Below are 227,332 nucleotides of genomic sequence, written 5' to 3'. Positions count from 1 at the left end.
CCACAGTGGCGGGACGTCCACGCCCTGCCCGGCGGCCATTACCTGTGTCTCGACGCCCACGGGCGGGCCCGGTCGATCCGGTGGTGGTCACCGCCCGACCCCGAGGTGCCCCTGGCGGAGGGGGCCGCGCGCCTTCGCGAGGTGCTGACCGCCGCCGTCGACGTGCGCACGCGGGGACGTGACCTGGTGACGGCGGACCTGGGCGGCCTGGATTCGACCGCCGTGTGCTGCGCCGCGGCACGGGGGGACGCGCAGGTCGTCGCGTACACGGCCGCCCTCCACGACGAACTCGGCGACGATGTGCACTGGGCGCGGCGGACCGTCCGGGCCCTGGGGGCGGTCGAGCATCACATCGTGCCCGCCGAGGACACGGCCCTGACGTTCGACGGTGTCGACACGCTCCAGGATGTCCTGGACACGCCCAGCATGCTCACGGTCGACCGCAACCGCCGCATGCATCTCGTGGCGCTGGCGGCCGCCCGGGGGGCCGACCTGCATCTGACCGGGCTGGGAGGCGACGAACTCCTGGCCGGGACGCCTGCCCGGTTGCACGCCCTGATATCCGCCCGCCCCTTCGTCGCCCTGCGGGACGTGCGCGGGTACGCGGCCAAGTACCAGTGGCCCCGGCGCAAGGTGCTGCGCCAACTCGCGGACCGCCGCTCCTACCGGTCCTGGCTCGCCCGGGTCGCCCGGGACCTGACCAAGCCGGCGGCGGCCGCGGACGAGCCGCTGCTCGACTGGTCCGTGCCTCCTCGGATGCCGCCCTGGGCCACGTCCGAGGCCGTCGCGGCGGCGCGCGAACTGCTCAACTCCTGCCTCCCGGACGCCGCACCGCGGGGCAGGGGACACGGCGAACACCGGGAGCTGGCCGCGATGGACGGCATCTCCCAGTGGACCCGGCACATCGGGCAGATGGCCGCGCCCCTGGGGATCACCGTGGCCGCCCCTTACTACGACGACCGCGTCATCGAAGCATGCCTCGCCGTCCGGACACCGGACCGGATCAGCCCCTGGCGTTACAAACCACTGATCGTCGAGGCCATGCGCGGCATCGTGCCGGAAGCCGTCCGCACGCGCGGCACCAAGGCCAACGCCACCTTCGAGGAAGAGACCGGGCTGCGGCGCCACCGCAGCCGGCTGCTGGCACTCTGCGAGGATTCCCGGCTGGGCCGGCTCGGCCTGATCGATGCGGACGCCCTGCGGGAATGGTGCCGCCGCTCGCTGTCCGCGGAGACGGAAAGCTACCTGCTGCATCCGACCGTGGCCTGCGAAGTGTGGCTGCGCTCCCGTGAGATGACGCCGGCACCGCCCGGCCGCTGACCGAACAGGAGAGGTGAAGGCGATGTACGCGCTGAAGCCCGGTGTTCTGCTGACCGAGACCGAGTACGGCATGGCGCTGCTCGACCAGAAGAGCGCCGAATACTGGACCCTCAACCCCACGGCAGCCGTCGTCCTCCAGACGCTCCTGGACGGCCAGGGCATCGGCCAGGCGGTGGAGGCGCTGACCGGGCGCTATGAGGACGTCGACACCGACCTGGCCACCCAAGACGTCACCCGCATCATCGACGACCTGCGCTCCGCGGGCCTCATCGCACCGTAGCCGCCGCACCGGGCACGCGCCTGGCCCCAGGGAAGAGGTACACCATGTCGACGCCGGAAGCGGTCCCCTACCGTCCCCGCTCCATTCCCCTGGCCCGCCGCTACACGGCCAGGGTGGCGGTGGGCTGCGCCCATGTCCTGGCCATGCTGCCCCCCGACCGTATCCGCGTCGTCCTGAGCCGGCTGCGGCGCGGGGCGAGGCCCGCCACGCTCGCCGAGGCGGCACGTGCCCGGCAGACGGTGCTCGCCGTGAGCCTGGCCGCCGGAGGGAGCAAAGGGTGTCTGCCGCGTTCCCTGGCCACTGTGCTGCTGTGCCGTCTCCAGGGGCAGTGGCCGGCCTGGTGTGTGGGAGTCCGCGCACGCCCTCCATTCGCCGCGCACGCCTGGGTGGAGGCCGAAGGAGAACTCGTGGGTGAGAACGTACCGGCCTCCTACTTCCAGCGCTTCTTCACCGTGGAGTGAGGCGGTGACCTCAGCACCCCCGGTCGAGACAGGCCGTACGGACGGCGGTCAGGCGCACCTCCCGGAACAACCGGAGCGTGGCCCCCGACCCGGTTCCGCGTGGTCCGGCCTCCGGACTCTCGCCGGCCAGCTCCGGCCGCAACGCGGACGCATGCTCGCCGGTGTCGGGCTCGGCCTGCTGGGCAGCTTCCTGGGGCTGGCCCAGCCGATGGCGGCCAAGCAAGTGATGGACCTCATCGGTCAAGGGCGGCCGGCCGCAGGCCCCATGGTGATCCTCAGCACGCTGGTGGTGGCCGGCGGACTCCTCGCGGGCCTCGGCCACTACGTGCTCGACCGCTCCGCCGAGTCCATCGTCTGCACCGCCCGGCGCCGGCTGGCCCACCTTCTTCCGCGCCTGCGCGTGCCGGTGATCGAACACACCGAGCCGGGCGACCTGATCGCCCGCGTCACCTCCGACACCGTGCTGCTGCGGCGCGCCGCCCCCCAGGCCGTGTCGGCCGCGGTCACCGGCACTCTGATCACCGTGGCGACCGTCGTGATGATGGGTCTGCTGGACGTAGTGCTGCTGGGCGTCACCCTCGCCGTGATCGCGTTCGTCGGCCTCGTCGTCATCGTGGTGACCCCGCACATCGGCCGGGCCACCCGGCACACGCAGGAAGCCGTCGGTCGCCTGGGGGCCGGACTCGAACGGACCCTGGGCGCCCTGCGCACCGTCAAAGCGGCGGGTGCCGAGCCGCACGCGACCGCGGCGCTGTACCGTGCGGCCGAGTACGCCCGCCGTACGGGTGTGCGCGCCGCCGCGTGGGAGGCGGCCTCCGCCACCCTGTCGGCCGTGGTCCTCCAGGTCTGCTTTCTGGTCGTACTCGGAGTGGGCGGCGCGCGCGTGGCCTCCGGTGCCGTCGGCGTCTCCACACTCGTCGCCTTCCTCCTCTACCTCTTCGCCCTCGCCCCCCGGATCGGCCAACTGGTCGAAGGCGTGGGCCATCTGCAGATCGGTGCGGCCGCCGCCGTTCGCATCCGGGAAGCCGAGGCGCTGGAGGCCGAAGAAGTGGGGTCCACGGAACCGGAGGGTACGGAACGACGCAGCGACGAGGCGGCCGCGGCTTCGCGGCGGCCCTCGGGCTTTCACGAGCGGCACCGACGCCCCGCGGCCGTGACCTTCCAGCACGTGCGCTTCGCCTACCGGCCAGAACTCCCACCGACCCACCGGGACGTCTCCTTCACTATCCCCGCCGGAGGTATGACCGCGCTCGTCGGACCGTCCGGTGCGGGCAAGACCACCGTTTTCGCCCTCATCGAGCGCTTTTACGAGCCGGATGCCGGCCGCGTCCTACTGGACGGCAGGGACGTGCGCGAATGGCCCCTCGCCGAACTCCGCGCCGCCATCGGCTACGTCGAACAGGACGCGACCGTCCTCGCCGGGTCCCTGCGCGACAACCTGACGCTGGGCGCAGCCGACGTCACCGACGAACAGATCGACGGCGTGCTTGGCCTGGCTCGGCTCGATACGGTGACGGCTCGCCTGCCGCACGGTCTGGACACCCAAGTAGGCCACCGCGGCAGTCGGCTCTCTGGCGGCGAGCGGCAGCGTGTTGCGATCGCCCGGGCCCTGCTCCGCCGGCCCCGGTTGCTCCTGCTCGACGAGGCCACCTCCCAGCTCGACGCGGCCAACGAGGCGGCTTTGCGTGACACCATCACGGACACCGCGCGCCGCACCACCGTCTTGGTCGTCGCGCACCGTCTGTCCACCGTGACCACCGCCGACCGCATCCTGGTCATGGAAGCCGGGAGGATACGGGCCCTGGGAACCCACACCGAACTGCTGGCACGCGACTCCCTGTATGCCGAACTGGCGAGCACACAGCTGATCGGCCCCGGGCGACGGCACGGCCCCCTGGCGCCGATCCCGGAGCCTTGATCCTTTCCCACAGACAGCGCTCCGCCGAGGGCCGAACCCCGAGCAGGCGAAGAACGCGCCGCGAGGGCGAGGCGGGAGGCGCCCGGCTGCGCGTACAGCGGGGTACGCACGTAGCGGTTGCGGTACCGGGTGGGATGGCCGCGGGCCGGCGCGATGGTGTGGACCATGCCGTCGCCGGCGAAGGAGTGGGGTGGCCGGCCACTGCGCGGGTTGGGTCCGTTGCGGAAGTACTGGCCGCACAGCTCCACGGGGACGGAGCCGGGTCTTCGCTCGGCGGGCGTCGAAGCCGCGTACCGGGCTCCAACGGACGGGTCTCCGCAGCCGTGCCCCCAGATCATCTTCGTCTCCGCCCTCGGAACAGCCGAGGGGCACGGGGACAGCAGGTATGTGCTGCGGGCGGGGCCTACTGAGTTCGGGTTCGGGCTCGGGTCAGTCGTCGATTGCCTGGTAGAGCGTGGTCCAGAAGTCGTGGATGGCCCGCGCCGAATCCGGGGTGGACATCCCGGTCTGGGTGAGCAGGATACCGACGAGCTGGTTGTCCGGGTCGGCGTAAGCCGTGGTGCCGGCTCCGCCGTCCCAGCCGAACTGGCCGATGGGCGCGTAGTCGCCTCGGTAGGTGCGCACCGCCATCCCGAAGCCCCAGCCGCCGTGCTGCCCTTGGCCGTGCGACAAGTGGGCGACGTCGCGGGCCCAGGCTTCCCGGGTGGCCAGCTGCCCGGGCGTGAGGCGGTTGGTGGTCATCAGCTCGACCGCGGGCCGGGACAGTATCCGTTGGGTGCCGTGGGCTCCATGGTTGAGCAGCATCCGGAAGTAGGCGTGGTAGTCGTCGACGGTGGAGTCGAGTCCGCCGCCGCCGGACTGGAACGCCGGGGGCTTGCTGTGGTGTCCGCCTTCGGCCTCGTCCTCCACGGTGAACGCTCCGGTCTGCGGGTCGGGGGCGTACAGGGGCGGCAGCCGGTCGATCTTGTCGGCGGGCACGTGGAAACCGGTGTCCTTCATACCCAGCGGCTCGAAGATGTGCTCGCGCAGGAACTCCTCGAACGACCGGCCGGTGACCCTGGCCACCAGCACGCCGAGCACGTCGTCGCCGAGGTTGTACATCCACCGCTCCCCGGGCTGGTACATCAGTGGAAGCGCGCCGAGGCGGCGCATCCACTCATCCGGGTCCGGCGCCGGCAACAGCCATCCGTCCTCCTGGCCGTAGACCCCCTGCTCGAAGAGCGCGGTCATCATCGGAGCGGTCGGCGCCGTCATGTCCAGTCCGAGCCCCAGCGTGCTGGTGAGCACGTCCCGTACGAGGATCGGACGCCGGGCCGGCACGGTGTCGTCCAGTGGGCCGTCGGCCCGCTTCAGCACCCGGCGGTCGGCGAGCTCGGGCAGCCATTGGTCTATCGGGTCGTCGAGCCGCAGCCGGCACTCGTCGAGCAGGACCATCGCCGCTGCCATCGCGACCGGTTTGGTCGTCGAGGCCATCCGGAAGATGGTGTCCCGGCGCATCGGCGAGCCACCGTCATGACGCATCGTCCCGATCGCTTCGACGTGCGTCTCCTCGCCCCGGCCGACCAGAGCGACGAGCCCGGGGATCTTCCCGGACTCCACATGCCGTGTGAGCACTTCGCGCAGTCTGCGCAGCCCTGCTTCGGAAAAGCCCTTCTTGCCGTGCCCCATCGTGAGTCTCCTCAAAAAAGGTGTTCTCTTACGAGACCGTTCCGGCGTGGCGCTCATGGGCGTTGCATGGGCGCGCTCGGCATAGCTCCACGCGCAGCCCTGAGGGCGCAACCGTTGAACCGTTCACGGAATCCACCGGCGGCAACTGCTCCGCCGCTGGCTGTCACCGGCTTGACGCCGCCGCTGCCATGCGGCGAGAGAGAGCCGACCGGGCGTGACCTTGTGCCGCCGCAGGCCGGTGATGAAGGGGGGCTCGGCCCCCGGATATGTCGTGCTGGGCCGCTGTCAGACCGTCTTGTCTTCGTTTCCGGTGTCTTCACCGGCAGCGCGCTCGATATCGTCGGTCAGCCGTTGCCGCACACGAGCGGGGACGTAGCCGCCCTCCGAGTAGTTGTGGGCGAACTCCTCGGCGAACTCCGCCGGGTCCGGCCCGACGACCTCGCGGATCGGCGTTCCGTCCGCCGCGGCCTGCTCGAACAGGTCGGCGAGATCTTCGAACATCGACGCGCTGCTGTCGCTGTCGGTCGGCACGAAGTGCATCAGGTACCGCTCGATCGCTTCGGCCGCCGTGCGGTGGTTCTCGGGAAGCTCCTTGACGCGCGCCTTGTATGCCTTCCAGCGCTTCTTGGGCCCTATCACCTTCGCGACGATGCCGCTCTTCTCGACATCGGACATGTCTACCCGCCCCCTTCGCGGAGCTTTTCCAGTCGTTCCGTGAGGAAGCTCCACGTCCTCCAGAACTCTTCGAGGTACTCCCGTCCCTGAGCATTGAGGGAATGCACCTTGCGTGGCGGCCCCTTTTCGGAGGGCACCTTCTCCACGTCGACGAGGCCGCGCTTCTCCATCCTGATGAGCAGCGCGTAGATGGTCCCCTCGGCGAGGTCGGAGAAGCCCTGCTCCCGCAGTCGCGCGGTGATCTCGTAGCCGTAGGCGGGCCGGCCGGACAGGGACGCGAGGATGATGCCCTCCAGCGTGCCCTTGAGCATCTCCGTCAGCAGCTTGGCCATGGAACATCCCCTCCCTGTGCTATTCAGCGACGTTGAGTACCGGTACACCGTAACGCTGACTACCGGTACTTAGCAAGACGGAATAGTGGGGATGTGAGGCAGCACCGCAAGCAGATCGTCGTCCAGCTCGTCCGCGGCCTGGGCTGGGTAGCGGTCTCAGGTGGTGGGTGAGTTGTCAGGCGGCGAGCATTTCGGCGCCGTGTGCGGGATGGCTGGTGAGGTGGTGGACGTACTCGTGCTCCAAGCGGAACCCTGCGGTCCAGGCGAGGAGCCGGCTGGCGCGGTTGTCGCGTGAGCAGGTCCAGCTCGGGGTGTGGCCGCGGGCGGTGATGTCCTGGCAGAGGGCGGTGACGCAGGCCAGTGCGAGACGCTGCCGACGGTGTTCGGGGACGGTGAGGCAGGCGACGTCCTCATGAGTGCGGCCGCGGAAGTACGTACAGGCCATGGCGAGTACGCGGCCCTTCGCGAACGCCGCCCAGCCGTGCCCGGAGGCGGCAAGACCGGCCGGTCCGCCCCAGGTGGCGTGGCTCCAGGCCGCTTCGGGCCCCAGCGCGGCGAGTGCCGGCGCGTCCTCGGGCGTCAGCCGGCGCACCGTCACCCCGCGGGGTACGTGCGGACGCGGTACGGGGACGCGGTGGACGTAACCCAGGCGCTCCCACGGCACTACGAGGTCGAACGCGTGCCCGAGCAGGGGCAGGAAGCGGGCCGGGGCCTGGATGTAGTGCTCGGCGAAAGGGGCGAGTGAGAGAGGAGCCAGGGCGGTGGGGTCGCCGCGCAGCAGCACGTGGTCGGCGCAGGCCACGGCGACGGCTCGGGGAGCGACGGGGCGGTCGGCCCACCAGCGACCGGCTCCTGGGGCCAGCGCGTGGTCGGCCAGTGCCGACACCCCGGGGGGCTCGGCAGCGAACCAGTTGTAAGCGGCGGCGACTTGATCGCGGGAGAGCTCGATCACGATGACTCCGTGTGACGTTCATGGGGCGGACCGGGCGGACCGGGCGGGGCGGTGCGGGGCTGGGCAGCGCCCCGCCCGGTGGTTCAGCCGTGGTGGCCGACGAGCTGGCCCGCGAGCTTGTTCAGGCGTCGGACGGTGCGGTCCTCGGCGGCAGCGGGGGCGGGGTCGACGCGCTGATCGCGGTCGTAGTACGCGCCGTTGACGATTTCGACCGCCGGGTCGCAGAGCCGTACGACGTGGGTGGCGCCGTCTGCCGCCGGGGCGCCGTCGAGGGCGTACAGGGGGAGCAGGTCGGTGGTGCAGATGCCGGGGTGGACGGAGACCGCGGTCACCCGGGGGTCGGCGGCGAAGACGGTCAGGGCGAGCTGCGACTGGGCGTAGGCGGCGAGCCGGGAGTAGCGGCGGGTCCGGTGGGGGTCGCTCCACTGGATCGAGGCGGTGCGGTGCAGCGAGGACGACACGTTGACGACCCGCCCGCCGGGGTCGGTGGTGAGCGCGGGTTCCAGGAGGCAGGTCAGCAGGTAGTGGGCGAGGAAGTTGACCTGGAAGGTGATCTCGTTGCCGTCGTCGGTGCGGGTGTGCCGTTCGGGGGCGGCGGTGGCGGCGTTGTTGACCAGGACGTCGAGGCGCGGGTGTTCGGCCACGATCTGCCGCGCCAGGGCCTCGACCTCTTCCAGGCGTGTGAAATCCGCGCTCAGGGGGCGCAGTTGGGCTACTCCGACGCCGGTGGCGGCGGCCAGCCTGTCGGTGGCGGCCTGCGCGTCCTCGGCGGTGCGGCCGTGGACGAGGACGGTGGCGCCGCGCTCGGTCAGCTGCCGGGCGGTCTCGAAGCCGATGCCGGCGGTGGCGCCGGTCACCAGGACGGTACGGGAGGAAAGGTCGAAGACGGACATGGTCCCTTCCGATCGGGGAATGCGTGGGTACGCCGAGACGGCCCTGGTGGGCGCGGCGGCGTGCGGGCAGTACGCAAAAGGGGCGCCGGGTCAGGTCACGGCGCCCCGTAGGAAATGCGGGGGAGGGATCAGCGGGAGGCGGATCTCTCCGGGCAGCGCGGGGCACGACACGGGCCCGCCTGATGAGGCGGACGGTCGAGCAGGAGCCAGGCGCTGTTCACGTCCCCATCGAATGCCGTACCGCCCCGGGCCGCAAGACATCTCCACCCGCCTTGACGCGCCTCTGACGAAATTCCGTCGCGACTGCCGCATCAACCGACGTGTCCGGCAGGGCCCGGCATACCAGAGCTCGGGCTACTGCCGCGAGGCCGGGGTGTCCGCCGTGCAGTAACTGCCCGGCAGCGACGGGCGAAGGGACGGAGGGGGCAGCAATTCGCGTCCTCACGAACCGGGTGAACCAGCGGCTCCTGTGTGCGCGGCAAGGGCCTTCAGGCGACTCGACAGTAGCCGTTGAGGGGCAGTTGTGCCGCGGGTGTCCAAGGATGCGGCGAAGCCGCCATCAGGGCATTTCTGGTGGCTCTTGGACGGTGTCGCGGAGCCAGATGACGATCGCGGTTACGGTGCGGGTGCCGTTGAAGACGTAGTCACGTTTGTCGTAGCGGGTGGCCACCGACCGGTACTGCTTCCATTTGCTCACGCAATACTCGGCGGCGTTGCGCTGCCGGTACGGGGCCTGGTCGAAGCCGGGCGGGTGGCCACCGGCCCGGCTGCTACGCCACGCCCGGCGGTACGGGGCGGGCACCGCGAGCCCGAAGACGCCGAGATGCTTCATCCGCTCGACGAGCTCTTCCGGGTAGCGGTCGGCGTGCTTCAGCCCTCGTGCCACCGGCCGTACGTCGCGGTCGACGAAGACACGTACAACGCTGACGACGGTACATTCCTCGGGGGAGACGGGTCGTAGCCGAACATGGTGCGGCCTCCTTCGGCGGGGCGGTCCTCCGGACGTTTGCCCTACCCGTTCGGGACGGCGTGCCCCGGTCCGGAAGGGCCGGGTCCGGTGAGACGCTCGCGGGCTGCCGTGCGGAAGGCGGCCACCAGGCGGCTGCGGTCGTCGGCGCGGGTCACCAGCACGACGTGGCTGGGCTCGGCGTCGCGCAGGGGGATCGCGGTGAGGTCGGGGCGCAGCCCCCGGGCGTGCGGCCCGGCGGAGATCGCCACGGCCTGACCTGCGGCGACGAGTTCGAACTTGTCCTCCAGCGCGTCGATCAAGGGCCCGCCGGGGGCCGGGCTCCCGTCGGGCCGGGGATCGACGCGCCAGAAGGCTTCCCAGGCCGGATCGGCCCGCCGCAGGCGGGGAACGGGCTCGTCGGCGATGTCCTCGAAGGTGACGGACTCCCGGCCGGCGAGCCGGTGGTCGAGCGGTACCAGCAGCATCCGGGGCTCGGCGTACAGAACCGTCACGTGCAGCCGGCCGGACGGCACCGGCGGCCGGGTCACCAGCGCGTCCACCCGGTGGTCGAGCAGCGCGGCGCGGACGTCCTGGAGGCCCACGTGCGAAGCGCGCACCTCGGCGTCCGGGAACCGGCGGCGCAGCTCGCGCACCGCCGGGGTGACGAAGAGACCGGTCGTGTACCCGATGGTGACACGGGCGGGTTCGGCGGCGGCGCGGGTGGCGGCCGCGGCCTGCGCGGCGGAGTGCAGCAGCGCCCGGGCACGGGGCAGGAAGACCTCCCCGGCCTCGGTGAGGCGGCTGCCCTGCGGGGTGCGGTCCAGCAGACGGGCCCCCAACCGCCGCTCCAGGGCGCGCACCTGGCGGCTCAAGGACGGCTGGGTGATGCGCAGGGCCGCGGCGGCGCGGCCGAAGTGCCCGTGCTCGGCGACGGCCGTGAAGTAGCGCACCAGGCGCAGATCGAGGTCCGGCACGGGAGAGGGATCGGACATGAGCGAAGCGTAATCCGCACCTGCTCCTTTGCGCCCTGGGAAGGCCAGACGCTTGATCACCATCCGCTGCGCCGCCTCCGGCGTCGGCGGCATGGAAACAGGGGCACGTCGCGTCCCGGTGACTCCGCGACGGAGGGCACGCGCCTTCAGGCGGAAATGCCGGAGCCCGCGAAAGTAGGCAATACCTTGCATCTCGCCGGATAAAGCTGCTGGTCATGCCTGTTGGCCCCCCGCGGGGACCACATACGTAGCTGCGGCGCACGTAGTACGTCTGCGGGAACAGCACCAAACGCCCAGGGACCACGACGGTCAGCCCTGGGGTGGGCGCAGGCGCCGGATCAGCCCCGCATGCGCGGGGACCACAGGAGCTGACCTGGCTATTTACCGTGCTAGGTGCTGGTTCTTACTCACTTCCCCGAAGACCGGCACACCGGACGGATTATGCCGTCTGTGAGCCCAACAGGAAGACCAGACAGTTCCGTAAGGCACCGCTTCCTCCTACCCATGCTCTCAACGACGCCCCTGAGCAAGCACTCCCCGCTGCCATCGTCGCACTTGGTCACGGCCCGCTGCACGGGCCACCACCGTGGAACCAGCCGTGCCTGCACGGGCGGCTTCACGCCGTGCGGCGCACCTGCGCCCGCGCGGAGAACGTGCGCTCCGGCAGACCATCCAACCCGCCACAGCCGCGGCGAAGCGCCCGACTCCGAACAACTCGGCGCGCTCGGCGGCCTCAGCGGCGACGAACGCCGTACCACCAAGTCACGCAGCTCGCCGGTCGCTTGCCCGACGTTGGTTCGGCGCGACGATCGACGTGCCCTGGCCGCCCAAGTCAGTTGTGTGTAGAGCATGGCCGAGTATCTGGACCGCCCGACCCGGCGCGCACTGTTCGCCGCGGCCGGCTTCACACCGACGCCCGCCCCGCTGGCCTGGCCGAGCTCCGGCGCGGCGGCGTGCCCGAGCGCCGGGCCGACTGGTCGTGATGGCTCTCGGCTTGTCTTCAAGGTTTCTGTCGCCTCCCGGTGCCTGGGTTATCGACGGCCCATCAGCCCATTCGGTCGGGACCGCCGCGTCGCAGGGGCGAAAGACAGCGGCCAGAGGCCCGGACGGCATAGCCGGACCTGGCACGACGGCAAGGGAGCCTACCGCCTCGGTGTCGGGTGGTGGAGACGGGGATCAGTGGAGTGGACGGATGTCGATGCCGATCCAGTCGTCCTGGCCATAGTTGGCCCAGTTGGTGTCGAGGAACAGGCTGACCTGGCGATTGCCGCGCTTCCACGACGTCTGCCGCTCGGGCTCGTCTGATGGTACGGGCGGCGCTGCAGGCAGAGGGGTGCCCAGGCGGGCATGGAGCAGGCGTTCGGCAACGTCGTAGCAGGCGAAGAATTCCTCCTGGCCGGCGTCCGCTGTGTGCGTGGCCCCGGAGGGAAGTGGGTCACCCCACAGTTGCCGTGGGTCAACGGGCGTCCCGGACCCGGCGTCGGTGACATCGAGCGCTGCGTAGGCGAGAGGAAAGGCGAGGAAGGAGTCCTCGTGGCACTCCGGTTCGTCGCACGCGACGCTGGGATCATCGGTGTTCGAGCAGCCCGGGTATTCGCCCAGCACGAGGTGCCAAGACCGGTCTGGCTCACCGATCGGCCAGTGATCCAACCACCCCACCACGGCATCCGGGCGAGCCCAGCCTCGGCGCCGGAAGGCATCATCGAAGGAGCTGCGGCACCAAGGGATGTCAGCAAGATCCAGCAGCTGGTCAAGGTACTGGGGCGTGAGAGGAAAGGACAGCATCGACATGGTGAGAACGTATCTCGCCTTGTTGCACCGCCTGTCTGCAGCCAGGCGCCTCGCCGAACCTCGCTCAGCTTGCCGCTGGCCTCGCGAAGACGCTGCTCTGCCTGCGCTTCAGTTCGCACCGCACCGGCGAGACCGTGTGCCGCCCGGCGCGGGGAACGGCCGGCCCCATGACCCACCGCGGCCAGGCTCAGACGGCATCAGGTGGCCGGGCGGCGGCTGGCGAGCGAAGCCGGCCATCGAAGAGCCATCGACGGCGGCAGGGAGTGAGAACTGGGCCGCGCTCGGCCGACCGGACGAGATGGCTGGAGACCGGGCTGCTCGCGTTCGCCGTTGCCCGTCCGCCGGCGGCACGAATCCGGGAGCCGACCCGGCCCGGCTCCCGGCTGGTTACACCGGCCGAGCAGGCTGTCATGGTCCGTCAGCGGTAGTTCAGGCTGCCGCACCATATCTTCGCAGCGGACGCACGGATCGCCTGGCCGGACGGCGCGGCGCCGCCCCTACTACCTGCCCCAGCAGGCGGCGTAGCCCGCGAAGCAGGCCAGGGCTTACTCGGCCCGGACCATACGCATCGCTGCGGCATTCAGCTCTGCCAGCCGGGTTTCTTGACCAGCGCTCCGGAATCCCGCCAGTGGGATGTCTTCGGGGTCGAAGCAGCCGGCGTCTTCGCTGCCTTCGAGGACGAACCCGAAGAAGACCCGCAGCACTTCGGCGCCCAGGTCCAGTGGGTGGAAGGGCAGGGAGCAGTCGGGTGCAAGCTCGACGGCGTGCTGTCCGGCCCAGAAGCCCTGCTCCAGCGGGAGCGGCTCACCGATCTGCTCGATGGCCCCCTCATCCGGAGACAGACTCAGGCTCCGCACGAGTGTGCCGTTCTCCCACACGGCGAACCCCAGCCAGCCCACCGCACTGTCCATGGCCACTGCATAGGCCCGCGGGCGGACAGAACGGGCGACGTACTCGGCCAGCTCACTGGGACGGTCACGGCCCAGGTTCCGCGATGTCAGGACATCCACGTCGGCGAACCGCCCGGCGCAGACCATCCCGTGCTCCGGCCAAACCGCCTCATCCAGCATCAGCGAGCCGGCCGGCTCCAAGACGCCCGGCGCCAGAATTTCGTCGACCATGAGCCGGGCATCCGCCTCATCAGCCACCAGGCCGGGACGCAGGGCCGCACGAGGAGTCTCCCGCGCAAACGCGAGCAACGACGCCTTCGCACCCATGAACCGCCTCCATCCCTTCCGCCTGTGATCGCTCAGGCGCCACTCTAACCGGGGCAGAACACCCTAGAACGGCCGCCCCTCCCGCTCCGGGAACAGATGGCGAAGCGTGTCCTGCCGGAGTGCCGCAGCAGCGCCCTGGCGCGGCTGGGCCGCCGTACCGAGGAAGCCGAAGCCGAGGCGCGGCGGGCGTACAACATCGGGCAGGGGCACCGCTGGTACCGACACAACCCGAATGTCGCGGTTGCCGTGAACGGCGGCGATGAAGGCGGCCGGCGCGGCCCGGGAGCGCACCGCTGAGTACCTACTCGTAGTCCGGCTGGAGCAAACTGCGCGAACAGCGCACGGCGCTCGGAATGAGACGGCCGCGGGCCGCGTCGTGGACGGACCGGCTGCCCGGGCTCGCCTCCCGAGCCCTTGAGTGGCGGCACGGGGCGGTGGCCGTGAGTGGCGAAGAAGAACGGCGCCGCCCGGAAGGTAAAGCCGATGCAGCGCACCGGCACGGTCGTACAGCGCGACGGCCGCGAGCTTCCCGGGCTCAGTGCGGCGATCGGCGTGATGCGGACCGAACGCGGCATGTTCGCCCCGGCCGCCGGCAGCAGCGTCTTCGCCCAGCCCGACGACATCACCACCGCCGCAGCGTCCGAACTTACCGAGCACGGCCAAGCCGCGGGCGGTTCACCTCCGCCCGCGTGGGCGGCACTGCGCCGGACGGCAGCAACTCGGAGTCGCCGGCGGGTCACCTCCGCTCGCGCAGGGGTCTCTCGCCCGGCGCAGGATTCGGCCCTGTCGGTCGTAGGGCGGCTCGGTGAGGATGGTCGACCTCTGGTGCGCCACTTTCCTCTCGGCATGATCGTTGGGGATGCTCTGGAAAGAGAAGGCGCTTTCTTCGTGGTCGGTCACCCTTTGCATCAGCACGCGAAAGAAGCCAAAGTCGCCCTGCTGTTGTTCCTCGGCGCGACGTATGTACCGGTTGGTCCGTCCTGGTCATGACATAGTGAGGATGTTCCCGTCGTGGGGGCACTTCGGCCCCGCCCTCGCGCGAAACGAGGGCGGTTTGTGCTGATCGGGAGAAGAATGAATGAGTCGGCCGTACGCGTGATGATCGTTGACGACGAGATTCTGCTGCGGGAAGGGCTCAGGCGGATTATTGGGGCCTTCGAAGGGGTCCGCGTCGTGGCTGCCTGTGCGGGGGAGGAGGCCGTCGCAGAGGCCGGACGCCGGCAGCCGGACCTGGTCCTGCTCGATGTCAAGATGCCTGGCCGTGACGGTCTGAGTGTGCTCGCGGACCTGCGCGCGCTGGCGCGGCCGCCGGTGGTCGCCATGCTGACTGCTTTCGATGCCGAGAAACACCTGTCGGCCGCCCTGCACGGTGGGGCGGCGGGCTTCTTACTCAAGGACACCGCTCCGGAGCAATTGGAGTACGCCATAAAAGAGCTGGCTCAAGGCGGCACTGTGCTCGCCCCTCGGGTGGCCCGTACTGTGGTGCGCGAGTATGTGGAGCGTGGTCGCCGCCCCTGGCAGGCATCCGCTGCAGACGGAGAAGCGCAGTCGGCCCTGCCGGTACGTGCGCATACGGCCAGCGCACCCGAGGCAGTGGTGAATACGGCGGGACCTGCCGCGGAGGAGTTGACCGCACGAGAGCATGAGGTGCTTGAGTTTCTTGCGGAAGGCTTGTCAAACACTGAGATCGGCGAAAGGCTCCACATCGGCACCACCACGGTCAAAGACCATGTCAGCTCACTACTCGGAAAGCTGCATCTGGCCAATCGGGTGCAGGCAGCCGTGCGGGCCCATCAGCGGGGGCTGGTGAACAGTCCGTCGGCAGGAGCACGACGTACGACGTGAACCGTTTGGAGTTCTTGCGCCGACGCAGGGGCTCAGCCGAGCACCTGGCTGTGGTGTGCGCACTGGCAGAATCCCTGACCGTGCTCGATGACTTCGGCGCGCTCGCGTTCGCAGTGTGCCCTTTGGCGCTGCTCGCTCTGCCGCTGCGCCGGCGAATAACGGTGACGGCGTTCTGCGCCACGTTGCCCGCCATCTTCACCGGGCATCTGTTGTTGCCTTCGGTGATCAGCATGTATGTCGTGGCACTGCAACGTCCACAGAAACGGCTCATCGGCTTTTGCGTCCTGATGTTCGCCGCCACCTTGTGCACTTGGCCGCTGTGGGTGATCGCCGAGATGACCCGTGCACAACTGCTGAACACCATTGAGGCGGCGGCTCTGCTGACTATCGGCCCGACAGCGCTCGGTCTGTTGGCCAGGGCCCGCGCCGAGACACAGGCGCAGCTCGTACAGCTTGAGGCGAGCCGGGCGCGTGACCAGCGGCGGGAGGCGGAACGTGCGGTGATCCGTGAACGGGCGAGGCTGGCCCGGGACATGCACGACACCGTCTCCCATCACGTGAGCATCATTGCCGTGCAGCTGGGCGCACTCTGGTCCGAGGAGCGGGATCCGGGCAAGCGCGTCGAGTTGGAGTCCGTGCGGATGCACAGCGTCCGGGCTCTGGAGGAGCTGCGCGACATGGTCGGGGTCTTGCGTAGTTCCGATGCGGATATCGCCGCTGCGGCGGGCCGGCAGGGCTTGGACGACGTGCCGCGGCTGGTGGCCGACAGCGGGCTGGATGTCACCGTCGAACTGTCCGTGCCGGCTGAGCACTCCTGGCCGCCTGGCGTGGAGGCGACGGCTTACCGGATCGTCCAGGAGGCGCTGAGCAACGTACGCAAGCACGCGCCCGGTGCCCCGGTCGCCCTGTCGGCGAGGCTGGGCGAGGACCGCAAGTCGCTGGTCCTCGAAGTGCGCAATGGCCCCGTTGCACACCGGCAGTCGGTAGGTCTCTGGCCGGCCGGCGGTCATGGGCTGGCCGGGGCGAGGGAGCGGGCCCAGCAGGTGGGCGGGCGGCTGACCGCCGCGCACAGCACGGACGGCGGTTTCCTCGTCAGGGCTGTGCTGCCCGGCCCGTGTCCGGGTGAGGCAGGGGCCTCCTCCACCTGGAGGGGGACACCTGGAGGTACCGGCACCCCAGGCTGTCCGCGATGATCAATCCCGCCCGAACTTCCGTGCAACAGCGCCCGCAGGGGCTGTGGTCTCGTATCGACGCTACCGAGACGAGACCGGCGGTGTACGGAGGCTTCGGCCTTTCAGAGCAAGCGTCAAGGGAGTAACTCATCATGAACTCGTTCACCACGAAGAGGACCGCCGGGGCCGTCGCGGCGGCCGGTCTCATCAGCGCCATAGGGTTGGCCTTCGCAGGTATCAGCGTCATGTACATCGCCGGCATGTTCGGCCTCTCCACCTCGGTGGCCAGCCAGATCGTCAACGCCGTCGAGGTGGGCGGCTGGGTACTGGCAGCCGCGATGGCGCTGGTCTCCGGTGGTATCGCCGGGACGGTCGTGGCGACCGCCAAGTGGGCCATCAGCAAGTGGGGGAAGACGGTAGCCGTCGGCTAGTAGGACGATGACCGAGTAGCTGGGAAACCACCATTTCACAGACAACTCGCACGGCCGCCAGGAATGCCACGAGGCGCATGCTCGCCGCCGCGTTCTCGGTCTCCCTGGCGGCACTGTGCACAGGAATTGCGCTGGGATATACGAGCATGGGCCAGGCAGGCGGGAACGGCGCCTGGGCGGGGCCCGAAGGCCAAGGCGGTGCGGTTTCATTCACCGCGATCTTGGTTCGCAATACCGGAGCGGCCGTGCTGCTGTTCTCCGGCGTGCTGACCGCAGGGGCCTCCACCGTGGTGGCGCTCGGCCTGATGGCCTCCTATATCGGTGCCACTTTCGGAGCGGCAGCCCGCACCGCGGGGGTCCATGAAGCACTGGGCTCCATCGTCCTTTACGCCCCTGTGGAATTTTTCGGACTGCTGCTCGCGGCCACCGCCGGATTGCTGCCGATGACGGCAGGTGTGGCCAACGCGCTGCGCAGCAGCACTGAAGATGGAAGATCACCTGTCAGGGCTTATGTCGAGTCGGTCGGTCTCTCACTCAGGACGCTCGTCGTCGCGGTTGTGGTCATTTTCATCGCGGCCCTGGTGGAGTCAGTTGTGATATTCGCTCGCTAAGCGAGAGGGTCGAAATTGGGGAGAGTCTCATGACGTCGCTGACAACGGGTCTCGAACCTGTGGAGCCGGATAACGGTAGGGGCGCGAGGCCGGGCAAAACTTCGAAAGCCGGCCCGACGAACCGGGGTTTGTGGCTCATCGCCTACGGGCTGACGGTCGCCGCCGTTCTGTCGAGGCTGCCCGCTCTGCACGAGACGGTCCGCGCGAGGCTGCTGGAGAGCGATCTGGCGGGCAAGGTCGAGGACAAGGGCATGGAAGCATTGGCGGTGAACATCGGCCTGCTGTTGGCCGTGTTCCTGACGATGCTGTTGCTGGCGCTCTTCTACTCACTTGCCGCGGTGGTGGAACGAAATGTCCTCACCATGCGACGACAGACCGGCCGCGACCGGGGGTTCGGGCTCGGCTACGTCATCGCCCTGCTGTGTACCTTTCCTGTGCACCTGGCCAGCTCGGTCCTCGGCATCTCGTCCCCCAAGACAACTATTTGGTACTACCTGTACGTCCTGACGGTTGCCGTGATCGCGCCACTCCTCTTCCGTACCCACTGGTCCGGGCTCGGCCGGCGCAAAACCATGACGGTCTACGCCTTCGCCGCCGGGCTCGCGGGACTTTCCCTCGCGGTCTGAGGCACGTGCGAGTAACAGGGAGAAGCATGCGTTCCACCACGACACAGCCGACCGTCGAGCGGGCCGCCGCGGCCTTTGTGGGCCTCGTCGGTGTGTCATCCACCGTCCTCCTGCTCGTCCAGGGCACCCGGGCCGCAGGGGCCCCCGCCTGGTTACTGCCTGCACTGGCCGTGCTGGGAGCCGTCATACCGCCGGCCGGCGTGTTCGTACTGGGCAGAGCTTCCTATCGGGCCGCCCTGGCGGCGTTCTTGCCAGCGGCCGCCTGTCACGCCGCGATCCTCGGTGTCTCGGGGACCGGCCTCTTGCTGAAGATTCTGCTGGGCCTGTCCGTCGGTGTTTCCGTCCTGATCTGCGCACGAGCGACCCTGCTGCGAGCCGAGGCGTCGGAAAACCGTGCACGAAACCGCTTCTGAGATGACGGCACCCCACACCTCCGACTCCGGGCTACGCCACACCGTCGACTTCCTGCTCTTCGAACGGCTCAACGCGTTGGGCTGGAGCATGTCCCTGCCCGTTTTCCGGGTGCTCTGCGCCACGGGCAGCGCGTTGACGCTCCCGGTGCTGCTGGCGGGATCTCTGTTCGGCGCGCGCCTGCTGCGAGGAACGGCCGAGCTGCCGGGCCCGGTGGTGGTCGGCGGGTTTCTGCTGGTCAACCTGTACGCGGGTGGTGGATACCTGCTGCGCGAGACCTTCTCCCGACGGCGCCACAGCGTCAGCGGCAGCCCCAATGAGCGGTTCTTCAGGGCCCTCGACATCAGAGCCCGCAATGTGTTCCTGGCGTACTGCGCCGGCCGGATCGTCTACTTCCATGCCGCCCTGCTCGCCGTGGACGGGGCCTTCCTGGCTGTATTCCGGCGCGTTCTGGCCGGCCCGCTCCTATGGGGGCTGCTGTGCACACCACTGGTGCTGTGTCTGCTCACGCTGGCCGTGTCGGCCCGGCTGGCCACCCGCGCCGGGACGGCTGCCGTGGCCACCGGGCCCGGCACGCCAGCGGCGCTGGCCCTGGTATCCGTCGCCACAGGCCTGGCCACGGGAGCGCTGCTGGGCGGCTCTGGGACCGCGTCGGGCGCGGGCTCAGGCATGGGAGGGGGGACAGGCCTGGGCGCAAATGCAGAAGCGACCGGGCCGCTGGTCACCGTCGTGGCGACAGCCGGCGTCCTGCTCGCCGTCGCGGCAGCGCGGTGTCTCGTGCGTGACTTTCGCCGCCTGGACCAAAGCGCATTCGTCATCCGCTCCTCCGGGCACCCCGCCACCCTGCCGGCCATGGCCTTCCGCCCCGCGCGCCTTCCGATTCTGCCGGTGATACACCGGCACTTCTCCGCCAGCCGTACCTACCCGATGATCAAGCGGGCCTACGTGGTCCTCATGATGGCTGTATTGATGCTGGCCGGTGTCCACGCCTCCGGCAGCGGACTGCTGCCTTTGCCGGCCGGAGCTGAACAGCCTTTGACACGCGTCGCAGTCACCCTGGGGTTTGTACTGCTGCTGGGCTGCACGGAGCTGATGCTGGCCACCAGCGGTCCGACGGCACTCGGATCTCAGTTCCGGTTCGCCTGGGAGAATCTGCTCTCCCACCGCCACATCGCGCTGAGTGCCGCCCTTTACTACACAGCCCACACCGTGCTCCTCGCCACCGGCGTAGCAACGGTCGCCGGACTGGTCAGCGGCTCGGTCCTGTGGCAGATGCCGTTCCTGGGCATCGGGGTCATGTCCGCGTCGCTGATCGCGGAATCCCTTGCTTCAGCCCCCAAGCGGCTGACAGACGGCACCAGCGCCCCCGGCGTGTTCGTGGCCTGTGTCTCCATCGGGCTGGCGCTGCCCGCCCTGGCAGGCAGCGCCCTGCACCTTCTGCCCCTGCGGCTGTCGGCCGCCTTCTACAGCGTCTGTCTCTTCGGAGGAGCAATCACGTGCGTCGGCCGTCGGGTCAAGTCCCTGCCCTTGAGATCTGTGACGTGACAGCGGGTTACACGGAGGGCACCCCGGTCTTCACCGGACTTTCGCTCTCCTTCGGCAAGCCGGGGCTGGTGCACCTGCGCGGAGCCAACGGCGCAGGCAAGTCCACTTTGGTGGAACTCTGCTCCGGCTACCTGGTCCCCTGGCGGGGGACTGTGAAGGTCGGTGGTCTGCATGCGCATAGCCCAGCTGCTCGGGCCGGGCGCCGCATCTGCCGGACACAGCCCGCGCTCTATCCCGACATGACGGTCCGGGACCACCTCGTCTTCACTGCACGGTGCCGCGGTGCGGACCCCGCCGAAGGCCAGGACCGCGCCGTCCAGCTGGGCTTGGAACCCTGGTTGGACCATGCGGCGAAAACCCTGTCCACCGGCAACACCCGCAAGCTCTGGTACGTCATCTGCACTCTCGGCAGCTTTGGCTGTGCCGTCCTGGATGAGCCGTTCAACGGCATTGACCAGGGCGGCGTGGAGAAGATCGCCGAGGAGCTCTCCCTGTGGGCCGCCGATCGGCTCGTCCTCCTCGTCAGCCACGCGGTGCCCGCTGCCTTGACGGTGACGGAGGACCTCGTACTGGACCCAATCCTGCATCCGGGAGAGTCATGGCACTGATCGAGGCCTTCGGGCTCACGAAACGATTCGGCGACAAGACGGTCGTGGAGGACCTGTCCTTCCGCGTGGAGCCGGGAAAGGTCACCGGTTTCCTCGGGCCCAACGGCGCCGGCAAGTCGACCACTATGCGGCTCATGCTGGGGCTCGACGTAGGCGACGGCGAGACGTTTTTCGACGGTGTCCCGTACCGGCAGCTGACCCAGCCTGCCCGCAGGGTCGGCGCGCTGTTCGACGCACGCTCCTTCCACCCGGCCCGAACGGCCGTCAATCACCTGCGGATGCTTGCGAAAGGGGCCGGACTGCCCACTTCCCGCGCTGACGAGGTGCTGGAGCAGGTCGGCCTCACCCCGGTCTCCACCGCCCGGCCCAGGGGCTTCTCGCTGGGAATGCTCCAGCGGCTCGGCCTCGCCGCAGCGCTGCTGGGCTCACCGGATACGCTGATTCTGGACGAACCCGCCAACGGGCTCGACCCGCAGGGCATCCACTGGCTCCGGGAGCTGCTGACCCAGTACGCGGCTGCCGGCAACTCCGTGCTGATTTCCTCCCACGCGCTCGCCGAAGTAGAAGCGGTCGCCGACCACCTGGTGGTGATCGGACGAGGTCGGCTGCTCGCCGACCTGCCACTGCCCGAGTTCATCCGTTCCTTCGAGCTCGAAGCCGTGCTCGTGCGCACGCCCGAAGCAGAAGAACTGGCGCGGGCCGCGGAGAAGGAGGGCGGCACGGTACTGGAACGGGAAGCCGAACTGGTCGTCATCCGCGGGCTGACACAGCGACACATCGCGGAGATCGCCGCGTCCCTGCGCATCCTCGTCTACGAGCTGGTCGCCCGCACCTCGACGCTGGAGGCCGCGTACCTGCGCGCCTCGGCGGAACAGACTGACTTCGAGGCCCGGCAAACCAGTCAGAAGGTGAGAGTATGAGCACAGCACTCGCTTACGAGTGGTTGCGGCTGCGGACACTGCGCAGCACATGGTGGGCGGCCGCCACTACCTTGATCGTTACCGCCCTGCTGGCCTTGGCCTTCGGAGCCTTGATCAAGGATATGTCGGCTAACCGGGGGCAGGCCGTGCCAGGCTCCGAACTGCTCGTCATCATGCTGACGAAGTCACCGCTGACACCGGTGATCGCGGGCGTGCTGGGTGTCTTCGCGATGGGGCACGAATACCGGTACGGCACCATCCGCACCACTCTCGCTCTGTTCCCCGACCGGTCCATCACCTATTGCGCCAAGACCGCGTCGATCGCTGCCTTCAGTGCTCTGCTCGCGCTGGTCAACCTGGTCGTGGCCTGGGCCGTCGCTCTTCCTCTGCTGGCCGGTGAATCCTTGGAGGGCCTCTCGGCGACTCTCCTGTTCCGCGTCCATATAGGCCAAGTGCTGCTTACTGTGGGGTGGGGCCTGTCAGGCGTTGCGCTGGGGACACTCATCCGTTCCCGGACCACGGCATTGGCCCTCCTGCTGGCCTTTCCCTTCGTGGCGGAGCCGATGCTGCGGGCGGTCCTGGCCAACTCCGGCCAGGCAGTACTTGAGCACGCGGCGATGTTCCTGCCCTTCACTGCGGGCGGTGCCATGACCAGCGCTGCCGACGTGGATACCACTCTCCTGGACAATGGCACCCACTTGGGGCCCCTGGCGGGCGGCGCGGTCTTCCTCGCCCTGATCACCATCGAAACAGCAGCGGCAGTGACAGTTTTCCGACGCCGTGACGCCTGACCCGGCCGGACAGGCAGGGGCTCGTCCCGACGCTACCGGGACGAGCCCCTGCACCACGATACGGCGGCATCCGGGCGGCACGACGAGTGCCCTGTTGCTTGCCCTCCTCCCCGGCCCGGCTGCCAAGACCACGGCGTCGATGCCGCGGTACTCGTGTGGGGACTGCCGTGGGTCGTACCGCCGCCCCGCAAACTGCCCGTCCCCTCCTGAGCCACCTGCAGATGCCCTGCCGCAGCTTCTGTGCAGGGATGTTCTCTTAGCTCACGCCTCTGCCTCGCCGCCGCGGAGCTGCGGCGTGAGATCAACGGCGGAGCCAACGGACCATGCCTTGGCATCGTTCCCGGGCGGCGGTTCGGACCTGAGCCGAAAGGGCGGCGACGTACCTCAGTCGGCTGGGCAGCCCGTTTCAGTCAGCGGCCTTGATCGATGACGTCGTGGAGGTACTGCATGGCGAGATTCTCGGCGTGTTGGCGCCGTTCAACGAGCGCTCCATCGGTATCGGACCAGCGGCGGTAGAGATCGACGGTGGCGAGGAGCGCCCGTCCGGCTTCGTGGCGGTCGTAGCCGCACAGCGTTGCCTGTAGGTCGCTCGCCTCTTGGGGCGCGATGGTCTCCAGGTGGCGTACACCGCGGGGGATCGCGCCCACCCGTCGGGCGGCCAGGGGGCCGAGCACGGTCTCACGCAGGTAGGTGAGGAAACCGATGGTCTCGAACAGTTCTCCGCGGCCGAGCTTCGTCGCGCCGTAGTGCACCCAGATCCAGAACCGGTCCTCGATCCACTGGAGGTCGAACGCCGGAACGGCCGGCGGCTGCTGGGTGAGAGCGCCGGCCAGGAGGCCGTCCCGGTCCCACAGGATCTCCGGGTCCTCGGTCCGCTCGGCGAAGTCGGAGGCCCGGACGAACTTGAAGTCGACATGCAGGAGAGGCGGCCCGACGAGCGTGATGATCACGCGCGGCTCGCCGACATGTTCTCCGGTGAATCCGGCGACCAGGGAGGTCCAGGAGCCGATCAGTACGAGCCGCTCCCGCATGACCGCGTCGTACGCCGCGTCATCGATGACCAGGATCAGGTCCACGTCCGAGTAGGCATCGGGGCGGCCTCCCGCCAACGACCCGGTGATCGCCACGCCGACCACGCGCGCATCCTGCCGGATCCGAGGAAGTGCGTCGCTCAGGAACCGGCTGTGCAAGGCGGGGACGTCCATCTGCTTTCCTTCCGATCGGAGCAAAGCAGAGCAACCTAGCACTCGGCCGGGCGGGAATCGCAACCCGAATTTCTCACACACGACGGCGCCTTCGGAATCCCCGCGCGCCGGCGAAGTCGGCCTCATTGTCGCCGAGTACCGCGCCGGTCCCACCGACACGATCATCACGGCCTTTCAAGGACATGACTCACGATTCGTCGGCCTGGCACGGACCTGATTCAACTGGGGGTGGGCTGCGTGGCGGGCTCCGGGGCGGTTGCCGGGGCCGCGCCGGGCACGAGCGCCTTGGGACCTTCGGGGGCGGGCAGCCGGGTGGGTAACGCGCTTACCGGGAGGCGTTGTTGCAGGTGAGGCGTTTGACTTCTCGCAGGATGGGAGGCTCGATGGACTGCACGCCGGGTAGCGCGCCGATGCGGTGGTCGAGGTAGCGGTACAACTCGTCCGTGTCGTGGAACATGCCGGTGGCGACCAGGTTGGACGGGCCGGTGGTGGCGGCCGCGAAGGGGATTTCCGGGTGGGCGGCGAGGGCGGTGCCCACGGTGCCGAGTTGCCCGGGGGCCACGCGCAGCCAAAAGCGCACCAGGAGGTGGTAGCCGAGTAGTTCCGGGACGAAGTCGACGGCGAGCCGCAGTGCTGCGGTGGCGCGCAGGCGGTCCAGGCGCCGGGTGATGGCGGCGGGTGAGCGGCCGGTGGCCCGGGCGAGTTCGGCGACGGTGGCGCGGCCGTCCTTGGCGAGTTCGGCGATGAGCTGTTCGTCCGCGGCGTCCGGTGGGCGGGCATCGGGGGCCGGCTGGGGTGGCGCCTCGTGCTGGTCGTCGGTGGCGTGGGTGGCGGGGGCCGGGGCCGGGATGTGCCAGGCGTCAGCGGCGCTGGAGAAGGCGTGCAGCAGGTGGTAGGCGTGGACGGAGCTGACGCGTGGGGTCTGGGGAAGTTCGTCCAGGAAGAGGGCGTCGCGTTCGACCGCCGTCCTGCCCGGCATGCTCGTCACCGGACTGGGCCTGGGCACCGCCCTGATGCCTTCAGCCTGGGCACCCTGGGCGCGCGGCCGCAGGATGCCGGCATCGCCTCGGCCATGGTCAACTCCTCCCAGCAGGTCGGCGGCGCGGTCGGCACCGCCCTGCTCAACACCATCGCCGCAACCACGACCGTCGCCTACACCCGCCACCACCCCGGCCGGGCCACCGAGGCCCTCGTTCACGGCTACAGCACCGCCCTGTGGTGGGCCGCCGGCATCATCACCCTCGCCGCGATCACCGCCACCCTCCTCATCATCCACGACCCCCGCCCCCGGCCGTATCCGCACACCCCACAGCCCGACGAGCCCGGCCACGTTCGCGGCGTACGCGGCTGACCCGGCCCCTGACCCGCAAGACCCGCACCTCACCCAAGGAGTGACATGTCCGCCCTCAACACCGGAATCGACGCCCTCACCGGCAGCCCCGCCGGCCTGGCCCAGTACCGGGCAAGGCCGTGCTGATCGTCAACGCCGCCGCTGCGTCCTGTGCTGCCTCTGCAGGCGATCGTCGCTCCTGTCGCCCGCACTCCCGTACGGAGGGGGCTCTTCGGGCGCGGGGCGATCGGCCCCTCCGACCAGGCCCGATGCCCCAACCGTATGCCGCCATACCGAACAGGCTTTGGACCCGGGCCGCCCCGTCCGCGGACGATGAGAGCTCTGGCCCGGCGCCTTCGCGCCGTCTCATCGGGGCCGGGTTCATACGGCATTCCACTGAAGGAGCGCGGCATGCGGGTATATGTCACCGGAGCGACCGGATTCGTGGGAACCGCGGTGGTGCGGGAGCTCCTCGGAGCCGGGCACACGGTTACCGGTCTGGCCCGCTCGGACGTGGCCGCCGCGGCGCTGACGGCCGCCGGTGCCGGGGTGCACCGCGGTGCCCTCGACGCCCCGGGCAGCCTGCGGGACGGGGCGGCCGCGGCGGACGGTGTGATCCACCTCGCCTATCACCACGACTTCTCGGAGCACGCGGCCTTCGAAGGGGCCGCCCGGCTGGACCTGCGTGCCGTCGAGGCGCTCGGGGCGGCGCTCGAAGGCACGGGAAAGCCGTTCGTGGTCACTTCGGGAACGCTGATGCTCGCGAGCCTGGCCCCGGGCCGTACCGGTACCGAGGAGGATCTGCCCCAGCCCGGTGCGGACGGGCCCCGGATGGCTTCGGAGAACGCGGCCAGGGCGCTGGCGGAGCGCGGTGTGCGCGCGTCGGTCGTCCGGCTCGCGCCGTCCGTGCACGGCGTGGACGACCGCAGGGGCTTCGTCCCGCATCTGATCGGCATCGCCCGCGAGAAGGGCGTTTCGGCCTACGTCGGCGACGGGTCCAACCGCTGGCCCGCCGTGCACCGGCTCGACGCCGCGCGCCTGTTCCGGCTGGCGCTGGAGTCCGCCCCGGCCGGCGCGACCCTGCACGGAGCCGCCGAGGAGGCCGTCCCGTTCCGCGCCATCGCCGCAGCGATCGGCAACGGCCTGGGCCTGCCGGTCACCGGCATCGCCCCCGAGGAGGCGACCGCGCACTTCGGCTTCCTCGGCGCGCTGGTACCGCTGGACAACCCCACGTCGAGCGCCCTGACCAGGCAGCGACTGGGGTGGGGCCCCGCGCACCCGGCACTCGTGCCGGACCTGGCTGCGGGGCACTACTTCGCCGGGGGGACGAGCAGGTCCTGAAGGGAGCCGGTGCGTACGGCGGCTTCTACCGGGCGGGCCGGTGGCGGCGCGATCCGCCTGCCGGGCGGGCCGGTGGCCGTGCCATCCACCCGCCGGACCGGCCGGTGGCCGTGCCAGGCGGCCGTGCCACCCGCCCGCCCGGGCCGGCCGGTCAGTCCACCGGCCCGTTCGGGACGATCTGGAGCTTGCGGCCGGTGCCCTGCGCGAACGTCCGCAGCGCCTCGGCGTACTGGTCCAGCCCGAACCGGTGGGTGATCATCTTCTCGCAGTCGACGATGCCCTTGCCCAGCATCTCGACCGCCCGGCCGTAGGTGTGCAGGATCGCCATGCTGCCGACGATGCGGATCTCGTCGTTGTAGATCCGGAACGGCGAGAACCGCGCCGTCTCCTGGTCGGGCGCGCAGCCGAACTGCTGGAACGTGCCGCCGCGGATCGGCCGGGTCAGCCCGTCCTCGATGGCCCGTACGTTGCCGGTGCAGTCGGTGACCACCTGCCAGCCCAGCGGGTGATCGGCGGTCAGGGCGTCCGCGCTGGTGGCGACGGCGTCGGCGCCGAGTTCGCGGGCGACCGTCAGCCGGTCCTCGTTGATGTCCACCACCGAGACCGAGGCGGCCCCGGCGCGCTGTGCGACCTGGAGGTAGAGCAGCCCCATCGTGCCCGCGCCGTAGATCAGGAAGTGGTCGCCCAGCTTGGGGGCGACGAGGTCGAAGCCCCGCAGGATGGTGGAGAGCGGCTCGATCAGCGGGGCGTGCCGCAGCGCGACGGTCTCCGGCAGGCGGTAGCAGTTGCCGGCCGGGACCCGGACGTACTCGGCGGCGGCGCCGTCCATCGTGATGCCGATGGTGCCCCACTTCTCGCAGAGGTTGCCGTGGCCGATGGCGCAGAAGTGGCAGGTACCGCAGTAGACCGCCGGGTCGGCGGCGACCGCGTCGCCCTCGGCGAGACCGGTCACCGCGGAGCCCACCGCCACGACCTCGCCGGAGAACTCGTGCCCGGGGATCACCGGGTACCGCGTCGGCCCGAACTCGCCCGCCAGCATGTGCACATCGGTGCCGCACAGCCCGGCGGCGGTGACCTTGAGGACCACGTCGTCCGGGCCGGGCACCGGGTCCGGGACCTGGCCGACGGACAGCTTGTCCGGCTCCTCGATGACAACTGCGCGCATGGTCGTGACCGCCTTTCGGGGGAGGGACGGGGCGGGCGGGCTCAGGCCGCGGGCACGCCCGGGGACGTCAGGTTGCGCGACTCGACCTGCTTGATCTTCTCCACCTTGGGGGCGGAACCGCCGCCGGCGAAGTCGGAGACCAGCCAGTGCTCCAGGCACACCAGGGCGGCCTCGACGCCCATCGTGCGGCTGCCGAAGCAGGCCACCTGCGCGTCGTTGGACTTGCGGGCGCGCTCCGCGCTGTAGCTGTCCGGGATCTGCGCGGCCCGGATGCCGGGCACCTTGTTGGCGGCGATGGCCATGCCGATGCCGGTGCCGCAGACCAGGACGGCGCGCTCGTGCTCGCCGCGCGCGACGCTGCGGGCGACCCGCTCCGCGACGTCCGGGTAGTCCTCGCCGTCCGCGGCGCTCAGGTCGGTGACCTGGTGGCCGCGTGCGGTGAGGTAGGCGGCCATGGCGTCCTTCATGGCGGTCGCGGCGTCGTCGGCGCCGAGGGCGATGCGGTACGTGTCCTGCACGGTGGACTCCCTAGGGGGTCGGGGGAAGCGGGGCGGGGACGCCGGCCGCGGCGACTTCTTCGAGGACCTGGCGCAGACTGCCGGTGTCGTGCGCGAGCCGGCCCAGGAACAGGCCGTCCACGCTGCCGGCGAGCTGTCCGAAGGTGCCGGGTCCGGCGGTGCCGCCGTAGACGACCCGGCCGGACACGCCGTGGTCGCGCAGGCACGCGCCGACGGCCGTGGCCACCGTCCGTACGTGCTGCGCGGGGGCCGGTTCGCGGGCGCCGATGGCCCAGACCGGCTCATAGGCGATGATCACTTCACTGCCGGGCCCGGTGCCGCCGAGCGCCGCCCGCACCTGGGTCAGCGTCTCCTCGACGGCCCGCGCGGGACCGGCGTCGTGCCGCTCGCCCGCGCAGATGACGGGGACCAGCCCGGCCCGGACGGCGGCGCCGGCCTTGGCGGCCACGGTCGTGTCCGTTTCGCCGAAGTGCCGGCGCCGTTCGGCGTGGCCGACCGCGGCGTAGCGCGCGCCCGCCTCGGCGAGCATGCCCGCGGAGACCTCGCCGGTCCACGCACCGGTCTCCGCCCAGTGCACGTCCTGGGCGCCGTACGCGATGCCCGTACCGGCGAGCAGTTCCCGGGCGTCGGCCAGGGCGGGGAAGGCCGGCAGGACGAACAGGTCGACGGGCCGGGGCAGTTGCGCCATGGCGTCCTGGAGCGCGGCCACCTCCGCGAGCCACTTCCTGGTCGCGGCCAGTCCGAAGTAGAGCTTCAGCGATACGCCGACGACCGGGCGGCGGCCCGCTCCAAGGGGCCCGTGGGCCCCGGAGGACCGGGCCGCCGTCGACATCGCGTTCTCAGGAATCACGTCGTTCATGATGCTTCAAACAAAAGCACATGTGAAGTTCTCAGATCAAGACGTTATCTTTCCCGTTCTCGCGAGATTTCTGTGTTGTGGGGAGGGGTGTGGTGCGGTGACGGATGTGGTGCGTCCGTCAGGCCAGCGGCTTGGAGAGCACGGCCTTGCGGTGGCTGAACGTCTCGATCGAGTACCGGCCGTGGTAGCGGCCCATGCCGCTCTCGCCGACGCCGCCGAACGGCAGGTCGGAGGCGGTCAGATGGGCCACCGGCAGGCCGAAGCCGAGGCCGCCCGAAGAGGTCTCCTCGGTCAGCCGCCGCCGGGTCTCCGCGGACTCCGTGAAGGCGTACAGCGCGAGCGGCTTGTCCCGGTCGTTGACGAAGTCGATCGCCGCGTCCAGGTCCGCCACCTCGACGACCGGCAGGATCGGGCCGAAGATCTCCTCCCGCATCACCGGCGCGTCGGGCGCGACCCCGCCGAGCACGGTCGGCGCGATGTACCTGCGGTCCCGGTCGTGCGTGCCGCCCACGACGGTGCGGCCCGAACCGAGCAGTCCGGCCAGCCGGTCGAAGTGCCGGTCGTTGACGATCCGGCTGTAGTTCGGGGCGGTGGCCGGGTCGTCGCCGTAGAGCGCGGCGACGGCGCGCGCGAGGGCGGGCTCCAGGCGGGCGGCCGTCTCCGGGTCGGTCAGGACGTAGTCCGGCGCCACGCAGGTCTGGCCCGCGTTGAGGAACTTGCCGGCCACCAGCCGGGCGGCGACCGCGTCCGGGTCCGTGCCGCGGTCCACGAACGCGGGCGACTTGCCGCCCAGCTCCAGGGTGACCGGGGTGAGGTGCCGGGCCGCCGCGGTCATCACGATCCGGCCGACGGTGCCGTTGCCCGTGTAGAAGATGTGGTCGAAACGCTGCGCCAGCAGGGCCGTCGTCTCCGGAACGGCGCCCTCCACGACGGCGACCGCGTCCGCGTCCAGGAAGCGGGGCAGGAGCCGGGTCACCGCGGCGGAGGTGGCGGGCGCCAGCTCGCTGGGCTTGGCGACCGCGCAGTTGCCGGACGCCAGCGCGCCGACCATCGGGGCCAGCAGCAGTTGCAGCGGATAGTTCCAGGGGGCGATCACCAGGACGACGCCCAGCGGGTCGTACACGGTCCAGGCGTCCGCGCCGTCGAGGTGCGGCGGCACCGGCGCGGGCTCGGGCCGCAGCCACTCCTCCAGGTGGGCCAGGGTGTGGTCGATCTCCCGCAGCGTGAAGTCGATCTCGGTGCGGTACGCCTCGGCCTCGCCCTTGCCCAGGTCCGCGTGGAGGGCCGCGGCGAAGTCCGGACCGTGCTCGGTGAGCATCGCGCGCAGCCGCCGCAACTGGTCGGTGCGCCACTCCAGGGGCTTGGTACGGCCGGTGCGGAAGGTGGCGCGCAGCCGTGCGACCACGGCGTCCGGCTGCTCGGGGGTGCTGGTCATGCGGGTCTCCGGTCGGTGCGGGGCGGCGGGAGCGGGGGCTGTCCGCCGCCCGGTAGCTCATCGCTTGACAAAGTCAAGCAGTCTCCTTCCATGTAAAGGCCAACAATTGCAGAAGTCAAGTAACCCGCTATCCTGGTTCCGTGTCCGACCTCACCCCGCCCACCCCCGACGACCTCGTGGAACCGTTCGCCCGCACGGTCCGTGGCTACTACGACGACCTCGCCGCCGCCGCGCTGCGGCACGGCCTGAGCACCGCGCAGGCCCGCGCGCTCATCGCCCTGGAGGAGCCGCTGTCGATGAGCGCGCTCGCCGGGCACCTGGTCTGCGACGCCTCGAACGCGACCCGGCTCATCGCCCGTATGCAGGAGCGCGGACTCGTACGGCGCGAGGCGGCGCCGCAGGACCGGCGCAGCAAGGTGGTCACCGCCACCGGGGAAGGGCGAGCGCTCGCCGCCCGGGTACGTGCCGACATGCGCGCCGTGCACGACGCGCTCCACGCCCTCGCACCCGAGGAACGCGCCGCCCTGTTGCCGCTGCTGGAACGCCTGGGCGCGCTCCTGGGCCGCTGAATTCCCCGCGGGGGCCGTCGCGGGCTCCTTGGCCGCCCCGGAGGGGGACGACCCGTTGTCATCCCGCTAAAGTCGGATGAATACCCGCTGGTGGAAGAGGCCGTGCGGGTTGTTCGGGGCTGGGCGCCCCAAGGTTCGGGGCCGGGGTGCCCCAGGGTTCGGGGCCGGGGTGCCCCTGGGGAGGACGTAGATCCGCATGAGCCGCCGCTCCAACGGATTAGTGGCCGTCTGGGCCGAGGCGCAGCGTCAGCAGCAGCGCCGGCAGGAGGCCCAGCGGCGGGCCGGTGAACAGGCCCGCCGCGACCGGGAGCGGCAGCAGCGCGACACCGAGCGCGCCATGGCCCGGATGCAGCGCGAACGGCAGACCGCGTACCGGCAGCAGCGCGAAGCCGACGCCCGCCGCCGCACCGAGGAGCTGGACGCCCGCATGGCCGAGCTGTCCGGCCTGCTGGCCGACGGCTCCCGGGCCCCCGCCTTCACGCCCGCCGCGCTGCGCCGCCCCGAGCACGTCGAGCCGTTCGCGCCCGGCCGGCTGGCCGTGCCCGTACCGATGCCCGACCCGGCCGCCTACCAGCCGCAGACCGGCGGCTGGTCCCTCGGCGGCGCCCGCCGCGCGCAGGAGGAGGCCCGCGCCCGCTACGAGCACGACTGGCACGCGGCGCAGGCCGCCGAGGCGCAGCGCCTGCGCCAACTGGAGGACTACCGACGGCAGTACGACCAGTGGGCGGCCGGACAGCTGGCCGGGATCAGGAGCCACAACGCCGACGTCGAGGACCTGCTGACCGGGCTGCGCGACGGCGACCCCGAAGCGGTGGTCGGGTACTTCTCCGCCGTGCTGTACGCCACCGGCCGTCCGGAGGGCTTCCCGCGCCGCGTGCACGCGGCCTACGACCCGGCGGCGCGCCAACTCGTCCTGGACTGGGAGCTGCCCGGGTTCGACATCGTGCCCGCGGCCAAGGCGGTGCGGTACGTGAACGCGGCCGACCAGGACAAGGACGTCGCCCGCCCGCTCACCCAGCGGCGGGCCGCCTACCGCGACGTGCTCGCCCAGTCCGTTCTGCTCGTGCTGCACGACCTGTTCGCGGCGGACGTCTTCGGAACGCTCGGCTCGGTGACCGCCAACGGCTTCGTGGACGACGTGGACCCGGCCACCGGACGCCCCGCGCAGGTGTTCCTGGCCACCGTCACGGCGCCCCGGGACGCCTTCGAGCACCTGCACCTGGCGCAGGTCGACGCGGTGGAATGCCTCACCGGCGGGCTGCGCGGGCAGCTGTCCGCGCGTCCCGACCAGCGGGCCGCGGTGCGCCCGGCGCGGCGGCCGGACGACGTGGGCGGCGGCGTGGTCACGCACGGCGGCGAGGACGAGCCCGATCTGTTCGCGATGGACCCGATCGCGTTCGAGGACCTGGTCGCCGAGCTGTTCCGCGCGATGGGCATGCAGGCCGTGACGACGCAGCGGTCCGGCGACGGCGGTGTGGACGTGGACGCGCTCGACCCCGACCCCATCCGCGGCGGCAAGATCATCGTGCAGGTGAAGCGGTACCGCAACACGGTGCCGCCGACGGCCGTGCGCGACCTGTTCGGCACCGTCCAGTCCGCGGGCGCCAACAAGGGCGTGCTGGTCACCACGTCCCGCTTCGGCCCCGGCGCGCACGCCTTCGCCAACGGCAAACCGCTCACCCTCGTCAGCGGGCCCGAACTGGTCGACCTGCTGGCCCGGCACGGGCTGCGCGGACGTCTGGGGGACACCGCGGGCCCGGCGCGGCGGACGGCGCCCGCCGGGGAGAAGCGCGGCGGGCAGGTCCCGGAGGAGGACGGTGCCGCGGGCAGCATCCTCGGCATGAACTGGTCCGGCGGCGTCGCGCTGGACGTCTGCGCGCTGGTCTGCCAGGGCGGCCGCGTCCTGAGCGACGACCACTTCGTCTTCTACAACAACCCGCGCACCCCGGACGGCACGGTCCGCATGCTCTCCGGCTTCGCCCCCGACCGGGCCGCGATGCAGGTGGTCTTCGAGGCGCTGCCCGCCACCGCCGACCGGCTGGTGCTGGTCGCGGCCATCGACCCGGAGGCCGATCCGCACGCGGACCTGTCCGGCTTCACCGACGCCCGGATCCGCCTCGTGGACGAATCCGGCGCCGAACAGGGGCAGTTGGAGGTCTCGGACGGCCGCCCCGGCGAGACGGCCCTGGTCCTCGGCTCGTTCCGCCGCCGCGCGAACGGCGACTGGGACTTCGTCATCGGCGGCAAGGGGTACGAGGGCGGCCTGGAGGCGCTGGTGCGGGAGTACGGGATCGAGGTCGCCTGACTGAGCGTTTGGTCCTGTGGTGGGTGTCGGGTTCCGCGCCAGTTGGGGGTGGTTTCGCCGGTGGGGCGGTGGGTCATGAGGTCGGTCATCGCGGGCTGGATCAGGGTTTCGCTGCGGTGCGGGTGGGTTTCATCGTCGCGGATGAGCCTGCGGTGGTGCATGAGCCGGCCGATGCTGCGTTCGATGGTCCGGCGATGCGGTAGCACCGTGAATCCGCGGGCGGTGGATGTCGATGCCGGGTGGCCGGGCGCCGTGGCCGATGGCTCTGGTGCGGTAGTCGGCGGCGGTGCCGAGCCTGCCAGGCGGTGAGCACGGGTTCGATCAGTGCCCAGCGGTCGTCGGACAGGTCGCTGGGGTACCCGTCGCGCGGGACGTATCTTCGATGTACTGCGCGGCGGCCGGCGTGGCGAGGGACGCAGGTCCACTGACCGCCCGTCCTGGGCGGAGACGGGTGCCGGGATGAAACACGCCTTTGCTGTCACGCCTCCGGCCGACCGGCTCACCGGTCCCTTTTGTCGCGAGCCTGCGCACTGCCCAAATCCCAACGAGAAGCGGCGAGACAGGGCCAAGCGCTCAGTGAGGGGGCTCGGGTTGGTGCCGGCGGAGGAACGGCCGGCCGGGCTCGGTCGGAGGTGGTGCGGGCACCTGGAAGGCGTTGAGCAGGGCCGAGGTCGCGAGGTAGGCGCCGATCAGGTTGACCATGTCGAGGACGCCGGTCTGCCCCACCGCCTCCACCGCGAGGCGGTACGTGTCGTCGCGGACGTACCGGGTGCGTGCCAGTTCGTCCGTGAAGCCGTGCACGGCTGCTTCGGCGGATGAGAAGGCGGCACTCGGACGTCCGGCGAGGACTGCATCGATCACTGGCTCGGCGACGCCGGCGTGCCGGGCCATCGCGGTGTGGACGCAGATCTCGTACTCGCAGTTCCACGCCGTTCCGACGGTGAGGATGATGATTTCGCGCAGGGGCGCGGCCAGGGACGATCGGGCCTGGTCGGTGAGGATCCAGTCCAGGAAGGCCGTGCCGGTGGCCGGGCGGTGCACGAACGCGTTGAACGGTCCGATCAGATCTCCTTCGGCCGTGGCCGCGGCGGCCCCCGCCTCCCGGGCCCACGGCACGACCTCGTCCCGCATGCGCCGCTGCGCGGCGAGCTGCTCCTTTGTGAGCGGGCCGCGGGAGGCCAGGGGCAGCCGCCCGCCCCAGTGGCGGTCTTCAGCCGAGGGCTGAGCGGCGCCGGTCATGACGCGGCGAAGTCGGTGATCAGGTCGGACAGGGCCTGCGGCGCCTCCATCGGTACCTGGTGGCCGCAGTCGATGGACGCGATCGTGACGTTGGACAGGTGGGGCACCGTCAGCTTCTTCTGCATCTCCAGGCCCCAGGTCGGGTCGCCGTCCGCGACGATCAGCAGGGTCTCGACGTCGATCGGCGCGGCGCGCTCGGTCCAGTCCTCGTATATCCCCTCCTTCAGCCAGGCGTCCCAGGCCTTGCGGTTCATCCGCGCGTAGTCTTCGCAGGCACGGTCGAACACTTCCGGCTCCAGCGGCAGCGTGGTGCGGTCCAGCACGAACTTCTTGGCGTCTGCGTCGTCCCTGCGGCTCTCGAACAGTTCGCGCGGCAGGTCCTCGCCGCCGACTTCCTGCCCGAGCGGCGTGGGGGTGATCAGCACGAGCTTCGCCGGTGGATGCGCGAGCCCCAGCCCGGCGCCGGCCCGGCCGGCAAGGATCTGCATGACCTTGCCGGTCATCGAGTGACCGACCAGCACGTAGTCGGTCAGGCCGAGTTCGTTGATCGTGGCGGCGAACGCGGCGGCCATCTCGGCCATCGTGTAGCCCGGGACCGCGTGGGCCTCGCCGTGGCCGGGTGCGTCCACTGCCACGACCCGGAACTGCTCCGACAGCGGCGCGCTCGCCTCGATCCACTCACGGCGGGCGAAGCTGAACGAATGCGAGGTCACCAGGGTGCGCCCGGGATGCTTCGCATGGGGCTTCTGGGGAGTGTCGGTGAGGGGAAGCATGGTCCTAACCTCCGGTTGACGTCGGTCGGGGCGGGGTGGTCGGTCGGGTGAGGAGCAAGCCCTGTACGGCGGTGCGGGCCAGGTGCACGCAGGAGTCCACGTCGACGGGCTGGTGGCCGAGCAGCAGTCGGAACGCCGCCGGGCCGAACAGCAGATCGATCGCCGCGTCGGGCTCGACGTGCGGGTCGAGCTCGCCACGCGCGACCCCGCGCTCCCACAGCGCCCGGAGCGCCGCGCGGCGTGGGGCGAAGAACCGGGCGTTGAGCAGCTCGGCGGTGCCGGGTTCCAGCACGGCGGCGGCGACGAGCTGGGCGAAGACGACGCCGTCGCGGCCTTGGTAGTACTCGGCCAGGTGGGCGACGGCCTGGACCAGGTCGTGCGCGCTGTCGCCGGTTTCGACCAGCGGCACCAGGCGATCGATGTGCGCGGCGAAGGCCTCGATCGCCAGCGCGGTGCGGTGCGGCCAGCGCCGGTAGATCGCGGGCTTGCTCACCCCGCTGCGGCGGCTCGCCGCCTCGACCGTGCACGCGGCGACGCCGCCTTCCCGGAGCAGTTGCGCGGCGGCGGTGAGTACGCGCTCTTCGTGCGCGGCCTCGCGGGGGCGTCCCCGCCCTCGGTTCTGCGGGCCGGTCACAGCTGAGCCTGACCGCAGGTGTACCCCCAGGCCAGTGCCGGCTGCGCGCCGGTGACCCGGTCAGCCCGGCTGTCGTACTCACTCATGCTCATGCAGCCCGGTCCCTGCGCCGAGACCTGAAGCGTTCCGAGCGGGGTTTGGCGCATCTCCACCTCTATTACGTTACGAGACGTAATGTAAAGGTGATCCCGCCGACCCGCAACACCTGGGCTTCGGGGCACGGGCGGTACAGCGCCGCCTTCCGTGGAAGCTCCTCCACGGAGGGCCGGTGTACGGGCGGAAGGCCGCTCCGGAGCAGGGCGGGCGCCTGGTGACCCAGCCGGATTTGGTCGCTGTCCGCCATCGGCCCCAGCGCGGTCCCTGGGTGCCGCAGGAACAGCAGATCCGGGCCCGAATGAGCAATTTCTCCTCCCGCCGCTCCGCACGGTCCAGGAGCTCGGTGTAGGCCCGGGGCAGACGCCACTTCTTCCCGGACCAGGTCAGCAGTTGCAGCGGCCGGGTGCCGAGGATGTTCTGCGTGTGCCGGAACCGGCTCCTGGCCGCGACGAACTCCTTCCACGTCGAACCTCCGGGCAGCCCGTTCGCTCCGACCTTCCTCCCGGAGTCGTTCCGCTCCTCGCACGGGCGCCCGTACGCCTTGTGCCGTGCCTCGGCGAACATCCACGACACCAGCCGCTGCCGCCAGCCGGGGCAGCGGTCTTCCGTCTCGCGGTGCCCGTCGTCGCGGTAGGCGGGCAACTGCCCCGGGCTACCTCGACTGCGCGCTGCGCCGGGGCGGCTCCCGGGCCCGTCGGTATCCCCGTCGTCACCGGGAATGTCCCCGGCCGGCTGCTTCTTGCGGGACGGCCGCCCACGTGGCCGGGCGACGGCCTGGCCGAGGTGACGGACCGCGGGGTCTGGTGCGCTCACCACTGGACGGGCAGGGTGCGAGGTGACTTGACCGGAGAGGCGTCGTTCCAGCGGATCTGGGCGCCGTCGGCGAGCCGCAGCCGGGGGAAGCGGTCCAGCAGGGCTTCCAGGCCGATCTCCAGTGTGGCGCGGGCCAGATGAGCGCCGAAGCAGTTGTGGGTGCCGCGTCCGAAGGCCAGATGCGGATTGTGCCGACGGTGCAGGTCCAGTTCAGCGGCGCGAGGAAAGACCGTGTCGTCGAGGTTGGCCGAGGCGATCACGGGGACGACGGCCTCTCCGGCCCGGATGGTCGTGCCGTGCAGCGTGATGTCCTCGGTAGCCAGTAGGACTACGGCGCCGTTCATCACCGGCACAAAGCGCAGCAGTTCCTCGACTGCCCCGGGCAGCAGGCCGCGGTCGGCGCGCAACGCGGCGAGGTCTGCCGGGCGCAGCAGCAGCTGGTGGACGGCGTTGGCCAGGAACATCGTGGTGGTGCGGTACCCGGCGACAAGGACGGACAGCCCAAAGACGATCACCTCGTCGGTGCTCAGCCGGCCGGCGTCGAGCCGCCGCACGAGGTCGGTGAACAGGTCCTCGCCGGGTGCCCGGCGTTTGCGTGCGATCAGCTCGGTGAGGTACTCGCGCAGCCACCGGGCCGCCTCCCGCCGTTCCTCTTGTGAGATCAGCACGTCCAGTGCGGCGTCGGCGGGGGCGAAAAAGGCGTGCCGGTCCTCGTAAGGGAGCCCGGTCAGTTCGCACACCACGAGCAGGGGGAACAGATCCGCGAAGCCAGTGACCAGGTCTCCGGGCCCGCCCCCGCGCTCGAAGTCGTCCAGGACCCGGTCGGCCTGCCGGCGGATGACCGGTCGGCGTTCGCGGATCGCACGCAGGCTGAACGCGTCGGCGACCGCGCTGCGCAGCGCCTGGTGACGCGGTCCGTCGAGCTCCATCATGGTGATGAGCTGCGGGGCCCGGCCGGCGGCCGGACCGGTGGGCCAGGCGTCCACCGCGGGCCGGATCAGCCGGCCGTCGGCCAGCAGATCCCGTACGTCGGCATAGCGGGTGACGAACCAGCCGGGTGCACCGACCGGAAGCCGTACCCGCACCACCGGGCACTCGGCACGCAGATGACGGTATGCCGCAGGTGGCCCCATCGACCCCGTCGGCGGCAGCGGCAGTTCTGGCACCACCTCGTCAGAAGTCCGATGCTCCGCCGGCGGGCACGATGGTGCCGAGGCCGCCTCATCGGCACCGTTGCCAACAGCAGGCCGCACCGCGCCGGTTCCGGCGGTGCGACCTTCCACGGTTTCCCGGCCACTGTCATGGCCACGGCCGGCTTCTGCCCTCATTGCTGCTGCGTCCCTCCCGTTCAGGTAACGCAGTCAATCAGGGCAATGCCCGCCAGCAGGCGAACGAACAGCCGAAGGGCCAGGGTTCACCCGGACCAGCGATGGTGACAACCGCGAAGGCCGGATGCAGCACCAGCTCAGCAGCCTTTTCCCGCTACCAGGTCCACGGCAACCCGAGGCCGAAGCCCTCCGTCACCAGCGTCTCAATCAGTCTCAACGATCCCGCGAACTGGGGTCAGGTACGGGTTCTGAGCGCCTGTGTCTGTCCCCCCGGTCGGAGCAGCGCACGCCGTCTGGTGCACTTTGCTGCGCTCCGTCTCGGCGCCGCGAGCGTGCGTGCCTGGGGGCACCTCCCAGCGGTAGCTGGGGGAGGCGGGCGCCCGGCCGGGGGCAGACACAGGCTCCCAGCCGGGCCGGGGCGCGTACGGCCGGGGCGGCGCCCCTCACAGTCCCGCCAACGAGGCCAGTGCCGCGGCCACTTCCAGTTCCTCCGCGCCGTCCGGTACGTCGCCGTGGTCGGCGCACCACAGGGCGTTCTCCACGGTGCGGGCCGCCGCCCAGGCCGACAGGCGGGCCGGGTCCTCGTCGAGGGCGTCGGCCACCAGGGCGAAGCGCTCGCGCAGCACGGGCCGTGGGTCGGGGTGCTCGAAGGGGTCGTCGATCTGTTCCAGGAGCGGCCAGGGGTCGTAACCGGGGTCGCCGACCATCGGTTTGGGGTCGATGGCCAGCCACGGGCGGCGGCGGGCGGAGAGCACGTTGCCGGGGTTGAAGTCGCCGTGCACCACGACCTCGCGGCCGGCGGTGGCGGGGAGTTCGCGCAGCAGGCGGGTGCCGAGGCGGACGAGTCCGGGGTCGTAGCCGGGCCGCAGCCGGGCCATGCGCTCCTCGACCGTGTCCGCCCACTCACCGCACACATCGGCGACCCGCTCCAGTTCGCCGTCGGGCGGGGCGGGCGCGGCCCACAGGTCGCGCAGCAGACCGGCGGCCAGCAGCAGCCGTTCGGCCGCGGGGAGCGGGCTGTCGCCCAGTTCCCCGCCCGGGGTGCAGCGCTCGACCAGCAACGCGTAGCGCTCCCGGTCGTGCCGTAGCAGCCGTACGGCTCCGTGTCCCTCCCAGGCGCGCAGGGCCGCGGCCTCCCCGGCGGCCTCACGGTGCGGCCAGGTCACCTTGAGCACGGCCTCGCCGCCGTCCGGCAGCTCCACGGGGGCGACCCACGAGCAGCTGCCGCCGTGCAGGGGCGCTCCGAGCCGCAGGTCCCATTCCGCCTGGAGGGCCCGGACGGTGGCGGGCAGCCGGTCGAGCCACTCCCGTCCGGCAGGGGTGCGTCCCACGGTGGCGTATACGGGAAGGGCGGCGGGGAAGAGATCGTCGCTCAGCGGGGCTCGGGCCATCCGGGCAGCGTAACCGCGCTCCGGGGCCCGGCTCGAACGGATTGTCCGCGAGCACCGGGCGGGCGCGCGAGCCGGTGCGACCCGGTCGGGGGACGGTGCGGGGCCACCGGTGGCGGCGGGGCATGCAATCCGTTTATCACACTATTTACGCTGTTATGGGTGGGGCATGAGCCTGCACCGACCGTACGGCGCCGCCCTCCTCCTCATGGCGCTGGCCGTGGGCTGCGCCGCCCAGCAGAACGCCGGGCGGCCCGCCCCCGCGTCCGGGCCCGGCAGCCGTGCCCCCTCCGCCGCGTCCGGGGCGCCCCAGCACTCCGGCCACCGGGCCTCCGCGGGCTTCACCCTCGCCGCCTCCGGCGACGTGATCGCCTCGTACCCCTCCGTGCTGGAGACGGCGCGCCGGGACGCCGGGGGCGACGGGTACGACTACCGGCCCATCCTGGCCGGCGTGAAATCCGTGATCGAGGGCGCCGACCTGGCCATCTGCCATCTGGAGACGCCCTTCGGCCCCGACGGCGGGCCGTTCACCGGCTATCCCGCCTTCAAGGCGCCGCCCCAGGTCGCCGACGCGCTCAGGGCCACCGGCTACGACTCCTGCTCCACGGCCTCCAACCACACCCTCGACGACGGCGCCGAAGGCGTCCGGCGCACCCTCGACGTGCTGGACCGGGCCGGGATCAAGCACGCCGGCTCGGCCCGGGAGGCCGCCGAGGCCGGCCGGCCCGCGCTGCTGAAGGCGCCCGGCGGGGCGCGTGTGGCCCAGCTCTCGTACACCTACGGCACCAACGGCGTGCCGCTCCCGCCCGGCAAGCCCTGGTCCGTCAACGTCATCGACACCGGCCGGATCATCGCGGACGCGCGGGCCGCCCGCCGGGCCGGCGCCGACGTCGTCGTGGTCAGCCCGCACTGGGGCACCGAGTACCAGACCGCCCCGGACGCGCAGCAGCTGAAGGTGGCCAAGGCGCTCACCGGGGCCCGCACCGGCGGCCGGCCCGACATCGACCTCGTCATCGGGACCCACGCGCACACCCCGCAGCCGTACGAGAAGCTGGCCGGCACCTGGGTCGTCTACGGCATGGGCGACCAGATCGCCGGGATCATGGAGAGCCCGCGCGGCAACTGGGGCACCATCGCCCGCTTCCGCTTCGAGCCGCCCGCCGGGGAGGGGCGGCGCTGGCGGGTCACCAAGGCCGAGTTCGTCCCGCAGCTCTCCGCCCACGGGCCGCCGCTGCGCATGGTCAACCTCGCCGCCACCGGGCAGTTCGCGGACGTGCGCCAGGGCATCCGCGAGGCGGTCCTCAGCCGGGGCGCGGAGGCCGACGGGCTGACCGAGAGCGGGTGAGGGGCGCCCGGCCCGGCGGCGTGGCCCGGGACCGTTCCGCGATGTGAAACCCTGAGAACGGCCCGCGCAGGTCGTGCGCACGACGGACGCGGGCACGCCGGGCGGCCGCTGCGCCCGGCGGACGGTGACGACGGTACGGGACGCGGAAGGGGCGTAACGGCGGTGGGTGAGGGTGCGGCCGTACGGCCCCGCAATCCGCGCGGACAGGGCGAGCGCCTGCGGGAGGAGCTGCTGCGCGCCACCGAGCGCCTCCTCGAAGAGGTGGGCAGCGAGGACGCGCTGTCGCTGCGCGCGGTGGCCCGCGAGGCGGGCGTCGCCGCGCCGAGCATCTACCGGCACTTCGCCGACAAGACCGAGCTGGTGTGGGCCGCGCTGGAGGTCAGCTACGAACGGCTGACGGCGGCGATGGCCGAGGCGTCGGCCGCGGCCGGCACCGACGACCCGCTGGACCTGCTCCGCGCCCAGCTGCGCGCGTACTGCCGCTACGCCGTCGACCACCCCGCCAAGTACCGCCTGCTCTACGAGACCCGGCAGACGCCGGTCGAACCGGAGCGCCTGGCCGGGCACCCGGCGGGACGGCTCGTGCGGGGCCTGCACGACGCCCTCACCGCCTGCGAGGCCGCCGGGTGGCGGGTGCGGGGCGCCCGCGAGGAGGCGCCGTACGTGCTGTGGGCGTCGGTGCACGGGCGGGTGATGCTGTGGCAGGTCATGCCCAGTCGCAAGGACACCGGGCGGCTGTACCGCTTCGTGGACGAGATCCTGCACCTGCTGGTGGAGCGGGAGGACTGAGACGGAGCCGCGGGGACGACGGCCCGGCGGGGGGCCGCCTGACCGGCCCGCCCACGGCCCGTTACAGTTGTCCCATGCATCGTTCGTCGTGTCTGGCCTGGTGGCGCTCCCCGTAGGAGCGGCCACTTCCCAGCATGACCGGGCCGTTCGCAAGGACGGCCCCTTCGCGTTCCCTGGACCGGGGTGCAGCTGCCGTCCTGACGGCGGCCCCCACCCACCAGGAGAACCCGTGAACCCCATGCCGCACACCACCGCACCCGCCGGCCGTACGGACGCGGCGCCCGCCGACACGACCGGGGCGTCCGCCGCGCGAGCCCGCAGCGCGGTGCTGGAGAAACTGATCCAGGAGACGCCCGGACGCTTCCGGGTGCTGACCGGGGACCGCCCGACCGGCCGGCTGCACCTCGGCCACTACTTCGGCACGCTGCACAACCGGGTCCGCCTCCAGGACCTCGGCGTCGAGATGTTCGTCCTCATCGCCGACTACCAGGTCCTCACCGACCGGGACGTGGCCGACGACCTGCCCCGGCACGTCGAGGACCTGGTCCTGGACTACCTCGCGGCCGGCATCGACCCGGCCCGGGCCACCGTCTTCACCCACAGCGCGGTGCCCGCGCTGAACCAGCTGCTGCTGCCGTTCCTCAGCCTGGTCTCGGTCGCCGAACTGAACCGCAACCCCACCGTCAAGGACGAGATCGCCCACTCGCGGCAGTCCTCCGTCAGCGGGCTGATGTTCACCTACCCGGTCCACCAGGCCGCCGACATCCTCTTCTGCAAGGCGAACCTCGTCCCGGTCGGCCAGGACCAGCTGCCCCACCTGGAGATCACCCGCACCGTCGCCCGCCGGTTCAACGACCGCTACGGCGACGGAACCGCCGTCTTCCCCGAACCGGAGGCCCTGCTGTCGCCCGCGCCGCTGCTGCTCGGCACCGACGGCACCAAGATGAGCAAGAGCCGCGGCAACGCCATCGCGCTGGCCGCCGGCGCCGACGAGACCGCCCGGCTGATCAAGGGCGCCAGGACCGACTCCGAGCGGCACATCACCTACGACCCGGTCCACCGCCCCGAGGTGTCCTCCCTCGTCCTGCTGGCCGCCCTCTGCCAGGGCCGCGACCCGCGGCAGGTCGCCGACGAGATCGGCTCCGCGGGAGCCGGCGCGTTGAAGAAGCACGTCACCGAGGCGGTCAACGAACACCTCGCGCCGATCCGCGCCCGCCGCGCCCGCTACGCCCAGGACCGCGGATATCTCCGCCAGGTGCTGCGGGAGGGCGAGGCACGCGCCAACGCGATCGCCGACGCCACTCTCGACGAAGTGCGCCGGGCCATGAACGGCCACTGCTGAGAGCGCCGCACGGGCGCGGCGAGGCACCGGTCCGCCCCGGCCGGTGCCTCCGGCGGCCGGTCGGGGCGGTGGCGCGGGTTCGGCGGGGAAGCTCCTTGCCGGGCGCTGCGCGGGCTGCCTAACGTGACCGCCGCCGGGGGATGCGGGCTGCTGGGCGGGAGGGCCGGATGGGGCGCAAGGAGAGGCCGCTGGATCCGGACGCGGGGCCCGTGGAGCGGTTCGCCCACGACCTGCGGGAACTGCGGCGCAAGGCCGGTCCGCTCACCTACCGGGACATGGCGAGACGGGTGGCCTACTCGGTGGCGACGCTGTCCCGGGCGGCCTCCGGCGAACAGCTGCCCTCGCTCGCGGTGACCCGGGCGTACGTGGAGGCGTGCGGCGGCGACGCCGGGGAGTGGACGGAGCGCTGGCACCGCCTCGCCGAGGAGACCTTCGTCCGGACGGCACAGGGCGAGACGGACCGCCCGTACCAGGGACTGGCCCGCTACGAGCCCGGCGACCGGGAGAAGTTCTTCGGGCGCGAGCGGCTCACCGAGGAACTGCTGCGCCTGACGGGCGGGCACCGGCTGGTGGCGGTCCTGGGACCGTCCGGCAGCGGCAAGTCCTCGCTGCTGCGCGCCGGGCTCATCCCGCGCCTCCGGCACGCTCCCGCCGACGGTCCGCGCCCGGCCGCCATCCGGACGTTCACCCCCGGCGCCCGGCCGTTCGGCACCCATCGGCAGCTGTTCGCCCCGGCCGCCGGACCGGGCGACACCTGGCTGGTCATCGACCAGTTCGAGGAGGTCTTCACGCTCTGCCGCGACCCGGCCGAGCGCGCCCGGTTCCTCGACCTGCTGCTCGAAGCCCAGGACCCCGCGCGTCGGCTGCGCGTCGTCCTGGGCCTGCGGGCCGACTTCTACGGCCACTGCCTCCAGCACCGCACCCTGGCCGAGGCACTGCGCCACACCAGCGTGCCGGTCACCCCGATGAGCCCCGCGGAGCTGCGCGAGGCCATCGTCAAACCCGCCGCGGCACACGGCCTGATCGTCGAACGGGCGCTGACCGACCGGCTCATCGAGGAGACCGCCGACCAGCCCGGCGGCCTGCCGCTGCTCTCGCACGCCCTGCTGGAGACCTGGCGCCACCGCCGCGGCCGGACACTGGCCCTGGAGGTGTACGAGGCCGTCGGCGGCGTGCAGGGCGCCATCGCCCGGACCGCCGAGAACCTGTACACCCAGCTCTCCCCGGAGCAGGCCCGGCTCGCCCGCTGGGCGCTGCTGCGGCTGGTCACACCCGGGGAGGGGGCGCACGACACCCGGCGGCCCGCCGACCGCGCCGAACTGGACGCGGCGACCTCGCCGGGCATCACCGTGGTCCTCGAACGCCTGGCCAGGGCCCGCCTGATCACCCTGGACGAGGACACCGTCGACCTCGCGCACGAGGCGCTGATCACCGCCTGGCCGCGCCTGCGGTCCTGGGTGGACGCCGACCGCGACCGGCTGCGGCTGCACCGGCAGCTGACCGAGGCGGCCCGTACCTGGGAGCGGCTGGGCCGGGACGCCGGCGCGCTGTACCGGGGCACCCAGCTGACCGCGGCCCGGGAAGCCTTCACCGACCCGGCCGACCTCACCGCGTCGGAGCGGGACTTCCTCACCGCCGGGGCCGCCGCCCGCCGCCGCGAGGCCCGGCGCCGCAGGGCCGTCGTCGGCGCGGTGGCCGTCCTGGTGACCCTGACGCTGGTGGCCGGTGTCCTGGCCTGGCAGCAGAGCCGGGCCAGCCGGGCGCGGGAGGAGCAGGCCGCGGCGCGCCGGATCGCGGCGGTGGCGGAGAGCCTGCGCGCCTACGAGCCGGGCAAGGCACGGCAGCTGTCCGTCGCCGCGTGGAAGATCGCCGAGACCGCCGAGACCCGGTCGGCGCTCACCGGCGCCTGGACCGAGCCCCTGGTGGACAGCCTCGACGTGGCCGACCGGGACGCCCTGGCGTTCCTGAGCGGCGACGGGCGGACCGTGGTCACCGCGGCGCCCGGGCACATCACCACCTGGGACGTGCGCGCCCGCCGGAAGACCGGGACGGCCCGGGGGCCCGGTGACGTGGCCATGACGGCGGTCGCGGTGAGCCCGGACGCGCGGCTGGCCGTCTTCCAGCTCCGGGACCGCCGGCTGGCCCTGTGGGACATCGCCGCCCAGCGCATGACCGGCCGGCCCCTGGACGCCAGAGGCCAGTGGAACGTCGAGTTCAGCCCCAGCGGCGCTCGGCTGACGATCCAGACCGGGACCGCGGTGCAGGTGTGGGACGTCCGCGAGCAGCGCCGCGTCTTCGAGCGCCCGGCGTCCCCGCGCCGCGGCCGTGAGTGGGAGAGCGTCGCGACCGTCAGCCCCGACGACCGGCTGCTGGCCGTGTGCCCGCCGGGCGGCGGGATCGAGCTGTGGGACGTCCGGCGCGGCGAGCGGCTGCCCGCGCCGTGGCCGGGGCAGGGCGCGGGCGATCCGTGCAGCCCGCTCAACGCCCGTTTCAGCCCCGACAGCCGGACCTTCGCGCTGGTCACCCGGGACGGCCTGCGCCGGTGGGACCTGACGACGCGACGGGAGCTCCCGAAGATCGCCCAGTCCCCGCTGGGCGCCGTCGGGTTCAGCCGGGACGGGAGGTTCCTCCTCGGCCGGAGCCCCGGCGAGATCCTGGTGTGGCGCGCCGACCAGCCGGATCACCCGGTGTTCCGGGGCGCCATGGGCACCGACGGGCCGGCCGACATCGTCCTCGACGGCGGTACGCTGCGCTACCTGGCCGCGAACCAGGTGCGCACCCTGGACCTCGGTTCCGCGGCCACTTCCCGGTGGGCTCCGGCAGCCGCGCAGAACGCGGCGTTCAGCCCGGACGCGCGCCTGCTGGGCCTGGTGTGGACCCAGGGCCCGACGGCGCGCTTCGAGACGCGGGACACCCGGTCCGGCAAGGTCGTGGACCGCCCTTCCGACATGCGGCTGCCGCCCCAGACACCGCGCCGCGAGGGCCAGTTGCGCATCGAGCCGGACGAGCTGCTGTCCTTCAGCGCCGACGGCACGCGGCTGGCCTACGGCGTCAGCGGCGACTACGCCGAGAACGGGAAGCTGGCCCCCGGCCGGGTCGCGGTGCGGGACGTGCCCGGACACCGCGACCTCACCGCCGTCACCGGGGGCCAGGACAACAGCCCCACCGAGGGCGCCGTCCTCAGCCCGGACGGCTCCCGGCTGATCACCTCGTCGGTCCGCTCGGTCCAGGTGTGGGACATCGGCGGCCGGCGGCGCACGAAATCCCTGCCCGTATCCGGCGGTTCCCCCATGACCGTCCGCCCTGACGGACGGCTGCTGGTCACCCGGGGCGAGATCGTCGGGCTGCCCGCGGGGTCCCCGGCGCCCCGCCGGCTCACCCGGCAGGACACGGCGTACGCGTTCAGCCCGACCGGGAACTCCTTCGCCGTGGGGGAGGAGACGGGCCACGTCACCGTGTGGGACGGCGAGATCCGGCGCCGGTTCGGCCAACTCCCCGCCTTCACCGGCAGATCACAGCAGCCCCGGCACGAGGCCGTCTCGGCCCTGGCCTTCTCCCCGGACGGCAGGACGCTCGCCGTGGCCGGCTCGCACGGCAGCCTGCAACTGTGGGACGTGCCCTCCCAGCAGCCGCTCGGCTCCGCCCTGCCGACACCGGGCGACAAGATTCTGGCCCTCACCTTCGGTCCGGACGGCACGGCGCTGTACGCCGCCGGCCAGCACGTCCCGCTGACGGCCTACCAGATCGCGCCGGCGGCCCTCGTCGCCGACGCGTGCCGCCGCGCCGGCGGTTCGCTGTCCCGGGCCGACTGGGAGACCTACATCCCCGAAGTGCCGTACCGGAAGCTGTGCTGAGCCGCTCGCCGGGAGACTGCCGCCACCACCCCACCCCCGCCCGTCGCAGCCGTGCGTTACGCATGTAAGTTTACGGGCGTTAGGTGAACGTCCGACACCGGGCGCACGCCCCTGCCCGCGTGCTCCCAAGGAGCGACATGACCCCCTCTCCCGTTTCCCCCGCCCCCGCGCCGGCGCCGCCGCTGCCCGTGCAGCCGCCGCAGGGCTGCCCGTTCGACCCGCCCGCCGAGTTCGCGCGGCTGCGGACCGAGGCGCCGCTGTCGAAGATCTCGCTGCCGGACGGCACCGAGGCCTGGCTGGCCACCCGCTACGCCGACATCCGCGCGATCCTCGGCGACACCCGCTTCAGCTCCGACACCACCCGCCCCGGCTACCCGCTCAGCGGCATGACCGGCGGCGCCACCACCGAACACCGCGGCTTCATCCGCATGGACCCGCCCGAGCACACCCGGCTGCGCCGCATGGTCACCCGGGAGTTCATGGTCAAGCGGGTCGAGGCCATGCGCCCCGAGATCCAGCGGCTGACCGACGAGCTGTGCGACGCCATGGAGCAGCGCGCCGGCCAGGACGTGGACCTCGTCGAGGCGCTGGCGCTGCCGGTGCCCTCGCTCGTCATCAGCCTGCTGCTCGGCGTCCCGTACGACGACCACGAGCTGTTCCAGCGGCTCACCGGCACCCTGCTGTCCCGTACGGTCACCGACGCGGAACGGGAGAGCGCGCGGGCCGAGCTGCGCTCCTACCTGCACCGGCTGGTGAGCGCCAAGGAGGCGGCGCCCGGCGACGACATCCTCGGCCGCCTGATCACCGAGCAGCAGGTCCCGGGCGAGATCACCCACGACGACGTGGTGGCCTTCGCCGCCCTGCTGCTCATCGCGGGCCACGAGACCACCGCCAACATGATCGGCCTGAGCGCGCTGACCCTGATGCGCGACCGGGAGACCGCGGACCGGCTGCGCGCGGAGCCCGCCCTGATCCGCGGCGCCGTCGAGGAACTGCTGCGCTTCCACAGCATCATCCGCAACGGGCCGCGCCGCGCCGCCACCGAGGACGTCGAGATCGGCGGGCAGCTGATCCGGGCCGGGGAGGGCGTGGTGGTGGCCGTGCCGTCCGCCAACCGCGACCCGGAGGTCTTCGCGGACCCCGACACGCTCGACGTGTGCCGCCCCAACGCCCAGCACCACGTCGCCTTCGGCTACGGCATCCACCAGTGCCTCGGCCAGGCCCTGGCCCGCGTCGAACTCCAGGTCGTCATCGGCACCCTGCTGCGCCGCTTCCCGGACCTGCGGCCCGCGGTGCCCGTGGACGAGATCCCCTTCCGCAGCGACATGGCGATCTACGGCTGCCACACGCTGCCCGTCACCTGGTGACACCCCGTCCCGCCCACCACCTTCCCGCTCAGGAGTCTCCTGCCATGAACATCACCCTCGACGCCGACAAGTGCTGCGCCGCCGGACAGTGCGTCCTGATCGCCCCCGAGGTCTTCGACCAGCGTGACGAGGACGGCATCGTCGTCCTCCTGGACGCCGCGCCGCCCGCCGACCAGCACGACGCGGTCCGTGAGGCCGCCGCCATCTGCCCGGCCGCGGTCATCAAGGTGGACGAGTGAGTCCCCGCCGCATCGCCGTCGTGGGCGCCTCGGCGGCGGGCCTCGCCGCCGCCGAGGCCCTGCGCCGCTTCGGCTGGACCGGCACCCTGACCCTCGTCGGTGACGAACCGCACCCGCCCTACGACCGGCCGCCGCTGTCCAAGCAGCTCCTCCAGGGCGCCTGGGAGCCCGCCAAGCTGCACCTGCGCGCCGCCGACCAGCTCGAAGCGCTCGATCTCGACCTGCGCCTCGGCACCCGGGCGACCGGCCTGGACACCGCGACCCGCACCCTCACCCTGGATGGCGGCGAGCGGCTGGCCTGCGACGGCGTGATCGTCGCGACCGGCGTGGCGGCCCGCACCCTCCCGGCGGCGGCCGGACTCGACGGTGTGCACACGCTGCGCACCCTGGAGGACGCCCTCGCCCTCAAGGAGCGGCTGTCCGGTGCGGACCGGCGCCTCGTGGTCGTCGGCAACGGCGTCCTGGGCTGCGAGGCCGCGGCCGTGGCCCGGGAGCTGGGCCACGACGTCACGCTCGTCGGGCGCGAGGCGCTGCCGATGGCCCGCACGGTCGGGCCGCGGATCGGCGAGCTGCTGGCGGCCGAACACCGGGAGCGGGGGGTGCGCCTGCTCACCGCCGCCGTCGACGGGTTCGAGACGGCGGACGGGGACGGGCCGGCGCGGCACGTGACCGCCGTACGGCTGGCCGACGGCACCCGGCTCCCCGCCGACACCGTGCTCGTCGCCATCGGCTCGGAACCGGCCGTCGGCTGGCTGCACGGCGACCCGGCCCTCGACACCACCGACGGGCTGCGCTGCGACGCGTACTGCGCCGCCGCGCCCGGCGTCTACGCCGCCGGTGACGTGGCCCGCTGGCAGCACCCGGTGCACGGGCGCGACCTGCGCGTCGAGCACCGGATGAACGCCACCGAGCAGGGCATGGCCGCCGCCCGCAACCTCCTCGCCGAGCTGGCGGAGACCCTGCCGGACGACGGGGTCCTGGCCCCGGCCGCGGGCCGGGAGCGCCGCCCCTTCACGCCGGTGCCGTACTTCTGGTCCGACCAGTACGGTCTGAAGATCCAGGCGTACGGTGTGCTCGGCGGGGCCGACCGGTCCGAGGCCACGGTCCTGGACGCGGCGTCCCGGACGGCCGTGGCGCTCTACGGGCGCGACGGGCAGGCCACCGGCGTGCTGGCGATCGGGCTGCCGCCCCGCCGGGTCAGGGGCCTGCGGGCGCTGATCGCCACGCCCGCGCCCTGGGAAGAGGCCCGCGAGGGCGTACGCAACGCCCTCGCGTGACGGCCGCCGCGGGCCCGTCCCGCCCCGACCACGGGGACGGGCCCGCGCCGCCGCTCACCGGTGACCGATCATGGACGGCATGACCGACTCGTACGTCCGGGTGCGCGGCGCCCGTGAGCACAACCTCCGCCACGTCGACGTGGACATCCCGCGGGACACCGTCACGGTGTTCACCGGCGTCTCCGGCAGCGGCAAGTCCTCGCTGGCCTTCGGCACGGTCTACGCCGAGGCGCAGCGCCGGTACTTCGAGTCGGTGGCCCCCTACGCCCGCCGCCTGATCCACCAGGTGGGCGCCCCGAAGGTGGCGGACATCACCGGGCTGCCGCCCGCCGTCGCCCTGGAACAGCGCCGCTCGGCCCCCACCTCCCGCTCCTCCGTCGGCACCGTCACCACCCTGTCCAACACCCTGCGCATGCTCTTCTCGCGCGCCGGCACGTACCCTGACGACGCGCCGGAGCGGCTGGACTCCGACGCCTTCTCCCCGAACACCGCGGCCGGTGCCTGTCCGGAGTGCCACGGGCTGGGCCGCGTCCACCGGGTCACCGAGGAGTCGCTTGTCCCGGACCCGTCGCTGTCCATCCGGGACGGCGCCGTCGCCGCCTGGCCCGGCGCCTGGCAGGGCAAGAACCTGCGGGACGTGCTGGCCGCGCTCGGGTACGACATCGACAAGCCGTGGCGCGACCTGCCCGCCGCCGACCGGGACTGGATCCTGTTCACCGACGAGCAGCCCGTCGTCACCGTGCACCCCGTACGGGAAGCGGGCCGTATCCACCGGCCCTACCAGGGCCGGTACCAGAGCGCCAAGCGCTACGTGCTGCACACCTTCGCCGACTCCAAGAGCGAGACGCTGCGCAAGCGCGTCCAGCGGTACCTGGTCTCCGCGCCCTGCCCCGCCTGCGGCGGGCGGCGGCTGCGGCCCGAGGCGCTGGCCGTCACCTTCGCCGGACACGACATCGCGGAACTGTCCGCGCTGCCGCTGGACGGTCTCGCCCAGCTGCTGCGGCCCACCGCGGAGGCCGCGGACGACGGGGTGGCGCCCGCCCTCGCCCGGGACCTGGTCGCCCGCATCGACGTGCTCACCGAGCTGGGCCTCGGCTACCTGAGCATGGACCGCGCGGCCCCCACCCTGTCCGCCGGCGAACTCCAGCGGCTGCGGCTGGCCACCCAGCTCCGCTCCGGCCTCTTCGGCGTCGTCTACGTCCTGGACGAGCCCTCGGCGGGCCTGCACCCGGCGGACACCGAGGCGCTGCTCACCGTCCTCGGCCGCCTCAAGGAAGCGGGCAACACGCTCTTCGTCGTCGAGCACGACATGGACGTCGTGCGGCAGGCGGACTGGATCGTGGACGTCGGGCCGCAGGCGGGCGAGCACGGCGGGCGGGTCCTGCACAGCGGGCCGGTCGCGGACCTCGCGCGGGTCACCGAGTCCGCCACCCGGCGCTTCCTTTTCGATGACGCGCCGCCGGCCGCCCGCCCGCCCCGTGAGCCCACCGGGGAGCTGGCCCTGCACGGGGTCACCCTGCACAACCTGCGCTCGGTGGACGCCGCCTTCCCGCTCGGCGTCTTCACGGCCGTCACCGGCGTCTCCGGGTCCGGCAAGTCCACCCTGGTCACCCGGGTCCTCGCGGACGCCGTCACGGACCACCTCGGCGCCGGGCCGGAGGAGGACGAGGAGGGCGCCGCACGGGCACAGCTCGCCGCCGCCGAGGGCCTGGAGGCGGTGGACCGCCTGGTCCGCGTCGACCAGAAGCCCATCGGCCGCACCCCGCGCTCCAACCTCGCCACCTACACCGGCCTCTTCGACGCCGTACGCAAGGTCTTCGCCGCCACCGACGAGGCCCGCGCCCGCGGCTACACGGCGGGCCGCTTCTCCTTCAACGTCGCGAGCGGGCGCTGCGAGACCTGCCAGGGCGAGGGCTTCGTCGCCGTGGAGCTGCTCTTCCTGCCCGGTACGTACGCGCCCTGCACCGCCTGCCACGGCGCCCGCTACAACCCCGGGACCCTGGAGATCACCTATCGGGGCCGCACCGTCGCCGACGTGCTCGGCATGACGGTGGACACCGCGGCGGACTTCCTCGCCGACGTACCGGCCGCCGCCCGCAGCCTGCGCACCCTCCAGGACGTGGGCCTGGGCTACCTGCGGCTGGGGCAGCCCGCCACCGAGCTGTCCGGCGGCGAGGCCCAGCGCATCAAGCTCGCCACCGAGCTCCAGCGCGCCCACCGCGGCCACACCCTCTATCTGCTGGACGAGCCCACCACCGGACTGCACCCGGCCGACACCGAGGTACTGCTGCGGCAGCTGCACGGGCTGGTGGACGCGGGCAACACCGTGGTGGTCGTCGAGCACGACATGGGGGTGGTCGCGGGCGCCGACCACGTCATCGACCTGGGGCCGGGCGGCGGCACGGCGGGCGGGCGCATCGTGGCGGCCGGGGCCCCGGCCGAGGTGGCGGCGTCGCCGGACAGCCGTACGGCGGCCTACCTGGCGCGGCGCCTCGCGGGCCCACCTGCCGCGGGGGAGCGGTCCGGGGCGCGGTCGGCGGGCCGGTGACGGTCGGTTAATGTACCCAGGTCAACCCAGCGACACCGACATCAAGGGGGCACTCCCATGGCAGACATCGAGGCGGCCAAGGCCGCGTTCAGCCGGTTCGACGCGGACGGTGACGGGCTGATCACCGCGGACGAGTACAAGCGGGCCATGGCGGAGATGGGCGACCCCTACGTCACCGGGCCGGTCGCGGAGGCCGTCATCGCGGCCAAGGACGCGAACGCGGACGGCAAGCTCTCCTTCGAGGAGTTCTGGAAGTCGCTCCAGGGCTGACACCACCCGGGACGCCCCCGGCGCCCGCACGGGCCGCACACGCGGCCGGCCGACCGGCCGGCCGCGTTTTTCGTGCGCCCCCGCCTATTGCGCTCATAGATTTCCCCGATCAATGCCTTTTCCGGGTGACCGGCGCCACTTTTACGGGCGGCTCCGCGGTATTGGGTGACGCGGACCACAAGAACTTCCGCGATAAGGCCGGAAAACGCCGCCCGAGGCCATTTCACGCGGTTTTCCGCAGTGCCCTCGCCGGGCCCGGAACGTGACGCGCAGCACGGGACTTCCGTCCCTTACGGCCCTGCTTAGTAAAGGAACACCGGGCGGTCCCGGCCCGGATTCATGGACTGAGACGGTGCCGGACGGTCCTTTCTACGTAAACGGGCCGTAGCCCGGGCCCGCTGCGGACCTATTGCTTTCCAATTTCGGCGTCGCTAATCATTGCTGAGGCGCCGGGTTACAGCGTCGCGTAAATGCCCTCGGGGCGGACGCGGACAAGAACTCGGTTCTCGTGCCGCCAGTGGCTTCCTGCTCGTACCTCCCGCCAATGGCTGCCGCCCGTTCATTTCAGTGATTGGAAGAGGATTCCCCGCATGCCCACTCCCACCCTGCTCCGCTCCGTCCGCGTGACCAAGACCCACAAGCTCTCCGTCGCCGTGCTGGCCGCCGCCGGCGCGACCGCGGCCCTGACGGTCCCCGCCGCGACCGGTGACGCGCACGCCGCCGCCGCGCCGGCCACCGTCCAGCCGGTCTCCGCGAACGGCCAGCCCGCGGGTGCGAAGACCAAGGCCGCCGAGCCCAAGGCCGACGCCGCCAAGGGCACCACGGACACCGCGACCCTCGCCGACGCGGTGAAGGTCACCGCCGTGTCCGCCCAGGGCCACACGGCCAAGGAGGCCGCGAGCCGTGCCGCCGACCGCAAGCCGGTCGAGGCCCCCAAGCCGAAGTACGCGAACAACCTGGACGGCTGGATCAAGGAATCCCTCGCCATCATGAAGGAGAAGGGCATTCCCGGCAGCTACGAGGGCCTGCACCGCAACATCATGCGGGAGTCCAGCGGCAACCCGAACGTCGTCAACGACTGGGACATCAACGCCAAGAACGGCATCCCGTCCAAGGGCCTGCTCCAGGTGATCCAGCCCACCTTCGACCGCTACCACGTCGAGGGCACGGCCGACAACCTGCTGGACCCGGTCGCCAACATCACGGCCGCCGCCAACTACGCCGCCCATCGCTACGGCTCCATGGACAACGTCAACTCGGCGTACTGAGCCCGGTGAGCAGGACACCGCGGCGCACGGACCGCACCGCCCGGGACCACCCTCCCGGGCCGGGCCGGCCACCGTCGCCCGCTTGCGCGAGAGCGCCCCAGGACCACGGTCCCGGGGCGCTCCGTCGTGTGCGGGGCGGTCACAGCCGCCCTTCGCGGTCCTCCAGGTCGCTGATCTCCCGCTCCGCCTTCGCCAGCTCGGAGCGCCGGTGGGAGTACGCGAAGTAGATGACCAGGCCGCCCACGAACCACACCGCGAAGCGCACCCAGGTCTGCCACTCCAGGAACGTGATCAGCCAGAGCGAGAAGACCACGCCGATCGCGGGCACCACCGGCATCCCCGGGGTGCGGAACGTGCGCGGCAGGTCGGGCCGCTTGTAGCGCAGCACGATCACCGAGACGCACACCACCACGAACGCCAGCAGGATGCCGATGTTGGTCAGCTCGGCGGCCTCCCCGATCGGCAGGAAGCCCGCGATGGCGGCCGAGGCGATGCCCACGATCCACGTCACCCGGGTCGGTACGTGCCGCTTCGGATGGGTCTTGGCGAACCACTTCGGCAGCAGCCCGTCCCGGCTCATGCTGAACCAGACCCGGGTCACGCCCAGCATGAACGTGAACATGACAGTAAGGATGCCGATGATCGCGCCCACCGCGATCACATCGGCCAGGCCGCTCAGCCCCACCGACTTGAACGCGGTGGAGAAGCCGCTCTCCGGATCGATGTCCGTGTAGTGCTGCATGCCGGTGAGCACCAGGCAGGCCAGGATGTACAGCACCATCGAGATCAGCAGCGAGTACAGAATCGCCTTCGGCATGTGGCGCTGGGCGTCCTTCGACTCCTCCGCCGCGGTGCTCATCGCGTCATAGCCGAAGACCGCGAAGAAGACCGTGGCCGCGCCCGTGAAGGCGCCGCTGACACCGAACGGGAAGAACGGCGTGTAGTTCCCGGTCCTGATGTGGAAGACGCCCACGCCGATCACGAGCAGCACGACCAGCACCTTCAGGCCCACGACGATCGTCTCGAAGCGCGCGGCGTTCTTGATGCCCAGGGTCAGCAGGTACGCGATCAGCAGGCACAGCGCCGCCGCGAACAGGTCCACCCGGTGTCCCGCGCCGGTCCCCGGCGCCCCCAGCATCCAGGCGGGCAGCTCCACCCCCAGCTCACCCAGCAGGAAGCTGAAGTAGCCGGAGATGCCGATCGCGACCACCGCCACGATCGCCGTGTACTCCAGCAGCAGGTCCCAGCCGATGAACCAGCCCGCCAGCTCGCCGAGCACCGCGTAGCCGTAGGTGTACGCCGAGCCCGCCTTCGGGATCAGCCCGGCGAACTCCGCGTACGAGAACGCCGCCGCGGCACTGGCCACGCCCGCCACGAGGAACGACAGCAGGACGGCCGGTCCGGCCTTGCCGTTGGCGACGGTCCCGGCGAGCGTGAAGATGCCCGCCCCGATGATGCCGCCGACGCCGATGGCCGTCAGCTGCCACAGCCCGAGCACCCGGTTGAGCTGTTCGCCCGAGCCGCCTTCCGTCTCCTGGATGAGTTCGATCGGTTTCCGCCGCCACACTCCCTGGCCCGCGCGCATCCCGCACCACTTCCTCTCCCTCGTGGGCCGACGGCCGGTCATCATGGCGCGCCGGGGGGCGGGAGGGGAAGGCGACTCCCTGGCGGGCCGGAGTGGAATCCGGGAATCCGGGCACCCGGGGCGTGAGCACGGACAGCCGGCACGGAAACCGGCGGGATGAAGGAGCGGTCATGACGAATCACACGTACCGGGTGACGGAGATCGTGGGCACGTCCCCGGAGGGCGTGGACGCCGCGATCCGCAATGGCGTCCAGCGCGCGGCACAGACGCTCAGGGGCCTTGACTGGTTCGAGGTCACCCAGGTACGCGGCCACATCGTCGACGGGGCGATCGAGCACTACCAGGTCGGGCTGAAGGTCGGCTTCCGGCTGGAGGACGCCCAGGAAGGCTGACGCGCGTCCCTACGGACCCGCGGCACCCGCCCGGCCCCGAGGCCGGGCGGGCATGTCGCGCTCAGGAGACCGCGCCGTCACGAGTACCGGGTGACCAGCCCCCGGCGACGGAAGGCGGCCAGCATCCGGCCCAGGAAGAAGAGGGCCAGGACCAGCAGAGCTGCGGTGCCCAGCGTGGCCACGGCCAGCTCGTGCCACGGCATCGGCCCGCCCGCGGCCAGCGCGCGCCCGGCCGCGAAGACGTGTGTCGTGGGCAGGACCTCGGCGACGGGGCGGAGCGGCGCCGGGAGGGTCGAGACCGGGTAGAACACCCCGGACAGCGGCATCACCACCGACAGCCCGCCCCAGACCAGGGCCTCGGCGCCGCTGCCGTAGCGCAGCACCAGTCCCACCACCGCGAGCGCCACGGCCCAGCCGCAGAGCAGCAGCAGCGCCGCGACGGGAATCAGGCCCAGCCCCAGCGAGGTCACGTCGAAGGCGTACGCGCCGAAGGCCAGCGCGGCCACGGCGAGGGTGCTCAGCGCCGTACGGACCAGGGCGAACAGCCCCACCCCCGCCAGGTACTCCCAGCCGCGCAGCGGGGTGGTGAGCAGCCCGATCACATTGCGTGACCAGGTCTCCTCCAGGAAACCGGTGGCCAGCGAGATCTGCGTCTGGTGGACCAGGTGCCACAGCACGGTGCCGCTGAGCAGGAACACCGCGAGCGTGGGCCCGGTGCCCAGGCCGGTGGCGGCGTCCCCGGCCGGTTCCGTACCGCCGCCGGCCGCCTTCGCGGCGAACAGGCCGATCGAGCCGTACAGCAGCGTGTCGACGACCGGCCAGACCAGCACGTCGAAGATCCGGTGCGGGCTGCGGCGCAGCACCAGCCAGTGGCGGCGTGCGACGGCGCGGACGCGATGCGCGCCGGCCGCCGCGGGACCGCGCAGGCCGGGGGCCTCGGTGGCACTCATGTGGCACCCGCCCCTTCCCGGTCCCGCCCGGCGCGTGCCGCGCGCTCGCGGTCCCGTTCCTCCGCCAGGTGCAGGAAGACCCCCTCCAGGTCCCGCTGGGCGAACTGCCGCGCCACCTCCTCCGGCGTACCGTCCGCGGTCACCCGACCGGCCGCCAGGAAGACCACCCGTTCGCACAGCCGCTCCACCTCGACCATGTCGTGGCTGGTGACCAGCAGCGCGGTGCCGTGCCGGGCACACAGCTCCAGCAGTCCGGTACGGACCCGCAGGGCGATGTCCGGGTCCAGCGCCGCGGTGGGCTCGTCCAGGACCAGCAGCCGCGGCGTGTGCAGGGACGCCTTGGCGATGCCGACCAGGGTGCGCTGGCCGCTGGACAGCTCGGTGCCGATGGCGGTGGCCAGGTGGCCGATGCCGAAGTGCTCCAGGGCGTCCTCCACCGCCGCGCGCGGGGCGCGCAGCCCGTACAGGTCCGCGTACAGCCGCAGGTACTCGCGCACCCGCAGCCGGTCGGGGAGCGGCAGGTAGCCGGCCGCGAAGCCGACGCCCCGCATGGCGGCCGCCCGGGCGGCGGGCAGCCGGTGGCCGAGGACGTGCACACTGCCGGCGTCCGGCGCGACCGCGCCCAGGCACATCAGCAGCGTGGTGGTCTTGCCCGCGCCGTTGGGGCCGAGCAGGCCGACCCGCTCGCCCTCGCGCACGGTCAGCCGTACGCCGTCCACCACCCGGCCGCGGCGGTACTCCTTGACCAGGTCGCGCGCCTCCAGGACGGGCGGCGGCGCGCTCATGAGCCCGCCCCGGCGGGCTGCGGGCGGTGCACCGGCGCCCAGACGCGCTCGGCGCGCAGCGGTCCGCGCCGGGCCAGCAGGCTCCCGTGGTCGGCGGCCAGCGGGGCGAGCTGCGAGCCGTAGCAGAGCACCGCTTCCCGCTTGCGGGCCCACTCGTCGTCGGTGAGGACGAGGTCGTACGCGACATCGAGGGTGTAGCGGGACAGCAGGTCCTGGTAGGCGAGCCCGAAGGTCCGGTCGCCGCCGAGGGCGCGGTCGGTGTCCGGGGTGCCCCACTCGGGCAGGTGGCCGGTGTAGGGCAGGTCGGCGTAGAGGAGCGGCAGCGGCGCGCCCAGCCCGGCGAGGACCCGCAGGGCGCGGTCCCGCACCCGCTCGTGGTCGGGCTGGTTGGTGCCGATGGGCAGGAGGACGAGCGGGAAGGGCGTCGGCAGGGCGGCCAAGTAGGCGTCCAGGCGCGTCAGTTCGTCGCCGTCGCCGTACGGGCCGTCGGGGTGGTCCAGTACGGTCCGGGCCACGCCGAGCAGCTCGGCGGCGCGCGCGTCCTCGGCGAACCGGGCGCGGTGCGCCTCGGCGGCGGTGGAGAAGCCGCAGGTGCTGTCCCACCAGGAGACGGCGTGGTGGGCGGCGGGCGCGCCGCCGAACACGGTCACCACGGTGACCGGGGCCGGGAGCCGGGGTATCAGGCCCGCCAGGGAGAGGGCGGCGTCGTCGAAGTGCGGGGAGAGGATGACGGTGCGCGGCGGGGGATTCGTCAGGGAGGTCGTCATAGGGGTTCCTTGGTGCCGGGGCGGTGCGGTGGGGCCGAGGGGGGACCGGGGGCGAGTACGGGGGTGAGGGCCGCGTCCCACGCGGCGTCGTCGCCCTGCCAGCGGCCGGGCGCGGCGGCGACGGTGCCCCAGGTGATGCCGGGGCCGAGCCGGCCGGCGTCCGGCGGCGCGGTGCGGCGCAGCCAGTGCAGGGCGAACCGGTGGCCCGGGTGCTGTGCCGCGATCACCGCGCGCAGCCGGCGCAGGTCGGCGGCGGTCAGCTCGTCCCAGGCGTCGTGGTGGACGTACAGCACCCGGGCGGCGGACCCGGCCAGCGCCCGCCACCGTCCGGCCAGCGCGGCGAACTTGGCGCGTACGCGGGGCAGTTGCTCGTCGATGTCCCGCTGGGTGAGGGGCGTCCCGGCCCCGCCCGCGGGGTGGAACTCGTGGTAGAAGCGGATGTCGCTGCCGCGGTCCAGCGCGCACCGGCCCTCGTCGAACGGCTCGACCAGGCCGGGGCGCAGCACGCTCCGGAAGTCGTCCGCGACGGCTTCGACGACCGACTCGAATTCGAGGTCCAGCCAGTCGAAGAAGTGGGCGCGGGTGACGCCGGTGATACGGCGGATCTGGTACGTGGACTCGCAGTGGTAGCCGAGGCCCACGCAGTGGTCGTACACGCTGCTCGCTCCTTGTCCGTGCCCGGTTCCGTGTCCCGTCGCGCGGTCGGTGCCCCCGGCCGGGGACGGGCGGCCGGTCATGTGCGCAGCGGGCCGCGCCAGGTGCGGCCCGACAGGTGCTCCGCCGCCGCGACGGCGTTCGCCAGCCCGGCGCCGCGGGTGAACAGCGTCGCCGGGGCGCCGTCGGGCAGCGGCCGGGCCGGGGCCAGGCCCATGTCCACCGTGACCAGGTCCGGGCGCCGGGCCCGCAGTGCCCGCAGGACCGCGCGCTGCCAGGGATCGCGCTCCGCGTCCCGGACGACGACCGCGAGCGGGCCGTCGCCGGCCGGTGGCGGCACGACCGTGCCCGGCTCGGTGCCGGGGGCCACGTCGGCGGCGGAGGCGAGCGCGCCGAGGTCCCGGAGCGGGGCGTCCAGCCCCCATGGTGTCTCGCCCACCGCCAGGTTGGCCGCGGTCGCCAGCCGTACGGTGTGCAGGCGGCGCCCGTCGGCGGCCCGGGGAACGCCGTGCGCGAGCAGGGCCCGGCGGGCGGCGACCAGGCCGACGGGGGCGCCGCCGGACAGCGGCGCGGCGTCCGGTGCCCCGGCGCGCCGGGCCGGGTCGGCCCAGGCCCGCAGCGACGCGACCCGGCAGGCGGCCTCCGCCACCCGCTCCAGCGTCAGCGTGCCGCGGTCCAGCGCCTCCTGGACGGCGTCGTGCACTTCGGGCAGCAGTTTCTCGCCGTCGGTCGCCCCGAGCACCACCAGGTCAGCGCCCGCGGCCAGCGCGGCGACCGCCGCCCCGCCGTACCCCCAGCGCCGCACGATCGGCGCCATCTCCAGCGCGTCGGTCAGCACCACGCCCCGGTGGCCGAGCCGCTCGCGCAGCAGGCCGGTGACGATCCGCCGGCTCAGCGTCGCGGGCAGGCCGTCCAGCCGGGAGAGCCGGATGTGACCGGTCATCACCGCCTTGGCGCCGGCCGTGATCCCGGCGCGGAACGGCGGCAGGTCCACCGCGTCGAGGGACGCGGTGTCCCGGTCGATGTCCGGCAGTGCGGAGTGCGAGTCGGTACGGGTGTCGCCGTGGCCCGGGAAGTGCTTGAGGGTGGCGGCCACACCCAGCTCCTGGAGGCCCTCGACGCACGCCGCGGTGTGCCGCGCCACCAGGTCCGGCCGGTCGCCGAAGGAGCGGACGCCGATGATGGGGTTGTCCGGGCGGGAGTTGACGTCGGCGCAGGGGGCCAGGCAGAGGTTGACGCCTTCGGACCGCAGGTCGCGGGCGATCGCCGCGGCCACCCGCCGGGTGAGGGCCACGTCGTCCACGGCGCCGAGGGCGTGGTTGCCCGGGTGGACGCTGCCCCGGCGGTAGTCGAGCCGGGTCACGTCGCCGCCCTCCTCGTCCAGCGCGATCAGCAGGTCCGGGCGGGCCGCGCGGAGCGGGCCGGTGACCTCCTCGCGCAACGAGCCGGCGCCCGGTGGGAAGTTGGTCCCGAACAGGGCGACGCCCGCCAGGCCCTCGTCCGCCGCGCGCAGGATCCAGTCGGCGGGCGAGCGGCCCGCGTAGGCGGGAAGCAGGCAGGCGTTGACCAGGGCTGGATCGGCGCGCATGGGGAGCCTTCCGGTGCAGGGGCGGGGGCGGCGGCAGCCCGGCGGACGGCCGGGGCATGGCCGGTGACGGTGCGGAGGGCGCGTCCGGCCGACGGCGCTGTCGGCGGGGACGGGACGGCGGAACAGGGGCGCGGGCGGTGTCGGCGCCGTGATGGTGGTGCGGCGGAGGTCAGGCGCCGGTACGGCGCAGTACGAGCCCGACGCTGCCGCGCTTGCTCAGATACGCCCGGCCGCCGCAGACCGGCTCCACCCGGGGCGGCACGAGCCGGGTCTCCTCGACCGTCCGCCATACCGTGGACGCGGCGAGCCAGGGCCGCAGCCGTGTCTCCAGCGCCTCGGGTTCCAGGGCGAGGAAGAGCAGACCGGTGGGCAGGTCGTCGAGCAGCGCCGGGTCCTGGCCGTAGTAGAGCATTTCGATCAGCAGGTACGCGGCGCCTTCCGGCCCCTCCTTGGCCAGTCCGGCGAGGTCTTCGGCGCCGACCTGCACGGCGTCGGTGTCCCGGAGCGCGGTGTCGAGCCGGGCCCGGAAGTGCGGGTTGGGCTCGGTGGCGTACACAGAGAAGCCGTCCGCCGCGAGCCGGGACGTCAACGCGCCCTCGCAGGCGCCGACTTCCACCAGCGGCGGTCCGCCGGGCGGGCAGTGCCGCCGGATCCAGGCGGCGGTCGCGTCCAGGCGCCGGGCCTCGTACGGCGAGGTGGCGAACTCCCACGGGTCCGCCACGGCGGCGGCCTCGTCGTCCAGGCTGGCGAGCAGCGCGAAGAGCCGTTCGCGTTCACCGGGGTCGGCGCCGAAGAACCGCTCGGTGGCCGGGATGCGGGGGGTCTCCACCACGAACTGCGGCGACGGTGTGTCGAGCAGCCCGGCGGCGTGGCGGTTGACGAAGTCGAGTTTGGCGGCGACCTGGTCCCGGCCGAGCGGGCGGTCGAGGTCGCTGACGAACTGGAGGTAGGGGGAGTAGCCGACGGCGTGCCGGACGGTGAGCACCGGCGGGCCGCCCGGTCCGGCGGCGTCCGGCAGACCGGCGCAGGCCACGGCGGTGTCCCGGCCGACACGGCCCCGGCTGCGGCGGTTGTCGGCCGGCGAGTGGGTCCACACACGGGCCGGGCGGCCGTCGGCGGCGCGGCGTACCAGTTCGGCGAGGGCGGCCGGGCCGGGCGAGGCGGCGTCGTCCTCGGCGGACCGTACGTACGGGGCGAGCAGCGCGAGGCGTTCGGCCGGCGGCAGGCCGGCGGGCAGCGGGAGGATGTCGCCGTGGTCGGCGAGGACCACGGCGGCCGGGCCGCCGCCGGGGTCGGGGTCGGTCAGGACGGAGAGGAAGTCGAGGACGGCGTCCTCGACCCGGAGTACGACCACGATTTCGATCATGGACCGGTCCCAGGTGCGGAGCTGGCGGGGGAGCGAAGCGGGTGCCGGCGGTGCGCGGTCCGCGCGGGACCGCGCCGGCTGCGAGCCGGCCGGGCGGTGCGACGAGCAGGGCGGAGCGGGAGCCGTACGGCCGGTGCGCCGTACGGGAAGGACCCTAACCGCCCCCACCTTCGTGGTCCAGACCAATGTGCTTGACGCTTGCATTCCGGCCAGCGCGGTGGCCGGAAAGCGCTCCCCGGGTCCGGGTGTACTCCGGAAACCCTCCTCCGGCGGCTACGGGACGACCGTGACCGGCCAGCGCCCGGCCTTGACCAGCCGTACCGCCACCGAGCCCATGATCCGGTGCCCGGCGGACTCCGAGGCCCCCACCACCACGGCGTCCGCCGTCAGCTCGTCGGCCATCTGCACCATGCCGGAGTACGGGTCGCCGCGCAGCGTGTGGAACTCCCAGCGCAGGTCGTACGTCCCCTGCACCCGCTCCGTCGCCGCGCGGATCTCCGCCATCAGCTCGTCGGCGACCTCGTTGGTGGCGTCCACGACCGGCGCGCCCATGGCCGCCCCGGCCGGCAGCACCGGCTGCACGTACACCAGGGCCAGCTTGGAGCCCTGCCGGCGGGCCAGCCCCGCCGCGTAGGCGGCGGCGCGCCACGACGAGTCCGACCCGTCGACGCCGACGACGATGACCTTCGGGCCGTCCGTACCGCGCTCGAAGGGCGCGGGCGTGTTCTCCTCCACACGAGGAGGTTATCGGGCACCTCCCGCCGCTTTTCCGCAGGGTACGCGCACCGGCCACCCCGGCCGGGCACTCCGCAGCCGCCGTCCCCCGGCCGCTTCGGTCACGCCCCCGTGCCGCCGCCGCGCTCCGGCAGCACCGGCCGCCATGGCGCGAAGGCGCTCGCGTCGCGCGGCAGCATCGCCGCCAGCTCGGGGCAGTGCCGCAGGATGACCGAGTTCATACCGCCCCGCGCGATCCAGTCCATGCCGAGCGGCGTGTACAGCTCCGGCCGGAAGTCGACGGTCAGGAACCGGTCGGACTGGATGCGGCGGGTCGCCATCAGGATGAAGACGCGGAAGGCGGTGTCGCTGAAGCCGAAGCCCTCCGGCGGGTTCTCCGCGAACAGCCCCACCATCGTGTCGACCTCGTCGACGTCGCGGTAGACCTCCTTGAGCCGTGCCACCGTCTCCGGCTCGGAGCTGATGTCCTCGAAGCGGCGCACCCGCGGCTTGCGCAGCCCGGCACGGAAGTCGTTGTAGCGCGGCACCCCGCGCCGCCGGGTCCGGGCGAGGTCGACCACCGACAGGTCGATGATCTCCCCGTCCCGCTCGAAGCGGGTCAGCGCCTTCGGGTAGTTGTGCAGCGTGATCGCGCCCGGGTGCGCGATGCCCAGCGAGTACAGGGTGTCGGTCAGGCGGGTCTTGCGGACCACGCCCTCGGCCGCCGTGCCCTGGATCTCGTCGAACGTGACGGTCTCCACCCGCTGCCCGAAGCGGTGTTCGCGCAGCTCGTAGTCGTCGGGGAGCAGCGGGTGCATCCGGTAGACGGTGACGAAGTCCTCGGTGAGGGAGTACGGCACCTTGTGGTGGTCCGGCAGCGTCTGCGGGATGCCGCGCAGGGCGTGCGACTCGACCAGCCACAGCCCCAGCTTGCTCAGCCAGTTGTCCGGCGGGCCCTGCCAGTTCGTCTTCAGGCCGATGTCGATGGCCTCGGTGGCCAGGATCGCCGGTGTCCACTCCACGGTGTGGATCTTCGCGATCAGCGCCGAGACGATCAGCCGGGCGGTGTGGTGGATCCGGTCCTGGCTCATGGCCGGGTACTCGGCGTGCAGCGCGTCGCACAGCGCGTTGTGCTCCCGGGCGAAGAGCGTGTGCATCACGCTCAGACCCAGCCACCAGTTCTCGTTGAAGCCGGTGAGCGGGATGCCGTTGGGGCCGACCGGCAGGTGCCCGTCCTCCAGGCGCAGCTTCGGGCCGTCCGGCTCGCGCAGCGACCGCGCGGTGGCCTCGTCGCCGCCGTACACCTCCGAGCCGTCCCACCACGGCGAGGTGGTGTTGGTGAACAGCAGCGGCGGCTCGCCGGGCCGCTGCACGCCGATGTTGTCGGCGAACCGCATCACGTCCTCGGGCGGGCCGCCGGGCGTGTTGGTCCAGGCGCTGCCCGGCGGCATCGGGATCTCCACGGAACGCTCGCCGGGCGTGTACCGCCGGTGGTTGACCCAGTCGTGCACCTGGAACTGGATCCACGCCGCGGCGAGGATGTTCAGCGAAGGCGCCGGCCGGAACGCCGTGCGGTGCAGCAGCTCCCGGGCGACGGTCACCGGGTTCGGCACGTCGAACAGGTCGGGCCGGTACACCGGCGCCAGGTTGCGGCCGAAGGTGGAGCCGATCGCGCCCATCCGGGGCTCGGACAGGTCGGTGGCGGAGCCGTCGTACGTACGGGCCGTCCGCGCGCCCTCGTCCACCGTCTCCGGTACCGGCACGGCCTGCGGCGGCGCCTCCGGGACCTCGGTGTCGATGAGGTTGAAGCGGCGCAGCGCCTGCCGCAGCGCCACCAGGTTCAGCAGGCTCAGGTTCAGCGGGAGCCGGTGCCACGGCACGTACCGGTTGAGCAGCCGGAAGCCGGCCCGTACCGGTACGCCGAGCACGGTGTTGCGCAGCGGCTCCTCCGTACGGAACCGGGTGCCGAGCCGGTGCCCGGCGCTCGCCCGGTAGGCGGCCTTGCGCGCCCGGTTCAGATTGCCCAGCGGGCGGAACGCGTCCGTGGTGTGCCACGGGTTGAACGCCAGCGCCTCCACCCGGCGGGCCGCGGAGCGGGCCTCGGCGGTGGTGACGTCCTGCCGCGGGATCGTCAGCCGTCCGACCGGGACGACCGGCGCGTCCGCCTCCCGCCACCGCGCGGCGCCGTCCTCGACGGGCGTGCGCTCCTCGCTCACGTACCGCTGCACGCACAGCTCGAACTCGACGTCGGCCAGGGCCAGCCGGCCCGCCAGCTCGTGGCGCAGCAGGTCCGGGTCGTGCCGGTCCGGGCGCGGCGCGGGGGCACCGCCCGGCGCGGGCCGCAGCTGGTAGCGGACCGGTCCGGCCTCGCCCCACAGGATCGCGCCGCGGCTCCAGTAGGTCTCCCGCGCCAGCGACCCGACGACGTGCCGGGTGGCGGCCCGCACGTTCCGGCGCATCCGGGTGGCCGTGCCCCAGCCCACCGCCAGCGGCAGCTTCACCAGCAGCCCGAACGCTTTCTGCACCGGGCTGCGGGCCCCCGCCATCGCCTTGGCGAACGCCACGAACTCCCGCGCGTCGCGCGCGTGCGAGACCGGGAAGTTCGTCGCCAGCAGGTCGTGCGTCTCCTGTGCCGACACCTCGACGCGCACCGCGATCCCGCGCAGGTCGGGCGCGGTGTCCGGCTGCGCCGTACCGCTCGCGTTCGACAGCCGCACCACCGCCGGGTACTGCGCGCCCGGCTGCACCCACCCCGAGGCCAGCGTGGCGGGCAGTTCCTCGTCGAACCGCAGCCGGGCGTTCTCCACCCCCAGCGCCGCCTTGGCGTGGAAGGCCCGCTCGACACCGTGCGCCCCGTTCCCCCTGTTCTTGAGCTGGACCGCCATCAACTGCCGCGCCAGCTCCTCGAAGACCAGCCGCTCCGCCTCCGGGCTGCCGCCCTCGTACGTTTCGTACCGCGTGTGACTCACGGTGTCGGCCATGGCAGAACACCCTCCGTACGGAAGAAGGGCGCACGACGCTACTCGTCTCCCGCGCGGCCGGACAGGGGCTGTTTCGGGCGGATTCGTGGATCAATATGGAGCATTGCCCGTTGCAGAGATCGTCATGGACTTCCGCCGGACCGGCGAAGTGAATCAGTGTTGGCTTTTCGTCCCGTCAGCTATCGTGGACGGCACGTTTGCAGGCAGCTGCTGTGCAGCAACGCTGGAGGAACGAGGGGGTGCGGTTCAGTGCCGCAGGAAGTGTTCGGCGCGATCGGCGATTCGCGTATGCGCTCCGTTGCCCGTCGGGGACCGTCCACCTGCTGAGGCCGGCCCCGCTTTCCGCTGTTCCGCGCGCCTACCGGCGCACACCGGTGCCTGCAGCCGCCTGAATTCCGCCTCGGTCACGTATGCCGGGAGGGTTTCTGCCTTCCCCGTGCACCACGAGGTGACCCTCCACGCCGTATCCGGCGGATCGTCCTGCGGTGGTGCCGCTCCGGCGGAGTGCGGCCCGTTCGGCCGGACGACGGCAGAAATCCGTGGAGAGTATGTCATGTATGCATCAACCCTTGGCTCCGGCGCCCCCGCCCGTCCGTGGGAGGAGGTGCTCGCCGACCTGCAACCGCGGCTCTTCGCCTCCTTCACCCGCGCCGATCACCACATCAAAGGCGCTCAGTATGTGCGGGGCCTGCTCACCGCCCCGGGACGCAAATCCATCGCCAACATCGCCCGCTCCCTCGGCGATTCCGGATCGGCCCAGCGGCTGCACCATTTCATCAGCGAAGCGCCTTGGGACTGGCGTCCCGTGCGCGCGGCCCTGTCCGCGTACGTGACGGACATCGCCGCCCCACGGGCCTGGGTGGTCCGGCCCGTGCTCATCCCCAAAAGAGGCCGGCGCTCGGCGGGGGTGCACCGCCGCTTCCTCCCCGCGGCCGGCCGGTTGGTGAACGGACAGCAGGCCCACGGTCTCTGGTACGCCACGGATGCCCTCAACGTACCGGTCGACTGGTACCTGCATGTGCCCGCCGCGGACCGGTCGCCCCGGAAACAGCACGGATCGGTGTCCCGGCCGGGACCTTCCGGGCCCGTCGTGCGCTTCGATGTCGCGTGCGGGGCCTCTTCCGTTCCGGTGCTGTGGGACGGCCGCGCACACGAGGCGGCGAGCGTACTGCGCACCTTCGAGGCGCCGCAGCGGCCTGTCATGGTGAGCCTGGCGGGGGAGTGCGCCCTGCGGCTGCCGGCTCCGTCCGGGTGGCCCGTCTCCGACGCGGCGATGCCCGTCGAGCACGTCCTGGCCTCTCCGCAGGCGGCACGGATCGCCGCCTGCACGGTCGCTCCCGGGGTGCGGGCCGTGACCGCGCGGGCCGTCCTGCCGCGTCCGCGAGGGCAGGCCCCCGGCCCGAAGGTGGCCCTGTACGCCCAGTGGGGCACGGGGCCGGACCAACCGGCCGAATATTGGGTCACCACGCTGTTACGGACCCCCGCGGCCGAGTTGTACCGGCTCACGCAACTTGCCGCCCAGGTGGCCCGGGACAGCGTCCGCACGGGGAACAGGACCGGACTGCAGGATTTCAAGGGCAGGTCCTTCGGCGGCTGGCACCGCCATATGACGATGGCGTCGGCTGCTTACGCGACGGTGAAGCTCAGTGAAGCCTCCCGCTGAATTCCGCACCGGCCCCGACTCCGGGCAGAGCTCCATGCATGGTGTGTTTTCTGTGTGCACGGTGTGTTTTCTGTGCGCGGTACCGCGGTCGACCGAGGCTGTTCCGGGGGAAATCGGCAGGGGGCGGGCCATACGGAACGGCCTGACCGCAACGCGCAATCATAGCCGCGCTCATGGCGGAAGTTGACATAAGCGTTGTGACCGAGAGCATGTTGTCGGCCGTCTGCGGCACCCCTATATTCAGCCAGGTCGTCGACGTGTCCGGCGGCTCTCTTCCTGGATTCCCCAGCCTTCGCTTTCCTGTCCCGCGCCTTTCGTCCGCCCTCATACGGCGGGCCGGCCCGCGCAGCCCCTGCGGGCACAGCAGGCTGACGACGAGAACGACCGCGCTGGACCTTGAGGTGCGTTCGGCGACGCGACACTCCGCCCTCCCCGCCGCCCTCGGCTCCTCCTCACCACCCACCTGTGCCCGTGGCGCACCGCCCTGCCGTCGGCGCCGTGGCCGCGGACAACAGTCCGGCACTAGAGGGCAGGCCCGCCACCATCGCGCGGCTTGTCCCAGAGAGGCAACAGACAGCCATGTCAGTGACACCACCGTCCGAACTCTCCGCCACGGCGCGCCAAGTCCGTACGAAACTCCCCTCGTTGACCGGATTGCGGTTCATCGCCGCGGCACTGGTCTTCCTCTTCCACGTCTCGCTGACGTACATGCCGATGAATCCGTTCGCGGACGAGGGGCTCGCGGCGGGCTTCCACTGGCTCTTCAGCAAGGCCGGCTGGATGGGGGTGAGCTTCTTCTTCGTCCTCAGCGGCTATGTGCTGACCTGGTCGGCCAGACCGCAGGACACCGTCACCGCCTTCTGGCGCCGCCGGCTGCTGAAGATCTTCCCCAACCACCTCGCCACCTGGGCGCTGGCCATGCTGCTCTTCGCCGGCGCCGTGACCCCGCCCGGGGCCTGGCTGCCGAGCCTCTTCCTGATCCACTCCTGGTTCCCGGACCCGGCCATCCACCTGAGCGCCAATCAGCCTGCCTGGTCACTCTGCAGCGAGCTACTGTTCTACCTGCTCTTCCCCTTCATCATCCGGCCGCTGCTGAAGATCAAGGGGGACCGGCTGTGGTGGTGGGCCGGGGCCATGGTCGCCGGCATGGTGGCCGTACAGCTGGTCACCGACTTCCTGGCCCCGGCCGGCCCGCCGGCGCCCGGAACCCCGGTGACGGTCTGGCAATGGTGGGTCGGCTACAACTTCCCGCCGCTGCGCCTCTTCGAGTTCGTCCTCGGCATGCTGCTGGCGCGTCTCGTACGGGAAGGCCGCTTCCCCAGGATCCGGATTCTGCCGGCCGCCGGGCTCGTCCTGGCCGGTTACGCGCTCGCGCTGGCCGTGCCCTTCCTCTACGGCCTCAACGTCGCCACCATCGTGCCCGTCGCGGTCCTCATCTGCGCCGTGGCCATGGCCGACATCAACGGCACCCCGACCGTGCTGCGCAGCCGCTCCATGCAATGGCTCGGTGAGGTCTCCTTCGCCTTCTACCTCGCCCACTACGTGGTGCTGTACTTCGCCCGGACCGCCCTGATGAACGGTCAGGTGTACGGCCCCGTCGCCGCCACGGCGGAGATCCTGGGGTCCTTCCTCGTCACGCTGGGTCTCGGCTGGCTGCTGCTGGTGTGTGTGGAGCGGCCCGTGATGCGCCGCTGGGCCCGTCCCCGTCGGGCGCCCGGCCCCGGGGCGGGGACGGAGCGCCTCAGCCGCGCCGGAGAGCGGTGATGGCGCGCGCCAGAAGCGCGTGCAGCTGCTGACGTTCCTCCTCGCTGAACTCGTCGTCCAGCCTGCCCTCCACCGAACAGATCAGCTTGTCGGCCTTCTTGAACAAGGCCCGGCCCGCGCGCGTCAGGCTGGAGACCAGCACCTTCTGATGCACCTGCGACGTGGTGCGGGTGATCAGGCCCTTGGTCTCAAGATTGTTCAGAATCGTGGTCATCGTCTGCGACGTGACCATGCACTCCCGTGCCAACTGCGCCCCGGACAGGCCGGGCTGACGCTGCAACACCAGGAGAGCCACGTACTGCGGCACCGTCAGGTCCACGGTGCGCAGGACGTGGCTCTTCTCGCTGATCAAGTACTGCTCGGCGCGCTTGATGAGATGCCCTGTCCGGTCGTGGAAGTCCGCCGGGCCTGAGCGCTGGGCATCTGCCGCTGGGGTGTGTGTCATGTCCTGCTCTCCGTGCTCGTCCGGTCGGACTCTATATCGAAACAGGGCTGACCACGCATGGCCCGGCATTTCGGTCAGGGCTTCCGGCGCCGGGCTCGGCCACCTGGGTCACGACGCACAGAACGGCCCCGGCGACTCCGGCCACTTCGTCCGTGTATCAGGGTTCGTGTCTGAATCAGTTTACCGCCAGAAGGGCGAGCACTGTCACGCGGTGACTCGCAACCGGTTTACCGGGATTTTGCGAGCTGTGTACCCGGTCGGTGTGCCGGTGCGCGGGCGGGGCCACGGCCTGCTGTGGCAGGGGTGTCATCTGTATCAGAGTCCTGATAGTGTCTCGTGCCCTGGCTCCTCCGTCCCCACCTGCCGTCCGCCGCCCGTGACCGGGCCGGACGCACATCCCGGCCGCACCTCACCGCCGGTGCCGCTCCCCCGTGATCACGCGGGGCCGGCGGTGAGGTGCCACGAGCAAGCCTCACGCCGCTCCGGAGGCGGCGCATCTCATGTCCTCAGCCCTCAGCACTTCCCGGCCCACCGCCCCACGGCGGGCGGCGGTCGTTCTGCTGTCCGCGTGCCTGTCGGCGCTGCTGCTGCCGTTGTCCATGGCCGGCACCTCGGTGGCGCTGCCCAGCATGGGGGCGGAACTGCACGCCTCGCTGTCCTCGCTCCAGTGGGCGATCAACGGCTACAACCTCGCCTTCGGCTGCCTCGTCCTCGCTGCCGGGTCCCTCGCCGACCTGGTGGGCCGCCGCCGGATGTTCGCGATCGGCACCGGGCTGTACGCGGTGGGTGCGCTGGTCTCCGCCCTGGCCGGGGACATCCTCGTGCTGGACATCGCGCGGACCGCCTCCGGTCTCGGCGCCGCCGCTGCCCTGCCGAGCGGCAGCGCGCTGCTCGCCCAGGCCTTCGAAGGGCCCTCCCGCGCCCGCGCGTTCGGCGCGTTCGGCACCACCACCGGCATCGGCCTCGCGCTGGGCCCGACCGTCGCGGGCCTGCTCGTCGGCAACTTCAGCTGGCGGGCCGTCTTCCTGGTCCCCGCCGTGATCGCCTTCGTGGTCGTCGCGCTGACCCCCTGGATCCCCGAGTCCCGCAACCCCGCGGGCGGGCGGGTCGACAAGAGCGGCACCTTCACCTTCACCGGCGCCCTGCTGCTGCTCATCTACGGCCTGGTCGAGGGACCGCAGGCAGGCTGGGGCAGCGCGCTGGTGCTGGGGTCGTTCCTGGCGGCGGCGGTGCTGCTCGTCGCGTTCATCGCCATCGAACGCCGCCAGGAGCACCCGATGTTCGACCTGAGCCTGCTGGCCCAGCCGCAGTTCCTGGCGCTGTGCCTGACGGCGGTCGTCGTGGTCTTCGGGTTCACCCCGCTGCTGGTCGCGCTTCCCACGTACTTCTCGGCGGTGGACGGCCTCGACGCGCAGCAGGCCGGCCTGACACTGATCATGCTCACCGGAGCGACCCTGGTCTTTCCGGTCATCGCGGGCTTCCTCACCCGCTGGATCCCGGCGAAGGTGCAACTCGTCATCACCATCGCGCTGATGGCGATCGGTGCGGCCTGGCTGACCGTGATCGAACCCGGCTCGTCCCACTGGACCATCCTCGGACCGCTGCTGTGCCTCGGCATCGCCACCGGCATCTCCTTCGGACTGCTCGACGGCGCCGCGGTCAGCAGCGTCCCGGCCGGGCGTGCGGGGATGGCCGCGGGCATGTTCAACACCATGCGACTGGCCGGGGAGGCCGCCTCCATCGCGGTGATCAGCTCGCTGCTGGTCAGCTTCACACGCAGCGGTCTCGGCAGCGGCCTGGGCTCCTTCGACAGTCCGTACGCGAACGATCCCGGCAGGGTCGCGAACCTGCTGAACCAGGGCGACATGGACACACTCGTCAAGAGCGTGCCTCCCGGTACGGCCCGGCAGGGGTTCGCGGAGGTGGCCGGTGCCGCGTACACCGGAGCCCTGCACACCGTGCTGTGGATCCTGTTCGCCATGTTCGCCGTTGCCGTACCGGTCGTGGCGCTGCTGCTGCGCGAGCGGCGGAAGACCGCCACGGAGAACGGCACCGGCGACCCGTCGCCGGCCGCCGGTCCTCAGGGCGAGCAGACACAGCAGCCGAGCGGCGTCGGGTGAGGCCCTCCGTGCCCCGCCGACCATCGGGGCCCGGTTCGCGGACCGGGCCCGCCGTCGCCGGACAGCGCAAATTCCGGCATACGAGATGTCGGCCTTTCGGGCGATCCGGACGGGGACGATAATGGCAAGTCCGGGCGGTGGACGACTTTAAGGCGATTTTACGAAGCGTCAGTTGTGTGTGATGGCCGGTCAATATTATCGTCGGAGTTGGTTGGCATGCGAATGTAACTGTCGGCCGGTGGTCAGGCGGGAATGAGTCGCGCCAGGGCTCACTCGTCTCTGAACAAGGGGGCAGGAATGTGTGAGCAATTAGTGGGTCCGATGCGCACCGACAGGTGTTGTCGCACCCATCCGAGGCAGCGAAAACGGCGGCACGGCTGTTGTCCGCGAGCCGTCTCCCCGCATCGCACAGGTGCGCTCCCGCTTGTGGCACCCCGGCCGGATGCCACAGGTCTGGCGAATCCCCTTGGTCGGTGCGGACATAGGGACCGGCATGTCACACGCGCTGACCTGGTCAGCGAATGCGTCGCCTTCGCAGCGAAGGCGACCCTTTGCGTGCGTACCACGCACAGAGCGCCCCGCCGCCCGGACAGACGCGAGCCGGGATTCGCGCAGCTGGTTCTCTCTCCAGTAGTTAGCTGAGATGAACGCGCTGCGCTCCACGGACAGCTGGGGCGGCGCCGGTGAAGAGCGCTGCCGCGGTGGCGGCACGCGTGCGTGGGCGGTACGCGGAAAAAGAAGTCAGCCGACCGGAGCGCCTTCGGGTGCCCGGGTGCTGAAGCTGCCGTTATACCCGTCGCTTTTCCGGCCGTCCGGCTGACCCCTCTGCCGTTTCCGGCCCGGAGTTTCGTGCGCTGAAGATATTCACCTCGGAGGATCCGCGTGAGCATGCCTCCGGGCTGCTTTTCGTACACAGGGAATCGGTAGTCCCGCTGTCTGCGAGCCTCTCGTGTCACGGTGCGCCGACGAAGGAGGAAACCTGCCGGCGGGTGCCGGAACCGGAGCAACCAGGCTGACAACAGCAGGTCGTTGATCGACTGTCGGGGGAAGAGAATGCCTTATAGCGGTGAAAACCATGCACCGGACTTCGCCGGACTTGCCGAGGGTGCGAAGAACGTGACGACGGCCTCCCACGGCGTCGGCCTTCCCCCGACAGAGTACGTCGAGATCCGTTCCCTGGTGTGCGGGAACTCCCCGAGGCTGGGCGGACCGAACCCACGGCACGTCAACTTCCTGGCGGAATTCGAGGGGACGCTCCCGCCCATCCTCGTGCACCGTGACACGTTGCAGGTGATCGACGGGGAGCACCGCGTGCTGGCGGCCCGGCAACGCGGCGACGAGAAGATCCTCGTGCACTTCTTCGACGGGAGCGAAGGGGACGCGTTCGTACGGGGAGTGAGAGCGAACATCACGCACGGTCTCCCGCTCACCCTGGCGGACCGGAGCGCGGCGGCCCACCGGCTGCTGAGCCTGTTTCCGGACTGGTCGGACCGGGCCGTCGCCCGGACCGCGGGCATCTCCGCCACCACCGTAGGCGCGATCCGCCGGCGTACGACTGATGAAACTGATCAGTTGAACACCCGGCTGGGGCGGGACGGCAAGATGCGACCGCTGAACGCCGCGGACGGGCGGCGGCGTGCGGCCGAGCTGATCCGGGGCAATCCGCACGCTTCGCTGCGTGAGGTCGCCAGAGAAGCAGGGATCTCGGTGGCAACGGTGCGCGATGTGCGCCAGCGGCTGTCGCAAGGCCGCAGCCCCGTTCCCGACAAACAGCTGCGGAACGAGAGCCGGCAGCACACGACGGTGCCCGGTTCGCCCGACGCCGGACCGGCGCGGAGCGGCAAGAGGCCGCCCACGGTGATCCTTGAGCGCCTGCGCAGGGACCCGTCGCTCCGGTCGAGGGGCATCGGCCGCAGCCTGATCACATGGCTGGGCGCACAGATCAGCGGAGCCGACAAATGCAGCAATGTGGTGGACTGGATTCCGGCGCATTGCGCTGCCCTGGTGATCGAGGCGGCCCACGGCCTCTCCCAGCAATGGTCCAACTTCGCGGAAGCACTGGAATGCCGCTCCGGGACTGACCAGTAGAAAGGCTTCCTCGAATACGCGGTCCTGGTCGCCGTTTGCTCTCCGGCCATGACCGCTTTTCCCGCCGTGCCCGGCCGGTCGCTCCAGCGGCCGGCCTTGCGCATGTCTGCGCGTTGCGGCCTGCGGAGCAGTCCGCGGAATACCGGGGAAATGTCATGCCGGCGAGGCTCCTTGGCTCTGCGGTCACAGGGACGGAGCAACGCGCGAATTTACCCCTTCTCTCCGTTCAAGTCCACCATCCCCGAGGTTGAACGGCACCGCCGTGACCGATCTGCCCGCCTTGTGGCGTGCGGGCAGGAAGGGTGTGGGGGAGTTTTCCTGCCTTGCCGTATTCCGTGCCGAATGGGCGGGCAGGCAGGGCGAGTCGGGCTGAAGATCGGAACCGGCGCGGTGCCGTGCTGTTCAACTTCCGCCGGGAAAGTGGTCGCACAAATTGTGCGCGAGCTATTCTGGCGTGCAGCGTCGTCACGGAATTACTGCCGCGGTCGGCCCGTTGGGAATTTCCCTTTCCCGCGCGAGCAGGTATCGCACCGACACGCTTGCGGCGCCTGCCGTACGAGGAAATGCGGTTATCGAAGCGTCAACGCAGCCGGCAGCAAGCTGCCCGTTCTCGGGCCGGGAACGGCTGCCCTTTTCGGCGGAAGAAGCAGCCGACGTCAAAAGCCTGCCCAATCTCGATGTACAGGATGAGGGTTGCCGTGAACATTCTCGCCCTGCTCCACAGCCCCCGGCCGTCCGGAAACGACACGACGATCCGCCGGATCGCCTCGCACCTGTCGGCCGGCGGCCACCGTGTCACCCTCGTGCCCGCACCGGACGACACCCACCGGCTGGGACAGGTGGCCAAGGAGAACGACACCGACCTGCTGATCGGTACCCATGCGCTGTTCAGCGGGAAGGCGTTCCTCGAACTCGGCCTGCCGTACCTGCTGATCTTCGCGGGTACCGATCTCAACGAGTTCTCCATGGAGGAAGAGCACCTCGCGGTCATGACCGAGGCGGTGGAGCGGGCGTCCGGTCTCATCGCCCTCAACGAGAACTTCCTGCGGCGATGTCTGTCCCTCTGGCCGCAGACAGCGGGCAAGGTGCATCGCATCGCCCAAGCGGTCTGGACGAAGCCGTCCGGCTTCTCGCTGCGGGAGAAACTGGGACTCGACCCCGACGCGAAGATGCTCCTGCTGCCTTCCGGTCTGCGCCCGATAAAGGACCCGCTGTTCCTCTTCAGACCAGTCAGCGCATGGCACCAGGAGGACCCGCGCATCCACCTCGTCATCACAGGAACGAGCTACGATCCGGATTTCGAGGACATCGTGATGCGGCGCATCGCGGGCAGCCGCGGAATCCACTACGCGGGCGTCCTGCCTCCCGAGGACCTGCATGCGTCCATGCGTGAGGCGACAGCGCTGGTCAATTCGTCACTGAGCGAGTGCAGCCCCAACGCCGTGCTCGAAGCCATGGACCTGCGGTGCCCGGTCCTCGTCCGTGACATTCCCGGCAACACCTGCATCGTCGGTCACGAGGACACGGGGCTGGTCTTCTCCACCCCGAGCGAATTCCAGAAGCAGGGTCAGCGACTCGTCCAGGACCCGGCCTGGGCGGAGCAGCTGGGCCGACGCGGACAGGACTTCGTCCGCAGCGTCCACGGAATCCGGGAAGAGCGCGCGGCGTACTCCGCTCTGATCGACTCCCTCGACATCTTCACCGCCACCGCCCCTCCTTCAGAGAACAGGACTCCCGTGCACGAGCAGATCGTCCAGGCGGACAACGTCGAAATCTGTGTCGAGACGTTCGGCGCGGCATCGGACCCGGCGGTACTCCTCATCGCCGGCGCGTCGGATTCGATGCTCGCCTGGGACGAGGAATTCTGCCGGAGGCTGGCGGACGGCGGCCGGTACGTGGTGCGTTACGACCAGCGGGACACCGGCCGTTCGACCAGTTACCCGGCAGGGCAGCCGCCGTACACGCTCCAGGACCTCGCCGCGGACACCGCGGCCCTGCTGGACTGTCTCGACATCAATACCGCGCACCTGGTCGGTATGTCGCTGGGCGGCATGCTGGCCCAGATCGCCGCACTGACCTTTCCGGACCGGGTCAATTCGCTGACGCTGCTGTCGTCGAGCCCGGGTGTCACCGACCCGCACCATCCGGACCTGCCGTCCCCGACCCTGCGGCTCAGCATCGCCCTCGACGACATCCCGGAACCCGACTGGGGGGACAGGGACGCGGTGATAGAACACCTCGTGGCGGTCCAGCGATGTCTGGCGAGCAGTACACGCGAGTTCGATGAGGCTGCCGGACGTAGCCGCGCCGGCGACATCTTCGACCGCGCCCCCGACGTGCTTCCCGCCACGAAGAATCACCTCGGCATGGACCAAGGCGAATCCTGGCGGCCGCGGCTGGGTGAGATAAAGGTGCCCACACTGGTGATCCACGGGGCGCAGGACGAGATGTACCAGCTCGCGCACGCCGAGGCACTTGCTACGGAGATCCCGCACGCCAAGCTCTTCCTGCTGGAAGACGCCGGCCACGAACTGGCCCGCGACGACTGGGAGAACGTGCTGACGGCGATCCTGCAACACACGACCTGATCCCCCGGAAAATTCCCGCGCTCATCTTCCCACGGCGATGCCAAGCGGCCCAAGGAGATGCCCGCACGCGGCTGTTGTTTCACGCGGGAACCGCCGTTGATCAGCGGCCCGTCGGCTACAGGAGGAGTCAAAGTGTACGACTACATCATTGTCGGTGCCGGTGCGGCCGGCTGTGTGCTGGCTGCACGGCTGAGTGAGGACCGCGATGTCACGGTGTGCCTGATCGAGGCGGGGCTCGGGGACGAAGGCTGCAATATCCATGTCCCCGCATACTTCCCGCGGCTCTTCGGCGGTTCCTGCGACTGGAATTACCGGTCGGAAGCGGAAGAGTTCTGCGACGGACGGCAGATAAACCTGCCGCGGGGACGGGTCATCGGCGGGTCCACCTCCATGAACGCCATGATCTACAGCCGCGGACATCGCGCCTACTACGACCAGTGGAAGCGGCCGGACTGGGAGTTCGACAAGCTCCTGCCGTATTTCAAACGCGCGGAGAACAACGAGCGTGGCGCCTCTCATTACCATGGCGTGGGCGGCCCGCTGTCGGTGTGCGACCGGCGCTCCGCCAACGTGAGTTCGGAAGCGTTCGTGGCAGCCGCTGTCGAGGCGGGATACCCGGCCAACGACGACTTCAACGGCCCGGTCCAGGACGGTTTCGGCTTCTACCAGCTCACCCAGGCCAAGGGACGACGATGTAGCGCCGCGACGGCCTATCTCCGCCCGGCGAGGGAACGGGCGAACCTGACGGTGGAGACCGGGTTCCAGGTGCACCGGGTCCTGTTCGAAGGCAACAAGGCAACCGGGATCAAGGGGCTGCGCCGCGACGAGGTCGTCGAGCTGCGAGCCGCGCGCGAAGTCATCATCTCCGCGGGCGCGTACAACTCACCGCAGCTGTTGATGCTGTCGGGGGTGGGGCCGGCGGAACATTTGCGGGAACACGGGATACCCGTGGTCCTCGACCAGCCCGAGGTCGGGCAGAATCTCAGCGACCATCCGCACGCCCTCCTGGTGTTCACCCACCCGGAGCCGGTGAGCCTGCTCGCCGCTGCCGATCCCCGGTACACCGAACAGTTCTTCCAGCACGGCACCGGACCGCTGACGTCCAACATCTCCGAGGCCGGCGGATTCGTCCGCTCACGTCCCGGCGTGGCAGCACCCGACCTGCAATTCCACGTGGCACCGACCATGTTCACCAAGGACGGCCTCACACAAAGCCATCACGCGATCTCCTTCGGGGCGGACATCCTCGATGTGCAGAGCCGAGGGCGGGTGCGCCTGCTGTCGGCCGACCCCATGGCGAAACCGAGGATCCAGCACAACTACTTCTCGGAGCCGGAGGACCTGGAGCTCGCGGTGACAAGTCTGCGGCTGTCGCTGCACATCGCGCGGCAGAAGGCTCTGGCGCCGTATGTGAAGACGCCGGTGGAAGCCCCGGCATCGGAGTCTGAAAGGGATCTCCGCGCATACGTACGCCGGTACGCGTCGACGGCCTTTCACCCGGCCGGAACCTGCGCCATCGGCGCGGTGGTCGATGAAGAGCTGCGGGTGATCGGAACGGAACGCCTACGGGTCATCGACACTTCGGTGATGCCGACCATCTTCTGCAACCCGAACGCGCCCACGATCGCCATCGCCGAGCGGGCGGCAGATCTGATCCGGAATATCACCCCGCTCGGATAACCGCGGCGAGCGCCGACGAGCAGTGCGGGACGGACACAGGAACCGTGTATGGAGAGGAGACAGCAGTGGCCGATCTCAAGGGAAAGTCCTGCGTGGTGACCGGTGCGGCCAAGGGGCTGGGGCGGGCCACCGCGACGTTGTTCGCGCAGATGGGTGCTCTGGTCACGGCGACGGACTGGGACGAAGCGGGGCTGTACGAGCTGGGCGGGGAATTGACAAAGGATGGCCATCAGGTCGAGACCGTGGTCGGGGACGTGGCCGAACCCGACGACGCGCGCCGCATGATGCGTTCTGCCGTCGATCGGTTCGGGCGTCTCGATGTACTGGTCGCGAACGCGGGCGTGATCCCCATGGTGAACATCGCCGACGCGACAGCGGACGACTGGGACCACGTGATGCGGGTCGACGGCCGGGGCATGTTCTTGACCTGCAAGTACGCGATCGAGGAGATGAACAGGGGCGGCGGCGGTTCGATCGTCTGCCTTTCCTCGATTTCGGGAATGGCCGGCCAGGCCGGACAAGCCACCTACGGACCGGCGAAGTTCGTGGCGTCCGGACTGACCATGCACCTCGCCATCGAGTGGGCGGCGCACGGCATCAGGGTCAACGCGGTGGCGCCGAGCACCACACGTACCGAATGGGTGCGCCGACTGGCCGAGGAGCCGGGTGGCGCGGACCGGCTCGCCGAAATCGAGCGCATTCACCCGATGCAGCGGCTGGGCGAACCTCGTGAAGTGGCGGAAGCCATCGCGTTTCTCGCCTCGGACGCCGCTTCTTTCATCACGGGCGTCGTTCTGCCCGTGGACGGTGGATATCTCGCCCAATGACCGGCCGACACGCCGGCACCCTGCCGGCGTCATTCCCGGTGCGCGGGCGCGGCGGTGGCGCCGGCGGCCCGTTCCTCGACGCGGACAGCCGTCCGGGAGAGGGAGCCGGTGCGGCCGCGGTCCAGGAAACCTGCCAGCAGCGCGATGAAGAGGCCGAGCAGGGTAAGGACCGCACCGGCTACGGCGGTGGAGGCCCAGCCGAAGCCGGCCGAGACCACCGCGCCGCCGAGCCACGCGCCGCCCGCGTTGGCCAGGTTGAAGGCGGACTGGTTGGAGGCGGAGGCGAGCGTGGGCGCGTTGTGCGCCTTGGTCATCACCAGCACCTGGATCGGTGTGACCGACCCGAAGCCGACGGCGCCCAGCACCACCACCATGACCAGCGTCGGCCAGGTGTGGTGCAGCGCGAGGGGGAAGACCAGCAGCGCCACCGCGAGGGCGGCGAGCATCCCGTAGAGGGTGGGGCGCAACGCCCGGTCGGTCAGCGGGCCCGCGGCGAGGGCGCCGAGGGTCATACCGATGCCGAACAGGGCCATCACCCAGCTCGTCGCGGACTCCGGCAGCCCCGTCACCTGGGTGGTGAGCGAGGCGAGATAGCTGAAGACGGTGAACACGCCGCCGAATCCGCAGACGGCGGTGAGCAGCCCGAGCAGCACCTGGCCGTTCCACAGGGCGCGCAGCTCATGGCCGAGGCCGGGCTGTCCCTCATGGGGGAGCTGGGGGATGAGCAGCGCGAGCGCGGCCATGGCCAGCAGGCCGATGGCGGTGACGATGAGGAAGGTGGTGCGCCAGCCGAGGTGCTGGCCGATCGCGGTGCCCACGGGCACACCCAGGATGTTGGACACCGTCAGGCCGAGGAACATCACGGCGACGGCCCGGGCGCGGCGGTTCTCGGGCACCAGCCGGGCGGCCACCACCGCGCCCAGACCGAAGAAGGTGCCGTGCGGCAGCCCGGCCAGCACCCGTCCCGCGAGGAGGGTGCCGAAGCCGGGCGCGAGTGTGGAGGCGAGGTTGCCGAGGATGAAGAGCGCCATGAGCGCGAGCATCATCCGCTTCCGCGGGATACGGGCGCCCAGGGCGGTGAGCAGCGGTGCGCCGATGACCACGCCGATGGCGTACGCGGAGACGAGGTTCCCGGTGGTGGGTACCGAAGTGCCCAGGTCGCCGGCGATGTCGGGCATCAGCCCCATCACGACGCATTCGGTGGTACCGAACCCGAAGGTCGAGATCGCCAGGGCGAGCAGGGCCAGAGGCATGGTGCGGGAAACCTTCCGAGCGGAGGTGGTCAAGGGCTGCCGGCCGCCTACAACCGGGCACGGGCGTCGGATCGCGCGGGGGAGTCCGTCCACAGGCACGCCGGAGCCGGTTCCCGGGAGCGGCTCCGGCGGGTTTCCGCAGACCGACGAGCTGATCGGGCCATCGATTGTCCCCAGCGGCCGCCCTCGTGTGTCAAGCGGAGACAGCGCAGCAGTTGCGCTCCGGCCGGGCACGACGTCCGCTCGCCGGGTGCGGAGCGGGCCGGGCCCGCTCCGCACGGAGAGGTCAGACGAAGTAGGGCCCGGTGATCCAGTTCTCCTGCGCGGCGAAGGTGTGTACGTAGCGCGGGTTGGTGAAGGTGCCCAGGTCCTCTTGTACGCGGTGGAACTCCGCGGAGCGCAGAGCGGCGTGGAGGGTGGGCACGTCGGCGAAGCTGAACTGGTGGACGCAGTCCAGCGGTGCTTCCCCGACGGCGTAGAGGGGGTCGCGGGTGAAGCCCTGCCGGTACCGGATCAGCCCCGGAACCTGAAGGGCCAGGCCGGCGTGCCGGCTCCTGCTGTGCTCGCGGAAGTCCGCCAGAGGCATGCCCTCCCGGCGCTTGGTCAGGAGGAAGAGCTTGGCTTCCGGGGCCCGGTCGGTGCGCGGCGGGCCGGGGAGGACGATGTGCGGGTCGGTGTCGAGGCCGAGGGTGCGCCAGAAGGCCGCCCACCGGGGTTCGTCGGCCCGTGCGCCGTCGAGGAATTCCGGGGTCTGCAAGGAGGCGAGCTGCCGCTCCTCGTCCGGCAGCCATATCTCGGCGACGCCGCACCACTGCGGGTCCCCGGAATCGCCGGGCAGCGGAATACGGGTGCCCACGCTGTACTGCTGGATGTGCGGGATCTTGCTGGCGTAGCGGGTCGCGTGGACATCGATCCAATACCGGTGGAACTCTTCTTCGGTGAGTCCCGGCTTGGGATAGGCGAAGATAAGCTGATGGATCATGGTCGTCTCCGATGGCTGAGGTCTGTTGTTCCCTGCGCCAGGATTTCTGGCCGTGGCGCGCCGGAGGCCCCGTCGTCGGGAATGTGGGGCCTCCCGCGCCCGGCGTCGCCCGGCGGTGCATGCTGCTCTTCCCATGGAAGCCGCCGTATGGTCGTGGAACAATATTCAGGCCTGCTGCGCCAGTGACTTCAGCGACTCGACGAAGTAGGTTATGCGGTGACGGTTTCGGTAGCGGAGTCGGGATATGCCACACCCAGTGAGTCGTATGCGTAGGCTGCTGAGACAAGGGTCATGTGATGGTGCCAGCCGATGAAGGAGCGGCCTTCGAAGTCCTGCATCCCATAGTCTTCCCGCAGATAGCGGAACGCCTTGGCGCCGTGCGTGTAGGCTCCGGTTATCTCCATGAGCTCCCTGATGTCCCGGTGGGTCAGATTGGTCAGCCAGGTGCGTCGGGCCTTGTGCTGCGCGGCCGACCATTCGGTCAATATGCGGTGCGGTTCGGCGCCGGCCGACGGAGCTGTGGGAAGCCGAATGAGCGAGGAGAGCACATAATTCTGTCGACGGTCCGCTGCCCGTTTCGGAGCGTTCAGCCCCCTGGGCAGCATGTGCTGCCGGACGGTCGTCGTCCTGATGGCCGCGCGCTGCTCCCGCGCTCCGGCGGGGACGGGGGAGGGAGCACGGTGCACGCCGGGAACGATGCTGAAATCGGGCCTGACTTCCACCAGGTAGTCCTGTCCCCGGTCGTCCAGGCCGGCGATCAAGGCGTCCATGTCGTCCAGCTGCTTCAGGTCCGCCACGACGGGACCCAGCGCGATGCCGTGGGCCGTGGCGTTGTCGACCATGTCCAGCACCAGCTGGGCCTTGCTCATGGGCCGCGCCGTATCCGGGATCCGGGCGCGTTCCCGGCGGCGGACATCCTTGATCCACTCGTCCTGGAGGTACAGCCGCCAGTCGATCGGAACCGCGGCCCACGCGCCGGTCCGGATCAGCCCGATTCCCACCTGACAGTTCACGGTGCGTCCCTCGGCGGGGATGAATTGGCGGGACACGCCCACTGAGTGACGTCCGTTCTTCGGGATGACCGCCTCTCGGACGGCGGTGAAGTGAGGGGCCATCGTGTTCTGCGCGATCTCTGCCAGACGGGTCCGCACCGGTCCCCAGTCCCAGGGGCTCTGGTTGATGAATTGCTGGAGCGATTGGGTGGACGCCTCGGCGTCTTCGCCCAGCAGCCGGTCCGCGATTCTGCGGATGCTCTTCTTGCCCGTGACCTCAAGAAGTCCCTGCAAATATACCTTCGCCCATCGGCGCTGATCCGCCCGCGGCAGGGATTCGAAGACGCTTCGGATGAAACTCCCCATGGGGTCATCGGTGCGACGCGAAGTGGAGCTGTGTGACGAGTGGAAAGGAGCACTCATCTCTCAATCCTTCCGTAGCGGCGATGGGCTGAAGCAACTCGCCTATCATGCATCACTCTTTGGCCCGTGCAAGACGCACCTAACGAAGTCAAAGGTTGCTACTCTCCGTTACTTTTCCGAGGTCTCGCATTTCTGTCCGCGGGTCGCCGGGCTGCAACTCTCCAGGTAATTGAGAAGTAAAATCTACGGTCTTCTCGTGCGGTGAATGTTTGGGAGGGAGGGGAGCCGGATATCAATGTTCTATTTTGCTGTGTGGTCGATCCCTGCGAAAGGTTTCGGCCACGAGATCCGTGGCGATCTGCCCGTCAGAGGACTGCGGCAGTAATTGATATTCGGTATACGAATTCATGTGAGGAAATGCGGTCAGGTCTTCTTGTGTGGCGCCGAGTGTGCGTCCACGGAAATGAAAAGAACTGACGGAGTAAGCGTCGAAAGAGGCGGCCGCGGCGCGAAATTCCGCGGCGCGGTCGAGGGCGCTCGGGCAGCGTGGCGGTGCGCGGAGGGCGGGGCCTGGAACCGGGGTCGCTCGCGACCGGGAAGCCCGTGATCAGGCCGGATGGTCGGTTGCTGCCCGTCTCGGCGCTCCGGCGCTTCCCGCCGTCCTGGGGCATGAGCGCCGTGACTCAGGTTGCTGCCGTGCCGTGCACCGGTTGTTTCAGGCCCGTATGGAGGGTCAAGTGCCGGGCCCGTTCAAGAGATTTCGCCTACTTTTCTCACTGAATTTGTGCGTGCGTCGGGTGCATCCGGCGAAGAGTTGCGGTTGACGGGCCGCGGACCACCGCATCCGCGGTGTCCGGAAGTACCCGGGTCCGGCTGCCGGCAGCCCCCGGTCCCCGGCCCCCAGTTGCCGTCTCTGGAGCGCGAAGGGGCCGGCCCACGGAACGTGTGGGCCGGCCCGGTCCCCGGACTCAGGGCCGGGGGAGTACCCCGAGTCCGGGAGCTTCTCGGTTCCTCGTGAAGAGGCGGTCTGCGCCTGGTGTGAGCGGCGGTCTCACCCCGTGGGAGCGGCCGCCGGTGTGCGTTCTTCCCCGCTCTGCTCCAGCGCGTCGTCGCCGCGCGCGGGCGAGAGCATCGGAAGGAAGGCGAGTGCCAGCACGGCCAGCGCGAGGTTGACCCCCAGGCCCCAGACGAACGAGGCCGTGGCGGCGTAGACGGTGCCGAGCAGCGCCGGCCCCAGGGCCGATCCGATCTGGATGCCGGTCTCCAGCACCCCGGAGGCGGACCCGGCGTCCCGCTTGGGCACACCGGTCAGCACGATGTTGATGAGCGGGGTCAGTCCGAGCCCCTCACCGAACCCGATGGCCGCGAACGACGCGATGATGGCGGCCTCCGGCAACTCCTCGCCGTAGTGCACCGCCGCGGTCAGGAGGGCCACGGTGCCGAGCACGTTGATCACGTATCCGATGGTCAGGACGTGGTGCCCGACCTTCGGCTGGATTCTCGGGGCCACCAGGGAGGCGATGCCGAAGAAGAGGGCCAGCGGGGTGAAGATCAGCCCTGCCTTCAGCGGGGAGAAGCCGAGGGGGCCCTGGAAGTGGAGCGAGACGAGGAAGAACAGCCCGGTGTTTCCCGCGACGAAGGTGAGGGAAAGCCCCGCCCCCGCCCGGAACTTGCGGTGCCGGAGCAGTTCGGGATCGGCCAGCGGCAGCCCGTTCCGCCTCTTGGTGCGGTTCTCCCAGCGCAGGAAGGCCCAGCCCCCGAAGACGGCGAGGACCATCAGCGCCAGCAGCGCCGGATGGCCGTGCTCACCGCCACCGAAGATCAGCGGGGCGATGACGAACAGCAGGGTCACGGTGAGCAACAGCACGCCGACGAGATCGAGCCCGGGCCGGTCCCCCTTCCGGTCCTTGGGCAGCAGTACCAGTGAGCCGACCACCGCGGCCAGGCCGAAGGGCAGGTTGATCAGGAAGACCGTCCGCCACGAAAGTCCGGCGAGGTCCATCGTGATGAGCAGGCCGCCGACGGTCTGGCCGATGATGGTCGCGATCCCGGTGACCGCGCCGAAGACGCCGAAGGCCATGGCCCGGTAGCGGCCGGAGAACTCGATCTGAATGATCGAGAGTGTCTGGGGGAGCATCAGCCCGGCCGCGACGCCCTGAAGTACACGGAACGTGATCAGGGCCGCCGGCGCCCACGCCAGTGCGCAGGCCAAGGAGGCGGCGCTGAAGGCCGTCACCCCGATGACGAAGAGCCGCCGGTAGCTGAAGAGATCACCGAGCCTGCCACCGGTCACCAGCACCAGGCCGAAAGCGAGGGTGTAGCCCGCCACGACCAGTTCCATCTCGGTGACGCCGGCGCCCAGGTCGGTGCGAATGGGCTGGAGCGCCACATTCACGATGAACAGATCGAGTTCGACGAGGAACGTCCCGGCCAGCACCACGACGAGCTGGAGCCACTGGCGCAGGGCGGGGCGGGGTTCCCCTTGCGGGGGTGCTGTGCGGTCAACCATGTCGATCGAGTCTCCTCACCCCGTGCCGGGCGATCAACAACGAACTGCGAATGAATCGATAAGCGAGGTTGATGAAACGGGTCTGACCGGTGCCGCGGTGCCGGTGGCGCCGGAACGGCCGCCGCCGACGTCTCCGGCGGCTGCCGCACCGGTACCGGCGTCTTACGGGACGAGCGAGCCGTCCAGCAGCTCTTGCGGCGTGATCTGGTCACCCGCCTCCAGCGCACGGCGTACGGCCATGTGCGCGGCCGGCTGCCCCACCGATTCCGCGCCCAGTAGACGATCGCCGCGGAAACAGAAGACGGAGAAGTCCCCGCGGTCCTGGTCCCCGCGGACCACCGTGCGGTCGTGGCCGTCCGTCAGCCCGGCGATCTGGAGTCTGGCGCCCGCCTGACGGCTCCAGAACCACGGCACCGGACGGTAGGGGCGGGCGTCGCCGGTCAGGCGTGCCGCCACGCAGCGCGCCTGGTCCGTGGCGTTCTGGACGGACTCCAGCCGAACCGGCGCCGCGGCGAAGGGAGTGGGGAAGCGCGCGCAGTCACCGATCGCCGAGATGTCCGGCGCGGAGGTGCGCAGCAGGGCGTCCACGACGACGCCGTCGCGCTCCTGAAGACCGGCCTCCTCCGCGAGGTCCGTGTTCGGCGTCACCCCCACCCCCACGAGCACGAGGTCGGCCGGCAGACGTCTGCCCGAGGAGGTCTCCACGCCCGTGACCGCACCGGACCCGAGGAACCGGGCCACCCCCTCTCCCAGTTCCAGCCGCACGCCCCGGTCCCGGTGGGCTCGTGCGAAGAACTCCGAGGTGACGGGGGTGACCGCGCGCGCCATCACCCGCTCGTGCCTCTCGATCACCGATACCTGCACGCCCAGCGCGGAGGCCGAACTGCTCACCTCCATGCCCACGAAGCCGCCGCCGACCACCACGAGCCGCTCCGCGGACGCCAACCGCTCCCGCAGTACCTCGGCTTCCGCCAGGGTACGCAGGCTCACCACCCCGGGCAGGCCGGCTCCGGGGACCGGCAGGGAGCGGTTGCGTGCACCGGTGGCGAGTACGAGGTGGTCGTAGCGCAGTTCGGTGCCGCTGCGCAGCACGACCTTGTGGGCGGACGGAAGGACGCGCACGGCCGGGTCCCCGGTGAGCACCTGCACGCAGTTCGCCGCGTAGTACTCCGGCCCGCGCAGCCGTATCGCCTCCGGGCCGATGCGGCCGGTGAGGTAGTCCTTCGAGAGGGGCGGACGCTGATAGGGCAGTGCTGCCTCGTCACCGACCAGGACGATGTTCCCCGCGAAGCCGTTGTCACGCAGCGCGGAGACGAGCTGGGCTCCTGCCAGGCCGCCCCCGACCACGACCACGGTGGCTTCGGAAGACGCGAGGTGACGGCTCGTCATATCAGCTCGCACGCTGCCGCTCCGGCAGCCGGGCCTCCATGCCGTCCAGTTCGGGCGACATGAACAGCTGGCAGCCGAGCCGACTGCCGGCGGTGCGCGGCTCGTACGTCATGTCGAGCATGACGTCCTCGTCCTCGCTCATCGCCGGAGCGGCGGCGAGGTGCGCCGAGTCGACATAGACATGGCAGGTGGCGCACATGGCGGCGCCTCCGCATTCGGCCACGATGCCCTCGACGCCGTGGGCGAGCGCGGCCTCCATGACGCTGGTGCCCTGGGCGACCTCCACCGTGCGCGTGGAGTCGTCGGGGAAGCGGTAAATGATCTTCGGCATGAGCAGGTCCTCCGTGGTGAGGCGGCGGGGTGGTGTGCCAGGGCGCGGGGGTGCCGTCACGCGCCGGGGCGGGGGGCCATGCCCGCGAACTCCCGCACGATGCGGTGGCCGGGCCCGAAGACGTCGACGGCGATCTCCCGTGCCGTCTTGCCGTCGTGCCCCAGGAGGTCCGTACGCGCGCCGGCCTCCAGGAGTACGCGCGCGCACTCCTCGTGGCCGTGCCACAGGGCGTCGTGCAGCGGGGTGTAGCCGTTCGTCGCGCCCTGGTAGTCGATGTCGGTCCCGGGGGTGCGCACCAGCAGCGCGGTGATGTCGGCATGCCCCATGTACACCGCCTTGTGCAGGGGCACCGCGCCGAAGGTCGGCTCGACGGCGTTGACGTCGGCACCCGCGGCGATCAGCGCCCGCACGATGTCCAGATGCCCGTCCCGCGCCGCGACGAGCAGCGGCGTGTGCCCGTCGTTGAATCCGTTGACGACGGGAAAGACCTCGTCGACGTCGGCATTCCGGGCCAGCAGCCGCTCCACCTCGGCCAGGTCGCCTTCGGTGACCGCACGCATCAGTGCCTGTCCCGCCTGTGCCCGCTCGTCCTTTTCGATGCGCCGGCGCATGGCGTCGGCAATGGCGAGGAGCTTTTCCTTCTCCGTCCCCTCGCTGTTGGCGCCCAGTTCGTATTCGATCCGCTCGCGCATGGAGAATCCGTAATGCGTCGCCAGGTTCACCATCGCGTTCTGTTCCAGCAGATACGCCACGATGTCGGGCCACTTGTACCAGAGGGCGTCCATCAAAGGCGTGTGCCCCGTGGTGGGGCCCACCGCGTCGATGAACGAACCCGCCTCCACCAGCAGGCGCACGGTTTCCAGATCGCCGCCCTGTACCGCCTTGTGCAGCGCGGTGGTGCCGCCGCGGCTGTCCATGGCATGGACGTCGGCACCGGCGCCCAACAGCTGGCGCACCAGGGCCGCATCCCCCTGACCTGCGGCTATCGCAAGCGCCGGCAGGCCGGTCGCCCGCTCCCGGACGTTGGGATCGGCCCCTGAATGCAGCAGCGCGGTCACCTGGTTCGCCGCGCGCCGACGTATCGCGTCGATGAGGGAGGTGTGCATCACGAGTGTCCTTTCGCGTAATCGGGATGAGTGGACCACCGGCCGAATGCCCGGCGGCTCCCGGAAACCAGAAACCGGAAACCGGTAAATCGGGAACCGGAAGGCCGAAGCCCGCGGCATTCCCCGGGCCGTCCTGGTGTTCAGTCAACCGATGCCGCGGCGCCGGCGGCAAGTAACACCGCCCGCATGCTGCCGACTTGGCAGACTTGACGAAATGCCATGGTCCGGCAGCCGGCGGGGTGGCGCTCCGGCATGCCGACAAGAATCCGCGCCGACGCCGAGCGGGCAAAGTCGAGTTGCCGTAGTGGGCGAAGCGGCGCCGATTTCATTGAACGCCGCAAGGCGCGGCTGCTCCACTGAACGTGCCACAAGTCCCGGAAAGCACCATGCAGCAGCAAAGGCGGGGCGATGACCGAACAACGAAATGGGTGAGCCTTGTGCAGAGTGATTTCGGACAGCGCGCCGTCGTGCTCGGCGCGGGTATCGGGGGCCTCTTCGCGGCGCGGGTACTCGCGGACGAGTTCGCGGAGGTCGTGCTCGTCGACCGTGACCGGGTGCAGGGAGTGGGGACACCGCGGCGTGGGGTCCCCCAAGGACAGCACTCGCACGCCCTCCAGGCCCGTGGCCTGCGTATCGCGGAAGACCTGTTCCCCGGCCTCACCGACGGACTGGTCGCGGACGGCGCAGGCATCGGGGACGTCCTGGAGAACGTCTCATGGATCGTCAACGGCAAGCAGCTGAGCCGCCCCGCGTCGCGGCTCACCGCGGTGACCGCGAGCCGCCCCTTCCTGGAGCGGCACGTCCGCGAGAGGGTCGGTGAACTGCCCAACGTCACCTTCCGCGAAGGGACCAACGTGCTCGGCCTGGAGACCACTCCGGACCGTACCCGGGTCACCGGAGTGCGGATCTCTTCCGGTGACGGCCGGGGCGAGGAGGAGACCTTGACGGCCGCGGTGGTCGTCGACGCCACCGGGCGGGCCTCCCGCACCCCCGCCTGGCTCCAGGAGCTGGGTTACCCGCAGGTGGACGAGGAACGCCTGAACATCGGGCTCGGCTACACCAGCCAGCACTTCCGGCTATCCGGCCGGCTCCCGGACGGCACCATCGCCGTCAACGACGTGGCCTCCCGGGAACTGCCGCGCGGCGCGGCTCTCGGCCGCATCGACGGGGACCGGATCATCGTCACCGGATACGGCATCCTCGGCGACCACCCGCCCACCGAGCCCGCGGGGTTCCTGCGCTTCATCCGCTCGCTCTCCAAGCCGGACATCCACGATGTGATCAAGGACGCCGAGCCGCTGGACGAGCCGGTGCGCTACCTGTTCCCGACCAGCCTCCGGCGCTACTACGAGCGCATGCCGCAGTTCCCCGACGGGCTGCTGGTCCTCGGGGACGCCGTGTGCAGCTTCAACCCGGTGTACGCCCAGGGGATGACGGTCGCCGCGCTGAGCGCCCTGGTGCTGCGCCGGCACCTGCGCTCCCCGGAGCCGCTGCGGCCGTCGGCGTACTTCCGGGACGTCGCCAGGGAAGTGATCGACGGTACCTGGGGCCTGATGACCGTCTCCGATCTGCGCTTCCCCGGGGTGCAGGGGCGGCGCACCGTACGGACCCGGCTGCTCCAGGCGTACGCGCGGCGCGTGCAGGCCGCGGCCACCACGGACGGCGAGGTGGCCGGCGCCTATATGCGCGTCGTGGGCCTGCTGGAGCGCCCCGGCGCTCTGCACCGGCCGCGCATCGTCCTGCGGGTGCTGCGGCACGCCCTGGGGCTGCGGGCGTCCTGCTGATGGCGCACGTCGGCAAGGCGTCGTGACGGAACGGCCGTAGTGACGAAACGGCCGTCGGGGCGGCGGGCAGGTGATTCCCGCTGCGCCGGCCCCGACGGCCACCGTCTGCGAACCCGGCGGCCCGGCACGGCTCGGACGCCGGCACCGGCCGAGGCCCCCGGCACCGCCCGGGCGGCCCCGGCCGTTCCGGGCTCAGCCGGAGCCGACGGCGTCCTTCGCCGGTGCGCTGCCGGAGCGCGACGCGCTGCCCGAGCCTGACGCCCTGCCCGCGCGCGATGGGCTGCCCGAGCCCGACGCGATGTCCGACCGCGGCACGGTGTCCGGGGGCGACGCGCTGTCCGACCGCGACGCGGGGGACTGCCGGTCCCGCCGGCGCGCGTACTGTGCGGCCATCGCGAGGAACGACTCCACGGCGGGCCTGCGGTCCGACTTCCGCCGTACCAGGACGACGTCGGCGGGCGGCAGGTCACGGATCGGGACGAACGCTACGTCCGGGCGGGCGTAGAACTCCGCGGTGGACCGGACCATCGGCGCGACACCTTGCCCCGCGGCCACCAGCGAGAGCACCTCGTGCACCGTGGCCACCGGATGGCCACGGTGGATCGGCTTGCCCGAGGGGGTGTACGGCGGGGACTGCGCGTCCCACCAGTACCGCGGCGCGTTGCCGGCGGCGGAGAAGACCTGCTCGCCCGCGAGCTGCTCGACCGAGAGGGACTCCTGGGAGGCCAGCGGGTGCCCGAGCGGGACCGCGAGCGTGCGCGGCTCCGTGGACATCGTCGGGCCGACCTCCAGGTCGTCCTCCTCGACCGGCAGCCAGTGGCTGAGCACATCGACCTCTTCCCGCCGCAACGGACCGAGCGGGTCGGAAAGGTGCACCTCCCGCAGGACCGCCTCGCAGTGCGGGTAGCGCGCGCGGAACAGCCGGACCACCTCGGGCACCACCATCGTCGCGCACAGGAAGCCCACCCGGAGGCTGCCGTCGACGCGGCGTGCGCGCGTCCGTGCCTCGCCCAGCGCGTCGTGCATCTCGTGGAAGGCGGGGGCGATCCGCTCCCGCAGCGACGCGCCCAGCTCGGTGAGCCGCACGGCACGCGTCGTACGCTCGAACAGATACCCGCCGACCCGCCGTTCCAGCGAGCGGGTCAGCTGGCTCACGCGTGCCTGCGAGATCATCATCCGCTGCGCGGTCCGGCCGAAGTGCAGCTCCTCCGCCAGGTTGAGGAAGCACTCGATCTCCCGGTAGTCCATCGTCCCTCCCACCCCAACTGATGGCCGTTCGGCTCCGCAACGGTCCGCCGGCGCCACGGTACGTCACGCTGCGGCGTACGCGTACCGGCTCCACGGTCTCGTGATCGTGTCCAGGCGTGCAACCGCACCCCGTCTCCCCGCGCACACCGGGAACACGACGTGCGCGCCTCCGAACCGCTCGCGGCCGTACGGAGATCCCCGTCCCGATGTCGGTGGAGGGTGATTCACTGGGCCCATGGAGTTCGCCATCTCGACGTTCGTGACCGATGAGGGAATCCGGCCCGACACGCTGGGCCGGGCGCTGGAAGAGCGCCGGTTCGACGCGGTCTTCCTCGCTGAGCACTCGCACATCCCGGTGGGCAGCAGGGCGCTGGACGGCACCCCGCTGGACCGCCGGTTCCACCGCACCCTGGACCCGTTCCTCGCGCTGACCGCGATGGCGTCCGCGACGTCGCGATTACTGCTGGGCACGGGCATCGCGCTGCTGGTGCAGCGGGACACCCTGCACACCGCCAAGGAGGTCGCCACCCTCGACCTGCTCTCCGACGGCCGGGTGCTCCTGGGGGTCGGGACCGGCTGGAACCGGCAGGAGATGCAGAACCACGGGACCGACCCCACGACGCGCGGCGCGCTGCTCGACGAGCAGATCGAAGCCCTGCGGGCCCTGTGGACGCAGGACGAGGCCGAGTACCACGGCAAGCACCTCGACTTCGACCCGGTGTACATGTGGCCGAAACCCGTGCAGCGACCGCACCCGCCGATCTACATCGGCGGCCACAGCCCAGCGGCCCGCGCCCGGTTCCTCGCCCACGGCGACGGCTGGATGCCACTCGACGTGACCCCTGAAGACGTGCGGGAGGTGCGGGCCGAACTCGCCCGGCGCGGCCGGGACAACGCGACGATCACCGTCCCGGGCCATGACGTCGAGACCCTGCCCGCCTTCGCCGAAGCGGGGGCGGACCGGGCCATGTTCGCGCTGGACACCATGGCGGAGAGCGACACCCTGCGCCGTCTCGACGAGCTGGCGGAGGTGGCCGAACGCCATCGGTGATGACCGGGGAAAGCGGCTGGCGCCGGGCAGCAGCGCTTGCCCGGCACCAGCCGCCGAAGAGGCGCGCACTCGGCGCTTACGCGGCTCCGGCCTCGCCCGGCAGCGGCGGTAGTTCCTCCACGAAGGCCACGGCCGGCTCCAGACCGGCCTGGAGCAGCGCTTCGCGGATCACCGGCCGGGCCCCGTCGACGAGCACGTCGGCCTGGGCGGACAGGCGCTGCTGTGCCAGGGCGAGACAGCGCACACCGGCCGGCGTGATCGAGGTGAGGTCCCGCGCGCGCACCACCAGCCGCTGGGGGCTGTGCGCCACCGCCCGGTCGACGAGTGTGCGGAGCACGGGAACGGACTGGTCCGTCGCCGCCCCCACCAGGGTCAGCAGGACGGTGCCACCCGAAAATCCCAGGTAGGCCTCGAACGTCATCGGTCATTCCTTCCGGTGGGGAGAGCGGTGAGCACCACGACGGCGTGGTCGGCCACGGATACGGAACCGGCGGGTTCCAGGGGCGTCTCCTCGCCCGGTGGCTGGGCGCCCACGCCGTCGGCTGCGCTGTCGGCGAAGACGTGCCAGCGTGTCCCCGCGGGTGCGGGCGGTGGCTGGACCGTCATCGGGTGATCGTGGGAGTTCGCCGCGAGATAGACGGCGTCAGCCTCTCCCTGCGGCGTCCGCTCGTACAGCAAGGCGCACAGGAGCAGGGAGTGGGCGGACCAGTCCGGCTCCCCGGGGCGCCGGCCGTGCCAGCTCACCGGCGGGTGTTCCCAGCCGGCGGGAGTCTGGTCCGCCGGGAACCAGGCGCGCCGCAGCAGCGGATGCGCACGGCGGAAGGCCAGGCACCGGCGGACGAAGGAGAACAGTTCTTCCTCGCGCTCGCGCAGCCCCCAGTCCACCCAATTCCACGCGGTGTCCTGGCAGTAGGCGTTGTTGTTCCCCCGCTGGGTCCTGCCGAATTCGTCTCCCGCGGGGAACATCGGCACCCCTTGGCTCAGGAGCAGCAGCAGGAAGGCGTTGCGCGCCTGGCGCCGCCGCAGCTGCCGTACGAGGGGATCGGCGCTGGGACCTTCGGCCCCGCAGTTCCAGCTGTCGTTGTCCGGGATGCCGTCCGTCCCGCCCTCGCCGTTGGCCTCGTTGTGCGGCTGCCCGTAGGAGGCCCAGTCGGCGAGGGTGAAACCGTCGTGGCAGGTCACATAGTTCACCGAGGCGGCGGGGCCGCGGTCCGGGTACAGGTCGGGGGACCCGGTCAGGCGTTTGGCCAGGTCGGCCGTGGTGCCCGGCCGGCCGGTGAGGAACCGGCGCACAGTGTCCCGGAACCTTCCGTTCCACTCCATCCAGCGGCCGAAGGCGGGAAAGGCGCCGACCAGGTCGGCACCGGTGGCGTCGGTCGCCTCGGCGATCAGCTTGCAGTCGGCGAGGACCGGGTCCTCCGCGATGGCCTCCAGCAGGTACGGGCGGTCCTGCAAGGCGCCCTCCCGGCCGCGCGCCAGGATCGGGGCCATGTCGAAGCGGAAGCCGTCGACGTGGAACTCGTGGGCCCAGTACCGCAGGCTGTCCAGGATCAGCGAACCGGTGCGCGGATGGCCGCCGTTGACGGTGTTCCCGGTCGCCGTCAGGTTCAGATAGCTCCCGTCGGCCGCCCGCAGGTAGAAGGCGTCCTCGTCCAGACTGCGGAAGCCCAGCGCCGGCCCGGCCGGGCCGCCCTCACCGGTGTGGTTGAAGACCACGTCCAGCAGGACTTCGATCCCGGCCCGGTGCAGCGCCTGCACGAGTTGCTTCAGTTCCCGGGCCGCGTCCGCCGGTGCGGCGGCGTAACCGGCCTTGGGAGCGAAGAAGCTCACGGGGTTGTACCCCCAGTAGTTCAGCAGGGGCGCGCCGGTGTCCGGCGAACGGAACGTGTTGTCCGTCTCGTCGAATTCGAAGACCGGCAGCAGCTCCACGCAGTTGATGCCCAGCTCCCGCAGATAGGGGATCTTTTCCTGGAGGGCGGCGTAGGTACCGGGCGCGTGGACGCCCGCGCTGGGGTGCCGGGTGAAGCCGCGTACGTGAGCCTCGTAGACGACCAGGTCCTGCGGCGCGATGCCGGGCCGCCGGTCCTCGCCCCAGGCGAACTCCTCGGACGCGGCGGACGGCAGGGCGGAACGGTACCGCGGGCGCTCGCCCCAGCGGTCCGCGCCCGCCAGCCGCCGGGCGTACGGATCGACCGTGACGATTTCCCCCTCCTGCTCACCGTCGCGCAGAAGCCGGTAGCCGTACTGCGCCTGTGCGGGGTCCACGCCGTGCACCGTCATCGTGAACACCGCTCCGGTGCGGTAGGCCTGCGGGAAAGGGATCTCCCACTCCACTCCCTCCACCGACAGCAGCAGGTGCACGGCGTCGGCCCGCGGGGCGGAGACGGCGAAGCGGATGCCGCCCGGCACCGGGTGCGCGCCGAGCGGCGCCGCGGCGCCGGGCCCCACCCGCAAGCCGCCGCGTACGGGTACGGGGGCCCTCATCGGGGACTCTCCTGCGCGGGAACGAGGCGTACCCGTACGGTCAGCCGCTCATCGCCGGCCGGCAGGGCCACGGTGAGGGCCGCGGGGTCGAAATCGTGGTGCGGCAGGCCGTTGACGAGGACCTGGTCCAGCCGGACCCGGCCGGGCGGCAGCAGGTCGGGGGCCACGCGCAGCACCTTCTGCGGGTACTCCGCCTGCCGGTGGGGACGGAACCACAGCTCCACGGGCTCCTGCTGATTGAGCAGCCGGGTGTACACCTCGGCGAGGAAGCAGAGTTCGGCCTTGTGATACATGCTCATGGCATGGCTTCCCTTGAGGCGCTCGTTCCCCCGGAGGTAGGGGACGCCCTGGGCGGTGACGGTGAAGTAGACGCCTCCCTCGTCGTGGTCGAGGAAGAACGCGTTGTAGAACGCGGCCGCTTCGCGTGCCTGCTCCAGGAAACCGGCGTCGCCGGAGTGCCCCGCCAGGATCAGGTAGGCCAGGATCGCCTGCTCCTGCTGCCACCAGGCCTTGTGGTCGTGCCAGACGAAGGCGTGGCGCCCGCGCTCGTCGGGACGGCGTTGCAGGAGGTCGTACCAGCCGCCGCGTTGCCGGTCGCGTCCGACGTCGGGCAGCTGCCGGCCCAGCCGGTGCGCCAGCTCCCGGTACTGCGGTTTGGGCCGCAGGTTGTGCATGCGGGTCAGGTTCCAGGCGATCTTCAGGTTGTGGCCGACGACCGCGCGGTCCTGCTGCCAGCCCCAGGTGCGGTCCGGGCTCCAGTCGCCGTGGAAGCGCTCCTGGACGAACGGTCCGCCGGCCTCCGGCATATGCGTGGTGATCATGTCGAAGGTGTGCTCCAGCATGCGGGCATAGCGTTCCTCACCCGTCGCCAGATACAGGTTGATCAGGTAGGCGGGGGCGTGGTCGCCGATGGAGTTCCAGTTCTTGCGGGAGCGGTTTCCGCCCAGCGCCGGATCGTGCGGGCTCAGGCTCACCGGGTCGAGGTGGGAGTAGTAGCCGCCCAGCTGCGGGTCGGCGAAGTGGCGCTCGAAGAGCCGTACGGTGCCTTCGATGTCCCGCAGCAGCTGCGGATCGCCGGTGACCCGGTAGGTCTGGGTCAGCCCGACCAGGGCGTAGATCTGCTCGTAGGCGGGGATGGCCCGGTGGTCGTCGCCGAACTCGGAGCTGAACAGCTTGCGTTCGCGGGTCCCCGACCGGTCCACGCCGTGGTACCAGTACAGCACCCCGGAATCCGGGTCGTGGAAGCGCAGGTGGTCGTGCAGGTACTGCGAGCCGCGCTCGGCCACCTCCAGGAAGTCCTCGTCGCCGGTCAGCATGAAGGCGGTGGCCATGCCGTAGACCAGGCGTGAGATGGTGTCCGTCTCCTGGACGGCAAGGCCGGCCTTCTCGCCGCTGGCCAGGAGGTCCGTACGGTAGTGGCGGAAGTCGACCGGCCCGGAGCCGAATTGCGCGTTCCGGTAGAACCGCGCCAGTTGCCGCAGCTGCTCCACCCACCAGCCGGGGCTCTCGAAGGCGAACGCCTGCTCGCCCGTACCCGCCACCACGAGGTGCCCGGCCTGGAAGAAGAAGTCGCCTCCGGGCTCGGCGTAGACCGGGCCGTGGCTGAACAGGAACCGGCCCGGGCGCAGCACCTCGTGCAGCCGTCCCGTGACGTCCTCGTACGGCGTCCCGAGGTTGCGCAGCAGTTCCGCGGAGGTGGTGTCGGTCAGGTGCAGGGTGAGCGGGCGGCCGTCGACGCACCGCAGGCGGACCCAGTCGCTGCCGAGCTCCACCACGGTGCCGGCGACCGTGTCCGAGAAGGAGAAGCCCGCGCCCAGGGGACCGGCCGCGGGGCCGATGTTCGTCGCGTCCGGGGACCTGGCCATCAGAGCGCGGCCTCCCGGGGCACGGACAGCATGCCGATGACCGTACGGGCCAGCAGGTGGCACTCCTCCACGGTGCGGGTGGTGACCAGGTCGCGGTCGGTGACCATGTCCGCGTCGAGGTACTCCGCGCCCATGTTCCGCACATCGCCGATCAGGTTGTTGTGGCAGGTGACGGTACGGCCGGCCAGCAGCCCGGGGGCGGGCGTGGCCAGCAGCAGCCCGTGGCAGGAGAAGGCTTTGACCAGGCCGGGCAGCCTGAAGGCACGGCGCAGGACCGAGACGGCGGGGGCCTCCTCATGGGCGTGCTCGCTGTACCGCAGCCGGTCCGCGACCATCCCGGACGGCACGATCAGCGCGTCGAGGCGGGCCAGTTCCGCTATGTCCAGCTGCTCCAGGTCGCCGTCGACCACCAGGGGGGCTCGCTGCTCATGACCGGTGAAGGTGAGGGCGGAGTTGCCCCACAACCGGGTGAACAGGGTGACCTCGGCGCCCTCCTCGGTGAAGCGCCTGCGGTAGTAGGCGATCTCCTCCTCCACGAAGTCGCTTTCCATGAGGATGCCGATGCGTTTGCCGGGCAACTGGGGCGTCGGCGCAGGTGTGGTCATCGCTGTAGCTCCTTGTCGGTGATATGAAGTGGCGGCGTTGTGTGCCGGTAGGGCTCAGGCCGCCCGTGCGGCAGGGGCCCCCGCGTCCGCGGGCGGCCACTCGTGCACACTCAGCAGCCGCACCCGTGGCCCGTTCTCCTGCTGCACCAGGGACCAGAACTCGGTGAATGCGCGGCGCCGCGCGGACGACGCGCCCCGCGAGCCGTCGGGCCGTCCCTCCCAGACCGCTTCGACCTCCGCGTCCGCGTGCAGTGGCGAGCGCAGGCGGACGGACACGTTCTCGACCGTCAGGCGCTCACCCGTGTAACGGCCGCGGCGCGCCGCGTACCAGGTACGGAAGTCCTCCGGCGTGCGCAGGGTGTGCTGGGGCAGGTGCACCACCAGGCCGCGGTCGGCCAGGTACGGAACGAAGTGCTCGCTGTCGCGGCCGTCGGCCAGGGCCGCGTGCCACGCGGCGATGACCCGGCGCACCGCCCCCTCGGACAGGGGGTTTCCGAAGCGCGTTGCCATGGCTGTGCTGTCTCCTCGGGGTAAGGACGCGGTCACTCGATCACCAGGTCGACGAGGAAGGGGCCGGGATGGGCCCACATGGCCGCCACCGCCTCGTCGATGTCTTCGGTACGGGCGACCCGGCGGCCCGCGACGCCGAGCGCCGCGGCCAGTTCGGTGAACCGGATGGCCGGGTCGGAGAGGTCGAAGGCCCGCGGCGCCGCGTGCGGGGGCATCCCCAACTGCCGCCAGTACTGCTCGATGTTGTGGTCCAGCAGCCGGTAGCGGCCGTTGTTGCACACCACGAACTTGGCGTCGAGGCCGTGGCGGGCCGCGGTCCACAGCGCCTGGAAGGTGTACATGCTGGCGCCGTCCCCGGAGAACCCGACCACCGGCAGCTCCGGGCGGGCCAGTTTGACGCCCATGGCACCGGGGATGCCCACGCCGAGAGATCCGCCCCGGGTCTGGAAGAAACGGCCGGGCGTACGCGGCGGCAGATACCGGGCCAGGGGAGCCCCGGCGGTCAGAGCCTCGTCGAAGACCACCAGATCATCCGGCGCCCGCTCCGCCAGGCGCCGCACGAAGCCGTCCAGCACCGGGTCCTGCGCGGCGGGCGCCGCCGGCCGGCCGTCGGCGGTGGACGCGGGCGGCGCGGTGGCCGCCCGGTGCGGTCGTCGCCGCTCCAGCTCCGCCCGGATGCCCGCCAGCGTCAGCTGCGGATCGGCGGCGAGCCCCAGGTCCACGGGGAAGTTCTTCGCGATCTCGTAGGTGTCCAGATCGACGTGGACGATGCGGGCGTCGTCGCGGAAGGGACTGTGCAGGGAGGGGAACACCTCGGGGAAGACGTACGTCCCCACGATCAGCACCCGGTCGGCCGTTGCCACCACGCGCTCGCTGTCGGTGCCGAACATGTGGCCCAGCTGCCCCGCGTACAGCGGGTGGGTGGTGTCGAAGTTGACCTCCGAGGAGTTCACCCCCCACACCGGCGCCCCCAGCATCTCGGCCACCGCGCGCAGCTCCTCCTGCGCACCGCTGGCCGCGACGCCGTCGCCCATCAGGATCAGCGGTTCCGCTCCACCGAGCAGCAGGTGGGCGGCCTGTGCCGTCAGGGCCGGCTCGGGTGCGGTACGGGTCGCGGGCAGCGGGGTCGGCAGCGCCGGTTCGGTGGTGACCTGGTCCAGCACGTCCGCGGGCAGCACCACCACCGCCGGGCCCCGGGGCGGGGTCATGGCGATCTTGATGGCGCGCCGCAGCACGCGCAGCACCGACGAGGGGTCCACCACCCGCGTCGCGTACTTGGTGACCGGCTCGGCCATGCCCACCAGGTCCGCGGCCATCTGGGCGTCCATCGCGTCGTAGCGCACCCCGGCCTCGCCGACCAGGACGACCAGCGGCGAGTGCCCGCGCAGCGCCTGGTAGAGCATGCCGATGCCGTTGCCCAGGCCGACCCCGCTGTGGAGCTGGACCAGGGCCGGCCGCTGCGCGGCGCGGGCGTACCCGTCCGCCATCCCGACCGCGACGCTTTCGTGCAGCGCGAGAACATAGTCGGTGGCCGCGTTTTCCCCGGCATCCAGGAAACCCTGTTCCACCGTTCCCGGATTGCCGAACATGTAGCGGATGTCATCGACCGCGAACTGCTCGAATATCGCGGCCTTCCCTGGCCTTGCTCGCATCATGGGCTCCTAGCGTCCGGGTATTACCAGCCGTACCGGCGCAGACCGTTTTCCAGTGCCTGCACCAGGAGTTCGCCGGCGAGTATGGAATCGGGGGTCGAGCGCGCGGTGATGAACGGATAGTCGACGATCACCGAGGTTTCCTTTCCGACATTGCCGTGGAAGCCCCCTTCGGGCCCGGTGGCATCCCGCAGGATGTACTCCAGCGGGTACGGGGGCGGGCCCATGTTGAAGTCCACGCCGACAAAGCCGGTGCCGTCCTTGTAGTCGTACTCCTTGGGGTGACCGGTGACATGCCGGCCCGCCAGCAGACTGGCGCGGGATTCCCAGTCCCGGGCGAAGGCCAGCGCGGCCACGCCGTAGCACTCCGCGAGGACGGGCTTGTCGGCCGCGACGAATCCCAGCAGCAGTTCGTGCAGCCGCTCGTTGTTCGCCAGGTCCACGATCGGGCCGCTGCCGCCCACGATCACCAGGGCGTCGAAACTGCTCACCAGGTCCGTGACGGCGGTGTCCAGGTTCCGGTGGTACTCCTCCAGGTCCCGCAGGTGGTTGATGGAGCTGAAGTAGGGCCTCTCCGGAATGAGGTCGGCCAGGCTCAGCGGGTGGTTCAGGCGGTCGGACTCGTCCAGGCTCCGGGCGCGCCGGGCCATGTCGCGGGTGGTCACCGAACGGCCCAGGGGCGGGTCGACGTAGTGGGGGTCGAGGCTCGGCGGCAGCGCCTGCGGGCGCTTCCCGGTGGGGGTGGCGAAGGTCGTGCGGTAGCCGCGGGCGTCGAACGCCTCCACCGGACCGACGAGTTCCTCGCCCCAATAGCCGAACTCGGAAAGGATGACAAGAATGCGCTTGCTCACCAGTGCTCCTTGATGGGGATCAACGGGTCGACCGCTGCCGCCTTCTGCCCCGACGGCATCGGCCGGCAACAGCACCGAGTGAACGGCACCCGCCACCCGGCGGCAATGCGTTCCGGCGCCCGGGCCGTGACTCCACCGACTTGACTAAATCCACCCGGCCGCCGTGCCGCATCGACCTGACGTAGTGAGAAACGGAGCTGGCTCCGCCTGCCGCCGGGATTGCATAGTGAAATCTCCCGGAGCCGACCGGGAAATCCTCGACGGAGGGGATCTGTATGACCGGACGAATCGTCATCGAGAATGTGTTTCCGGTTCTCGGGCACATCGACCACCCGGCGAAGGCAGTAGTGGGAGAGGCCCTGCCGGTCGCCGCGACCATCTGGAAGGAGGGACACGACGCCCTTTCAGCAGCGGTCGTCTGGCGCAGTCCCGAAGGCGACGAAGAACGTGTACCGATGCGTTTGGCAGACGAGGGAACCGATCGCTGGCAGGGCTGTGTTGCCGCCCGTGCCGAAGGGGAGTGGTCCCTGCGGATCGAGGCGTGGCGGAACCCCTGGGAAACATGGTGCCGCGCGGTGCGGGCCAAAACGCAGGACGGCCAGACAGCCGACGAACTGGCCAACGACCTGGAAACCGGAGCGCGGCTGCTGACGCGGATGGCCGGTCTCTGGGACGCGCACGATCCGTCGTACCGCGCCGATCTGCTGGAAGCGGCAGCCGGCCTGCGGGATATCCGGCGGACACCGCAGCAACGTGTTGCGGCCGCCCTGAGCCGACGCGTACAGCACCTGGCGCAACTGCGCCCGCTCCAGGAGCACGTGACCTCCAGCCCGCCCCACCCGGTGTGGGCAGACCGGCAGCGCGCCCTCTTCGGGGCGTGGTACGAGATGTTTCCCCGCAGCACCGGCGGCACGGACGAAGCCGGACGCCCCGTGCACGGCACCTTCGCCACCGCCGCCGCCGAGCTGCCGCGGATCGCGGCGATGGGCTTCGACGTCCTCTACCTGCCGCCCGTCCACCCGATCGGCGCCGTGCACCGCAAGGGCCGCAACAACGCCCTCACCGCGGACGACACCGACGTCGGGTCCCCCTGGGCCATCGGCTCCCAGGACGGCGGCCATGACGCGGTCCACCCCCGTCTCGGCGATCTGGACGACTTCCGCGACCTTCTGCGGCAGGCACGCGACCAGGGCCTGGAGGTCGCTCTCGACCTGGCCTTCCAGGCCGCCCCCGACCACCCCTGGGTACAGGAGCACCCCGAGTGGTTCACCACCCGGCCGGACGGCTCCATCGCCTGCGCCGAGAATCCGCCCAAGCGCTACGAGGACATCTATCCGCTCAACTTCGACAACGCGCCTGAAACCCTCTACGCGGAACTGGAGCGCATCGTCCGGTTCTGGATGGCACAAGGGGTGCGCATCTTCCGCGTCGACAACCCCCACACCAAGCCCGCCGACTTCTGGCACTGGCTCATCTGGCGCATCAAGCGCACCGATCCCGATGTCCTCTTCCTGGCCGAGGCCTTCACCCGCCCCGCAGTGCTCAAGGGGCTGGCACGCCTGGGCTTCAGCCAGTCCTACACCTATTTCACCTGGCGCACCGGCCGGGACGAACTGGCCGACTATCTGAAGGAGCTGGCCGAGGACGCGCACTTCCTGCGCCCCAACCTCTTCGTCAACACCCCCGACATCCTGCCCGCCCACCTGCACGGTGCCGGCCCGGACGTCTTCGCCGCCCGCGCCGCCCTGGCCGCCACCGCCGCACCGACCTGGGGCGTGTACGCGGGCTTCGAACTGTGTGAGAACACCCCGCTGCACCCCGGCAGCGAGGAGTACCTGGATTCGGAGAAGTACCAGCTGCGGCCCCGCGACCCGGCCGCGGCCCGCGCCGCCGGCACCTCTCTGGAGTCATGGATCGCCCGGCTCAACCGCGTACGGCGGGCGCACCCGGCCCTGCAACAGCTGCGGCACCTGCACCTTCACGACTGCGACGACGAGCACGTCATCGCTTATTCCAAGCACGACCCGCTCAGCGGGGACACGGTGCTGTGCGCCGTCGATCTCGCCCCGGACCGCCCCCGGACCGGCGTGGTCACGCTGGCCCCGCACCTCGACGGGACGACACCCGGCGAGGTCATCCGCGCCCACGACGCCCTCACCGGCCGGCCGGTCCTCCTGGGCAGGGAACACCCCCTCCGATTCGGCCCCGGCCACGGCGTCCTGCACGTCCTGGCCTGGAACAGCCATGACCGACCGTAAGGAGCCGCAGATGCGCACGTCCCTTCCCGCGCCCCCGCCCGAGAACCCACCGGCGCAGCCGGACTGGTTCAAGACCGCCATCTTCTACGAGGTACTGGTCCGCGCCTTCTACGACGCCGACGGCGACGGAGTGGGCGATCTGAAGGGCCTCCTGGCCAAGCTCGACTACCTCCAGTGGCTCGGTGTCGACTGCCTGTGGCTGCCGCCCTTCTACGCATCGCCGTTACGCGACGGTGGTTACGACATCAGCGACTACCGTGCGATCCGGCCGGAGTTCGGCACCATGGAGGACTTCATCGCGGTGCTGGACGCGGCCCACGCCCGCGGCATGCGCGTGATCACGGACCTGGTCGTCAACCACACGTCCGACCAGCACCCCTGGTTCCAGCACAGCCGGCAGTCCCCGCACGGGCCGTTCGGGGACTTCTACATGTGGGACGACGACGACCGGAAGTACGCCGGCGCGCGGATCATCTTCGTCGACACCGAACGGTCCAACTGGGCCTGGGACGACACCCGCGGCCAGTACTACTGGCACCGCTTCTTCTCCCACCAGCCGGACCTGAACTACGACAACCCCCGGGTCCAGGACCACATGCTCGACACCGTCCGCTTCTGGCTCGACCTGGGGGTCGACGGCTTCCGCATGGACGCCGTGCCCTATCTGTTCGCCCGCGAGGGCACCACCAGCGAAAACCTCCCCGAGACCCATGACTTCCTGCGGCGCGTACGGAAGGTGGTCGACGAGGAGTACCCCGGGCGCGTGCTGCTGGCCGAGGCCAACCAGTGGCCGCAGGACGCGGTGGCCTACTTCGGCGACCCCGCCACCGGCGGCGACGAGAGCCACATGGCCTTCCACTTCCCGCTCATGCCCCGCCTGTTCATGGCCATACGCCAGGAGAGCCGCACCCCCATCACCGAGGTCCTCGACCGGACGCCGCCGATCCCCGCGGGCAGTCAGTGGGCGATCTTCCTGCGGAACCACGACGAGCTGACCCTGGAGATGGTCACCGACGAAGAGCGCGACTACCTCTACGCGCAGTACGCCACCGAGCCACGCATGCGGGCCAACATCGGCATCCGCCGCCGTCTCGCCCCGCTGCTCGGCAACGACCGCAGACAGCTCGAACTGTTCACCGCGCTGCTGCTGTCCCTGCCCGGCTCCCCGATGCTCTACTACGGCGACGAGATCGGGATGGGCGACAACATCTGGCTCGCGGACCGCGACGCCGTACGCACCCCCATGCAGTGGGCCCCCGGCCGCAACGGCGGCTTCTCCACCGCCGATCCCGCGTGCCTGTACCTGCCGGTCATCACCGACAGCGTCTACGGGCCGCAGGCCCGCAGCGTCGAAGCCCAACGCGCCGACGGCGCCTCGCTCCTGCACTGGGTCCGCGACCTGATCCATGTGCGCCGCGACCACCCGGCCTTCGGCCTGGGCGCCTACCGCGAGATCGACGCCACCAACCCCGGCGTGCTGGCCTACATACGGGAACGGGAAGCCCCCGACGGGGCGTCCGAGACCGTGCTGTGCGTCTACAACCTCGCCCGCACACCACAGCACACGGATCTCGACCTGCGGGCCTTCGCGTCCAGCCCGCTGACGGAGCTGACCGGCGGCACTCCCTTCCCCGCCATCGGCACCGAGCCCTACCCGCTCACACTGCCCGGTTACGGCTTCTACTGGTTCACGCTGGGTCCGCGGACGGAGGCCACATGACCACCGCACTGCCGGACCGCATCGAGACCGCACTGGGCGCGTGGATTCCCCGGCAGCGCTGGTTCGCCGGCAAAGGGCGCGCCGTTCTGGGAACCACGCTGGCCTCGGCCGTGCCCTTGACCGGCTCCCAGGAGGCCGAGCCGACCGGGTTCCTGGCCCTGGCACACGTGTGCTTCGCCGACGGGCAGGCCGAGACCTACCATCTGCCCCTCGGCCTGCGTACCCACCTCCCGGCCGCGCTGGAGCCGTACCTCATCGCCCGGCTGGAAGGCATCGCGGTCTACGACGCAGGCGGCGACCCGGAACTGATGCACCGGATCGTGGCACTCATCGCCCGTGACCACGACACTCCAGGTGCCCGCTTCCGTAGCCAGGGCGGGCGCGCCCTTGCCGTTCCCACGGACACCGAGCGGACGCGTCCGCTCGGTGTGGAGCAGAGCAACACGTCGATCGTGATCGACGACCGCTATCTGCTGAAGCTCTTCCGCCGCGTCGTCGCCGGCCCCAACCCGGAGCTGGAGGCCCTCACCGCGCTCCAGAAGGCCGGCAACCGCAACGTGCCGCAGCTCCTGGGGAGCGTGAGCGGGCGGCACGGCGCGGAGGAAGCGACGTACGGTCTGCTGCAGCACTACGAAGCCCACGCCCACAGTGGCTGGGACCTGGCCCTGCGCAGCGTCCTGCTCAGCGGTGGCGGTACCTCCGGCAGCGGCACGGACAGCTTTCCCGAGGCCGCCGGGCAGCTGGGGGCCACGGTGGCCACCGTTCACCGCGACCTCGCCCGGCAGCTTCCCGTCGCCCTCCTGGACCGGCCGGGCCTGGAGAAACTGGCCGTGCAACTGCGCAGGCGCTACGTCCGGGCCTGCTCCGGCGCCCCGCAACTGCGACGGTACGAACGCCTCGTCCACCAGGTCTTCGCGGCGGTCGCCACGCTGCCCGCCCCGCTGCCCGTCCAGCGCGTCCACGGTGACCTCCACCTGGGGCAGGTCCTGCACAGCCCGCGCGGATGGCTGGTGCTGGACTTCGAGGGCGAGCCCGCCGCCCCACGGGAGGAACGCACCGCCCTCACCTCCCCCCTGAAAGACCTGGCAGGCATGCTGCGCTCGTTCGACTACGCGGCCCAGCACGCCCGCCGCCACCCGCCGGTCCCCCCGGCACCTCCGGCCGAGGACGTGCGCGCCTGGGAGGAGGCGTCCCGCGCAGCGTTCCTGGCGGGCTACACCGCCGTCACCGGCCTGGACCCGGAGCCCTGGCGGCCCCTTCTGCGCGCCTACGAACTGGACAAGGCGGTGTACGAGGTCGTCTACGAGAGCCGCAACCGGCCGTCCTGGGTGGACATCCCCTTGACGGCGGTCGAACGCATGACCGCCGCGGCGCGCTGAGGCGGGCCCCGGGCGGACCACGTCCTTTGCACCGGTACCGGAAAGGCAGGACAGCCGTGCGCGACAAGCGCCAGAAAATCTACGAAATCGTCGAACCGGAGAAGAAGGCCTGGTGGGAGACGAATCGGCACAAAGTCATGTTCCTCGTCGGCTGCCTCGTGATGTACCTGCTCCTCCAGGCGTGCGACAACGCCGTCAGCCCCCAGGAGCGCCCGGGCGGTCCCATCGCGACGCCGTCCGCCCGGGGACCGGACGGGCGGACGAACGCGGCGGGACGCCCCGCCCTTGCGTGCTCCACGCACCGACCGGAGGAGAACCATGGGACGGCAGTTTGCGAGCATGTGCGGCGCCAACCGGAGAAGGCCCGGACTGCGCGGGCACTTCCGTATCGCGCGCACGGGATTCGGCAAGTTCGGGCTGGGGCTCTTGTGGGGGGCCGGCATGTGGGTCGGCAAGCGAGTGGCCGACCTGATGGACCAGTGGTGGAACTGAACACCTCCACGTCCGCCCCGGCCCGACCGAGGTGACCGGAGCGGATGCCGGCGGGGCCGGTCCGCAGGTGCTCCGGACCGGGCTCAATCGGACATCTCGGCCGCCGGTGCCGGCGGCCAGGTGCCCGGGGCCAGGACGCCGAGGACGTACGCCTTGGCCACCAGAGCGGTGCGGCCCTGGACCCGCCAGCGGCGGGAGAGGCGGGTGAGGTGGTAGTTGACGCCGTCGACGGTGAGGCCGAGGTGGCTGCCGATGGCGGCGGTGGTGGCACCGGAGGCGGCCAGCGCGAGGATACGGGTCTCGACGGGGCTGGCCGCCTCGCGGGCCGGGGCGGGGGCGGGCGGCGGGGTCTCGTGGACGCGGAGCAGCGCCAGCAGGGCGGGCGGGGCCACCGACGGATCACCGACCGGATCGACCGTCAGCTCCCCCTCCCGCTCGGCGCCGTCCGTACCGGCCTGCCAGCACACCTCGATCGGATAGCGCGACCTGCGGCGCCGGCGCAACGCGTCGACCAGGCGGTCTATCTGCGCCTGGGAGCGGGGGCGGAAGAGGTCCAGCAGGTTGCGGCCGCGCAGCTGCCCGGGGGCCGCGCCCCACTCGGCGGCCATCGCCGGATTGGCGATCAGCACCTCGCCGTACGCCGAGCACACCGCGATCGGCACCGGGACACGGTCCAGCAGGATCAGGAAGTGGTTGTGCCACGGGCCCGTCGCATACGGGCCCACCGGGCCGTTCGCCGTCGCGTCGTCCATTGCTCCTTCTCCGGTCCGGCCGCAAGAGCGGACAGCGAAAAACCACTGCACAATCATGCAGTTACCCGGCGTCGCAGGGTACCCGGGGCGGGTCACGCTTGAGACATGACCGACACGATCCCGTTCGCAGCAGCCGGCGCCGCGGTGCGCCCGTCCGAGGAGGTCCCGGTCGTCGACCTGTCGGCCACCGGACTCAGCGACACCCCCCTCCAGCAGGCCATGGACCTGGCCCGTGAGCACGGGCCGGTGTTCCGGCGGCGGCTGCACGGCCACGAGGCCCTGTTCGTCTCCTCGCTGGAACTGGTCACCGATCTGGCCGACGAGGAACGCTTCGCCAAGGGCGTCTCGGTCACCTTGGAGAACGTCCGCGAGTTCGCCGGCGACGGCCTGTTCACCGCGTACAACGACGAACCGAACTGGGCCAAGGCGCACGACATCCTGATGCCGGCCTTCGCGCTCGGCTCGATGCGCACCTACCACCCGGCCATGCTGAAGGTGGCGCGCCGGGTGATCGCCGCCTGGGACCGGCGGGCGGCCGACGGGACCCCGGTGGACGTCCCCGACGACATGACCCGGATGACGCTGGACACCATCGGCCTGGCGGGCTTCGGCTTCGACTTCGAGTCGTTCTCCCGCGACACCCCGCACCCCTTCGTCGAGGCGATGGTGCGCTGCCTGGAGTGGAGCATGAAGCGGCTCGGCCGGGAGCCGGGCGGGGACTACACCGAGCAGGACGCCGCCTTCCAGGCCGACGCGTACTACCTCGCCTCGGTCGTGGACGAGGTCATCGCCTCCCGTACGGGGGAGGGGGACGCGGCGGCCGGGACCGGTGACGACCTGCTCGGGCTGATGCTCGGCGCCACCCACCCCGCCGACGGCACCACGCTCGACCTCGCCAACATCCGCAACCAGGTCATCACCTTCCTGATCGCCGGTCACGAGACGACCTCCGGCGCGCTGTCCTTCGCCCTGTACCACCTGCTCAAGGACCCGGTCGCGCTGCGCCTGGCCCAGCGCGAGGCGGACGAGCTGTGGGGCGACACGGCCGACCCCGACCCGTCCTTCGAGGACATCGGCCGGCTGCCCTTCACCCGGCAGGTGCTGGGCGAGGCGCTGCGGCTGTGGCCCACCGCCGCCGCCTTCAGCCGCCAGGCCCGTACGGACACCCTGCTCGGCGGCCGCTACCCGGTGCGGGCGGGCCAGCTGGTCACCGTCCTCACGCCGATGCTGCACCGCGACCCGGTCTGGGGCGACAACCCGGAGCTCTTCGACCCCACCCGGTTCGCTCCGGAGGCCGAGGCGGCCCGCTCCCCGCACGCGTACAAGCCGTTCGGGACGGGCGAACGGGCCTGCATCGGGCGGCAGTTCGCGCTGCACGAGGCGACCATGCTGCTCGCGATGCTGGTGCACCGCTACCGCCTCACCGACCACGCGGACTACCGGCTGACCATCAAGGAGTCCTTGACCCTCAAGCCGGACGGGTTCACGCTCACCCTCGGCCGGCGGACCCCCGCGGACCGGGCGGGAGTGCGCGCCGCGCTCGCCGTGCTGCCCGGCGGGGCGGCGGAGGCCGCCGCGGAGCCCGGCACGGACGACGGGCTGCCCACGCGGGCCCGGCAGGACACCGGCCTGCTGCTCCTGCACGGCACCAACTACGGCACCTGCCGCGACTTCGCCGAGCGCATCGCCGACGAGGCCACCGGGCTCGGCTTCACCACCGAGGTGGCCCCCCTGGACGCCGCGGCCGGCGCACTCCCCGCGGACCGGCCGGTCGTCATCGTCGCCGCCTCCTACAACGGGCAGCCGACGGACGACGCGGCACGCTTCGTGGCGTGGCTGGAGAGCGCGCAGGCGCAGGCCGAGGGCGTGCCGTACGCCGTCCTCGGCGTCGGCGACCGCAACTGGGCCGCCACCTACCAGCGCGTACCGACCCTGCTCGACGAGCGGCTGGCCGGCCTGGGCGCCGAGCGGCTGCTGCCGCGCGGCGAGGCCGACGCCTCGGGCGACCTGAACGGCGCCGTCAAGGCGTTCACGGCCGCGCTGCGGACCGAACTGCTGGTGCGGTACGGCGATCCCGCGAGCGCCGGTGCCACGGGTGGCGGCCCGGCCGGCCCGGACGCCTACACGGTCGCCGAGATCAGCGGCGGCCCGCTGGACGCCCTCGCCGCCCGGCACGGCCTCCGGCCGATGACCGTCACCGAGGCGTACGACCTCACCGCCCCCGGCCACCCCCGGGTCAAGCGCTTCCTGCGGCTCGCCCTGCCCGACGGCGTCACCTACCGCACCGCCGACCACCTCGCCGTACTCCCCGCCAACGGGCCGGCCGCGGTCGAACGCGCCGCACGGGTCCTGGGCGCGGACCTGGACACCGTCCTCGACATCCGCGCCGGCGCGGGCCGGGCCGGCCGTGACGCCCTCCCCGTCGACCGTCCGCTGACCGTACGGGACCTGCTCACGCACCACCTGGAACTGGGCGCCCGGCCCACACCGGAACAGCGTGCGGTCCTCGCCGACCACAACCCCTGCCCGCCCGAACGCGCCGCCCTCCAGACGGTCGCCGACGACGACCCGCGCAGCGTCCTGGACCTGGTCGAGGAACACCCGGCCCTGCGCGGCGCGCTGCCCTGGCCGGTGATCCTCGACCTGCTCCCGGCCCTGCGCATCCGCCACTACTCCCTCTCCTCCTCGCCCGCCGTCGACCCCCGGCACGCCGACCTGATGGTGTCCCTGCTGCCCGGCGGCACCGGCTCCGGCCACCTGCACGCACTGCGGCCCGGCGACACCGTCCTGGCCCGCGTCCAGCCCTGCCGGGAGGCGTTCCGCCTCGACCCGGCCGACCCGGCACCGGTCATCCTGGTCGCGGCCGGCACCGGCCTGGCCCCCTTCCGCGGCGCCGTGGCCGACCGCCTGGCCGCCGCCCGCGACGGCCAGCCGGCACCCGCGCTCCTCTACTTCGGCTGTGACGCCCCCGAAGCCGACTACCTGCACGCCGACGAGCTGCGCGCCGCCGAGGCGGCCGGCGCGGTGTCGCTGCGCCCGGCGTTCAGCGCCCGCCCGGCGGACGGCTGCCGCTACGTCCAGCACCGCATCGCCGCCGAGGCCGAGGAGGTGGGCGCCCTCCTGGACGCCGGGGCGCGGGTGTACGTCTGCGGGGACGGCAGCCGGATGGCACCGGGCGTACGGGCCGCCTTCCGCGAGCTGCACGCGGCCCGCACGGGCGCCACGGACGAGCAGGCCGAGACCTGGCTGCGCGAACTGACGGCGGCCGGGCGCTATGTGGAGGACGTGTACGCGGCGGGGTGAGCCGCGAGTCCGGCGGGCCGTCGTCCTCGCCGGCCGCGCCGGAGCCCTCCGCCGCCGCCGGCCGGCCCGGCCGGGGGCCGGGCGGGCACCGCCCCGCCCGGCGGGCACCGGCCCCGCGCGGGGTCTGGCTCCCGCCGGGCGCCGGCGGCATCGTGGACGGTGGCGGCGCGGTCCGCGTACCGCCGGACGGCGATCACCTGGGGGAACGCCATGACCGACGCCCTGATCATCGGTGGTGGGATAGCGGGAGCGGTGACCGCGATGGCCCTCCAGAAGGCGGGCATCGACGCGGAGGTCTTCGAGGCGTACGCGACCGGCGCCGACGACGTGGGCGCCTTCCTCGTCGTCTTCACCAACGGGCTGGAGGCGCTGCGCGTCATCGGCGCACACGGCCCGGTCGTGGCCAACTCCTTCCCCGCCGGGCGCGTGGAGTTCGTCAGCGGTACGGGCAAACGGCTCGGCGCACGCACCCTGGCCGGCGCCGCCGACGCGACGGCGATGGGCCCGCGCACCCTCACCCGCGCCACCCTCTACCGGGTGCTGCACGACGAGGCGCGCCGCCGCGGCATTCCCGTACGGCACGGCAAACGGCTGGTCGCCGCCGAGACCGTCGGCGACCGCCGGGTGGTGGCCTCCTTCTCCGACGGCAGCCGCGCCGAGGGCGACCTGTTGATCGGCGCGGACGGCATCCACTCGGTCGTCCGCAAGCTCATCGACCCGGCGGCGCCCCGCCCCCACTACACCGGCCAGAACACCGTCTGCGGTTACACCCGGGACGTCGAACCGCCGTCCGCGCCCGACACCTACACCATGATCTACGGCCGGCGGGCCTTCTTCGGCTGCACGACGGCGCCGGACGGCGAGGTGTGGTGGTTCGCCAACGCGCCGGGTCCCGAGCGGTCCCGCCGCGACCTGGCCGCCGTCACCGCCGACCAGTGGCGGCAGCGCGTCGCCGCCCTCCTCGACGGCGACCGCACCCCGGCCGCCGCCGTCGTCCGCGCCACCGGCGAGCACATCGTCGCCTCGCACGCCTACGACCTGGCCGTCACCCCGCGGTGGTACTCCGACACCATGGTGATCATCGGCGACGCCGCGCACGCCGCGGCACCCAACGCCGCGCAGGGCGCCTCGATGGCCATCGAGGACGCCATCGTGCTGGCCAAGTGCCTGCGCGACCAGCACGAGCCCCGGCGGGCCTTCCACACGTACGAGGAACTGCGCCGGGCCCGCGTGGAGCGGGCGGTGGCCCACAGCGCACGGATGGCCCGCCGGTCGGCACCGGGGACGATGCGGCGGCTGGTCCGCGACGTGCTGCTGCCCCGCAGCATCGAACACGGAGGAGACGGCGCCGACGCCTGGCTGACCGGGTACCGCATCGAGTGGTGAGGGCGGGTACGGGCGAACCGGTGAGGACGCGTACGGCGCGACGCCCGGCTACCGCTCGTCCGCCCCCCGCAGCTGCGCCACCACCAGTGCCACCCCCGCCAACACCACGTTCCGTGCCGCCGCGTCCAGGCCGTTCCAGGTCTTCGACTGCCACATCGCGAACCACTCCCCGCCGATCGCCATGAAGCCGGCGCCGAAGAGCAGCAGCACCATCAGGAGGCCGATGGTGCCCAGGCGCCGGGCGTCGGCGTACCCCGCTCCCCGGCGCAGTCCGCGCGCCCACAGGGTGGTCGCCGCGATCAGTACCAGGGCCGCGGCCGTCTCCCAGATGATGATCAGGACGTAGGCGATGTCCTGGAGGGTGGGCGATTCGATGGCGCGCCACATCAGGTCGGGGTCCTTGAAGGTGGTGTCCATGGCCAGGACGTGTTGTACGAACGCCTGATTGGTGCCGAAGTCGGTGATGTTGCCGAACGCGACGAGCGCCATGTAGAGCGCGACCGTGCCGGTGAGTACGGTCGCCGCGAGCGGCAGGGCCTGGAACGGTCTGGTGGTGGGCATCCACGGTCTCCCTGGCCTGCGGTGGAGGGGGCTCCGCGTACTCTACGGGTGCTGTCGACGGCTCGGCAGTGCCGCCGTCGCGACGAGGACCGTGCGGGCCGGGACCGTGCACACGCCGCCCGTCTCCAGGGTGGCCGAAGCCGTCGGGGCGCCGTCCGGTGCGGTGGTGTCCAGCACCACCGTGTACACCGCGCCGGTCCGGCCCGGAACCGGGAAGTCCACCGCGTCGGCACCGGAGTTGAGCAGGGCCAGGAGGTCGGTGTCCGGCGTCGCCGCGCGGTCCCCGGCCAGGAGGAAGGCCAGGAAGCGGGTGGCCGGGTCGTCCCAGCGCGCGGGAGTCATCGGGCGGCCGTCGCGGTCGTACCAGGCGATGTCCGGGGGGTCGCCGGAGCCGGTGAGGAAGGTGGTGCGCTGAAGTGTCGGGTGCGCGCGCTGGAGGGCGACCACCCGGCGCACGAAGTCGGTGAGCGGTGTGGGCGCCGACCAGTCGTACCAACTCGTGGGGTTGTCCTGGCAGTACGCGTTGTTGTTGCCGCCCTGCGTACGGCCCAGTTCGTCGCCGCCGAGGAGCATCGGGCAGCCCTGGGAGAGGAACAGGGTGGCGAGCATGTTGCGGCGCTGGCGTTCGCGGACGGTGATGACGGCCGGGTCGTTGGTCGGGCCCTCCACCCCGTAGTTGGCCGACCGGTTGTCGTCCGTGCCGTCCCGGTTGTTCTCGCCGTTGGCCTCGTTGTGCTTGTGCGCGTACGTCACGAGATCCGTCAGGGGCATGCCGTCGTGGCAGGTGACGAAGTTGATGGAGGCGTCCGGGCCGCGGCGTTCGGGCGCGTACAGGTCGGCGGAGCCGGCGATCCGGCTCGCCAGGTCGCCGACGGCCGGGCGGCCCCGCCAGAAGTCGCGCACGGTGTTCCGGCAGCGGTCGTTCCACTCGTTCCAGCCGGGCGGGAAGCGGCCCACCTGGTAGCTGTCCGGTGCGCCCACGTCCCACGGCTCGGCGATCAGTTTGACGCGGCCCACGACCGGGTCCTGGTAGAGCAGGTCGAAGAAGGCGGCGAGGCGGTCGACGTGGCCGTACTGGCGGGCCAGGGATGCGGCCAGGTCGAAGCGGAAGCCGTCCACGTGCATCTCGGTGACCCAGTGGCGCAGCGAGTCCATGATCAGGCGCAGCACCTCGGGGCGGCCGGCGTTGAGGGTGTTGCGGGTGCCGGTGGTGTCGACGTAGCGGGACGGGTCGGCCGGGTCGAGGCGGTAGTAGATCTCGTTGGCCAGGCCGCGGAAGCAGAGTGCCGGGTCGTCGGGCGGGCCTTCGGCGGTGTGGTTGTAGACGACGTCGAGGATCACCTCGATGCCGGCGGCGTGCAGGGCCTTCACCATCGCCTTGAAGTCGGTGTTCTGCCCGCCCTCGTGGCCCGCCGAGCTGTACGCGGCGTGCGGCGCGAAGAAGCCGATCGTGGAGTAGCCCCAGTAGTTGGTCAGTCCGCGGTCGAGCAGGAACGGTTCGGGGAGGAACTGGTGGACCGGCATCAGTTCGACCGCGGTGACGCCCAGGCCGGCCAGGTGCCCGGTGACGGCGGGGTGCGCCACTCCGGCGTACGTTCCGCGCAGCGGCGGCGGCACGTCGGGGTGCCGTGCGGTCAGGCCCTTGACGTGCGTCTCGTACAGGACCGTCCGCGACCAGGGATGGCGCGGCGCCCGGTCGTCGCCCCAGTCGAACACCGGGTCCGCCACCAGCGGCAGCAGCGTGCGTTCCGCCACCGGCTTCAGGACCTCGGCGTACGGGTCGAGCAGCAGCCGGGACGGGTCGAAGCGCAGGCCCCGCGCGGGCGCGAACGGCCCGTGCGCACGGTAGCCGTACGCCTGGCCCGGCCGCGCGCCCGGTACGTACGTGTGCCAGATGTCGCAGTCCACCGCCATCGGCACCCGTCGCTCACCGCCCTCGCCGAGCAGGCACAGCTCGACCGATCCGCCGTACGCGCCCGCCGAGGAATACACGGCGAAGAAGGTGCCCGAGCCGTCCCAGTGGGCACCGGGCCGGTACGGGTCGCCGGGTACGGGAGGAACATGAGGGGCTGTCATCAGTCGTAACCGCCGAACATGAAGAGGGACGCCCGCTGGTCCGCGGGATTCATCAGCCCGTGCAGGTTGCCGCCCTTGAGCAGGGCCAGGTGCCCGGCGGGCAGCCGCCGCACCTCGAAGGAGCGCACCCGGCTGCCGGAGTCGGCCCAGTCGCCGGTCACCATCAGCCCGTCGCCCTCCAGCATCAGGAAGACCTCCTGGTTGTCCCGGTGCCGGTGCAGACCGATGCCGCAGGCCGGGTCGAGCACGTGCAGGTCCATGTAGGTGACGGCGAAGAACGGCTCCACGTCACCGCTCACATGGGCCTTGCGGCCGAACGCGTCGAGGTTGTACGGCTCCAGCGTGCGCCGCAGGTCGCCGCTGCCCGCCCAGCGGCCGTACTCGCTGAAGAGCGTGCGGTATTCGAGCGACCCGACGCCGCCGTGCGGGGTGGGGCTGGTGCCCACGCCCAGGTAGTTGTCCCAGCCGCGGACCTTCATCTCGAAGCCCAGCCGCACCGATCCGGACGGCGGGTCGGCCGATCCGGCGCCGTCGGGACTCGTAGTCCAGCGTACGTCGACGTAGCACGGCAGGACGGGGTGCATGGCGTGCCGCGGGGCGACCAGCCGCAGGTCCTGGTTGGTCATCTGGTCGCGGTGGAAGTCCTGGCCCAGGCCGGTGACGATGTCCGGGCGCGGTTGCAGCAGTCCGGAGTCGAGGGCGGTCCGGCCGCGCGGGCCGAGCAGGTCGCGCAGCCCGTCGCCGACCCGGCCCCACAGCTCGACGGTGTAGAAGTCGGTCTCCTCGTCGTACGGCACCCGTATCGGCTCCGGCCGGCTGCCCTGGACGGACAGTACACAGCCGATGGTGTCGCCGAGCTGCCCCGCCTCGCGCCACAGCGCGGAGTCCGGGCCGCCCCGGTAGGAGAGCTGGAGGAACGGGCCGCGCCAGTCGCCGATCTCGGCCCAGCCGCGCACCGCCCGGGTGTCGGCCAGTGTGAAGTCGCGGACGTTCTGCTTCTGGAAGTCGGTCTTGTCGTCCTGCTGCGCCGGGTCGAGCAGGTCCTGGTGGGGGGAGGCGGGCCCGTACAGCTGGAGCGTGCGCAGCGGGAACAGGTGCTGGAGCGAGGCGGGATCGTAGTGTTCGCGCTCGGCGGCTAAGCGGGTGCGCTCGACCAGGCCGAGCAGCTTCAGCAGCGGGTTGGCGTCCGCGTAGTCCGGCGGTTTGACCGGGTCGACGCGGAAGACCGAGTCGGTGTGCACGATCTTGGGCATCGCGGGACCGCCTCAGGTGGTGTGGTAGAGGAACGCGACGAACTTCAGCGGCTCGGTGCCGGGGTTGCGGATGCCGTGCACACCGCCGCTCTTGGTGTACAGGACGCTGCCCGGTTTGACCGGCAGCTCCCGGCACTTGACCGGGCCGATGCCGAAGACGGGCCGTTCGACCAGCGGGTAGGCGGCCGTCGTCGGGTCGTCGCCGTCGCTCATGTACGCGGTGCCGGTGCCGGAGACGACGTAGTACAGCTCCTCCGAGCCGATGTGCCGGTGGGTGCCCTCCACCGCGCCGGGCGGCACCGTCACCTCGTGGAAGAACACCAGGTCGCTGCCGAGTTCCCGCTGGAACAGCCAGCGCATCTGCACGATGTTGTCGTCCCGCCGCTCCGGGTCGTCCTCGTCGGTCATGGCGTTGCGGTAGTTGACCGGCGCGATCCGCCCGGCGTCCGGGATGAAGAAGCCGCGCCGGAAGTCCAGCAGGTAGTTGCTGTCCGCGACGGTGTTGCGCGGGTCGCTGGGCTCCTGGGTGCGCGGCTCCTGGTGGGAGCGGAGATAGGCGTTGTCCCACTGCGGGTTGCCCAGCCGCTGGCCCGTCGGGTACAGCACGCCGTCCTCCCGGAACGCCATCGCCACCTCGGAGACCGAGCCGAGCAGCGGGGACAGCTGCGGCACCCGGGTGATGGGCGCGTCCCGGCCCATCAGGGGCAGCACCCGGTGGTCGTGCGCGGTGCCGTCCGGCGGCTCCAGCGTCTCCCAGATCTCCGCCGCGTACGCGCCGATCACCGGGTCCCAGTGCAGGGTGACGAGGGCCTCGGCGGTGCCCGCCGCATCGTCGCCGGTGACCTTCAGCCACGCCTTCGTACGGGGCCCCAGGCGCCGGTTGAACTCCCGGGCCTGCTCCAAGAGCCTCAGGCCGGAGTACTCGATGCGCAGCATCGGGCAGAGTCTGGTGCCGCCCAGGAACACGTCGCCCTTGATGGCGGTGCCGTCCGCCGAGCCGCGCACCTCGGCGACGTAGTAGCGGTAGCGGGAGGAGCGGGTCGCGTTCAGGTAGCGGGCGTGGTAGATCCGGTCGGGGTAGAAGACGACCCGGAAGATCTCGTTCTCGGGGTGGGTGTAGACCTCGTCGAAGCGGCTGTCCATGTCACGGCCTCCCGAGCCGGTCCAGCAGCACGTCGCCGACGCGGAAGGAGTTCGCCTCGATGGTCAGCGTCGGGTTGGCGCTCCCCGAGGTCGGCATGAACGCCCCGTCGGTGACGTAGAGGTTGTCGAAGTTCCAGGCCCGGCAGTCCGGGTCGAGCACCGAGTCGGCCGCGTCGGCGCCGAACCGGGCGCCGCCCAGCACGTGGTTGGCGATGCGGACCACCGAACCGTCCACCGACCCCGAGCTGACGTCGCGCACGTCGCCGCCGCGCACCAGGATCTGCCGGCACTGCTCGGCGAGGATGTCCATCAGCGCCCGGTCGTGCGGGTGCCAGGTCTTGATGATGTACGCGACCGGGCGGCCCCACTTGTCCGTCACACGCGGGTGCAGTTCGATGCGGTTCTCCCGCTGCGGCACCTGGTTGGCCATGAACGCCACGGACAGGCGCCGCCCGAAGCTCTCCTCCAGGTAGTCCTCGAAGCCGTTGCCGACGAGGCCGGTGTCGTAGAGGTAGCCCTTCCACATGCTGTCCATGTCCATCGCCTGCCAGGTGCGGGCGAGCGAGAGGGGCAGGGCGCCGTCGGAGGTGTTGTTGTAGATCACGCCGCCCGCCCACAGGCCCTGGGCGCGGAACCACTCGGGGCGCGCGCAGTGGTCGGTGGCCCAGTCCGAGTCCAGCGTCTTCGACTTGTCGGCGCGCTCCGGCACGGTGCACTGCGCGCCGCCGAAGCAGTGCGTCAGGAAGTAGCGGCCCAGCAGGCCGTTTCCGTTGACCCGCTTGCCGAAGGCCGGGTCGAGCAGCCCGGAGAGCTGGAGCAGCCGTACGGACTCGATCGCCGAGCAGGCCACGACGACCGTGCCGGCGGCGATCGTCCGGGGCCGGCCGGCGGGGTCGCGGTAGTGCACCTTCGTCACGCGCGGGCCGTCCGCCTCCAGGTGCGTGACGGTGCAGTTGGCCCGCAGGTCGAGCCCGCCACCGCCGTCGAGGCCGCGCAGCGGCGCCAGCAGCGACACCCAGGTGTTGGACTTCAGGCCCAGCGGGTCGCCGTAGCGGTTGACGAACGCCGTCTTGACGGTGTCGGCGTCGGCGGGCACCGTACGGCCGCTGGGCGCGTGGTCGCGGGTGATGACCGCGAGCGGGGTGCGGTAGCGGCGCATTCCGAGCGCGTCCATCCCGGCGGCGGCGTACGCGCTGATCGGGTTGGGGTCGAGCGGTGGCTGGTAGCGGTCCCGGGACGGGACCTTCGCCTGGCCCTCCCAGGTCCCGTTGACGCCGATCAGCTCCTCGGCCCTGGTGTAGTACGGCTCCAGCGCGGCGTAGTCCAGCGGCCAGTCGCGGGCCTCCCGGCGCACGTCGCCGCCCGGGTCGTCGCGCAGGTCGCCGCGCCCCGCGTTGAGGGAGGCCAGCCGCAGGTCCTCGGGCGTGAAGCGGGGCGACACCCCGCCGTACAACTGCGTGCCGCCGCCGACCACCTGGGCCGTGTAGCCCTCGATGGTGACCCGGTCCCGGCCGTCGCTGTCACGGTAGACGTGCGGCTCGTCGTTCAGGTCCGGCTCCACGTGGCTGGAGAAGTACGGCTCACCGGTGTTGGCCACGTCCGGCACGGTGATGCGCTTCTCCGACCCGGTGGCGAAGCACTCGTCGCGCTTGAAGTCCGACAGGCCGTGCGGGCTCTGCGCCTGGGTGCGCAGCAGCGGCCCCTTCTCCAGGACGACCACCCGGTGGCCGGCCCGGACGAGGGTGTGGGTGAGCGGCGCGCCGCCCGCGCCACTGCCGATGACGACGACCGTGGCACGTTCCCCGTCCATGCCGTCCCCCACTCAGCCGCGGTAGTCGGTGTTGTGGCCCAGCGGCGACTCCAGCGCCCGCCGCCAGTCGAAGAGCGTGCCGCCCCGCGCGTCCCGGAACCGGCTCTCCAGATACATCCAGCCCGCCGCGCCGGAATTCCCGCCGTGTTTCGGGTGGACGAACGCGCCGGTCATCGCGTGCCGGCGCAGGAGCAGCAGGAAGAACCGCGGGCTGCCGTAGCGGGAGTAGTCCCAGCCGTCCACCTTTTCGGTTTCCATCTGCCGGTAGAGATCCGCGTACATTTCCGGAGGTGCGGCCGCCGGATCGAGTCCGCCGAACCGGGACCGCAGGATTTCGCCGATGATTTTGAGGCAGGTGTGGTAATCATCGGCATGGTGCTGTTCCTGGCGCGCGACCAGTTTGTCGATGTAGTTGACCGTGCCCACTTCGTCGTCCAGCTGGTAGGCCAGCGGAAATGCCTCGTCCCGTGTCGCCCGGTCCAGCGACTCGTACACGCCGCGCAGGAACCGCCGGTTCTCGTCGAGCCGGAAGGGCAGCAGGTGGCGCACCAGCCGGCCCAGCAGGTCGCGCTCGGCCCGGCCGAACGACAGCGGCACGGTGCAGGCGTCGGTGAAGAAGCGCGACCACGGCTCGCCGTTGTCCAGGACGGTGCGCTGCGGATTGACAGGGTCGAGCACGTACCGCCCGGCCACCGCGAACTTGTACGTGTGCACCTGGCCCTTGGGGACCCGCACGGTGGTGGCGAAGAGGCCGGTCGGCTCGCCCGCGAACACCAGCGGGCGCAGCGGCACCGGCGAGTGCAGCGGCCCGAAGGTGCCCAGTACGGCCACCGGGGCAGGTGCGGCGCGGCGGCCGTCGTAGACGAAGGTCACGTCGTTGTACGGGTACGAACCGGCCGCCGACACCCCGTCCCAGTGCGCGTCGACCACCGGGAAGCGCCACGCCTCGCAGATCGCCGCGCGCTCGTCCCCGGGCGTGTACTGCCCGAAATCATGGCGCGCGTCCCGGCTTTCCCTGGCGAGGTATTTGGTGCAGTGATTCAGAACGTACTGATCGTCCTTCTCGATGACCTCGATCTTCACCGCGCACCCCCGGGAACGTCGTGTCGGCGCCATCGAAAGTATTGCGCGCGGCAGGGGTTGTCCACGCCGTCGGCGGACGCCGTATGGTGCCCCGTATGCGTGCCGCTCGGTACGAGAACAGGGGCCCCGGCCGAAAAGTGTTCCAGCGGGGAAATCGCCCGCTCCCGAGCCGGGCCCCGGGAACCGCGCACCCGCCGCCGGCATGTGGGGCCGCCGTCCGGGCGGTGACCGGTAGGCGCGGCTGGGCCGGACGGCGTACATACCCGCGCGGAATGCGGGCACCCGGGCCGATCAGGGCAGGACCCCGAGGTGAGAGGAGACGCAGATGGTGGCGGAGAGCCGGAACGGGCGGCGGCCGCGCGTGGTGATCGTGGGGGCGGGCTTCGCCGGATACGAGTGCGCCCGCACGCTCGCGAAGAAGTCCCGCGGCGCCGCTGAGATCGTGCTGGTCAACCCCAACGACTACTTCCTCTACCTGCCGCTGCTGCCCGAGGTCTCGGCCGGGATCCTGGAGCCGCGCCGGGTGTCGGTGTCGCTGACCGGCACCCTGCCCGGCGTCCGGCTGGTCCTCGGCCAGGTCGGCGGCGTGGACCTGGCCGCCCGCCGGGTCGAGTACACCGACCCGGAGGGCCGTACCGGCTCGCTCGGCTACGACCGCCTCGTGCTGACCGTCGGCAGCGTCAACAAGCTGCTGCCCATCCCGGGCGTCGCCGAGCACGCGCACGGCTTCCGCGGCATGCCGGAGGCGCTGTACCTGCGCGACCACATGACCCGGCAGATCGAGCTGGCGGGAGCCGCCGAGGACCCCGCCGAACGGGCCGCCCGGATGACCTTCGTGGTGGTCGGCGCGGGCTACACCGGCATCGAGGTCGCCGCGCACGGCGTGACCTTCACCCGGTCGCTGGCGCGCCACAACGCCGGGCTGCGCGGCGAGCCGCAGCCGCGCTGGATCCTGCTGGACCTCGCCGACCGGGTGCTGCCGGAGCTGGACGAACGGTTGTCGCGCACCGCGCACCGGGTGCTGAGCAAACGTGGTGTCGAGATCCGTACGAAGACCTCCGTCAAGGAGGCCACCTCCGACGGGGTGCTGCTGGACGACGGCACGTCCGTCGACACCCGGTCGCTGATCTGGTGCGTCGGCGTACGGCCCGACCCGCTGGTGGAGTCGCTGGGACTGCCCACCGAACGCGGCCGGCTGTGCGTGGACGAGTTCCTCGCCGTACCCGGCCACCCCGAGGTGCTGGCCTGCGGTGACGCCGCGGCCGTACCCGACCTGACCCGGCCGGGGCAGGCGACGCCGATGACGGCCCAGCACGCGCAGCGCCAGGGCAAGGTCGCCGCGCACAACATCGCCGCCTCCTACGGCCAGGGCGAACCGCGCGCCTACAAGCACCACGACCTGGGCTTCATGGTCGACCTCGGCGGGGTGCAGGCCGCCGCCAACCCGCTGCACATCCCGCTGTCCGGCCCGGTCGCCAACGCCGTGACCCGCGGCTACCACCTGATGGCGATGCCCGGCAACCGCGTTCGGGTCGCCGCCGACTGGCTGCTGGACGCGGCACTGCCGCGTCAGGGCGTCCAGCTCGGCCTGGTGCGCTCCTGGTCGGTGCCGCTGGACACCGCGGCCCCCGAACTGGCCCGGGTACCGGCGGACGGCGGCACGGGGGAGCGGACGCCGGCGGACGACCCGTCCGACCGACCCCGAAAAGCGGAAGGAAGCTGATGACCACAGAGAACGACCCGGGCGCGGACACCGCCCGGTACGAGCGGCTGGGCGAGCTGGCGCAGCAGCTGCGCGTCGACTCCGTACGCGCCGCCGACGCGGCCGGCTCCGGCCACCCGACCTCCTCGATGTCCGCGGCCGACCTGGCCGCGGTGCTGCTGAGCGAGCACCTGCGCTACGACTTCGCCGATCCCGAGAACCCCGGCAACGACCACCTCATCTTCTCCAAGGGCCACGCCTCGCCCCTGGTGTACGCGATGGGCAAGGCGGCCGGGGCGCTCACCGACGAGCAGCTGCTGACCTTCCGCAAGAACGGCAGCCTGCTGGAAGGGCATCCCACCCCGCGCATCCCGTGGGTGGACGTGGCCACCGGCTCGCTCGGCCAGGGACTGCCCATCGGCGTCGGCCTCGCGCTGGCCGGCCGCGACCTGGACCGCGTCCCGTACCGCGTGTGGGTGCTGTGCGGCGACAGCGAGATGGCCGAGGGCTCGATGTGGGAGGCGTTCGAACACGCCGGGCACGAGCGGCTGGCGAACCTCACGGCGATCATCGACGTCAACCGGCTCGGCCAGCGCGGCCCCACCCGGCACGGCTGGGACCTGGACGCCTACGCGCGCCGCATCCGGGCCTTCGGCTGGCACACGGTCGAGGTGGACGGCCACGACATCGCGGCCGTGGACCGCGCGTACGCCGAGGCGGCCGCCACCACCGACCGGCCCACCGCGATCATCGCGAAGACCCGCAAGGGCCAGGGCGTGCGCGCCGTGGCCGACCAGGAGGGCAAGCACGGCAAGCCGCTGAAGGACGCCGCCGGGGCGATCGAGGAACTGGGCGGCGTCCGCGACCTGCGCGTGGAGGTGCGTCCGCCGCGCGACGCCGAGCCGCGGCTGCGGGCCGGCGGCGGCGCGCCCGAGCTGCCGGAGTACAAGGTCGGCGACGCGGTCGCCACCCGCAACGCCTTCGGCGAGGCGCTCGCCGCGCTCGGCGCCGTCCGCGGCGACGTGGTCGCGCTGGACGGCGAGGTCGGCGACTCCACCCGCGCCGAGTACTTCGCCGACGCGCACGGCGACCGGTACTTCGAGTGCTACATCGCCGAGCAGCAGATGGTGGCCGCCGCGGTCGGCATGCAGGTACGCGGCTGGGTGCCGTACGCCACCACCTTCGCCGCCTTCCTCAGCCGCGCCTACGACTTCGTCCGGATGGCCGCCGTCAGCCGGGCCGGCCTCAACCTCGTCGGTTCGCACGCGGGTGTCGCCATCGGGGAGGACGGCCCCTCCCAGATGGGTCTGGAGGACCTGGCCGCGTTCCGCGCGGTGCACGGCAGCACCGTCCTGTACCCGTGCGACGCCAACCAGGCGGCCCGGCTGACCGCCGCGATGGCCGACGCGAGCGGCATCCGCTATCTGCGCACCTCCCGGGGCGGGTCCCCGGTCATCTACGGGGCGTCCGAGGACTTCCCGATCGGCGGCAGCAAGACGCTGCGCGCCACCCCGGAGGACCGGGTCACCGTGGTGGCCGCCGGCGTCACCGTCCACGAGGCGCTGGCCGCCGCCGACACCCTGGCCGGCGAGGGCGTGGCCGTCCGCGTCATCGACCTGTACTCGCTCAAGCCGGTCGACCTGGCCACGCTGCGGGAGGCCGCCGAGGTCACCGGGCGGATCATCACCGTGGAGGACCACCACCCCGAGGGCGGCCTCGGCGACGCGGTGCTGGACGCCTTCACCGACGGCCGCCCGGTGCCGCGGCTGGCCCGGCTCGCGGTGCGCACCATGCCCGGCTCCGCCTCCCCGGAGGAACAGCTGCGGGCGGCGGGCATCGACGCGCAGGCGATCGCGGCGACGGCCCGGGGACTGCTCACCGAGTCGCCGTAGGCACGCGGTACGCGCCGGCGGCCCCGGCCCGGCCACGGGACCGGGGCCGCCGGCGGCTCAACCGGCGTCGCGGATCTCCGCCGCGCCCTTCTTGTCGAGCGCCGCGCGCACCAGTGCCGCCGCCAGCACGGCGGGGTCCGTCTTCCCGGCGGCCTTGAGCAGCGCGTCGGGCGCGGTGGGCAGCCCGGCCCGCTCCGCGCCCTGCATCGCCTTGGCGTCCAGGTACGGCGCGAGGTCCGTCCACACGGCCTGCGCCTCGCGCAGGAAGATGTCGACACCGGCCGGGCCGAGGCCGGGAACCTCGCGCAGCAGTGTGCGCAGCCGGCCGGTGTCGCCGTCCGCCGCGTCCCGCATCCGGCGCAGGTCGCCGCCGTACTTGTCGAGCAACAGCCCGGCGCCGTCGCCCAGTTGGGTCGCGGTGCGTTCGTCGTAGCGGCGGTAGCCGCCCTCGCCGAGGGCGTCCACCCGCTGCTGCCAGGTCGCGTCCTTCATCCGCCGCGCGTCCCGCAGCCCCGCCCCGGACAGCGCCCGGCAGGCCGCCACCGCGATGCCGGCCTGGATGCGGGCGCTGAGCAGGCAGGAGAGGACCAGTAGCTGGTACAGCGGCTGCGGCGTGTCCTTGAGCCGGATGCCGGCCTCGTCGGCGTAGGTCCGGCCGTACGTGTCCAGGAGGGCCTTGACGCGGGCCCGGTCGTCGCTGCTCATGGCCGGCCCCGGAGCGGTGTGTCGTTCAGCGGTGTGTCCACGGTGTCCACGATGCCGTACATGTCCTCCACGTCCTTGTTTGCTGGGTCGGTACGGCGTTTCCCGCCCCGCGTACCCACCCGGTGGCCGGAGCATCCGTCAACTCCCGTACGCTGCTGCCTCGACCGGATGAGCTGGTGATTCCGGAGCCACAGGGGGCTGCCGGGGGGCCAGTGGAGTGAAGCGGGGGAACATGAACAGAACACGGTGTGCGGGAGCGACGGCGGTCGCGGCGGCGGTGGTCGTGGCGCTGGCAGGACCGGCCGGTGCGGCGCAGCCCGCCCGGTCCTACGGCGCGACCACGTCCGTCGGCGTCCACAACGCCTACGAGAAGGCCAAGTACCCGTATTTCGCAGACGCGTTGGACTCCGGCGCGAGCCTGCTCGAACTGGACGTGTGGACCAACGCGCTGGGCAAGTCATGGCGGGTCTCGCACAGCAACCCGCTCGGCAACAACAGCAACTGCGTGAACGCCGCCACCGCGGGCGAGCTGCGTACCAAGAGCCGTGACCAGGACCTCGGCGGCTGCCTCGCCGACATGAAGGCGTGGCACGACGCCAACCCCGGCCACCGGCCGGTCACGGTCAAGGTCGAGCTGAAGGACGGCTTCAACGACAAGGGCGGCCGGGGCCCGGCCGCCTTCGACGCACTGGTCCGCTCCCGGCTGGGCGACGCGGTGTACGGACCCGGCGACCTGGCCGCCGGCCACCGCGACCTCGACGAGGCCGTACGGGCGAACGGCTGGCCCACCCGCTCCGCGCTGAACGGGAAGTTCCTCTTCGAGCTGATACCCGGCACGGTCGAGGAGGGCAACCCGCTCGACAAACTGTGGACCGACCGCGAGTACGCCACCCACCTGAAGGACCTCGCCGCCCAGGGGAAGCTCGCGCAGTCCACCGCCTTCCCCGCGGTGCACGGCGCGGCGGCCGGCGACCCGCGCACGCGCTACACGGACGCGGCGCTGCGCCCCTGGTTCGTGGTCTTCGACGGCGACGCCGCGACGTACCTGAAGAACGGCATCGACACCGCCTGGTACGACGACCGCCACTACCTGCTGATCATGACCGATGCCCACAAGGTGCCCCCGGTCATCGACGGCACCCGGCCCACCGAGGCCGAGGCGCTGGCCCGCGTCGACCAGCTCGCCGCGGCCCACGGCAGCATCGTGACCGCCGACTGGTACCCGCTGCCGAAGGCCCTCCAGACCGTGGTGCCGCGCGGGAAGTAAGACCCACGGCGCGCCGCGTCAGGCCCCTTCCGCGGCGGCGCGCCGGTAGAGGGCGGCGATGTCCGGGCCGAACCAGCTGCTGTACGAGGTCTCCTCGTCGCCGCCCTCGTCGCGACCGCCGATGACGCCGGTCACCGTGCCCAGGCCGGTGTCCGGGGCGACGGCGGTGAGCAGCGGGCCGCCGCTGGTGCCGTTGGGGAAGCCGGCGCAGTCGAAGCGCAGCTGGCCGGGGACGGCGGTGGTGGTGTTGCGGCAGTCCACAGGGGACTCGCGGTCGTCGGGATAGCCGACGGTCCGCGTCGGCAGACCGCCGGGCGGTGAGAACCGGATCTGCTCGGCACCGGTCAGGTCCTCGACGCGCTGCCCGGCGGGGCCGGTGCCGTGCGCGCGGCGGACCCGCAGGAACGCCACGTCGTGGTCCTCGTCGCGGCCGTCGGCCCAGCGCGGGTCGACGATGATGTGGGACGGCACCCAGGCGCCGTACGGCAGCACCCCGTCGTGATAGCCGGGCGCGAAGACCAGGTTCGTGCGGAAACCGCCGTCGTAGACGCAGTGGGCCGCCGTGACGACCAGGTCACGCGTCGCGGAGTGCACCACGCTCGCGGTGCAGTGGTGATCGGCGTCGCCGTCGCCGCCCGGGGAGAAGAGCGGGCCGACGGGAGGGGTCACGGCCGCCGGGGCGGCTCGCAGGGGCTGCGAGACGGGCGGTTCGGCCGGCTTTCCGCGCGCGGGTGCGCTCTGGTCCGTCACCGTGTCCCGGCCGGTCGCCGCTTCCTGGCCGGTCGCCGCGCGGACGGTGGCGCGTGGCGGCGCGGAGCGTTCGGTGTACGGGCCGGAGAGCAGCGCGTCGGCCGCCGCGTCCCCGTCGGCCGCCTCCTCGGCGTACGAGCCCGTGCCGGGATCACCGGACGCGAGATACCCGCCGTGCGCGAAGACCCGTACGGCCAGGACCGTGCCGACGCAGGTCAGGGCGAGCCCGGCGCAGAGGCCGAGGGCGGCGGCCCGGCGGCGCCTGCGCGGCCCGTCCGGGGCCGGGGCCTTCGGGACACGGTCGCGCTCGGTCGTACTCACCAGCAGATCATACGGCTGCGGGACGAGGCTCCTTCCGCCCGGGGCGGGAGCCGGTGCCTCGGCGCCCGCCCCGTGCTCAGGCGCCCAGAGCGCTCATCAGCATCGGGAACGACGCGACCAGTTCGCGCTCCCAGTAGGGCCAGGTGTGCCCGCCCTTCGAGGCGCACACGGTCGCCGGGATGCCCAGCTGTGTCAGCTTGGCGCGCAGCTGCTGGTTCATGCCGTACACGGCCCGCTCGATCGGGTCCTGCGTGCCGTGCACGGGCGGGTCGGTGCAGCGGGCGGGTGACGGCGTGGGCGGGGTGTCACCGTCGCCCCAGGACCAGCCCGGACCGCCGTCGGTGGTGCCGTCGCCGTACGACAGGTACAGCGGGGTACCGCGCAGCGACGCCGCCTGTTCCACGGGGCTGTTGTGCTTCCACAGCCACTGCTGCCGCAGGTCGGCCGGATCATCGGTGTCGAACGGGTAGCCGGGCTCGCCCCAGACGCGCTTCCAGTCGGCGAGGCAGGTCAGCGCGCCCAGCTTGACGCCGTCAGGCCCGGAGAAGCCACCGTCGGTGGAACGGTACAGAGGGTGGACGGCACCGCTGTACGAGGCGGCGGCGCGGAACATCCCGGGGCGCGCCGCGGTGAACTTCAGCGCGCCCAGCCCGCCCATCGACAGACCCGCGATGGCGCGCGCCGTGCCCGCGCGGTAGTCGCGCTCCAGGAGCGGCCGTACCTCGTCGAGCAGGTACGTCTCCCAGGCCGGGGAGCCCCAGGCGCCGTAGTTGTACCAGTTGCTGTAGCTGCTGCACCCGCTCGTCTCCGGCATGACCACGATGACGTCGCGTCCGGCCGCCAGCTCCTCGACGTGGGTGTTGGCGGTCCAGTCCTTGTGGTTGCCGCCACCGCCGTGCAGCAGCCACAGCACCGGCCACGTACGGGAGGCGTTCTTCGACCAGCCCTTGGGCAGCAGCAGCCGGACCCACTTGACCGGCGCGTCGGTCTCCGGGGACGAAATTCCGAGGTCGAGCATGCGGTCGCCGACCGGCACCTCCGCCACGACCCGGGCCGGATTGCGGGCCGGTCCGCCGGCCGCGTGCGCGGGCAGGCCCGTCGCCGGAACGGTGAGCAGCGGCAGCAGCAGGGCGAGCACCAGGCCCGCCCAGCCCGCGCGCCGCAGCCGGCGGAAGCGTGGGAAGAGGCGTGGGATTCTCCGCGTCTGCATGGTCACCCGCCCGTGTTGTGCCGGATCAGCGTCCCGGCCAGCTCGTGTTCGTTGGGGAAGTCCATCGGGACGATGCCGAGCCCCGTCCAGCCGCTCGCCTCCGTACCGGTCAGGAAGCTCTTGACCTTCGGGTTGAGGCGGTCCGCGGTGGAGCGGGGCGGCAGCAGCGCCGCGGTGCTGACGTAGTTGACGAAGAGCTTGCCGGGTTCCCGGACGGCCTTGCGGAACTGCCCCTCGACCAGCGGGTACTTGCGGAGCGGTTCGGCCATGTAGTCGTCCTGGATGTCGAAGACGCGCGGATCGGCGTAGCGCACCCCCGGCAGGCCGTCCGAGTCGGCCAGCAGGACGACCTTGCCCCGGGCCTGCCCGAGGGAGGGCAGCGTGCCGTCCAGCCGGAACAGCGGCCGCCAGCCCTTCCCGTCCAGGTAGAGGTCGAAGATCCGCCGGAACTCCGCCGCGCTCTCCTCGGAGTACTCCTGCTTGACCCGCATCAGCACGGTCTCCGACGGGTGCGCCTGGAGGAACGCCCGGCACGCCACCAGCACATCGCCGAACATCAGGTTCTGGTAGAACGCGCCGTGGTGGATGGCGAAGGCCGAGTCGATGGCCCGGCAGCGCACGTCCAGGAACCGGATGCCGCTGTCCAGCTGCTGGGCGACGGTGGTGTTCTGGCAGGCGACCCAGGGGCCGCCGTAGCGGGCTCCCGAATCATGGGTGCCCGGGATGGAGAGCCGCTGCATCGGCGTGCTGTCCGGGAGGGCCGACATCCAGTCCTGTACGGGAACGGTGACGGCATGCCGGGGCCGTGTGCGCGGGCCCCTGACCGGCGCGCCGACGGCCTGCCCGCTGCCGGCCCCCACCAGCACCCCCGTGGCCGACACCGCTGCCGCGCCCTTCAGGAAACCCCGCCGGTCCATGCGCCCCCCGGTCTCTCCGCCGCTCTGCCGCCCCTGCGCGAACAGGTGATCGCAGCATCGAAGCACACGAGGAGCACGGTGACCAGGCGGCGGGATGAACGGATGCCTACGGGCGGGTGGCCCCAACGCCCTTGACGCGTACGGTCATTGCTTGCATCAGGAGTCCTGCGGGCGTTCGCGGGGCGGTGGGGCGAGGCCGGGCCGGCGGCTGAGCAGCCGGTCGTGCATCGCGCCGGCGAGGCGGCCCAGGCCCGCCAGGTCGTCGCGGCCCGCGGTGAGCCGGGCGACGACGCCGAGCCGGTACGCGAGCCGCTGCCGTGCCGTGACCGTGCCCCACTCCCAGTCCTCGTCGGGCAGCCGGGCGAGGTGATCGACGGCTCCCCGGTGGGCGCGCTGGACCAGGGCGTCGCCCCGGACGAGCCAGCCCGCGCACGCGTCCACGAGGTCACCGGGCGGCGCGCCGCCGGTCGCCGCCTCCCACTCCCGTCCGTACGCGGTTTCCGCCGCGCCCAGCAGCGGTTCGGGCGTGGCCATGACGCACCAGCAGGTCGGGAAACCGATGCGCAGGTAGGCGAGTTCGGTGAGGCCGTTGCCCAGGCAGGCCTGCTCGAAGTCGACGAACCGGATGCCGTCCGGGGTGTGCAGGTCGTTGCCGGGGCACGGGTCGCCGTGCAACAGGGCCCCGCCCGGCGCGGTACCGAGCCGGTGCAGCAGGGCTGCCAGCTCGGCGTCCGTCCCGTCCGGAACCGGGGCCGCGAGGCGGTCGGCGAGGGCGAGGAAGGCGTCGGTGTCCGCGCGGACCGGCCCCTGCTAGGCGGGCAGCGGCACACCGGCAGTCGGGACGGCCGCGGTGGTCGCGTGCAGCCGGGCCAGCGCCGTCGCGTAACCGACCACCCAGTCCGGCCCGGGCCGCCGGTGGACGACGTGCTCCAGCACCAGGACCCGCGCCGCCGGGTCGGCACCGAGCAGCCGCGGCACCACCGGTGGCGTCACCCGTGAGGCCAGCCGCAGCGCGGCCACCTCACGGGCGTACCGCTCGTCCGCGTCCGCACCGGCAACGGCCTGCTTGACCACCGCGACCGTCCCCGCCAGCTCGGCCCGCCACACCCGGGAGCGCGGGCTGCTGCTCAGCCGTACCGCGTTGCGGACCGGGCCGAGGCGGTCCCGCAGGTCTTCCGCGAACGGCGGTTCCGATGACATGACGCGCATGATCGCACGCGGTGCGCGCGGCCGTCGCCGCGATTACGGGGATCACATCCCGTACGCCCGCCTCACAGCCGTGGGAAGAGATCCGTGAACGGGTCGGCGGAGGCCGAGATGCCCCGGCTGAACGGCGCGTCGAAGTCCCAGACCAGGAACAGCAGGAAGGCGATCAGCGCGCTGAACAGGGCCGCCATCAGCAACTCCCGGGCCGAACGGCGGATCTGGAGGGTGAAGATCAGGCCGATGGTGATCGCGGCACCGGTGATCAGACCGAACCAGACCACCGGCGGCAGCGTCGGCTCGATGCTGTCCGCCCGCGCGTTGCGGGCGTTGTCGGCCGCCGCGACCTGATCGAGCAGCGGCTGGTAGTTCTGCCCCTCGTAGTCGTCGCGCGGCCGGTAGTCGGTCACATCGGCGCGCACCTTGTCCAGCAGCGCCTCGCCCCGCCCGGTGACCTGCCCCTGCTCGGCCATGGCCGGCCACTCCCGGTGGACGACGTACGAGACATAGGCGTCGACGTCCGCGCGGATGCGGTCCCGGGTGGCCTCCGGATACGCCCGTACCCGCTCGCTGACCTCGTGCAGCGCCTGCGCCTCGGCCCGTACGGTGTCCTCGGCGGCGCCCCGGGCCTCCCAGACCCCGGCGATGGCCAGGCCCAGCACGATCGCGTACACCACCCCCACCATCATCGTCATGTACTCGATGACGTCGGGGGTCTCCGACGGGTCGTCGTCCTCGCCGATGCGGCGCTGTCTGAGGACCGTGATGGTCAGCACGACGGCACAGACGGCGGCCATCGCGATGGTCAGTACCAGCCATTCCGACATGGTCGTGGCCTCCTACGAGGAACGGCGCCCGGCGGAACCGGACGAGCTGGACGAACGGGGGCGCAGCGCGGCCGCCGCCAGCACGGCGGGCGCGGTGATCAGCAGCGTGGTCGTGACGACCGAACGGCCGCCCTGCTGCTTGCGGGCCGACGGGACGTACTTGCGTGGCAGCACGACCCGCGTCGGGGTCGGCGTGGGACGCGGCGACGTGGGACGGGTGGCCGGTGGCGGCGGGGGAGCCTGGGTCTCCCTGGGCGTGGGACGGGGCGAGGCGTGCGCCGGCGCGGGCACGGCGGGGGCGGGTGGCCGGGGCCGTGGGCGCGGCGGGGCGGGAGTGGGCGAGGGCGTGGGCCGGTGGGACGGGGGAGGGGTGTACGTGGGCGTGGGGGACGGCGTGGGGGTGGGGCTGGGCTTCGGCGGCCTGGTGGGAGTGGGCGTCGGGGTCGGCGTCGGAGTGGGGGTCGGGCACGGGAAGTCCCAGTCCCAGTCCGGCGGTGACGGCCAGCCGGTCGGCCAAGGGCCCGGCCAGCCCGCCCCGGCGCTCGCGCAGGCGTCGGTGGGCCGGCCCGGCGCCGGGTGTGCCGCGGCGGACACCGGCAGCGCCAGGAGGGCGGCCAACAGCGCTATCAAAAGCGCAGGTTGGGCGCTGCGGAAACGTTGCGATCCCTTCACGCCGTGATGCTGCGCCAAGCGGGCCGCCATCAGCCGCCCGGCGGGCCCGATTCCCCCGAACGATGGAATACCGTACGGTCGCCTGCGTGAGAGCAGCCGACGTGTTCACACCCCGGACGTACGCCACCGCGGTCCCGTACGAACTCTTCCGCGAACTGCGCGCCACCCGGCCGGTGTGCTGGGTCGGGGAACCGGCGGTCGACGGCTGGCCGGCCGGGACCGGCTACTGGGCGGTGCTGCGGCACGCCGACGTCAAACACGTCCTGCGCACCCCCGAGGTCTACTCCTCGTACCTGGGGGCGACCCAGATCCGCGACCCGGACACCGAGGAGGACCTCGCGTTCGTCCGGGCGATGATGCTCAACCAGGACCCGCCGGACCACGGGCGGATCCGGCGGGTCGTCGCCGCGGCCTTCACCCCGCGGGCCGTACGGGAACTGACGGAGGTCATCGACGCACGTGCGCGTGCGCTGGTGACGGAGGTGGCGCGGGCGGGCGGGGCCGACTTCGTGACCGTGGCCGCCGACCTGCCGGTGTGGACGCTGGCCCACGTCATGGGGGTGCCGGAGGAGGACCGGCAGCTGCTTCACGACTGGTCGAACCGCATCATCGGCTACCAGGACGACGCGTACGCCACCTCCAGCACCGCGGACCCCGCCCGGCTCAGCCCGATGGGCCGCGCCGCGCTGCGGCAGCGCCCGGCCCCGGCGGTCCGCCCGGACGGGCGCCCGGTCAACCCCCGCTCCCGCCGCGCACTGGCCGACATGTTCGCGTACGCCCACGCCCTGGCCGAGCACCCGCGCCCCGGCACCGTCATGGCCCACCTGCGCGAAGGCGGCCTGACCCGGGCCGAGTTCGAGAACATGTTCTTCCTCTTCGCGGTGGCCGGGAACGAAACCCTGCGCAACGGCATCCCGGGCGGCCTGCTCACCCTCCTCCAGCACCCGGACCAATTCGCCCGGCTACGACGCGAACCGCACCTGACCGACAGCGCGGTCGAGGAAATGCTGCGTTACTGGCCCCCGGTCATCGATTTCCGCCGCACCGCCACCCGCGACACCGAACTCGGCGGACAGCACATCCGCCGGGGCGACAAGGTCGTCGTCTACCACGCCTCCGCCAACCGCGACGAAACGGTCTTTCCCGCCCCCGACCACTTCGACATCACCCGCACCCCCAACGACCACGTCAGCTTCGGCTTCGGCCCGCACTTCTGCCTGGGCAGCCACCTGGCCCGACTCCAGATGCGCGCCGTAGTGCGGCATGTGCTGGACCGGCTACCCGGACTGGAACTGTCCGGCGAGCCGGTCCGCCTGGTGTCCAACTTCCAGAACGGACTGCGGAGGTTGCCGGTGCGGGTGGGGGCGGGCACAGGGGCGTAGAACGGCGCCTGATGCTGGAATCGGACAACTATGGCAAGTCAGATTTGACACTTATTGGGCGAACATTGAAACTCTGCTGACGTTCGTCCCGCGCATGTTCGGGTCGCCCACGGAGACCCTGAGAAAATCCGATGCGGATTCTGCGGCCGGACCACTTCTCCTTTTCGCTGCCTCAAACGACCGAAGGTGGTTGTTTCCTTGACAGGTGGATTCCGGCCCGGAAACGGGCGGACACGCATCGCCGTCTCCGTGGTGCTGGCCATGGCCGCGCTGGGAGCGACGGCGACGGAAGCCGTCGCCGCCGCTCCGGCCCGGCCCGCCGCCACATCGAGCACGTCCGCCCGGACCGCGCCGCACCGCGACTTCGACCGGGAGCTGGTGGAGGACCTCGCGGAGGCCGCCGACGAGGAAGAAGTCCGCCAGGCTGCCAAGGCGGCCTTGGAGAGCAGCGACCCGAACGCGATCCGGGAGTTCCTGGATCGCGGCCAGGCCGAGGCCCACAAACGCGCCCAGGAAAAGAAGAAGGCCACCGACGCCGAAAACCGCAAGAAGATCGAGGCGATGCGCGGTACCGGCGGGCCGCACTTCAACGCCGAGGTCGAACGCGTGCTGAAAGCCAAGGCCACGGCCGCGGACCGCGAAAGCTTCCTGGAGTACGGCGCGGACATTGCGCGGGAGCAGGATGCGAAGGACGAGCGAGCCGCCAAGGAGCGCGCGGCCGAGCTGCGCAGGCGTGTGGAGATGCTCGCCACGGTCGGCGGCCCGGAGGTGAAGAAGGCGGCCCAGGCCGCTCTGGACGCCGGTAGCGACGCGGCCGTCAACGCATTCCTGGAAAAGGGCTACCTGGTCGCGGCGCAGAAGGACGCCGACAACCAGGCGGCTCGGGAGAAGGAGCTGAAGGAGGCCCAGGAGAAGGCGGACAAAGAAGCGGAGCTGGCTCGAAAGACCGTGGTTGCCGTCGGGGCCCGGGCCAAGCTGATCGAGGCCCACGACGATACCGTGAGGGCGCTCAGGGAAGAGGCCCACGCCCTGACATCGGCCGCCAATGCCGCGCGGCAGGCCGACTGGCTGCTCACGTACGGCCAGGGGGACAGTGAACGGCTGGCCTCGTACGATCAGCAGAGGGCCGAGGTGACCCGCCAGGTGGGGTACGTCACCTTCTACGCCAGGGCGGCCCGGATCGGTGCGATGCAGGTCAAGATCCAGGCCGACTGCCTGACGGACCTGGGGATGCCCCAGGAAGTGCGGTGGGCCGAAGTCGCCCCCGGCCTGACGGCCGCCGCGGATGCCGCGGGCAAGGCCGACGAGGCTGCCCGGCGTGCCCTGAGTGCCACGGCCGATGCCGCGACGCTCAAGGCGAAGAAGACGCCCAAGGCGTACGAGCAGCAGGCCGAGCAGTGGCGCGCCGACGCCGAGCAGTACACCAAGGCGGCAGCCGCACTGTACGCGGCCGTGGAGCAGCGGACCAAGGCCCTGAACGACGCGGCCGGCCGGGCCCAGGGCTGAGCCCAGGAGGCCCGGTGGACCGGGGCCGGCGGGGCGTTACCTCCGCCGGCCTCGGTGGCGTCATCGGATCAGGCCCGCATCAGGTCCGTACGGACAGGGACAGCGCGAACCGCCCAGCCCTGTCCGTCCACCATTCGCTCAACTCGAATCCGGCGGCGCCCAGTTCCTTGCGCACCCCTACCTCCCGGAACTTCGCCGAAATCTCCGTCCTGATTTCCTCGCCCTCCGTGAATGGCGCCGCCAGGTCCAGCGCCGGGATCTTTACCGTCAGCTCGGTGCGGGCCCGTAGCCGCATTTCGATCCACTCCTGCTCGGCGTTCCACAGCGCCACGTGCTGGAAGTCCGACGGATCGAAGTCGGCCCCCAGTTCTCGGTTGATGACGTTGAGGACGTTCTTGTTGAATTCGGCGGTTATGCCTGTCGGGTCGTCGTAGGCGGCCACCAGCGTCGCCTCGTCCTTGACGAGGTCGGTGCCGAGGAGCAGCGCGTCGCCGGGGGACAGGAGGTCGTGTGCGGAGCGGAGGAAGGTGGCGCGTTCGTCCGGGAGGAGGTTGCCTATGGTGCCGCCCAGGAAGGCGAGGAGGCGCGGTCCGGGGGTGCCGGGGAGGGCGAAGCCCTGTTGGAAGTCGGCTACCAGGGCGTGGACGGTGAGGGCCGGGTGGAGGTCCAGGAGGGTTCCGGCGGCGGTGGTCAGGGCGGATTCGCTGACGTCCACCGGGACGTAGGTGTGCAGGCCGGACAGGGCCGCGATGAGGTGGCGGGTCTTGTCGGAGGAGCCGGAGCCCAGTTCGACGAGGGTGCGGGCGCCGGTGGCCGCGGCGATCTCGGCGGAGCGGTCGATCAGGATTTCGCGTTCGGCGCGGGTGGGGTAGTAGTCCGGCAGGGTGGTGATCTCGTCGAAGAGTTCGCTGCCGTGGGCGTCGTAGAACCATTTCGGGGGGAGCTGTTTGGGGGTGCGGGTCAAGCCGTGCGCGACATCGGCGCGGAGCGCGGCGGTGGTGGCGTCGGCGGGCAGGGTGCGGGTGACGGTGAGGTGACTCACGCGGCGGGCTCCTTGAGCGGGGTGAGAAGGACGTCGGTGGGCGTGGCCGCGAGCAGGGTGCACGCGGGGACCTCGGTCCAGTGCGGGGAGTCGTCGTAGGGCTCGGAGGCGACGGTGATGCTGCGGCCGGGCTCGGCGCGGTAGTACAGCGAGTCGCCCCAGGCGGTCGCGGTGATGGTGGCGCCGTCGGTGAGCAGCAGGTTCAGCCGGGCGCCGGGCGCGGCGGCGGCCACCGCCGTGACGGTGTCGGCCAGTGCCTCGGCGGGGTCCATGCCGACGCTGAGGCGGTGGTGCGCCAGCGCCCATACGAAGGCCGAGTCGCAGCGGGCCTGGAGGGACAGCAGCCGGTGCGGCGGCAGTTCGGCGGCCAGGTCCGCCAGCGCGCCGGGCCAGCCGGGCACGGCGCCGTTGTGGCTGAACAGCCATGGGCCGTCGGCGAACGGCGCGACGGCCGCCTCGGCGTCCGCGCCGGCCAGCGTGGCGTCCCGGACGGCGGCGAGCAGTGCGGTGGTCCGCACCACCCGGCACAGGTCCAGCACACCGGTGTCGGCCCAGATCGGCGCGGCCCTGCGGTAGCGGGCGGGCACCGGGTCGCCGGGCGCGTACCAGCCGATGCCGAAGCCGTCCGCGTTGACCGTGCCGTGGGCCTGCCGCCGCGGCTGCCACGACTGCCGGTACAGGCCGTGCGACGGCGCCGTGATCAGGTCGCCGAGCGGTACCTCCGGCCCCAGGTAGGCGATGTGCCGGCACATCAGCACCGCCTCCCGGGGCCGTGTGGGCCGGGCACGTCCTCCGGCACCGTGTCCCGGGCCCTCATGCGTCCGCCGTCCCGGCGTCGCGGGCGGTGCGGAACCCGGCGAAGATCTGCCGCCGGACCGGCAGGTCCCAGTTGCGGAAGGTGCCCCGGCAGGCGACCGGATCCACGGCGAAGGAGCCGCCGCGCAGCACCTTGTACGGCCCGCCGAAGAACACCTCCGAGTACTCGCGGTAGGGGAACGCGGCGAAGCCGGGGTACGGCAGGAAGTCGCTCGCCGTCCACTCCCAGACGTCTCCGATCAATTGGCGTATACCGAGGGGGGATTGGCCGTCCGGGTAGCTGCCCACGGGGGCGGGGCGCAGATGCCGCTGGCCCAGGTTGGCGTGCGTTGGGCCGGGGTCCTCGTCGCCCCACGGGTAGCGCCGGGACCGGCCGGTGGCCGGGTCGTGCCGGGCGGCCTTCTCCCACTCCTCCTCTGTGGGCAGCCGCCGGCCCGCCCACCGCGCGTACGCGTCGGCCTCGTACCAGCTCACGTGCAGAACCGGTTCGTCCGGCGGCACCGGCTCGGTGACGCCGAAGCGCCGCCGCAGCCACTGGCCACCCTCCCGGCGCCAGAACAGCGGGGCGTGCAGCCGGTGTTCGCGCACGTGGGCCCAGCCCTCGGCGGACCACCAGCGCTCGTCGTCGTACCCGCCGTCCTCGATGAACTCCTGGTACGCGCCGTTGCTCACCGGCGTGGTGTCGATGTGGAAGGACGGCAGCAGGCGGCGGTGCGCGGGGCGTTCGTTGTCCAGGGCCCACGGCTCGGTGGAGGTGCCCATCGTGAACGGCCCGCCGGGCACCAGCACCTCGGTGGGCAGGTGGCCGTCGGCGGTGACCGGCGGCTCGGGCGCGGTGAGCGTGGCCGGGCCGCGGCGCAGCTGGTGGGTGATGAGCATGGTCTCGTCGTGCTGCTGCTCGTGCTGGGCGATCATGCCGAACGCGAAGGCCGCGTCGAGCAGCGGCCCGCCGCGCAGCGGGCTGCTCTCCAGGACGTCCAGGACCCGGTTGCGGACGTCCGCCACGTAGCCGTGTGCCTCGGCGGGCGGCAGCAGCGGCAGGGACGGGCGCTCGGCACGCGGGTGCTCGAAGGCGTCGTAGACGGAGTCGATGTCCGGGCGCAGCGCGTCACGCCTGCCGACCGTGCGCAGCAGCCACTGCTCCTCCTGGTTGCCGATGTGCGCCAGGTCCCACACCAGCGGGGACATCAAGGGGGAGTGCTGGGCGGTGAGGTCGTGGTCGTCGACACAGGTGGTCAGCGCGTGGGTGCGGTCGCGCGCGGCGAGCAGCGCACGCGCCGCGCGTTCCCGGAGCGCTTCGGGATCGTGGGTCACAGGCCGTCCTTCCCGGGGGTGAGCTGGTCCTCGTACGCGGTGGGCGCCGGGCCGTCCGGCGGCCCGGTGCCCACCGGTGACACGCCGGCCGGTGCGGGCGGGACCGCGGCCGGTGCGGGCCCGTCCGCGTACGCCCCGTCCGCGTAGGCGCCGTCCAGCAGGTCGTCCGCCGGGCAGCGCCCGCGTGCCACGTACCGCTCGGTGAACCGGGCGACCGCGCCGGTCACCGCGGCCGGGGCGCCCAGCCGGGGCAGCGCCTCCAGCGCGATGGTGAAGCAGGCCAGCGCGGCGGCGTGCAGCTCGGGGTCGGTCAGCGCGCTCCGGGTGGCGTGCCGCCACAGCGGGTTGCGTGGCGCCGGCCGCGCACCGGCCGTCTCCGCGAGCGGCTTGACCACGCGGTACGCGCTCTCGGCGGCCTCCGGGTCGTCGAAGAGCGCGGCCGTGACGGCCAGCGGTACGACCCAGCCGCCGTCCCCCGGCTGCGCGTCGATCATGCGCAGCTCCAGGTGCCCGCGTGGCCGGACGGGCGGGAAGAGCGTGGTGACGTGGTAGTCGAGGTCCTCGGTGGTGGGCGGGCGCGGCGCGCCCGTACGGACCCAGTCGCGGAAGGTCAGCCCCTCGGGCGCGTCCCACGCGCCGTCGCCGCGTACGCACATCACGGGCGCGTCCAGCACGTACCCGGCCCAGGCGGACCGCGGGTCGGGGCCCTCGGGCGGGGCGAGGGTGCGGCCCGGGTCCATCTGCGACCACACCACCTGGCGGGTGGAGCGGTAGCCGGTCGGGCAGCCCTCGCTGACCGGTGAGTTGGCGAAGGCGGCGACCAGCACCGCGCCCAGCAGATGGGCCAGCCGCCAGCGGCGGCCGAGCCCCAGCGGTCCCGGCTCCTCCTGGCCGGCGTCCACGCAGACCTGCACGGAGGCGGTGCCGCACATCATGGACCTGCCGGCCGGGCCCCAGCGGTCGAAGTACGCCTCCATGGCGTTGTAACGGGGATCGGTGAGCACTCGCCGCGGGGGGTGCCAGGGGTTGTGTCCGTGCCCCGCCATGCCGAGGCCCAGTTCCCGCAGGGCGGGACGCACCAGGGCCAGGTCGGCCGTGACGGCCTCGATGCACGCGGTGAGAGAAGTGGCGGGGAGCGAGCTGAGCTCCAGCTGGCCGCCGGGTTCGAAGGTGAGGGCCGACCGCAGGGGGAGGGCGCGCAGGGCGGTGGCCGCTTCGCGGTGTCGTACGGGATCGACCGGACATCGGGGGTTGCGGGCGTCGTGCACGAGCCACTCGATCTCGACGCCTATGTAGCGGGGTGGTCCGGTTTTGAAGCAGATGCCCCGCAAGTGGGCCTCCAGCTCCGCTTCCGTGACCGCCGGCCGTGCGGGCATGGGCTCCAACTCCCTCGGCTCGGGACGACGGCTGCCGTCCGACGGCGGAATTGCCGCCCTCCACCTAATCGGGTGCGGGCGGTGCGCTCAAGGGCACATTCTCGTCGGACCGGCCCCGCCGCGCGAGGGCGGGCACCGGCGCCGGGCCGTCCCGGGAGCCCACCCGGCCGCTGCTGCCTGCGGGTTTACGGGCAGGACGAAAATGCCGAGGGTTCGTTTCTTTGTGCGAATTTGGGATGTGGTCAGGTCCGGGACCGGCCGCGCCCCGATCTCCGGCGTCCCGGCCCGCGCTCGCGTACGATCCACCCGGCTGCCGGAACGACCGGATCCGGCCACCGTACGGACCGCGCCGTGGCCGCGGGCGGCAGCCGCGGGCACGGGGACGGAAGGACGCGATGACGAGAACGGGAAGCGGGAGGCGTGGCACGGCGTCGCGCCCGCTGGCGGTGTTCGACCTGGACGGTACGCTCGCCGACACCGGGCACCGCCAGCGCTTCCTGGAGCGCCGGCCGCGCGACTGGAACGGGTTCTTCGCCGCGGCGCCGGACGACCCGCCGCTCGCGCCGGGAGTGGCGCTGGCCCGGGAGAGCGCCGGGGAGTGCGAGGTCGTCTATCTGACCGGGCGGCCCGAGCGCTGCCGCCGGGACACGCTGGCCTGGCTCGCGCGGCACGGTCTGCCCGAAGGGCGGCTGTTCATGCGCCCGGACAGCGACCGGCGCCCCGCCCGCCACACCAAGCTGGAGCTGTTGCGCCGCCTCGCGGCCGGGCGCGACGTACGCCGTGTCGTGGACGACGACGAACTGGTCTGCGCGGCCTGCGAACAGGCGGGCTTCCCGGTCGTACGGGCCCGCTGGGCGGTGCCCTCCGCCGAGCTGAAGGACGCCCAGGAGCGCGAGGGGCGCACCTGACCCGCGTAACGACGGCTCGCTCCGGGTGGTCAGGCGCCGCTCACATCGGCGCCCCGGCGAACGGCACCGGTCCGTCCGGGACCGGCAAGGGAGCTTCCACCGCACCCTCAGCCACCGTCGTCCGGCCGGGGTGAACGCGCCGTCCGTGCCAGATGGCGGCGGGCCTTGACCCGGTTGCCGCACCGCTCCATCGAGCACCAGCGGCGGTTGTGCGCGGGGGAGCGGTCGACGAAGCGCAGGGCGCAGCCGTCGGCGCCGCAGACGCGCACCCGCCGGACCTCGGGCGACGGCAGCAGCGCCACCGCGTCCTGGGCGATCAGGGCGAGGCCCGCGGTCAGGTCGGCACAGGGCGGGGCGGCCGCCGCCGTGTTCACCAACACGCCGTCGACGACCGCCAGTTGCGGGGCGGGGAGCGGGAGGGCAGCCGCTGTCCTGTTGAGGAGGGCCAGGTCGGCGGGGGCGGGAAGGGCGCCGTCGGCCGCCGCGAGCACCGCCCGGTCCACCGCGCCGCGCAGCTCCCGCGCCGCGGTGAGCGCATCCGCGTCCCGCGCCGCCGGGCGGGCCGTGACGGTCAGTCCGGCCCACTCCAGCCAGCCCCGGAGGTCCTGCGGCCCGGTCAGCGTCTCGCGCGGTACGCGCGCCCGGTCCCGCAGCGTGTTGACGAAGTCCAGGCACATCCGCCCGCCGTACCGCAGCCACGCGTCCTTGCTCGACATACTTGTCACTGTACTAACCTCCTGAGATGGTTAGTGCCTGCACGGGGCCGCCGAGCGGTTTCCGCGCTGCCGGCCGACGGAACGGTGTGGGAGGCGACAGGTGACGGACGGAACGACCACGGGCGTGGCCGAGGTGGACGGGGTGCGGCTGCACTACACGAGGGCGGGCTCCGGCCCGCTGGTCGTGCTGCTGCACGGCTGGCCGCAGACCTCCCGCTGCTGGCGTCCGGTCCTCGGCGAACTGGCCCGGAAGTACACCGTGGTGGCGCCCGACCTGCGCGGTTACGGCCGCAGCGACAAGCCGGTGACCGGCTACGACAAGCGGCGGATGGCCGCCGACATGGCCGGGCTCGTCGAGGCGCTGGGTTTTGCGCGGGCCAGTGTCGTGGGGCACGACCGGGGCGCGCGGGTGGCCCACCGCTGGGCGCTGGACCGGCCCGAGCAGGTGGAGCGGATCGCCGTCCTGGACGTCGTGCCGACCCGCGAGATGCTCCGCCGTGTGGACGCCACCGTCGCCGCTGGGTACTGGCACTGGTTCTTCCACCTCCAGCCCGACCTGCCCGAGCGGCTGGTCGCCCCGGACGTCCGCGGCTACCTGGAGTACTTCTTCGAGCGCTGGACCTACGACCGGCACGCGCTGACCGACGAGGCCGTGGACGCGTACGTGGCAGCGTTCTCCCGCCCCGGCGCGCTGCGCGCGGGCTTCGACGACTACCGGGCCGTGGAGGCCGACACCGCCCTGGACGACGCGGACTTCGCCGAGGGGCGGCTGCTGACCGTCCCCGTACTGGCCCTGTGGGGGTCGGCCGGCCTGCCCGCGAAGCTGCCGACGCTGGACATCTGGCGGGATCACTCCGCCCGTCCGGAACTGGTCACCGGGGCCGAGATCGCCGAGTGCGGGCACTTCATCGCGGAGGAGGCGCCGGAAGCTCTGCTCGCCCACCTCCGGGACTTCCTGCCGGAACCTGAGTAGATGCCCTGAGCCGGTCCGCGGCGCGGGCTCCTACGCCCGGCCGCTCGCCAGCAGCGCGGCGTGCGGCAGGGCGAGCACACCGTCCGGCCCCGCGAACCCGGCGCACAGCGCGTCGTACCGACGCCTGACCTCGGTGACGACCGCGGGCGGTTGGCTCACCAGAATCTGCCCGGCCGACGCCACGCCCGCGGCGGGACCGCTCCACCACTGCTCGGCGGTGGCCCGGTGCTCCCACGCGAGCGTCTCGCAGCGGACGCCGGTGAGTCCGGCGTCGCGCAGCAGGGCGGCGAAGCCCGCTTCGGTGCGCGGGAAGTCGTCCTCGGGGGCGAGTGTGGGCAGATGGGCGGGGCGGGAGACGCCGGCGGCCTGGAGCGCGCGGCCGAACAGGGCCTGGCCGGGGGCCGGCGGGGCCGCCCAGATGGTGAGCGCGATCCGGGCGCCCGGCCTTGCCACCCGGCGCAGCTCGGCGAGCGCCGCGCGGGGGCGCCCGACGTGATTGAGCACGAAGTTGCCCACCACGGCGCCGAACCGCCGGCCGGCGAAGGGGAGGCGGGGCAGGGCGGCGACGCACACCGCCGCCTCCGGGGCGGTCCCGGCCGTGCGGGCGGCCATGCCGGGGTCCGCGTCCACGGCCGTCACCCCGGCGCCCCGGTCGCCCGCGGCACGCGCGGCGGTGCCGGTGCCGGTGCCGACGTCGAGCACCGGCAGGCCGGGACGGACCCCGGCCGCGTCGAGCAGCGCGGGCACCGGGTGGGCGCAGAGCGCCGCGAAGCTCCGCTCGTACGCCGCGGCCCGCCCGGCCCAGGCCCGGCGCTCCGCCTCGTCGAACTCGGTGAGGGCCGTCACGGGGCACCACGTCCTTCCCGGCCGGCGGCCGGCGCCCCGTCAGGAAACGGGCGCGAACCCGGCGTACGGAGCGTACGCGAGGCCGGTGCCGGGACGGACCGGACGCTGTTCCTCCAGAAACTTGTCATAGACATCAAGACGCTATTGGATCAGGGGACCGGGCTGCGTACTATGCGCCGTAGTTGATCGATCAAAGACCGGCATGTCGGATTCCGTGTCCCGGCCGACCGTGCCGCACCGATGCCTGAGAGGTGGTCAGGAGTGGGACCCGAGCTGACCGTGCCGCCGACCTACTCGCCCCTTCCGCCCGCCGTCCACCCCCGGCACCTGGAGATCGAAACCCGGACGACCGAGTGGGCGGAACGTTTCTCCATAGGCTCCGACGAACTGCGCGGCCGCCTGGTCACCCACGGGATCGGCGGCTTCGCCGCCCGCGTCCTGCCCGACGGCCGCGAGGAGGTCGTCTCCCTCCTCGCGGACTTCGTGCTGTGGCTCTTCGGCGTCGACGACGGCTGCTGCGAGGAGAGCGACCTCGGCCACGACCCGGGGGAGCTGACGGGTGTGCTGCACCGGCTGCTGCGCGTCGCGCAGAACCCCGAGGCGCCGACCCTGCCGGGCGACAGCCTCGCCGAGGGACTGCGCGACCTGCGGCACCGGGTGTCCCGGTACGGCACCGCCGGCCAGGCCGCGCGCTGGATCGACGCCCTGCGCGAGTACTTCTTCTCCGTCGTGTGGGAGGCGTCCTACCGGCGTGCCGGCACCGTGCCGAGCCTGCCCGACTACACCCTGATGCGCCTGTACGACGGCGCCACCTCGGTCGTCCTGCCGATGCTGGAGATGGGGCACGGCTACGAACTCCAGCCGCACGAGCGCGAGCACACGTCCGTGCGCGCCGCGGCCGAGATGGCCTCCTTCATCATCACCTGGGACAACGACATCTTCTCCCACCACAAGGAGAGCCGGGGGGCGGGCTACTACCTCAACGTCCTGCGCGTCCTCCAGAACGAGTACGCCATCTCGCAGGACGAGGCCCTGACCACGGCGATCGCTCAGCGGGACCGCGTGATGACGCTGTTCATGCGGCTGTGCGCGCACCTGCGGCAGCAGGCCAGCCCGCAGCTGCGTCAGTATCTGCACAACCTGGGCACGTTCATCCGCGGCTCCCAGGACTGGGGCATCACCTCCCTGCGCTACACCACCCCGGACGACCCGGCCCGGCTGCCCTCGACGCTGTGCACCACGCCCACCGACGACAGCCGCGCGCCCCTGGACATCCCCGTCATCTCCTGGTGGTGGGGCCTGGTCCCGGACGACGACGCGACGCCGTACGAGAGGGAAGCGGGAGCGCGTACGCCTGCCTGGGCGGCTTCGACCACTGCCTGAGCCCGGCCGCGCGCTGAACCCGGACACGCCTCCGCCGAGCGCTACTCCGCCGGGTCGTCCGGCCGTTCGCCGAGCCGGTTCCGGCTGGTCAGCGAGCGCTGGAGGTGGCTGAGCGCGCTGCTCCACGACCGCTTGCGCAGGGCGGCGTGTGCTGCGTTGGCGCCCGGGGCACCGTGCACGCCGCCGCCCGGATGTGCCCCGGCCGAGGCCAGGTACAGGCCCTTGACCGGCGTCTCCGGGCGCCCGGTGCCCGGCACCGGGCGGAAGACGAGCTGCTGGTGCATGGCGGTCGTACCGCCGTTGATGGCGCCGCCGTACAGGTTGGCGTCGAGTGCCTGGAGGGTGGGCGGCGCGAGGATCCGGCGGGCCCGGATGCGGTCGCGGAAGCCCGGCGCGTACCGCTCCACCTGCTCCTCCAACCGGTCCGCCATTGCCTGCCGCTCGCCGTCGTGCCAGGCGCCGGTGAGGCCGGCGTCCCCGGCGTCCCCGCGGACGTCGTGCGGTACGTGGGTGTAGGCCCAGGCCGATTCGGTACCGGCCGGTGAACGGGTGGCGTCGGCTGTGGTCATCTGCCCGAAGAGGGCGAACGGCCGGTCCGGGACCCGGCCGGCCGCCAGCTGCGCGGCGAACCGGGTCAGTTCGTCCACGCCGTCGGCCAGGTGCACCGTGCCCGCGGTCGCCGCCTCGGGCGCGGTCCAGGGCACCGGGCCGTCCAGCGCCCAGTCGACCTTGAACGTCGCGAAGTCCCACTCGAAGCGGCGCAGGTCCGCCAGCAGCCGGGTGGGCAGGTGCCGGCGGTCCACCAGCTCGCCGTAGAGGGACGGTACCGAGACGTCCGCCAGTACGGCCCGGCCCGCCGGCACCGTCTCGCCGCCCGCGGTGCGCACCGCCACGGCACGGCCCGACCGTACGACGACCTCGGTGACGCGTTCACCGCAGCGCAGCACGCCGCCGCGCCCCTCCAGCCGCCGCACCAGGGCCTCGGTCAGCGCGCCCGCGCCGCCGACCGGCACCGGAAAGCCGTACGCCTGGGCGAGCATGGACATCAGCCAGCCGAAACCGCCGCTGCCCGAGGCCTCCGGCGCGAGGTCGGCGTGCAGGGCGTTGCCCGCGAGCAGCAGCCGGCCGCCCTCGCCGCCGAACTCCTCGTCCCCCAGCCGCCGTACGGGCAGCACCAGCGTGCGGGCCAGCCGCAGGCCGCCCGCGCTGTGCAGCCGGGCGGCGAGCCGGGCCGTGGCGCGCACCGGCGGGAACGGGGTGAACAGGGCGTTCAGCACGTCCGGGCCGACCAGGTCCCAGATGGCGCAGAGCCGCCGCCAGGCGTCGCCGTCGCCCGCGGCGAACCGGTCCAGCCCGTCGGCGGTGGCCGGCACGCGGCGTTCCAGCACCGCGCACCGGCCGTCGGCCAGCGGGTGCGCCAGGACCCGGGGCGCGTGGCTCCAGCGCAGCCCGTGGTCCTCCAGGCGCAGCGCGGCGAGCACGGGGGAGGCGGCGGCCAGCGGGTAGAAGGAGCTGCACAGGTCGCTGACGTAGTCGGGGTGGACGCCGCGGTCGCTGCGGACCGCGCCGCCCGCCTCCGGCTGCGCCTCCAGGACCTCCACGCGCCAGCCCGCGTCGGCCAGCAGGTTGGCGGCCACCAGCCCGTTCGGCCCGGCCCCGATCACCACTGCGTCCGGCATCGCCGTCTCCTGTCCGCCGGCGGGCCGGTCCCCGGGTGCTCGCCGGAGCCGGACGCGCGGCACCGCGACCAGGCCCGGGACATCAGACTGTCTCGCCCGCCTGCCTCGGACTGCTCTCCACGACCTTCGCCAGCCGGCCGAGCATGCTGCGGTGCCGGATCTGGAGCAGGGCGTCCAGCGCCGCGTTGTGCAGCAGGCCGCCGGGCCCCCGCAGCGGGTGTTCATCCATGATGACCAGGCTGTCCTCTCCCCAGGGGCGGATCTCGACGGCGATCCTGGCCGTGCCCAGCGCACCGCTGTCGGCCTCCAGTTCCAGTTCCCTGGGCGGCTCGCACCGCCGTACGACGGTCTCGCCGTCCAGCGTCCACGGGCCCACCCGCACGGAGTAGGTGATCGTGGAGCCCACCTGCGGCCAGTCGCCCTCGCCGGGCTCCGTCCGGTACGGGCCGACCACCCAGTCCTTGTACCGCGAACCGTCGGCGAGGATCGCCCACACCGCATCGGGGTGCCGCTTGATCAGCTGATGCCGTACGGCCATGCGGTCTCCAGCGTCGGGTGAGGAACCGGTCGGCAGTGTCCGCATGCCAGCCTAGAGCCATTTGCCGGATTCGTCGCTTCGGGGCGGTATGCCCGGGAACTTCCGGCGCTCCGGGGTTACGTTGGTCGTCCCACCCGGCCCTTCCCAGCGTGCGGAGACCGCCCCGTGAGCCACCACCTCCCCCTGCGCGGGCGCACCGCCGTGATCACCGGCGCCGCGCGGGGCCTGGGCGCGCACCTGGCGCGTTCACTCGTACGGCGGGGCGCCGAGGTGGCCCTGCTCGGCCTGGAGGAGGACGAGCTGGAGCGGGTCGCGGCCGGGCTGCCGGGACACGCCGTCCACTGGCCGGTGGACGTGACCGACGAGGACGCGATGGACCGCGCCGCCGCGCTCGTGCAACGCCGCTTCGGGCCGCCGTCCGTCGTCGTCGCCAACGCCGGGGTGGTGGCGGGCGGGCCCTTCCTCGACACCGATCCGGCCGTCTGGCGCCGGGTGGTCGAGGTCAACCTGATCGGCAGTGCGGTCACCGCCCGCGCCTTCCTGCCCGCACTCCTGAGCACCCGCGGCTACCTGCTCCAGATCGCCTCCCTCGCGGCCCTCGGCCCGGCACCGATGCTCTCCGCGTACTGCGCCTCCAAGTCCGGGGTCGAGACCTTCGCGCAGGTGCTGCGCGCCGAGCTGGCGCACCGCGGCGTGGGCGTCGGGATCGGCTACCTGAGCTGGGCGGACACCGAGATGGTGCGGGCCTCCGACCGTCGCGCCGTGATGCGGGAACTGCGCGCCCACCTGCCGTGGCCCGCCTCGAAGACCTACGACGCCGGGCCGGTGGCCGACCGCCTGGTGCACGGCATCGAACGGCGGGCCGCCGCGGTCTACGCACAGCCGTGGCTGCGCGCGGGCCAGGCGCTGCGCGCCGTCCTGCCGGGGATCGTGACCGAGGGCTCCCGCCGCGCGTTCCCGCGCCTGGCCGGCCGCGCCGATCTCACGGCGACCGGGCTGCTCGGGCCGGGCGGCCGGGCGGCCGAAGCGTCCGGCGACTGCCGCGGCTGAGGTCCCGGGGTGCCCGGACAGCGGCTCCGGCCGTGCGCCGTTCCTCCGAACGGCTGGTCCGGCCGCGGCCGTTCGGCGCAACCGGCGCGGCGGGTGTGCCGTGCCCGGGACAGGCTCGGGGCATGGATCACGCATCGGCTGCCCGGGCGCGGCTCGGGCTCGCGTTCGTACTGGCGGCGGCCGGGGTGGCCGCCGCGCTGACCCCCGGCGCCACCGCCCAGGACCGTACCGGAACCCCGGCCGCGCACCGGGCCCCCGCCACCGCGCCGCCCGCCGCCGGGGACGGTGGCGACGACGCCGCCGAGGAGCCCGGAACCGCGCGGGCCGGCCGTACGGTCTCCGCCTGGCTGCCCTACTGGGGCGACACCCGAGGCGCCTACCGCGACGCCCTCCAGCACGCCGCGCAGCTGCACACCGTCAGCCCCTTCTGGTACCGGGCCACCTCCGCCACCACGCTCAAGAGCCAGCCGGGCGCGGGGGACAATCGGGTCATCGCCGGACTGCACAAAGCCGGCATCAAGGTGGTGCCGACCGTCAACGAAGCCATGAACGCCGACGCGATGGCCGCCCTGTTCCACGACCGGGCCCGCCGCGGCGCGCACATCGCGGCGCTGCTGCGGCTGGTGGCCTCGCGCGCGTACGACGGCATCGACCTCGACTACGAGACCATGGCGACCACGGGCACGCCCCAGATGCGGGACCGCGTGCGCACCGGCTACGCCCGGTTCGCCGACGAGCTGTGCGCCAAGCTGCACGCCAGGGGCAAGACATGCGTCATCACGGTCATGGCCCGCACCGCCGGCTCCGGCAAGGCGTACGACTACGTCCGCCTCGGCAAGGCCGCCGACCGCGTCCGGATCATGGGCTACGACCTGCACTGGGCCGGGGGCTCCCCGGGCCCGCTGTCCTCGCTCGCCTGGTACGAGGAGTTCCTGCGCTACGCCACCCGGACCGTGCCGCGCGACAAGCTGGAAGTGGCCTTCCCCGGTTACGGCTGGGACTGGACCCAGGGCGTCAAGGCCCGCGCCAAGCACCTGACCTGGAAGGAGGCGGAGGCGCTGCGCCGCAGCAAGGGTGTCGCCTACCGCTTCGACGCCAAGTCCGGCACGCCGCACTTCACGTACAAGGAGGGCCGGGCCGTGCACCACGTCTGGTACCAGGACGCGCGTGGCGTGGCGGCGCACCTGCCGCTGCTGAGGAAGTACGGCGTGCGGAACAGCGGCCTATGGGCGCTCGGGTTCGAGGACCCGCGCTTCTGGGAGGTGCTGCGCGGCGAGTAGCCGCAGTGCCGCCTCGGACGGCGAACCAGCCCGCGCGCTGAACATCAGCAGGCCCTGCCCGGAGCCGTCCTGCGTCTGCATCAGCTCGAAGTCCAGCTCCATCGCGCCGACCAGCGGATGGTGGAAGCGCTTGGCGCCGTAGGTGCAGTGGCTGACCGCGTGCCGGGCCCACAGGGTGCTGAATTCGGGGCTCTTCATGGACAGTTCACCGATCAGCTCGGCCAGCCGCGGGTCGTCCGGGTACTGCCCGGCGGCCATGCGGAGCGCGGCGACGGCCCGCCGGGTCTCCGTCTCGCGGTCCGGGTACAGCTCGCGGGTGTGCGGGTCGAGGAACAGCAGCCGCTGGGTGTTGGGGCGGTCCAGCGGCCGCCCGGGGCTGTCCGGGTCCAGGTGCCCGGCCAGCAGCGTGTGCCCCAGCGGGTTCCACGCCAGCACTTCGAAGCGCCGGTCGAGCGCCACGGCCGGCACTCCGTCGAGGGCGGCGAGCAGCTGGAGCATTCCGGGGCGCGCCTTGTCGGGCCGTACGGCCGGGCGGCGGCGCGCCCCGGCCGGGCGGGCGAGGTCGCGCAGGTGCGCGTGTTCGTCCGGGGTGAGCCGCAGGGCGCGGGCGAGCGCGTCCAGCACCCCGTCCGAGGCGTTGTGGCTCTGGCCCTGTTCGAGCCGGGTGTAGTACGCGACGCTCACCCCGGCCAGCTGGGCCAGTTCCTCGCGGCGCAGACCCGGTACGCGGCGCCGACCGCCGTAGGAGACCAGGCCGGCGTCCTCCGGCCGGAGGCGGGCGCGGCGGGTCCTGAGGAAGTTGCCCAGTTCGGCAGGTGTGTCCATGCCGGTCAGTGTCGTACACCGGGGCGCGGGGTGCCTGACCCTGCCGGTACCAGGATGCGGACGAGAGGCGGTTCCCTCAGGGATACCGACCGCTTAGTATGCCGATGGCCGCGGGGTCGCCGCCCCGCGCTCCCCGCGTACCCGAGGTCTGTGGAGGCACCAGTGAAGGCATGGCGCGTACACGCGAACGGCGAGCCTCGCGAGGTGATGCGGCACGGAGAAGTGCCGGACCCGCAGCCCGGACCGGGGCAGCTGCTGCTGCGCGTACGGGCCGCGAACGTCAACTTCCCCGACGCGCTGCTGTGCCGCGGTGAATACCAGATACGCCCGCCGTTCCCGTTCACGCCGGGCGTGGAGATCTGCGGCGAGGTGCTCGCCGCGGGCGAGGGCGCGACCGCGGACGTGGGCGCCCGGGTGCTGGCCCAGCCCCCGCTGCCGCACGGCGGCTTCGCCGAACTGGCCCTGGCCGACGCGGCGGCGGTCCGCCCCGCACCGGACGCCCTGGACGACGCGGAGGCCGCCGCGCTGCACATCGGCTACCAGACCGGCTGGTTCGGCCTGCACCGCCGGGCCCGGCTCCAGGCCGGCGAGACCCTTCTCGTGCACGCGGCGGCGGGCGGCGTCGGCAGCGCCGCCGTCCAGCTCGGCAAGGCGGCGGGCGCGCGGGTCATCGGCGTGGTGGGCGGCGCCGCCAAGGCGGCCGTCGCCCGCGAACTCGGCTGCGACCTGGTGCTGGACCGGCGCACCGACGACATCGTGGCCGCCGTCAAGGAGGCGACCGGCGGCCGGGGCGCGGACGTGGTCTACGACCCGGTGGGCGGCGACGCGTACGCCAAGTCCGTCAAGTGCGTGGCCTTCGAGGGCCGGATCGTGGTCGTCGGTTTCGCCAGCGGCGCCGTACCGACCCCCGGCCTCAACCACGCCCTGGTGAAGAACTACACGATCCTGGGCCTGCACTGGGGCCTGTACGCCACCAAGGACCCGGCCGCGGTCGACGCCTGCCACGAGGAACTGGCCAAGCTGGCCGCACAGGGCGTCATCAAGCCGCTGATCGGCGGCCGGGTGCCGCTGTCCGGCGCCGCCGAAGCGGTGCAGCGGGTCTTCGACGGCACCACCACCGGCCGCCTGGTCATCGTCCCCGGACTGGAGGACGCGTGATGGCCGAGAAGACCACGGAGGCCGGGCCCCTGGACGCCGACGGGCTGCGCCGCCGCACCGCCGACCTGCTCGCCGCCCATCCGCCGGGCGGCACCGACCCGCTCGACTTCCTGCGGGCCCGCTTCGACGCCGGGCTGGCCTGGATCCACTTCCCCCGGGGCCTGGGCGGGCTCGACGCGCCGCGCGCGCTCCAGGCCGTCGTGGACGCCGAGTTGGAGGCGGCGGGCGCCCCGGACAACGACCCGCGCCGCATCGGCATCGGCCTGGGCATGGCTGCGCCCACCATCCTCCGCTTCGGCACGGACGAGCAGAAGCAGCGCTTCCTGCGCCCCCTGTGGACCGGCGAAGAGGTCTGGTGCCAGCTGTTCAGCGAGCCCGGCGCCGGATCGGACCTGGCCGCGCTCGCCACCCGTGCGGTACGGGACGAGAACGGCACCGACTGGGTGGTGGACGGCCAGAAGGTCTGGACGTCCGGCGCCCACCAGGCCCGCTGGGCGATCCTCATCGCCCGCACCGATCCGGAGCTGCCCAAGCACCGCGGCATCACCTACTTCGTGTGCGATATGACCGACCCCGGCGTCGAGGTACGGCCGCTGCGCCAGATCACCGGCGAGGCCGAGTTCAACGAGGTCTTCCTGACGGGCGTACGGATTCCCGACGCACACCGCCTCGGCGACGTCGGGGAGGGCTGGAAGGTCGCGCAGACCACGCTGATGAACGAGCGGGTGGCGATCGGCGGCGCCCGCCAGCCGCGCGAGGGCGGCATGATCGGCGTCGCGGCCCGGGCCTGGCGCGAGCGCCCCGGAGCCCGCACCCACGACCTCCACCAGCGGCTGCTGCGCCTGTGGGTGGACGCCGAGGTCGCCCGCCTGACGGGGGAGCGGCTGCGCCAGCAGCTCGCCCAGGGGCAGCCCGGTCCCGAAGGCAGCGGCCTGAAGCTGGCGTTCGCCCGGCTGGCCCAGCAGATCAGCGGCTGGGAGGTGGAGTTCCTGGGCGAGGAGGGGCTGGCGTACGACGACTGGACGCTGCGCCGCCCCGAGGGCGTGGACTTCACCGGACGCCAGGCCGGCTACCGCTATCTGCGGGCCAAGGGCAACTCCATCGAGGGCGGCACCTCCGAGGTGCTGCTGAACATCGTGGCCGAACGCGTCCTGGGCCTGCCGCCCGAGCCGCGCACCGACAAGGACGTCGCCTGGAAGGACCTTCCCCGATGACCGCTCCGAGCGGGGCCCCGGCCCCCACCGAACCGGCCCCCGCGCAGCCCGGCGCCGACCCGGACCTCCTCTACTCGGAGCCCGAACAGGACCTGCGGGCCGCCGTCCGCTCGCTGCTCACCGACCGCGGCGGCCCGGCCGCGGTCCTCGCGGACCTGGAGAGCGGCCGGGCGTACGACACCGGGCTGTGGCGCTCGCTGGCCACGGACATGGGCACGGCCGGACTGCTGGTACCGGAGAAGCTCGGCGGGCAGGGCGCGAGCGCCCGTGAGGCCGCCGTCGTCCTGGAGGAGCTGGGCCGCGCGGTGGCTCCGGTGCCGTACCTGACCAGCGCGGTGCTGGCGGTGACGGCGCTGCTCGGCTGCGGGGCGGACCGCCCGGACGTGGCCGCTTCCCTCGCCGCGCTCGCCGAGGGGCGCAGCGTCGGGGTGCTCGCCGTGCCGCTGCCGACGGCCCCGGGCGCGCTCCCGGAGCCGTCCGTACGGGCCGCCGCGGACGGCGCGCTGACCGGTGAGGTGACCGGCGTCGCGGACGCCGCCGCGGCGGACGTACTGCTCGTACCGGCCGACGGCCCGTACGGATACGCGCTGTACGCCGTGGACGCGACGGCCGACGGCGTGCGGACCGGGCCGGGCATCCCGCTCGACCTGACCCGGGTACCGGCCCGGATCACCCTCGACCGGGCCGCCGGGCGGCTGCTGGCCGGGCCGGAGACGGCCCGGGCGGCGGTGACCGGGGCGCTGCTGACCGGGGCGGGGCTGCTCGCCTCCGAACAGCTCGGCCTCGCCGAGTGGTGCCTGGCCGAAACCGTCCGGCACACCGCTCAGCGCACCCAGTTCGGCCGTCCCGTCGGCTCCTTCCAGGCACTCAAGCACCGGATGGCCGCCCTCTGGCTGGACGTCGCCTCGGCCCGCGCGGCGGCCCGCAACGCCGCCGACGCGCTGGCCACCGGCAGCCCGGACGCCCCGGTCGCGGTGGCGGTCGCCCAGGCGTACTGCGCGCCCGTCGCGGTGCGCGCCGCCGAGGAGTGCATCCAGCTGCACGGCGGCATCGGCATGACCTGGGAGCACCCCGCGCACCTGTTCCTCAAGCGCGCCAAGACCGACGAGACCGCCCTCGGCACACCGGGGCGGCACCGCGCGGCGCTGGCGGAACTGGTGGACATCCCGGCCCCGTAACCGCGCGCCACACCCCGTACCCCCGCCCCGTCCGGCCGGTTCCGCACCGGTCCGGACGGGGCGCCGTCGTATGCGCACCCGCAGGGCCTGACCAGTCGGTCAGTCAACTGACCGATCGGTTAGTCTGTGGGCGGTTCGATCACCCGCACGCCGCACCCGGCGTGCGGTGCGAGGCATGCGACAAGAAGGGGACACGGAATGGAGCGCACGACGTGCTGCGTGGTGGGCGGCGGACCGGCCGGGATGATGCTGGGGCTCCTGCTGGCCCGCGCGGGGGTGGAGGTGACCGTCCTGGAGAAGCACGCGGACTTCCTGCGCGACTTCCGCGGGGACACGGTGCACCCCTCCACCCTGCGCCTGCTCGACGAACTCGGCCTGGGCGAACGGTTCGCGCGTCTGCCCGCCAGCCGCCTGGAGGAGGTGCGGATGCGCCTCGGCGACCGGACCGTGGTGGCGGCCGACCTGCGCCGCCTGCCCGGTCGCCACAAGTACATCGCCATGGTCCCGCAGTGGGACTTCCTCGACCTCCTGGCGAGCGCCGCAGCCGCCGAACCCTCCTTCACGCTGCGTATGCGCGCCGCCTGCACGGGGCTGCGCACCGACGGCGGGCGGGTCACCGGGGTGCGCTACCGGGACGAGCACGGCGCCGAGCACGAACTGGCCGCCGCCCTCACGGTGGCCTGCGACGGCCGCGACTCCCGGGTGCGCGAACTGGCCGGACTGCGGCAGCGCCGGTTCGACGTGCCGATGGACGTGTGGAACGTACGGGTGCCCGGCCCGGCGGGCGGGCCGGAGGACGGCCGGGTCTTCATGCGGGCGGGCGACGGGCAGTTCGCGGTCACCATGGACCGGGGCGACTACTGCCAGACCTCCTACCTGATCAAGAAGGGTACGGACGCCGCACTGCGCGCCCACGGCATCGAGTGGTTCCGTGACCGGCTCGGCACCCTCTTCGGCTGGGGCCCCGAGGTGACGGACGCGATCGGCTCGTGGGACGACGTCAAACTGCTCGACGTGACGATGGGCCGGCTGCGCCGCTGGTACCGGCCCGGCCTGCTCTGCCTCGGCGACGCCGCCCACACCATGTCGCCGACCGGCGGCGTCGGCGTCAACCTCGCGGTGCAGGACGCCGTCGCGGCGGCCCGCCTCCTGGCCGGACCGCTGCGCCGCGGCACGGTCGGCGTGCACGACCTGGCCCGGGTGCAGCGGCGGCGGCAGCTGCCCGCCGCCGTGGTCCAGAAGTCGCAACGGGCCGAGCACGAGGCGCTGCTGCGCCCGGCCCTGGACGGCACGCTCGACCCGGACCGCCTGCCGGTGCCGCTCCGCCTGCTGCAACGGCTGCCGCTGCTGCGGACGGTGACGGGCTATCTCGGCGGCATCGGCATCCGGCCCGAGCACGCGCCGGCCTTCGCGCGGGGCTGACGGGGCCGGTTGCGGCCTCGCTCCTACCGGTCGCGGCGCGTGATGGCGTCCAGGGTGAAGGTCTCCAGTTCGTCGGCCGCCGCGTCGAGGTCGTACTCGGGGTGGGCGAGCCAGTGGGAGACGACGCCGTCGATCGCGCCGCCGATCGCGAGCGCCACCGTGCGGGCGTCGAAGTCCCGCATCTCGCCCGCCTCCTGGCCGGCCGTCAGCAGGGAGGCCAGCTCCTGCCACCGGTTGTTGGTGTCGTGCGAGCCCGGCGTCTTGAGCCGGGTGCCGCCGTGGTCGTCGAGCAGCATCTCGGTGATGACGCGCACATGCCGACGGTTGGCCCGCTGGTAGCCGATCATCGCGCGGACGTAGGCGACGACGGCGGCCCGCGGGCCGGCCGCCCGGTCCACCCGCTCCCGTACGTACGCGGTGAACTCCGCCAGCACGTGCGCGAGGGCGGCCTGGGTCAGGTTGTCCTTGGAGGAGAAGTGGTACAGCACGGCGGCCTTGGAGATGCCGGCCCGCTCGGCGATCGCGGCGAGCGAGGTGGCCGGGTATCCCCGGGTGGAGATCAGCTCGATGGTGCAGTCCACGAGCTGCCGGCGCCGCGCCTGCTCGGTGAAGGTCGGGGTACCGTCCGCCCGTGGGGCCATTGCGTCGCCACCCTTGCCTTTCCTCGCACACCGGTCGGCACCCGACGGTACACGGGGGGCGGCTACCCGATGAGGCCGAGGGGGCCGCTGACGTCGTGTTCCGCGCCGTCCTGGGTGGTCAGCTCCACCGTGTAGGAGGTGCCCGGCGGCACCGTCGGGAGGGTGGCCAGCGCCTCGCCCGTCCGTTTGTCGCCCGCCTTCGGTGCGACCAGCGAGAGCCGTTCGTGCCCGCCGGAAGGCGTGCGGGCGCTCAGCCAGACGTCCACCTCCTTGCCGGTGGTGTTCGTCCACTGCACGAGGAGGCTGCCCGCCACCTTCGCGCTGGCGCCCGCGGCCGGCCGCGTCACCTTCAGGGCCGGGGCGGCGGCGGACGGAGCGGCGGCCGGCCCGACCGTGAGGGCGGCCGCCGCGGCGGTGGTGGCGGCCGAGACGGCTATCGTCCTGGCTTTGGCCGTACGCATGATGACCTCCGTTGCGTTCGGGGGCGGTCGCAGCTGAGCGTGCCCGCGCGGCGAGATCATCAACGGGACCGGCGCGACGGCCACCGCACCGGCGGCCCATGAGGGGACAAGGCGCCGCGCCTGCGGGACACTGGGTCCGCGCGGCGGTGCCGCCTCCGGTGGGTCCGCCGCGGTGCGCCCGTTATGTATCCGTTATGTGTCGAAAGTCTAATTCGGGTAGCGTCGTACCCATGAAGATCGCAACCCGGCGCTCCCCGGCCTCCGGAGCGGCGTTCCTCCAGCGCCCCCGGACCGGTCCGGCGCTCGTCCTGGCGACCGTTCTGCTGGCCGTGCTCACCGCCGTGGCTCCCGGCGCGCGGGCTGCCGGCGGGCTCGACGCGGCTGCGGCGGCCCTGAAGGAGGGCCCGGTGTACGTGGATCCGCGGGCGTCCGGCGAGCTGCCGGCCGCCGACGCGGAGGCCCTCGCCAAGAAGATCAAGGACTCCGGGAAGCCGGTCTTCGTCGCGGTGCTGCCCAAGGCCGCCGAGTACCGGCCCAGCACCCTCCTCAGCGATCTGCGGACCAAGACCGGCATCAGCGGTGTCTACGCCGTCGAACTCGGAGACCGGTTCAACGCCGGCGCCGACGCCCGCGTGATGTCGCACAACTCCGTACGCAACCTCGTCGGCGCCGTCCAGCGCTCCGGCTACGGCACCACCAAGGAGCGCCTGAACAGCTTCGTGGACACCGCGACGCAGCAGGCGTCCGGCCACGCGCCGGCCTCCTGGGGCGGCGACGGCGCCGGGGTGAGCACCGGCGCGCTCGTCGGCCTCGGCGCGCTGGTGGTCATCGGCGGCGGTGGCGCCTTCGCGCTGCACCGCCGCAACAAGAAGAAGCGGGCCGAGGAGGAGCGGGCCGCGCTGGAGCAGCTGCGCGTTGTCGTGGACGAGGACATCACCGCCTTCGGCGAGGAACTGGACCGCCTCGACTTCCACCCCGGCGAGCCCGGCGCCGACGACGCGATGCGCGCCGACTACACCCACGCGCTGGACGCGTACGAGAACGCCAAGGCGGCGATGGCCGGCGCCGAGCGCCCCGGCGACGTGGAGCAGGTCACCAGGGCCCTGGAGGACGGCCGGTTCGCGCTGGCCACCCTGGCCGCGCGGCGCGCGGGCGAACCGCTGCCCGAACGCCGGGTGCCGTGCTTCTTCGACCCGCGGCACGGCCCGTCCGTCGCCGACGCCCAGTGGGCGCCGAACGGTGCGGCGCCGCGCACGGTCCCGGTATGCGCCGCCGACCGCACGCGCCTGGAGGAGGGCCAGGAGCCGATGGCCCGCACGGTGCAGACCGAGTACGGACAGCGTCCGTACTGGGACGCCGGACCGGCCTACGGCCCCTGGGCGGGCGGCTACTTCGGCGGCGGCATGCTGCCCGGCCTGCTCATGGGCACCATGCTGGGCAGCGTCCTGATGGGCCCGTCCGCCTACGCCTCCGACTTCGGCGGCGGCCCGTCGGGAGCCGAAGGCGGCGACGTGTCCGGCGCGGACTTCAACCCGGACGACTTCTCCGGCGGCTTCGGCGGCGGTGATTTCGGGGGCGGTTCCGGCGACAGCGGCGGGGGCTTCGGCGGCGGGGACTGGTGACGGCGCCCTCGCCGGCGGTGCCGGGGGAGGCTACCGGCTGACGGTGGCCTCCCGTATCCGCTTCGCGCCCAGGAACCGCGCGTACCGGGCCCGCTCCGCGAAGTCCGCGTACGACCACACGGCGGGCCGCCCGGCCTCCTTGCACAGGTGCAGCACCCGGTCGGGGCAGAGGTGCACGCCGACGTGCGCCCCGTACCCCGCGGGCCGTCCCGGCACCGCCCCGGCGTCGAAGAGCACCAGGTCCAGCGGGCGCGGCGGCGCGGCCCGCACGGTCGCCCGGGTGTCCGCCCACAGCTCCGCGGACCGCAGCGGCGGCACCGCGCGCCCGTGGTGGCGCAGCACGGCGTACGCGTAGAGCTGGCAGTTCGCCCCGGCCGTCACGTCGTACGGGTGGCGGCCCGGCAGCGGGGCCGCGCCGGGGTGCCGGGCGCCGTCGTACGGCACGTCCCGCAGGGCGGCGGGCAGCCACGACAAGGGGTCGGCGGGCATCCGCCCATGATGCCGGGTGCTCGTCGCACGGGGGTGCCGGGGACTCCGTTTCTTACATGCTGTTTAATTGCCTGCGCTTTGCAACAACAGACGATCTTCAGCAGGGGAGTGGGCATGACGGCCCGGTCGATACGGTCAGCGGCCGCCGCCGCACTGGCGGGCACCATGGTGTTCGGGGCGGCGGCCTGTTCGACGCCGTCCGGCGGCAAGGGCGGCGGGGCCGGCGCCCAGGACTCCGCCGTGGTGGGCATCGCCTACGAGCCGGAGTCGCTGAGCCCGCTGCTGGGTTACGGCAAGGACGGCAACTCCAAGATCTTCGACGGGCTGCTCACCCACGACGCGGACATGAAGCTCAAGCCCGCGCTGGCCGCGAAGCTCCCCGAGGTCTCCGACGACGGCAGGACGTACACCTACACGCTGCGTGACGGCGTCACCTTCAGCGACGGCAAGCCCTTCACCGCCGACGACGTGGTCTTCACCTACGAGACCATCCTCGACGAGAAGACCAACAACGCCTCCAAGGCCGAACTGGACGCCCTGGAGAAGGTCGAGAAGAAGGACGCCCGCACCGTCGTCTTCCACCTCAAGTACGCCTACGCGCCGTTCGCCGAACGCACCGTCCTGCCGATCGCCCCCCAGCACATCGCGGGCAAGCAGGACGTGAACACCGGCTCCTTCACCACGCACCCGGTCGGCACCGGCCCGTACATCCTCACCAACTGGTCCAAGGGCGAGAAGCTCTCCTTCAAGGCCAACCCGCACTACTGGGGCGGCGCGCCCAAGGTGAAGAACTTCACCATGGCGATCATCAAGGACGACGACGTGCGCGCCACCCGGCTGCGCTCCGGCGACCTCGACGGCGCCATCCTGCCGCCCAACCTGGCCGCCACCTTCAAGTCCGCCGAGGGCATGAAGACCCTGACGGCCAAGACGTTCGACTACCGCAACGTCACCCTGCCCACCGCGGGCGAGGTCACCGGCGACAAGGCGGTCCGGCAGGCCCTGGACATCGCCGTGGACCGCAAGGTCATGGTGGACGGCATCCTCGACGGCGCCGGCAAGCCCGCCTACGGGCCGGTGCCGACCGACAGCCCCTGGTTCGCCAAGGGCACCGAGCGCACCCACGACCTGAAGAAGGCCGAGCAGATCCTCGACGACGCCGGCTGGAAGAAGGGCGAGGGCGGCATCCGCGCCAAGGACGGCCGGCCCGCCTCCTTCAAGCTCTGGTACCTCGCCGGCGACAAGCTGCGCCAGGAGCACGCGCTCGCCTTCGCCTCCGACGCCAAGAAGGCCGGCATCGAGGTCAAGGTCGAGTCCGGTCCCTGGGAGGCCATCCAGCCCCACATGAAGACCGACGCGGTCCTCGCGGGCGGCGGCAGCCCCGCCGACCCGGACTTCGACCAGTACCTGCTGCTGCACTCCTCGCTCGCCGGCGACGGCTTCAACAACATGTCGCGCTACGACAACCCCAAGGTCGACAAGGCGCTGGTGGACGCCCGCCGCACCGACGACAAGGCCGCGCGCAAGGCCGGATACGACACCGTCCAGCGTGAACTCGTCGAGGACCCGGCGTACATCTTCCTCACCCACATCGACCACCTGTACGTGGTCAAGGACCGCTGGAAGGACCTCACCACCCAGGTCGAGCCGCACGACCACGGCCTGGCCTCCGGCCCGTGGTGGAACGTAGAGGACTGGCAGCCCGCCACGTGAGCCGCCTCGCACAGCTGCCCTGGGGGCCGATGGCGCGGATGACGGGACGGCGGGCGCTGCTCGCCGTGCCGGTCCTCCTCGCCGTCACCCTCGGCGTGTTCGCCGTCGCCGCCGCCGCGCCCTTCGACCCCGTCAAGGCGTACGCCGGCACCGCCGGCCTGACCGCCTCGCAGGAGAACCTGGACCAGCTCCGGCACAACCTCGGCGTCGACCAGCCGCTGCTCGGCCGCTGGTGGCACTGGCTGACCGGTGCCCTCACCGGCGACCTCGGCGACTCCGCGACGCTGCGCGCCCCCGTCTCGCAGGTGATCGGCGAACGTATCGGCTGGTCGGTACTGCTGTGCGCCCTGGCGTTCGTGATCGCGATCCTCGTGGGCACACTGCTCGGCGTCCTGGCGGCCCGGCGGCGCGGTTCGCTGCTCGACCGCGCCGTCACCTCCGCCGCGTACACCCTGGAGGCCGCGCCGCCGTTCTGGCTCGGACTGCTGGCCGTCTGGCTGTTCGCGCTCAAGCTGGGCGTGCTGCCGGCCGGCGGGCTGACCGACACCGGCAGCGACGTCGCCACGGCCGGGCAGATCGCGCGCCACGTCGTCCTCCCGGCCCTGGTGCTCGCCGTCTCCCAGCTCCCGTGGTTCGTGCTCTACGTACGGCAGGGGGTCGGTGACGCCCTGGAGGAGGACCCGGTGCGCGGCGCGCGGGCCCGCGGGCTGAGCGAGCGCACCGTACTGCTCCAGCACGCCCTGCGCTCCGGTCTGCTGCCGGTCCTCACCCTGATCGGCTCACGGGTACCGGAACTGATCACCGGCGCGCTGCTGGTGGAGACCGTCTTCAGCTGGCCGGGCATCGCCGCGGCCACCGTCGAGGCGGCGACCAGCGTGGACTTCCCGCTGCTGGCGGCGCTGACGGTGCTCGCCACCGCCGCCGTACTGGTCGGCAACCTGCTCTCCGACCTGTTGTACGGACTCGCCGATCCGAGGGTGGGCTTCGATGGCTGACACCGTGGACACGACCCGCAAGAGGGCCGGGACACCCGGCGGCACGGAGTGGCACCGCCGCGCCGCGCGGCGGGACGGCCGCGGCAACCGCACCCTGCGCGTCCGCACCTCCGCCGTCCTGGTGACGGCGGTCGTCCTGGCGGTCGTCGTCGTGCCCCTCCTGGTCCCCCTGGACCGGCAGGCCGTCGATCTCGCCGCCAAGCTCCAGGCCCCCTCCCTCGCCCACCCCTTCGGCACCGACGAGGTGGGCCGCGACCTGCTGCTGCGCTGTGTGTACGGCCTGCGCGTCTCCCTGCTGGTCGGTGTGGTCGCGGCGCTTGCCGCCACCGTCATCGGCACCGCGGTCGGCGCGCTGGCCGGGGCGCTCGGCGGCTGGGCGGACCGCGGTGTGATGCGCGTCGTGGACCTCTTCTCCTCCGTGCCCCACCTGCTGCTCGGCATCTTCATCGTGGCGATGTTCCGGCCCGGCGTCTGGCCCGTGATCATCTCGGTGGCGCTGACCCACTGGCTCTCGACCGCCCGGATCGTGCGGGCCGAGGTGCTCTCGCTGCGCTCCCGCCCGTACGTCGACGCGGCCGTCTCCGGCGGCGCCTCACGGTGGCGGGTCACCGTGCGCCACCTGCTGCCGGGTGTCCTTCCGCAGGCCGGACTGGCCGCCGTCCTGATGGTGCCGCACGCCATCTGGCACGAGTCCGCGCTGTCCTTTCTGGGGCTCGGGCTGCCCGCCCACGAGGCGAGCCTGGGCAACATGGTCAACGGCGCGCGCAGTTCGCTGCTCGCCGGCGACTGGTGGCCGACCCTCTTCCCCGGCCTGTTCATCATCGTCCCCACGCTCGCCGTCGCGGGCCTGGCCGGTGCTTGGCGCGAACGCATCAACCCGCGCCGCCGATCGGAGCTGATGCTGTGAACCCGCCGCCCCGGGACACCGTCCCCGCCGGGCCCGGACCGGACGCCGGCCGCCCCGTGCTGTCCGTCCGCGGCCTGTCCGTGCGCTTCCGGATGCGCGGCGGACGGCATGTCGCCGCCGTCACCGACGCGTCCTTCGACCTCGCGCCCGGCCACTGCCTGGCCCTCGTCGGCGAGAGCGGCTGCGGCAAGTCCGTCCTGGCCTCCGCGCTGCTCGGCCTGCTCCCGGGCAACGCCGAGACCGCGGGCACCGCCCACCTCGACGGCGTGGAACTGCTCACCGCCACCGAACGCGAGCTGTCCCGCTCGGTACGCGGCCGCCGCATCGGCCTCGTACCGCAGAGCCCCGCCGCCCACCTCACCCCCGTACGGACCGTGCGGGCCCAGCTCGAAGAGACCGTCCGGGAACTCACCGACACGCCCAAGCAGGAGCTGCGGGCCGCCGCCGAACGGGCCGCCGAGCGCGCCGCCTTCCCCGCCGGCCACCTCGACCGCCATCCGCACGAACTCTCCGGCGGCCTGGCCCAGCGCGCCGCGACGGCCCTGGCGCTGGTCGGCGACGCCCCGCTGCTGCTCGCCGACGAACCGACGACCGGCCTCGACCGCGACCTCGTGGACCGTACGGTCGACGAACTGCGCCGCCACATCGACGCGCCCGGGGACGACCGAGGCGGCCCCGGGCGGGCGCTGCTGATGATCACCCACGACCTGGCGGCGGCCGAACGGATCGCCGACCGGGTGGCCGTCATGTACGCCGGCCGGATCGTCGAACTCGCCGACGCGGCGGACTTCTTCGGCACCCCCGGACCCCGCCACCCGTACGCCCGCGGCCTGCTCGACGCCCTCCCGGACCGCGCCTTCACCCCCATCCCCGGCATGCCGCCGGAACTGGGCGACCTCCCGCCGGGCTGCGCCTTCGCCGCCCGCTGCGACCGGGCCACGGACGTGTGCACGGCCACCGTGCCCGCACGGTCCGGCGGCACCGCCTGCCACCACCCGCTGGAGACGCCGTCGGCCGCCGCACACGGAGGAGTGCCCGGTGCTTGAACTGCGCTCGATCACCGCGGGGTACGACCGCGGCCGGCCCGTCGTCCGTGACGTGTCGCTCGGCATCGCGCCCGGCGAGGCCGTCGGGCTGCTCGGCCCCAGCGGCTGCGGCAAGTCGACGCTGGCCCGGGTCGCCGCGCTCCTGCACCGCCCCGACGCCGGCACCGTCGTCCTCGACGGCCGGCCCGCCGCCGGCTACCGCCACCGGGCCACCCGCGCCCAGCGCACCGCGTACGGCGTGGTCTTCCAGCAGCCCCGGCTGTCCGCCGACCCCCGCCTGCGCCTCGCCGACCTGATCACCGAACCGCTGCGGGCCACCGGCCGCCGCCCCGAGATCCCCGGCCGCCTCGCCGAACTCGCTCCCGCCGTCGGCCTCTCCGCCGACCTGCTGTCCCGCCGCCCCCACGAGGTCAGCGACGGTCAGCTCCAACGCGCCTGCCTGGCCCGCGCCCTGGTCCTGCGGCCCCGCTGGCTCATCTGCGACGAGATGACCGCCATGCTCGACGCCTCCACGACGGCCGCCCTGGTGTCGGTGGTCGAGCAGTACCGCAGCGAGTCGGGGGCGGGACTGCTGGCGGTGGGGCACGACCGGGTGCTGTTGGAGCGGTGGTGCGACCGGACGGTGGGGTGGGGAGAGCTGAACGGCGGCTGAGTGAGCGCCCGGCCCGGCGCGGCCGGTACGCCCCGTTGTCAGTGCCCGCTGCGATAGTTGGGGCAGTCCGGGGTTCCGGACTGCGGCCGGGTTCGGGGGCCGTGCGGTGCTGTCGTATGCCGCGTCCGAGAAGGAGCCGCTGATGTCCGTCCGCAGGGTCGTGCCCGATATCCGTTCGCAGGCCATGGAGGAGAGCCGGGAGTTCTACGGGCTGTTCGGGTTCGAGGAGGTCATGAACCAGGGGTGGGTCATGACGCTCGCTTCGCCGGAGAACCCCACCGCGCAGGTCACCTTCGTGGCCGAGGGCCGCGGCGCGCCCGACACCCTGCCCGACATGAGCGTCGAGGTGGACGACGTGGACGCCGTGTACGCGGCGGTGCTCGCCAGTGGGGCGGCCGTCGTGCTGGAGCTGCGGGACGAGGAGTGGGGGGTGCGGAGGTTCTTCGTGCGGGATCCGAACGGGCGGGTGGTGAATGTACTGAGCCATCGTTGACCCGGAGACGGGGGAGGCGCGTCGGGCGTCACGCCGAGCCGTACCGTTCCGCGATCCGGTGGCGGGCGGCCTTGCCCGTGCCGGTGCGGGGGAGGTCCGGGGCGAGCACGGCGGTGCGGGGGATCTTGTACGTGGCCAGCCGGCCGGTCAGGGAGGCGAGGACCTCGTCCGGGTCGAGGGTGACGCCCGGCGCCGGCACCAGGACCGCGCGGCCGACCTCGCCCCATTCCGCGTCGGGCACCGGGATCACGGCGCAGTCGGCGACCCCGGGGTGGGCCAGCAGCGCGTGCTCCACCTCGGCCGGGTAGACGTTCTCGCCGCCGGAGATGATCACCTCTTTGATGCGGTCCACGACGGTCAGTCCGCCGTCGGCGCCGACACGCGCGGCGTCCCCCGTGCGCAGCCAGCCGTCCGCGAGGGCGGCCGCGCTCTCCGCCGGGCGGTTCCAGTAGCCGGCCATCACGTTCGGGCCGCGGACGAGCAGTTCGCCGGTCTCTCCGGGGGCGGCGTCGGCTTCGGTGCCGGGTCCGGCGGCGCCTGGGGGGAGCGGGGCGGGGCCGGACGGGGCGGCGTGCGCGGGGCGGGTCACGCGGACGTCGGTGAAGAAGTGCGGCACACCGGTGTGCCCGGGGCCGCTGCCGGTGTGCCCGGGGTCCCCGCCGGTGTGCTCGTGGTGCGTCAGCAGGACGCCCGGGGCCGCCTCCGTCAGGCCGTACCCCTGGCGCAGCGTGAGCCCCCGCCGCTCGTACGCGGCCGGCAGGGCCTCGGGCACCGGCGCGCCGCCGCACACCAGGGTGCGCAGCGACGACAGGTCGGCGTGCGGCCACCGCGGGTGGGCGGCGATCCGCCGGTACATGGTGGGGACGCCGAACAGGGACGTGACGCGGTGCCGCTCGACCGCGTCCAGCGCCGCGCCCGCGTCGAAGGACTCCATCAGCACGCACGTACCGCCCTTCAGCAGCACCGGCAGGGCCTGCATGCCCAGCGCCGCGGCGTGGTAGAGCGGCGCGGCGACCAGGGCGACCTCGTCGGCCGTCAGGTCCTCGTCGATCAGGACGTGGACGGCGTTCCACGTGAGGTTGGCATGGGTCAGGACGGCTCCCTTGGGGCGGCCGGTGGTGCCGGAGGTGTAGAGGATGAGGCAGGGGTCGTCGGCCGCCACCGCCGCGCCGAGCGGCGGTTCCGGCCGGTGGCACGGGCCCCGCTCGCCCGGTGCCTCGCCGCCCGGCTCCTCCCCGTCCGGTGCTTCCCCGTACGGCCCGGTGACGTCGTCCACGCCGATGGTCACCACCCCGGCGATGTCCGCACCCCCTGAGCAGCGCCCGGACCGCAGCAGCACCCGGGCCCCGCAGTCCGCCAGCTGCCAGGCCAGCTCCGGCGGCGTCAGCCGTACGTTGAACGGGACGAACACCGCGCCCAGCAGACCGGCGGCGAACAGGGACGCCAGGAAGCCGGGCCGGTTGGGGCCGAGGAATCCCACCCGGTCGCCCGCGCGCACGCCGTGGTCCCGCAGGACGCGGGCGATGCGGGTGGTGTGCCGGTGGAGACCGGCGTAACTGATCCGCGTCCCCTCGTGGATCACCGCCGTGCGGTGCGGGGTGCGCCGGGCCCGTCGTGCGGTCCAGGCGCCGATGCCTTCGTTGCGCATGTGCTGTTCCTGCCCGTCCGCCTCGGCCTTCCGGTACGGCACCTCACCCGTGCGGGTGAGACGCGTAGTGATGAGATATTACCAGTGGTAATTTAGTAGTGACGCTAAGTGACTGACGCATGGGGAGGCTGTGGTGAACGCTGGGCCGGGTACGGCACTCCTGATGGACGCGAGGGTCCGCCACAGCCCCGAGGCCGAGCGGATCGACACCCGTGGCGAACCCCCGGTATGGCGCGCGGAGCTGCCCGACGGCTCCGCGGCCTGGGTCGCGTCCGGGTACGACGCCGTGCGCCGGGTGCTGACCGAACCCGGCTTCGTGAAACCGGCCGTGCGGGGCGGCGAGCGCTGGACGCGTTACCTGGCCTTCACCGGCCCGGAGGTCACCGACAGCATCGTCCGCAGCATGCTCAACACCGACGGCGAACTCCACCGGCAGCTGCGCGAACTGGGCGCGGTGCCGTTCACGCCCGAGCGGGTACGGGCCACCGCCGAGTGGGCGGAAGGGCTCGCCGAGGACCTGCTCGACGAGATCGCCGGGCGCGGCCGCGCCGACCTCGTCCGCGAGTTCGCCCACCCGTTCGCCGTCCGGGCCATCACCGGACACCTCGGCTATCCGCCCGACTTCGTCCGGCGCGCCCTGGAGCTGCGGCGCTGGGGCCCGTCCCCGCTCTTCGATCCCCCCGGCTCCCCGGACCGCGTGCGGTACGCCGCCGACCGGACGGCCATGAGCGAGCTGATGCACGACCTCGTGGCCTTCCGGCGGCGCAGCCCCGGGCCCGACTCCGTCAGCGCGATGATCGCGCACGCCGACGCGGCGGGCCTGGACGAGGGACGGCTGACCTCCACCCTCTTCCTGCTGCTCGTCTCCGCCTACGAACCGGTCGCCGACTTCCTCACGTCGAGCCTGTACTCCCTCTGGCACCGCCCCGACCTCCTCGCCGACCCCGGCCGGGTGACCGACGGCCTCGCCGAACTGCTGCGCTACACCTCCCCGCTGGCGGCCACCATGCCCCGCTTCGCCACCGCCCCCACCGAGCTGTGCGGCATCGAGCTGGCGCCGGGGGACGCGGTGATCGCGCACATCGCCCTCGCCAACCGCGACCCGCGGCGCTTCACCGACCCCAACCGCCTCGACCTCGACCGGGACCTCGGCCAGGACCTGGTCTTCGCGCACGGCCCGCACTTCTGCCTCGGCAGCCAGTTCGCGGTCCGGCTGTGCCGTACCGCGCTCGGCGCCGTGCTGCGCCGTCTGCCCGGCCTCGCCGCCGCCCAGCCGCTGGACACGCTGCCCTGGCAGCGCGGTTCCACCGGCGGCATCACCCATCTGCACGTCACCGCCGGCCTGACGGCGCTGCCCGTCACCTTCCAGCCCCGGCACGCGGTGGTGTCCTGATGGCCCGGGTCACCGGCCTGTCGGTCCTCACCGCCTACGGACGCGGCCCGGACGCGCTCTGGAAGGGCCTGGCCTCCGCGATCCCCGCCACCACTCCGGTCACCCGCTTCGACACCGCGCGGTACCGGGCCCACCACGCCGCCACCGTCCCCGGCACACCCGATCCGTTCGCGGAGCTGGAGCACCTCATCGGCGAAGCCTGCGACCAGGCGGAGCTGACCCCCGCCGACCGGGCCGGCACACCGCTCGTCCTCGCCCTGCACGCCGGCCCGGACACGGCGGACCTGGCCGTCGAGCTGGCGGGCGCCTGCGGTCTGCGCGAGGCGCTGACCGTGCACACCGCCGCCTGCGCGGCCTCCAACACCGCCGTCGCCGAGGCGTCCCACCTCATCGGGACCACCGCCGAGCGGCGGGCCGTCGTGGCCGGCGCCAGTTTCGTGGACGCGAGCATGTTCGCCGCCTTCGACAGCGCCGGCATCCTCGCCCCCGACGGCGTCTGCCGCCCCTTCAGCGCCGGCCGGGACGGCCCGGTGCTGGGCGACGGCGCCGCCGCCGCGGTCCTCGAACGCACCGGCACCGCACCGCCGTGGGCCGAGGTCCGGGGCTGGGGCAACGCCGCCGAGGCCCACCACGTCTGCCGCCCGCACCCCGAGGGCCGGGGCCCCGCCGCGGCCATCGCCACCGCGCTGCGCCGGTCCGGGGTCACCGGCGACCGGATCGGCTACGTCAACGCCCACGCGACCGCCACCCCCGCCTTCGACGCGGGCGAGGCCGCCGCCATCGTGAGCGCGCTCGCCCCGCACGGCGTACGGGTCCCGGTCAGTTCCACCAAGGCCCTGCACGGGCACTGCCTGGAGGCCTCCGGCTTGATCGAACTGGCCGTCTGCGCGCTCGCCTTCCGCAACGGCGAGCTGCCGGTGAACGCCAACCACCTCGCCCCGGACGAGGACTGCCCCCTCGACCTCGTGCTCGACCCGGGCCGTACCCCGCAGTCCCGCTACGCGCTCAGCCTCAACAGCGGCTTCGGCGGCGTCTGTACGGCCCTGCTCCTGGCGATGCCGTGACCCCGCCCACCCCGTGCCGCACGCCGCCGTGAGTGCGGGCCGAGCCCCGTGAGGACGCCATGGAACTGATCGTTGAGACCCGGGCCCAGTGGCCGCCCCCGGACGACCCGGCGGCCCGCCTGCCGGAGGTGCCGCGCTTCGACACCTCCGCCTTCGCGCCGCTGCTGGTGGCCGTCGGCGAGCGCTGCCTCACCGACCGGTACGGCACGCCCCCGCTGCCCCCGGACCTCGGCCCGCGCACCGCGCTCGTCCTCGCGGCCACCCGCGGCGACGTGGTCACACAGACCGCCATCGACGACGCGGTGGCCGAACGGCGGCAGGTGCCCAAACCGCTGCTGTTCCAGAACGTGCCCTCCACGGCGCTCGGCCACCTCAGCGCCGTATGGGGCCTGACCGGTCCGCTGGTCGCCACGCTCGCCGTCGGCGGCCTGCTCGCCGCGGCCCGCGCCACCGCGGCCCGCCTCCTGGCGACCGGCGACGCCGACCGGGTCCTGGCCATCGCCGCCGATCCGGGCGACGGCCCGCGGTCGCCCGGTACGGCCTGGGCCCACCTGTTCACGACCGGCGGCCCCTGACCGCCCGTACGGCCCGCGGCCGGACCGCCCCGGCCGCGGCGCCGCCCGTCGGACGGCCGGGCCGGTCGGCCGGCTGTCCACGACCGAGGCCGCACCGTCCCCGGCGGCCCGCACCGATCCCCTCACAAGGAACACGATGCCCACGAACCTCCGTCCCCCCACGGCCGAGCTGGCCTTCCCCTCGCGCCTCACCCCCGAGGCGCTCGAAATCGCCGCCGGGCCCGTCACCGTGCGGCTCGACGACGACTCCCGGGCCGCCGTCGCCCGCTGCCACGACTATCTGCACCTCTGCATCGACAAGGGCCGCGAGATCTACGGCACCACCACCGGCTTCGGGCCCCTCGTCGTCTTCGCGGGCCAGGACGAGGGCGCGGACCAGTGCGAGAACGTGCTCAGCCACCTCGAAGTCGGCCAGGGCCCGGACCTGGAGCCGCCGGTGGCCCGCGCCACGCTGCTCACCCGCCTGTGGAGCCTGGCCCGGGGGCACTCCGGCGTGGCCCCCGGCGCCGTGGACGCCCTGGTGGCCATGCTCGGCACGTCCTTCGCCCCGGTCATGCCCGAGTACGGCTCGGTCGGCGCCAGCGGTGACCTCGCGCCGCTGGCCCACGCCATCAGATCCCTCCAGGGGCGCGGCGACGCCTACCTCGGCGCCATGCGCATGCCCGCGGCCGAAGCCCTCGCCGCGGCCGGGCTGCGGCCGCTGGAACTGACCGGCCGGGACGCCCTCGGCCTGGTCAACGGCACCTCCGTCACGGCCGCCGGCGCCGGCCTCGCGCTCGCCGCGCTGCACCGCTCGGTCGCCGCGGGCACCGCGCTGACCGCCCTGCTCGCCGGTGTCCTCGGCTGCCGCCCCGACTTCACCGCCCCCGAGATCTTCGAGGCCCTGGGGCACGACGACACCGCCCACCGCGCCGCCGACCTGCGCACACGGCTCGCCGGGCACGAACCCAGCGGAACCCGCGCCCTCCAGGAGCCGTACACCCTGCGCTGCGCACCGCACATCCTCGGGGCCGCCGCGTCCAGCCTGCGCCACGCCCGCCAGGTCGTCACCGACGACCTCAACGGCATCAGCGACAATCCCCTCTTCTTCCCCGAGCGCGACGTCGTCGCCCACGGCGGCAACTTCTTCGGCCAGCAGGTCGCCTTCGCCGCCGACCTGATGTCCATCACCGCCGCCCAGCTGGCCAACCTCGCCGAGCGCCAGCTGGACCTGCTGATCGACACCCGCCGCAACGGCGACCTGAACCCGATGCTCGCCGAGGACCCCGGCCGCGACCACGGCGTCCAGGGCGTGCAGCTCGCCGCGACCTCCCTCGTCGTGGCGATGCGCCGCGCCGCCACCCCCGCCTCCATGCAGAGCATCCCCACCAACTGGCACAACCAGGACATCGTCCCGTTCGGCATCCAGGCCGCGTTCACCGCGCTCCGGCAGGCCAGGACGCTGCGCCTGCTGCACGGGTCGCTCGCCGTCGCCCTGTGCCAGGCCGTGCGCGTCGGCGCCCGGCGCCCCACCGCGGACGCCGGTGCCAGCCTCCTGGACGCCCTCGAACCGGCCGTTGCGCCGGACAAGCCGTGGGCCGTGTCCGTCCGGGAGGCCGCCGACGTGCTGGACCGCACCTGCGGACCGGAGGACCGCACCGGCTGATCCGGAGGCCGGGGCCGCCGGCGCGGCCGGGTCAGGGCCGCGGTACCACCAGCACCTCGGTGCCCCGCGCCCGTACGGCCCGGATCTCCGCCGCCGGCAGCCCGTCGTCCACGACCAGCAGGTCGAAGTCGGTCAGCGGCGCCAGCGCGTACAGCCCGCCCTTGGTGAACTTGGTGTGGTCGGCGACCAGCACCCGCCGTCCGGCGCTCTCCATCATCGCCCGCTTGACCTGCACCGTCTCCGGCGAGGTGTGGTAGCAGCGGCCGTTGGTGACGGCGGTGGTGGACAGGAACAGCACATCGGCCCGGAAGGCCCGTACCGCGTCCGCCGTGTGCGGGCCCATGAACGCGTCGTACGCCGGGAAGTAGGCGCCGCCCAGCGTGATCAGGGAGATGCCGGGCTCCTTGGCGAGGGTGGTGACGGCCGGCAGCGAGTTGGTGATGACGGTCAGCGGCGTGTGCCCGGCGAACCGGTGCGCCAGCAGCAGACAGGTGGTGCTGTCGTCGAGCATGACGGTCTGGCCGGGGACGAGCAGCGTCGCCGCGGCGCGCGCGAGGGCCTGTTTGACCGGCGCCATGACCGCCATCCGGTCGGCCACGCTCCCGTGGAACTGCGCCGACGGCAGGCCGGTGGCGCCGCCGCGCACCTTGCGCAGCCAGCCCTGCGCCTGGAGGGCGTCCAGGTCGCGGTGGGCCGTCATCAGGCTGATCCCGAACTCCTCGGCGAGGTCCGCGGTGCGGACGAAGCCGCGGGTGATGACGGCCTCGCGCAGGCGGCGCCGCCGCTCCTCCTGGGCTTCGAGCCGGTCCATGGTGCCCCTTCCGGTGCCGTACGGGTATGCGCGGCGGACGGCGCGCGCCCGTACGCCGTGTGAATTCGCCGCGTTATGTTCGCACGGATTTAACGCGGCGCGCGCGCCGGACGCGGCGTCCACCGGCGGTTCCGGTACGACGCAACACGGCAGGCCACCGGCCCGGTGCGAAGATTTCCGGCCACCATTGACCATGGTTTCGGCCGGACTGTTGCATCGGCTCCGTCCGCTCCGCAGGCCCCTGCCACCGCCTGCCGCCGTAGAAAGGGGAGATTCGATGAAGAACCCTCTCCCGAGTTCGCCGATCACACGGGCGACCACCCGTCTGGGCATCCCGCCGACCCTTGCCCGCGGCTACCTGGGGCTGCTCCTGTTCATGATCGGGGACGGGGTCGAGTCCGGCTACCTCTCGCCGTTCCTGATCGACCAGGGCGTCCCGGAGCACCGGGTGGCGCTGCTGTTCACCGTCTACGGCATCGCGGCCGGCGTGGCCGCCTGGCTCTCCGGTGCGCTGTCCGAGCTGTGGGGCCCGCGCCGCGTCATGTGGGCCGGACTCGCCATCTGGGGCGGCTTCCAGGTGGTCTTCCTCGCGGCGGCCGTCCCGTCGGCGAACTACCCGCTGATGATGCTGGGCTACGGCCTGCGCGGGCTGGGCTACCCGCTGTTCGCCTACGGGTTCCTCGTCTGGATCGCCGGGGTCGCGCCGCGGGCCCGGCTCGGCACCGCCATGGGCTGGTTCTGGTTCGCCTTCACCGGCGGCCTGCCCACCCTCGGCTCACTGGTGGCCGGCGGCCTCATCCCGCACATCGGCGCGTACGCCACGCTGTGGGCCGCCCTCGTCCTGGTCGCCGTCGGCGGTCTGACCGCTCTCCTGCTGGTCCGTGACGACCAGGGCGGCAAGCGTCCGCGCGCCGAGGGCGACGGCCCGCTGGCGACCCTGGCCGGCAGCATCACCATCCTGTGGCGCAACCCCCGGGTGGGCACCGGCGCCCTCGTACGGACCATCAACACGGCTTCGCAGTTCGGCTTCTTCGTCATCATGCCGGTGCACTTCACCCGCACCGTCGGCTTCAGCCTCACCCAGTGGCTGCACCTGCTCAGCGCCATGTTCGCCACCAACATCGCCGCCAATCTGCTGTGCGGCGTGCTCGGCGACCGGTTCGGCTGGCGCCGCACCATCGCCTGGTTCGGCGGCGGCGGGTGCACGGTCAGCACGCTGCTGTTGTTCTACGTACCGCAGGCGGCGGGCGCCAACTTCGGTCCGGCCCTGGTGGTCGCCGCCTTCTACGGCGCTACGCTGGCAGGGTACGTCCCGATATCGGCACTGATGCCCTCCCTCGAACCGCGGCACAAGGGCCAGGCGCTGGCCGCGCTCAACCTGGGCGCGGGCGCCAGCACCTTCGTCGGACCGGCCGTCGTCGCGGCCTTCGCCGGGCCGCTCGGCGTCGAAGGGGTGGTCTGGATCTTCGCGGGGATGTACGCGGTCGGTACCGCGCTCACCGTCTTCCTGAAGCTGCCGGACGAGCCGGGCACGGCACCGGCGAGAACCGCCGCCGCGCCGTCCGCCCCGTCGGCGGCGTGAAAGGACGCACCTGATGTCCGTACTGACCATCGACGTCGGCACCACGATGATCAAGTCCGTGGTCTTCGACGACCGCGGCCGGGAGACCGCCGTCTCCCGGCTCGCCACCGAAGTGCTGCGCCCCCGCCCCGGCTGGGCCGAGCAGGACATGGACGCCGTCTGGAACGCCGTCGTCTTCACCGTCCGCAACGCGCTGTCCGAACTCGCCGCCCGCCCCGGCCCCGCCGACCCGGTGTGGCTGGTCTCCTTCACCGCGCAGGGCGACGGAGCCTGGCTCGTCGACGACCGGGGCCGCCCCACCGGGCCCGCGATCCTGTGGTCCGACGGCCGCGCGGGCGACCTGCTCGGCCGGTGGCAGCGGGACGGCGTACTGGAGGCCGCCTTCCGCCGCAACGGCTCGCTGACCTGCGCCGGCATGCCCAACGCGATCTTCGCCTGGCTGGCCCGGCACGACCCGGACCGGCTGGCCCGCTCCCGCTCCGCGCTCACCGCCGCCGGCTGGCTCTTCCTGCGGCTGACCGGCGTCACCGCCATCGACGAGTCGGACGCCTCGGCGCCCTTCCTCGACCACACCACCGGCGCGTACGACCCGTACCTCCTCGATCTCTTCGGCCTGACCGGGTACGAGCGGCTGCTGCCGAAGGTGCTGGGCGAGCACGAGCGGATCGCCGAGATGACCGCCGAGGCCGCCGGACAGCTCGGCCTGCCCGCCGGACTGCCGGTCGTGATGGCCCCGTACGACATCGCCGCCACGGCGCGCGGCGTCGGCGTGGTCAACCCCGGGCAGGCGTGCAGCATCCTCGGCACCACGCTGTGCACGGAGATCGTCCGTACGAGCGTGGACACCACCGGCGAGCCGGCCGGCATCACCATCGCCTACCGCGGCCGGGAACGCGTCCTGCGCGCCTTCCCGACCCTCAACGGCGCCGAGGTCCTCGGCTGGGCCGCGCGCACCCTGCACCTGTCCGGGCCGCCGGAACTGGCCCGGCTGGCCTTCGAGTCGGAACCGGGCGCGCGCGGGCTGATGTTCCTGCCGTACCTCTCCCCGGCGGGTGAGCGGGCACCGTTCCTCGACGCGCACGCCCGCGGCGGGTTCTGGGGCCTGTCCCTGGAACACACCCGCGCCGACATGGCCCGCGCGGTCTTCGACGGCCTCTCGCTGGCACTGCGCGACTCGCTGCTCGCCTCCCGTACGGAGGTCACCGAGCTGCGCCTGTGCGGCGGCGGTGCCAACAGCGACGCGTGGTGCGCGCTCATCGCCGATGCGACGGGCGTGCCGACCGCCCGCTCCGGCGACACCGAACTGGGTGCCAAGGGCGCCTTCCTCACCGGCCTGGTGCTGTCCGGCGCCGAGTCCAGCATGCACAGCGCGGCCTCGAAATACGTGCGGATGCGCGCCAGTTGGGAGCCCGACCCGGAGCGTACCGACCAGTACGCGGCACTGTACGAGGACTTCCTGCACTGGCGCGCCTTCGCCCGCGAGGCGGGCTGGCGCCCCGGAGCCGGAAGGAGCGCGCGCGATGCGCCCGAAACCCCTGACCGGCCCCCGGTCCTCCCGCGGCAGATAGCCGCACCACCCGAACCCCGCGCCCAAGGAGCCCCTCACCGTGTCTGACGCCCTGACCGCCGACGCCGTCTGGCTCGGTCTCGACCTCGGTACGCAGAGCGCGCGCTGCGTTGCCGTGGACGGCACCGGGCAACTGCTCGCCGCCGCCTCCCGGCCGCTGACGAGCCACCGCGACGGCAGGCGCCACGAGCAGCAGCCCGAGCAGTGGTGGAGCGCGCTGTCCGCCGCCTGCCGCGAGGCCCTCGCCGGGATCGACCCGGCCCGGGTACGCGGTCTGGCCCTCGACGCCACCTCCGGCACGATCCTCCTCGCCGACTTCGACGGCACGCCGCTCACCCCGGGGCTCATGTACGACGACGGCCGCGCCGCCGAACAGGCCGCGGCCGTCAACGAGGCCGGGGGAGCGGTGTGGCAGGACCTCGGCTACCGCAGCATGCAGCCTTCCTGGGCGCTGCCCAAACTGCTCTGGCTGCTGCAACAGGACCCCGGCCTCGGCGACCGGGCCCTGCTGCTGCACCAGCCCGACCTCATCACCTGGCGGCTGACCGGACGGCAGGTCCCGTCCGACGCCAGCCACGCCCTCAAGACCGGCTACCACCTCGCCGACGAGCGCTGGCCGTCCGCGGAGCTGGCCCGGCTCGGTGTGCCCGAACGCGTACTGCCGCAGGTCGTACGGCCCGGCACCGTCCTCGGTACGGTCTGCGCCGCAGCCACCGAAGCCACCGGCATCCCCGAAGGCACCGCCGTCGTCGCCGGGATGACCGACGGCTGCGCCGCCCAGATCGGCGCCGGCGCCCTCGCGCCCGGCGCCTGGAACTCGGTGCTGGGCACCACACTCGTCCTCAAAGGCGTCAGCCCGCACCTGATCCGCGACCCGCACGGCGTCGTCTACTGCCACCGCGGACCGGACGGCACCTGGCTGCCCGGCGGCGCCTCCAGCTCCGGCGCGGGCGTCATCGCACGGCACTTCACCCCGGAGAACGGCGACGACCTCGACGCGCTCACCGCACAGGCCCGGCGTGACGGCCGGGACTGGGACGCCGTCACCTACCCCCTCGTATCGGCGGGCGGCGAACGCTTCCCCTTCCGCGCACCCGACGCCGAGCCCTTCACGCTCGGCGACGTCCCCACCCGCGCCCAGCAGTTCCACGCCGGCCTGCTCGGCGTCGCCTGCGTCGAACGCCTCTGCTTCGACTACCTCGACCACCTCGGCGCGCCCGTGGACGGGCCGCTCACCTTCACCGGCGGCGGCGCCCGCAACGCGTACTGGTCGCAGCTGCGCGCCGACCTGCTCGGACGCCCCGTCCACCTGCCCGAACAGGCCGAAGGCGCCCTCGGCATGGCCGTGCTCGCCGCCGCCTCCGGCGGCGTCCCCCTCCAGGAGGCCGCCGCGGCCATGGTCCGCACCGGCGCCCCCGTCACGCCCGACCCGGCCCGTACCGCCCGCCTGCTCCCCGCCTACCTCCGCTTCCTCGACGCACTGACCCGCCGTGGCTGGCTCGACCAGACCGTGGCCGACCACGCCCGCAGGAGGGCCGCACCGTGACCGACTTCATCCTCGTACGCCACGGCGAGACCGAGTGGCACGCCGAGAACCGCTACGCCGGGCTCACCGACGTGGCGCTGACCGGCCGCGGCGAGGAGCAGGCGGCGGCGCTCGCCGAGTGGGCCGCCACCGCGGGCCTGGACGCCGTCTGGTGCTCCCCGCTGTCCCGCGCCCGCCGTACCGCCGCACCCGCCGCCGCGGCCTGCGGGCTGACCCCGCACATCGACGCACGCCTCTACGAGGTGGACTTCGGCCGCGGCGAGGGGCTGACCAAGGCGGAGATGCGCGAGCGCTTCCCGCAGCAGCTGGAGCAGTTCCTCGCCGACCCGGTGGGCCACCACCTGCCCGGCGGTGAGGACCCGCGGGCCGCCGCCGCGCGCGCCGCCGACTGCCTCGCCGACATCGGCCGCGCTCACCCGGACGGCCGGGTCCTGATCGTCGCGCACTCCACGCTCGTCCGGGTCCTGCTCTGCCACCTGCTGGGCATCCCGCTCACCGACTACCGGCGCGTCTTCCCGCAGCTCCTCAACGGCGCCCTGACCGAACTGCGCATCCGCGACGGCCAGGCGGCGCTGCTGCGCCTGAACGCCCCCGCCACACCCGCCCCGGCCACCGCGCCGCTGCGCTGACCCGTACCGACCCGTACACCCCAGGAGAAACACCCCCATGAGCAGCCCCACCGTCCTCGCCGCCGGCAACCACTTCATCCTCCCGAGCCTGCTCACCGAGGCGGTCCGCGAGGCCACCGGCGGCGCGGTGCCCGCCGACGCGATCCGGGAGCTGCAACTGCCCTGGCCGCACACCCCGCTCGGCAAGGTCGCCGAGGTCGACGAGGCGTCCGGCACCGAGGACCAGCTCATCGAGGCGCTCCAGGGCGTCCGCATCTGCGTCACCGAACACGCCGCGCTCACCGAGCGCATCCTCGCCCACTGCCCCGACCTGGAACTGTTCTGCGTCGGCCGCGGCGGCCCGGTCAACGCCAACCTGGAAGCCGCCACCCGGCACGGCGTCGCCGTCTGCTACGCCCCCGGCCGCAACGCCACCGCCACCGCCGAACACACCCTGACCCTCCTGCTCGCCGCCGCCCGCGGCGTCGGCGACACCCACACCGACCTGCGCCAGGGCGTGTGGCGCGGCGACTACTACGACTACGACAAGTGCGGCATCGAGATCGAGGGCACCACCGTCGGCCTGATCGGCTACGGGGCGATCGGCAGCCGGGTCGCCAAGGTGCTCGCCGCCATGGGCGCGCACGTCCTCGTCCACGACCCGTACGCCGCCCCCGAGGCACCGGCGGGCATCGCCGAACAGGTCGGCCTGGACGAACTGCTGAGCCGCTCGCGCATCGTCTCCCTGCACGCCCGCCTCACCGAGGAGACCCGTGGCATGATCGGCCGCGCCCAGCTCGCCGCCATGCCGCACGGCTCCGTCCTGGTGAACTGCGCCCGCGGCGCGCTCCTGGACTACGAGGCGGTCTGCGACGCGCTGGAGTCGGGACAGCTGCGGGCCGCCGGCTTCGACGTCTTCCCCGAGGAGCCGGTCCCGGCCGGCTCCCGCCTGCTGACCGCGCCCGGCGTCGTGCTCACCCCGCACATCGCGGGCGGCAGCCGCCAGGTCGCCCACAAGGCCGCCCGCATGGTCGCCGCCGAAGCCGCCCGCTTCCTGCGCGGCGAGCCGCTCGCGCACTGCGCCAACCCGGCGGTGCTGGGCGGCTGACCCGCCCGCTCCCGGTACGGCGAAAGGGCCGCCCCCGGCTGGGGACGGCCCTCTCGCGTCAGGTGCCTACCGGCGCCGTACCAGCGGGAACGGCAGCGTCTCGCGGATCGACAGACCGGTGAGGAACATGACGAGGCGGTCCACACCGATGCCCAGACCACCGGTCGGCGGCATCGCGTATTCGAGGGCCTGGAGGAAGTCCTCGTCCAGCTCCATGGCCTCCGGGTCGCCGCCCGCCGCCAGCAGCGACTGGGCGGTCAGCCGGCGCCGCTGCTCGACCGGGTCGGTCAGCTCCGAGTAGGCGGTGCCCAGCTCCGTACCGAAGGCCACCAGGTCCCAGCGCTCGGCGAGCCGCGGGTCCTTGCGGTGCTGACGGGTCAGCGGCGAGACGTCGGTGGGGAAGTCCTTGTAGAAGGTGGGCAGCGTGGTCTTCTCCTCGACCAGCCGCTCGTACATCTCCAGGACGATGTCCCCGCGGCCCATCTCCGGCTTCACCGGCACCCCGGACCGCAGGCACAGCCGGCGCAGCGCCTCCGGCTCCGTGTCCGCGTCGACCTCTTCGCCCAGCGCCTCGGAGATCGCGCCGTAGACCGTCTTGACCGGCCAGATGCCCGAGATGTCGTGCTCCACGAGCCGGCCGTTCGCGTCCGCCTTGCGGGCGGTGGCGCTGCCGAACGCGGCGACGGCCGCGCCCTGGATCAGCTCCCGGGTCAGGTCGAGCATCACGTCGTAGTCGGCGAACGCCTGGTACGCCTCCAGCATCGTGAACTCGGGGTTGTGCTTGTAGGAGATGCCCTCGTTGCGGAACGTGCGCCCCATCTCGAAGACCTTCTCCATGCCGCCCACGCACAGCCGCTTCAGGTACAGCTCGGGCGCGATGCGCAGGTACAGGTCGAGGTCGTAGGCGTTGATGTGGGTCTGGAACGGACGCGCGTTGGCGCCACCGTGGATCTGCTGGAGCATCGGCGTCTCGACCTCCAGGTAGCCGCGCTCGATCAGACCCTGGCGCAGCGCCTGCACCGCGGTGCTGCGCGCCCGCAGGTTGTCCCGCGAGTCGGGCGAGACGACGAGGTCCACGTAGCGCTGGCGGACCTTGGCCTCCGGGTCCGACAGACCGCGCCGCTTGTCGGGCAGCGGGCGCAGGCACTTGGCCGTCAGCCGCCAGTGGGTGACGAAGACCGTCAGCTCGCCGCGGTCGCTCGCGCCGACCTCGCCCTCGGCCTCGATGTGGTCGCCCAGGTCGATGTCGGAGCCGAACCGCGCCAGCTCCTCGGCGCCGGTGCCCTCCCGGGTCAGCGCGACCTGGAGGTCGCCCGACCAGTCGCGCAGCACGGCGAAGAGCACACCGCCGTGGTCGCGGGTGAGCAGCACCCGGCCGGCGATGCGTACGACCTTGCCCGTGCGCGTACCGGACTCCAGGTCCGGGTGCTCGTCACGGACGTCGCCGAGCGTGTGGGTGCGCTGCACACCGACCGGGTACGGGTCGGTGCCCTCCGCGCGCAGCCGCTCCAGCTTGCGGTGCCGCACGCGTACCTGCTCCGGCAGCGCCGCCAGCTCCCGCTCGTGCAGCTCCTCCTCGCTCGCCGGGGGATGCTCCACCAGGCCCAGCTCGTCCAGCGACGGCAGGTTGGCGGTGCTGGCCGGGGCGAGGACGCGCTTCTTGCGGCCCTTGCCCCACAGCTTGCCCAGGCTCGGTACGGCCACGAAGCCCTCGGCGATGCCGGAGGCCAGGCCGATGCGGGCCAGGGCGCCGGTGTCCGCGTAGCACAGGAAGCGCGGGTACCACTCGGGGTTGTACTTCGCGTTGGAGCGGTACAGCGCCTCCAGCTGCCACCACTTGGAGAAGAACAGCAGCAGCTTGCGCCAGACCTTCAGGACCGGACCCGCACCGATGCGGGCACCCTCCTCGAAGGCGGACCGGAAGACCGCGAAGTTCAGCGAGATGCGGCGCACACCGAGCGGGCCCGCGTGGGCGCACAGCTGCGCGACCATGTACTCCATCACGCCGTTCGGGGCGCTGCGGTCGCGGCGCATCACGTCCAGCGAGATGCCGTCCTTGCCCCACGGCACGAACGACAGCAGCGCGATCATGTTGCCGTCACCGTCGAACGCCTCGGCCAGCAGGCAGTCCCCGTCCTCCGGGTCGCCGAGCCGGTCCAGCGCCATCGAGAAGCCGCGCTCGGTCTCGGTGTCGCGCCAGGCGTCGGCCCGGTGGATGACCTCCTGCATTTCCGCGTCGGACAGCTCGGAGTGCCGGCGGACCCGGAAGGTGGCGCCGGAGCGCTCGACGCGGTTGACGGCCTGGCGGGTCACCCGCATCTCGCGGCCGTCCAGGTCGAAGTCCTTGACGTGCAGGATCGCCTCGTCACCGAGCTGCAGCGCGCTCAGGCCGCTGCGCGCGAACGCCTTGGCGCCGTCCTCACTCGCGCCCATGACGGCCGGCTGCCAGCCGTAGCGCCCGGCGACCTTCAGCCACTCCTCGATGGCCGGGCCCCACGCCTCGCGGTCGCCGACCGGGTCACCGCTGGCCAGGCAGACGCCGGCCTCCACGCGGTAGGTGACGGCGGCCTTGCCGCTGGGGGAGAAGACCACGGCCTTGTCGCGGCGGGTGGCGAAGTAGCCGAGCGAGTCCCGGCCGCCGTAGCGGGCCAGCAGCGCCCGGATCCGGGTCTCCTCGTCACCGTGCAGCGCGGCCTCCATGCGCTGCGACCGGAAGAGGGTCAGGGCCGCGTTCAGCAGCGCCACCGCGCCGAACAGGCCGAGCAGGAAGATCACCCAGTGCGGCGGGTGCCCGTGGAACTGCCGGCCGCTGAGCAGACCGCCGCAGACCCGGTCGGCCGCCCACAGCAGCCGGCTGTCGGCGCCGTGCTCCAGGCTGCCCGGGAAGAGGGACACCAGGCCCCAGCCGACGAGGATCGCCACCGCGAGCCCCGCGACCAGCACGCCGGCGGCGCGCCAGAACGCACCCCGCCGGGTGATCGCGTAGAACTCGCGGTGTGCGACCAGCAGCAGGACCAGCGCTGCCCCGCACAGCACCAGGGAGAAGAGGTACTCCAGGTAGCCGTCCGCCACGAGGATCGCGTCCGTCAGCGTCACCAGCACCATGTAGACGACGGCGAACCACAGGGCGACCCGTTTGCGCGCGGTCATGGCCGCGGCCAGCAGGAACAGGAACACCGCGTACGCGAGGTTCGGTTCGACCACGATGGTCAGGGTGTCCAGCCAGTAGATGACCGGTTTCAGGGCGCGTCGCAGCGGCCCGATCAGCGCCGTGACGGCGCAGAACAGCCCCAGAAGGCTGAAGAAGATGGCGAAGCCGTTGGGCACGCGGCGGCGAAAACGCGCCCACGCCGTTATTTGGTCCTGGTCCTGCACGGTGCTCATTCCGTCACACTAGGCTCTGTAAGGGGTCAGCTGCTCGATGGGAGGGCGCTCTTCTTCTGCCACTGTGGCCAGTCGACCATCCAGTCCCCGAGACGGTCGTCCTGGGCCGCCCTCCCTCGTACGGAGGAACCGGTGACCTCGAACGGGTCGCCGACGCGGACCCTGGCGTAGAGCCAGTCGGCGTCGTCGTCGGCCAGCCCGATGCAGCCGAAACCGTCGTCGGCGCGGTCCACCTGTCCGGCGTTCCACGGCGCCGCGTGCGCGTACGTGCCGGAGTCGGTGAGCTTCATGGCGTCGCGCACGGTCCTGCCGTGCGCGTCACCCGCTCCCGCGGTCCCGGAGTTCATGGTGATCGTGCCCTCCTTCGCCAGGAGCGGGAAGACGCCCGTCCGGGCGGAGTGCTGCGCGTCCGGCCGGCCGGCGGAGAAAGGCATGTCCTTCACCTCCTTTCCGTTCTCGGTGAACGTCAGGTGCTTGCTGTCCAGGTCGACCTCGATCACGTGCCGGGCGCCGATGGTGAAGTTCAGGTCGTAGTCCTTGGCGAAGTAGCGGCCGCCGCCGGAGTCCACGCCGTTCAGGTCGGCGCGGAGACCGACTTTGGTACCCGGCTTCCAGTACTCCTTCGGCCGCCAGTCCACCCGGTCCTTGCCGGAGTGGTCCTTGACCCAGCCCCACGCACCCGGTGTGCCGTTGTCGGTGGTGACCTTCAGGTGCTTCTCCACGGCGGCCTTGTCGGTCACCGGGAAGTCGAAGGTGATCGTAACGGGCTGGGCGACACCGACGGTCGCGCCCTGCGAGCCGGGGTTCAGCACGACCTTGTTGAGCTTGTCCGCCTTGGCGGTGGTCAGCGACTCCTTGACCTCGTTCGTGCCGCCCTGCGCGTTCCTGGCCTCGGCTGCGACCGAGTACTTGGTGTCCGGCGCGGTCGGCTCGTGCGAGATCCACACCCGGCCGCCGTCGCCGAGCCCGCCGGGCAGCCGCCGGCCCTTCGGGTCGCTCACCACCACTTTGGTCAGGCTGCCGCCGTCCGCGCTGACCCGCAGTCTGTCGCCCGCCTGCACGGTCTTCATGCCGTTCGCCGCGCCCAGCGACACCCGTACCGCAGGACCCTTCGACGCGGACGCCGCGGGGCCTCCGCAGGCGGTCAGCGCGCCGATGCCGAGCAGCGGCACCAGCGCCAGCACGGCCCGCGCGGAGCGCGGCGGCCGGTGGCGGTGCGGGGCGGGAGCAGGACTCATGGGGGCGCTTTCCGAGTACGGTCCGGCGGATGTCGGCCGCTAAGACGCGAACCACCTGCATTTCGTTGCGGTGCGTGACGTGATCCACGACACGCCGCGCCGCCACCGCGCGGCGTGTCCGCGCGGTGGCGTGATCCGTGTGTGGTGTGTCCGGTGTGCCTGCCCGTCGGCTCCCCTCCCGGCTCGCTCGTCTCCTGTCGGCTCCTTCGTCCCGCACCGTTGACGACGCTCCCTCCCGCCCCTACGGTTCCCGGGTGTATCGCTTACGGGCTGCCGTGGCGGCAGCAGCAGCACTCCTCCTCACCCTCACGGCGTGCGGGAACGACGGCTCCGGGCCGGGCGGCGACGGGCCGGACAGCATCGAGATCGGCGCGCTCGCCATCGTCGACACCGCCCCGGTCCACCTCGCCCGGTCGCACGGCTTCTTCGCCCGGCACGGCATCAACGCGAAGATCACGCCGGTCCAGGGCGGCGCGTTCAGCGCCTCCGGCGTCGTCAGCGGCCAGTTCGACTTCGCCTTCAGCAACACCACCACCCTGCTCACCGCACGCGAACAGGGACTGCCGCTGAAGGCCGTGGCCAACGGCGTCGCCTCCACCGGGCAGGCGGCACCCGGCAAGGACTACAGCGCCGTCCTCGTGCCCAAGGGAAGCCCCATCAAGTCGGCCAAGGACCTGCCCGGCCGCACCATCGCCGTCAACCAGCTCAAGAACATCGGCGACACCACCATCCGGGGCGCCGTCCGCCGGGCCGGCGGCGACCCCGGCAAGCTCAGGTTCACCGAGATCCCGCTGCCGGACATGCCCGCCGCGCTCGCCGCCGGCCGAGTGGACGCCATCTGGACGGTGGAGCCCTTCCAGACCCAGGCCATCGACCAGGGGGCCCACGACGTGTGCTGGCCCTTCGCCGAAGCCGTCGACAACCTCACCGTCGCCATGTACTTCACCAGCGAAAAGCTGCTCCACGACAATCCGGACCTGGTCAAACGCTTCACGGCCGCCATCAACGACGCCCTCGCCCACGCCCGGGCCCACCCGGAGGCGGTCCGCGAGGAACTCGGCAGGTACACCAAGATCCCGCCCTCGGTGATCAAGCGGATCGTGCTGCCGAAGTGGCCCACCGAGATCAACCGCGCGTCCGTGCAGACCGTCGCCGACCTGGCCCGTAAGGACGGCGTCCTCAAGCGGCCCGCCGACGTCGGCGCACTGCTGCCGTGACCGGCCGCGGGGCGCGCGCCGGGGCGCCGATGAGCGCGGCGCGCGCCACCGGCCTCGGGCTCGCGGGCCTGGCGTGCCTGTTCGCCGTCGCCGAGGCGGTGCCCCGGCTCGGCCTGATCGACCCGCGTCACCTGCCGCCGGCCACCGCCGTGCTGCGCCGCCTGGCCACCGAGCTGGGCGACGCGGACCTGTGGACGGCGCTCGGCGAGACCATGCGGTCCTGGGCCGTCGGGCTGGCCCTCGCCTGCTGCCTGGCCATCGTCCTCGGCGTGCTCATCGACGCCGTACCGGGGCTGCGCGCCGCCACCGCCTCCACCATCGAGTTCCTGCGCCCCATCCCGTCCGTGGCGCTGATCCCGCTGGCCACCCTGCTCTTCGGCGCGGAGACCGGCTCCACCCTGCTCCTCGTGGTCTACGCCTCGTTCTGGCAGGTGCTCATCCAGGTGCTGTACGGCGTGGCCGACGTGGACCCGGTCGCCCGGGAGACCGCCCGCAGCTACCGCCTCGGCCGCTGGACCTGCCTGCGCCACCTGGTCTGGCCGACCGCCCTGCCGTACGTGATGACGGGTGTGCGGCTGGCCGCCGCGGTGGCGTTCATCCTCGCCGTCACCGCCGAACTCGTCATCGGCAGCCCCGGGCTGGGGCTGCGCATCCAGCTGGCGCAGTCCGGCGGCGCGGTCACCGAGGTCTACGCGCTGATCGTGCTGGCCGGGCTGGTCGGGGTCACCGTGAACGCGGCGGTGCGCGCGGTGGAGCGCCGGGTGCTGGCCTGGCACCCGGCCGTACGCGGCGAGGTGCCGCGGTGAACGCGGCGGGGGAGCGCCGTACCGGGCCGCTGCGGCGCGCGGGCCTGCGCCTGCTGCGCGTCCTCGGCCTGCCCGTCCTGCTGATCCTCGGCTGGTGGGCCTACAGCTCCGCCAGTCCCAGCTTCTACCTGCCGACGCCCGGCCGGGTCGCCACCGCTTTCACCGAGGTGTGGTTCTCGGCCCGGATCACCGAGGACGTGCTGCCCAGCATCGGCCGGCTGCTCACCGGCTACGTGCTGGCGGGGCTGCTCGGTGTCGGCCTCGGCGTGGCCATCGGCTCCTCGCGCACCCTGCGCGCCGCCGCCGAGCCGGTCCTGGAGTTCTTCCGCGCCGTACCGCCACCCGTCCTCGTCCCGCTCATCATGCTGCTCGCCGGCCTGGACACCATGATGAAAGTGCTGGTCATCGTCTCCGGCTGTGTGTGGCCCGTCCTGCTCAACACGGTCGAGGGCGTACGCGCCGTGGACGAGGTGCTGGCCGACACCGGCCGCTGCTTCGGGCTGCGCGGAGCCGCCCGGCTGCGCCACCTCGTCCTGCCCGGCGCAGGCCCGCAGATCATGGCGGGCCTGCGGCAGGCCCTGTCCATCGGCATCATCCTCATGGTCATCGGGGAGATGTTCGCCAGCACCTCGGGCCTCGGCCACACCGTCGTCCTCTTCCAGCGCGGCTTCGCCATCCCCGAGATGTGGAGCGGCATCGTCGTCCTCGGCCTGCTCGGATTCGGCCTCTCGCTCGCCTTCCGGGCCGCCGAACGCCGCATACTGGCCTGGCACTTGGCGCGCGGCGAGGAGCGGGGGCGGCGTGCTTGAGATCACCGGGCTGGGCAAGACGTACGAGGGGCGCGGCGGCGTCGAGGCACTGCGCCGGATCGACTTCCAGGTGGCCGGCGGCGACCTGGTGTGCGTCGTGGGGCCGTCCGGCTGCGGCAAGACGACCCTCCTGAAGTGCGTGGCCGGGGTGCTGACGCCGACCACGGGCGAGGTGCGGGTCGCGGGCCGCCGGGTCACCGGCCCACCGCCGGGCATGGCCGTCGTCTTCCAGGAGTACGGGCGCAGCCTCTTCCCCTGGATGACGGTGCGCAAGAACGTCGAACTCCCGCTGCGCGAGAAGAAGGTCCCGGCGCCGCGCCGCCGCGAACTGGTCGAGGGGGCGCTGGCCGCCGTCGGCCTGTCCGGCGCCGCGGCGGCCCACCCGTGGCAGCTGTCCGGCGGCATGCAGCAGCGCGTCGCCATCGCCCGCGCCATCGCGTACGAGCCGCAGGTGCTCCTGATGGACGAGCCGTTCGCCGCCGTGGACGCGCAGACCCGCGCCGAGCTGGAGGATCTGCTGCTCACCCTGTGGCGCCGGCTCGGGGTGACGACGCTGCTGGTCACCCACGACATCGACGAGGCGGTCTACCTGGGGCGGCGGGTGGTCGTGCTGTCCGCGGCGCCCACCGTCGTCCAGGAGGATCTCTCCGTCGACCTGCCGGCCGCCCGCGACCAGATCACCACCCGCTCCGCCACGCGCTTCGCCGAGCTGCGCGCGCACGTCTACGCCCAGATCAAGCACGCGAAAGGGGCGGCGGGAGAGGCCGACGCGGCCCGGCGGGACCCGGAGCCCTCGCCCGAGCCGCGCGGCCTCAGCAGGGAAACAGATGGCCGCACACGATGAAGGCCAGCAACAGCACCGAGCAGAGCACCTCCACGGCACCGACCACCGCCACCCGCAGGTCGCGCCCGGGCAGCGCCATGGCCCGCAGGAAGAACACGACGAACGGCACCGCCAGCCACGGGTCCAGTGACACGGCGGCCACCACCGCCAGTCCGTGGTAGACGGCCGACGCCACCCGGAAGGTCTCGCTCCCGCGCTCGCGGATCATCGTCTTCACATAGAGAACGGTCCCGGTGAAATACAGCAGACAGGCCGCGGCGGCCGGCCAGGCGCCGGAATCGACCGTGCCGCTGCCCAGCCGGTACGCGACGAGCAGCATTCCGCAGGCGGGTACCACCGCCGCTATTCCGTTGACCGTGGCGCGTTCCTTGTTGCGGTACGCGTACCCGATATTCACGGCGAAGAAGGGCGCCGCACACAACGCGGCGAGCACCAGCCAAGGATGGGCCACGGCGAGCGGTACGGCACACACCACGAAAGCCGCCCCGAATCCGGCCAGCGGTGCCAGATGGCGGCGCGGCGCGCGGGGATTGCGGGAAAGGCGGCGCAGCCGGACGTATTGCTGGCCGTGGAACGCCGTGCAATAGGCCAGCAGCCACGCGGGCAGCAGCAGGGCGTGCGCACCGTCGAACCCGCCCAGCAGCGTGCCCGCCAGGAACGGCACGAGCAGCATGGCCCAGGCGCCGTGCTGGTTCGGTATCCAGCGGCGCAGTACACGCCGTCCCCGCGAGGTGCTCATGCCACGAATATATGGGGTGCGCAACCCGGTCCGGGCAGCCGAAGGTCCGGGACCAACGTCCCGGAAACGCGGGTGACACGCCTTCCGCACCGCCTGCGACAGGCGGCAATTCCTCCGGCACCGCCGCCGTACGGAACGCGGAATACGGCCGGAAACGGCGGACACCGCCCGGTGACCCGCAGTGATCACCTGTATGGCGCACCCGCGAAGCCCCGGGAAAAGGAGCGGAATACGCCAAACTGGCGCCCGTTGTCGTCCGTTCGGGCGGCGGGTGAGGAGGTTTGTCGTGGCTATTTCGATCTCGGTCGTCGTGCTGCTCGTCGTGCTGACCGTCGTCTTCCTGCGCAGCGGACGGCTGAAATTCACCCATGCCCTCGTCTGCATGCTGCTCGGTTTCTACCTGGCGGGCAGCAGCCTGGCACCGGACATCCAGAACGGCCTGTCCGGCGCGGCCGACGTGGTCAGCAGCGTCCGGCCCTGAAACCTCGTCCGGCCGAGCGCCGGTGCCGGATCAGCCCCGCGCGAAGACGCCGATGGCGTTCGGCACCGGCCGTTCCGCGCCGCCCGAGGGGTGGTTGCGCACCGTCGCGCCGGGACTGCCCGGCTCCCGCGTGACCAGCGTGGACGAGCCGCCGCCGTCCAGATTGATCGCGTCCCGGGCACCCAGCCGGTCCATCACGTCGGCCAGTTCGCGTACGGTCATGCCCGCCCGCCCCGGCGCGCCGTCCAGCGCGAGCAGCAGCAGGCGGCGTCCGCCCGCACCGACGCCCGCGGAGGTGCGGACGGCCGGAGTGACGGTGTCCAGGCCCGGCAGCGGCTCGTCGCCGCGGACGATCGGGTAGCCGCCGACGGCGAAGCGCAGCGGTCCGGGCCGCCGGCCGGTCAGCCGGTGGCCGATCCCGACCCGGTCGCCGATGTGCAGCTTGCGCAGCTGCCGGGCGCCCTCCTCCCGGCCGACGAGCATCGTCGTGCCGCGGGCGATACCGCCCCGGCCGGGCACCTGCGCCACCTCGGTCACCCGGCCGCGCCGGACCGTGACCTCGTACGTCTCCGTGCTGCACGGCGCCGCGCGGTCGGTGTCCGTGCCGCAGGTCGCCCGGATCCGCGAGGCGGGCCCCCACTTGGAGGTGAAGGCGCCGATGCCGTGCACCGGCAGCGCGTACTGGTTCAGGCCCGTGAGCGGGAGCGCGCCGCCCGCGGTCAGCACGGCGCCGCGCAGGGACAGCCGGTCCAGCCGGGCGCGCCGGTCGTAGCCGACGCCGATGACATCGCGGGTGTTCGTGCCGGGCGGCAGGGCCGGGCCGAAGCGCTGGCCGTCGGGCACCGCCGCCTTCAGGTGCCGCCCGGCGGCGATGGCCGGGCCCACCGGGGCGCCGGTCGCCTCCACACCAGGGTGCTGGGTCTCGCTGATGTTGAAGAAGTCCGCGTTGACGGCGGCCACCGCGGCCCGCGCGTCGGCCAGCCGGGAGACCGGGGAGCGGGCCGCGACCACGCCGGGGTACAGCAGGTCCACCGTGACCCGCCGGTCGGTCAGGTCCGCCGTCACGAGGTGGCCGTGCGCAGTGCCCCGCCCCACCTCCACATCGAAGGCGCGGTACGTCACTCCCGGGGCGACGCGGACCGCCCGCCCCAGGCGCGGGGTGCCGCCGTCCGTGGCCGCCGGGGCCCCGGCGGCCACCCCGCTGCCGGCCAGTACGCCCCATGCCGTGAGCGCCGTCAGTACCGCCTGTGCGCGAACGAATCGATTCTTCACGATCCCCCCAGACGTCCCGGCAACTGTCCCATGGGTGCGAGACGCCCACTATGGCCCGGAGGTATCAGAAATCCGTACAACCGCCGTACGGTCGTCGTGTCGCCCCCGTCACCCGCCCCGTGCCCCGCCCCGTCACCCGGACGCCGGAGTGGCCAGCCCTGTCTCCCAGGCCCAGGCCGCGATGCCCACCCGGTTGCGGACCGCCAGCTTGGCCTGGATGTTGGCGATGTGGGTCTTGACCGTACCCGCGGAGATGAACAGTTCGGCGCCGATCTCGGAGTTGGTCAGCCCCCGGGCGACGAGCCGGGCGATCTCCCGCTCCCGGTCGGTTAGCGGATCCGGGGCGCGCAACGTGGGCGGCGGGGCCAGGCGGCGCAGCAGCCGGACCGTCACCTGCGGGCTGATCAGCGTGTCCCCGGCCATCGCGGCCCGTACGCCCTCGATCAGCAGGCCGGGGCCGGAGCGCTTGAGGAGGAAGCCGCAGGCGCCGTGGCGCAGCGCGGTGTGCACGTACGCGTCGTGGTCGAAGGTGGTGACGACGATGACCCGCACCGGGTGCGCGGCCTCCGGCCCGGCCAGCAGGCGGGTGACCTCCAGGCCGTCGAGGCGGGGCATGCGGATGTCGGCGAGGACGACGTCCGGGGCGAGTGAGCGGGCGAGTCCGACGGCGGCGGCACCGTCGGCCGCGGTGCCCACGACGGTCATGTCCGGCTGGGAGTCGAGGATCAGCCGGAAGCCGCTGCGGACGTCGTCCTGGTCGTCGGCGATGAGGATGCGGGTGGGGGAGGCGGGTCGCTGCGGCAGGGTCACGGTGTGGGTCCAGAAGTGGGGGAGGCGGAAGTGGTGAAGGAGTCGGCGGGGAGGAAAGCGGTCAGGCGCCAGCCGCCGTCGTGCGGCCCGGCGTCGAGCGAGCCGCCGAGCGCCCGCACCCGCTCGGCCAGATGACGCAGCCCCTGCCCGCCACGGTCCCGGCGGCCCAGCGGGGCACCGTCCGTACGCCGCGGCGAGTCGTTGGTGACGCGGACTTCGACGGCCGGCCGGTCCGGCGTCCCGGCGGATTCCACGGTGACGGTGGCGAGGACCGCGTCCGGCGCGTGCCTGCGGACGTTGGTCAGCGCCTCCACGACGACCCGGTACGCCGTCGCCGCGGCCTCGCGCGAGAGCGCGCCGGCCACGCCGGGCGCGACGCCGAGACGGGCACGCGTGCGCCCGGTGTCACCGAACCGCTGCACCACGCCCGGCAGTTCATCGAGGCCGTGCGGGACCTCACCGACGCCGCCCGCGGCCTCAGCGCCGTCGTCGTCCGCGGTACGCAGCATGCGTACCGTACGGTCGATGGCCGCCAGCGCCCCGAGACCGGCCCGTTCTATCCGCTCCAGCGCCGCGACCGCCGCGCCCGGGTCGTGTTCGGCGACGAACCGGGCCGCCTGCGCCTGGACCACGATGCCGCTCACGTCATGGGCGACGAAGTCGTGCAGGTCGTGGGCGAGTTCGAGCTGCTGGGCGCGGCGCGCCGCGAGCACCGCCCGACGTCGGCGGGCCTCCATCGCCCGCGGGTAGCCGCCGACGACCGTCGCGCCGAAGACTGGCAGTGACCAGAAGGCGGCTATGCCGAGCCGTTCGAAGAAGGGAGCCTCCGGTATCAGGGACAGGTTCCACAGGGAGATGGCCGCCCCCGCGCACACCGCGCCCGCCACCGTCTGGCGGGGTGTCGCCCAGCGGAACGTCGCGGTCAGCAGCAGGGTGAGCATCCCGGACGCCGCGAGCAGCCAGTACGCGCCCGTCCGGTCGACCAGGTCCGGCCGGACGAAAGCCCCGGCGAGCAGCAGGATTCCGGCACCGGCGGTCGCCGCGCCGATCCATGCGCGCGCCCGCGTCCGGCACCCGAGACCACCCAGAGCGACGGCACCGGCCGCGAGCGCGGGCAGAGTCGCGTACGGGGAGACCGCGATCGTGCGGTACAGGGCGAGGGCCACGGCGAGACAGACGACGGCGAGCAGGCCCAGCAGGACATGGTCGAGGTGCCTGCCGGAAGGGATGCGGGTTCGCCGTTTGGGGGCGATACGGGGCCGCCGTCCGGAGGGGATGCGGGGCCGCCATCCGGAAGGGGTGCGGGGCCGCCGTCCGGAAGGGGTGCCAGGATTCCCCCGGTTCTTAGGTGGGCGTTGGTCCCACGGGATGTCAGGTGTGCCTTGGCTCGGCCACCCGTCAGGTGTGCGTTGGACCCACCGGGCGACAGATGTGCCTCGGCTCGGCCACCCGTCAGGTGCGCCTCGGTCCGGCCGCGTGCCGGGCGCATCCCGGTCCGGCCACCTGCGAAGCACCCCTCCGCGCAGCCACCTGTTCGGGTGGCGGATGCCCCATCGGCTACCCGGCTCGGCTCCCCGCGCCGAACCACCGTCCGCATCGTCCGCACCGCCCGCGTCAGTGATCCCCCGTACGCCCAGCCGCACCTCGCCCGACCGCTGCCCGTCCGCACCCCGCCGCATTCCGCCCGCCCCCGTGATCGTCCCCGCCCGTTCCCGTCAGCACGAGCATAAGGAGCCGCGTGCGCACCCGCCCTCCGCCGACCGGCAGAGAAACGCCCCTGGTCGGCACCTCGTATCTGCCGATCGGCGGATGGCCGTAGGCCCCGGTGCCCGCGGAAGCTGATCACGGCGCTCGGCACGGCCCATCGGCCGGACGCCACCAGCAACGGTTGCTTCGGCCGGGTGCCACCACCAACGGTGCGAGCGGCCGTGCGCCGCCACGACAGAGGAGTTCACCATGTCCTGTTCACTCAACGCCCCGCGCTCCGGTGCGGCCCGTACGGACCGGGTCCCGGGCGCCGGCAGCCGCGCGCCCCGCCGCCTCGTGCCGGGCCTGGTCGCCGCCGTCACCGCTCTGGCCGCCGTCGGGACCTGCATGGCCGGCACCGCCACGGCCGATGCACAGCCCGGGCCCACCGCCCGCCCGGCAGCGGCTTCGGAGGCGAGCCTGACCGGCTCGGCGAAGATGTACCGCGCGGACGGCCAGCGCGTCCACTTCTCCTTCGACGCGCACGGCTTCGGCCCCGCGGAAGCCGGCGGCACCTCGCGCGGCACCTTCCGCTTCAGCCACTTCACCTCCGACGGCAGCCAGGGTGCGCACTTCGAGGGCCGTATCGACTGCCTGATCACCGGCGGTCCGGTCGCCACCGCCACCGGGGTCATCACCCGCTCCGACCACCCGGACCGGCGCGTCGTCGGCAAGCGCGTCGGCTTCACCGTCCTCGACCAGGGCAAGCACGACCGTGTCGGCTACAGCTGGGCGGGCAGCTCCATACCTGTGATGAACGTGCCCAAGTGCCTGAGCGCGGCGCCGTACGAGACCGTGGAGACCGGCGACTACACGGTGCGGCACGTCATGCCACCGGTCACCACCGGCCGTTGACCCGGCAGCGCGCGGGCCCGCCGTCCGGCGCCCCGCCGCGACACGACAACCGCCCCTCCGGACCAGGGGCGTGGCCACGGCCCTGGACCGGAGGAGCGGGAAGCTGATGGGGACGTAACGCGTCTGAGGGGCGCGCCGGTGCGGTGCCGGATGGGGAAGCGGACCGGAACGCGCGGAACGTGCGGCCTGTGTCAGGCCTGGGCGCCCACCGGCGGAGTGGTCGGGCAGATCACGCGCGTGGCGGGGGTGTAGAAGGTGCCTTCCTTGGCGGGCAGGCCGCCGGCGAACTCGTAGTAGATGTACGAGTAGAAGGCGACGTCGGGATAGCCGCAGGAGGAGTCGGCGGCGATGTTGTAGGTCATGGTGACCTTACGGGTCGCGCCGGGAGCGATCGGCACGGAGTACGAGGCGCCCTTGCCCGCGGTGCACGTGACACCCGGGTCGGCCGTACACGTGGTCCAGGTGTACTTCAGGCCGCTGGTCGTAGAGGTCTCCCACGTGGGCTGGAACGACTGCCACACGAAGCGCACATCGGCGCTGCCGGTGTTGGTGAACGTCATGGTCAGCGTGACGTCGGAGCCGGGCGTGGCCTGCGTCTTGTCCACGGTGAAGGCGAGCGCCGGGGTGTCGGCGGCGGCTGCCGGGACCGCGGCGCCCAGCCCGAGGACGGAGACGACGAGGGCGAGGAGGGCGGCGAGGCCGGCCCTGCTGAATCTGCTCGTTGTTCTGCGCATGACCAGGGAGCGTAAGGCGTGATCCGCTTTTTGGAGTGATTCCCGGAGAACCTGTTTTTTCGACCGAAAAGGTCTGGCCACGCCCCAAAAGGCGCTGTGGCGACTGGTTTTCCGCGAAGCGGCCGAATCCGGGTGCTGGGCACCACGCGCCGGAACGGCCGCCACCGGGCGTCGTACGCCGGCCGCCGAAGCCCCCAGGACGCTCCGCGTCCGCGATGAGCCGGGCGGGCGGCGACGCACAACGGCCGCCCTGCTCCCCACCGTTGAAACCGGAACCGGAACCGGAAACGAACACGCAGGCCGGCCGCAGGAGCGCCGCCCCGGCTGTGACGCATGTGCCAGATGTGTCGTACGGAGGCCCAGCGGCAGAACCGGCAGTACACCGCAAGATCCGCCGGGCCTGGCGTGAAGCCTCCACACCACGCAGCCGGAAAACGCGCTCCCACACCCCTGGCGCTCCTGCCGCCGCACCATCAACGCTCCACAGCACCGGGCCCGAGTCCGCCCGCTGCCCGGGGTGGGACAGCGGGCGAGAGCGGGCGGGAGGTGCGACCTAGTGGCCGATTTCCACGTCCTCCAGGATGCCCAGGGCGTCCGGGACCAGGACGGCTGCCGAGTAGTAGGCGCTCACCAGGTAGTTGATGACGGCTTGTTCGTTGATGCCCATGAAGCGGACCGACAGGCCGGGCTGGTACTCGTCGGGGATGCCGGTCTGGTGCAGACCCACGACACCCTGGTTCTCCTCGCCGACGCGCATGGCGATGACGGAGCTGGTCTGGTCCGGATTGACGGGGATCTTGTTGCAGGGCAGCAGCGGGATGCCGCGCCAGGCGCGGACGGCGGTGCCGCCGATCTCCGTGGTGGCCGGGTAGATGCCGCGGGCGTTCCACTCGCGGCCGATCGCCGCGATGGTGCGCGGATGGGCCAGCAGGAACTGGGTCTTGCGGCGCCGCGAGATCAGTTCGTCCAGGTCGTCGGGGGTGGGCGGACCGCTGCGGGTGTGGATGCGCTGCTTGAGGTCGGCGTTGTGCAGCAGGCCGAACTCGGGGTTGTTGACCATCTCGTGCTCCTGGCGTTCACGCAGTGCCTCGATGGTCAGCCGCAGCTGCTGGTCCAGCTGGTTCATCGGGTCGTTGTACAGGTCGGCGACCCGGGTGTGGATCTTCAACACGGTCTGCGCGACGCTCAGTTCGTATTCTCGGGGCGCCAGCTCGTAGTCGACGAAGGTGCCCGGCAGCGCGGGCTCGCCGACATGGCCCGAGGCGACGTCGATGGCCGCCTCGCCGTGTTTGTTCTGCGGCGGGAGCTGGGCGGTGCGGTAGCGCTCCAGGTGGTCGCGCAGGCCGGGGGAGCGGTCCGCGAGCTGTTCGTACTCGGCGCGGGGCAGCGAGAGCACGGTCACCCGCGTCACGGCCCGTACGGAGTGCTCCCAGGTCGCGTCCGGCGACAGCAGTGCCGCCTCGCCCAGATGGTCGCCGTCCGCTAGCACGCCGAGGACCGTTTCGTCGCCGTACTTGCCGGTGCCGACCCGGTTCAGCTTGCCGTGGGCGATCAGGATGACCCGGTCGGCCGGTGTGCCCTGCTCGACCAGGACGTCGCCGGGCGTGTGCTCCTCCTGGACGAACCGGCCGGCCAGCGCCTCCAGCGCCGCCGGGTCGTCGAAGTCGCGCAGCGGTGGGAGTTCGCGCAGCTCGGCGGGGATGACGCGGACCTCGGAGCCGGTGCTGGTGAACTCGACCCGGCCGTCTCCGAGGGTGTGCGTCAGGCGCCGGTTGACGCGGTACGTACCGCCGGAGACCTGGGTCCACGGCAGCACGCGCAGCAGCCAGCGGGAGGAGATCCCCTGCATCTGCGGCACGGTCTTGGTGGTGGTGGCCAGCTTGCGTGCCGCGGCTGTCGCGAGGCTGGTGCGCGCCTGCCCGGTGTCCGGAGACGTACCGGGTCCGGACGTCGGGTCCGCCGAAGTGGTCATGGGGGTTCACCTGTTCCTATGGATCGAAGAGCGGTCATCGCCGCGGGCCGGGCGCGAACCGGCCGCGCGGCACACGGCCGGGGGCGGGGACTGCTCGCGGGCCGCGTATTTCACGCCGGGTTATCGGTGGCTCTGCTGCCGGATTGCCGGAGCGTCATATCTCGGTAAACGGTTCTTCAACCGTTCCTCATGGCTGGAAAGGGGTGGTTCACTGGCCGGTCTGTACGTCCTCCAGAATTCCCAGCGCGTCCGGCACCAGGATCGCGGTGGAGTAGTAGGCGCTCACCAGATAGTTGGCGATGGCCTGGTCGTTGACCCCCATGAACCGGACCGAGAGCCCGGGTTCGTATTCGTCCGGAATTCCCGTCTGGTGCAGGCCGACGACGCCCTGCTTCTCCTCGCCGGTGCGCATCACCAGGAACGAACTGGTGCCGTCCGCGGCGACCGGAATCTTGTTGCACGGGAAGATGGGCACCCCGCGCCAGGAGGGCAGCGAGTGCCCCATGAAGTCGACCGCCGTCGGGTACAGGCCGCGGGCGCTGCACTGCCGGCCGAAGGCGGCGATCGCCTTGGGGTGGGCGAGCAGGAAGCCCGGGTCCTTCCACACCGTCGCGAGCAGTTCGTCCAGGTCGTCGGGGGTGGGCGGACCGCTGCGGGTCCGGACGCGCTGCGTCAGATCGGCGTTGTGCAGCAGGCCGAACTCGGGGTTGTTGACCATCTCGTGCTCCTGGCGCTCGCGCAGCGCCTGGATGGTCAGCCGCAACTGCTGCTCGACCTGGTTCATCGGGTCGCTGTAGAGGTCGCCGACCCGGGTGTGGGTCCGCAGCACCGACTGCGCCACGCTCAGTTCGTACTCCCGCGGTGCCAGCTCGTAGTCGACGAACGTGCCCGGTACCGGCGGCTCGCCGTGGTGCCCGGAGGCGACCTCGATGGCCGACTCGCCGCTGGCGTTGCGTGGCGGCGCGGTGCCCGTACGGGCCGCCGCGAGATGGTCGCGCAGCTCCGGCGAGCGGTCCGTGATCTCTTGCGCGTCCTGCCGGGGCAGCGCCATGACCGTCACCCGGGTGACCGCGCGGTAGGTGTACTGCCACGAGGCGGCGGCGTCGGTGAGCAGTTCGTCGCCGAGGTGGTCGCCGCCGGCGAGGGCCCCCAGGACCGTTTCGTCACCGTATTTGCCGGTGCCGATCCGGTCGACCCGGCCGTGCGCGACGAGCACCAGACGGTCGGCGGGCGTGCCGGCGGTCGCGATCACGTCACCGGGCGCGTACTCCCGCTGGACGAAGCGCTCGCCGAGCGCGCCGAGCACCGCGCCGTCGGTGAAGTCGCGCAGCGCGGGCAGTTCGCGCAGTTCGTCGGGGATGACCGTCACGTCGGTGCCGGAGACGGCGAAGTCGATGCGCCCGTCGCCGACCGTGTAGGTCAGGCGCCGGTTGACGCGGTACGTGCCGCCGGAGACCTGCACCCAGGGCAGCAGCCGCAGCAGCCAGCGCGAGGTGATGCCCTGCATCTGCGGCACGGTCTTGGTGGTCGTGGCCAGGTTGCGTGCCGCGGCCGTGGTCAGGCTGGAATTCTGTGTTTCGCCATCCGGGCCGGGAATTGTCTCGTCCGTAACCGTCACGGCTGCGCCACCAATCTTGGGAGGATTGACAAGGGGACGGCGGCCGGCGCCACGGCCGTTCCGTAAGACGAGGTCCGGACCGCTCGTCGCACTGAACATAGGCGTGTTGTTTTAATCGGGGCAATCACTCAAAAGGGTGGCATGAAAAATAATTGAGATGGACAGGTTTAATGGAATCCATCGTTGGAAAGGGTGCCGGGGTGATTCCGGCCGCGGACCGGTGGGCCGGTCGGGACGGCGAAAAGGCGCCGAGGTGACGGAGCGGTTTATTCTCCGGAGAGCCGCCGGGAAACGGCGTCGGTCCGGTGCCGGCCCAGGGGATCGTCGAGAACGGCGCGCAGGGCGGCGTGAGCCGCGCCGAGCAGCGGCCCGTCGGCGCCCCAGCGCGAGGCGGACACCTGTACCCGCGACGCGGCCCCCGGGTGCGGCGCGACGGCTGAACGGGCCGTCAGCTCCCGTTCCAGCGACGGCAGGAGCCAGGGTGCCAGCCGGGCCAGCGCCCCGCCGAGCAGCACCACCTCGGGATCCAGGAGATGTACGGCCCCCGTCAGCGCGATGCCGAGTGCCGTCCCCGCGTTCCGCAGCGCGGCCGAGGTCGCGCGGTCCCCGGCGGCGGCGCGGCGCGCGAGGAGTTCGACCCGGGCGCGCGGGCCGGAGTGGTCGGGATCGAGGCCGGCTGCCCGCAGTACGGCCGCTTCGCCCGCGTACTGCTCCAGGCAGCCCCGCGCGCCGCAGCCGCACGGCCGCCCGCCGGGGTACACCGGTACGTGGCCCAGCTCGCCCGCGAAACCCCGTACGCCTCGCAGCAGCTGTCCATCCACGACGACCGCGGCGCCGATCCCCACCTCCGCCGAGACGTGCAGGAAGTCGGGCGGCGGTGTGCCGGCGCCGTCCGGCCCGCCGCCGAGCCACAGCTCGGCCAGCGCGCCGAGGTTCGCCTCGTTCTCGACGGTGAGCGGCTGGGGCGCGGCGGTCAGGGCACGGAGTACCGGGGCCGGATCGACGTCCCGCCAGCCGAGGTTGGGGGCGTGCACCACGGTCGTCGCACCGCGCGCCACCAGCCCCGGGACCGCGACCGTGAGCCCGGCGGGCCACAGCTCCAGCGCCGCGATCCGGTCCGTCACCTCCGTGATCATCCCGGCCAGCCGGTGCAGTACGGGGCCCGGCGCGCTGTTCCGGTTGGCCGCGTCGGCCGTCAGCCGGGCCCGTATCCGGCCGCGCAGGTCGATCGCGCAGACCGCGAGGTGGTCCACGCCGATCTCGGCGCCGATCCCCGCGGGCCCGGTGCCGCTGACGGCCAGTCCGCTGCCCGGCCGCCCCCGTCCGCTGGGCACGGCCGGTCCCGTCTCGATCAGCAGGCCCGCCCGCAACAGCGCGTCGACGAGCGTGGAGACGGCCGCCCGGGTCAGCCCGACCCGCGCCGCGACGCCCGCCCGCGACACCGGCCCGTCGGCGGCCACGGCCTGGATGACCCGCGCCAGGTTGCGGCGGCGGATACCCTGCTGCGTATCGGCACCGGGGGCACTCATGGGGCACCTGTGGTGGATGTGACGGACGTGCTGGACATGCGGGCCGGTGCTCTCCGGGGCTCGTCTGGTGGTGCGCGCGGGGGCACGTACGGGTACGGGCGGAACGTCGGCCAGGCTTCAGCCGGTGGCCTCCGGCCGGCCGGGCCCGAGCGGCCCGTACGCCTCGGCGATCACCATGTCGGCACACCGCCCCAGACTCGTCAGCAGCCCGGTGCAGCTTTCCTGGGCCGTGCCGGGGGCCGCCGGGTCGGCGTACTCCTCCAGCACCAGGTAGGCACCGGGTTCGGGCAGGGTGAACCAGCGGTAGGTCGGGCTCACCGGCTCCGGCCCGGCCGCCTCGTGCAGCGCGGTGGCACTCCGCTCGATGCCGTCCTGCCGGCGGTCGCGGACATCGAACCGGGCACGAACAAAGATGCTCATGCCCGGCACCCCATCACAACTCCCGCTCCGGCGGTACGGCGGCGTCCGAATCCGCTTCGCGGATCCGGGTTTCCGGCCACCGTTTCCCGGGCGGGTTTTCGGCCCCGCCACGTCCCTCGCCACGCCCTCCGTCACCCCTCCCGTCACACCCCCAGCAGCGGACCGCCCGCCGCGAGCGTCTCCGCAAGCCGCTCGCGGGCCGCCGTGTCACACGGCACCGCCGCGTACTCGGCGCCGCGCGCCGTCCCCCACCGCCGCGCCACCGCCGCCGGGTCCTCGCCCAGCAGCAGCCCCGCGGCCTGCGCCGCCGCGCCCAGCGCGACCAGTTCGCGGGCCTCCGGCACCACCACGGGCCGCCCCGAGAGACGGCGTACGGTGTCCCGCCAGGCCCGTCCGCGCGCCCCGCCGCCGATCAGCAGCAGCGGCGCGTCGGCCGGCACATCCTCGTCCACGATCCGGTCCAGCGCCTGGAGCAGCGCGAACACCGCACCGTCGTAGGCCGCTTGGAGTACCTGTCCGCGTGTCGTGTCGTGCCGCAGGCCGTGCAGCAGCCCGGAGGCGTGCGGCAGGTCCGGTGTGCGCTCGCCGTCCAGGAAGGGCAGCATCACCGCCGTCCCGCCCGACTCGACGTCCTCCCGTTCCAGACCGAGCAGGGCGGCGACCCGGTCCACCGCCAGTGTGCAGTTCAGAGTGCAGGCCAGCGGCAGCCAGTCGCCGCGCGCGTCGGCGAACCCGGCGACCGTGCCCGTCGGATCACCGGACGGGCGCCGGGTGGAGACCGTGTAGACCGTGCCCGACGTACCCAGGCTCAGTACGGGCTGCCCGGGGCGCAGCCCCAGCCCCAGCGCCGCCGCCATGTTGTCGCCGGTGCCCGCGGCGACCAGCGCGCCCTGCGGCAGCGACAGCTCACCGGCCCGTACGGTGCCCGCCGCCTCGCCCGGCCGCGCCACCCGCGGCAGCGCCTTCGGGTCCAGGCCGACGTGCCGCAGGATCTCCTCGTCGTACGTCTCGTCGGCCGGCGACCACCAGCCCGTCCCGGACGCGTCGCCGCGGTCGGTGACCGCCTCGCCGGTCAGGCGCTCGGTGAGGTAGTCGTGCGGCAGCCGTACCGCGGCCGTCGCATCGGCCGCCGCGGGCTCGGTCGCGCGCAGCCAGGCCCACTTGGTCACGGTGAACGCGGGCAGCGGCACGCTCCCCGTCCGCCGCGCCCACGCCCGCGGCCCGCCGAACTCCGCCAGCAGGCGCCGTTGCTGGGGCGCCGACCGTACATCGTTCCACAGCAGCGCCGGACGCACCGGCCGCCCCGCCGCGTCGAGGGTGACCAGGCCGTGCTGCTGGCCCCCGACGGAGACGGCCGCGGCCTGCCGCGCCGCGTCACCGCACTGGCCCAGCGCCTCGCCGAGCGCCTGCCACCACTGCTCGGGGTCGCTCTCCTTGCCCGCGCCGCCCGGATCCGTGCCGCCGGCGACCGTACCGCCGGTGACCACGTGCGGAGCCTGGCCGCGGGCGACGACCTCGCCGGTCGCGGCGTCCACCACGAGTGCCTTGGCGGACTGGGTGGAGCTGTCCACGCCGACGACGAGCGGGCCCGTTGCCTGTGTGCCCATCGCGTTCTCCCTCCGGGCCGCGGGACGGCCCCGCCGGACGCCGGGCACCACGCCCGCCGAAGGGCTTTCCCGGTGTGCTGCCGCATATTAGTTTGGGCCCGCCGCAATTTGTAAAGCGCCATGACGAATTGGCCGAGGGAGCCGCGATGAGCTACCAGCCCGTGCCCGAGGACAAGTTCAGTTTCGGCCTGTGGACGGTCGGCTGGCAGGGCCGCGACCCCTTCGGGGACGCCACCCGCCGCCCGCTCGACCCGGTCGAGTCCGTCCACCGGCTGGCGGAACTGGGCGCGTACGGCGTCACCTTCCACGACGACGACCTGATCCCGTCCGGCTCCGGCGACATCGCCCGCGAGGCGGCCGTCAAGCGCTTCCGCCAAGCGCTGGACGCCACCGGCCTGACCGTGCCGATGGCGACGACCAACCTGTTCACCCATCCGGTCTTCAAGGAGGGCGCTTTCACCGCCAACGACCGCGACGTCCGGCGCTACGCGCTGCGCAAGACCCTGCGCAACATCGATCTGGCGGCCGAGCTGGGCGCCCGTACGTATGTGGCGTGGGGCGGGCGCGAGGGCGCGGAGTCCGGCGCGGCCAAGGACGTGCGCGCGGCCCTGGACCGGATGAAGGAGGCGTTCGACCTGCTCGGCCAGTACGTCGTCGAGCAGGGCTACGACCTGCGGTTCGCCATCGAGCCGAAGCCCAACGAGCCGCGCGGCGACATCCTGCTGCCCACCGTCGGCCACGCGCTCGCGTTCATCGAGCGGCTGGAACGGCCGGAGCTGTTCGGTGTCAACCCGGAGGTCGGCCACGAACAGATGGCCGGGCTGAACGTCCCGCACGGCGTCGCCCAGGCCCTGTGGGCCGGCAAGCTCTTCCACATCGACCTGAACGGGCAGTCCGGCGTCAAGTACGACCAGGACCTGCGCTTCGGCGCCGGCGACCTGCGGGCCGCGTTCTGGCTGGTGGACCTGTTGGAGACGGCGGGCTACCCGGGCCCCCGGCACTTCGACTTCAAGCCGCCGCGCACCGAGGACCTGGACGGCGTATGGGCCTCCGCGGCCGGCTGCATGCGCACCTACCTGATCCTCAAGGAGCGCGCCGCGGCCTTCCGCGCCGACCCGGCCGTCCAGGAGGCGCTACGGGCGTCCCGGCTGGACGAGCTGGCCCGGCCCACCGCCGAGGACGGCCTCGCCGCCCTGCTCGCGGACCGTACGGCGTACGAGTCCTTCGACCCGGAGACGGCCGCCGCCCGCGGCATGGCCTTCGAACGGCTCGACCAGCTCGCGATGGACCACCTGCTGCGGGCGCGCTGACCCGCGCCCGGTACCCGCAGGCGGGGGAGCGCCCGGTACCCGCCGTCTACCGGGCGCGCGCCCCGTCGGGCGGTCACGGCCCGGCGCGCTCCTCGGGCGGCTCCGCCTCCGCCACCTCGCTGATGTCGGCGGCCGCCGGATCGAGCACCCGGGCCAGGAACGTCCGGGTCCGCTCGTGCTGCGGATCGGCGATCACCCGCTCCGGCACGCCCTGCTCGACGATGACCCCGCCGTCCATGAACACCACCCGGTCGGCGACCTCCCGCGCGAAGCTCATCTCGTGGGTGACGACGAGCATCGTCATGCCGTCCTGCGCGAGCGAGCGCATCACCGCCAGCACGTCACCGACCAGCTCCGGGTCGAGCGCCGAGGTCGGCTCGTCGAAGAGCATCAGTTCCGGCTCCATGGACAGGGCGCGGGCGATGGCCACCCGCTGCTGCTGGCCGCCGGACAGCTGCGCCGGATACGCGGACTCCTTGTCGCTCAGACCCACCCGCGCGAGGTTGGCGCGGGCAGTCCGTTCGGCCGCCGCCCGGTCGCGGCGCAGCACCCGCCGCTGGGCGATCGTCAGGTTCTCCAGGGCGGTCAGGTGCGGGAAGAGGTTGAAGGACTGGAAGACCATCCCGATGCGGCGCCGCACCCGGTCGATGTCCACGTCCGGGTCGGTGACCTCGGTGCCCGCCACGGTGACCCGGCCCGCGGTCGGCTCCTCCAGCAGGTTCACACAGCGCAGCAGCGTCGACTTGCCCGACCCGGACGGGCCGATGACGCACACCACCTCGCCCCGCTCCACGCGGAAATCGATGCCCTTGAGGACCTCCAGTGTGCCGAAGGACTTGTGCAGCCCTTCGACCTCGATCGCCCGGCGTGCCGTCACCGGCTCCTGGTCGGTGTGCACAGCGGTCACCTGGCCTTCGCGGTCCGGGCCTCCAGCCGCCGGACCAGGTGGCCCAGGGGGAGGGTGATGACGAGGTAGAGCAGGCCGGCGATGAGGATCGGCGTCAGGCTCTTGTGTTCGTTCAGGGCGTCCCGCCCGAAGTTGGCCAGCTCGAACTGGCCGAGCGACAGGCCCAGCAGATACACCAGGGACGAGTCCTTGGTGAGCAGGATCAGTTCGTTGGTGAGCGGTGGCAGCACGATCCGGAACGCCTGCGGGATGACGATCGACCGCATCGCGCGGCCCGGCGACATCCCCAGCGAACGGGCCGCCTCGGTCTGCCCCTTGGGCACGGCCTGGATGCCGGCCCGGATCGTTTCCGCCATGTAGGCGGCACCGACCAGGCCGAGCGAGAGCATCACGGTGATGTTCATGTCGAGCGCGACCTCGAAGGCGAGCGGTACGCCGAAGCCCAGCGCGATGAACACCAGCAGTGCGGGCACCCCGCGGAAGAACTCGATGTAGGTGACGGCGAGCCAGCGGTACGGCGGCACCTGTGAGAGCCGCATCAGCGCCAGCACCAGCCCGAGCCCCAGGCCGAACCCGAAGCCGAGCAGGGTGTAGAGGAGGGTGTTGACCAGCGCGGTGGTGATGATGTCGGGGAACAGCGCCTTGGCGACCGTCACGTCGAAGAACGCGTGGCGCAGCGTTCCCCAGTCGGCGACCAGGGCGAGGACGAGCACGGCGGCGGCCAGCACGGCGTACTGGGCGCCGCGCAGCAGGCGGGCCCGCCGGCGTCGGGACAGGGGCATCGGGGTGCGGCTCCTCATCCTGGCGGGGTCAGCCCTGCTGGGGCGCGGTGCCGAACCACTTCTTGTAGATCCGGTCGTAACTGCCGTCCGACCGGGCCTTCTTCAGTACTTCGTTGATCTTCTTGCGCAGCGCGTCGTTGCCGGTGCGTACGCCGATCCCGTAGTGCTCGCCGGTGTCGAACTCGGCGGTCACCGCGGTGTCCGGGTTCTGCTTGACGTAGTCGAACAGCACCCCGTTGTCGTTGATGCCCGCGTCCACCTGCCCGGACTTCACGGCGGTCAGCAGCAGCCCCAGGTCCTCGAACTCGACCAGTTCGACGCCCGCTCCGTGCTTCTTGGCGTACTCGGCGCCGGTGGTGGCCTTCTGGTAGCCCAGCTTCCTGCCCTTGAGGTCCTCGATCTTCTTGTAGGACCTGCCCTTCTTGGTGAGGAGCGCCTGGGTGGCGTTGAAGTACGGGTCGGAGAAGTCCATGACCTTCTCGCGCTTGGCGTTGATCGTCATGCCCGCGGCGGCCAGGTCGCACTTGCGGATGTTGAAGTCCTGGCCGGTCTCGATGCCCTCGAAGGGCGTGTTGACGATCTCCTGCGGCACCTTCAGTTCCTTGGCGACCAGGTCGACCAGGTCCACGTCGAAGCCGACGATCTTGCCGCCCTTCTTCACCTGGAACGGCGCGTACGGCAGGTGGGTGCAGGTCTTGAGCGCGCCGGGGGAGACGAGCTGGACGCCCGAGGCCGACTCCCCGCCCGAACCCGCACCGGCCTTGGTGCTGGTGCACCCCGCGGCGAGGAGGGCGGTGGCCGTGGCGAGGGCTGCCGTGGCGGACATCGATGAGCGAGCGGACACAGGTCCTCCGGATCAGGATGCGGCCCAACACCTACCGGTCGGAGGTGAGTTGGCTGCATCCTGCCACCGGCCAGGGCCGCTGTCGCCGCCGCCGGTGTTGCGACCGGGTAACGACCCGCCGCCGGTCGGGGCCGCGCATCGCGTCGTAGGGGCACGGAGACACGCTGCGCATCGCGTCGTACGGGCCCGGGGGCACGCCGCGAGCCGGGGCGCGAGACGGCTCTCAGCCCGCCAGCTGCCGGGCCAGCGCCGCTATCGCGTCCGGCCCCACCCGGCAGCAGCCCCCGACCAGCCGGGCCCCCGCGGCGGTCCAGGCCGCGACGCGGTCCGCGGTGAAGGCCGGGGTGCCGCACCAGGCGCGTGCCCGCGCGTCCCAGTCCTCGCCGCTGTTCGGGTAGACGACCACCGGTTTGCCGGACACGCGGGCCGCCACGGCCACCGCCCGGTCCGCGTCCTCGGGGGTGCAGCAGTTCACGCCCACCGCGACCACCTCCGGGACGTCGGCGGCGAGCGCGAAGGCGTCGGCCAGCGGCTGCCCGGCCCGGGTGTGCTCCCCGGCCGCGCTGAAGGACAGCCAGGCCGGTACGCCCAGGCCGCGCACCGCGCGGAGCAGGGCACGGGCCTCGTCCGCGTCCGGCACGGTCTCCAGCGCCAGCGCGTCGGGTCCGGCCGCGGCCAGTACCTCCAGGCGCGGGCGGTGGAAGCGCTCCAGTTCGGCCACCGAGAGTCCGTAGCGGCCCCGGTATTCGGAGCCGTCCGCGAGCATCGCGCCGTACGGACCGGCCGACGCGGCGACGTACCGCGGCCCGGGGGTGCCGGCCGCCGATGCCTGACGCGCCGCCTCGCGCGCCAGCTCCACACTGCGGCGCAGCAGCCCGGCGGCCTCCGCCGCCCCGATGCCGCGCGCGGCGAACCCCTCGAAGGTCGCCTGGTAGCTGGCGGTGATCGCCACCTGTGCTCCGGCCTCGTAGTACGCGCGGTGCGCCGCGACCACGGCGGCCGGGTCCTCGGCGAGCAGCCGCGCCGACCACAGCGCGTCGCTCAGGTCGTGCCCGGCGGACTCCAGTTGGTTGGAGAGGCCGCCGTCCAGGACGAGCGGGCCCGCGGCGAGGGCGTCGGCGAACGGCGGGACGGCGGCGGTGCTCATGCCCCCAGCCTCTCACCCCGGGGCCGGCGCCCGCCCGTGCGGGCTCACTCCGCCTGCACGGCCTGGATGTCCAGTTCCACACGGATCGTGGCCCCGATGGCCGCGATGCCCCGGGCGAGCATCTTGCGCCAGTCGAGCGTGAAGTCCTCGCGGTGCAGCTCGGTCACCGCGCTGCACGCCGTACGCGTCTCGCCGCTCATGCCGGTGCCGATGCCCAGATAGCGGGTGTCCAGCTGCACCGACCTGCTGACGCCGTGCAGGTGCAGCACCCCCTGCACGGACCAGCGGGCGCCGCCCTTGTGCACGAACCGCTCCCCGGCGAACTGGAGATACGGGAAGCGCGCCACGTCCAGGAACTCGGCCGACCGCAGGTGGTCGTCGCGCATCTTGACGCCCGAGTCGATGCTCGCCGCGTCGATGGTCACCTCCACCCGCGAGTTCCGCATGTCCGGGGCGATCCACAGGCCGCCCTCGAAGTGGTTGAACCGGCCGTGGATCTCGGCGAGCCCGATGTGCCGGGCGGTGAAGCGGATGGACGAGTGGTCCGGGTCCAGCCGCCACTGCCCCGGCGTGGGCATCGGCGGCACCGGCGCCGGCTCCAGCTGGAGCGTCCGGGGCGCGGTCCGCTCGCCCTCGGTGACCAGGCTGTCGAACCGCTCCGGCCGGAAGCCGTCGCAGGTGACCACCACGTGGTACGCGGCGGGCGCGAGCGTGGCGGTGAACATGCCGTTGGGGTCCGTCTGGCCACGGGTGACCTCGGTGCCCTCGCCGTTGCGCACCGATATGCCCGCCCCGGCCATCGGCAGCCCGACGGGGTCCTGGACGCTCAGATCCAGCGCCCCCGCGCCGCGCGGGATCGGGGCCGGGGCGGAAGCTCTGCGGGCGGAGCGGTCACGAAGGCGGGTGAGGATGGCGAGCGCCATGGCAGGACGGGGCCTCTCGGTCAGTTGTGTCGAAAAAGGTGCATCTCCATCCTGTCATTGGTTTAGACCGCTGATGACGACACCTGTCAATACCCGCTGAAACGTGATCTATCGCACTGTCCGCATCTCGTCCCGCGGCGCGCGGTGAACGCCGGCTCGGTGCGGGGCGGAAGCCGGCGCGCGGCGGCACGCGCTCGCAGGCCGGCGATTCGGCGTCGCCTCGCGGAAGGCGTCACGTGGCCACCGCAGGTCCCGGTCCTCCAGGAAGTGTCCCGGCTCCTGTGCCCTTGAAGTGTCCGGTGGCGCGCCGCGACTGCCCATGAATGGTTGATCCCTGAAGTATTCGTGCTGCGTCGAACCTTCCCCGAGTGCCCGCGTCCCCGTGGCGTACATCCCGGCCCGCCCGTTCCGGTTCCGGCGGTGAGAACCCGCCGTCCCCGGGCACCCGGGCAGCATGAACGATTCACCGAAGAACCCGGACCCGGCACCGGAGCACACCGCCGGCCTGGAGCCGGGCGGCGGCGTGCCGCCGGGCGAGACGCCGCCCGCCGAGGGCAGCACTCCGGACGCCGGGCCGCTGGAGACCCACAACCCCACCCGGGGCTGGTCCAAGGGCCCGGTGCTGGTGCTCGCCGTCGTGGTCGTCCTGGTCGCGGCCTTCTTCATCGCCCGTATCTGGGGCGCGTAGGCGGCAGGTCCGCAAGCGGGCCGCCCCCCCGGCACCGAAGTGCGCATGCCGCCCCGGCGCCGGGGGGGGGCAGCCGTACGCCCATACGTGCGTACGGAAAAGGGCCTCACAGGGCACCCACGGACTCCTCCGCCCCACCGCGCAGTACCGCGAGCGCCGCGGCCGGGTCCTCGGCCGCCGGTCCGGCGGGTGCCCACTGCCCGCGCTCCTTCCGGTACGGCCACCAGCGGCCGTCGCGCCCGTACCTGAGCTGGGCGTCGCCGCCCACCACGGTCCACCGGTTGCGGTCGTGGCGCAGCCGTGGTGGCGCCTCGTCCTCGTCCCAGGCGGCGGCGAGCTGGGCGGTGGCGCGGGCCATGGCCGTCGGCTCCGGCGTCCACTCCTCCTCCAGGACCGCGAGCGCCGGGGCGCCGCCGTACTCCCATGCCCGTACGGCCAAGGCCAGTGACCTCGCCGTACGTCCGGAACCTGCCGCCAGCCGCGCCGCGATCCGCGGTTCCGGACCCGCCGCCGCCAGCCGCACGGCGTCCTGCGCACCGGTCAGCGGCGTCTGCGGCGGGCTGTCGGCGTGGCCGGGGGACAGCGCGTCGGCGAGCAGCCGCTGGGCGCGCGCTGCCGTGTCGCTCACCAGGAATTCCAGCGCTGCCACCTCCACCCCGGGCGCCGGATCGGTCCCGCCACCGAGGACGGGCGCTGCGCCCGGCTCGTCCACGAACGGCGGGGGCGCGGGCAGCGGCGGCAGGATGTCGCGCGCCGTATACGCCTCCGCCGCCGGTATGCCTTCAGGCTCCGCCGGTTCTTCGGCCGGGGCACTGGACGTGCTTTCCTCCGCGGCTTCCCGCGCGCGCGACGCGGTGCGGGCCTGAAGGTCGTCCAGCAGCTCCCGTTCACCCCGCCCGCGCATCAGCAGCAGCACGAAGGGATCCTCGTCCAGCAATCGCGCCGTCTGATGGCAGAGCGCGGCGGTGTGGGCACAGTGGTCCCACGCTCCACAACCGCACTCCGCCTCCAGGTCGCCGATCCCCGGCAGGAGCTCGATGCCGACCGCTGCCGCGTCTTCCACCAGGTGCGGCGGCATGTCGTGATCCAGCAGCGCGGCGATGTGCCCGGCGCGGTCCGCGACCAGGTCCAGGAACCGGTCCCAGTCCGCCGCGTCCAGCTCCTGGAGCAGCACGTCACAGCGGTGCGGTGTGCCGTCGCGGTCCTGGACCACCGCGGTGATCCGGCCCGGCCGCACGGAGACCGCGCCCACCGCCCCGGCCCGCGCGTGCCGGCGGCCCTGTTTGACCTGCTCGCCGTCGAGCGCGCTGTCGGCCAGCGCCTTCAGCCAGGCCAGCCCCCACCAGGTACGCGCGAAACCACGGCCGTGTGCCGGCGGCAGCGCGGCGAAGGTACGCTCCCGGCCCGGATCCGGCGGGCACCCGCCCTCCTGGTGGGCCGCACGGGTGTTCTCAGAGGTGTCGGTCATCGCTCGCTCCCTCGCAGTGCGACCAGGTCCGCCAGCTCGGCGTCGGAGAGTTCGGTCAGAGCGGCCTCGCCGGAGCCGAGCACCGCGTCCGCCAGCCGCTGTTTGCGCGCGAGCATCCCGGCGATCCGGTCCTCGACCGTGCCCTCGGTGACCATCCGGTGGACCTGCACCGGCCGTGTCTGGCCGATGCGGTACGCGCGGTCGGTGGCCTGCGCCTCGACCGCCGGGTTCCACCAGCGGTCGAAGTGCACGACATGGGAGGCCCTGGTCAGGTTCAGACCGGTGCCCGCCGCTTTCAGCGACAGCAGGAACACCGGGACGTCACCGTCCTGGAAGCGGCGCACCATCTCCTCGCGCCGCGCGACCGGGGTGCCGCCGTGCAGCAGCTGCGTCGGCACCCCGCGCCCCGCCAGGTGCGTTTCGAGCAGCCGCGCCATGCGCACGTACTGCGTGAACACCAGCACCCCGGCGTCGTCCTCGGCGAGGATCGTCGTCAGCAGCTCGTCCAGCAGCTCCAGCTTCCCGGAGCGGCCCGCGATCCGCGGCCGGTCCTCCTTCAGGAACTGCGCAGGGTGGTTGCAGATCTGCTTGAGCGAGGTCAGCAGCTTGACCACCAGGCCGCGCCGCGCGAGGCCGTCCGCCTCCGCGATCTCGCCCAGCCCCTCGCGCACCACCGCCTCGTACAGCCCGGCCTGTTCCTTGGTCAGCGCCACCGCGCGGTCGGTCTCCGTCTTCGGCGGCAGTTCGGGCGCGATGCCCGGGTCGGACTTGCGGCGGCGCAGCAGGAAGGGGCGGACGAGCCGGGCCAGCCGGTCGGCGGCGGCCGGGTCCGTACCGCCCTCGACGGCGGTGGCGTAGTGCGTGCGGAAGCGGCCCAGCGGACCGAGCAGGCCCGGCGTGGTCCAGTCGAGGACGGCCCACAGCTCCGACAGGTTGTTCTCGACCGGTGTGCCGGTGAGCGCCACCCGGGCGCCCGCCGGCAGGGTGCGCAGCGCCCTGGCCGTCGCGGAGAACGGATTCTTCACGTGCTGGGCCTCGTCGGCGACGACCAGCCCCCAGCGGGTGCCCGCCAGCTTCGCCGCGTCCAGCCGCATCGTGCCGTACGTGGTGAGGATGAACTCGCCGTCCACCAGGCCGTCGAGGCTGCGCCGGTCCGCGTGGAAGCGCCGGACCGGCGTGCCGGGCGCGAACTTCTCGATCTCCCGCTGCCAGTTGCCCAGCAGCGAGGCCGGACAGACGACGAGCGTGGGACCGGCGGCGGCCGGGTCGCCCTGGCGGTGCAGGTGCAGCGCGATGAGCGTGACCGTCTTGCCCAGGCCCATGTCGTCGGCGAGACAGCCGCCGAGACCGAGCGAGGTCATCCGGTGCAGCCAGCCGAGCCCGCGCAACTGGTAGTCGCGGAGGGTGGCGGCGAGCGCGGGGGGCTGGGCGAGGGGCGGCTCGGAGGACGGACCGGGCGTGTCCTTGTGCGCCGCGTCGGCGTCCGCGTCTGTCGTTCCGGGGGCGGCGGTGTCCACGTGTGCCGTGCCCGCGTCCGCTTCGGTCGTTTCCGGACCGGCCGTGTTCGTGTGTGCCGCGCCCCTGTTCGTCGTTCCCGGACCGGCCGTGTCCGGTGCCGCGAGCCGGTCGCGGAGGCGGGCCAGCCAGCCGGACGCCTGTACCGCCACGCGGGTGCCGTCGTCGGACTCGACGGTTCCGGTGAGCGCCGCGCCGAGCGCGTCGATGGGCGTCACCTTGCGGTCCTGGCGGTCGCGGGCCGTACGCAGCGCCTCCGGATCGACCAGCACCCACCGGTCGCGGAGCCGTACGAGCGGACGCCCCGACTCCGCCAGCCGGTCCAGTTCCGCCCTGCTGATCTCCTGGTCGCCGACGGCGAAGCGCCAGCTGAAGGAGAGCAGCGCGTCGGCGGAGAGGAAGGACGGCAGGCCGGACCCGGCCCGGTCCGGCCCGGTGGGGTCCGGTGCGGCGGGGCCGGGCGGCTCGGCGTGGTCCCGGCCGTCGTGCGCCTCGTGTGGTGCGCCGTCCTGATCGGGCGGCCCCACCACGGCCCGGGTGCTCAGCCCGCGTACCAGGCCGGCGGGCCAGTGCACCTCCACACCGGCGGTGGCCAGCGCACGGGAAGCCGGGCCGAGCAGTTCGGCGATCTCCTCGTCCGCGAGGTCCACGGCGTCCGGTACGGCTGCGGACAGCAGGGGCGTGAGCGGCGTCCAGGCCGCGGCGGCGCGGCGCAGCGTGAGCAGGGTGTCCATCCGGGCCCGCGGGCCGAACGCCTGCCCGGCCGGTGTGGTGCCCGCCCACACCTCGGACGCGTCGGCGACCCGGGCGGGATCGGTCGGGTCGTGCAGTTGGAGGACTGCGGTGAAGCCGGTGCCACCGGGAACGGAGGAGCCGGTTCCGGTGGGTGTGGCTTCGGTGGTCGCGGTTCCGGCGGGTCCGGTTCCGGTGGGCGTGGTTTCGGCAGGCCCGGTTTCCGTCCCGGGCAGCCCCGGGACCTCGATGCGCAGGGATATCCGTACGCCCGCGTCGTGCCCGGCCGCCACGTCCGCGGCCCAGGCGCGCTGTTCGGGGATGTGCTGCGGTTCCGGGGCGGCGAAGGCCGGACCACCGGTGGCCAGGGCGGCGGCGGGGGAGCGGGGCAGCCCGTCCGCCACCGCGTCGAGGAAGTCGCGTACCAGACGCTCGGGTTCCGGCAGCAGGACGGGACCGGCGGTGCCGGGCAGCGGAACGGCGTGCGCCTGCGGCGGCAGTGCCGCGGCCAGTTCGCGCAGCCGCTCGATGTCGGCGGGGTCGAGCGGGCCCATCCGCCAGGCGTCGTGCCCGGAACGGCTCACTCCGGGCAGCAGCCGCCCGCGGGCGGCCAGATGCAGCGCCAGCACGGCCGCGGCGCCCCAGAAGGCTGCGGCCGGGTCGGCGGTACGGGCCGTACGGGCACGGGTGAGGACGGGAAGGGCGGCGGTGACGGGCAGCACGACGGCCGGTACGTCACGGAGTTCGATGCCGGAATCCGCGCTGCCGGTGCGGAGTTCCGCGCCGGGGGCGGGCACGGCGACGGTCAGCGTCTCTGCCGGGAGCCCGGCGCCGATGCCTGCTGCTGGGGTTTCGATGCTTTCGGGGTCTCCGGGGTCTCCGGGGTCTCCGGTGTTCCCGGTGTTCCCGGTGTTCCCGGTGTTCCCGGTGGTCGGGGCGCTTCCGGTATCTCCGGCGGCTCCCGTACCTCCGGCAGCTCCCGTACTTCCGGCTGCGTCGAGGGGTTCGTCGACGGGACCGCCGTCCGGACGCCAAAACGCGACCCGGCCCATACGGGGCGGATCGGCGGGGAGGAAGACCGCGGCCCAGCGGGAGAGCGCGGACGTCGGGGTGGTGGGTGCCGCGGGAGGGATGGCCACGTGCAGCTAGCTCCTCAAGTTTGACTACTGGCGACCGGAGCGCCGAGGGTACAGCACGGCCGGGCGTTCTGCCGACCGCGGTCGCGGCACGGGGGATCACCGGCGCGCGGAGGGAACCCATGGGGCCGGAAAGGCGTTCACCGGGGTAGAGAGAGCGCGGCATCCGCCGCGGAAGGGACGGCAAAGATGTCCGTGAACGCAAAGGTCGCCGTCGGCGGCGTCGCGGTGGGCGTGATCCTGCTGTGGCTGCTGCCGTTCTGGGCGGCGCTGCTGGTCATGGTGGGTGTGCCGGTGGTGGCCTACCTGGCGCTGGACCCCTCGCAGCGGCGCCGGCTGCGGCGTGTGACCCGCAAGGAGATAGGGCGCTGACCACCTGGCCGGTGACCGCGCGCCCGGCGGCGTGAGCCGGGCGGTCGGCAGACCGCGACGACGTCCCCGTCAGCGGACCCGTGGAGCAAGGAACGGTCCACGGGTGGGGCGGCGCCGCGCCATCCCAGTGTCGTCCTCACGCGATCCCGCGTGCCGTCCCCGCGCCGTCCTGTACGCCTCCTCCGTACCGTCTCAGGCCGGCCGGACCGCCAGCGCCTCCAGCGAGCGGAGCAGCCCCGGCAGCTCAGGCCCGCGCCCCACGGGCAGCACCTCGCCCGGCTGTTCGTCCAGGAGGACGAACGCGATGTCGTCGGTACGGGCCACCATGCTCCACCCGGGTCCGTCCACCCGCAGCGTACGGGCCCCGCCCGCGGCGAAGGACGAGCGCACCCGCCCCGGCGGCGGAGGCTTCGCCTCGTAGGCGCGGGCTTCGGCCAGCGCCCGCTGCACCCCGGCATGCGGCCGGGTCCCCGGATCGACGAACGTGACCCCGTCCTCGACCTGCTCGCGCCAGGCCGCCCACCTCAGCGCGATCTCGTCCGCGCCGAGCCGCCGCTGCGCGGGCCCCCACTGCGTGGCGTCCGGCGGCCTGAGTACGGCCGGACCGCCGTCCTCCGGTTCGGGGTCGTGCGGCGCCGGCACGCCCGGTGCCGCGACGGCGAGCGCGAGCGGCCAGCCGGGCAGCGCCTCCACGACGGTGTCCTCGCCCGGCGAAAGGTCGTATTCCATCCCGCAGTCCCAGGCCGCGACCGCGCATGCGACGAGCGAGACGTCGTCCGTCACCACCGTCCAGCGCGCGCCCTGCCCGTCCTGTCCGAGGACGAGCCCGTATCCCTCCGCGTACGGTTCCAGGCCGAGCCCGGCGCACACCTCGGGATAGTCGTCACCGAGCACGCTCGGGAACTGCGCGGGCGTGAGCAGCACCGCCGTCAGTACGAGCAGTTGGTCCTCGGCGGTGCCGTCGGGCACGGCCCCGCCGGCGCTCCCGGCCGTGGACGTACCGGCGCTCTCGGTCGACACTCAGGGCCTCCCCATCCGACGCGCTCCGCTCCGCCCGGCTCCGTACCGCGCCGCGGGGGCCGGCCCCGGGGCGGCCCGCGCCGGACCCGGACCGGCCCGATCGCTCCGATCAGTCGTCGGCGCACCCTAGTTGGCCGGGAGCCGGTTGTCACCAGCCGTACCGGACGGCCCTCGGGGCGCCGGCAGGTTCAGCAGGTGCCGGGCCACGGCCTGCGGTGACTCGCCGCGCTCCCGCGCGAGCGCGATCACCGCCCGGCAGGCCAGCTCGTTGATGCCGAAGGCGAGCGCTTCGGGGGAGACCCATTCCGCCGTCTCGGCACTGCGTTCGTCGTCGTCCTCGGCGCACGCCGCCACATGGGCCGCCGCGGCCTCGAATATGTTGTGCCGGCGCCCCCTCGCCCCCGGGGCCCGGGGCGGGTCCTCGTCCCGCATTCGCCCGGCCGTGCGGGCGCGGGTGAAGAAGTCCTGAAGGCTGCGGAGCAATCCGGAGATCCCGCGCAAGAATCCGGTCATCGTGTCCCCCATTCCCGGTTCCCGTTCCGGTCGTTCCAGTGTGCACCGGCCCCTTACGATGGGAACTTCGACGACGAAAGGGTGAGGTTCCCGGTGCGGCGATATGACTGGCTCAGGGAGATTCAGCGGCTGGACCCGGAGCGGGACTTCCTGCGCATCCACCGCATCACCACGACGTACGAATTCCCGTGGGACGTCGCCCGAGCACTGGAGCTGGCGCTCTACCGCACCTACGCCGTTCCCCGCATCGGCCGGCTGCTCGCCGAGACCGCGGAGCTGACCGACCGTACGCAAAAGCGCTACGACGACACCGCGCTCCTCCTGGACACGGTGATGGAACACGGTTTCGACTCCGAGGACGGCCGGACCGCGATCCGCCGCATCAACCAGATGCACCGCAGTTACGACATCACCAACGACGACATGCGGTACGTGCTCTGCACCTTCGTGGTGGTCCCGAAACGCTGGCTGGATCTGTACGGGTGGCGGCGGCTGAGCGAGCACGAGAAGCACGCCGCGGCCGTCTACTACCGCACGCTCGGGCGCCACATGGGCATCACCGGTATTCCGCAGACCTACCAGGAATTCGAGCGCTGCCTGGACGACTACGAGCACGCGCACTTCGGCTGGGACGAGGGCGGGCGGCGGGTCTCCGACGCGACGCTCGGCCTGATGGCGGGCTGGTACGGCCCGCTGGCCCCGGTGGTCCGCGGCGCGAGCATGGCCCTGCTGGACGACACCCTGCTGGACGCCTTCCGGTACGAGCGCCCCAAGCCCGCCGTCCGCGCCGCGGTGCGCGGCGCGCTCCGGCTGCGCGCAAAGTCCGTCCGCCTGCTCCCGCCGCGCCGCCGCCCCCACTACGCCCGCCAGAACCCGGAAATCAAGGGCTACCCGAACGGCTATACCGTCGCCGAACTCGGCACCTTCCCCAAGGGCCGCCCCACCGGGGGCTGCCCCGTGCCGCACTGAGCCGACTCAGGCGCCGTGACGCACGGCCATCGCCAGATAGCACGCGTCCTCGTCCACGTAACGCACCAGGTGCCACCCGGAACGCGCCAGCAGCGGCCGCAGATGGGGCTCGGCCCGTACATCGTCGGGGGTGATCCGGCGTCCCTTCCGCGCTGCCAGGGCGGCGCGCCCGACGGGATGGAACAGCGCCAGCCGGCCTCCGGGCCGTACGGTTCTGGCCAGTTCGGCGAGGCCCGCCCCGGCGTCATCCAGGTGGGACAGCAGCCCGGCGGCGAAGACCGCGTCGAGCGCGGCGTCCGGCAGCGGGAGCCGGTGCACGTCCGCGAGCAGGAGGGGCGCCAGGCGCCCGCGTCCGGCCCGTACGGCCGCCGCCAGCATCTCGGGCGTGAGATCGGCGCCCAGCACCGTACCGCCCGCCCCGACGGCTGCCCGCAGGGCGGGCAGCGCCCGCCCCGTGCCGCAGCCCGCGTCCAGGACCCGGTCACCCGGCCGCAGCTCCAGCGCGGCGACGCCCGCCTGGTAGGCGGGACCGTCGTCGGGGAACCGCGCGTCCCAGTCGTGGGCGCGGGAGGCGAAGAATTCCCGTACGTCATGGACCTGATGAGCGCCCTCGGCCGCTCCGGCGGTGTCATCGTTCATACGGGAACTGTAGAGGCCGCTGGTGACGGGGCCGGAGGGGACGCGGACGGCGCCGGGGCGGCGGTCGGGCGGCGGTGCCGGGGCGGCGATGGTCGGCGCGGCAACCGTTTCCCCTCGATGTCTTACGTTCCCGGCCGCCCGGGGTAATCATGCTGGCATGACGGACACGGGGAAGTGGAATTTCGTCGACCATTTCGGTGCCGATCCCAAGGGCCTCGTCGACGCGGCGGCTCTCCTGCAGAACGCGGTCACCACCATCTGCAATGCCGGCGGCGGAACGCTGGTGATTCCTCCCGGCCGCTACCGGATGCACAGTCCGGGAACGACGGTACCGGGCACGGGAACAGTGGTACCGGACTCGGGAAACCTGACCGTGATCGCGTACGGCGCTCATGTCTTCCGCAGCGACACCTCCACCATCGACACGCTCTGGGGCGGTGGTTTCTCGCACGACGGCTACAACGGTCCGTCCAACATCAGTATCCGCGGCGGCCTGTGGGACGGCGGCGCGAATAACCCGCTGCATCTGGACATGTTCGCCTTCTGCTCCGCCGAGAACATCCTCTACGAGGACCTGGTGGTGGAGAACATTCCGGACTGGCACGCGATCGAGTTCCACGGCGTACGCAACGGTACGGCCCGCAACTGCACCTTCCGGCGCTTCAAGGCCACCACGCCGACGCGGTTCTTCTCCGAGGCGATAGAGGTGCAGGAGGCTCCGGACGGGACGCACAGCACCAACATCGTCGTGGACGGCTGCTCGGCGGACGGGTACGGAGCCCTGGTGGGCACGCACACGGCCACCTTCCCGGGCCGTTTCCACGACGGTATCCGCGTGGTGAACAACCGGATCACCAATGCCAAGAACTATGCCGTGCGCGCGCAGAACTGGCGCCACGCGGTCATCGCGAACAACATCATGGCGGACTGCAACAGCGGAATCCAGGTGCAGGTGGATCCGTCCGCGCAGTACCAGTCGTGGTTCTGGTCGCAGACCGAGGACATCATCGTCTCCCACAACGTCCTGACGCACATGGGCCTGACGAACCAGCCCGGACAGGGGCCCCGTTACGCCACCATCGGCGTCTACGGAATGTCGGACACGCCGATGGAGAACGTCGTCGTGACCGGGAACATCATCCGCGACTGGGCCAGTTCGCACGGCATCGCGCTGCAATACGTCCACGAGGGCGTCGTCACCGGAAACGTCGTGAAATACAGCCGGGGCGGCGACGGCACCGCCATCCTGTTCACCTCCTGCTCCGGCGGAACGGCCACGGGAAACAACATCCGCTACGCCGGTTCCGGCATAGTCGGCGCCGAGGTGTCCGCCGGAAACAGGGTCAGCCTGCGGTGAATCCGGCTAACCGGTCACCCGGGCCAGGGAGAATCCGTCATGGCCCTTGGCGCCCACGGTCTGTACGGCCGTCGCGGTCAGGTTCGGATGTTCGGCGATGAGTTCCAGGAAGCGGCGGATGCCGCGGATCGAGGGGTCCGTGCTGTCGGCGTCGGCGACCTCCCCATGGCGCACGACGTTGTCACCGACGATCAGGCTGCCGGGGCGGGTCAGTTCGAGGGCCCGCTCCAGGTAGTACGGATTGTTGGCCTTGTCCGCGTCGATGAAGACCAGGTCGAACGGCTCGGTGTCCTCGGCGGCCATTTTGGCGAGGCTGTCGAGCGCCGGGCCGACGCGGACCTCGGTACGCTCCGCGAGCCCGGCGCGGGCCAGATTGGCGCGGGCGATGTCGGCGTACGAAGGGTCGGCCTCCAGGGAGATCAGGCGGCCGTCGGCGGGCAGGGCGCGGCCGAGCCAGATGGTGCTGTAACCACCGAGCGTGCCGATCTCCAGGATCCGCCGGGCGCCCTGTATCTGGGCGAGGAGATGGAGCAGCTTGCCCTGGGTGGGGGTCACGTTGATGTGGGGAAGGCCGGCCGCCTCGCTGTCGCGCAGTGCGGCGTCCAGCGCCTCGTCGGCCGGGACGAGCAGGGAGTTGAAGTACGCGTCGACAGTGTTCCACCGTTGCTGGGACATACGGCCCTCCGCCTATCTAGTTAGGTTTGCTAATCAAGCTAGCAGGACGGATACGCCTGTTGGGGTGATTCACGCCGGGAAAGTTGACGTTGGACCGCTGTCCGGCCGGATGACTCCTCACGTCCCCGGATGACTCCTCACGTCCGGTGTCCCCGTACGTGCAGCGGCGTGAGGTAGTCGCACAACTCGCACCGCGGTGCGTCGCGGGCGGCCCTGATGCCGAGCAGCGGCTCTCCGCAGATGGCGACCAGCGGCCGCACGGGCGACTCCCGCGGATGGCAGATGCGGCAGACGTTGTGCCAGGGGCCGGCCTCGTTGTCTCCCGCGGCGGGCACGGCCGCGATGTCCGCGCCGGTACCGGTGGCCTCGTGGGTGGACATCATCAGCCTTCTTTCTCGCGCCCCGCCGGTGCGGCGACCGGCCCGCGGCGCGGGTTTCCCGCTGGTGGTGCCCGGCCGGGCAGCGGCCGGGGCTTTCTCCCGAAGCGTACGAACTTGTCAACTCCGTGCCACGCTGTGTAGCGAAAGGAGTACGGTCCTCGCCATGGTTTTCGACGTGCGTGACGCACCCCGCGAGGAACCCCACGACGTACCTGTAGCGCCTGCCGACGGGTCCGCAAACACCTCGGACGACACCGAGATGGCCTTGAAGATCCTGGTGGCGGGCGGTTTCGGGGTCGGCAAGACGACCCTGGTGGGTGCCGTGAGCGAGATCCGGCCGCTGCGCACGGAGGAACTGCTCAGTGAGGCGGGCGCCGCGCTGGACGACGCCCGGGACGTGGTGCGCAAGACCACGACCACGGTGGCGATGGATTTCGGCCGCATCACCATCAGGTCCGGGCTGTCCCTCTACCTCTTCGGGACACCGGGACAGGACCGTTTCTGGTTCCTGTGGGACGACCTGGCGCAGGGCGCCCTGGGGGCCGTCGTCCTCGCGGACACGCGCCGGCTGGAGGACTGCTTCCCCGCCGTGGACTATTTCGAGAACCGCTCGATCCCCTTCCTGGTGGCCGTCAACTGCTTCGCAGGGACGCGCGCCTACGGCGCCGGCGAGGTGGCGCGAGCGCTGGATCTGGACCGGGGCACCCCGGTGGTGCTGTGTGACGCGCGTGACCGCGATTCGGGCAAGGAAGTGCTGATACGGCTGGTCGAGCACGCCGGGCGGGTGCACACCGCCCGGCTGCTGGACTCGGTGGGATGAGGAACGCCGTCTTCCGGTGGCACCGCCGCGACGCGGCCGGGTGTCAGGCGGCGAGGTCGGCGACCGCGACGACCTTGTCGATCCGGACCCGTACCAGCAGTTCGCCCGGGACGCCGTTGCGCGCCCCGTACTCCTCGGCGCGGTCCTCGCCCATGTAGCGGGCCGCGATGCGGGTCGCCCAGGCGCGCACCTCGGGCAGCTCCTCGCTGGTCTCGGCCCGGCCCTCCACGATCGCGAAGCCGAACGGCGGCCGGTCGTCGTCCACACAGAGCGCGACCCGGCCGTCCCGGGCGATGTTGCGGCCCTTGACCGTGTCCGCGCCGGTGTTGAAGACCAGGTCGTCGCCGTCCAGGAGGAACCACACCGGCGCGATGTGCGGGCTGCCGTCGGCCCGTACGGTCGAGAGCTTGCCCGTGCGGGTGCCCTCGGACAGGAAACTCCGCCACTCGTCCTTGTTCATTTTGCGTGCCATACCGCCATCCTGCGTCATCCGGCGCGAACGGGCCCCGCGAACGCGCCCGCGCGGCCGGGACGCTTGCCGGGACGGCAGGGGTGGGACAGGCTGGCACGGCAGTTGCCCAAGGGGACACGGGGAGGACGAAGATGGCGGCGAGCAGCGGACTCGACTGGTTGCTGGACGACCTGACCGAGCGGATGGACCAGGTGCGGCACGCCCTGGTGCTGTCCAACGACGGGCTCGTGACGAGTGCGAGCGAGCGGCTGGCGCGGGAGGACGCCGAGCACCTGGCGGCGGTCGCGTCGGGACTGCACAGCCTCGCCAAGGGCTCGGGGCGGCACTTCAAGGCCGGGCAGGTGCGGCAGACGATGGTCGAGTTCGACGGCGGGGTGCTGTTCGTGACGGCGGCGGGGGCCGGCAGCTGTCTGTGCGTACTGGCGGGCCCCGAGGCCGATATGGGGCAAATCGCTTACGAGATGGCGCTGTTGGTCAACCGTGTGGGGGAACACCTGGGCGTTGCGTCCCGTCGGCCGGAAGGTTGTCCACAGCCCTGAAGCCGGGGGTTGACCGGGTGTCGTACCTCGCCGCTATCGTCGTCACTGTCGGTAACGATCCGACGGGAATCCGCATCGGATTCCTCGACCAGGCGATGACGGGGGAGTGTGTCATGACGGTGATGTGCGACGGGCGGCAGGTGTCCGCGACGCTCACGGTGGAAGGACCGCCGACTGCGGGGGAGACGCTAGCACCAGGACGGGCGGCCCGTGAACTAGGGCTGCGCAGCGGAGAGTTCGAGCTGGCGATGCAGTTGGGGGAGATCGCCACGGTTCCGCCGGGACCCGAGGCGCGGCCCGGACCGACCGGACCGTGGTGGCGGCGCCGGGTGCCGGCGGAGGAGGTCCGGCGGCTGCGCGCGGAGGAGGGTTTCCCCGACACCCTGCGTGAGCGCCTTCGGACGGTCGGCACGGCCGAGGCCGCCGAGCTGCTGGACATCGGTGCGGGCCGGTTCCTGCGGCTGGCCCGCGCGGGCTGCTTCGCCCCGGTCCGCTTCTACGTGAACCGCTACGGCGTCATGGTCTGGCTCTACCTGGTGGCGGAGCTGACGGACTTCGCCGAGCGCGAACCGGAGCTGCTGCGGGGCAGCGTCCCCGCGGTGATGCGGGTCATGCTCGACGGAGGACAGGACTGGCGTGGCCGCAAGTGGCGCAGCCGCCGGGTCGCCCAGCTGATGGGCCGGGCGGCGGACGGCTGGGAGTCGGCCGCGGTGATCGCGGCGGTACTGCCGCCGGAGGAACTGGCCTCGGTCGCGGACGACGCTCTGGAGCGTTCCGTGCTCCGCCGCCTGCGCCCCGCCCTCGCCCCACCCGCCACCGGCCCGGCGGCCCGGGAAGCGGTGGAGCGGGCGACGACGGCGGAAGAGTTCGACGAGGTGCTCTGGTACCGCGTCAATCTCTCCCGCGCCCTGGACCAGGCCCGCCGCCATCAGCCGGCCAAGGAGCGCCTGCGCCACCCCCCGAGGCCCGACACCTCGCCGGGACCACGGAGCGAACACTTCCGGACGGCCATGACCCCTGCCGTGACACCCCACCCGCCCGTACCGGCGTCGGCCTCACCCCCGGCCTTCCGCTCGACGCCACCTTTCCGGATCGGGGGCGACGACTGACGGGGGCGGACAGGGAAGGCCAGCGGCTCGGCTACCCGGTGGACTGGACCGTCTGACCGGCGACACCGCTGCCCGCCTCCCGGCGCCGGCCTGCACACCCTCACCCCCTCACAGAGAGGAGAAGCGGTCCCGGGACAGGGCGTAGACGGTGCACGGGCGGCCGAGGACGGTGTCCTCGCGCAAGGGCGTGAAGCCGAGGCGCCGGGCCACGGAGGACGACGCGGTGTTGTCGGGGTGGACCATGGCCGTGATCTGCCGCAGCTCCAGCGTGCCGAAGCCCCAGTCGAGGACGGCGCGGGCGGCTTCCGTGGCATAGCCGCGGCCCCAGTGCGCGCGGGCGAAGGTCCAGCCGATCTCGGTCTCGTCGAACTGCTCCCACCAGTTCAGCCCGGACCGTCCGATCGTCTCGCCGGTGCTCCTGAGTTCCACGGCGCACAGCCCGTGGCCGCGTTCGGCCCACTGCTGCTGTATGTCGTCCAGGCGTGCCGCGGCCTGTTCATGGGTGTACCTGCCGACGAACCGGCTGACCTCGGTATCGGCGTGCAGCCGCACCCACCATTCGGTGTCGGCTCCGGTGAGCGGGCGCAGACGGAGGCGTTCGGTGGTGATCATCGTCGTGGAGTCCTTGCCGATCATGGTGTGCCGGTGGGGTGTGTCGCCTCGTGGGGAGTTCGGTCTGGGGCCGGGGCAATGGTTCAGTCTGCCCGGCGGGCGGCGCACCCCGCCCGGCGGGCCGTGCCACCGTTCCGTCGGATCGCTCACCCTCCCGTCGGGCCGCTCACCGTCCCGAGTCGTCGCCGTACGGGCGCTCCACGTTGGGGGCGTTGGTGTGGGGGCGCAGCAGTCCTTCCTGGACCACGGATACGAGCAGGTCGCCGGCGCGGTTGTAGATGCGGCCGCGGGCCAGGCCCCGGCCACCGGTGGCGATCGGGGACTCCTGGTCGTAGAGGAACCACTCGTCCGCGCGGAAGGGCCGGTGGAACCACATCGCGTGGTCGAGGGAGGCCATGTCGAAGCCGCGCGGACCCCACAGCGGCTCGATCGGGATGCGGACGGCATCCAGCAGGGTCATGTCGCTGGCGTAGGTCAGCGCACAGGTGTGGATCAGCGGGTCGTCGCCCAGCGGCCCGACCGCCCGCATCCAGACCGCGCTGCGCGGCTCCGCGCCCTCGATCTCCTCCGGCGTCCAGCGCAGCCGGTCGACATAGCGGATGTCGAAGGGCTGCCGACGGGCCATCCGCTCCAGCGCCTCGGGCAGCCCGCCCAGGTGCTCGCGCACCTCGTCCGCGACGGTCGGCAGCTCCTCCGGGGGCGGCACCTCGCGACGCATCGGCAACTGATGTTCGAAGCCCGGTTCGGGCGCATGGAAGGAGGCGGTCAGATTGAAGATCGTGCGTCCCTGCTGGACGGCGACGACTCGGCGGGTGGTGAAGGACCGGCCGTCGCGCACCCGCTCGACCTGGTACACGATCGGCACCCCGGGCCGCCCGGGGCGCAGGAAGTACGCGTGCAGCGAATGGACGGGCCGGTCGCCCTCCGTGGTGCGCCCGGCCGCGACCAGCGCCTGTCCGGCCACCTGCCCGCCGAAGACGCGCTGGAGGCTTTCCCGCGGGCTGCGGCCGCGGAAGATGTTCACCTCGATCTGCTCCAGGTCCAGCAGATCCACCAGGCGCTCGGCGGGGTTGGTCATGACCGTACGTCCTCCGTCAGGTGTCCCGGCAGCGTCACAGCTGCCCCACGTCGGTGACGCGCACGACCGCGCGCCCCTCCTCGTCGGAGGCCGCCAGGTCCACCTCCGCGGAGATGCCCCAGTCGTGATCGCCGCGGGGGTCGGCGAACGTCTGCCGTACCCGCCACAGCCCGTGCTCGGGCTCCTCCTGAATCTGCAACAGCTTGGGGCCGCGCGCATCCGGACCGGTGCCCAGTTCGTCGTACTCGTCCCAGTACGCGTCCATCGCCTCGCCCCAGGCGTCCGCGTCCCAGCCCGACTCGGCGTCCAGCTCGCCGAGCTCCTCGACCTTGTCCAGCGCCGCCAGCTCCACCCGCCGGAACAGGGCGTTGCGCACCAGCACCCGGAAGGCGCGCGCGTTCGCGGTGACCGGCTTGACCTGGTCCGCCCGCTCGGCGGCCTCCTCGGCCGTCTCCTCCTCCGGGTTGGCCAGCTGCTCCCACTCGTCCAGCAGGCTGGAGTCCACCTGCCGGACCATCTCACCCAGCCAGGCGATGATGTCCTCAAAGTCCTCGGACTTCAGGTCGTCCGGCACGGTGTGGTCCAGCGCCTTGTACGCGCTCGCCAGGTAGCGCAGGACGATGCCTTCGGTGCGCGCCAGCTCGTAGAACGAGGTGAACTCGGTGAAGGTCATCGCGCGCTCGTACATGTCGCGGATGACCGACTTCGGCGACAGCGGGTGGTCGCCGACCCACGGATGGCTCTTCCGGTAGAGGTTGTAGGCGTGCGAGAGCAGTTCCTCCAGCGGCTTGGGGTACTCGACGTCCATGAGGCGCTCCATGCGGTCCTCGTACTCGACGCCGTCGGCCTTCATCTGGGCCACCGCCTCGCCCTTGGCCTTGTTCTGCTGGGCCGCGAGGATCTGCCGGGGGTCGTCGAGGGTGGACTCCACCACCGAGACCATGTCCAGCGCGTAGGAGGGCGACTCCGGGTCGAGCAGGTCGAACGCGGCCAGCGCGAAGGTGGAGAGCGGCTGGTTGAGCGCGAAGTCCTGCTGGAGGTCGACGGTCAGGCGGACGATCCGCCCCTCCGTGTCCGGCTTGTCGAGGCGCTCGACGATCCCGCCGTCCAGCAGCGACCGGTAGATCGCGATGGCGCGGCGGATGTGCCGCAGCTGGTTGCGGCGCGGCTCGTGGTTGTCCTCCAGCAGCTTGCGCATCGCCTCGAAGGCGTTGCCGGGCCGCGCGATCACGGACAGCAGCATCGCGTGGGTGACCCGGAAGCGGGAGGTCAGCGGCTCCGGCTCGGAGGCGATCAGCTTCTCGAAGGTGTTCTGGCCCCAGTTGACGAAGCCCTCCGGCGCCTTCTTGCGGACGACCTTGCGGCGCTTCTTGGGATCGTCGCCGGCCTTGGCGAGCGCCTTCTCGTTCTCCACGACGTGCTCGGGCGCCTGGGCGACGACGAAGCCCGCGGTGTCGAACCCGGCCCGCCCCGCGCGGCCCGCGATCTGGTGGAACTCCCGCGCCCGCAGCGTGCGCACCCGCGACCCGTCGTACTTGGTCAGCGCGGTGAACAGCACGGTGCGGATGGGGACGTTGACGCCGACGCCGAGCGTGTCCGTACCGCAGATGACCTTCAGCAGACCGGCCTGGGCGAGCTTCTCGACGAGCCGGCGGTACTTGGGCAGCATGCCGGCGTGGTGGACGCCGATGCCGTGCCGGACGTAGCGGGACAGGTTGCGCCCGAACTTGGTCGTGAAGCGGAAGTTGCCGATGAGCGCCGCGATCTCGTCCTTCTCGGCGCGGGTGCACATGTTGATGCTCATCAGCGCCTGCGCCCGCTCCACGGCCGCGGCCTGGGTGAAGTGCACGATGTAGACCGGGGCCTGCCGGGTCTCCAGCAGCTCGGTCAGGGTCTCCGTCAGCGGGGTCGCCCGGTATTCGTACGACAGCGGCACGGGCCGGGTCGCGGACCGTACGACCGCCGTCGGCCGGCCGGTGCGCCGGGTCAGGTCCTCCTCGAATCGGGACATGTCACCGAGCGTCGCCGACATCAGCACGAACTGTGCCTGCGGCAGTTCCAGCAGCGGGATCTGCCAGGCCCAGCCGCGGTCCGGCTCGGCGTAGAAGTGGAACTCGTCCATGACGACCTGGCCGATGTCGGCGTCCTTGCCGTCGCGCAGCGCTATGGAGGCGAGCACCTCGGCCGTGCAGCAGATGACCGGCGCGTCCGCGTTGACGGAGGCGTCGCCGGTGAGCATGCCGACGTTCTCGGTGCCGAAGAGCTTGCACAGGTCGAAGAACTTCTCCGAGACCAGCGCCTTGATCGGCGCGGTGTAGAAGGTGACCTCGTCCCGGGCCAGCGCGGTGAAGTGCGCACCCGCCGCGACCAGGCTCTTCCCGGAGCCGGTGGGGGTGGACAGGATGACGTTCGCCCCCGAGACCACCTCGATCAGCGCCTCCTCCTGAGCAGGGTAGAGCGCGATGCCCTGCTGTTCTGCCCAGCTCGAAAAGGCTTCGAAGAGGGCATCGGGGTCGGCGTTGTCCGGGAGATGATCGATGAGGGTCACGCCCCCATACTGCCTTGGCCGGGTCCGGATCGGACAACCGGCCGGTCGGACCTAGATCATCTGACGCTACGCTGTGTCGCCGACCCGGCGTCAGGAACCCGGGATCCGAGCTTCGTGTCCAGACAATCCGGGATGGGGAACGACCATGATGGGACCGGCGCACTCGCTGTCCGGGGCCGCGGCCTGGCTGGGGGTGGGTGCGGCGACGGCGGCCGCGGGGTATCCGATGCCCTGGCCGGTGCTCGTCGTCGGCGCGCTGATCTGCGCCGGCGCGGCGCTGGCACCCGACCTGGACCACAAGTCGGCCACCATATCGCGGGCCTTCGGTCCGCTCTCGCGAGGGCTGTGCGGCATCGTCGACACCCTCTCGCACGCCGTCTTCAAGGCCACCAAGATGCGCGGCGACGCGCACCGCTCCGGCGGGCACCGCACCCTCACCCATACGTGGGTGTGGGCGGTCCTGGTCGGCGGGGGCATGTCACTCCTGGCGGTGCAGGGCGGGCGCTGGGCGGTGCTCGGCATCCTCTTTGTCCACATGGTGCTCGCCATCGAGGGCCTGCTGTGGCGGGCGGCCAGGGTCTCCAGCGACGTCCTGGTGTGGCTGCTGGGCGCCGCGACGGCCTGGATCCTCGCCGGGGTCCTGGACCAGCCGGGCAACGGGGCAGGCTGGCTGTTCACCGACCCCGGCCAGGAGTACCTGTGGCTGGGGCTGCCGATCGTGCTGGGCGCGCTGGTCCACGACATCGGCGACGCCCTGACCGTCTCGGGCTGCCCGGTCCTGTGGCCCATCCCGATCGGCCGCAAGCGCTGGTACCCGGTCGGCCCGCCGAAGGGCATGCGCTTCCGCGCCGGAAGCTGGGTGGAGATCAAGATCCTGATGCCCGGATTCATGCTGCTGGGCGGTATCGGCGGACTGGGCGCCCTCGGCTACCTCTGACGGGCGGCGGGGGTGGGGCTCCGGGGCGGCCGCCCCGTGCCCGGGCCGCGGCTCCGGGGCCACCCCGGCCACGGACGGACGGTGCCCCCGCCCCGTCGCACCACCTCGACCGCGGCCCCGCACTCAGCATCGCCCCTGCGCCCGAGCACGTCGGCCCGCCGACCCGGGCGGGGGCGCCCCGTTCACCCGTGCCAGGACCGCCACAGCGCCGCATACGCCCCGTCCGCCGCGACCAGTTCGTGGTGACTGCCGAGTTCGCTGATCCGGCCGTCCTCGACCACCGCGATCACGTCCGCGTCGTGCGCCGTGTGCAGCCGGTGGGCGATGGCCACGACCGTACGGCCGTCCAGCACCCGGCCCAGCGAGCGTTCCAGGTGCCGGGCCGCGCGGGGGTCCAGCAGCGAGGTCGCCTCGTCCAGGACGAGGGTGTGCGGGTCGGCCAGTACCAGCCGGGCCAGCGCGATCTGCTGGGCCTGGGCCGGGGTGAGGGCGTGGCCGCCGGAGCCGACCTCGGTGTCCAGGCCCGACTCCAGCGCCCGTGCCCAGTCGTCCGCGTCCACCGCGCCGAGCGCGGCCCACAGTTCCGCGTCCTGCGCGTCCGTACGGGCCAGCAGCAGGTTGTCGCGCAGCGAGCCCACGAAGACGTGGTGCTCCTGGTTGACCAGCGCGACGTGCGCGCGCACCCGCTCCGCGGGCATCCGGGACAGCTCCGCGCCGCCGAGTGTGATCTCGCCGGTGCGCGGCGCGTAGATCCCGGCGAGCAGCCGTCCGAGCGTCGACTTGCCCGCCCCGGACGGTCCGACCAGCGCCATGCGTGTGCCGGGCCGTACTCGCAGCGAGACCTCGTGCAGCACATCGACGCCCGCCCGGTAACCGAAGCGCACGTCGTCGGCCCGTACGTCCCGGCCCACCGGCTCGGCGCGCTCGTCGGCGGCGTCCGGCTCGATCTCCCGTACGCCCACCAGCCGCGCGATGGAGACCTGGGCCACCTGCAGCTCGTCGTACCAGCGGAGGATGATCGACACGGGTTCGCTCATCATCTGCGCGAGCAGCGCCCCGGTCGTCAGCTGGCCGGGCGTGAGCCAGCCGCGCAGCACGAACAGGCCGCCGAGCAGCAGCACCGAGCCCAGGATCAGCACGTGCGTCACATTGACGACCGGGAAGAGCACCGAGCGCAGATAGAGGGTGTAGCGCTCCCACTGGGTCCATTCCCGGATGCGGCGTTCGGACAGCCGGACGCGGCGCCCGCCCAGCCGGTGCGCCTCGATGGTGCGTCCCGCGTCCACCGACTCGGTCAGCGCGGCGGCGACCGCGGCGTACCCGGCCGCCTCCGAGCGGTAGGCGTGCGGGGCCCGCTTGAAGTACCAGCGCGCGCCGATGAGCAGTACGGGCAGCCCGACGAGCACGGACAGGGCCAGCGGCGGCGCGGTGACGGTCATGCCGCCGATGAGCAGCGCGATCCAGACCACGCCGATCGACAGCTGCGGCACGGCCTCGCGCATCGCCTCCGCCAGCCGGTCGATGTCCGTGGTGATGCGGGACAGCAGATCGCCGGTCCCGGCCCGCTCCAGCACGCTCGGCGGCAGAGCGACGGACCGTACGAGGAAGTCCTCGCGCAGGTCCGCCAGCATCTGTTCGCCGAGCATCGCGCCGCGCAGCCGCACCAGGCGCACGAAGGCGGTCTGGACGGCCAGCGCGCCGACGAACAGCCCGACCGTCCACTCCAGACGCAGGTCGCGGACGCCGTTGCCCAGGTCCTCCACCACGCCGCCGAGCAGGAAGGGACCGGCCATGGAGGCCAGGACGGCCACCGCGTTGACGGTCACCAGCAGGGCGAAGGCCCGGCGGTGCCGGCGGACCAGCCCGCCCACGTAGGCGCGTACGGTCGCGGGCGAGCCGACCGGCAGGGTGGTGGCCGTCCGCGGGGCGTCCGGATCGTGCTCCGGTGGCGCCAGGCCGATCATGCGGTCTCCTCGATCTGGTCGGTGCCGGTACGGGCGAAGTGCCCGCCGGACGCGGCCCGGCCCGCCGGGGAGGCGGCCTCCGGCCCGTCGTCCTCGTCGGTCTCGCGGGTGACCACGGCGCGGTACGCGGCGTGCGTACGCAGGAGTTCGCGGTGGGTGCCGGTGCCCGCCACCCGGCCCTCGTCGAGGAGGACCACGTGGTCGGCGCGGTCCAGGAGCAGCGGGCTGGAGGTCAGCACCACCGTCGTACGGCCCGCGCGCAGCGTCCGCAACCCGTCCGCGATCCGGGCCTCGGTGTGCGAGTCGACGGCGCTGGTCGGCTCGTCCAGGACCAGCACCTCGGGGTCCGCGACCAGCGACCTGGCCAGCGCCAGCCGCTGCCGCTGCCCGCCGGACAGGGACCGGCCGCGCTCGGTGATGTGGCTGCGCATCGGGTCGCCGGAGTCGTCGGCCGAGCCCTGCGCCAGCGCGGCCAGCACATCGCCGCACTGCGCCGCCGCCAGCGCCTCCTCGGCCCGTACGGCCCCGGACGCCGGGATGTCCAGCAACTCGCCGAGCGTCCCGGAGAGCAGGACCGGGTCCTTGTCCTGGACGAGTACGGCGGTGCGGGCGGCCTCGCGCGGCACGTCGTCCAGCGCGGTGCCGCCCAGCAGGACCGACGGCGTGCCCTCGGGCGCGTCGGCGGGGTGGCCGCCGAGCCGGTCGGCGAGCCGCCCGGCCGCGTCCGGGTCGCCGCACACCACGGCGGTCAGCCGCCCGGCCGGTGCACGTACGCCGCTCACCGGGTCGAACAGGTCGCCGCCGAGCGTCCCGGGCGCGGCGATCCGCCCTTCGGCGGACCGGCGCAACGCCAGTACGCGGGCGGCGCGCTTGGCCGACGGACTGGCGAAGGAATAGGCCATCGCGATCTCTTCGAAGTGCCGCAGCGGATACAGCAGGAAGGTGACCGCGCTGTAGACGGTGACCAGTTCGCCGACCCCGACCCGGCCGTCCAGGGCGAGCCCGGTGCCGTACCAGACCACCGCGATCAGCAGCAGGCCCGGGAGGACGACCTGGACGGCGGAGATCGAGGCCCACATACGGGCGCTGCGCACGGCGGCCCGGCGGACGTCCTGGGAGGCGCGCCGGTAGCGGCCGAGGAAGAGTTCCTCGCCGCCGATGCCACGCAGGACACGCAGACCGGCGACGGTGTCGGAGGCCAGCTCGGTCGCCCGGCCCGCCTTCTCGCGCTGCTCGTCGGCGCGGCGGGCCGCGGGCGGCAGCAACGGCAGGACGGCCAGCGCCAGTACGGGCACGCCGATGGCCACCACCACGCCCAGCGCGGGCTGGTAGATCACCAGGGCCGCACAGACGCCGACGGAGGTCAGCGCCGCGGCACCGAACCGGGACACCGCCTCGACGAACCAGCCGATCTTCTCCAGGTCGCCCGTGGAGACCGCCACCACTTCCCCGGCGGCGACCCGCCGGGTCATGGCGGCGCCCAGCTCCGTGGTCTTGCGCGCCAGCAGTTGCTGGATACGTGCGACGGACGTGATCCAGTTGGTGATCGCGGCGCGGTGCAGCATCACGTCACCGACCGCCACCAGGGTGCCGAGCAGCAGCAACAGGCCGCCCGCGAGCAGCAGCCGGGAGCCGGAACGGTCCACGACGGCCTGCACCGCGATCCCGACCGGAACGGGGAAGGAGGCCACACCACCGGTGTGCACCAGCCCCCAGCACAGGGCCTTGGACTGTCCGCCGAGCTGCTGCCGGTAGAGCCACAGGAGCAATCGGCCACCGGAGCGGACGTCCGGGACCCCTGGGTCGTCATGAGGAAGGTCGCGAATGTGCATGATGTCCAAAGTTCAGGGTCGGAGTGCGGCGTTGACGTCGGGTGTTCGGCGTTCGAACCTGCGGGCGACGGCCGGTGCGGAAGAGCGGCGGCCGGTCCGTCCGCGTCGTGGTGAGGTGTTACGTCGTGGTGGTGCTGCGTCGCGTGGTGGTGCTGCGTTGTATGGGGTGCTGCGTCGTGATGAGGTGCCGTGCTGCGTCCTGGTGAGCTGCGGCCGGCGCGCGCGGAAGGGAGGAGGGGCACGGCCGTGCAAGGGCCATGGAAGACTGGCGCGTCACGGCGCCCCGGTTCAACAGGTTTTCCGCGCGGACGCCCCCAACGGGCTCCGCGTGCCGGGCCCGTACGCGCCGCCCGGATGCGACCATGGGAGCCATGCGAACTGCGGGCTGCATGGTACGAAGGGCTGCGGTGGCGGCAGTGGGGCTGACCCTGCTGGCGGGCTGCGGCACGAGCGGCGGATCGACGAACGACGA

Annotated in this window: 193 protein-coding genes and 3 pseudogenes (2 of these 196 cut by a window edge); 93 read left to right on the top strand and 103 right to left on the bottom strand. The window is 72.4% G+C overall.

Features of this window, described 5'->3' with window-relative positions; translation table 11 throughout:
* From ACH4FX_RS04725 to ACH4FX_RS04710, 4 genes are all read left to right on the top strand, one after another.
* Positions 1-1,320: the 3' portion of a lasso peptide isopeptide bond-forming cyclase gene (locus ACH4FX_RS04725; RefSeq protein ID WP_398475131.1), read on the top strand. 540 nt of this gene lie to the left of the window's left edge; 1,320 of the gene's 1,860 nt are visible here — the last part of the coding sequence; the start codon falls outside the window, past its left edge; the stop codon is at positions 1,318-1,320.
* A gap of 22 nt (positions 1,321-1,342) precedes the next feature.
* On the top strand, positions 1,343-1,600 hold the full coding sequence (locus ACH4FX_RS04720) for a lasso peptide biosynthesis PqqD family chaperone (protein ID WP_398475129.1): 258 nt from the start codon (positions 1,343-1,345) through the stop codon (positions 1,598-1,600).
* A gap of 44 nt (positions 1,601-1,644) precedes the next feature.
* On the top strand, positions 1,645-2,061 hold the full coding sequence (locus ACH4FX_RS04715) for a lasso peptide biosynthesis B2 protein (protein ID WP_398475127.1): 417 nt from the start codon (positions 1,645-1,647) through the stop codon (positions 2,059-2,061).
* Between the two features lie 151 nt (positions 2,062-2,212).
* Entirely contained in the window at positions 2,213-3,979 is a 1,767-nt protein-coding gene (locus ACH4FX_RS04710; protein ID WP_398475125.1) for an ABC transporter ATP-binding protein, read from the top strand.
* Positions 3,980-4,068: 89 nt separating this feature from the next.
* On the opposite strand, the pseudogene ACH4FX_RS04705 reads toward ACH4FX_RS04710, so the two are convergent.
* From ACH4FX_RS04705 to ACH4FX_RS04660, 10 genes and pseudogenes are all read right to left on the bottom strand, one after another.
* Positions 4,069-4,317 (bottom strand): annotated as a pseudogene (locus ACH4FX_RS04705) (carotenoid oxygenase family protein); the annotation flags it as partial.
* 91 nt (positions 4,318-4,408) lie between these two features.
* Positions 4,409-5,647, bottom strand: coding sequence for a serine hydrolase domain-containing protein (locus tag ACH4FX_RS04700; protein WP_398475123.1), 1,239 nt, complete (start codon positions 5,645-5,647; stop codon positions 4,409-4,411).
* A 285-nt stretch (positions 5,648-5,932) separates the two neighbouring features.
* Entirely contained in the window at positions 5,933-6,322 is a 390-nt protein-coding gene (locus ACH4FX_RS04695) for a DUF1048 domain-containing protein (RefSeq protein ID WP_398475121.1), read from the bottom strand.
* Between the two features lie 2 nt (positions 6,323-6,324).
* Entirely contained in the window at positions 6,325-6,654 is a 330-nt protein-coding gene (locus ACH4FX_RS04690) for a PadR family transcriptional regulator (RefSeq protein ID WP_398475119.1), read from the bottom strand.
* A gap of 175 nt (positions 6,655-6,829) precedes the next feature.
* On the bottom strand, positions 6,830-7,606 hold the full coding sequence (locus tag ACH4FX_RS04685; protein WP_398475117.1) for a GNAT family N-acetyltransferase: 777 nt from the start codon (positions 7,604-7,606) through the stop codon (positions 6,830-6,832).
* Between the two features lie 83 nt (positions 7,607-7,689).
* Complete coding sequence (locus tag ACH4FX_RS04680; protein ID WP_398475115.1) at positions 7,690-8,499, bottom strand: SDR family NAD(P)-dependent oxidoreductase; 810 nt, start codon at positions 8,497-8,499, stop codon at positions 7,690-7,692.
* Positions 8,500-9,058: 559 nt separating this feature from the next.
* A pseudogene (locus ACH4FX_RS04675) lies at positions 9,059-9,433 on the bottom strand (acyl-CoA dehydrogenase family protein); the annotation flags it as partial.
* 77 nt (positions 9,434-9,510) lie between these two features.
* Positions 9,511-10,440 carry a LysR family transcriptional regulator gene (locus tag ACH4FX_RS04670; RefSeq protein WP_398475113.1) on the bottom strand — a complete coding sequence of 310 codons (930 nt, stop codon included), beginning with the start codon at positions 10,438-10,440 and terminating at the stop codon, positions 9,511-9,513.
* A gap of 1,176 nt (positions 10,441-11,616) precedes the next feature.
* Positions 11,617-12,231, bottom strand: coding sequence for a hypothetical protein (locus tag ACH4FX_RS04665; protein ID WP_398475111.1), 615 nt, complete (start codon positions 12,229-12,231; stop codon positions 11,617-11,619).
* 545 nt (positions 12,232-12,776) lie between these two features.
* Positions 12,777-13,448, bottom strand: coding sequence for a DUF6928 family protein (locus ACH4FX_RS04660; protein WP_398475110.1), 672 nt, complete (start codon positions 13,446-13,448; stop codon positions 12,777-12,779).
* A 96-nt stretch (positions 13,449-13,544) separates the two neighbouring features.
* Between ACH4FX_RS04660 and ACH4FX_RS04655 the strand changes: the two genes are divergently transcribed.
* The 12 genes from ACH4FX_RS04655 to ACH4FX_RS04600 all read left to right on the top strand — a co-directional run bounded on the left by ACH4FX_RS04655 (position 13,545) and on the right by ACH4FX_RS04600 (position 22,408).
* Positions 13,545-13,745 (top strand): hypothetical protein, encoded by a 201-nt coding sequence (locus ACH4FX_RS04655; protein ID WP_398475108.1) that lies wholly within the window; start codon positions 13,545-13,547, stop codon positions 13,743-13,745.
* A 147-nt stretch (positions 13,746-13,892) separates the two neighbouring features.
* Complete coding sequence (locus ACH4FX_RS04650) at positions 13,893-14,438, top strand: hypothetical protein (protein WP_398475106.1); 546 nt, start codon at positions 13,893-13,895, stop codon at positions 14,436-14,438.
* A 108-nt stretch (positions 14,439-14,546) separates the two neighbouring features.
* Positions 14,547-15,293 carry a response regulator gene (locus ACH4FX_RS04645; RefSeq protein WP_398475506.1) on the top strand — a complete coding sequence of 249 codons (747 nt, stop codon included), beginning with the start codon at positions 14,547-14,549 and terminating at the stop codon, positions 15,291-15,293.
* Between the two features lie 80 nt (positions 15,294-15,373).
* Positions 15,374-16,486 (top strand): sensor histidine kinase, encoded by a 1,113-nt coding sequence (locus ACH4FX_RS04640; RefSeq protein ID WP_398475104.1) that lies wholly within the window; start codon positions 15,374-15,376, stop codon positions 16,484-16,486.
* Positions 16,487-16,617: 131 nt separating this feature from the next.
* Positions 16,618-16,896: an uberolysin/carnocyclin family circular bacteriocin gene (locus ACH4FX_RS04635; RefSeq protein ID WP_398475102.1), complete on the top strand. Its 279-nt coding sequence runs from the start codon at positions 16,618-16,620 to the stop codon at positions 16,894-16,896.
* A 77-nt stretch (positions 16,897-16,973) separates the two neighbouring features.
* Complete coding sequence (locus ACH4FX_RS04630; protein ID WP_398475100.1) at positions 16,974-17,507, top strand: stage II sporulation protein M; 534 nt, start codon at positions 16,974-16,976, stop codon at positions 17,505-17,507.
* A 29-nt stretch (positions 17,508-17,536) separates the two neighbouring features.
* Positions 17,537-18,133, top strand: a complete 597-nt coding sequence (locus ACH4FX_RS04625; RefSeq protein ID WP_398475098.1) for a hypothetical protein — start codon at positions 17,537-17,539, stop codon at positions 18,131-18,133.
* A gap of 26 nt (positions 18,134-18,159) precedes the next feature.
* Complete coding sequence (locus ACH4FX_RS04620; RefSeq protein ID WP_398475097.1) at positions 18,160-18,546, top strand: hypothetical protein; 387 nt, start codon at positions 18,160-18,162, stop codon at positions 18,544-18,546.
* A 1-nt stretch (position 18,547) separates the two neighbouring features.
* On the top strand, positions 18,548-20,089 hold the full coding sequence (locus ACH4FX_RS04615; RefSeq protein ID WP_398475095.1) for a hypothetical protein: 1,542 nt from the start codon (positions 18,548-18,550) through the stop codon (positions 20,087-20,089).
* Complete coding sequence (locus tag ACH4FX_RS04610) at positions 20,086-20,697, top strand: ATP-binding cassette domain-containing protein (RefSeq protein ID WP_398475093.1); 612 nt, start codon at positions 20,086-20,088, stop codon at positions 20,695-20,697. Before ACH4FX_RS04615 ends, ACH4FX_RS04610 begins: the two co-directional genes overlap by 4 nt.
* Positions 20,688-21,617 (top strand): ATP-binding cassette domain-containing protein, encoded by a 930-nt coding sequence (locus tag ACH4FX_RS04605; RefSeq protein ID WP_398475091.1) that lies wholly within the window; start codon positions 20,688-20,690, stop codon positions 21,615-21,617. The genes ACH4FX_RS04610 and ACH4FX_RS04605 overlap by 10 nt, the downstream gene beginning before the upstream one ends.
* Complete coding sequence (locus ACH4FX_RS04600; RefSeq protein ID WP_398475089.1) at positions 21,614-22,408, top strand: ABC transporter permease; 795 nt, start codon at positions 21,614-21,616, stop codon at positions 22,406-22,408. The genes ACH4FX_RS04605 and ACH4FX_RS04600 overlap by 4 nt, the downstream gene beginning before the upstream one ends.
* Before the next feature lie 410 nt (positions 22,409-22,818).
* Here ACH4FX_RS04600 and ACH4FX_RS04595 read toward each other — a convergent pair whose 3' ends face one another.
* The gene (locus ACH4FX_RS04595) at positions 22,819-23,613 is read right to left on the bottom strand and encodes a nucleotidyltransferase domain-containing protein (protein ID WP_398475088.1); all 795 of its coding nucleotides are present in this window, start codon (positions 23,611-23,613) and stop codon (positions 22,819-22,821) included.
* A 325-nt stretch (positions 23,614-23,938) separates the two neighbouring features.
* Complete coding sequence (locus ACH4FX_RS04590) at positions 23,939-24,592, bottom strand: Lrp/AsnC family transcriptional regulator (RefSeq protein WP_398475086.1); 654 nt, start codon at positions 24,590-24,592, stop codon at positions 23,939-23,941.
* Positions 24,593-24,685: 93 nt separating this feature from the next.
* Between ACH4FX_RS04590 and ACH4FX_RS04585 the strand changes: the two genes are divergently transcribed.
* On the top strand, positions 24,686-24,964 hold the full coding sequence (locus ACH4FX_RS04585; RefSeq protein ID WP_398475084.1) for a hypothetical protein: 279 nt from the start codon (positions 24,686-24,688) through the stop codon (positions 24,962-24,964).
* A gap of 390 nt (positions 24,965-25,354) precedes the next feature.
* Complete coding sequence (locus ACH4FX_RS04580; RefSeq protein ID WP_398475082.1) at positions 25,355-26,284, top strand: SDR family oxidoreductase; 930 nt, start codon at positions 25,355-25,357, stop codon at positions 26,282-26,284.
* Between the two features lie 151 nt (positions 26,285-26,435).
* Here the strand turns inward: ACH4FX_RS04580 and ACH4FX_RS04575 are convergent, their stop codons facing one another.
* From ACH4FX_RS04575 to ACH4FX_RS04560, 4 genes are all read right to left on the bottom strand, one after another.
* Positions 26,436-27,449 (bottom strand): zinc-dependent alcohol dehydrogenase family protein, encoded by a 1,014-nt coding sequence (locus ACH4FX_RS04575; protein ID WP_398475080.1) that lies wholly within the window; start codon positions 27,447-27,449, stop codon positions 26,436-26,438.
* A 41-nt stretch (positions 27,450-27,490) separates the two neighbouring features.
* Positions 27,491-27,967: an RpiB/LacA/LacB family sugar-phosphate isomerase gene (locus ACH4FX_RS04570; protein WP_398475078.1), complete on the bottom strand. Its 477-nt coding sequence runs from the start codon at positions 27,965-27,967 to the stop codon at positions 27,491-27,493.
* A gap of 10 nt (positions 27,968-27,977) precedes the next feature.
* A complete protein-coding gene (locus ACH4FX_RS04565) occupies positions 27,978-28,817 on the bottom strand; it encodes a triose-phosphate isomerase family protein (protein ID WP_398475076.1) in 840 nt (279 codons plus the stop codon).
* A 127-nt stretch (positions 28,818-28,944) separates the two neighbouring features.
* On the bottom strand, positions 28,945-30,261 hold the full coding sequence (locus ACH4FX_RS04560; protein WP_398475074.1) for an aldehyde dehydrogenase family protein: 1,317 nt from the start codon (positions 30,259-30,261) through the stop codon (positions 28,945-28,947).
* A gap of 140 nt (positions 30,262-30,401) precedes the next feature.
* On the opposite strand from ACH4FX_RS04560, the gene ACH4FX_RS04555 reads away from it, so the two are divergent.
* Both ACH4FX_RS04555 and ACH4FX_RS04550 read left to right on the top strand, forming a co-directional pair.
* The gene (locus ACH4FX_RS04555; protein ID WP_398475072.1) at positions 30,402-30,830 is read left to right on the top strand and encodes a MarR family winged helix-turn-helix transcriptional regulator; all 429 of its coding nucleotides are present in this window, start codon (positions 30,402-30,404) and stop codon (positions 30,828-30,830) included.
* Between the two features lie 196 nt (positions 30,831-31,026).
* Positions 31,027-33,135: a restriction endonuclease gene (locus ACH4FX_RS04550; RefSeq protein ID WP_398475070.1), complete on the top strand. Its 2,109-nt coding sequence runs from the start codon at positions 31,027-31,029 to the stop codon at positions 33,133-33,135.
* A 573-nt stretch (positions 33,136-33,708) separates the two neighbouring features.
* Here the strand turns inward: ACH4FX_RS04550 and ACH4FX_RS04545 are convergent.
* From ACH4FX_RS04545 to ACH4FX_RS04525, 5 genes are all read right to left on the bottom strand, one after another.
* Positions 33,709-34,374 carry a carboxymuconolactone decarboxylase family protein gene (locus tag ACH4FX_RS04545; RefSeq protein ID WP_398475068.1) on the bottom strand — a complete coding sequence of 222 codons (666 nt, stop codon included), beginning with the start codon at positions 34,372-34,374 and terminating at the stop codon, positions 33,709-33,711.
* Positions 34,371-35,147 (bottom strand): alpha/beta fold hydrolase, encoded by a 777-nt coding sequence (locus tag ACH4FX_RS04540; protein ID WP_398475066.1) that lies wholly within the window; start codon positions 35,145-35,147, stop codon positions 34,371-34,373. The genes ACH4FX_RS04545 and ACH4FX_RS04540 overlap by 4 nt, the downstream gene beginning before the upstream one ends.
* 4 nt (positions 35,148-35,151) lie before the next feature.
* Positions 35,152-35,781: a TetR/AcrR family transcriptional regulator gene (locus tag ACH4FX_RS04535; protein ID WP_398475064.1), complete on the bottom strand. Its 630-nt coding sequence runs from the start codon at positions 35,779-35,781 to the stop codon at positions 35,152-35,154.
* 905 nt (positions 35,782-36,686) lie between these two features.
* Positions 36,687-37,856 carry a cytochrome P450 gene (locus tag ACH4FX_RS04530; RefSeq protein ID WP_398475062.1) on the bottom strand — a complete coding sequence of 390 codons (1,170 nt, stop codon included), beginning with the start codon at positions 37,854-37,856 and terminating at the stop codon, positions 36,687-36,689.
* Between the two features lie 605 nt (positions 37,857-38,461).
* Entirely contained in the window at positions 38,462-39,409 is a 948-nt protein-coding gene (locus ACH4FX_RS04525) for an aminoglycoside phosphotransferase family protein (RefSeq protein ID WP_398475060.1), read from the bottom strand.
* 166 nt (positions 39,410-39,575) lie between these two features.
* Here ACH4FX_RS04525 and ACH4FX_RS04520 point away from each other — a divergent pair, with 166 nt between their 5' ends.
* The 10 genes from ACH4FX_RS04520 to ACH4FX_RS04475 all read left to right on the top strand — a co-directional run bounded on the left by ACH4FX_RS04520 (position 39,576) and on the right by ACH4FX_RS04475 (position 53,705).
* Entirely contained in the window at positions 39,576-40,751 is a 1,176-nt protein-coding gene (locus ACH4FX_RS04520; RefSeq protein ID WP_398475058.1) for a CapA family protein, read from the top strand.
* Positions 40,752-40,913: 162 nt separating this feature from the next.
* On the top strand, positions 40,914-41,540 hold the full coding sequence (locus ACH4FX_RS04515) for a TetR/AcrR family transcriptional regulator (protein ID WP_398475056.1): 627 nt from the start codon (positions 40,914-40,916) through the stop codon (positions 41,538-41,540).
* Between the two features lie 238 nt (positions 41,541-41,778).
* A complete protein-coding gene (trpS, locus tag ACH4FX_RS04510) occupies positions 41,779-42,882 on the top strand; it encodes a tryptophan--tRNA ligase (RefSeq protein ID WP_398475504.1) in 1,104 nt (367 codons plus the stop codon).
* Positions 42,883-43,049: 167 nt separating this feature from the next.
* Positions 43,050-46,736, top strand: coding sequence for a hypothetical protein (locus tag ACH4FX_RS04505; RefSeq protein WP_398475054.1), 3,687 nt, complete (start codon positions 43,050-43,052; stop codon positions 46,734-46,736).
* Between the two features lie 137 nt (positions 46,737-46,873).
* The gene (locus ACH4FX_RS04500) at positions 46,874-48,103 is read left to right on the top strand and encodes a cytochrome P450 (RefSeq protein ID WP_398475052.1); all 1,230 of its coding nucleotides are present in this window, start codon (positions 46,874-46,876) and stop codon (positions 48,101-48,103) included.
* 44 nt (positions 48,104-48,147) lie between these two features.
* On the top strand, positions 48,148-48,342 hold the full coding sequence (locus ACH4FX_RS04495; RefSeq protein WP_003982798.1) for a ferredoxin: 195 nt from the start codon (positions 48,148-48,150) through the stop codon (positions 48,340-48,342).
* Complete coding sequence (locus ACH4FX_RS04490) at positions 48,339-49,619, top strand: NAD(P)/FAD-dependent oxidoreductase (protein ID WP_398475050.1); 1,281 nt, start codon at positions 48,339-48,341, stop codon at positions 49,617-49,619. Before ACH4FX_RS04495 ends, ACH4FX_RS04490 begins: the two co-directional genes overlap by 4 nt.
* Positions 49,620-49,698: 79 nt before the next feature.
* The gene (gene uvrA / locus ACH4FX_RS04485; protein ID WP_398475048.1) at positions 49,699-52,167 is read left to right on the top strand and encodes an excinuclease ABC subunit UvrA; all 2,469 of its coding nucleotides are present in this window, start codon (positions 49,699-49,701) and stop codon (positions 52,165-52,167) included.
* Positions 52,168-52,224: 57 nt separating this feature from the next.
* Positions 52,225-52,437 (top strand): EF-hand domain-containing protein, encoded by a 213-nt coding sequence (locus ACH4FX_RS04480; RefSeq protein WP_150245704.1) that lies wholly within the window; start codon positions 52,225-52,227, stop codon positions 52,435-52,437.
* A 590-nt stretch (positions 52,438-53,027) separates the two neighbouring features.
* Positions 53,028-53,705: a transglycosylase SLT domain-containing protein gene (locus ACH4FX_RS04475; protein ID WP_398475046.1), complete on the top strand. Its 678-nt coding sequence runs from the start codon at positions 53,028-53,030 to the stop codon at positions 53,703-53,705.
* A gap of 139 nt (positions 53,706-53,844) precedes the next feature.
* Here the strand turns inward: ACH4FX_RS04475 and ACH4FX_RS04470 are convergent, their stop codons facing one another.
* Positions 53,845-55,290, bottom strand: coding sequence for an amino acid permease (locus tag ACH4FX_RS04470; protein ID WP_398475044.1), 1,446 nt, complete (start codon positions 55,288-55,290; stop codon positions 53,845-53,847).
* Between the two features lie 170 nt (positions 55,291-55,460).
* Here ACH4FX_RS04470 and ACH4FX_RS04465 point away from each other — a divergent pair, with 170 nt between their 5' ends.
* Positions 55,461-55,682 (top strand): dodecin, encoded by a 222-nt coding sequence (locus tag ACH4FX_RS04465; RefSeq protein ID WP_398475042.1) that lies wholly within the window; start codon positions 55,461-55,463, stop codon positions 55,680-55,682.
* A 77-nt stretch (positions 55,683-55,759) separates the two neighbouring features.
* Here ACH4FX_RS04465 and ACH4FX_RS04460 read toward each other — a convergent pair whose 3' ends face one another.
* The 8 genes from ACH4FX_RS04460 to ACH4FX_RS04425 all read right to left on the bottom strand — a co-directional run bounded on the left by ACH4FX_RS04460 (position 55,760) and on the right by ACH4FX_RS04425 (position 65,487).
* Positions 55,760-56,632: an ABC transporter permease gene (locus ACH4FX_RS04460; RefSeq protein ID WP_398475040.1), complete on the bottom strand. Its 873-nt coding sequence runs from the start codon at positions 56,630-56,632 to the stop codon at positions 55,760-55,762.
* On the bottom strand, positions 56,629-57,417 hold the full coding sequence (locus ACH4FX_RS04455) for an ABC transporter ATP-binding protein (RefSeq protein ID WP_398475038.1): 789 nt from the start codon (positions 57,415-57,417) through the stop codon (positions 56,629-56,631). The genes ACH4FX_RS04460 and ACH4FX_RS04455 overlap by 4 nt, the downstream gene beginning before the upstream one ends.
* Positions 57,414-58,184 carry a PIG-L deacetylase family protein gene (locus tag ACH4FX_RS04450; RefSeq protein WP_398475036.1) on the bottom strand — a complete coding sequence of 257 codons (771 nt, stop codon included), beginning with the start codon at positions 58,182-58,184 and terminating at the stop codon, positions 57,414-57,416. The genes ACH4FX_RS04455 and ACH4FX_RS04450 overlap by 4 nt, the downstream gene beginning before the upstream one ends.
* Positions 58,181-58,840 carry a papain-like cysteine peptidase gene (locus tag ACH4FX_RS04445; RefSeq protein WP_398475034.1) on the bottom strand — a complete coding sequence of 220 codons (660 nt, stop codon included), beginning with the start codon at positions 58,838-58,840 and terminating at the stop codon, positions 58,181-58,183. The genes ACH4FX_RS04450 and ACH4FX_RS04445 overlap by 4 nt, the downstream gene beginning before the upstream one ends.
* 77 nt (positions 58,841-58,917) lie before the next feature.
* Complete coding sequence (locus ACH4FX_RS04440; RefSeq protein WP_398475032.1) at positions 58,918-60,426, bottom strand: glycoside hydrolase family 3 protein; 1,509 nt, start codon at positions 60,424-60,426, stop codon at positions 58,918-58,920.
* A gap of 169 nt (positions 60,427-60,595) precedes the next feature.
* Positions 60,596-61,792 carry a hypothetical protein gene (locus tag ACH4FX_RS04435; protein ID WP_398475030.1) on the bottom strand — a complete coding sequence of 399 codons (1,197 nt, stop codon included), beginning with the start codon at positions 61,790-61,792 and terminating at the stop codon, positions 60,596-60,598.
* A gap of 273 nt (positions 61,793-62,065) precedes the next feature.
* Positions 62,066-62,527 carry a universal stress protein gene (locus ACH4FX_RS04430; protein ID WP_398475028.1) on the bottom strand — a complete coding sequence of 154 codons (462 nt, stop codon included), beginning with the start codon at positions 62,525-62,527 and terminating at the stop codon, positions 62,066-62,068.
* Positions 62,528-62,628: 101 nt separating this feature from the next.
* Complete coding sequence (locus ACH4FX_RS04425; RefSeq protein ID WP_398475026.1) at positions 62,629-65,487, bottom strand: peroxidase family protein; 2,859 nt, start codon at positions 65,485-65,487, stop codon at positions 62,629-62,631.
* Positions 65,488-66,040: 553 nt separating this feature from the next.
* On the opposite strand from ACH4FX_RS04425, the gene ACH4FX_RS04420 reads away from it, so the two are divergent.
* Both ACH4FX_RS04420 and ACH4FX_RS04415 read left to right on the top strand, forming a co-directional pair.
* Positions 66,041-67,150 carry an IS701 family transposase gene (locus ACH4FX_RS04420; protein ID WP_398475024.1) on the top strand — a complete coding sequence of 370 codons (1,110 nt, stop codon included), beginning with the start codon at positions 66,041-66,043 and terminating at the stop codon, positions 67,148-67,150.
* A gap of 645 nt (positions 67,151-67,795) precedes the next feature.
* Complete coding sequence (locus ACH4FX_RS04415) at positions 67,796-68,914, top strand: acyltransferase family protein (protein ID WP_398475022.1); 1,119 nt, start codon at positions 67,796-67,798, stop codon at positions 68,912-68,914.
* Here ACH4FX_RS04415 and ACH4FX_RS04410 read toward each other — a convergent pair.
* On the bottom strand, positions 68,892-69,359 hold the full coding sequence (locus tag ACH4FX_RS04410) for a MarR family winged helix-turn-helix transcriptional regulator (RefSeq protein ID WP_398475020.1): 468 nt from the start codon (positions 69,357-69,359) through the stop codon (positions 68,892-68,894). The genes ACH4FX_RS04415 and ACH4FX_RS04410 overlap by 23 nt on opposite strands.
* 500 nt (positions 69,360-69,859) lie before the next feature.
* Here ACH4FX_RS04410 and ACH4FX_RS04405 point away from each other — a divergent pair, with 500 nt between their 5' ends.
* From ACH4FX_RS04405 to ACH4FX_RS04385, 5 genes are all read left to right on the top strand, one after another.
* Positions 69,860-71,479, top strand: coding sequence for an MFS transporter (locus ACH4FX_RS04405; protein ID WP_398475018.1), 1,620 nt, complete (start codon positions 69,860-69,862; stop codon positions 71,477-71,479).
* Between the two features lie 1,029 nt (positions 71,480-72,508).
* Complete coding sequence (locus ACH4FX_RS04400) at positions 72,509-73,567, top strand: ParB/RepB/Spo0J family partition protein (protein ID WP_398475016.1); 1,059 nt, start codon at positions 72,509-72,511, stop codon at positions 73,565-73,567.
* 698 nt (positions 73,568-74,265) lie between these two features.
* Complete coding sequence (locus ACH4FX_RS04395; RefSeq protein ID WP_398475014.1) at positions 74,266-76,155, top strand: alpha/beta fold hydrolase; 1,890 nt, start codon at positions 74,266-74,268, stop codon at positions 76,153-76,155.
* Between the two features lie 132 nt (positions 76,156-76,287).
* Entirely contained in the window at positions 76,288-77,835 is a 1,548-nt protein-coding gene (locus ACH4FX_RS04390; RefSeq protein ID WP_398475012.1) for a GMC family oxidoreductase, read from the top strand.
* A 65-nt stretch (positions 77,836-77,900) separates the two neighbouring features.
* Positions 77,901-78,662 carry an SDR family NAD(P)-dependent oxidoreductase gene (locus tag ACH4FX_RS04385; protein WP_398475011.1) on the top strand — a complete coding sequence of 254 codons (762 nt, stop codon included), beginning with the start codon at positions 77,901-77,903 and terminating at the stop codon, positions 78,660-78,662.
* Between the two features lie 29 nt (positions 78,663-78,691).
* On the opposite strand, the gene ACH4FX_RS04380 is transcribed toward ACH4FX_RS04385, so the two are convergent.
* The 7 genes from ACH4FX_RS04380 to ACH4FX_RS04350 form a co-directional block, all read right to left on the bottom strand.
* The gene (locus ACH4FX_RS04380; protein WP_398475009.1) at positions 78,692-79,915 is read right to left on the bottom strand and encodes an MFS transporter; all 1,224 of its coding nucleotides are present in this window, start codon (positions 79,913-79,915) and stop codon (positions 78,692-78,694) included.
* 286 nt (positions 79,916-80,201) lie between these two features.
* Complete coding sequence (locus ACH4FX_RS04375) at positions 80,202-80,897, bottom strand: EthD family reductase (RefSeq protein ID WP_398475007.1); 696 nt, start codon at positions 80,895-80,897, stop codon at positions 80,202-80,204.
* 209 nt (positions 80,898-81,106) lie between these two features.
* Positions 81,107-82,255, bottom strand: a complete 1,149-nt coding sequence (locus ACH4FX_RS04370) for an IS701 family transposase (protein WP_398475005.1) — start codon at positions 82,253-82,255, stop codon at positions 81,107-81,109.
* Positions 82,256-83,303: 1,048 nt separating this feature from the next.
* Complete coding sequence (locus ACH4FX_RS04365; protein WP_398475003.1) at positions 83,304-84,761, bottom strand: MFS transporter; 1,458 nt, start codon at positions 84,759-84,761, stop codon at positions 83,304-83,306.
* A gap of 162 nt (positions 84,762-84,923) precedes the next feature.
* Complete coding sequence (locus ACH4FX_RS04360; RefSeq protein ID WP_398475001.1) at positions 84,924-86,150, bottom strand: NAD(P)/FAD-dependent oxidoreductase; 1,227 nt, start codon at positions 86,148-86,150, stop codon at positions 84,924-84,926.
* Position 86,151: 1 nt separating this feature from the next.
* Positions 86,152-86,481, bottom strand: a complete 330-nt coding sequence (locus tag ACH4FX_RS04355) for a 2Fe-2S iron-sulfur cluster-binding protein (RefSeq protein WP_398474999.1) — start codon at positions 86,479-86,481, stop codon at positions 86,152-86,154.
* Positions 86,482-86,537: 56 nt separating this feature from the next.
* Positions 86,538-87,587 (bottom strand): ankyrin repeat domain-containing protein, encoded by a 1,050-nt coding sequence (locus ACH4FX_RS04350; protein ID WP_398474998.1) that lies wholly within the window; start codon positions 87,585-87,587, stop codon positions 86,538-86,540.
* 428 nt (positions 87,588-88,015) lie between these two features.
* On the opposite strand from ACH4FX_RS04350, the gene ACH4FX_RS04345 reads away from it, so the two are divergent.
* Positions 88,016-89,371 (top strand): FAD-dependent oxidoreductase, encoded by a 1,356-nt coding sequence (locus ACH4FX_RS04345; protein WP_398474997.1) that lies wholly within the window; start codon positions 88,016-88,018, stop codon positions 89,369-89,371.
* 192 nt (positions 89,372-89,563) lie between these two features.
* On the opposite strand, the gene ACH4FX_RS04340 is transcribed toward ACH4FX_RS04345, so the two are convergent.
* Entirely contained in the window at positions 89,564-90,619 is a 1,056-nt protein-coding gene (locus ACH4FX_RS04340) for a LysR family transcriptional regulator (RefSeq protein WP_398474995.1), read from the bottom strand.
* A gap of 235 nt (positions 90,620-90,854) precedes the next feature.
* Here ACH4FX_RS04340 and ACH4FX_RS04335 point away from each other — a divergent pair, with 235 nt between their 5' ends.
* Positions 90,855-91,670: an LLM class F420-dependent oxidoreductase gene (locus ACH4FX_RS04335; protein ID WP_398474993.1), complete on the top strand. Its 816-nt coding sequence runs from the start codon at positions 90,855-90,857 to the stop codon at positions 91,668-91,670.
* Positions 91,671-91,746: 76 nt separating this feature from the next.
* On the opposite strand, the gene ACH4FX_RS04330 is transcribed toward ACH4FX_RS04335, so the two are convergent.
* Genes ACH4FX_RS04330 through ACH4FX_RS04300 form a run of 7 tightly spaced genes read right to left on the bottom strand, consistent with a single transcriptional unit; the run spans position 91,747 to position 99,637 of the window.
* A complete protein-coding gene (locus ACH4FX_RS04330) occupies positions 91,747-92,091 on the bottom strand; it encodes an STAS domain-containing protein (protein WP_398474991.1) in 345 nt (114 codons plus the stop codon).
* The gene (locus ACH4FX_RS04325) at positions 92,088-94,154 is read right to left on the bottom strand and encodes a glycogen debranching protein (RefSeq protein WP_398474990.1); all 2,067 of its coding nucleotides are present in this window, start codon (positions 94,152-94,154) and stop codon (positions 92,088-92,090) included. The genes ACH4FX_RS04330 and ACH4FX_RS04325 overlap by 4 nt, the downstream gene beginning before the upstream one ends.
* Entirely contained in the window at positions 94,151-96,019 is a 1,869-nt protein-coding gene (locus tag ACH4FX_RS04320) for an AGE family epimerase/isomerase (RefSeq protein ID WP_398474988.1), read from the bottom strand. Before ACH4FX_RS04320 ends, ACH4FX_RS04325 begins: the two co-directional genes overlap by 4 nt.
* Positions 96,019-96,624 (bottom strand): DJ-1/PfpI family protein, encoded by a 606-nt coding sequence (locus ACH4FX_RS04315; RefSeq protein WP_398474986.1) that lies wholly within the window; start codon positions 96,622-96,624, stop codon positions 96,019-96,021. Before ACH4FX_RS04315 ends, ACH4FX_RS04320 begins: the two co-directional genes overlap by 1 nt.
* 54 nt (positions 96,625-96,678) lie before the next feature.
* Positions 96,679-97,134, bottom strand: a complete 456-nt coding sequence (locus ACH4FX_RS04310) for a hypothetical protein (RefSeq protein ID WP_398474984.1) — start codon at positions 97,132-97,134, stop codon at positions 96,679-96,681.
* A 32-nt stretch (positions 97,135-97,166) separates the two neighbouring features.
* Positions 97,167-98,786 (bottom strand): thiamine pyrophosphate-binding protein, encoded by a 1,620-nt coding sequence (locus ACH4FX_RS04305; protein WP_398474982.1) that lies wholly within the window; start codon positions 98,784-98,786, stop codon positions 97,167-97,169.
* Between the two features lie 23 nt (positions 98,787-98,809).
* Positions 98,810-99,637 (bottom strand): type 1 glutamine amidotransferase domain-containing protein, encoded by an 828-nt coding sequence (locus ACH4FX_RS04300; protein ID WP_398474980.1) that lies wholly within the window; start codon positions 99,635-99,637, stop codon positions 98,810-98,812.
* 275 nt (positions 99,638-99,912) lie between these two features.
* On the opposite strand from ACH4FX_RS04300, the gene ACH4FX_RS04295 reads away from it, so the two are divergent.
* The 4 genes from ACH4FX_RS04295 to ACH4FX_RS04280 all read left to right on the top strand — a co-directional run bounded on the left by ACH4FX_RS04295 (position 99,913) and on the right by ACH4FX_RS04280 (position 105,486).
* Positions 99,913-101,895 carry a maltotransferase domain-containing protein gene (locus tag ACH4FX_RS04295; protein ID WP_398474978.1) on the top strand — a complete coding sequence of 661 codons (1,983 nt, stop codon included), beginning with the start codon at positions 99,913-99,915 and terminating at the stop codon, positions 101,893-101,895.
* A 10-nt stretch (positions 101,896-101,905) separates the two neighbouring features.
* Positions 101,906-103,615, top strand: a complete 1,710-nt coding sequence (gene treS, locus ACH4FX_RS04290) for a maltose alpha-D-glucosyltransferase (protein ID WP_398475502.1) — start codon at positions 101,906-101,908, stop codon at positions 103,613-103,615.
* A complete protein-coding gene (locus tag ACH4FX_RS04285; RefSeq protein WP_398474976.1) occupies positions 103,612-104,994 on the top strand; it encodes a phosphotransferase in 1,383 nt (460 codons plus the stop codon). Before treS ends, ACH4FX_RS04285 begins: the two co-directional genes overlap by 4 nt.
* Positions 104,995-105,312: 318 nt before the next feature.
* Positions 105,313-105,486, top strand: a complete 174-nt coding sequence (locus ACH4FX_RS04280) for a hypothetical protein (protein ID WP_398474974.1) — start codon at positions 105,313-105,315, stop codon at positions 105,484-105,486.
* Between the two features lie 83 nt (positions 105,487-105,569).
* On the opposite strand, the gene ACH4FX_RS04275 is transcribed toward ACH4FX_RS04280, so the two are convergent.
* Positions 105,570-106,238 (bottom strand): helix-turn-helix transcriptional regulator, encoded by a 669-nt coding sequence (locus ACH4FX_RS04275; protein ID WP_398474972.1) that lies wholly within the window; start codon positions 106,236-106,238, stop codon positions 105,570-105,572.
* 105 nt (positions 106,239-106,343) lie between these two features.
* Between ACH4FX_RS04275 and ACH4FX_RS04270 the strand changes: the two genes are divergently transcribed.
* Both ACH4FX_RS04270 and ACH4FX_RS04265 read left to right on the top strand, forming a co-directional pair.
* Positions 106,344-109,541 (top strand): bifunctional cytochrome P450/NADPH--P450 reductase, encoded by a 3,198-nt coding sequence (locus ACH4FX_RS04270; protein ID WP_398474971.1) that lies wholly within the window; start codon positions 106,344-106,346, stop codon positions 109,539-109,541.
* Positions 109,542-109,751: 210 nt separating this feature from the next.
* Positions 109,752-110,927 (top strand): FAD-dependent monooxygenase, encoded by a 1,176-nt coding sequence (locus tag ACH4FX_RS04265; protein ID WP_398474969.1) that lies wholly within the window; start codon positions 109,752-109,754, stop codon positions 110,925-110,927.
* 48 nt (positions 110,928-110,975) lie between these two features.
* Here the strand turns inward: ACH4FX_RS04265 and ACH4FX_RS04260 are convergent, their stop codons facing one another.
* Genes ACH4FX_RS04260 through ACH4FX_RS04235 form a run of 6 tightly spaced genes read right to left on the bottom strand, consistent with a single transcriptional unit; the run spans position 110,976 to position 118,853 of the window.
* Complete coding sequence (locus ACH4FX_RS04260; RefSeq protein WP_398474967.1) at positions 110,976-111,488, bottom strand: DUF2165 domain-containing protein; 513 nt, start codon at positions 111,486-111,488, stop codon at positions 110,976-110,978.
* A gap of 42 nt (positions 111,489-111,530) precedes the next feature.
* Positions 111,531-113,564 carry a glycogen debranching protein GlgX gene (gene glgX / locus ACH4FX_RS04255; protein WP_398474965.1) on the bottom strand — a complete coding sequence of 678 codons (2,034 nt, stop codon included), beginning with the start codon at positions 113,562-113,564 and terminating at the stop codon, positions 111,531-111,533.
* Positions 113,564-114,817 (bottom strand): hypothetical protein, encoded by a 1,254-nt coding sequence (locus tag ACH4FX_RS04250; protein WP_398474963.1) that lies wholly within the window; start codon positions 114,815-114,817, stop codon positions 113,564-113,566. Before ACH4FX_RS04250 ends, glgX begins: the two co-directional genes overlap by 1 nt.
* A 12-nt stretch (positions 114,818-114,829) precedes the next feature.
* Complete coding sequence (locus ACH4FX_RS04245; RefSeq protein WP_398474961.1) at positions 114,830-115,960, bottom strand: cupin domain-containing protein; 1,131 nt, start codon at positions 115,958-115,960, stop codon at positions 114,830-114,832.
* Position 115,961: 1 nt separating this feature from the next.
* Entirely contained in the window at positions 115,962-117,770 is a 1,809-nt protein-coding gene (locus tag ACH4FX_RS04240) for a GMC oxidoreductase (protein ID WP_398474959.1), read from the bottom strand.
* 12 nt (positions 117,771-117,782) lie between these two features.
* Positions 117,783-118,853: a gluconate 2-dehydrogenase subunit 3 family protein gene (locus ACH4FX_RS04235; protein WP_398474957.1), complete on the bottom strand. Its 1,071-nt coding sequence runs from the start codon at positions 118,851-118,853 to the stop codon at positions 117,783-117,785.
* Positions 118,854-119,178: 325 nt separating this feature from the next.
* On the opposite strand from ACH4FX_RS04235, the gene ACH4FX_RS04230 reads away from it, so the two are divergent.
* Together ACH4FX_RS04230 and ACH4FX_RS04225 are read left to right on the top strand one after the other, a co-directional pair.
* Positions 119,179-120,576, top strand: coding sequence for an NAD(P)/FAD-dependent oxidoreductase (locus tag ACH4FX_RS04230; protein ID WP_398474955.1), 1,398 nt, complete (start codon positions 119,179-119,181; stop codon positions 120,574-120,576).
* The gene (locus ACH4FX_RS04225; protein WP_398474953.1) at positions 120,576-122,447 is read left to right on the top strand and encodes a transketolase; all 1,872 of its coding nucleotides are present in this window, start codon (positions 120,576-120,578) and stop codon (positions 122,445-122,447) included. Before ACH4FX_RS04230 ends, ACH4FX_RS04225 begins: the two co-directional genes overlap by 1 nt.
* A 57-nt stretch (positions 122,448-122,504) precedes the next feature.
* Here ACH4FX_RS04225 and ACH4FX_RS04220 read toward each other — a convergent pair whose 3' ends face one another.
* Positions 122,505-123,152, bottom strand: a complete 648-nt coding sequence (locus ACH4FX_RS04220; protein ID WP_398474951.1) for an endonuclease — start codon at positions 123,150-123,152, stop codon at positions 122,505-122,507.
* 232 nt (positions 123,153-123,384) lie between these two features.
* On the opposite strand from ACH4FX_RS04220, the gene ACH4FX_RS04215 reads away from it, so the two are divergent.
* The gene (locus ACH4FX_RS04215) at positions 123,385-124,419 is read left to right on the top strand and encodes a phosphatidylinositol-specific phospholipase C domain-containing protein (protein ID WP_398474949.1); all 1,035 of its coding nucleotides are present in this window, start codon (positions 123,385-123,387) and stop codon (positions 124,417-124,419) included.
* Between the two features lie 18 nt (positions 124,420-124,437).
* Here the strand turns inward: ACH4FX_RS04215 and ACH4FX_RS04210 are convergent, their stop codons facing one another.
* From ACH4FX_RS04210 to ACH4FX_RS04190, 5 genes and pseudogenes are all read right to left on the bottom strand, one after another.
* Entirely contained in the window at positions 124,438-125,490 is a 1,053-nt protein-coding gene (locus ACH4FX_RS04210; protein ID WP_398474947.1) for a trypsin-like serine peptidase, read from the bottom strand.
* A 76-nt stretch (positions 125,491-125,566) separates the two neighbouring features.
* Positions 125,567-126,700, bottom strand: coding sequence for an alpha/beta hydrolase (locus tag ACH4FX_RS04205; RefSeq protein WP_398474946.1), 1,134 nt, complete (start codon positions 126,698-126,700; stop codon positions 125,567-125,569).
* A 2-nt stretch (positions 126,701-126,702) separates the two neighbouring features.
* A complete protein-coding gene (locus tag ACH4FX_RS04200; RefSeq protein ID WP_398474944.1) occupies positions 126,703-127,617 on the bottom strand; it encodes a phosphatidylinositol-specific phospholipase C domain-containing protein in 915 nt (304 codons plus the stop codon).
* 156 nt (positions 127,618-127,773) lie between these two features.
* Positions 127,774-128,817, bottom strand: a pseudogene (locus ACH4FX_RS04195) (phosphotransferase family protein).
* Positions 128,818-128,888: 71 nt separating this feature from the next.
* Positions 128,889-129,647: a DUF4239 domain-containing protein gene (locus ACH4FX_RS04190; RefSeq protein WP_398474942.1), complete on the bottom strand. Its 759-nt coding sequence runs from the start codon at positions 129,645-129,647 to the stop codon at positions 128,889-128,891.
* On the opposite strand from ACH4FX_RS04190, the gene ACH4FX_RS04185 reads away from it, so the two are divergent.
* The 3 genes from ACH4FX_RS04185 (at position 129,646) to ACH4FX_RS04175 (ending at position 133,207) form a co-directional block, all read left to right on the top strand.
* Positions 129,646-130,326: a hypothetical protein gene (locus ACH4FX_RS04185; protein ID WP_398474940.1), complete on the top strand. Its 681-nt coding sequence runs from the start codon at positions 129,646-129,648 to the stop codon at positions 130,324-130,326. The genes ACH4FX_RS04190 and ACH4FX_RS04185 overlap by 2 nt on opposite strands.
* A gap of 55 nt (positions 130,327-130,381) precedes the next feature.
* Entirely contained in the window at positions 130,382-131,701 is a 1,320-nt protein-coding gene (locus tag ACH4FX_RS04180) for a cytochrome P450 (RefSeq protein WP_398474938.1), read from the top strand.
* Between the two features lie 198 nt (positions 131,702-131,899).
* Positions 131,900-133,207, top strand: a complete 1,308-nt coding sequence (locus ACH4FX_RS04175; protein WP_398474936.1) for a hypothetical protein — start codon at positions 131,900-131,902, stop codon at positions 133,205-133,207.
* A gap of 79 nt (positions 133,208-133,286) precedes the next feature.
* Here the strand turns inward: ACH4FX_RS04175 and egtD are convergent, their stop codons facing one another.
* From egtD to egtA, 4 genes are all read right to left on the bottom strand, one after another.
* Positions 133,287-134,249, bottom strand: a complete 963-nt coding sequence (egtD, locus tag ACH4FX_RS04170; protein WP_398474934.1) for an L-histidine N(alpha)-methyltransferase — start codon at positions 134,247-134,249, stop codon at positions 133,287-133,289.
* The gene (gene egtC, locus ACH4FX_RS04165; RefSeq protein WP_398474932.1) at positions 134,246-135,001 is read right to left on the bottom strand and encodes an ergothioneine biosynthesis protein EgtC; all 756 of its coding nucleotides are present in this window, start codon (positions 134,999-135,001) and stop codon (positions 134,246-134,248) included. The genes egtD and egtC overlap by 4 nt, the downstream gene beginning before the upstream one ends.
* A gap of 61 nt (positions 135,002-135,062) precedes the next feature.
* Positions 135,063-136,379, bottom strand: a complete 1,317-nt coding sequence (egtB, locus tag ACH4FX_RS04160; RefSeq protein WP_398474930.1) for an ergothioneine biosynthesis protein EgtB — start codon at positions 136,377-136,379, stop codon at positions 135,063-135,065.
* Positions 136,376-137,755, bottom strand: a complete 1,380-nt coding sequence (egtA, locus tag ACH4FX_RS04155) for an ergothioneine biosynthesis glutamate--cysteine ligase EgtA (protein WP_398474928.1) — start codon at positions 137,753-137,755, stop codon at positions 136,376-136,378. The genes egtB and egtA overlap by 4 nt, the downstream gene beginning before the upstream one ends.
* 395 nt (positions 137,756-138,150) lie before the next feature.
* Between egtA and ACH4FX_RS04150 the strand changes: the two genes are divergently transcribed.
* A complete protein-coding gene (locus ACH4FX_RS04150) occupies positions 138,151-138,663 on the top strand; it encodes a hypothetical protein (RefSeq protein WP_398474927.1) in 513 nt (170 codons plus the stop codon).
* A 107-nt stretch (positions 138,664-138,770) separates the two neighbouring features.
* Here ACH4FX_RS04150 and ACH4FX_RS04145 read toward each other — a convergent pair whose 3' ends face one another.
* Positions 138,771-139,379 (bottom strand): CGNR zinc finger domain-containing protein, encoded by a 609-nt coding sequence (locus ACH4FX_RS04145; protein WP_398474925.1) that lies wholly within the window; start codon positions 139,377-139,379, stop codon positions 138,771-138,773.
* A 100-nt stretch (positions 139,380-139,479) separates the two neighbouring features.
* Between ACH4FX_RS04145 and ACH4FX_RS04140 the strand changes: the two genes are divergently transcribed.
* Positions 139,480-140,352 carry an alpha/beta fold hydrolase gene (locus tag ACH4FX_RS04140; RefSeq protein ID WP_398474923.1) on the top strand — a complete coding sequence of 291 codons (873 nt, stop codon included), beginning with the start codon at positions 139,480-139,482 and terminating at the stop codon, positions 140,350-140,352.
* Positions 140,353-140,382: 30 nt separating this feature from the next.
* Here the strand turns inward: ACH4FX_RS04140 and ACH4FX_RS04135 are convergent, their stop codons facing one another.
* Positions 140,383-141,198 (bottom strand): class I SAM-dependent methyltransferase, encoded by an 816-nt coding sequence (locus tag ACH4FX_RS04135; RefSeq protein WP_398474921.1) that lies wholly within the window; start codon positions 141,196-141,198, stop codon positions 140,383-140,385.
* Positions 141,199-141,459: 261 nt separating this feature from the next.
* On the opposite strand from ACH4FX_RS04135, the gene ACH4FX_RS04130 reads away from it, so the two are divergent.
* Positions 141,460-142,581, top strand: a complete 1,122-nt coding sequence (locus tag ACH4FX_RS04130; RefSeq protein WP_398474919.1) for a selina-4(15),7(11)-diene synthase — start codon at positions 141,460-141,462, stop codon at positions 142,579-142,581.
* Positions 142,582-142,622: 41 nt separating this feature from the next.
* Here ACH4FX_RS04130 and ACH4FX_RS04125 read toward each other — a convergent pair whose 3' ends face one another.
* Positions 142,623-144,260, bottom strand: coding sequence for a phytoene desaturase family protein (locus ACH4FX_RS04125; RefSeq protein WP_398474917.1), 1,638 nt, complete (start codon positions 144,258-144,260; stop codon positions 142,623-142,625).
* Between the two features lie 82 nt (positions 144,261-144,342).
* Positions 144,343-144,798 (bottom strand): SRPBCC family protein, encoded by a 456-nt coding sequence (locus ACH4FX_RS04120; RefSeq protein ID WP_398474915.1) that lies wholly within the window; start codon positions 144,796-144,798, stop codon positions 144,343-144,345.
* Positions 144,799-144,963: 165 nt separating this feature from the next.
* On the opposite strand from ACH4FX_RS04120, the gene ACH4FX_RS04115 reads away from it, so the two are divergent.
* Entirely contained in the window at positions 144,964-145,848 is an 885-nt protein-coding gene (locus tag ACH4FX_RS04115; RefSeq protein ID WP_398474913.1) for an SDR family oxidoreductase, read from the top strand.
* A 122-nt stretch (positions 145,849-145,970) separates the two neighbouring features.
* Positions 145,971-147,128 carry a glycosyl hydrolase family 18 protein gene (locus ACH4FX_RS04110; protein ID WP_398474911.1) on the top strand — a complete coding sequence of 386 codons (1,158 nt, stop codon included), beginning with the start codon at positions 145,971-145,973 and terminating at the stop codon, positions 147,126-147,128.
* Here the strand turns inward: ACH4FX_RS04110 and ACH4FX_RS04105 are convergent.
* Positions 147,072-147,953, bottom strand: coding sequence for a helix-turn-helix domain-containing protein (locus ACH4FX_RS04105; RefSeq protein WP_398474909.1), 882 nt, complete (start codon positions 147,951-147,953; stop codon positions 147,072-147,074). The two genes, ACH4FX_RS04110 and ACH4FX_RS04105, sit on opposite strands and share 57 nt — an antisense overlap.
* A gap of 162 nt (positions 147,954-148,115) precedes the next feature.
* Between ACH4FX_RS04105 and ACH4FX_RS04100 the strand changes: the two genes are divergently transcribed.
* From ACH4FX_RS04100 to ACH4FX_RS04085, 4 genes are all read left to right on the top strand, one after another.
* On the top strand, positions 148,116-149,111 hold the full coding sequence (locus tag ACH4FX_RS04100; protein ID WP_398474907.1) for an NADPH:quinone oxidoreductase family protein: 996 nt from the start codon (positions 148,116-148,118) through the stop codon (positions 149,109-149,111).
* Positions 149,111-150,325, top strand: a complete 1,215-nt coding sequence (locus ACH4FX_RS04095) for an acyl-CoA dehydrogenase family protein (protein WP_398474905.1) — start codon at positions 149,111-149,113, stop codon at positions 150,323-150,325. The genes ACH4FX_RS04100 and ACH4FX_RS04095 overlap by 1 nt, the downstream gene beginning before the upstream one ends.
* Positions 150,322-151,503 (top strand): acyl-CoA dehydrogenase family protein, encoded by a 1,182-nt coding sequence (locus ACH4FX_RS04090; protein WP_398474903.1) that lies wholly within the window; start codon positions 150,322-150,324, stop codon positions 151,501-151,503. The genes ACH4FX_RS04095 and ACH4FX_RS04090 overlap by 4 nt, the downstream gene beginning before the upstream one ends.
* A gap of 198 nt (positions 151,504-151,701) precedes the next feature.
* Complete coding sequence (locus ACH4FX_RS04085) at positions 151,702-152,925, top strand: FAD-dependent oxidoreductase (protein ID WP_398474901.1); 1,224 nt, start codon at positions 151,702-151,704, stop codon at positions 152,923-152,925.
* Positions 152,926-152,948: 23 nt separating this feature from the next.
* Here ACH4FX_RS04085 and ACH4FX_RS04080 read toward each other — a convergent pair whose 3' ends face one another.
* Positions 152,949-153,566: a TetR/AcrR family transcriptional regulator gene (locus ACH4FX_RS04080; protein ID WP_398474899.1), complete on the bottom strand. Its 618-nt coding sequence runs from the start codon at positions 153,564-153,566 to the stop codon at positions 152,949-152,951.
* A gap of 62 nt (positions 153,567-153,628) precedes the next feature.
* A complete protein-coding gene (locus ACH4FX_RS04075; RefSeq protein WP_398474897.1) occupies positions 153,629-154,027 on the bottom strand; it encodes a hypothetical protein in 399 nt (132 codons plus the stop codon).
* Between the two features lie 230 nt (positions 154,028-154,257).
* Between ACH4FX_RS04075 and ACH4FX_RS04070 the strand changes: the two genes are divergently transcribed.
* Positions 154,258-155,649, top strand: a complete 1,392-nt coding sequence (locus ACH4FX_RS04070) for a hypothetical protein (protein WP_398474895.1) — start codon at positions 154,258-154,260, stop codon at positions 155,647-155,649.
* Between the two features lie 30 nt (positions 155,650-155,679).
* Here ACH4FX_RS04070 and ACH4FX_RS04065 read toward each other — a convergent pair whose 3' ends face one another.
* The gene (locus ACH4FX_RS04065; RefSeq protein WP_398474893.1) at positions 155,680-156,138 is read right to left on the bottom strand and encodes a cell wall hydrolase; all 459 of its coding nucleotides are present in this window, start codon (positions 156,136-156,138) and stop codon (positions 155,680-155,682) included.
* A gap of 114 nt (positions 156,139-156,252) precedes the next feature.
* Between ACH4FX_RS04065 and ACH4FX_RS04060 the strand changes: the two genes are divergently transcribed.
* From ACH4FX_RS04060 to ACH4FX_RS04035, 6 genes are all read left to right on the top strand, one after another.
* Positions 156,253-157,851 carry an ABC transporter substrate-binding protein gene (locus ACH4FX_RS04060; RefSeq protein ID WP_398474891.1) on the top strand — a complete coding sequence of 533 codons (1,599 nt, stop codon included), beginning with the start codon at positions 156,253-156,255 and terminating at the stop codon, positions 157,849-157,851.
* 29 nt (positions 157,852-157,880) lie between these two features.
* A complete protein-coding gene (locus tag ACH4FX_RS04055; protein WP_398475500.1) occupies positions 157,881-158,846 on the top strand; it encodes an ABC transporter permease in 966 nt (321 codons plus the stop codon).
* The gene (locus tag ACH4FX_RS04050) at positions 158,839-159,753 is read left to right on the top strand and encodes an ABC transporter permease (RefSeq protein WP_398474889.1); all 915 of its coding nucleotides are present in this window, start codon (positions 158,839-158,841) and stop codon (positions 159,751-159,753) included. Before ACH4FX_RS04055 ends, ACH4FX_RS04050 begins: the two co-directional genes overlap by 8 nt.
* 92 nt (positions 159,754-159,845) lie before the next feature.
* Complete coding sequence (locus tag ACH4FX_RS04045; protein WP_398475498.1) at positions 159,846-160,799, top strand: ABC transporter ATP-binding protein; 954 nt, start codon at positions 159,846-159,848, stop codon at positions 160,797-160,799.
* On the top strand, positions 160,792-161,451 hold the full coding sequence (locus ACH4FX_RS04040) for an ABC transporter ATP-binding protein (protein WP_398474887.1): 660 nt from the start codon (positions 160,792-160,794) through the stop codon (positions 161,449-161,451). The genes ACH4FX_RS04045 and ACH4FX_RS04040 overlap by 8 nt, the downstream gene beginning before the upstream one ends.
* Positions 161,452-161,593: 142 nt before the next feature.
* Positions 161,594-161,944 carry a VOC family protein gene (locus tag ACH4FX_RS04035; protein WP_398474885.1) on the top strand — a complete coding sequence of 117 codons (351 nt, stop codon included), beginning with the start codon at positions 161,594-161,596 and terminating at the stop codon, positions 161,942-161,944.
* 28 nt (positions 161,945-161,972) lie between these two features.
* On the opposite strand, the gene ACH4FX_RS04030 is transcribed toward ACH4FX_RS04035, so the two are convergent.
* The gene (locus ACH4FX_RS04030; protein WP_398474883.1) at positions 161,973-163,592 is read right to left on the bottom strand and encodes a long-chain fatty acid--CoA ligase; all 1,620 of its coding nucleotides are present in this window, start codon (positions 163,590-163,592) and stop codon (positions 161,973-161,975) included.
* 163 nt (positions 163,593-163,755) lie between these two features.
* Between ACH4FX_RS04030 and ACH4FX_RS04025 the strand changes: the two genes are divergently transcribed.
* The 4 genes from ACH4FX_RS04025 (at position 163,756) to ACH4FX_RS04010 (ending at position 168,269) form a co-directional block, all read left to right on the top strand.
* Positions 163,756-164,985: a cytochrome P450 gene (locus tag ACH4FX_RS04025; RefSeq protein ID WP_398474881.1), complete on the top strand. Its 1,230-nt coding sequence runs from the start codon at positions 163,756-163,758 to the stop codon at positions 164,983-164,985.
* Positions 164,985-166,049 (top strand): beta-ketoacyl-[acyl-carrier-protein] synthase family protein, encoded by a 1,065-nt coding sequence (locus ACH4FX_RS04020; protein ID WP_398474879.1) that lies wholly within the window; start codon positions 164,985-164,987, stop codon positions 166,047-166,049. The genes ACH4FX_RS04025 and ACH4FX_RS04020 overlap by 1 nt, the downstream gene beginning before the upstream one ends.
* A gap of 59 nt (positions 166,050-166,108) precedes the next feature.
* Positions 166,109-166,624 carry a hypothetical protein gene (locus ACH4FX_RS04015; protein ID WP_398474877.1) on the top strand — a complete coding sequence of 172 codons (516 nt, stop codon included), beginning with the start codon at positions 166,109-166,111 and terminating at the stop codon, positions 166,622-166,624.
* Positions 166,625-166,760: 136 nt separating this feature from the next.
* Positions 166,761-168,269 (top strand): aromatic amino acid ammonia-lyase, encoded by a 1,509-nt coding sequence (locus tag ACH4FX_RS04010; protein WP_398474875.1) that lies wholly within the window; start codon positions 166,761-166,763, stop codon positions 168,267-168,269.
* A gap of 31 nt (positions 168,270-168,300) precedes the next feature.
* On the opposite strand, the gene ACH4FX_RS04005 is transcribed toward ACH4FX_RS04010, so the two are convergent.
* Positions 168,301-169,080 (bottom strand): DeoR/GlpR family DNA-binding transcription regulator, encoded by a 780-nt coding sequence (locus ACH4FX_RS04005; RefSeq protein WP_398474873.1) that lies wholly within the window; start codon positions 169,078-169,080, stop codon positions 168,301-168,303.
* A gap of 277 nt (positions 169,081-169,357) precedes the next feature.
* Between ACH4FX_RS04005 and ACH4FX_RS04000 the strand changes: the two genes are divergently transcribed.
* The 5 genes from ACH4FX_RS04000 to ACH4FX_RS03980 are packed head-to-tail and all read left to right on the top strand — an operon-like array spanning position 169,358 to position 175,491.
* Positions 169,358-170,662 (top strand): MFS transporter, encoded by a 1,305-nt coding sequence (locus tag ACH4FX_RS04000; RefSeq protein WP_398474871.1) that lies wholly within the window; start codon positions 169,358-169,360, stop codon positions 170,660-170,662.
* A gap of 13 nt (positions 170,663-170,675) precedes the next feature.
* Entirely contained in the window at positions 170,676-172,277 is a 1,602-nt protein-coding gene (locus tag ACH4FX_RS03995) for an FGGY-family carbohydrate kinase (RefSeq protein WP_398474869.1), read from the top strand.
* Positions 172,270-173,775 carry an FGGY-family carbohydrate kinase gene (locus ACH4FX_RS03990; protein ID WP_398474867.1) on the top strand — a complete coding sequence of 502 codons (1,506 nt, stop codon included), beginning with the start codon at positions 172,270-172,272 and terminating at the stop codon, positions 173,773-173,775. The genes ACH4FX_RS03995 and ACH4FX_RS03990 overlap by 8 nt, the downstream gene beginning before the upstream one ends.
* Positions 173,772-174,404, top strand: a complete 633-nt coding sequence (locus tag ACH4FX_RS03985; RefSeq protein ID WP_398474865.1) for a histidine phosphatase family protein — start codon at positions 173,772-173,774, stop codon at positions 174,402-174,404. Before ACH4FX_RS03990 ends, ACH4FX_RS03985 begins: the two co-directional genes overlap by 4 nt.
* A 37-nt stretch (positions 174,405-174,441) precedes the next feature.
* Positions 174,442-175,491: a 2-hydroxyacid dehydrogenase gene (locus tag ACH4FX_RS03980; RefSeq protein ID WP_398474863.1), complete on the top strand. Its 1,050-nt coding sequence runs from the start codon at positions 174,442-174,444 to the stop codon at positions 175,489-175,491.
* A 66-nt stretch (positions 175,492-175,557) separates the two neighbouring features.
* Here the strand turns inward: ACH4FX_RS03980 and lysX are convergent, their stop codons facing one another.
* Both lysX and ACH4FX_RS03970 read right to left on the bottom strand, forming a co-directional pair.
* Positions 175,558-178,875, bottom strand: coding sequence for a bifunctional lysylphosphatidylglycerol synthetase/lysine--tRNA ligase LysX (gene lysX, locus ACH4FX_RS03975; RefSeq protein WP_398474861.1), 3,318 nt, complete (start codon positions 178,873-178,875; stop codon positions 175,558-175,560).
* A 26-nt stretch (positions 178,876-178,901) separates the two neighbouring features.
* Entirely contained in the window at positions 178,902-180,113 is a 1,212-nt protein-coding gene (locus ACH4FX_RS03970; RefSeq protein WP_398474859.1) for an Ig-like domain-containing protein, read from the bottom strand.
* Between the two features lie 254 nt (positions 180,114-180,367).
* Here ACH4FX_RS03970 and ACH4FX_RS03965 point away from each other — a divergent pair, with 254 nt between their 5' ends.
* The 4 genes from ACH4FX_RS03965 to ACH4FX_RS03950 are packed head-to-tail and all read left to right on the top strand — an operon-like array spanning position 180,368 to position 183,789.
* Positions 180,368-181,330 (top strand): ABC transporter substrate-binding protein, encoded by a 963-nt coding sequence (locus ACH4FX_RS03965; RefSeq protein ID WP_398474857.1) that lies wholly within the window; start codon positions 180,368-180,370, stop codon positions 181,328-181,330.
* Positions 181,331-181,359: 29 nt separating this feature from the next.
* The gene (locus tag ACH4FX_RS03960) at positions 181,360-182,136 is read left to right on the top strand and encodes an ABC transporter permease (protein ID WP_398475496.1); all 777 of its coding nucleotides are present in this window, start codon (positions 181,360-181,362) and stop codon (positions 182,134-182,136) included.
* Positions 182,133-182,945: an ABC transporter permease gene (locus ACH4FX_RS03955; RefSeq protein ID WP_398474855.1), complete on the top strand. Its 813-nt coding sequence runs from the start codon at positions 182,133-182,135 to the stop codon at positions 182,943-182,945. Before ACH4FX_RS03960 ends, ACH4FX_RS03955 begins: the two co-directional genes overlap by 4 nt.
* Positions 182,938-183,789, top strand: coding sequence for an ABC transporter ATP-binding protein (locus ACH4FX_RS03950; protein ID WP_398474853.1), 852 nt, complete (start codon positions 182,938-182,940; stop codon positions 183,787-183,789). The genes ACH4FX_RS03955 and ACH4FX_RS03950 overlap by 8 nt, the downstream gene beginning before the upstream one ends.
* Here ACH4FX_RS03950 and ACH4FX_RS03945 read toward each other — a convergent pair.
* Positions 183,758-184,528 carry a YwiC-like family protein gene (locus tag ACH4FX_RS03945; RefSeq protein ID WP_398474851.1) on the bottom strand — a complete coding sequence of 257 codons (771 nt, stop codon included), beginning with the start codon at positions 184,526-184,528 and terminating at the stop codon, positions 183,758-183,760. The two genes, ACH4FX_RS03950 and ACH4FX_RS03945, sit on opposite strands and share 32 nt — an antisense overlap.
* 286 nt (positions 184,529-184,814) lie before the next feature.
* On the opposite strand from ACH4FX_RS03945, the gene ACH4FX_RS03940 reads away from it, so the two are divergent.
* Entirely contained in the window at positions 184,815-185,009 is a 195-nt protein-coding gene (locus ACH4FX_RS03940) for a hypothetical protein (protein WP_030370182.1), read from the top strand.
* A gap of 30 nt (positions 185,010-185,039) precedes the next feature.
* On the opposite strand, the gene ACH4FX_RS03935 is transcribed toward ACH4FX_RS03940, so the two are convergent.
* The 3 genes from ACH4FX_RS03935 to ACH4FX_RS03925 form a co-directional block, all read right to left on the bottom strand.
* Entirely contained in the window at positions 185,040-186,281 is a 1,242-nt protein-coding gene (locus ACH4FX_RS03935) for a phosphodiester glycosidase family protein (protein ID WP_398474849.1), read from the bottom strand.
* A 132-nt stretch (positions 186,282-186,413) separates the two neighbouring features.
* Positions 186,414-187,091 (bottom strand): response regulator, encoded by a 678-nt coding sequence (locus ACH4FX_RS03930; protein WP_398474847.1) that lies wholly within the window; start codon positions 187,089-187,091, stop codon positions 186,414-186,416.
* Entirely contained in the window at positions 187,088-188,257 is a 1,170-nt protein-coding gene (locus ACH4FX_RS03925) for a sensor histidine kinase (protein WP_398474846.1), read from the bottom strand. The genes ACH4FX_RS03930 and ACH4FX_RS03925 overlap by 4 nt, the downstream gene beginning before the upstream one ends.
* Positions 188,258-189,047: 790 nt before the next feature.
* On the opposite strand from ACH4FX_RS03925, the gene ACH4FX_RS03920 reads away from it, so the two are divergent.
* The gene (locus tag ACH4FX_RS03920) at positions 189,048-189,692 is read left to right on the top strand and encodes a hypothetical protein (RefSeq protein WP_398474844.1); all 645 of its coding nucleotides are present in this window, start codon (positions 189,048-189,050) and stop codon (positions 189,690-189,692) included.
* A 191-nt stretch (positions 189,693-189,883) separates the two neighbouring features.
* Here the strand turns inward: ACH4FX_RS03920 and ACH4FX_RS03915 are convergent, their stop codons facing one another.
* From ACH4FX_RS03915 to xylB, 6 genes are all read right to left on the bottom strand, one after another.
* Positions 189,884-190,426: a hypothetical protein gene (locus ACH4FX_RS03915; protein WP_398474842.1), complete on the bottom strand. Its 543-nt coding sequence runs from the start codon at positions 190,424-190,426 to the stop codon at positions 189,884-189,886.
* A gap of 553 nt (positions 190,427-190,979) precedes the next feature.
* Positions 190,980-192,398, bottom strand: a complete 1,419-nt coding sequence (locus ACH4FX_RS03910; protein WP_398474840.1) for a family 2B encapsulin nanocompartment shell protein — start codon at positions 192,396-192,398, stop codon at positions 190,980-190,982.
* 208 nt (positions 192,399-192,606) lie between these two features.
* Positions 192,607-194,016: a family 2B encapsulin nanocompartment shell protein gene (locus tag ACH4FX_RS03905; RefSeq protein ID WP_398474838.1), complete on the bottom strand. Its 1,410-nt coding sequence runs from the start codon at positions 194,014-194,016 to the stop codon at positions 192,607-192,609.
* 266 nt (positions 194,017-194,282) lie between these two features.
* Positions 194,283-195,545 (bottom strand): ROK family protein, encoded by a 1,263-nt coding sequence (locus tag ACH4FX_RS03900; RefSeq protein ID WP_398474836.1) that lies wholly within the window; start codon positions 195,543-195,545, stop codon positions 194,283-194,285.
* Between the two features lie 117 nt (positions 195,546-195,662).
* A complete protein-coding gene (locus tag ACH4FX_RS03895; protein WP_398474834.1) occupies positions 195,663-195,965 on the bottom strand; it encodes a hypothetical protein in 303 nt (100 codons plus the stop codon).
* Positions 195,966-196,108: 143 nt separating this feature from the next.
* Positions 196,109-197,572 (bottom strand): xylulokinase, encoded by a 1,464-nt coding sequence (gene xylB, locus ACH4FX_RS03890; RefSeq protein ID WP_398474832.1) that lies wholly within the window; start codon positions 197,570-197,572, stop codon positions 196,109-196,111.
* Between the two features lie 146 nt (positions 197,573-197,718).
* On the opposite strand from xylB, the gene xylA reads away from it, so the two are divergent.
* Positions 197,719-198,882, top strand: coding sequence for a xylose isomerase (gene xylA / locus ACH4FX_RS03885; protein WP_398474830.1), 1,164 nt, complete (start codon positions 197,719-197,721; stop codon positions 198,880-198,882).
* Between the two features lie 73 nt (positions 198,883-198,955).
* Here xylA and ACH4FX_RS03880 read toward each other — a convergent pair whose 3' ends face one another.
* The 5 genes from ACH4FX_RS03880 to ACH4FX_RS03860 form a co-directional block, all read right to left on the bottom strand.
* Positions 198,956-199,789 carry an amino acid ABC transporter ATP-binding protein gene (locus ACH4FX_RS03880; protein ID WP_398474828.1) on the bottom strand — a complete coding sequence of 278 codons (834 nt, stop codon included), beginning with the start codon at positions 199,787-199,789 and terminating at the stop codon, positions 198,956-198,958.
* On the bottom strand, positions 199,786-200,571 hold the full coding sequence (locus tag ACH4FX_RS03875; protein WP_398474826.1) for an amino acid ABC transporter permease: 786 nt from the start codon (positions 200,569-200,571) through the stop codon (positions 199,786-199,788). The genes ACH4FX_RS03880 and ACH4FX_RS03875 overlap by 4 nt, the downstream gene beginning before the upstream one ends.
* Before the next feature lie 28 nt (positions 200,572-200,599).
* Positions 200,600-201,397, bottom strand: a complete 798-nt coding sequence (locus ACH4FX_RS03870; protein WP_398474824.1) for an ABC transporter substrate-binding protein — start codon at positions 201,395-201,397, stop codon at positions 200,600-200,602.
* 241 nt (positions 201,398-201,638) lie between these two features.
* On the bottom strand, positions 201,639-202,562 hold the full coding sequence (gene mmuM, locus ACH4FX_RS03865) for a homocysteine S-methyltransferase (RefSeq protein ID WP_398474822.1): 924 nt from the start codon (positions 202,560-202,562) through the stop codon (positions 201,639-201,641).
* A 44-nt stretch (positions 202,563-202,606) separates the two neighbouring features.
* Positions 202,607-203,485, bottom strand: a complete 879-nt coding sequence (locus ACH4FX_RS03860) for a YceI family protein (RefSeq protein ID WP_398474820.1) — start codon at positions 203,483-203,485, stop codon at positions 202,607-202,609.
* Between the two features lie 454 nt (positions 203,486-203,939).
* Here ACH4FX_RS03860 and ACH4FX_RS03855 point away from each other — a divergent pair, with 454 nt between their 5' ends.
* Positions 203,940-204,173 carry a DUF6480 family protein gene (locus ACH4FX_RS03855; RefSeq protein ID WP_398474818.1) on the top strand — a complete coding sequence of 78 codons (234 nt, stop codon included), beginning with the start codon at positions 203,940-203,942 and terminating at the stop codon, positions 204,171-204,173.
* A gap of 106 nt (positions 204,174-204,279) precedes the next feature.
* Here the strand turns inward: ACH4FX_RS03855 and ACH4FX_RS03850 are convergent, their stop codons facing one another.
* Both ACH4FX_RS03850 and ACH4FX_RS03845 read right to left on the bottom strand, forming a co-directional pair.
* The gene (locus ACH4FX_RS03850) at positions 204,280-205,641 is read right to left on the bottom strand and encodes an SWF or SNF family helicase (RefSeq protein WP_398474817.1); all 1,362 of its coding nucleotides are present in this window, start codon (positions 205,639-205,641) and stop codon (positions 204,280-204,282) included.
* Positions 205,638-209,027, bottom strand: a complete 3,390-nt coding sequence (locus tag ACH4FX_RS03845) for an SNF2-related protein (protein ID WP_398474815.1) — start codon at positions 209,025-209,027, stop codon at positions 205,638-205,640. The genes ACH4FX_RS03850 and ACH4FX_RS03845 overlap by 4 nt, the downstream gene beginning before the upstream one ends.
* A 186-nt stretch (positions 209,028-209,213) precedes the next feature.
* On the opposite strand from ACH4FX_RS03845, the gene ACH4FX_RS03840 reads away from it, so the two are divergent.
* Positions 209,214-209,396: a hypothetical protein gene (locus ACH4FX_RS03840; RefSeq protein ID WP_398474813.1), complete on the top strand. Its 183-nt coding sequence runs from the start codon at positions 209,214-209,216 to the stop codon at positions 209,394-209,396.
* A gap of 192 nt (positions 209,397-209,588) precedes the next feature.
* Here ACH4FX_RS03840 and ACH4FX_RS03835 read toward each other — a convergent pair whose 3' ends face one another.
* The gene (locus tag ACH4FX_RS03835; RefSeq protein WP_398475494.1) at positions 209,589-210,365 is read right to left on the bottom strand and encodes a hypothetical protein; all 777 of its coding nucleotides are present in this window, start codon (positions 210,363-210,365) and stop codon (positions 209,589-209,591) included.
* 177 nt (positions 210,366-210,542) lie between these two features.
* Positions 210,543-210,848, bottom strand: a complete 306-nt coding sequence (locus tag ACH4FX_RS03830; protein ID WP_398475492.1) for a hypothetical protein — start codon at positions 210,846-210,848, stop codon at positions 210,543-210,545.
* 174 nt (positions 210,849-211,022) lie between these two features.
* Between ACH4FX_RS03830 and ACH4FX_RS03825 the strand changes: the two genes are divergently transcribed.
* Positions 211,023-211,898, top strand: a complete 876-nt coding sequence (locus ACH4FX_RS03825; protein WP_398474811.1) for an oxygenase MpaB family protein — start codon at positions 211,023-211,025, stop codon at positions 211,896-211,898.
* Positions 211,899-211,904: 6 nt separating this feature from the next.
* On the opposite strand, the gene ACH4FX_RS03820 is transcribed toward ACH4FX_RS03825, so the two are convergent.
* Complete coding sequence (locus ACH4FX_RS03820; protein ID WP_398474809.1) at positions 211,905-212,537, bottom strand: class I SAM-dependent methyltransferase; 633 nt, start codon at positions 212,535-212,537, stop codon at positions 211,905-211,907.
* Between the two features lie 88 nt (positions 212,538-212,625).
* On the opposite strand from ACH4FX_RS03820, the gene ACH4FX_RS03815 reads away from it, so the two are divergent.
* Complete coding sequence (locus ACH4FX_RS03815; RefSeq protein ID WP_398474807.1) at positions 212,626-213,894, top strand: NosD domain-containing protein; 1,269 nt, start codon at positions 212,626-212,628, stop codon at positions 213,892-213,894.
* 6 nt (positions 213,895-213,900) lie between these two features.
* Here ACH4FX_RS03815 and ACH4FX_RS03810 read toward each other — a convergent pair whose 3' ends face one another.
* A complete protein-coding gene (locus ACH4FX_RS03810) occupies positions 213,901-214,569 on the bottom strand; it encodes an O-methyltransferase (RefSeq protein WP_398474805.1) in 669 nt (222 codons plus the stop codon).
* 137 nt (positions 214,570-214,706) lie between these two features.
* Positions 214,707-214,952: a hypothetical protein gene (locus tag ACH4FX_RS03805; RefSeq protein ID WP_398474803.1), complete on the bottom strand. Its 246-nt coding sequence runs from the start codon at positions 214,950-214,952 to the stop codon at positions 214,707-214,709.
* Between the two features lie 256 nt (positions 214,953-215,208).
* On the opposite strand from ACH4FX_RS03805, the gene ACH4FX_RS03800 reads away from it, so the two are divergent.
* A complete protein-coding gene (locus tag ACH4FX_RS03800) occupies positions 215,209-215,769 on the top strand; it encodes a GTP-binding protein (RefSeq protein WP_398475490.1) in 561 nt (186 codons plus the stop codon).
* Between the two features lie 43 nt (positions 215,770-215,812).
* On the opposite strand, the gene ACH4FX_RS03795 is transcribed toward ACH4FX_RS03800, so the two are convergent.
* On the bottom strand, positions 215,813-216,241 hold the full coding sequence (locus tag ACH4FX_RS03795; protein ID WP_398474801.1) for a PPOX class F420-dependent oxidoreductase: 429 nt from the start codon (positions 216,239-216,241) through the stop codon (positions 215,813-215,815).
* Between the two features lie 131 nt (positions 216,242-216,372).
* Between ACH4FX_RS03795 and ACH4FX_RS03790 the strand changes: the two genes are divergently transcribed.
* Together ACH4FX_RS03790 and ACH4FX_RS03785 are read left to right on the top strand one after the other, a co-directional pair.
* The gene (locus ACH4FX_RS03790; RefSeq protein ID WP_398474800.1) at positions 216,373-216,780 is read left to right on the top strand and encodes a roadblock/LC7 domain-containing protein; all 408 of its coding nucleotides are present in this window, start codon (positions 216,373-216,375) and stop codon (positions 216,778-216,780) included.
* 113 nt (positions 216,781-216,893) lie between these two features.
* On the top strand, positions 216,894-217,889 hold the full coding sequence (locus ACH4FX_RS03785; RefSeq protein WP_398474798.1) for a DUF6397 family protein: 996 nt from the start codon (positions 216,894-216,896) through the stop codon (positions 217,887-217,889).
* Positions 217,890-217,997: 108 nt separating this feature from the next.
* On the opposite strand, the gene ACH4FX_RS03780 is transcribed toward ACH4FX_RS03785, so the two are convergent.
* The 3 genes from ACH4FX_RS03780 to ACH4FX_RS03770 form a co-directional block, all read right to left on the bottom strand.
* A complete protein-coding gene (locus ACH4FX_RS03780; RefSeq protein ID WP_398474796.1) occupies positions 217,998-218,525 on the bottom strand; it encodes a GNAT family N-acetyltransferase in 528 nt (175 codons plus the stop codon).
* A gap of 142 nt (positions 218,526-218,667) precedes the next feature.
* Positions 218,668-219,579, bottom strand: coding sequence for an acyl-CoA thioesterase (locus ACH4FX_RS03775; RefSeq protein WP_398474794.1), 912 nt, complete (start codon positions 219,577-219,579; stop codon positions 218,668-218,670).
* 34 nt (positions 219,580-219,613) lie between these two features.
* Positions 219,614-222,127, bottom strand: a complete 2,514-nt coding sequence (locus tag ACH4FX_RS03770; RefSeq protein WP_398474792.1) for a DEAD/DEAH box helicase — start codon at positions 222,125-222,127, stop codon at positions 219,614-219,616.
* A 145-nt stretch (positions 222,128-222,272) separates the two neighbouring features.
* Between ACH4FX_RS03770 and ACH4FX_RS03765 the strand changes: the two genes are divergently transcribed.
* Complete coding sequence (locus tag ACH4FX_RS03765; protein ID WP_398474790.1) at positions 222,273-223,064, top strand: metal-dependent hydrolase; 792 nt, start codon at positions 222,273-222,275, stop codon at positions 223,062-223,064.
* Positions 223,065-223,246: 182 nt separating this feature from the next.
* On the opposite strand, the gene ACH4FX_RS03760 is transcribed toward ACH4FX_RS03765, so the two are convergent.
* Both ACH4FX_RS03760 and ACH4FX_RS03755 read right to left on the bottom strand, forming a co-directional pair.
* Positions 223,247-225,028 carry an ABC transporter ATP-binding protein gene (locus ACH4FX_RS03760; RefSeq protein ID WP_398474788.1) on the bottom strand — a complete coding sequence of 594 codons (1,782 nt, stop codon included), beginning with the start codon at positions 225,026-225,028 and terminating at the stop codon, positions 223,247-223,249.
* Positions 225,025-226,860, bottom strand: coding sequence for an ABC transporter transmembrane domain-containing protein (locus ACH4FX_RS03755; protein WP_398474786.1), 1,836 nt, complete (start codon positions 226,858-226,860; stop codon positions 225,025-225,027). The genes ACH4FX_RS03760 and ACH4FX_RS03755 overlap by 4 nt, the downstream gene beginning before the upstream one ends.
* A gap of 362 nt (positions 226,861-227,222) precedes the next feature.
* Here ACH4FX_RS03755 and ACH4FX_RS03750 point away from each other — a divergent pair, with 362 nt between their 5' ends.
* On the top strand, positions 227,223-227,332 hold the 5' end (the start) of the coding sequence (locus tag ACH4FX_RS03750; RefSeq protein WP_398474784.1) for a L,D-transpeptidase family protein. It continues 625 nt past the right edge of the window; only the first 110 of its 735 coding nucleotides appear in the window; its start codon is at positions 227,223-227,225; its stop codon lies beyond the right edge, outside the window.

The sequence above is a fragment of the Streptomyces sp. NPDC018019 genome (assembly GCF_044327805.1).
GTDB lineage: Bacteria > Actinomycetota > Actinomycetes > Streptomycetales > Streptomycetaceae > Streptomyces.
The sequence above is the reverse complement of the archived record's forward strand: the minus strand, read 5'-3'. Positions and strand labels throughout refer to the sequence as shown.

What these genes read in the sequence shown, in the direction of transcription:
- ACH4FX_RS04190 (WP_398474942.1), bottom strand. Translation starts at nt 129,647, where the DNA reads ATGTCGGAATGGCTGGTACTGACCATCGCGATGGCCGCCGTCTGTGCC.
- ACH4FX_RS04655 (WP_398475108.1), top strand. Translation starts at nt 13,545, where the DNA reads ATGGCGAAGCGTGTCCTGCCGGAGTGCCGCAGCAGCGCCCTGGCGCGG.
- trpS (WP_398475504.1), top strand. Translation starts at nt 41,779, where the DNA reads ATGCCGCACACCACCGCACCCGCCGGCCGTACGGACGCGGCGCCCGCC.
- ACH4FX_RS04605 (WP_398475091.1), top strand. Translation starts at nt 20,688, where the DNA reads ATGGCACTGATCGAGGCCTTCGGGCTCACGAAACGATTCGGCGACAAG.
- ACH4FX_RS04720 (WP_398475129.1), top strand. Translation starts at nt 1,343, where the DNA reads ATGTACGCGCTGAAGCCCGGTGTTCTGCTGACCGAGACCGAGTACGGC.
- ACH4FX_RS04560 (WP_398475074.1), bottom strand. Translation starts at nt 30,261, where the DNA reads ATGACCAGCACCCCCGAGCAGCCGGACGCCGTGGTCGCACGGCTGCGC.
- ACH4FX_RS04090 (WP_398474903.1), top strand. Translation starts at nt 150,322, where the DNA reads ATGACCGCTCCGAGCGGGGCCCCGGCCCCCACCGAACCGGCCCCCGCG.
- ACH4FX_RS04045 (WP_398475498.1), top strand. Translation starts at nt 159,846, where the DNA reads ATGCGCGGCGGACGGCATGTCGCCGCCGTCACCGACGCGTCCTTCGAC.
- ACH4FX_RS04365 (WP_398475003.1), bottom strand. Translation starts at nt 84,761, where the DNA reads ATGGTTGACCGCACAGCACCCCCGCAAGGGGAACCCCGCCCCGCCCTG.
- ACH4FX_RS04215 (WP_398474949.1), top strand. Translation starts at nt 123,385, where the DNA reads ATGAACAGAACACGGTGTGCGGGAGCGACGGCGGTCGCGGCGGCGGTG.
- ACH4FX_RS03875 (WP_398474826.1), bottom strand. Translation starts at nt 200,571, where the DNA reads ATGCCCCTGTCCCGACGCCGGCGGGCCCGCCTGCTGCGCGGCGCCCAG.
- ACH4FX_RS03850 (WP_398474817.1), bottom strand. Translation starts at nt 205,641, where the DNA reads ATGACCGACACCTCTGAGAACACCCGTGCGGCCCACCAGGAGGGCGGG.
- ACH4FX_RS04335 (WP_398474993.1), top strand. Translation starts at nt 90,855, where the DNA reads ATGGAGTTCGCCATCTCGACGTTCGTGACCGATGAGGGAATCCGGCCC.
- ACH4FX_RS04280 (WP_398474974.1), top strand. Translation starts at nt 105,313, where the DNA reads ATGGGACGGCAGTTTGCGAGCATGTGCGGCGCCAACCGGAGAAGGCCC.
- ACH4FX_RS03910 (WP_398474840.1), bottom strand. Translation starts at nt 192,398, where the DNA reads ATGACCACTTCGGCGGACCCGACGTCCGGACCCGGTACGTCTCCGGAC.
- ACH4FX_RS04220 (WP_398474951.1), bottom strand. Translation starts at nt 123,152, where the DNA reads ATGAGCAGCGACGACCGGGCCCGCGTCAAGGCCCTCCTGGACACGTAC.
- ACH4FX_RS03775 (WP_398474794.1), bottom strand. Translation starts at nt 219,579, where the DNA reads ATGACCAACCCCGCCGAGCGCCTGGTGGATCTGCTGGACCTGGAGCAG.
- ACH4FX_RS04265 (WP_398474969.1), top strand. Translation starts at nt 109,752, where the DNA reads ATGACCGACGCCCTGATCATCGGTGGTGGGATAGCGGGAGCGGTGACC.
- ACH4FX_RS03840 (WP_398474813.1), top strand. Translation starts at nt 209,214, where the DNA reads ATGTCCGTGAACGCAAAGGTCGCCGTCGGCGGCGTCGCGGTGGGCGTG.
- ACH4FX_RS04620 (WP_398475097.1), top strand. Translation starts at nt 18,160, where the DNA reads ATGCGTTCCACCACGACACAGCCGACCGTCGAGCGGGCCGCCGCGGCC.
- ACH4FX_RS04360 (WP_398475001.1), bottom strand. Translation starts at nt 86,150, where the DNA reads ATGACGAGCCGTCACCTCGCGTCTTCCGAAGCCACCGTGGTCGTGGTC.
- ACH4FX_RS04495 (WP_003982798.1), top strand. Translation starts at nt 48,148, where the DNA reads ATGAACATCACCCTCGACGCCGACAAGTGCTGCGCCGCCGGACAGTGC.
- egtC (WP_398474932.1), bottom strand. Translation starts at nt 135,001, where the DNA reads ATGTGCCGGCACATCGCCTACCTGGGGCCGGAGGTACCGCTCGGCGAC.
- ACH4FX_RS04230 (WP_398474955.1), top strand. Translation starts at nt 119,179, where the DNA reads ATGGTGGCGGAGAGCCGGAACGGGCGGCGGCCGCGCGTGGTGATCGTG.
- ACH4FX_RS03960 (WP_398475496.1), top strand. Translation starts at nt 181,360, where the DNA reads ATGAGCGCGGCGCGCGCCACCGGCCTCGGGCTCGCGGGCCTGGCGTGC.
- ACH4FX_RS03920 (WP_398474844.1), top strand. Translation starts at nt 189,048, where the DNA reads ATGTCCTGTTCACTCAACGCCCCGCGCTCCGGTGCGGCCCGTACGGAC.
- ACH4FX_RS03765 (WP_398474790.1), top strand. Translation starts at nt 222,273, where the DNA reads ATGATGGGACCGGCGCACTCGCTGTCCGGGGCCGCGGCCTGGCTGGGG.
- lysX (WP_398474861.1), bottom strand. Translation starts at nt 178,875, where the DNA reads ATGAGCACCGTGCAGGACCAGGACCAAATAACGGCGTGGGCGCGTTTT.
- ACH4FX_RS04600 (WP_398475089.1), top strand. Translation starts at nt 21,614, where the DNA reads ATGAGCACAGCACTCGCTTACGAGTGGTTGCGGCTGCGGACACTGCGC.
- ACH4FX_RS04480 (WP_150245704.1), top strand. Translation starts at nt 52,225, where the DNA reads ATGGCAGACATCGAGGCGGCCAAGGCCGCGTTCAGCCGGTTCGACGCG.
- ACH4FX_RS04615 (WP_398475095.1), top strand. Translation starts at nt 18,548, where the DNA reads ATGACGGCACCCCACACCTCCGACTCCGGGCTACGCCACACCGTCGAC.
- ACH4FX_RS04540 (WP_398475066.1), bottom strand. Translation starts at nt 35,147, where the DNA reads ATGCTTCCCCTCACCGACACTCCCCAGAAGCCCCATGCGAAGCATCCC.
- ACH4FX_RS04095 (WP_398474905.1), top strand. Translation starts at nt 149,111, where the DNA reads ATGGCCGAGAAGACCACGGAGGCCGGGCCCCTGGACGCCGACGGGCTG.
- ACH4FX_RS04465 (WP_398475042.1), top strand. Translation starts at nt 55,461, where the DNA reads ATGACGAATCACACGTACCGGGTGACGGAGATCGTGGGCACGTCCCCG.
- ACH4FX_RS04595 (WP_398475088.1), bottom strand. Translation starts at nt 23,613, where the DNA reads ATGGACGTCCCCGCCTTGCACAGCCGGTTCCTGAGCGACGCACTTCCT.
- ACH4FX_RS03805 (WP_398474803.1), bottom strand. Translation starts at nt 214,952, where the DNA reads ATGATGTCCACCCACGAGGCCACCGGTACCGGCGCGGACATCGCGGCC.
- ACH4FX_RS04625 (WP_398475098.1), top strand. Translation starts at nt 17,537, where the DNA reads ATGACGTCGCTGACAACGGGTCTCGAACCTGTGGAGCCGGATAACGGT.
- ACH4FX_RS03760 (WP_398474788.1), bottom strand. Translation starts at nt 225,028, where the DNA reads ATGATCGGCCTGGCGCCACCGGAGCACGATCCGGACGCCCCGCGGACG.
- ACH4FX_RS04180 (WP_398474938.1), top strand. Translation starts at nt 130,382, where the DNA reads ATGGAATACCGTACGGTCGCCTGCGTGAGAGCAGCCGACGTGTTCACA.
- ACH4FX_RS04080 (WP_398474899.1), bottom strand. Translation starts at nt 153,566, where the DNA reads ATGGCCCCACGGGCGGACGGTACCCCGACCTTCACCGAGCAGGCGCGG.
- xylA (WP_398474830.1), top strand. Translation starts at nt 197,719, where the DNA reads ATGAGCTACCAGCCCGTGCCCGAGGACAAGTTCAGTTTCGGCCTGTGG.
- ACH4FX_RS03945 (WP_398474851.1), bottom strand. Translation starts at nt 184,528, where the DNA reads ATGAGCACCTCGCGGGGACGGCGTGTACTGCGCCGCTGGATACCGAAC.
- ACH4FX_RS03830 (WP_398475492.1), bottom strand. Translation starts at nt 210,848, where the DNA reads ATGCGGGACGAGGACCCGCCCCGGGCCCCGGGGGCGAGGGGGCGCCGG.
- ACH4FX_RS03980 (WP_398474863.1), top strand. Translation starts at nt 174,442, where the DNA reads ATGAGCAGCCCCACCGTCCTCGCCGCCGGCAACCACTTCATCCTCCCG.
- ACH4FX_RS04125 (WP_398474917.1), bottom strand. Translation starts at nt 144,260, where the DNA reads ATGCCGGACGCAGTGGTGATCGGGGCCGGGCCGAACGGGCTGGTGGCC.
- ACH4FX_RS04355 (WP_398474999.1), bottom strand. Translation starts at nt 86,481, where the DNA reads ATGCCGAAGATCATTTACCGCTTCCCCGACGACTCCACGCGCACGGTG.
- ACH4FX_RS04310 (WP_398474984.1), bottom strand. Translation starts at nt 97,134, where the DNA reads ATGGCAACGCGCTTCGGAAACCCCCTGTCCGAGGGGGCGGTGCGCCGG.
- ACH4FX_RS04440 (WP_398475032.1), bottom strand. Translation starts at nt 60,426, where the DNA reads ATGCGCGCCGATCCAGCCCTGGTCAACGCCTGCCTGCTTCCCGCCTAC.
- ACH4FX_RS04425 (WP_398475026.1), bottom strand. Translation starts at nt 65,487, where the DNA reads ATGGCCGACACCGTGAGTCACACGCGGTACGAAACGTACGAGGGCGGC.
- ACH4FX_RS04105 (WP_398474909.1), bottom strand. Translation starts at nt 147,953, where the DNA reads ATGGACACACCTGCCGAACTGGGCAACTTCCTCAGGACCCGCCGCGCC.
- ACH4FX_RS03915 (WP_398474842.1), bottom strand. Translation starts at nt 190,426, where the DNA reads ATGCGCAGAACAACGAGCAGATTCAGCAGGGCCGGCCTCGCCGCCCTC.
- ACH4FX_RS04065 (WP_398474893.1), bottom strand. Translation starts at nt 156,138, where the DNA reads ATGCCCGCCGACCCCTTGTCGTGGCTGCCCGCCGCCCTGCGGGACGTG.
- ACH4FX_RS04575 (WP_398475080.1), bottom strand. Translation starts at nt 27,449, where the DNA reads ATGCGCGCAGTTGTCATCGAGGAGCCGGACAAGCTGTCCGTCGGCCAG.
- ACH4FX_RS04120 (WP_398474915.1), bottom strand. Translation starts at nt 144,798, where the DNA reads ATGGCCGTACGGCATCAGCTGATCAAGCGGCACCCCGATGCGGTGTGG.
- ACH4FX_RS04205 (WP_398474946.1), bottom strand. Translation starts at nt 126,700, where the DNA reads ATGCAGACGCGGAGAATCCCACGCCTCTTCCCACGCTTCCGCCGGCTG.
- ACH4FX_RS04010 (WP_398474875.1), top strand. Translation starts at nt 166,761, where the DNA reads ATGCCCACGAACCTCCGTCCCCCCACGGCCGAGCTGGCCTTCCCCTCG.
- ACH4FX_RS04015 (WP_398474877.1), top strand. Translation starts at nt 166,109, where the DNA reads ATGGAACTGATCGTTGAGACCCGGGCCCAGTGGCCGCCCCCGGACGAC.
- ACH4FX_RS04660 (WP_398475110.1), bottom strand. Translation starts at nt 13,448, where the DNA reads ATGGGTGCGAAGGCGTCGTTGCTCGCGTTTGCGCGGGAGACTCCTCGT.
- ACH4FX_RS04035 (WP_398474885.1), top strand. Translation starts at nt 161,594, where the DNA reads ATGTCCGTCCGCAGGGTCGTGCCCGATATCCGTTCGCAGGCCATGGAG.
- ACH4FX_RS04340 (WP_398474995.1), bottom strand. Translation starts at nt 90,619, where the DNA reads ATGGACTACCGGGAGATCGAGTGCTTCCTCAACCTGGCGGAGGAGCTG.
- ACH4FX_RS03860 (WP_398474820.1), bottom strand. Translation starts at nt 203,485, where the DNA reads ATGGCGCTCGCCATCCTCACCCGCCTTCGTGACCGCTCCGCCCGCAGA.
- ACH4FX_RS04450 (WP_398475036.1), bottom strand. Translation starts at nt 58,184, where the DNA reads ATGACGACCTCCCTGACGAATCCCCCGCCGCGCACCGTCATCCTCTCC.
- ACH4FX_RS04270 (WP_398474971.1), top strand. Translation starts at nt 106,344, where the DNA reads ATGACCGACACGATCCCGTTCGCAGCAGCCGGCGCCGCGGTGCGCCCG.
- ACH4FX_RS04325 (WP_398474990.1), bottom strand. Translation starts at nt 94,154, where the DNA reads ATGAGGGCCCCCGTACCCGTACGCGGCGGCTTGCGGGTGGGGCCCGGC.
- ACH4FX_RS04295 (WP_398474978.1), top strand. Translation starts at nt 99,913, where the DNA reads ATGACCGGACGAATCGTCATCGAGAATGTGTTTCCGGTTCTCGGGCAC.
- ACH4FX_RS04645 (WP_398475506.1), top strand. Translation starts at nt 14,547, where the DNA reads ATGATCGTTGACGACGAGATTCTGCTGCGGGAAGGGCTCAGGCGGATT.
- ACH4FX_RS03790 (WP_398474800.1), top strand. Translation starts at nt 216,373, where the DNA reads ATGGCGGCGAGCAGCGGACTCGACTGGTTGCTGGACGACCTGACCGAG.
- ACH4FX_RS04070 (WP_398474895.1), top strand. Translation starts at nt 154,258, where the DNA reads ATGAAGATCGCAACCCGGCGCTCCCCGGCCTCCGGAGCGGCGTTCCTC.
- ACH4FX_RS04020 (WP_398474879.1), top strand. Translation starts at nt 164,985, where the DNA reads ATGGCCCGGGTCACCGGCCTGTCGGTCCTCACCGCCTACGGACGCGGC.
- ACH4FX_RS03755 (WP_398474786.1), bottom strand. Translation starts at nt 226,860, where the DNA reads ATGCACATTCGCGACCTTCCTCATGACGACCCAGGGGTCCCGGACGTC.
- ACH4FX_RS04050 (WP_398474889.1), top strand. Translation starts at nt 158,839, where the DNA reads ATGGCTGACACCGTGGACACGACCCGCAAGAGGGCCGGGACACCCGGC.
- ACH4FX_RS04455 (WP_398475038.1), bottom strand. Translation starts at nt 57,417, where the DNA reads ATGAGCGCGCCGCCGCCCGTCCTGGAGGCGCGCGACCTGGTCAAGGAG.
- ACH4FX_RS04590 (WP_398475086.1), bottom strand. Translation starts at nt 24,592, where the DNA reads ATGCCGGGCAGGACGGCGGTCGAACGCGACGCCCTCTTCCTGGACGAA.
- ACH4FX_RS04695 (WP_398475121.1), bottom strand. Translation starts at nt 6,322, where the DNA reads ATGTCCGATGTCGAGAAGAGCGGCATCGTCGCGAAGGTGATAGGGCCC.
- ACH4FX_RS04460 (WP_398475040.1), bottom strand. Translation starts at nt 56,632, where the DNA reads ATGAGTGCCACCGAGGCCCCCGGCCTGCGCGGTCCCGCGGCGGCCGGC.
- ACH4FX_RS04200 (WP_398474944.1), bottom strand. Translation starts at nt 127,617, where the DNA reads ATGGACCGGCGGGGTTTCCTGAAGGGCGCGGCAGCGGTGTCGGCCACG.
- ACH4FX_RS03815 (WP_398474807.1), top strand. Translation starts at nt 212,626, where the DNA reads ATGGTCGGCGCGGCAACCGTTTCCCCTCGATGTCTTACGTTCCCGGCC.
- ACH4FX_RS04635 (WP_398475102.1), top strand. Translation starts at nt 16,618, where the DNA reads ATGAACTCGTTCACCACGAAGAGGACCGCCGGGGCCGTCGCGGCGGCC.
- ACH4FX_RS04150 (WP_398474927.1), top strand. Translation starts at nt 138,151, where the DNA reads ATGACGAGAACGGGAAGCGGGAGGCGTGGCACGGCGTCGCGCCCGCTG.
- ACH4FX_RS04435 (WP_398475030.1), bottom strand. Translation starts at nt 61,792, where the DNA reads ATGATCGAAATCGTGGTCGTACTCCGGGTCGAGGACGCCGTCCTCGAC.
- ACH4FX_RS04275 (WP_398474972.1), bottom strand. Translation starts at nt 106,238, where the DNA reads ATGGACGACGCGACGGCGAACGGCCCGGTGGGCCCGTATGCGACGGGC.
- ACH4FX_RS03810 (WP_398474805.1), bottom strand. Translation starts at nt 214,569, where the DNA reads ATGTCCCAGCAACGGTGGAACACTGTCGACGCGTACTTCAACTCCCTG.
- ACH4FX_RS04405 (WP_398475018.1), top strand. Translation starts at nt 69,860, where the DNA reads ATGTCCTCAGCCCTCAGCACTTCCCGGCCCACCGCCCCACGGCGGGCG.
- ACH4FX_RS04525 (WP_398475060.1), bottom strand. Translation starts at nt 39,409, where the DNA reads ATGGCCCGAGCCCCGCTGAGCGACGATCTCTTCCCCGCCGCCCTTCCC.
- ACH4FX_RS04420 (WP_398475024.1), top strand. Translation starts at nt 66,041, where the DNA reads ATGTATGCATCAACCCTTGGCTCCGGCGCCCCCGCCCGTCCGTGGGAG.
- ACH4FX_RS03900 (WP_398474836.1), bottom strand. Translation starts at nt 195,545, where the DNA reads ATGAGTGCCCCCGGTGCCGATACGCAGCAGGGTATCCGCCGCCGCAAC.
- ACH4FX_RS04410 (WP_398475020.1), bottom strand. Translation starts at nt 69,359, where the DNA reads ATGACACACACCCCAGCGGCAGATGCCCAGCGCTCAGGCCCGGCGGAC.
- ACH4FX_RS03895 (WP_398474834.1), bottom strand. Translation starts at nt 195,965, where the DNA reads ATGAGCATCTTTGTTCGTGCCCGGTTCGATGTCCGCGACCGCCGGCAG.
- ACH4FX_RS04145 (WP_398474925.1), bottom strand. Translation starts at nt 139,379, where the DNA reads ATGTCGAGCAAGGACGCGTGGCTGCGGTACGGCGGGCGGATGTGCCTG.
- ACH4FX_RS04075 (WP_398474897.1), bottom strand. Translation starts at nt 154,027, where the DNA reads ATGCGTACGGCCAAAGCCAGGACGATAGCCGTCTCGGCCGCCACCACC.
- ACH4FX_RS04250 (WP_398474963.1), bottom strand. Translation starts at nt 114,817, where the DNA reads ATGCCCAAGATCGTGCACACCGACTCGGTCTTCCGCGTCGACCCGGTC.
- ACH4FX_RS03780 (WP_398474796.1), bottom strand. Translation starts at nt 218,525, where the DNA reads ATGATCGGCAAGGACTCCACGACGATGATCACCACCGAACGCCTCCGT.
- ACH4FX_RS04060 (WP_398474891.1), top strand. Translation starts at nt 156,253, where the DNA reads ATGACGGCCCGGTCGATACGGTCAGCGGCCGCCGCCGCACTGGCGGGC.
- glgX (WP_398474965.1), bottom strand. Translation starts at nt 113,564, where the DNA reads ATGACAGCCCCTCATGTTCCTCCCGTACCCGGCGACCCGTACCGGCCC.
- uvrA (WP_398475048.1), top strand. Translation starts at nt 49,699, where the DNA reads ATGACCGACTCGTACGTCCGGGTGCGCGGCGCCCGTGAGCACAACCTC.
- ACH4FX_RS04185 (WP_398474940.1), top strand. Translation starts at nt 129,646, where the DNA reads ATGGTCGTGGCCTCCTACGAGGAACGGCGCCCGGCGGAACCGGACGAG.
- ACH4FX_RS04550 (WP_398475070.1), top strand. Translation starts at nt 31,027, where the DNA reads ATGAGCCGCCGCTCCAACGGATTAGTGGCCGTCTGGGCCGAGGCGCAG.
- ACH4FX_RS04710 (WP_398475125.1), top strand. Translation starts at nt 2,213, where the DNA reads ATGCTCGCCGGTGTCGGGCTCGGCCTGCTGGGCAGCTTCCTGGGGCTG.
- ACH4FX_RS04630 (WP_398475100.1), top strand. Translation starts at nt 16,974, where the DNA reads ATGCTCGCCGCCGCGTTCTCGGTCTCCCTGGCGGCACTGTGCACAGGA.
- ACH4FX_RS04030 (WP_398474883.1), bottom strand. Translation starts at nt 163,592, where the DNA reads ATGCGCAACGAAGGCATCGGCGCCTGGACCGCACGACGGGCCCGGCGC.
- ACH4FX_RS03795 (WP_398474801.1), bottom strand. Translation starts at nt 216,241, where the DNA reads ATGGCACGCAAAATGAACAAGGACGAGTGGCGGAGTTTCCTGTCCGAG.
- ACH4FX_RS04680 (WP_398475115.1), bottom strand. Translation starts at nt 8,499, where the DNA reads ATGTCCGTCTTCGACCTTTCCTCCCGTACCGTCCTGGTGACCGGCGCC.
- ACH4FX_RS04240 (WP_398474959.1), bottom strand. Translation starts at nt 117,770, where the DNA reads ATGGACGGGGAACGTGCCACGGTCGTCGTCATCGGCAGTGGCGCGGGC.
- ACH4FX_RS03785 (WP_398474798.1), top strand. Translation starts at nt 216,894, where the DNA reads ATGACGGTGATGTGCGACGGGCGGCAGGTGTCCGCGACGCTCACGGTG.
- ACH4FX_RS04320 (WP_398474988.1), bottom strand. Translation starts at nt 96,019, where the DNA reads ATGGCCAGGTCCCCGGACGCGACGAACATCGGCCCCGCGGCCGGTCCC.
- ACH4FX_RS04670 (WP_398475113.1), bottom strand. Translation starts at nt 10,440, where the DNA reads ATGTCCGATCCCTCTCCCGTGCCGGACCTCGATCTGCGCCTGGTGCGC.
- ACH4FX_RS03855 (WP_398474818.1), top strand. Translation starts at nt 203,940, where the DNA reads ATGAACGATTCACCGAAGAACCCGGACCCGGCACCGGAGCACACCGCC.
- ACH4FX_RS04305 (WP_398474982.1), bottom strand. Translation starts at nt 98,786, where the DNA reads ATGCGAGCAAGGCCAGGGAAGGCCGCGATATTCGAGCAGTTCGCGGTC.
- ACH4FX_RS04500 (WP_398475052.1), top strand. Translation starts at nt 46,874, where the DNA reads ATGACCCCCTCTCCCGTTTCCCCCGCCCCCGCGCCGGCGCCGCCGCTG.
- ACH4FX_RS04545 (WP_398475068.1), bottom strand. Translation starts at nt 34,374, where the DNA reads ATGACCGGCGCCGCTCAGCCCTCGGCTGAAGACCGCCACTGGGGCGGG.
- ACH4FX_RS04330 (WP_398474991.1), bottom strand. Translation starts at nt 92,091, where the DNA reads ATGACGTTCGAGGCCTACCTGGGATTTTCGGGTGGCACCGTCCTGCTG.
- ACH4FX_RS04110 (WP_398474911.1), top strand. Translation starts at nt 145,971, where the DNA reads ATGGATCACGCATCGGCTGCCCGGGCGCGGCTCGGGCTCGCGTTCGTA.
- ACH4FX_RS04585 (WP_398475084.1), top strand. Translation starts at nt 24,686, where the DNA reads ATGGTCAACTCCTCCCAGCAGGTCGGCGGCGCGGTCGGCACCGCCCTG.
- ACH4FX_RS04715 (WP_398475127.1), top strand. Translation starts at nt 1,645, where the DNA reads ATGTCGACGCCGGAAGCGGTCCCCTACCGTCCCCGCTCCATTCCCCTG.
- ACH4FX_RS04315 (WP_398474986.1), bottom strand. Translation starts at nt 96,624, where the DNA reads ATGACCACACCTGCGCCGACGCCCCAGTTGCCCGGCAAACGCATCGGC.
- ACH4FX_RS04700 (WP_398475123.1), bottom strand. Translation starts at nt 5,647, where the DNA reads ATGGGGCACGGCAAGAAGGGCTTTTCCGAAGCAGGGCTGCGCAGACTG.
- ACH4FX_RS04025 (WP_398474881.1), top strand. Translation starts at nt 163,756, where the DNA reads ATGGACGCGAGGGTCCGCCACAGCCCCGAGGCCGAGCGGATCGACACC.
- ACH4FX_RS03820 (WP_398474809.1), bottom strand. Translation starts at nt 212,537, where the DNA reads ATGAACGATGACACCGCCGGAGCGGCCGAGGGCGCTCATCAGGTCCAT.
- ACH4FX_RS04665 (WP_398475111.1), bottom strand. Translation starts at nt 12,231, where the DNA reads ATGTCGATGCTGTCCTTTCCTCTCACGCCCCAGTACCTTGACCAGCTG.
- ACH4FX_RS03800 (WP_398475490.1), top strand. Translation starts at nt 215,209, where the DNA reads ATGGCCTTGAAGATCCTGGTGGCGGGCGGTTTCGGGGTCGGCAAGACG.
- ACH4FX_RS04370 (WP_398475005.1), bottom strand. Translation starts at nt 82,255, where the DNA reads ATGGGGAGTTTCATCCGAAGCGTCTTCGAATCCCTGCCGCGGGCGGAT.
- treS (WP_398475502.1), top strand. Translation starts at nt 101,906, where the DNA reads ATGCGCACGTCCCTTCCCGCGCCCCCGCCCGAGAACCCACCGGCGCAG.
- ACH4FX_RS04055 (WP_398475500.1), top strand. Translation starts at nt 157,881, where the DNA reads ATGGCGCGGATGACGGGACGGCGGGCGCTGCTCGCCGTGCCGGTCCTC.
- ACH4FX_RS03870 (WP_398474824.1), bottom strand. Translation starts at nt 201,397, where the DNA reads ATGTCCGCCACGGCAGCCCTCGCCACGGCCACCGCCCTCCTCGCCGCG.
- ACH4FX_RS04245 (WP_398474961.1), bottom strand. Translation starts at nt 115,960, where the DNA reads ATGGACAGCCGCTTCGACGAGGTCTACACCCACCCCGAGAACGAGATC.
- ACH4FX_RS03970 (WP_398474859.1), bottom strand. Translation starts at nt 180,113, where the DNA reads ATGAGTCCTGCTCCCGCCCCGCACCGCCACCGGCCGCCGCGCTCCGCG.
- ACH4FX_RS04000 (WP_398474871.1), top strand. Translation starts at nt 169,358, where the DNA reads ATGAAGAACCCTCTCCCGAGTTCGCCGATCACACGGGCGACCACCCGT.
- ACH4FX_RS04475 (WP_398475046.1), top strand. Translation starts at nt 53,028, where the DNA reads ATGCCCACTCCCACCCTGCTCCGCTCCGTCCGCGTGACCAAGACCCAC.
- ACH4FX_RS04285 (WP_398474976.1), top strand. Translation starts at nt 103,612, where the DNA reads ATGACCACCGCACTGCCGGACCGCATCGAGACCGCACTGGGCGCGTGG.
- ACH4FX_RS04505 (WP_398475054.1), top strand. Translation starts at nt 43,050, where the DNA reads ATGGGGCGCAAGGAGAGGCCGCTGGATCCGGACGCGGGGCCCGTGGAG.
- ACH4FX_RS04470 (WP_398475044.1), bottom strand. Translation starts at nt 55,290, where the DNA reads ATGCGCGCGGGCCAGGGAGTGTGGCGGCGGAAACCGATCGAACTCATC.
- ACH4FX_RS04380 (WP_398475009.1), bottom strand. Translation starts at nt 79,915, where the DNA reads ATGCCTCTGGCCCTGCTCGCCCTGGCGATCTCGACCTTCGGGTTCGGT.
- ACH4FX_RS04350 (WP_398474998.1), bottom strand. Translation starts at nt 87,587, where the DNA reads ATGCACACCTCCCTCATCGACGCGATACGTCGGCGCGCGGCGAACCAG.
- xylB (WP_398474832.1), bottom strand. Translation starts at nt 197,572, where the DNA reads ATGGGCACACAGGCAACGGGCCCGCTCGTCGTCGGCGTGGACAGCTCC.
- ACH4FX_RS04260 (WP_398474967.1), bottom strand. Translation starts at nt 111,488, where the DNA reads ATGCCCACCACCAGACCGTTCCAGGCCCTGCCGCTCGCGGCGACCGTA.
- ACH4FX_RS04580 (WP_398475082.1), top strand. Translation starts at nt 25,355, where the DNA reads ATGCGGGTATATGTCACCGGAGCGACCGGATTCGTGGGAACCGCGGTG.
- mmuM (WP_398474822.1), bottom strand. Translation starts at nt 202,562, where the DNA reads ATGAGCACCGCCGCCGTCCCGCCGTTCGCCGACGCCCTCGCCGCGGGC.
- ACH4FX_RS03995 (WP_398474869.1), top strand. Translation starts at nt 170,676, where the DNA reads ATGTCCGTACTGACCATCGACGTCGGCACCACGATGATCAAGTCCGTG.
- ACH4FX_RS04690 (WP_398475119.1), bottom strand. Translation starts at nt 6,654, where the DNA reads ATGGCCAAGCTGCTGACGGAGATGCTCAAGGGCACGCTGGAGGGCATC.
- ACH4FX_RS04005 (WP_398474873.1), bottom strand. Translation starts at nt 169,080, where the DNA reads ATGGACCGGCTCGAAGCCCAGGAGGAGCGGCGGCGCCGCCTGCGCGAG.
- ACH4FX_RS04225 (WP_398474953.1), top strand. Translation starts at nt 120,576, where the DNA reads ATGACCACAGAGAACGACCCGGGCGCGGACACCGCCCGGTACGAGCGG.
- egtA (WP_398474928.1), bottom strand. Translation starts at nt 137,755, where the DNA reads ATGCCCGCACGGCCGGCGGTCACGGAAGCGGAGCTGGAGGCCCACTTG.
- ACH4FX_RS04375 (WP_398475007.1), bottom strand. Translation starts at nt 80,897, where the DNA reads ATGATCCATCAGCTTATCTTCGCCTATCCCAAGCCGGGACTCACCGAA.
- ACH4FX_RS04085 (WP_398474901.1), top strand. Translation starts at nt 151,702, where the DNA reads ATGGAGCGCACGACGTGCTGCGTGGTGGGCGGCGGACCGGCCGGGATG.
- ACH4FX_RS04520 (WP_398475058.1), top strand. Translation starts at nt 39,576, where the DNA reads ATGAGCCTGCACCGACCGTACGGCGCCGCCCTCCTCCTCATGGCGCTG.